Origin of the sequence: Embleya sp. NPDC020886 (genome assembly GCF_044333915.1) — a bacterium.
Classification (GTDB): Bacteria; Actinomycetota; Actinomycetes; order Streptomycetales; family Streptomycetaceae; genus Embleya.
The window spans coordinates 1-230,686 of the sequence record NZ_JBIRRX010000003.1 but is presented as its reverse complement, the minus strand read 5'-3'; the positions used below and the strand labels follow the sequence as shown (position 1 = coordinate 230,686).

Annotated in this window: 192 protein-coding genes, 2 pseudogenes and 1 riboswitch (1 of these 195 cut by a window edge); of the genes and pseudogenes, 100 read left to right on the top strand and 94 right to left on the bottom strand. The window is 72.0% G+C overall.

Translation table 11 applies throughout. The annotated features are described in order from the left end of the window. Positions 1-115 carry the 5' portion of a helix-turn-helix transcriptional regulator gene (locus ACH4U8_RS12000; protein ID WP_360306780.1) on the bottom strand. The gene continues 992 nt to the left of window position 1, outside the view, so 115 of the gene's 1,107 nt are visible here — the first part of the coding sequence; the start codon lies at positions 113-115; its stop codon lies off the left edge, out of view. 188 nt (positions 116-303) lie between these two features. Between ACH4U8_RS12000 and ACH4U8_RS11995 the strand changes: the two genes are divergently transcribed. Continuing rightward, positions 304-1,737 (top strand): FAD/NAD(P)-binding protein, encoded by a 1,434-nt coding sequence (locus tag ACH4U8_RS11995; protein ID WP_395777279.1) that lies wholly within the window; start codon positions 304-306, stop codon positions 1,735-1,737. 111 nt (positions 1,738-1,848) lie between these two features. Here the strand turns inward: ACH4U8_RS11995 and ACH4U8_RS11990 are convergent, their stop codons facing one another. Then, positions 1,849-2,316: a MarR family transcriptional regulator gene (locus ACH4U8_RS11990; protein ID WP_360306774.1), complete on the bottom strand. Its 468-nt coding sequence runs from the start codon at positions 2,314-2,316 to the stop codon at positions 1,849-1,851. Between the two features lie 150 nt (positions 2,317-2,466). Between ACH4U8_RS11990 and ACH4U8_RS11985 the strand changes: the two genes are divergently transcribed. The 5 genes from ACH4U8_RS11985 (at position 2,467) to couO (ending at position 8,977) form a co-directional block, all read left to right on the top strand. Further along, positions 2,467-4,050 (top strand): long-chain fatty acid--CoA ligase, encoded by a 1,584-nt coding sequence (locus ACH4U8_RS11985; RefSeq protein ID WP_395777277.1) that lies wholly within the window; start codon positions 2,467-2,469, stop codon positions 4,048-4,050. Further along, positions 4,047-4,913 (top strand): crotonase/enoyl-CoA hydratase family protein, encoded by an 867-nt coding sequence (locus ACH4U8_RS11980; RefSeq protein ID WP_395777275.1) that lies wholly within the window; start codon positions 4,047-4,049, stop codon positions 4,911-4,913. Before ACH4U8_RS11985 ends, ACH4U8_RS11980 begins: the two co-directional genes overlap by 4 nt. Then, complete coding sequence (locus ACH4U8_RS11975) at positions 4,910-6,931, top strand: acetoacetate--CoA ligase (RefSeq protein ID WP_395777274.1); 2,022 nt, start codon at positions 4,910-4,912, stop codon at positions 6,929-6,931. Before ACH4U8_RS11980 ends, ACH4U8_RS11975 begins: the two co-directional genes overlap by 4 nt. After that, positions 6,928-7,998 (top strand): 3-hydroxyacyl-CoA dehydrogenase NAD-binding domain-containing protein, encoded by a 1,071-nt coding sequence (locus ACH4U8_RS11970; protein ID WP_395777272.1) that lies wholly within the window; start codon positions 6,928-6,930, stop codon positions 7,996-7,998. Before ACH4U8_RS11975 ends, ACH4U8_RS11970 begins: the two co-directional genes overlap by 4 nt. An 82-nt stretch (positions 7,999-8,080) precedes the next feature. Next, the gene (couO, locus tag ACH4U8_RS11965; protein WP_395777270.1) at positions 8,081-8,977 is read left to right on the top strand and encodes a 4-hydroxyphenyl-beta-ketoacyl-CoA hydrolase; all 897 of its coding nucleotides are present in this window, start codon (positions 8,081-8,083) and stop codon (positions 8,975-8,977) included. An 89-nt stretch (positions 8,978-9,066) separates the two neighbouring features. On the opposite strand, the gene argG is transcribed toward couO, so the two are convergent. The 3 genes from argG to ACH4U8_RS11950 all read right to left on the bottom strand — a co-directional run bounded on the left by argG (position 9,067) and on the right by ACH4U8_RS11950 (position 14,198). Beyond that, entirely contained in the window at positions 9,067-10,491 is a 1,425-nt protein-coding gene (gene argG / locus ACH4U8_RS11960; RefSeq protein ID WP_360306756.1) for an argininosuccinate synthase, read from the bottom strand. A 263-nt stretch (positions 10,492-10,754) separates the two neighbouring features. Continuing rightward, the gene (locus ACH4U8_RS11955; protein ID WP_395777268.1) at positions 10,755-11,492 is read right to left on the bottom strand and encodes an NUDIX hydrolase; all 738 of its coding nucleotides are present in this window, start codon (positions 11,490-11,492) and stop codon (positions 10,755-10,757) included. A gap of 54 nt (positions 11,493-11,546) precedes the next feature. Then, positions 11,547-14,198, bottom strand: a complete 2,652-nt coding sequence (locus ACH4U8_RS11950; protein WP_395777266.1) for a CHAT domain-containing protein — start codon at positions 14,196-14,198, stop codon at positions 11,547-11,549. A gap of 149 nt (positions 14,199-14,347) precedes the next feature. Here ACH4U8_RS11950 and ACH4U8_RS11945 point away from each other — a divergent pair, with 149 nt between their 5' ends. Further along, a complete protein-coding gene (locus ACH4U8_RS11945) occupies positions 14,348-16,381 on the top strand; it encodes a caspase domain-containing protein (RefSeq protein ID WP_395777264.1) in 2,034 nt (677 codons plus the stop codon). Continuing rightward, positions 16,378-17,289, top strand: a complete 912-nt coding sequence (locus ACH4U8_RS11940; RefSeq protein ID WP_395777262.1) for a hypothetical protein — start codon at positions 16,378-16,380, stop codon at positions 17,287-17,289. The genes ACH4U8_RS11945 and ACH4U8_RS11940 overlap by 4 nt, the downstream gene beginning before the upstream one ends. Before the next feature lie 22 nt (positions 17,290-17,311). On the opposite strand, the gene ACH4U8_RS11935 is transcribed toward ACH4U8_RS11940, so the two are convergent. Next, a complete protein-coding gene (locus tag ACH4U8_RS11935) occupies positions 17,312-18,724 on the bottom strand; it encodes a S41 family peptidase (protein ID WP_395777260.1) in 1,413 nt (470 codons plus the stop codon). Positions 18,725-19,002: 278 nt separating this feature from the next. Between ACH4U8_RS11935 and ACH4U8_RS11930 the strand changes: the two genes are divergently transcribed. Then, on the top strand, positions 19,003-20,145 hold the full coding sequence (locus ACH4U8_RS11930) for an FAD-dependent oxidoreductase (RefSeq protein WP_395777258.1): 1,143 nt from the start codon (positions 19,003-19,005) through the stop codon (positions 20,143-20,145). A gap of 104 nt (positions 20,146-20,249) precedes the next feature. After that, complete coding sequence (gene htpG, locus ACH4U8_RS11925; RefSeq protein ID WP_360306735.1) at positions 20,250-22,175, top strand: molecular chaperone HtpG; 1,926 nt, start codon at positions 20,250-20,252, stop codon at positions 22,173-22,175. An 86-nt stretch (positions 22,176-22,261) separates the two neighbouring features. Here htpG and ACH4U8_RS11920 read toward each other — a convergent pair whose 3' ends face one another. Further along, positions 22,262-23,785 (bottom strand): chitinase, encoded by a 1,524-nt coding sequence (locus ACH4U8_RS11920; protein ID WP_360306732.1) that lies wholly within the window; start codon positions 23,783-23,785, stop codon positions 22,262-22,264. Positions 23,786-24,032: 247 nt separating this feature from the next. Next, entirely contained in the window at positions 24,033-24,386 is a 354-nt protein-coding gene (locus ACH4U8_RS11915) for an Imm49 family immunity protein (protein ID WP_395777257.1), read from the bottom strand. Between the two features lie 148 nt (positions 24,387-24,534). On the opposite strand from ACH4U8_RS11915, the gene ACH4U8_RS11910 reads away from it, so the two are divergent. Together ACH4U8_RS11910 and ACH4U8_RS11905 are read left to right on the top strand one after the other, a co-directional pair. Further along, the gene (locus tag ACH4U8_RS11910) at positions 24,535-25,161 is read left to right on the top strand and encodes a TetR/AcrR family transcriptional regulator (RefSeq protein WP_395777255.1); all 627 of its coding nucleotides are present in this window, start codon (positions 24,535-24,537) and stop codon (positions 25,159-25,161) included. A gap of 78 nt (positions 25,162-25,239) precedes the next feature. Next, entirely contained in the window at positions 25,240-26,259 is a 1,020-nt protein-coding gene (locus ACH4U8_RS11905) for an NAD(P)/FAD-dependent oxidoreductase (protein ID WP_395777253.1), read from the top strand. Between the two features lie 76 nt (positions 26,260-26,335). On the opposite strand, the gene ACH4U8_RS11900 is transcribed toward ACH4U8_RS11905, so the two are convergent. The 7 genes from ACH4U8_RS11900 to ACH4U8_RS11870 form a co-directional block, all read right to left on the bottom strand. Continuing rightward, positions 26,336-27,502 carry a glycerate kinase gene (locus tag ACH4U8_RS11900; RefSeq protein WP_360307178.1) on the bottom strand — a complete coding sequence of 389 codons (1,167 nt, stop codon included), beginning with the start codon at positions 27,500-27,502 and terminating at the stop codon, positions 26,336-26,338. 86 nt (positions 27,503-27,588) lie between these two features. Next, positions 27,589-29,466, bottom strand: a complete 1,878-nt coding sequence (locus tag ACH4U8_RS11895) for a S9 family peptidase (RefSeq protein ID WP_395777252.1) — start codon at positions 29,464-29,466, stop codon at positions 27,589-27,591. After that, on the bottom strand, positions 29,463-30,473 hold the full coding sequence (locus tag ACH4U8_RS11890; protein WP_379990669.1) for an ABC transporter ATP-binding protein: 1,011 nt from the start codon (positions 30,471-30,473) through the stop codon (positions 29,463-29,465). The genes ACH4U8_RS11895 and ACH4U8_RS11890 overlap by 4 nt, the downstream gene beginning before the upstream one ends. Continuing rightward, positions 30,470-31,471, bottom strand: a complete 1,002-nt coding sequence (locus ACH4U8_RS11885; RefSeq protein ID WP_395777250.1) for an ABC transporter ATP-binding protein — start codon at positions 31,469-31,471, stop codon at positions 30,470-30,472. The genes ACH4U8_RS11890 and ACH4U8_RS11885 overlap by 4 nt, the downstream gene beginning before the upstream one ends. After that, a complete protein-coding gene (locus ACH4U8_RS11880) occupies positions 31,468-32,385 on the bottom strand; it encodes an ABC transporter permease (RefSeq protein ID WP_379990671.1) in 918 nt (305 codons plus the stop codon). The genes ACH4U8_RS11885 and ACH4U8_RS11880 overlap by 4 nt, the downstream gene beginning before the upstream one ends. Beyond that, the gene (locus ACH4U8_RS11875; RefSeq protein WP_395777248.1) at positions 32,382-33,350 is read right to left on the bottom strand and encodes an ABC transporter permease; all 969 of its coding nucleotides are present in this window, start codon (positions 33,348-33,350) and stop codon (positions 32,382-32,384) included. Before ACH4U8_RS11875 ends, ACH4U8_RS11880 begins: the two co-directional genes overlap by 4 nt. Before the next feature lie 31 nt (positions 33,351-33,381). Then, the gene (locus ACH4U8_RS11870) at positions 33,382-35,109 is read right to left on the bottom strand and encodes a peptide ABC transporter substrate-binding protein (protein WP_395777246.1); all 1,728 of its coding nucleotides are present in this window, start codon (positions 35,107-35,109) and stop codon (positions 33,382-33,384) included. A 182-nt stretch (positions 35,110-35,291) separates the two neighbouring features. On the opposite strand from ACH4U8_RS11870, the gene ACH4U8_RS11865 reads away from it, so the two are divergent. Next, entirely contained in the window at positions 35,292-36,059 is a 768-nt protein-coding gene (locus tag ACH4U8_RS11865; protein WP_360306705.1) for a TetR/AcrR family transcriptional regulator, read from the top strand. Between the two features lie 9 nt (positions 36,060-36,068). Here the strand turns inward: ACH4U8_RS11865 and ACH4U8_RS11860 are convergent, their stop codons facing one another. From ACH4U8_RS11860 to ACH4U8_RS11850, 3 genes are read right to left on the bottom strand one after another with little or no spacing between them, the layout of a single operon-like run. Then, positions 36,069-37,196 carry a M20 family metallopeptidase gene (locus ACH4U8_RS11860; protein ID WP_395777244.1) on the bottom strand — a complete coding sequence of 376 codons (1,128 nt, stop codon included), beginning with the start codon at positions 37,194-37,196 and terminating at the stop codon, positions 36,069-36,071. Next, positions 37,193-38,110 (bottom strand): alpha/beta fold hydrolase, encoded by a 918-nt coding sequence (locus ACH4U8_RS11855; protein ID WP_395777242.1) that lies wholly within the window; start codon positions 38,108-38,110, stop codon positions 37,193-37,195. The genes ACH4U8_RS11860 and ACH4U8_RS11855 overlap by 4 nt, the downstream gene beginning before the upstream one ends. After that, positions 38,107-39,174 carry a tartrate dehydrogenase gene (locus ACH4U8_RS11850; RefSeq protein WP_395777240.1) on the bottom strand — a complete coding sequence of 356 codons (1,068 nt, stop codon included), beginning with the start codon at positions 39,172-39,174 and terminating at the stop codon, positions 38,107-38,109. Before ACH4U8_RS11850 ends, ACH4U8_RS11855 begins: the two co-directional genes overlap by 4 nt. A gap of 199 nt (positions 39,175-39,373) precedes the next feature. On the opposite strand from ACH4U8_RS11850, the gene ACH4U8_RS11845 reads away from it, so the two are divergent. Beyond that, positions 39,374-40,900 (top strand): FAD-binding oxidoreductase, encoded by a 1,527-nt coding sequence (locus tag ACH4U8_RS11845; protein WP_395777239.1) that lies wholly within the window; start codon positions 39,374-39,376, stop codon positions 40,898-40,900. A gap of 229 nt (positions 40,901-41,129) precedes the next feature. Beyond that, positions 41,130-41,567 carry a hypothetical protein gene (locus ACH4U8_RS11840; RefSeq protein ID WP_395777237.1) on the top strand — a complete coding sequence of 146 codons (438 nt, stop codon included), beginning with the start codon at positions 41,130-41,132 and terminating at the stop codon, positions 41,565-41,567. A 157-nt stretch (positions 41,568-41,724) separates the two neighbouring features. Here ACH4U8_RS11840 and paaE read toward each other — a convergent pair whose 3' ends face one another. The 10 genes from paaE to paaN form a co-directional block, all read right to left on the bottom strand. Further along, positions 41,725-42,834, bottom strand: coding sequence for a 1,2-phenylacetyl-CoA epoxidase subunit PaaE (gene paaE, locus ACH4U8_RS11835; RefSeq protein ID WP_395777235.1), 1,110 nt, complete (start codon positions 42,832-42,834; stop codon positions 41,725-41,727). Further along, entirely contained in the window at positions 42,834-43,355 is a 522-nt protein-coding gene (gene paaD, locus ACH4U8_RS11830) for a 1,2-phenylacetyl-CoA epoxidase subunit PaaD (RefSeq protein WP_395778191.1), read from the bottom strand. Before paaD ends, paaE begins: the two co-directional genes overlap by 1 nt. Further along, entirely contained in the window at positions 43,349-44,179 is an 831-nt protein-coding gene (paaC, locus tag ACH4U8_RS11825; RefSeq protein WP_395777233.1) for a 1,2-phenylacetyl-CoA epoxidase subunit PaaC, read from the bottom strand. The genes paaD and paaC overlap by 7 nt, the downstream gene beginning before the upstream one ends. An 11-nt stretch (positions 44,180-44,190) precedes the next feature. Continuing rightward, positions 44,191-44,490 carry a 1,2-phenylacetyl-CoA epoxidase subunit PaaB gene (paaB, locus tag ACH4U8_RS11820; protein ID WP_360306681.1) on the bottom strand — a complete coding sequence of 100 codons (300 nt, stop codon included), beginning with the start codon at positions 44,488-44,490 and terminating at the stop codon, positions 44,191-44,193. Beyond that, positions 44,487-45,467, bottom strand: a complete 981-nt coding sequence (paaA, locus tag ACH4U8_RS11815; RefSeq protein WP_360306678.1) for a 1,2-phenylacetyl-CoA epoxidase subunit PaaA — start codon at positions 45,465-45,467, stop codon at positions 44,487-44,489. The genes paaB and paaA overlap by 4 nt, the downstream gene beginning before the upstream one ends. Positions 45,468-45,567: 100 nt before the next feature. Then, on the bottom strand, positions 45,568-46,404 hold the full coding sequence (locus ACH4U8_RS11810; RefSeq protein ID WP_360306675.1) for an enoyl-CoA hydratase-related protein: 837 nt from the start codon (positions 46,402-46,404) through the stop codon (positions 45,568-45,570). Beyond that, positions 46,395-47,267 (bottom strand): 3-hydroxyacyl-CoA dehydrogenase family protein, encoded by an 873-nt coding sequence (locus ACH4U8_RS11805; RefSeq protein ID WP_360306672.1) that lies wholly within the window; start codon positions 47,265-47,267, stop codon positions 46,395-46,397. The genes ACH4U8_RS11810 and ACH4U8_RS11805 overlap by 10 nt, the downstream gene beginning before the upstream one ends. Next, positions 47,264-48,061 carry an enoyl-CoA hydratase/isomerase family protein gene (locus tag ACH4U8_RS11800; RefSeq protein WP_395777231.1) on the bottom strand — a complete coding sequence of 266 codons (798 nt, stop codon included), beginning with the start codon at positions 48,059-48,061 and terminating at the stop codon, positions 47,264-47,266. The genes ACH4U8_RS11805 and ACH4U8_RS11800 overlap by 4 nt, the downstream gene beginning before the upstream one ends. Then, complete coding sequence (locus ACH4U8_RS11795) at positions 48,058-49,269, bottom strand: thiolase family protein (protein ID WP_360306666.1); 1,212 nt, start codon at positions 49,267-49,269, stop codon at positions 48,058-48,060. The genes ACH4U8_RS11800 and ACH4U8_RS11795 overlap by 4 nt, the downstream gene beginning before the upstream one ends. Continuing rightward, the gene (paaN, locus tag ACH4U8_RS11790; RefSeq protein ID WP_395777229.1) at positions 49,262-50,974 is read right to left on the bottom strand and encodes a phenylacetic acid degradation protein PaaN; all 1,713 of its coding nucleotides are present in this window, start codon (positions 50,972-50,974) and stop codon (positions 49,262-49,264) included. Before paaN ends, ACH4U8_RS11795 begins: the two co-directional genes overlap by 8 nt. A 311-nt stretch (positions 50,975-51,285) precedes the next feature. Here paaN and ACH4U8_RS11785 point away from each other — a divergent pair, with 311 nt between their 5' ends. After that, complete coding sequence (locus ACH4U8_RS11785) at positions 51,286-51,909, top strand: TetR/AcrR family transcriptional regulator (protein ID WP_395777227.1); 624 nt, start codon at positions 51,286-51,288, stop codon at positions 51,907-51,909. A gap of 28 nt (positions 51,910-51,937) precedes the next feature. Here ACH4U8_RS11785 and ACH4U8_RS11780 read toward each other — a convergent pair whose 3' ends face one another. Continuing rightward, positions 51,938-52,438, bottom strand: a complete 501-nt coding sequence (locus ACH4U8_RS11780) for an Lrp/AsnC family transcriptional regulator (RefSeq protein WP_360306654.1) — start codon at positions 52,436-52,438, stop codon at positions 51,938-51,940. Between the two features lie 120 nt (positions 52,439-52,558). On the opposite strand from ACH4U8_RS11780, the gene pdhA reads away from it, so the two are divergent. From pdhA to ACH4U8_RS11765, 3 genes are read left to right on the top strand one after another with little or no spacing between them, the layout of a single operon-like run. Then, positions 52,559-53,674 (top strand): pyruvate dehydrogenase (acetyl-transferring) E1 component subunit alpha, encoded by a 1,116-nt coding sequence (gene pdhA / locus ACH4U8_RS11775; protein WP_379990017.1) that lies wholly within the window; start codon positions 52,559-52,561, stop codon positions 53,672-53,674. 1 nt (position 53,675) lies between these two features. Further along, entirely contained in the window at positions 53,676-54,692 is a 1,017-nt protein-coding gene (locus ACH4U8_RS11770) for an alpha-ketoacid dehydrogenase subunit beta (protein ID WP_395777225.1), read from the top strand. Then, a complete protein-coding gene (locus ACH4U8_RS11765) occupies positions 54,689-56,038 on the top strand; it encodes a dihydrolipoamide acetyltransferase family protein (RefSeq protein ID WP_395777223.1) in 1,350 nt (449 codons plus the stop codon). Before ACH4U8_RS11770 ends, ACH4U8_RS11765 begins: the two co-directional genes overlap by 4 nt. 52 nt (positions 56,039-56,090) lie before the next feature. Here ACH4U8_RS11765 and ACH4U8_RS11760 read toward each other — a convergent pair whose 3' ends face one another. The 3 genes from ACH4U8_RS11760 to ACH4U8_RS11750 all read right to left on the bottom strand — a co-directional run bounded on the left by ACH4U8_RS11760 (position 56,091) and on the right by ACH4U8_RS11750 (position 60,676). After that, a complete protein-coding gene (locus ACH4U8_RS11760) occupies positions 56,091-56,678 on the bottom strand; it encodes a TetR/AcrR family transcriptional regulator (RefSeq protein ID WP_360306645.1) in 588 nt (195 codons plus the stop codon). 155 nt (positions 56,679-56,833) lie between these two features. Then, positions 56,834-57,652 (bottom strand): lysostaphin resistance A-like protein, encoded by an 819-nt coding sequence (locus ACH4U8_RS11755; protein ID WP_395777221.1) that lies wholly within the window; start codon positions 57,650-57,652, stop codon positions 56,834-56,836. A gap of 285 nt (positions 57,653-57,937) precedes the next feature. Next, positions 57,938-60,676 carry a hypothetical protein gene (locus tag ACH4U8_RS11750; protein WP_395777219.1) on the bottom strand — a complete coding sequence of 913 codons (2,739 nt, stop codon included), beginning with the start codon at positions 60,674-60,676 and terminating at the stop codon, positions 57,938-57,940. A 277-nt stretch (positions 60,677-60,953) separates the two neighbouring features. On the opposite strand from ACH4U8_RS11750, the gene ACH4U8_RS11745 reads away from it, so the two are divergent. Then, on the top strand, positions 60,954-62,018 hold the full coding sequence (locus ACH4U8_RS11745; RefSeq protein WP_395777217.1) for a hypothetical protein: 1,065 nt from the start codon (positions 60,954-60,956) through the stop codon (positions 62,016-62,018). Between the two features lie 33 nt (positions 62,019-62,051). Here ACH4U8_RS11745 and ACH4U8_RS11740 read toward each other — a convergent pair whose 3' ends face one another. Together ACH4U8_RS11740 and ACH4U8_RS11735 are read right to left on the bottom strand one after the other, a co-directional pair. Next, entirely contained in the window at positions 62,052-62,708 is a 657-nt protein-coding gene (locus tag ACH4U8_RS11740) for a maleylpyruvate isomerase N-terminal domain-containing protein (RefSeq protein WP_395777216.1), read from the bottom strand. A 71-nt stretch (positions 62,709-62,779) separates the two neighbouring features. Next, positions 62,780-63,001, bottom strand: coding sequence for a hypothetical protein (locus ACH4U8_RS11735; RefSeq protein WP_395777214.1), 222 nt, complete (start codon positions 62,999-63,001; stop codon positions 62,780-62,782). Between the two features lie 122 nt (positions 63,002-63,123). Between ACH4U8_RS11735 and ACH4U8_RS11730 the strand changes: the two genes are divergently transcribed. The 6 genes from ACH4U8_RS11730 (at position 63,124) to ACH4U8_RS11705 (ending at position 66,545) form a co-directional block, all read left to right on the top strand. Then, positions 63,124-63,966, top strand: coding sequence for a hypothetical protein (locus tag ACH4U8_RS11730; protein ID WP_395777213.1), 843 nt, complete (start codon positions 63,124-63,126; stop codon positions 63,964-63,966). A 95-nt stretch (positions 63,967-64,061) separates the two neighbouring features. Then, positions 64,062-64,454, top strand: coding sequence for a glycine cleavage system protein GcvH (gcvH, locus tag ACH4U8_RS11725; RefSeq protein ID WP_395777211.1), 393 nt, complete (start codon positions 64,062-64,064; stop codon positions 64,452-64,454). A 153-nt stretch (positions 64,455-64,607) separates the two neighbouring features. Continuing rightward, the gene (locus ACH4U8_RS11720; RefSeq protein ID WP_395777210.1) at positions 64,608-64,787 is read left to right on the top strand and encodes a CopG family transcriptional regulator; all 180 of its coding nucleotides are present in this window, start codon (positions 64,608-64,610) and stop codon (positions 64,785-64,787) included. A gap of 1 nt (position 64,788) precedes the next feature. Further along, positions 64,789-65,133, top strand: coding sequence for a VOC family protein (locus ACH4U8_RS11715; protein ID WP_360306618.1), 345 nt, complete (start codon positions 64,789-64,791; stop codon positions 65,131-65,133). A 35-nt stretch (positions 65,134-65,168) separates the two neighbouring features. Further along, positions 65,169-66,026 (top strand): class I SAM-dependent methyltransferase, encoded by an 858-nt coding sequence (locus ACH4U8_RS11710; RefSeq protein WP_395777208.1) that lies wholly within the window; start codon positions 65,169-65,171, stop codon positions 66,024-66,026. 129 nt (positions 66,027-66,155) lie between these two features. Next, positions 66,156-66,545, top strand: coding sequence for a hypothetical protein (locus ACH4U8_RS11705; RefSeq protein WP_395777206.1), 390 nt, complete (start codon positions 66,156-66,158; stop codon positions 66,543-66,545). A gap of 32 nt (positions 66,546-66,577) precedes the next feature. On the opposite strand, the gene ACH4U8_RS11700 is transcribed toward ACH4U8_RS11705, so the two are convergent. Continuing rightward, positions 66,578-67,228: a dihydrofolate reductase family protein gene (locus ACH4U8_RS11700; RefSeq protein ID WP_395777204.1), complete on the bottom strand. Its 651-nt coding sequence runs from the start codon at positions 67,226-67,228 to the stop codon at positions 66,578-66,580. 222 nt (positions 67,229-67,450) lie between these two features. Between ACH4U8_RS11700 and ACH4U8_RS11695 the strand changes: the two genes are divergently transcribed. The 3 genes from ACH4U8_RS11695 to ACH4U8_RS11685 all read left to right on the top strand — a co-directional run bounded on the left by ACH4U8_RS11695 (position 67,451) and on the right by ACH4U8_RS11685 (position 71,422). After that, complete coding sequence (locus tag ACH4U8_RS11695; RefSeq protein WP_395777202.1) at positions 67,451-70,081, top strand: LuxR C-terminal-related transcriptional regulator; 2,631 nt, start codon at positions 67,451-67,453, stop codon at positions 70,079-70,081. 116 nt (positions 70,082-70,197) lie between these two features. Further along, entirely contained in the window at positions 70,198-70,707 is a 510-nt protein-coding gene (locus tag ACH4U8_RS11690; protein ID WP_395777200.1) for a hypothetical protein, read from the top strand. A gap of 64 nt (positions 70,708-70,771) precedes the next feature. Then, positions 70,772-71,422 (top strand): DUF7003 family protein, encoded by a 651-nt coding sequence (locus tag ACH4U8_RS11685; protein ID WP_395777198.1) that lies wholly within the window; start codon positions 70,772-70,774, stop codon positions 71,420-71,422. A 96-nt stretch (positions 71,423-71,518) separates the two neighbouring features. Here the strand turns inward: ACH4U8_RS11685 and ACH4U8_RS11680 are convergent, their stop codons facing one another. Beyond that, positions 71,519-71,980, bottom strand: coding sequence for a VOC family protein (locus tag ACH4U8_RS11680; protein WP_395777196.1), 462 nt, complete (start codon positions 71,978-71,980; stop codon positions 71,519-71,521). Between the two features lie 119 nt (positions 71,981-72,099). Here ACH4U8_RS11680 and ACH4U8_RS11675 point away from each other — a divergent pair, with 119 nt between their 5' ends. Genes ACH4U8_RS11675 through ACH4U8_RS11665 form a run of 3 tightly spaced genes read left to right on the top strand, consistent with a single transcriptional unit; the run spans position 72,100 to position 73,996 of the window. Further along, positions 72,100-73,095, top strand: a complete 996-nt coding sequence (locus ACH4U8_RS11675; protein WP_395777195.1) for a helix-turn-helix transcriptional regulator — start codon at positions 72,100-72,102, stop codon at positions 73,093-73,095. Between the two features lie 42 nt (positions 73,096-73,137). Beyond that, positions 73,138-73,575, top strand: coding sequence for a helix-turn-helix transcriptional regulator (locus ACH4U8_RS11670; protein WP_360306594.1), 438 nt, complete (start codon positions 73,138-73,140; stop codon positions 73,573-73,575). Positions 73,576-73,585: 10 nt separating this feature from the next. Then, positions 73,586-73,996, top strand: coding sequence for a VOC family protein (locus ACH4U8_RS11665; RefSeq protein WP_360306591.1), 411 nt, complete (start codon positions 73,586-73,588; stop codon positions 73,994-73,996). Between the two features lie 124 nt (positions 73,997-74,120). Here ACH4U8_RS11665 and ACH4U8_RS11660 read toward each other — a convergent pair whose 3' ends face one another. Beyond that, the gene (locus ACH4U8_RS11660) at positions 74,121-74,498 is read right to left on the bottom strand and encodes a winged helix-turn-helix transcriptional regulator (protein ID WP_395777193.1); all 378 of its coding nucleotides are present in this window, start codon (positions 74,496-74,498) and stop codon (positions 74,121-74,123) included. A gap of 144 nt (positions 74,499-74,642) precedes the next feature. On the opposite strand from ACH4U8_RS11660, the gene ACH4U8_RS11655 reads away from it, so the two are divergent. Beyond that, positions 74,643-75,050: a RidA family protein gene (locus ACH4U8_RS11655; RefSeq protein ID WP_395777191.1), complete on the top strand. Its 408-nt coding sequence runs from the start codon at positions 74,643-74,645 to the stop codon at positions 75,048-75,050. A gap of 28 nt (positions 75,051-75,078) precedes the next feature. Here the strand turns inward: ACH4U8_RS11655 and gyrB are convergent, their stop codons facing one another. Then, positions 75,079-77,130 carry a DNA topoisomerase (ATP-hydrolyzing) subunit B gene (gene gyrB / locus ACH4U8_RS11650; protein WP_395777189.1) on the bottom strand — a complete coding sequence of 684 codons (2,052 nt, stop codon included), beginning with the start codon at positions 77,128-77,130 and terminating at the stop codon, positions 75,079-75,081. Positions 77,131-77,760: 630 nt separating this feature from the next. Between gyrB and ACH4U8_RS11645 the strand changes: the two genes are divergently transcribed. The 3 genes from ACH4U8_RS11645 to ACH4U8_RS11635 all read left to right on the top strand — a co-directional run bounded on the left by ACH4U8_RS11645 (position 77,761) and on the right by ACH4U8_RS11635 (position 81,930). Further along, positions 77,761-78,708 carry an RNA-binding protein gene (locus tag ACH4U8_RS11645; RefSeq protein WP_395777187.1) on the top strand — a complete coding sequence of 316 codons (948 nt, stop codon included), beginning with the start codon at positions 77,761-77,763 and terminating at the stop codon, positions 78,706-78,708. 340 nt (positions 78,709-79,048) lie between these two features. Further along, on the top strand, positions 79,049-81,376 hold the full coding sequence (pucD, locus tag ACH4U8_RS11640; RefSeq protein ID WP_395777185.1) for a xanthine dehydrogenase subunit D: 2,328 nt from the start codon (positions 79,049-79,051) through the stop codon (positions 81,374-81,376). A gap of 50 nt (positions 81,377-81,426) precedes the next feature. Beyond that, positions 81,427-81,930: a nucleoside deaminase gene (locus ACH4U8_RS11635; protein WP_395777183.1), complete on the top strand. Its 504-nt coding sequence runs from the start codon at positions 81,427-81,429 to the stop codon at positions 81,928-81,930. A gap of 91 nt (positions 81,931-82,021) precedes the next feature. Here the strand turns inward: ACH4U8_RS11635 and ACH4U8_RS11630 are convergent, their stop codons facing one another. The 3 genes from ACH4U8_RS11630 to ACH4U8_RS11620 all read right to left on the bottom strand — a co-directional run bounded on the left by ACH4U8_RS11630 (position 82,022) and on the right by ACH4U8_RS11620 (position 84,144). Further along, positions 82,022-82,168 carry a hypothetical protein gene (locus ACH4U8_RS11630; protein ID WP_360306570.1) on the bottom strand — a complete coding sequence of 49 codons (147 nt, stop codon included), beginning with the start codon at positions 82,166-82,168 and terminating at the stop codon, positions 82,022-82,024. A gap of 187 nt (positions 82,169-82,355) precedes the next feature. Then, complete coding sequence (locus tag ACH4U8_RS11625) at positions 82,356-83,459, bottom strand: winged helix DNA-binding domain-containing protein (RefSeq protein ID WP_395777181.1); 1,104 nt, start codon at positions 83,457-83,459, stop codon at positions 82,356-82,358. Positions 83,460-83,565: 106 nt separating this feature from the next. After that, positions 83,566-84,144, bottom strand: coding sequence for a DinB family protein (locus ACH4U8_RS11620; RefSeq protein WP_395777180.1), 579 nt, complete (start codon positions 84,142-84,144; stop codon positions 83,566-83,568). A gap of 105 nt (positions 84,145-84,249) precedes the next feature. Here ACH4U8_RS11620 and ACH4U8_RS11615 point away from each other — a divergent pair, with 105 nt between their 5' ends. Then, positions 84,250-85,260, top strand: coding sequence for a WYL domain-containing protein (locus ACH4U8_RS11615; protein WP_360306561.1), 1,011 nt, complete (start codon positions 84,250-84,252; stop codon positions 85,258-85,260). A 113-nt stretch (positions 85,261-85,373) separates the two neighbouring features. Here ACH4U8_RS11615 and ACH4U8_RS11610 read toward each other — a convergent pair whose 3' ends face one another. Beyond that, complete coding sequence (locus tag ACH4U8_RS11610; RefSeq protein WP_395777178.1) at positions 85,374-86,984, bottom strand: IucA/IucC family protein; 1,611 nt, start codon at positions 86,982-86,984, stop codon at positions 85,374-85,376. A gap of 38 nt (positions 86,985-87,022) precedes the next feature. Here ACH4U8_RS11610 and ACH4U8_RS11605 point away from each other — a divergent pair, with 38 nt between their 5' ends. Further along, on the top strand, positions 87,023-88,510 hold the full coding sequence (locus tag ACH4U8_RS11605) for an IucA/IucC family protein (RefSeq protein WP_395777176.1): 1,488 nt from the start codon (positions 87,023-87,025) through the stop codon (positions 88,508-88,510). Here the strand turns inward: ACH4U8_RS11605 and nadE are convergent. Together nadE and ACH4U8_RS11595 are read right to left on the bottom strand one after the other, a co-directional pair. After that, positions 88,507-89,346, bottom strand: a complete 840-nt coding sequence (gene nadE / locus ACH4U8_RS11600; RefSeq protein WP_395777174.1) for an ammonia-dependent NAD(+) synthetase — start codon at positions 89,344-89,346, stop codon at positions 88,507-88,509. The genes ACH4U8_RS11605 and nadE overlap by 4 nt on opposite strands. Before the next feature lie 58 nt (positions 89,347-89,404). Beyond that, on the bottom strand, positions 89,405-89,605 hold the full coding sequence (locus ACH4U8_RS11595) for a hypothetical protein (protein ID WP_395777172.1): 201 nt from the start codon (positions 89,603-89,605) through the stop codon (positions 89,405-89,407). Positions 89,606-89,932: 327 nt separating this feature from the next. Here ACH4U8_RS11595 and ACH4U8_RS11590 point away from each other — a divergent pair, with 327 nt between their 5' ends. After that, entirely contained in the window at positions 89,933-90,784 is an 852-nt protein-coding gene (locus ACH4U8_RS11590) for an alpha/beta hydrolase (protein WP_395777170.1), read from the top strand. A gap of 58 nt (positions 90,785-90,842) precedes the next feature. On the opposite strand, the gene ACH4U8_RS11585 is transcribed toward ACH4U8_RS11590, so the two are convergent. Then, positions 90,843-91,433, bottom strand: a complete 591-nt coding sequence (locus ACH4U8_RS11585) for an HAD family hydrolase (protein ID WP_395777168.1) — start codon at positions 91,431-91,433, stop codon at positions 90,843-90,845. Positions 91,434-91,649: 216 nt separating this feature from the next. Then, positions 91,650-92,213: a TetR/AcrR family transcriptional regulator gene (locus tag ACH4U8_RS11580; protein ID WP_395777166.1), complete on the bottom strand. Its 564-nt coding sequence runs from the start codon at positions 92,211-92,213 to the stop codon at positions 91,650-91,652. A 122-nt stretch (positions 92,214-92,335) separates the two neighbouring features. Here ACH4U8_RS11580 and ACH4U8_RS11575 point away from each other — a divergent pair, with 122 nt between their 5' ends. Further along, a complete protein-coding gene (locus tag ACH4U8_RS11575) occupies positions 92,336-92,959 on the top strand; it encodes a DUF2867 domain-containing protein (protein ID WP_395777164.1) in 624 nt (207 codons plus the stop codon). Positions 92,960-92,996: 37 nt separating this feature from the next. Here ACH4U8_RS11575 and ACH4U8_RS11570 read toward each other — a convergent pair whose 3' ends face one another. The 3 genes from ACH4U8_RS11570 to ACH4U8_RS11560 all read right to left on the bottom strand — a co-directional run bounded on the left by ACH4U8_RS11570 (position 92,997) and on the right by ACH4U8_RS11560 (position 95,824). Next, entirely contained in the window at positions 92,997-93,605 is a 609-nt protein-coding gene (locus tag ACH4U8_RS11570) for a TetR/AcrR family transcriptional regulator (protein WP_395777162.1), read from the bottom strand. Continuing rightward, positions 93,602-95,305: an alpha-keto acid decarboxylase family protein gene (locus ACH4U8_RS11565; protein ID WP_395777160.1), complete on the bottom strand. Its 1,704-nt coding sequence runs from the start codon at positions 95,303-95,305 to the stop codon at positions 93,602-93,604. The genes ACH4U8_RS11570 and ACH4U8_RS11565 overlap by 4 nt, the downstream gene beginning before the upstream one ends. Before the next feature lie 171 nt (positions 95,306-95,476). Further along, a complete protein-coding gene (locus ACH4U8_RS11560) occupies positions 95,477-95,824 on the bottom strand; it encodes a DUF1330 domain-containing protein (protein ID WP_360306534.1) in 348 nt (115 codons plus the stop codon). 236 nt (positions 95,825-96,060) lie between these two features. Between ACH4U8_RS11560 and ACH4U8_RS11555 the strand changes: the two genes are divergently transcribed. After that, positions 96,061-96,684, top strand: a complete 624-nt coding sequence (locus tag ACH4U8_RS11555) for a glyoxalase (RefSeq protein WP_395777158.1) — start codon at positions 96,061-96,063, stop codon at positions 96,682-96,684. Positions 96,685-96,874: 190 nt separating this feature from the next. Next, positions 96,875-97,516: a TetR/AcrR family transcriptional regulator gene (locus tag ACH4U8_RS11550; protein WP_395777156.1), complete on the top strand. Its 642-nt coding sequence runs from the start codon at positions 96,875-96,877 to the stop codon at positions 97,514-97,516. 19 nt (positions 97,517-97,535) lie between these two features. Here the strand turns inward: ACH4U8_RS11550 and ACH4U8_RS11545 are convergent, their stop codons facing one another. Further along, entirely contained in the window at positions 97,536-98,774 is a 1,239-nt protein-coding gene (locus ACH4U8_RS11545; RefSeq protein ID WP_395777154.1) for an MFS transporter, read from the bottom strand. Between the two features lie 423 nt (positions 98,775-99,197). On the opposite strand from ACH4U8_RS11545, the gene ACH4U8_RS11540 reads away from it, so the two are divergent. Genes ACH4U8_RS11540 through ACH4U8_RS11530 form a run of 3 tightly spaced genes read left to right on the top strand, consistent with a single transcriptional unit; the run spans position 99,198 to position 104,924 of the window. Beyond that, positions 99,198-102,398: a type 2 lanthipeptide synthetase LanM family protein gene (locus tag ACH4U8_RS11540; RefSeq protein ID WP_395777152.1), complete on the top strand. Its 3,201-nt coding sequence runs from the start codon at positions 99,198-99,200 to the stop codon at positions 102,396-102,398. Next, entirely contained in the window at positions 102,395-104,695 is a 2,301-nt protein-coding gene (locus ACH4U8_RS11535) for a peptidase domain-containing ABC transporter (protein ID WP_379989122.1), read from the top strand. The genes ACH4U8_RS11540 and ACH4U8_RS11535 overlap by 4 nt, the downstream gene beginning before the upstream one ends. Before the next feature lie 16 nt (positions 104,696-104,711). Next, a complete protein-coding gene (locus ACH4U8_RS11530; protein ID WP_360306516.1) occupies positions 104,712-104,924 on the top strand; it encodes a mersacidin/lichenicidin family type 2 lantibiotic in 213 nt (70 codons plus the stop codon). Between the two features lie 58 nt (positions 104,925-104,982). Here the strand turns inward: ACH4U8_RS11530 and ACH4U8_RS11525 are convergent, their stop codons facing one another. Genes ACH4U8_RS11525 through ACH4U8_RS11515 form a run of 3 tightly spaced genes read right to left on the bottom strand, consistent with a single transcriptional unit; the run spans position 104,983 to position 107,878 of the window. Next, positions 104,983-106,656, bottom strand: coding sequence for an acyl-CoA dehydrogenase family protein (locus ACH4U8_RS11525; protein WP_360306513.1), 1,674 nt, complete (start codon positions 106,654-106,656; stop codon positions 104,983-104,985). Beyond that, positions 106,647-107,294 carry a TetR family transcriptional regulator gene (locus tag ACH4U8_RS11520; RefSeq protein ID WP_395777150.1) on the bottom strand — a complete coding sequence of 216 codons (648 nt, stop codon included), beginning with the start codon at positions 107,292-107,294 and terminating at the stop codon, positions 106,647-106,649. Before ACH4U8_RS11520 ends, ACH4U8_RS11525 begins: the two co-directional genes overlap by 10 nt. 32 nt (positions 107,295-107,326) lie before the next feature. Then, positions 107,327-107,878 (bottom strand): CGNR zinc finger domain-containing protein, encoded by a 552-nt coding sequence (locus ACH4U8_RS11515; protein ID WP_395777148.1) that lies wholly within the window; start codon positions 107,876-107,878, stop codon positions 107,327-107,329. 47 nt (positions 107,879-107,925) lie between these two features. Here ACH4U8_RS11515 and ACH4U8_RS11510 point away from each other — a divergent pair, with 47 nt between their 5' ends. After that, the gene (locus ACH4U8_RS11510; protein WP_395777146.1) at positions 107,926-108,942 is read left to right on the top strand and encodes an EamA family transporter; all 1,017 of its coding nucleotides are present in this window, start codon (positions 107,926-107,928) and stop codon (positions 108,940-108,942) included. On the opposite strand, the gene ACH4U8_RS11505 is transcribed toward ACH4U8_RS11510, so the two are convergent. Then, positions 108,887-109,072 (bottom strand): DUF397 domain-containing protein, encoded by a 186-nt coding sequence (locus ACH4U8_RS11505; protein WP_395777144.1) that lies wholly within the window; start codon positions 109,070-109,072, stop codon positions 108,887-108,889. The genes ACH4U8_RS11510 and ACH4U8_RS11505 overlap by 56 nt on opposite strands. A 107-nt stretch (positions 109,073-109,179) precedes the next feature. Continuing rightward, a complete protein-coding gene (locus ACH4U8_RS11500) occupies positions 109,180-109,602 on the bottom strand; it encodes a nuclear transport factor 2 family protein (RefSeq protein WP_360306498.1) in 423 nt (140 codons plus the stop codon). A 172-nt stretch (positions 109,603-109,774) separates the two neighbouring features. Between ACH4U8_RS11500 and ACH4U8_RS11495 the strand changes: the two genes are divergently transcribed. From ACH4U8_RS11495 to ACH4U8_RS11455, 9 genes are all read left to right on the top strand, one after another. Further along, complete coding sequence (locus tag ACH4U8_RS11495; RefSeq protein WP_395777142.1) at positions 109,775-110,395, top strand: TetR/AcrR family transcriptional regulator; 621 nt, start codon at positions 109,775-109,777, stop codon at positions 110,393-110,395. Positions 110,396-110,524: 129 nt separating this feature from the next. Then, positions 110,525-111,016 (top strand): indole-3-glycerol phosphate synthase, encoded by a 492-nt coding sequence (locus tag ACH4U8_RS11490; RefSeq protein WP_360306492.1) that lies wholly within the window; start codon positions 110,525-110,527, stop codon positions 111,014-111,016. A gap of 94 nt (positions 111,017-111,110) precedes the next feature. After that, positions 111,111-112,133 (top strand): hypothetical protein, encoded by a 1,023-nt coding sequence (locus ACH4U8_RS11485; RefSeq protein ID WP_395777140.1) that lies wholly within the window; start codon positions 111,111-111,113, stop codon positions 112,131-112,133. 701 nt (positions 112,134-112,834) lie between these two features. Next, complete coding sequence (locus ACH4U8_RS11480; protein WP_360306487.1) at positions 112,835-114,142, top strand: ATP-binding protein; 1,308 nt, start codon at positions 112,835-112,837, stop codon at positions 114,140-114,142. Next, complete coding sequence (locus ACH4U8_RS11475) at positions 114,139-114,540, top strand: roadblock/LC7 domain-containing protein (protein WP_360306484.1); 402 nt, start codon at positions 114,139-114,141, stop codon at positions 114,538-114,540. Before ACH4U8_RS11480 ends, ACH4U8_RS11475 begins: the two co-directional genes overlap by 4 nt. Beyond that, positions 114,537-114,905, top strand: coding sequence for a DUF742 domain-containing protein (locus ACH4U8_RS11470; protein WP_360306481.1), 369 nt, complete (start codon positions 114,537-114,539; stop codon positions 114,903-114,905). The genes ACH4U8_RS11475 and ACH4U8_RS11470 overlap by 4 nt, the downstream gene beginning before the upstream one ends. Continuing rightward, positions 114,886-115,494: an ATP/GTP-binding protein gene (locus ACH4U8_RS11465; RefSeq protein WP_360306477.1), complete on the top strand. Its 609-nt coding sequence runs from the start codon at positions 114,886-114,888 to the stop codon at positions 115,492-115,494. Before ACH4U8_RS11470 ends, ACH4U8_RS11465 begins: the two co-directional genes overlap by 20 nt. A 158-nt stretch (positions 115,495-115,652) precedes the next feature. Further along, positions 115,653-116,885, top strand: coding sequence for a cytochrome P450 (locus tag ACH4U8_RS11460; protein ID WP_395778189.1), 1,233 nt, complete (start codon positions 115,653-115,655; stop codon positions 116,883-116,885). A 248-nt stretch (positions 116,886-117,133) separates the two neighbouring features. Beyond that, on the top strand, positions 117,134-118,387 hold the full coding sequence (locus tag ACH4U8_RS11455) for a cytochrome P450 (protein WP_360320179.1): 1,254 nt from the start codon (positions 117,134-117,136) through the stop codon (positions 118,385-118,387). Between the two features lie 82 nt (positions 118,388-118,469). Here ACH4U8_RS11455 and ACH4U8_RS11450 read toward each other — a convergent pair whose 3' ends face one another. The 3 genes from ACH4U8_RS11450 to ACH4U8_RS11440 all read right to left on the bottom strand — a co-directional run bounded on the left by ACH4U8_RS11450 (position 118,470) and on the right by ACH4U8_RS11440 (position 122,319). Beyond that, positions 118,470-119,237 carry an enoyl-CoA hydratase/isomerase family protein gene (locus tag ACH4U8_RS11450; RefSeq protein ID WP_360320331.1) on the bottom strand — a complete coding sequence of 256 codons (768 nt, stop codon included), beginning with the start codon at positions 119,235-119,237 and terminating at the stop codon, positions 118,470-118,472. A gap of 160 nt (positions 119,238-119,397) precedes the next feature. Beyond that, complete coding sequence (locus tag ACH4U8_RS11445) at positions 119,398-121,608, bottom strand: hypothetical protein (RefSeq protein ID WP_395777138.1); 2,211 nt, start codon at positions 121,606-121,608, stop codon at positions 119,398-119,400. Positions 121,609-121,653: 45 nt separating this feature from the next. After that, positions 121,654-122,319 carry a TetR family transcriptional regulator gene (locus ACH4U8_RS11440; RefSeq protein ID WP_395777136.1) on the bottom strand — a complete coding sequence of 222 codons (666 nt, stop codon included), beginning with the start codon at positions 122,317-122,319 and terminating at the stop codon, positions 121,654-121,656. A 314-nt stretch (positions 122,320-122,633) separates the two neighbouring features. On the opposite strand from ACH4U8_RS11440, the gene ACH4U8_RS11435 reads away from it, so the two are divergent. Beyond that, positions 122,634-124,415 (top strand): glycoside hydrolase family 3 protein, encoded by a 1,782-nt coding sequence (locus tag ACH4U8_RS11435; protein ID WP_395777134.1) that lies wholly within the window; start codon positions 122,634-122,636, stop codon positions 124,413-124,415. Positions 124,416-124,508: 93 nt separating this feature from the next. Here the strand turns inward: ACH4U8_RS11435 and ACH4U8_RS11430 are convergent, their stop codons facing one another. The 3 genes from ACH4U8_RS11430 to ACH4U8_RS11420 form a co-directional block, all read right to left on the bottom strand. Then, positions 124,509-125,933, bottom strand: coding sequence for an MFS transporter (locus tag ACH4U8_RS11430; protein WP_395777132.1), 1,425 nt, complete (start codon positions 125,931-125,933; stop codon positions 124,509-124,511). A gap of 204 nt (positions 125,934-126,137) precedes the next feature. Next, positions 126,138-126,698, bottom strand: coding sequence for a DinB family protein (locus ACH4U8_RS11425; RefSeq protein ID WP_395777130.1), 561 nt, complete (start codon positions 126,696-126,698; stop codon positions 126,138-126,140). A gap of 184 nt (positions 126,699-126,882) precedes the next feature. Then, on the bottom strand, positions 126,883-127,272 hold the full coding sequence (locus ACH4U8_RS11420) for a helix-turn-helix transcriptional regulator (RefSeq protein ID WP_395777128.1): 390 nt from the start codon (positions 127,270-127,272) through the stop codon (positions 126,883-126,885). 301 nt (positions 127,273-127,573) lie between these two features. Between ACH4U8_RS11420 and ACH4U8_RS11415 the strand changes: the two genes are divergently transcribed. Continuing rightward, entirely contained in the window at positions 127,574-127,870 is a 297-nt protein-coding gene (locus ACH4U8_RS11415) for an STAS domain-containing protein (RefSeq protein WP_395777126.1), read from the top strand. A gap of 19 nt (positions 127,871-127,889) precedes the next feature. Here the strand turns inward: ACH4U8_RS11415 and ACH4U8_RS11410 are convergent, their stop codons facing one another. Both ACH4U8_RS11410 and ACH4U8_RS11405 read right to left on the bottom strand, forming a co-directional pair. Continuing rightward, on the bottom strand, positions 127,890-128,366 hold the full coding sequence (locus ACH4U8_RS11410) for a DUF6328 family protein (RefSeq protein WP_360320203.1): 477 nt from the start codon (positions 128,364-128,366) through the stop codon (positions 127,890-127,892). 555 nt (positions 128,367-128,921) lie between these two features. Next, positions 128,922-130,049, bottom strand: coding sequence for a M20 family metallopeptidase (locus tag ACH4U8_RS11405; RefSeq protein WP_395777124.1), 1,128 nt, complete (start codon positions 130,047-130,049; stop codon positions 128,922-128,924). A gap of 377 nt (positions 130,050-130,426) precedes the next feature. Here ACH4U8_RS11405 and ACH4U8_RS11400 point away from each other — a divergent pair, with 377 nt between their 5' ends. The 7 genes from ACH4U8_RS11400 to ACH4U8_RS11370 all read left to right on the top strand — a co-directional run bounded on the left by ACH4U8_RS11400 (position 130,427) and on the right by ACH4U8_RS11370 (position 137,909). Beyond that, positions 130,427-131,935, top strand: a complete 1,509-nt coding sequence (locus ACH4U8_RS11400) for an ABC transporter substrate-binding protein (RefSeq protein ID WP_395777122.1) — start codon at positions 130,427-130,429, stop codon at positions 131,933-131,935. 247 nt (positions 131,936-132,182) lie between these two features. Then, a complete protein-coding gene (locus ACH4U8_RS11395) occupies positions 132,183-132,680 on the top strand; it encodes a hypothetical protein (RefSeq protein ID WP_379992625.1) in 498 nt (165 codons plus the stop codon). 82 nt (positions 132,681-132,762) lie between these two features. Further along, the gene (locus ACH4U8_RS11390) at positions 132,763-132,936 is read left to right on the top strand and encodes a hypothetical protein (RefSeq protein ID WP_395777120.1); all 174 of its coding nucleotides are present in this window, start codon (positions 132,763-132,765) and stop codon (positions 132,934-132,936) included. A gap of 149 nt (positions 132,937-133,085) precedes the next feature. Continuing rightward, positions 133,086-133,535, top strand: a complete 450-nt coding sequence (locus ACH4U8_RS11385) for a PPOX class F420-dependent oxidoreductase (RefSeq protein WP_360320215.1) — start codon at positions 133,086-133,088, stop codon at positions 133,533-133,535. A gap of 184 nt (positions 133,536-133,719) precedes the next feature. After that, a complete protein-coding gene (locus ACH4U8_RS11380; RefSeq protein WP_360320218.1) occupies positions 133,720-135,108 on the top strand; it encodes a salicylate synthase in 1,389 nt (462 codons plus the stop codon). A gap of 139 nt (positions 135,109-135,247) precedes the next feature. Then, positions 135,248-136,576, top strand: a complete 1,329-nt coding sequence (locus ACH4U8_RS11375) for a cytochrome P450 (RefSeq protein ID WP_395777118.1) — start codon at positions 135,248-135,250, stop codon at positions 136,574-136,576. An 88-nt stretch (positions 136,577-136,664) separates the two neighbouring features. Then, complete coding sequence (locus ACH4U8_RS11370) at positions 136,665-137,909, top strand: acyltransferase family protein (protein WP_395777116.1); 1,245 nt, start codon at positions 136,665-136,667, stop codon at positions 137,907-137,909. A gap of 84 nt (positions 137,910-137,993) precedes the next feature. On the opposite strand, the gene ACH4U8_RS11365 is transcribed toward ACH4U8_RS11370, so the two are convergent. Beyond that, complete coding sequence (locus ACH4U8_RS11365; RefSeq protein WP_395777114.1) at positions 137,994-140,006, bottom strand: ABC transporter ATP-binding protein; 2,013 nt, start codon at positions 140,004-140,006, stop codon at positions 137,994-137,996. 404 nt (positions 140,007-140,410) lie between these two features. On the opposite strand from ACH4U8_RS11365, the gene ACH4U8_RS11360 reads away from it, so the two are divergent. Together ACH4U8_RS11360 and ACH4U8_RS11355 are read left to right on the top strand one after the other, a co-directional pair. Next, positions 140,411-140,827, top strand: a complete 417-nt coding sequence (locus ACH4U8_RS11360) for an SHOCT domain-containing protein (protein ID WP_360320230.1) — start codon at positions 140,411-140,413, stop codon at positions 140,825-140,827. A 221-nt stretch (positions 140,828-141,048) separates the two neighbouring features. After that, positions 141,049-141,888 carry a ferritin-like domain-containing protein gene (locus tag ACH4U8_RS11355; protein ID WP_395777112.1) on the top strand — a complete coding sequence of 280 codons (840 nt, stop codon included), beginning with the start codon at positions 141,049-141,051 and terminating at the stop codon, positions 141,886-141,888. Here ACH4U8_RS11355 and ACH4U8_RS11350 read toward each other — a convergent pair. Continuing rightward, positions 141,815-142,750 (bottom strand): SAM-dependent methyltransferase, encoded by a 936-nt coding sequence (locus tag ACH4U8_RS11350; RefSeq protein WP_395777110.1) that lies wholly within the window; start codon positions 142,748-142,750, stop codon positions 141,815-141,817. The two genes, ACH4U8_RS11355 and ACH4U8_RS11350, sit on opposite strands and share 74 nt — an antisense overlap. A 262-nt stretch (positions 142,751-143,012) precedes the next feature. Here ACH4U8_RS11350 and ACH4U8_RS11345 point away from each other — a divergent pair, with 262 nt between their 5' ends. From ACH4U8_RS11345 to uppS, 3 genes are all read left to right on the top strand, one after another. Next, a complete protein-coding gene (locus ACH4U8_RS11345; protein ID WP_360320239.1) occupies positions 143,013-144,521 on the top strand; it encodes an MFS transporter in 1,509 nt (502 codons plus the stop codon). A 45-nt stretch (positions 144,522-144,566) separates the two neighbouring features. After that, a complete protein-coding gene (locus ACH4U8_RS11340) occupies positions 144,567-144,863 on the top strand; it encodes a hypothetical protein (protein ID WP_360320242.1) in 297 nt (98 codons plus the stop codon). Positions 144,864-145,143: 280 nt separating this feature from the next. Next, positions 145,144-147,039: a polyprenyl diphosphate synthase gene (uppS, locus tag ACH4U8_RS11335; RefSeq protein ID WP_395777108.1), complete on the top strand. Its 1,896-nt coding sequence runs from the start codon at positions 145,144-145,146 to the stop codon at positions 147,037-147,039. An 80-nt stretch (positions 147,040-147,119) separates the two neighbouring features. On the opposite strand, the gene ACH4U8_RS11330 is transcribed toward uppS, so the two are convergent. The 3 genes from ACH4U8_RS11330 to ACH4U8_RS11320 form a co-directional block, all read right to left on the bottom strand. After that, positions 147,120-148,040 (bottom strand): ornithine cyclodeaminase family protein, encoded by a 921-nt coding sequence (locus ACH4U8_RS11330; RefSeq protein ID WP_395777106.1) that lies wholly within the window; start codon positions 148,038-148,040, stop codon positions 147,120-147,122. Next, entirely contained in the window at positions 148,037-149,074 is a 1,038-nt protein-coding gene (locus tag ACH4U8_RS11325; protein WP_395777104.1) for a proline racemase family protein, read from the bottom strand. Before ACH4U8_RS11325 ends, ACH4U8_RS11330 begins: the two co-directional genes overlap by 4 nt. Positions 149,075-149,318: 244 nt before the next feature. Further along, complete coding sequence (locus tag ACH4U8_RS11320; protein WP_379991542.1) at positions 149,319-149,840, bottom strand: flavoprotein; 522 nt, start codon at positions 149,838-149,840, stop codon at positions 149,319-149,321. A gap of 285 nt (positions 149,841-150,125) precedes the next feature. Between ACH4U8_RS11320 and bla the strand changes: the two genes are divergently transcribed. After that, on the top strand, positions 150,126-151,022 hold the full coding sequence (bla, locus tag ACH4U8_RS11315) for a class A beta-lactamase (protein ID WP_395777102.1): 897 nt from the start codon (positions 150,126-150,128) through the stop codon (positions 151,020-151,022). A 46-nt stretch (positions 151,023-151,068) separates the two neighbouring features. Here the strand turns inward: bla and msrA are convergent, their stop codons facing one another. Further along, entirely contained in the window at positions 151,069-151,644 is a 576-nt protein-coding gene (msrA, locus tag ACH4U8_RS11310; protein ID WP_360320260.1) for a peptide-methionine (S)-S-oxide reductase MsrA, read from the bottom strand. Positions 151,645-151,847: 203 nt separating this feature from the next. Here msrA and ACH4U8_RS11305 point away from each other — a divergent pair, with 203 nt between their 5' ends. The 6 genes from ACH4U8_RS11305 (at position 151,848) to ACH4U8_RS11280 (ending at position 156,795) form a co-directional block, all read left to right on the top strand. Then, complete coding sequence (locus ACH4U8_RS11305) at positions 151,848-152,630, top strand: acyl carrier protein (protein WP_395777100.1); 783 nt, start codon at positions 151,848-151,850, stop codon at positions 152,628-152,630. Positions 152,631-153,080: 450 nt separating this feature from the next. Continuing rightward, the gene (locus ACH4U8_RS11300) at positions 153,081-153,599 is read left to right on the top strand and encodes a hypothetical protein (protein WP_395777098.1); all 519 of its coding nucleotides are present in this window, start codon (positions 153,081-153,083) and stop codon (positions 153,597-153,599) included. A 135-nt stretch (positions 153,600-153,734) separates the two neighbouring features. Continuing rightward, a complete protein-coding gene (locus ACH4U8_RS11295) occupies positions 153,735-154,532 on the top strand; it encodes a hypothetical protein (RefSeq protein WP_395777096.1) in 798 nt (265 codons plus the stop codon). Positions 154,533-154,643: 111 nt separating this feature from the next. Further along, complete coding sequence (locus ACH4U8_RS11290) at positions 154,644-155,162, top strand: MarR family transcriptional regulator (RefSeq protein WP_360320272.1); 519 nt, start codon at positions 154,644-154,646, stop codon at positions 155,160-155,162. An 84-nt stretch (positions 155,163-155,246) separates the two neighbouring features. Beyond that, a complete protein-coding gene (locus ACH4U8_RS11285) occupies positions 155,247-155,765 on the top strand; it encodes a hypothetical protein (RefSeq protein ID WP_395777094.1) in 519 nt (172 codons plus the stop codon). A 175-nt stretch (positions 155,766-155,940) separates the two neighbouring features. Beyond that, positions 155,941-156,795, top strand: coding sequence for an NmrA family NAD(P)-binding protein (locus ACH4U8_RS11280; protein ID WP_395777092.1), 855 nt, complete (start codon positions 155,941-155,943; stop codon positions 156,793-156,795). Positions 156,796-156,824: 29 nt separating this feature from the next. Here the strand turns inward: ACH4U8_RS11280 and ACH4U8_RS11275 are convergent, their stop codons facing one another. Then, positions 156,825-157,325 carry a MarR family winged helix-turn-helix transcriptional regulator gene (locus tag ACH4U8_RS11275; protein WP_395777091.1) on the bottom strand — a complete coding sequence of 167 codons (501 nt, stop codon included), beginning with the start codon at positions 157,323-157,325 and terminating at the stop codon, positions 156,825-156,827. Between the two features lie 92 nt (positions 157,326-157,417). Between ACH4U8_RS11275 and ACH4U8_RS11270 the strand changes: the two genes are divergently transcribed. Next, entirely contained in the window at positions 157,418-158,377 is a 960-nt protein-coding gene (locus ACH4U8_RS11270) for an EamA family transporter (RefSeq protein WP_395777089.1), read from the top strand. Here the strand turns inward: ACH4U8_RS11270 and ACH4U8_RS11265 are convergent. The 6 genes from ACH4U8_RS11265 to ACH4U8_RS11240 all read right to left on the bottom strand — a co-directional run bounded on the left by ACH4U8_RS11265 (position 158,355) and on the right by ACH4U8_RS11240 (position 165,793). After that, positions 158,355-159,791, bottom strand: coding sequence for an erythromycin esterase family protein (locus ACH4U8_RS11265; protein WP_395777087.1), 1,437 nt, complete (start codon positions 159,789-159,791; stop codon positions 158,355-158,357). The two genes, ACH4U8_RS11270 and ACH4U8_RS11265, sit on opposite strands and share 23 nt — an antisense overlap. Before the next feature lie 126 nt (positions 159,792-159,917). Next, on the bottom strand, positions 159,918-162,290 hold the full coding sequence (locus ACH4U8_RS11260; RefSeq protein WP_395777085.1) for a hypothetical protein: 2,373 nt from the start codon (positions 162,288-162,290) through the stop codon (positions 159,918-159,920). Continuing rightward, entirely contained in the window at positions 162,287-162,790 is a 504-nt protein-coding gene (locus ACH4U8_RS11255; protein ID WP_395777083.1) for a GtrA family protein, read from the bottom strand. Before ACH4U8_RS11255 ends, ACH4U8_RS11260 begins: the two co-directional genes overlap by 4 nt. A gap of 210 nt (positions 162,791-163,000) precedes the next feature. Then, positions 163,001-164,236: a hypothetical protein gene (locus tag ACH4U8_RS11250; protein WP_395777081.1), complete on the bottom strand. Its 1,236-nt coding sequence runs from the start codon at positions 164,234-164,236 to the stop codon at positions 163,001-163,003. Between the two features lie 56 nt (positions 164,237-164,292). After that, positions 164,293-164,802: a SigE family RNA polymerase sigma factor gene (locus ACH4U8_RS11245; RefSeq protein ID WP_360320299.1), complete on the bottom strand. Its 510-nt coding sequence runs from the start codon at positions 164,800-164,802 to the stop codon at positions 164,293-164,295. Positions 164,803-164,932: 130 nt separating this feature from the next. Continuing rightward, positions 164,933-165,793, bottom strand: a complete 861-nt coding sequence (locus ACH4U8_RS11240; protein ID WP_360320302.1) for a siderophore-interacting protein — start codon at positions 165,791-165,793, stop codon at positions 164,933-164,935. A gap of 199 nt (positions 165,794-165,992) precedes the next feature. On the opposite strand from ACH4U8_RS11240, the gene ACH4U8_RS11235 reads away from it, so the two are divergent. The 7 genes from ACH4U8_RS11235 (at position 165,993) to panD (ending at position 172,580) form a co-directional block, all read left to right on the top strand. Further along, complete coding sequence (locus ACH4U8_RS11235) at positions 165,993-166,964, top strand: FecCD family ABC transporter permease (protein WP_395778187.1); 972 nt, start codon at positions 165,993-165,995, stop codon at positions 166,962-166,964. Continuing rightward, complete coding sequence (locus ACH4U8_RS11230; protein ID WP_395777079.1) at positions 166,961-168,034, top strand: FecCD family ABC transporter permease; 1,074 nt, start codon at positions 166,961-166,963, stop codon at positions 168,032-168,034. The genes ACH4U8_RS11235 and ACH4U8_RS11230 overlap by 4 nt, the downstream gene beginning before the upstream one ends. A gap of 220 nt (positions 168,035-168,254) precedes the next feature. After that, positions 168,255-169,031, top strand: a complete 777-nt coding sequence (locus ACH4U8_RS11225) for an ABC transporter ATP-binding protein (protein WP_395777077.1) — start codon at positions 168,255-168,257, stop codon at positions 169,029-169,031. Positions 169,032-169,148: 117 nt separating this feature from the next. Next, on the top strand, positions 169,149-170,534 hold the full coding sequence (locus tag ACH4U8_RS11220; protein WP_395777075.1) for a lysine N(6)-hydroxylase/L-ornithine N(5)-oxygenase family protein: 1,386 nt from the start codon (positions 169,149-169,151) through the stop codon (positions 170,532-170,534). A gap of 3 nt (positions 170,535-170,537) precedes the next feature. Beyond that, positions 170,538-171,938, top strand: coding sequence for an enterobactin transporter EntS (gene entS, locus ACH4U8_RS11215; RefSeq protein WP_395777073.1), 1,401 nt, complete (start codon positions 170,538-170,540; stop codon positions 171,936-171,938). After that, on the top strand, positions 171,935-172,144 hold the full coding sequence (locus ACH4U8_RS11210) for an MbtH family protein (RefSeq protein ID WP_395777071.1): 210 nt from the start codon (positions 171,935-171,937) through the stop codon (positions 172,142-172,144). The genes entS and ACH4U8_RS11210 overlap by 4 nt, the downstream gene beginning before the upstream one ends. Positions 172,145-172,157: 13 nt before the next feature. Continuing rightward, complete coding sequence (gene panD / locus ACH4U8_RS11205) at positions 172,158-172,580, top strand: aspartate 1-decarboxylase (protein WP_360320322.1); 423 nt, start codon at positions 172,158-172,160, stop codon at positions 172,578-172,580. Positions 172,581-172,700: 120 nt separating this feature from the next. On the opposite strand, the gene ACH4U8_RS11200 is transcribed toward panD, so the two are convergent. The 3 genes and pseudogenes from ACH4U8_RS11200 to ACH4U8_RS11190 all read right to left on the bottom strand — a co-directional run. Further along, a complete protein-coding gene (locus ACH4U8_RS11200; RefSeq protein ID WP_360320325.1) occupies positions 172,701-173,792 on the bottom strand; it encodes an ABC transporter substrate-binding protein in 1,092 nt (363 codons plus the stop codon). A 6-nt stretch (positions 173,793-173,798) separates the two neighbouring features. Further along, positions 173,799-183,695, bottom strand: a complete 9,897-nt coding sequence (locus ACH4U8_RS11195) for an amino acid adenylation domain-containing protein (RefSeq protein ID WP_395777070.1) — start codon at positions 183,693-183,695, stop codon at positions 173,799-173,801. Between the two features lie 1,118 nt (positions 183,696-184,813). Next, positions 184,814-191,152: pseudogene (locus ACH4U8_RS11190) on the bottom strand (amino acid adenylation domain-containing protein); the annotation flags it as partial. 253 nt (positions 191,153-191,405) lie between these two features. Between ACH4U8_RS11190 and ACH4U8_RS11185 the strand changes: the two are divergent. Both ACH4U8_RS11185 and ACH4U8_RS11180 read left to right on the top strand, forming a co-directional pair. Next, positions 191,406-194,999, top strand: coding sequence for an amino acid adenylation domain-containing protein (locus tag ACH4U8_RS11185; RefSeq protein WP_395777068.1), 3,594 nt, complete (start codon positions 191,406-191,408; stop codon positions 194,997-194,999). Positions 195,000-195,142: 143 nt separating this feature from the next. Then, positions 195,143-197,842: a SpoIIE family protein phosphatase gene (locus ACH4U8_RS11180; RefSeq protein ID WP_395777067.1), complete on the top strand. Its 2,700-nt coding sequence runs from the start codon at positions 195,143-195,145 to the stop codon at positions 197,840-197,842. Here the strand turns inward: ACH4U8_RS11180 and ACH4U8_RS11175 are convergent. Further along, entirely contained in the window at positions 197,839-198,177 is a 339-nt protein-coding gene (locus ACH4U8_RS11175; RefSeq protein WP_395777065.1) for a GNAT family N-acetyltransferase, read from the bottom strand. The genes ACH4U8_RS11180 and ACH4U8_RS11175 overlap by 4 nt on opposite strands. 96 nt (positions 198,178-198,273) lie before the next feature. Between ACH4U8_RS11175 and ACH4U8_RS11170 the strand changes: the two genes are divergently transcribed. Next, positions 198,274-198,771 (top strand): carboxymuconolactone decarboxylase family protein, encoded by a 498-nt coding sequence (locus tag ACH4U8_RS11170; protein WP_360321498.1) that lies wholly within the window; start codon positions 198,274-198,276, stop codon positions 198,769-198,771. Between the two features lie 46 nt (positions 198,772-198,817). Here the strand turns inward: ACH4U8_RS11170 and ACH4U8_RS11165 are convergent, their stop codons facing one another. The 3 genes from ACH4U8_RS11165 to ACH4U8_RS11155 form a co-directional block, all read right to left on the bottom strand. Beyond that, positions 198,818-200,923, bottom strand: a complete 2,106-nt coding sequence (locus ACH4U8_RS11165) for a SpoIIE family protein phosphatase (protein WP_395777063.1) — start codon at positions 200,921-200,923, stop codon at positions 198,818-198,820. Between the two features lie 220 nt (positions 200,924-201,143). Beyond that, the gene (locus ACH4U8_RS11160; protein ID WP_395777061.1) at positions 201,144-201,497 is read right to left on the bottom strand and encodes a hypothetical protein; all 354 of its coding nucleotides are present in this window, start codon (positions 201,495-201,497) and stop codon (positions 201,144-201,146) included. Between the two features lie 80 nt (positions 201,498-201,577). Then, a complete protein-coding gene (locus ACH4U8_RS11155; protein WP_395777059.1) occupies positions 201,578-202,153 on the bottom strand; it encodes a hypothetical protein in 576 nt (191 codons plus the stop codon). Positions 202,154-202,263: 110 nt separating this feature from the next. On the opposite strand from ACH4U8_RS11155, the gene ACH4U8_RS11150 reads away from it, so the two are divergent. Then, positions 202,264-203,082 (top strand): sugar phosphate isomerase/epimerase family protein, encoded by an 819-nt coding sequence (locus tag ACH4U8_RS11150; RefSeq protein WP_379987959.1) that lies wholly within the window; start codon positions 202,264-202,266, stop codon positions 203,080-203,082. A gap of 97 nt (positions 203,083-203,179) precedes the next feature. Continuing rightward, a complete protein-coding gene (locus tag ACH4U8_RS11145; protein WP_395777057.1) occupies positions 203,180-204,730 on the top strand; it encodes a GMC family oxidoreductase in 1,551 nt (516 codons plus the stop codon). A gap of 21 nt (positions 204,731-204,751) precedes the next feature. Here ACH4U8_RS11145 and ACH4U8_RS11140 read toward each other — a convergent pair whose 3' ends face one another. Beyond that, positions 204,752-206,887 carry an MMPL family transporter gene (locus ACH4U8_RS11140; protein ID WP_395777055.1) on the bottom strand — a complete coding sequence of 712 codons (2,136 nt, stop codon included), beginning with the start codon at positions 206,885-206,887 and terminating at the stop codon, positions 204,752-204,754. Positions 206,888-207,048: 161 nt separating this feature from the next. On the opposite strand from ACH4U8_RS11140, the gene ACH4U8_RS11135 reads away from it, so the two are divergent. Together ACH4U8_RS11135 and ACH4U8_RS11130 are read left to right on the top strand one after the other, a co-directional pair. Then, positions 207,049-207,267 (top strand): hypothetical protein, encoded by a 219-nt coding sequence (locus ACH4U8_RS11135; RefSeq protein WP_360321477.1) that lies wholly within the window; start codon positions 207,049-207,051, stop codon positions 207,265-207,267. A 294-nt stretch (positions 207,268-207,561) separates the two neighbouring features. Then, on the top strand, positions 207,562-207,918 hold the full coding sequence (locus ACH4U8_RS11130) for a hypothetical protein (RefSeq protein ID WP_360321474.1): 357 nt from the start codon (positions 207,562-207,564) through the stop codon (positions 207,916-207,918). Between the two features lie 91 nt (positions 207,919-208,009). Here the strand turns inward: ACH4U8_RS11130 and ACH4U8_RS11125 are convergent, their stop codons facing one another. After that, positions 208,010-209,296: a serine hydrolase domain-containing protein gene (locus tag ACH4U8_RS11125; protein WP_395777053.1), complete on the bottom strand. Its 1,287-nt coding sequence runs from the start codon at positions 209,294-209,296 to the stop codon at positions 208,010-208,012. Between the two features lie 119 nt (positions 209,297-209,415). Between ACH4U8_RS11125 and ACH4U8_RS11120 the strand changes: the two genes are divergently transcribed. Beyond that, positions 209,416-210,591, top strand: coding sequence for an epoxide hydrolase family protein (locus ACH4U8_RS11120; protein WP_395777051.1), 1,176 nt, complete (start codon positions 209,416-209,418; stop codon positions 210,589-210,591). Between the two features lie 45 nt (positions 210,592-210,636). Here ACH4U8_RS11120 and ACH4U8_RS11115 read toward each other — a convergent pair whose 3' ends face one another. Further along, positions 210,637-211,158 carry a hypothetical protein gene (locus ACH4U8_RS11115; RefSeq protein WP_395777049.1) on the bottom strand — a complete coding sequence of 174 codons (522 nt, stop codon included), beginning with the start codon at positions 211,156-211,158 and terminating at the stop codon, positions 210,637-210,639. A 619-nt stretch (positions 211,159-211,777) separates the two neighbouring features. Between ACH4U8_RS11115 and ACH4U8_RS11110 the strand changes: the two genes are divergently transcribed. The 6 genes from ACH4U8_RS11110 (at position 211,778) to ACH4U8_RS11085 (ending at position 218,035) form a co-directional block, all read left to right on the top strand. Then, entirely contained in the window at positions 211,778-212,218 is a 441-nt protein-coding gene (locus tag ACH4U8_RS11110) for a pyridoxamine 5'-phosphate oxidase family protein (RefSeq protein ID WP_395777047.1), read from the top strand. 19 nt (positions 212,219-212,237) lie between these two features. Next, positions 212,238-212,408: riboswitch (cobalamin riboswitch) on the top strand. Positions 212,409-212,607: 199 nt separating this feature from the next. Continuing rightward, complete coding sequence (locus tag ACH4U8_RS11105; protein WP_360321459.1) at positions 212,608-214,107, top strand: CoA-acylating methylmalonate-semialdehyde dehydrogenase; 1,500 nt, start codon at positions 212,608-212,610, stop codon at positions 214,105-214,107. Between the two features lie 4 nt (positions 214,108-214,111). Then, on the top strand, positions 214,112-215,254 hold the full coding sequence (locus ACH4U8_RS11100) for an acyl-CoA dehydrogenase family protein (RefSeq protein WP_360321456.1): 1,143 nt from the start codon (positions 214,112-214,114) through the stop codon (positions 215,252-215,254). Beyond that, positions 215,251-216,324, top strand: coding sequence for an enoyl-CoA hydratase/isomerase family protein (locus ACH4U8_RS11095; RefSeq protein ID WP_395777046.1), 1,074 nt, complete (start codon positions 215,251-215,253; stop codon positions 216,322-216,324). Before ACH4U8_RS11100 ends, ACH4U8_RS11095 begins: the two co-directional genes overlap by 4 nt. Next, complete coding sequence (gene mmsB / locus ACH4U8_RS11090; protein ID WP_395777044.1) at positions 216,321-217,262, top strand: 3-hydroxyisobutyrate dehydrogenase; 942 nt, start codon at positions 216,321-216,323, stop codon at positions 217,260-217,262. The genes ACH4U8_RS11095 and mmsB overlap by 4 nt, the downstream gene beginning before the upstream one ends. Beyond that, a complete protein-coding gene (locus tag ACH4U8_RS11085; RefSeq protein WP_379987966.1) occupies positions 217,259-218,035 on the top strand; it encodes an enoyl-CoA hydratase in 777 nt (258 codons plus the stop codon). The genes mmsB and ACH4U8_RS11085 overlap by 4 nt, the downstream gene beginning before the upstream one ends. A 12-nt stretch (positions 218,036-218,047) precedes the next feature. Here ACH4U8_RS11085 and ACH4U8_RS11080 read toward each other — a convergent pair whose 3' ends face one another. From ACH4U8_RS11080 to ACH4U8_RS11055, 6 genes are all read right to left on the bottom strand, one after another. Then, positions 218,048-218,563, bottom strand: a complete 516-nt coding sequence (locus ACH4U8_RS11080) for a S26 family signal peptidase (protein WP_395777042.1) — start codon at positions 218,561-218,563, stop codon at positions 218,048-218,050. 12 nt (positions 218,564-218,575) lie between these two features. After that, entirely contained in the window at positions 218,576-220,441 is a 1,866-nt protein-coding gene (locus tag ACH4U8_RS11075) for an ABC transporter ATP-binding protein (RefSeq protein ID WP_395777040.1), read from the bottom strand. Next, positions 220,438-220,995 carry a hypothetical protein gene (locus ACH4U8_RS11070; RefSeq protein ID WP_395777038.1) on the bottom strand — a complete coding sequence of 186 codons (558 nt, stop codon included), beginning with the start codon at positions 220,993-220,995 and terminating at the stop codon, positions 220,438-220,440. The genes ACH4U8_RS11075 and ACH4U8_RS11070 overlap by 4 nt, the downstream gene beginning before the upstream one ends. A gap of 2 nt (positions 220,996-220,997) precedes the next feature. After that, positions 220,998-221,549, bottom strand: coding sequence for a MauE/DoxX family redox-associated membrane protein (locus ACH4U8_RS11065; protein ID WP_395777036.1), 552 nt, complete (start codon positions 221,547-221,549; stop codon positions 220,998-221,000). 145 nt (positions 221,550-221,694) lie between these two features. Next, the gene (locus tag ACH4U8_RS11060) at positions 221,695-221,895 is read right to left on the bottom strand and encodes a hypothetical protein (RefSeq protein ID WP_360321432.1); all 201 of its coding nucleotides are present in this window, start codon (positions 221,893-221,895) and stop codon (positions 221,695-221,697) included. Between the two features lie 255 nt (positions 221,896-222,150). After that, a complete protein-coding gene (locus ACH4U8_RS11055; protein WP_395777034.1) occupies positions 222,151-223,362 on the bottom strand; it encodes a hypothetical protein in 1,212 nt (403 codons plus the stop codon). Positions 223,363-223,734: 372 nt separating this feature from the next. Here ACH4U8_RS11055 and ACH4U8_RS11050 point away from each other — a divergent pair, with 372 nt between their 5' ends. Both ACH4U8_RS11050 and ACH4U8_RS11045 read left to right on the top strand, forming a co-directional pair. Next, a complete protein-coding gene (locus ACH4U8_RS11050) occupies positions 223,735-225,660 on the top strand; it encodes a protein kinase (RefSeq protein WP_395777032.1) in 1,926 nt (641 codons plus the stop codon). 166 nt (positions 225,661-225,826) lie between these two features. Continuing rightward, positions 225,827-226,207, top strand: coding sequence for a DUF6907 domain-containing protein (locus ACH4U8_RS11045; RefSeq protein ID WP_395777030.1), 381 nt, complete (start codon positions 225,827-225,829; stop codon positions 226,205-226,207). A 272-nt stretch (positions 226,208-226,479) separates the two neighbouring features. Here the strand turns inward: ACH4U8_RS11045 and ACH4U8_RS11040 are convergent, their stop codons facing one another. Further along, positions 226,480-229,014: an ABC transporter permease gene (locus ACH4U8_RS11040; protein ID WP_395777028.1), complete on the bottom strand. Its 2,535-nt coding sequence runs from the start codon at positions 229,012-229,014 to the stop codon at positions 226,480-226,482. Positions 229,015-229,160: 146 nt separating this feature from the next. Next, positions 229,161-229,928: pseudogene (locus tag ACH4U8_RS11035) on the bottom strand (ABC transporter ATP-binding protein); the annotation flags it as partial. Between the last annotated feature and the right edge of the window lie 758 nt (positions 229,929-230,686).

Here is a 230,686-nt window from a genome sequence, read left to right as displayed (position 1 = left end):
CGGCCGACTGGAACGGCACCTGCCGGCGCAGCCGGGCCGAGACGCGGCCGAACAAGTCGAGGGCGTCGGCGGCCTGTTCGGCCGCCGCGAGCACCCCCCGGTGTGGATCGCTCATGCCTGTCCCCCATCGATCGGCCGCCGGGCGCCCGCGCCTTCCGGTTGCCCAGCCTGGTCTGTCGCCCCATCGCACGGAACCCCTCGTTCGAGGGGGTTGTTCCCTGTCGATTCCCCGGCCGCGAGGGATGGGACTCCCCGGCGCGGGCGGACAGGGTCGGTGGCACACGATCACCGGAGAGGGACACCATGGACATCGCAATCGTCGGGGGCGGCGCCGCGGCCGTCGGCCTGCTGCACGCGCTCGCCACCACCGAGGGCACCGCCGAAGCGGGCGGGACCGGCACCGTCACGGTCTTCGAACCGTCGCCGCACCGGTGGCGCGGGCGCCCGTACGGTCCGGATCTGGACGCGGTGCTGGTCAACACGCCACCCGCCCTGATGTCGGTCCGCAGCGGCGCCTTCGGCCACTTCGCGGACTGGCTGGGGGCCCGCGGCGGCGACCATCTCGACCCGCTCCTGGGCCAACCACTGGTCCCGCGCGCGCTCTACGGCGAGTATCTGGTGCACGCCGCGGAGAAGGCCGTCGCGGCGCTGGGCGAACAGGGTTGGCCCGTGCGCGTGGTGGCCGCGCGGGTGGGTGCGGTCGTGCGGACCGGCGCCGGCCTGGTGCTGCGCACGGACGACGGGCGCAAGTTCCGGGCCGACCGGGTGGCGCTGTGCGTGGGCGGGGGAACGGCCCCGGATCCGTACGGACTTGCCGGCGAGGCGGGCTTCACGGCCGACCCGTATCCGCTCGCCGGCTCGCTCGACCGGATCGCCGCCGCCGACCATGTCGCGGTCGTCGGCAGCGGCCTGACCGCCGTCGACGTCGTCGTGGCGCTGGCCGCGCGCCGATATCCGGGACGGATCACGCTGTTGTCCCGCAGCGGGGTGCTCCCGTACGTCTGGCAGCGCCCGGACGGTCGGCGCCCGACCCACGTGACCGTCGAGCGGGTGGCCGCGCTGCACGCCGCGCGGGGGCGTCTCGCGTTGGCCGATCTGGTCGACCTGCTGCGTACCGAACTCGCCGACGCGGGCGAGGACTTCGACGATCTCGCGGCCCGACTGCGCGGCCCGGGCGCGGACGACCCGGTCCGGCACCTGCGCGCGCAGCTCGCCGAGGTCGACGATCCCCGGATCGGCCGCCGCGTGCTGCAGGAGACGGCGCACACCGTCGGCCCCTACGCCTGGCGGCTGTTGCCCGAAGCCGACCGGGACCGGCTGCGTCGCCGGCTCCGCACGGCCACCAGCGTCGCCTCGCCGATGGTCCCGGTGAACGCCTCCGTCGTGCTGCGCCTCCTGGAGTCCGGTCAGCTCACGGTCGCCGCCGGCGTCGACGCGATCGAGCCGGTGAACGGCCGCTTCCTGGTGCACGCCGGCGGCGGCCGACACACCGCGCAGGCCGTCGTCAACGCGGTCAACTCGCCCGCGCAGGCGCTCCCGGGCGCGGCCCGGGACCTGGTGCGATCGCTGACGGACGCCGGCCTGGCCACGCTGCACCCGGCCGGCGGGGTGGTCCCCACCGACCCGCGCGTGCACGTGGTCGGCGACCTGACCGGTGGCGGCTCGTTCCTCACGTCGAGCATCGCCGGCGTCACCGCGCAGGCGTCCCGTACGGCCGCGGCCCTGCGCACCCCCTGACCGTCGGCTCCGCGCGGGCCTCCCGCTCGACACTGCGGGCACGATCGGGGCGCGGACGCCGCGGGAACGCCCGAGCGTCCCGCCCGCCCGAGGCCGGGCCCGACGCCGCGGCTACTGCGCCGGACCGCCCGCGAGGGCGGTCCGGGCGCGGTTGAGGTAGTCGCGGAACGCGCCGCGCTCGGCGCGCGAGAAGCCGTCGAGCATGCGCTCCTCCAGCGCGTCGACCTCGTCCCGGGTCCGCGCGAGCAGTGCCTGCCCCGCCGGGGTGAGCGCGATGAGCAGCCGGCGTCGGTGTGCGGGGTCGTGCCGGCGGGCGATCAGGGCGCGCCGCTCCAGGGCGGTGACCAGGTCCCGCATCGCCTGCGGGGTCACGAACGAGTTGCGCGCGAGTTCGGCGCTGGTCAGCCCGTCGCGGCGGTCGAGCACGGTGAGCGCGGTGTACTGGAGGGCGGTGATGCCCGCCGGGCGCAGCAGTTCGTCCAGGTGTGCGCGCACCGCGAGTTCGACCTGCTTGACCGCGTACAGGAGCAACGGAGCGGCCGCGCCCGGTGTGTCGTTCCCCGTGGCTCGCGCCGCCATCCGCCCACTCCCCATCCGGTGCCCCGCCCGTGATCCGCCTGTGCGCCCAGAGTCTCGCATGCCGGGACTCGCGTCCCGGACGAGTGACCATTGCACGGAATCTTGATATAAGGATTCCTGTCATTGCCTCGACGCAGAGGACCCATCACCATGAACACCGCAGCTCAGGGCAGCCACGCGAACTTCGGGCTCGGTACCTGGCCGGCCCGCCGCGCCCGGATATCCCCCGAGCGCACCGCGATCGTCGAAGCCGGCCGCGCCCTCACGTACGCCGCCCTCGCCGAGCGCACCGCACGTCTGGCCGGCCACCTGGCCGAGCGCGGCGTGCGCCCCGGGGACCGGGTGGCCTACCTCGGTGTCAACGCCGCGAGCACGTTCGAGACGTTCTTCGCGACGTGGCTGCTCGGCGCCATCGTCGTGCCGCTCAACTTCCGGCTCTCCGGCCCGGAGATCCGGTACATGCTGGCCGACTCCGGCGCGACCGTCCTGGTGCACAGCCCGGACACCGACGCGCTCCTGGCCGCGGCGGCACCGCTGCCGGACACGCTGCGCACCCGCGTCCCGGTCGGCCCGGCCGACCCGGGGCCCGCCGACTCGCCCGACCTCGCCGGGGCGATCGCGGCCGGACCCGCGCTCGACGTACCGCCGGCCGTCTCCCTCGACGACCCGGCCGTACTGCTGTACACCTCCGGCACGACCGGCCGACCCAAGGCCGCCGTGCTCAGCCACGCCAACCTGACCTGGAACACGATCAACCAGCTCGCACACATCGACTTCGGGCACGACGAACGCTCGCTGTGCATCTCGCCGCTGTTCCACGCCACCGGGCTCGGCCAGGTCACCCTGCCGACGTTCTTCAAGGGCGGCAGCGTGGAACCGGTCGCCCGCTTCGACGCGGGAGCCGTCCTCGACCGCATCGAGCAGGGCGCGATCACGAGCTTCTCCGCGGTACCCACGATGCTGGCCATGATGTGCGAACACCCACGCTGGGCACAGGTCGACCTCGGCTCGCTGACCAGCGTGGTCTACGGCGGCTCGCCCGTGCAGGAGCGCGTCGCCCGGGCCTGGCTGGACCGCGGCGTGCGCCTCCGGCAGGGCTACGGGATGACCGAGGCATCGCCGGGCGTCTACATGGCGCCCGCGTCCGGTGCCGCGGCGCGACCCGTCGCGGTCGGCGTACCGCACTTCTTCACCGATGTCGCGATGCTGCGCGACGGTCGGCCCGGCCCCCTCGACGCCACGCCCGGCGAACTGCTCGTGCGCGGGCCGCACGTGTTCTCCGGCTACTGGAACCGGCCCGCCGACTCCGCCGATTCGTTCGTGGACGGCTGGTTCCGCACCGGCGATTTGCTCAGCGTGGGCGCCGACGGCTGGGCATCGGTCACCGACCGGGTCAAGGACCTGATCATCTCCGGTGGCGAGAACGTGTACCCGGCCGAGGTCGAGGCCGTGCTGCTTCGGCTCGACACGATCGCCCACGTCGCCGTGGTCGCCGTCCCCGACGCCCGCTGGGGCGAGGTCGGCGCCGCCTACATCCAACCGCGCGAGGGTTGCACCCTCGACGAATCCGGCGTGCGCTCCCACCTGGAGGCGCACCTGGCCCGCTTCAAGATCCCCAAGTACGTCGTCTTCGTGACCGCGCTCCCGGCCAACGCCACCGGCAAGATCCGCCGCGTCGAGCTGCGCGCCCGGGCCGCCGCGGAATTCGCCGACGTGGAAGGAACCTCCGGATGACCCGCCCCGCCACCCACCCGGCCCCGGCCCCGGCCCCCCAGGGGCCCGCGACCGCGACCGCCGACCCGTCCGCGCAGACATCGGCCCCCGCACTGCCGCCGTCCCTGCACATCGAGCGGCACGGCCCCGTCGCGGTGTTGCGCCTGTCCCGGCCGGCCAAGCGCAACGCCCTCGACGACGCGACCGTGCTCGGCCTCGAAGCGTTCTTCGCGGCACCCCCGGCCGATGTGCGGGCCGTCGTCCTGGACGCCGAGGGCGAGCACTTCTGCGCCGGACTGGACCTGTCCGAACTCACCGAGCGCGACACCTTCGCCGGGCTGCGGCACTCCCGGATGTGGCACCGCGCCTTCGAACGCATCGAACGCGGCGACGTACCCGTGATCGCCGTACTCAAGGGCGCCGTCGTCGGCGGCGGCCTCGAACTCGCCTGCGCGGCGCACATCCGCGTCGCCGAACCGAGCACCTTCTACGCGCTGCCCGAGGGCCAACGCGGCCTGTTCGTCGGCGGCGGCGCGTCCGTCCGGGTGCCGCGCCTGATCGGCGTGCACCGGATGACCGACATGATGCTCACCGGCCGCGTCGTCGACGCCACCGACGGCCAGGCACTGGGCCTGTCGCAATACCTGACCGACGCCGGAGCCGGGCTCGACCACGCGCTCGAACTCGCCCTGCGGATCGCCGGCAACGCGCCGATCACCAACTTCGCCGTGCTCCAGGCCCTGCCGCGCATCGCCGAGGCCGGCCCCGACGAGGGCTACCTGCTCGAATCGCTGATGGCGGCCGTCGCCTCCGGCAGCGACGAGGCCAAGACCCGGATGCGCGCGTTCCTCGACGGCCGCGCCGGAAAGGTCGGCCGCTCGTGACCACCCCCGAAACCCCGCGCGCCACGCCCGCCTCGGCCGCCGCACCCGCTCCGGCCGACGAGCCCGAACTGCTGCGCGCCCCGGCCGCCGACGTCCTGGACAGCACCGAACTGGGCCGCTTCGTCCGGTACGTGCAGGCCGCCCGAGGCGAGTCGTTCGCCGACTACGACGAGTTGCACCGGTGGTCGGTCACCCGGCCGGCGGAATTCTGGACGAGCGTCCGGGACTTCTTCCGGGTGCGGTTCGCCACGCCCGAGCAGGCCGCACTCCCGGACCAGGGCATGCCCGGCACCCGCTGGTTCCCCGGCGCCACCCTCAACTACGCCCGGCACGCCCTGGACGGCGCCGGCGCGGCCGACTCCGCACCGGCGCTCGTCGCGTACTCGCAGACCCGCGACCGCGTCGAACTCACCTGGGGCGAGCTGCGCGACCGGGTGGGCCGCGCCCGCGCCGGACTGCGCCGGCTCGGCGTCGGCCGGGGCGACCGGGTCGTGGCCTACCTGCCCAACCTGCCCGAGACCGTCGTCGCGTTCCTGGCCACCGCGAGCCTGGGTGCGGTGTGGGCGAGCTGCGCACCGGAGTTCGGGGCACGCAGCGTCGTCGACCGGTTCGCCCAGATCGAACCCGCGGTGCTGCTCGCGGTGCCCGGCTACCGCTACGGCGACAAGGACGTCGACCGCGGCGCGACCGTCGCGGAGATCCGCGCCGCGCTGCCGACCCTGCGCGCGGTGGTCTGCGTCCCCTACGGCGACGGCGCACTGCCCGACACCGTCGGGTGGGACGACCTGCTCACCGAGCCCGGCCGGCCGGACACCGACCCGGTGCCGTTCGACCATCCGCTCTACGTGCTCTTCTCGTCCGGCACCACCGGCCGCCCCAAGGCGATCGTGCACGGCCACGGCGGCATTCTGCTCGAACACCTCAAGAACCACGCGCTGAGCTGGGACCTGGCCCCGGGCGACCGGATGATGTGGTTCACCACCACCGCGTGGATGATGTGGAACGCACTGGTGTCCGGCCTGCTCGTCGGCGCCTGTCCGGTGTTGTTGGACGGGAACCCGCTGTACCCCGACCCGGACACGCAATGGCGCATCGCCGCCGAGACCAAGGCGACGCTGATGGGCGCGAGTCCCGGCTACCTGATGGCCTGCCGCCGCGCCGGCCTGAACCCCGGACGCGATCACGACCTGGCCGCACTGCGCCAGATCGGCGCCGCCGGCAGCCCGCTGCCGGCGGAGGGCTACCAGTGGGTGCACGAGCAGTTCGGCGACCGGGTGTTGCTCAACGTCGGCAGCGGCGGTACGGACGTGTGCGGCGGCATCGTGCAGGGCGGCCCGTGGCAGCCGGTGCGGGCCGGCGAGATCTCCGGCCCGGCGCTCGGGGTGGCGGCGAAGGCGTTCGACGACGACGGTCGCGAGGTCGTCGGCGAACTCGGCGAACTGGTCATCACCGTCCCGATGCCGTCGATGCCGGTCGGCTTCTGGGGCGACACCGACGGTTCGCGCTACCGCGCGACCTACTTCGACACCTATCCGGGTGTGTGGCGACACGGGGACTGGGCGCGCTTCGCCGAGACCGGGAGCTGCGTGATCGCCGGACGCTCGGACGCCACGCTCAATCGCGGCGGCGTGCGACTGGGCACCGCCGAGTTCTACCGCGTGGTCGAGGAGCTCCCGGAGGTCGCGGACAGCCTCGTCGTGCACCTGGAGGACCCGGCCGGCGGCAACGGCGAACTCCTGTTGTTCGTGGTGCCGGCGGCCGAGAGCGCACTCACCGCGGAGCTGCGCGACCGCATCGTCCGCGAACTGCGCGGTGCCCTCTCGCCGCGACACGTGCCGGACGCCGTCGTCGCGGTCGCCACCGTGCCGCGCAACCGCACCGGCAAGAAGCTCGAACTGCCGGTCAAACGCCTCCTGCTCGGTGCGGACCTCGCCGACGTCATCGGCCCGGACACCCTCGCCGACCCGACCGCGCTCGACGACTTCCTCACCCTCGCGACGGAACGGAGCAAGCGATGAACACGAGCAGCGGCACGGGCGCGCGCGTGGGCACGGGTGTCGGCGCCGACGCAGGTACGCATGCGGGCGCCGGCGTGGGGGCGGGCGCGGGTGTGCGCACGGGCCCCGCCGGCGTGCGGGGTTCGGCGGAGGCCGCCGGGATCGCCCGGGTCGCGATCGTGGGCACCGGCGTGATCGGGGCGAGTTGGGCCGCACACTTCCTGGCTCGCGGGCTCGACGTGGTCGCCACCGACCCGGCCCCGGGCGCGGAGGAGCGGCTGCGCGCCGACGTCGCCGCACTCCGGCCGACCCTGGCCGGCGGCTCGGCCGGCGGCGCCCGGCCCGCTCGGCTGACCTTCACGGCCGACGCGGCGGAGGCCGCCGCCGAGGCGGACTTCGTCCAGGAGAACGGCCCCGAACGCGAGGACGTCAAGCGGGCGCTGTTCGCCCGCCTGGACGCGGCGGCCCGTCCCGGCGTCGTGCTGGCCAGCAGTTCGTCCGGCCTGGCGACCACGGTGATCGCCAGGGACTGCGTCGCGCACCCCGAACGGGTGCTCATCGGCCACCCGTTCAACCCCCCGCACCTGATCCCGCTCGTCGAGGTCGTGCCCGGGGAGAACACCGGCGAGGACGCCGTCCGTACCGCGCTCGCGTTCTACACCTCGGTCGGCAAGAAGCCGATCCGGCTGCGCCGCGAGTTGCCCGGCCACCTGGCCAACCGGCTCCAGGCGGCGCTGTGGCGGGAGGCGTACTCGCTGGTCGATCGGGGTGCGGCGACGGTGGCCGACATCGACACCGCGATCGCCTACGGGCCGGGCCTGCGCTGGGCGATCCTGGGGCCGTTCGCCAACCAGCATCTGTCCGGCGGCCCGGGCGGCATCGCGCACGTGCTGGCCCATCTCGGGCCGCCGACCGAGGCGTGGTGGCGCGATCTCGGGGACCCCTCGCTGACCCCCGAACTCACCGCGAAGCTCGTGGCCGGCGTGGCCGAGGCGCTCGCCGGCGTCGACGGCACCGCGCTCGCCGCCCGCCGCGACGCACTGCTGAGCCTGCTGCTCGCCGCGAAAGCCGACGCCGACCTGCCCTGACCGACGCCCGCAGGCCCGCAGGCCCGCAGGCCCGCAGGCCGCACCATCCCTCGCCCCAGCCAGCCCGCCCGGAGAACCCACCATGGACCTCAGCACCATCGACGCCGTCGACATGCACGTGCACGTCGAACAGGACGGCCACGGATGCTTCGCCCTGGACCGCGAACTGCTGGACGCCTCCGCCGCCTACTTCAAGGCCGACCAGGACCGCACCCCGACCCTGGAGCGCATCGCCGCGCACTACCGCGCCCGGCGCACCGCCGCCGTCGTCTTCACCGTCGACGCGGGCGCCGCGACCGGCCACCCGGCGCTGTCCAGCGAGGAGATCGCCGACGCCGCCGCCGCGCACGCGGACATCCTCGTCCCGTTCGGCTCGGTCGACCCGCACGGCGGCCGGGCCGCGGTCGCCCGCGCCCGCCGCCTGATCACGCAACACGGCGTCCGCGGTTTCAAGTTCCACCCCAGCCTCCAGGGCTTCGACCCGAACGACATCCGCTTCTACCCGCTCTACGAGGCACTTGCCGAAGCCGGTGTGCCCGCGCTCTTCCACACCGGGCAGACCGGCATCGGCGCGGGTCTGCCGGGCGGACGCGGGATCAAGCTGCGGCACTCGAACCCGATGCTGATCGACGACGTCGCGGCGGACTTCCCCGAGCTGACGATCATCCTCGCCCATCCATCGGTGCCGTGGCAGGACGAGGCGATCTCGATCGCGACGCACAAGGCCAACGTCTACATCGACCTGTCCGGCTGGTCGCCGAAGTACTTCCCGCCGCAACTGGTGCGCGCCGCGAACTCGATGTTGCGCCACAAAGTGTTGTTCGGCTCCGACTATCCCGTCATCACACCGGAACGGTGGCTTGCCGACTTCGCCAAGCTGGACATCAAGGACGAGGTACGCCCGCTGATCCTCAAGGAGAACGCGGTCCGCGTCCTCGGCCTGGCCGGCGCCGAGCCGACGGACGACCGTCGCGCCTGAGCACGTTCGCCGACCCGCCGAACCGACCCCGCACGCGCCGCGCGTGCGGGGTCGCCCGCTGTTCGAAGATCCCGGTACGACGCGGACCGTCAGTCGGTACCGGATTCCATGGCCGCGTGATCCAGCGCGTCGGACGCCTCCGCGACGGCCACGGCGTCCTCGCTCTGCGCGGCGATGGCCGTCGCGCCTCCCGGGGTCAGCTCGCCGATCAGCCGGCTCCACGGGTTGAGCGCACCGTGGGCGGCGTACTGCTCCAGCTTGTTGCGGGAATCGGCGATGTCCAGGTTGCGCATGGTGAGTTGGCCGATCCGGTCGTCCGGGACGAACGTCTGGTCGAGGCTGCGCTCCATGGACAACTTCTCGGGGTGGTAGCTGAGGTTCGGACCCTGTGTGTCGAGCACCGAGTAGTCCTGGCCGCGCCGAAGCCGCACGGTGACACTGCCGGTGATCGGGTAGCCGATCCAGCGCTGGATGCCGTCGCGGAGCATCATCGCCTGCGGGTCGAACCAGCGGCCCTCGTACAGCAGTCGCCCGAGCCGGCGCCCCTCGACGTGGTACATCGAGATGGTGTCCTCGTTGTGGATGGCGTTGAGCAGCCGCTCGTAGCACACGTGCAGCAGCGCCATGCCGGGAGCCTCGTAGACGCCACGGCTCTTGGCCTCGATGATGCGGTTCTCGATCTGGTCCGACATGCCGAGCCCGTGCCGGCCGCCGATCTCGTTGGCCGCGAGCACCAGCTCCGCCGCGTCGGCGAAGGTGCGCCCGTTGATCCGCACCGGCCGGCCGTGCTCGAACTCCACGGTGACGTCCTCGGTCGGGATCTCCACCTCGGGGTCCCAGTAGGCGACGCCCATGATCGGGTTCACCATCTCCAGCGAGGTGTCCAGATACTCGAGCCGCTTGGCCTCGTGCGTGGCGCCCCAGATGTTCGCGTCGGTGGAGTACGCCTTCTCGGCGGAATCGCGATAGGGCAGGTTGCGCTCGGCGAGCCAGGTGGACATCTCCTGGCGACCACCCAGCTCGGCCACGAACTCCCCGTCGAGCCAGGGCTTGTAGATCCGCAACTCGGGGTTGGCGAGCAGGCCGTAGCGGTAGAACCGCTCGATGTCGTTGCCCTTGTAGGTGGACCCGTCACCCCAGATCGACACGTCGTCCTCGTGCATCGCGCGCACCAGCAGCGTGCCGACCACGGCCCGGCCGAGCGGGGTGGTGTTGAAGTAGGTCTGCGCACCCGAGCGGATGTGGAAGGCGCCACAGGTCAGCGCGGCCAGGCCCTCCTCGACCAGCGCGGCCCGGCAGTCCACGAGCCGCGCCTGCTCGGCGCCATAGGCTCGACCACGCTGCGGCACGTCGCCCAGATCCGGCTCGTCGTACTGACCGATGTCGGCCGTGTAGGCGAACGGAACGGCGCCGCGCTCACGCATCCACGCCACCGCGACCGAGGTGTCCAACCCGCCGGAGAAGGCGATACCGATCCGTTCCCCGACCGGCAACTTGCTCAAGACCTTCGACATCTGTACACCCCAAGCGGCCCGATCGCACGTGGCCCCGAATCGAAACAAGTAGCTCGGGAACACCCGAGACCGACAGCATGGCATACATTTGCGCCCGAAGGCAAAACTATGCATCCCGCCCGTCCCGCACCGCCGCGGACCGGGTGATCAAGCCGGACCGCCGCCGGAGCGAACGGCCCGAACACGCCCGAATCGACCCCCGCATCGCCCCGGGAGTCAGGCGGGGCTGTGACGGTGGGACCCGGGGCTCGGGCACCGCGGGGTCAATGCGGCAGGAGGCCGCGGGTGAGGGCGAAGGCGTAGGCGGCGAGGGTGTAGGCGTCGGTGATCTCGCCGTCGAGGATCATGGCTCGGAGTTCGTCGGGGGTCACGACGCGGATCTGGTCGATGCCCTCCTCCGTGCCGTCGCCCGAGGGGTCGGCCGGTAACGCGGCGGCGGCGATGCGGGCCAGGTGGATGACGTCCCGGCCGCCGGACATGCCGCTGTCGGTGTTGATCGCGCCCAGCCACGACAGTTCCACGGCCGGACAGCCCAGTTCCTCCCGGACCTCCCGCGCGGCGGTGGCCTCGCCGGACGCGTCGTCGGGATCGCCGAAGCCCCGTGGGATCTCCCAGTGCCAGCTCCGGTCGGCATGGCGGAAGTGGTTGATCAGCACGATCCGGCCGTCGTCGAGGACCGGGAGCACGGCCGCCCCCGGCCCGGCACTGCCGCCCACGAGGCGGATGTACGTCCCCACCCGACCGGACCGAAAGCGCACCGCGTCGCGGACCACCATGAGGTAGGGGTCCCGGTAGACGACTCCGACGTCTCCGCACGAGGCGGGGAATCCGGCCGCGACCGAGCGTTGCGCGACCTCGTCGGCGACGGCGTCCTGGGTGGGGCGGTCCAGGATGATCTCGAAGGCGGCCCCGGGTGGGTTGGCGAAGAGTTCGGGGCGTTCCGCACCCAGTTCCTCGTACGCCGCGAGTGCGGCCTCCCGACGAATGCGAATGTCGTCCACGACGGTCCCCTGGGTCTCGCGGCGAGTCGGACGGAGTGTCCGTCCCGAGTCTCGTCACAGATACAGGGCCAGGGGAAGATCCCGCACTCGGTCGGCGAACGTTTCGTACGGATGGCGCATGAGTTCGCGATAGTGCTCGTGCAGCGTGTCGACGACGTCGAAGACCCCGCCCCCGGTGTCGAGCGCCTCCCGGGACGCACGCAGCAGCCGACCCACCGTGGCGACCATGGCACTGTCCCTGACGTCCCACAGCGGGACGGCGACCGCGCCGGCACCCGACGCGATGAACGACCGTACGAACCCCAGGACGTCCCCGCCCTGACTCTGCATACCTCGACCCGCCACACACGCGGCCAGCACGGTGAGCTTGTTCCGTGGCAGACGCAGGCGCAGGGCCACGTCGAACTGGGTGAGGTAATGGGCACCGAACTTCAGACCCGGACCCAGCTCCTGGGCCTCGGGGTCGTACACGCCGTGCCCGACGAAGAGGAAGAACTCCGGTTCGCAGTCGACCAGGGCGCGGACCCCCGACCAGTCGCCCCGGTGCCGGGTGACCGCGTCGACGATCGTCTCGGGCGGTTCGCCGGCGACGACGAAGTGCTCCTTGGGCCACTTCAGATTGATCAACTCGCCCCCGCTGGCACTGGGATCGACACCCATCAGAACGGCCAGATCATCGGTGTCGGTCACCGCCTGGGTCTTGAGCAGGTGCCGACCTCGCCCCACGAAGGTGGTCACGCTCGCGGACAGCGACATCGGCAACATGGCCCCGAGCGGAACCGCCCCGGGCTCGTCCGGCAGGGCGACCTGGAGCGGGATCGCGAAGATCTCGTCGGTCGGGACGAACACGAGATGTCCGGGCGGGCCGTCCGAGGTGACGAGATCCCAGATCGGCGCGATCAACAACCGCCAGATCTCCTTGGCATCGGCTTCGGTGGGCACGAGTTCCCGGTTCGACGCGATGGCCTCGGACAACCCGCGCACTTCGAGATAGGAGAGCCCGCGCTTGTACGTCAGGGTCGTACCTCGGCTCACGAAGGCTCCCAACCCGGTCGGAATACCCTCGCCCTCGCTCTCGTCCCATCCCTCGACGAAGTAGCGAACCACGCAGGTGCCGGGATGGTTGACCGCGAACGACGTCAGCCGATGAGCGATGTCCGGATCGTGCGGGGCCAGTTGCAGCGGGTGCCGAGAAAACCTCTCCTCGAACTCGGTGGACCTGGCACGCACGGCCTGTCGGAACGATCCCGCCTGCGCTGCCCGAACCAGTCCCGCCCGTGTCCCCCGCGCCGGGGCCGGTGCCGGATCGGGTTCGTCCGGCTGCGACGACCCGATCTCGTGCCCGTGCTCCGGATGTTCGAGGAGAGGCAACTCGGTGTTGGCCATCAGATCGAGGAGTTCACGGGCCGAGCACTCCTCCACCAGTGCGAACGCCTTCTCGTATCCGGCCGGTTCCAGATCCAGTTCATACCGGATCCGCTCCAGGTAGACCGGGCGCGCCGTCTTGGCGTAGGTGCGTTTGTAGACCGGGAGCGTGACCACCCGTCGCATCGAGCGAGCCATCTCCAGCGACCGGGTGCGCAGATCGTGCTCCAACCGTGCCCGGAACTCGGCCGACGCGTCCGGCAGGAGAGCCTTGATCGTGCGGCCGTAGGCCCGGACGGTGTACGCGTAGTAGTCGGCGTCCACACCGCTGATCAACGCTTCGCCGAACCCGTCTCCTCGGATGGCATCCAGAAGCTGTTCCAGCCTCCGCAACCCCTCGAGATCGTGTCGACCTGCCGCGATGTTCTGTTCGGCAATCAACCTGCCTCGCTGCCAAGGCAGTTCGGCCAGCTCGGCGAAGTACCGGAGGGCATCCGGCTTCTCGATGAACGCGCGGTTGAGGGTCGACTGGGCGATCCGGTAGTGGTCCCCCAACGCCCTCGAAATGGCGATCGATTCGATCGTGTGCTCCAGGGACCGCGACGGATCGTCCGACTCACGGAGCACGGTCGCGAGATTGTGCAACACGTTCGAGTATCCGCGCAGGAACTCGCGCTCCCGGACGTCGGTGGCCCGGCCGGGATGGGCGGCCTCGATCCCGTGCTCGTTCGCGACGCGGCCCACGTCCCGGTGCAGATCCGTCAGCTTGTCCAGGAGCGTCTGGCGATCGCCGACTGCGACCTCCTTGTGCAAGGTCTTCCTGAGTTCGAACTCCCCGCGTGCGCGATTGCTGCTCAGATCGGGCAGGCACCACCACAGGTGGGCCGCCTTCGCGAGCTTCTCGGCGGTCTTGAACGACTCGACGGCGAGTCCGTGCGACCCCAGGCGGTAATGGATACGGCCCGCGCCGTCGTGCCAGCGGGCGGCGGCGTAGGCCGCGAAGGTGTCCTCATCGGTCGGGCTCCCCGCGCACGCCTCGGTCAGCCACGCCGCCCACGCCGCCGACTCGGTGATCAGTCGCCGACCGAGCAGCAGGTCGTATTCGACGTCGGCCTGCACGATCCGACACCAGTACGCCCCGACCCGGATCGCGGTTTTCGCCAGGTCCGATGCCGCCCCCGGCGGGTCGAAGGCACCGACCATCTGCAACAGGCCGATGGGGAATGCATGATCGAGAGGAATATCGTATTCCGTATCGAAGCGAAGTATCAGCAACCGAGGATCGACATTGGTCAGTTCGCGCCGAATATAGCTGTCCACGGCACGTATCTCGTCATCCATCGTGCACCTCCCGACGTGAACTTCAGGCTACCGGTTCGGCACCCGACGGGAAGCGATACGGGTGGATCGACGCGTTTTCCCTTTCTCGCGGAGTCTCGCCCACGGAGCCGCGCCGCGCGGATACCATCCACCCCAGGGGGTGACGCCTCATGGCGAAAGCTGCCGTCATCATCGGTGTGGGCAAATACCGGGAACTCACGCATCTGGAAGGTGCCCTCAACAGCGCGCGCGAGATGGTCCAATGGTTCGAAGGCGAAGGCTACGAGGTCCATCGATTCATCGATCAACCTCTGCCCGATGCACCGGTCGAATCCATCAGGGCCGAGGCTCTCCGGGAGTGCATACAGAGCCTGACGATGCGTGGGGACGTCGAACAGCTCGTGATCTACTTCGCGGGACACGGCGTGGTCATGAATCCGCAGCGGGGATCCGATCTCTGGCTCCTGTCGAATTGCGTCGACAATCCCAACGAGGCCGTCGAGGTCGACTACTACCAGGGGTGGGCCCAGTACTGCGGCATCAGACACGTCGTGCTGATCTCCGATGCCTGTCGGGTGCTGCCGGACGCACGATTTCGGAACGGCCTCACCGGCTTCAACATCTTCCCGAACGCCACGGAAAGGCGAGGCGGACGGACTTTCGTCGATCGGTTCTACGCCGTCGAGCTGGGCAAGCCTGCGTACGAAATACCGGCGCGGGGTGACCTGCCGGCCTTCGGCATATTCTCCCGAGCCGTTCTGGACGCCCTGCACGGCAGACTCACCGATGCTCTCGAATTCGGCGAGAACGGCGAGGCGGACGATCTCTTCATCACCACGTACAGCATGTGGCGCGCCGTCGAGGAACGAATGCAAAGCCTGTCCGACGAGCTGCACATAAATTCTCAAATACCCTGGTTCGAAATCACCTCGTTCCGCCCGCCCTGCCGACTCGCCCGCCGCCCCTCTCCGGCGGAGGTATCCATCACGGTCCGAGCCTCCCGCATACCCTCCGCACCGGGAGCATTCCTCGTCAGGGATGCCGGCGAGCGGGAAATCGCCCGTATCGATGCCGAAACACCCTCGCAGACCGTGCGATTGCCTCGGAAAGCCGAGTTCGGACTGTCTGCCGACGGCGCCTGGAAGCTGCGCGCGGAGGACGGGAAAAGAAGGCACGTCGCCAAACTCGACACCGAAATCCGGGTGGCCCCCCTGAGCGGGGTCCGCGGAGCGGATCCGCCACGAGACGTCGTCACCCGATTCGCGCCACCGTATCGCGAGAGGACCACCGCTCCCCACGACGGCGAGTTCGTCGTCGAGACCATGGACCTGCGGACCGGACGGTCCGTGGCCGAGTCGAGGTGGTTGGCCGCGGGCTCACGACCACCGCCGGTGGAGAAGCAGATGCCCGCGCAGCACTCGGGCGCCTGGGACATCGCCGGGATCATGGATCCGGCTCGCGACGGATTCCCCGATCGAACGGGCCTGTGCGTCAGGTTCCCCCTCGGACGACGACCCGCCGAGGTGGCGGCGTACCTGCCGGGCGGCACCCGACCCACCGGGATCGCGCGCCCCGGGCCGGCGCGGTGGGGAACCCCGGCGAGGCCCACGGCCGCGATCATTCGCACCGGTTCGGGTGGCGACGCCGTCTGGCTGTTGTCCGCGGTCTTCCCCGACTACGTGACGCTGCATCTCGCGAACGACCAGGGCAGTGACCTGGTGCTCCACCTGCCCCTCGGCAGCACCTCCGGCAAACCCTGGGTACGCGACGAGACCGAAATCCTCAAGGAATACGCGGTGGGCGTCGTCAACGGCTGGGAGCAGGTGGCCACCGACCCGGATTCGCCGGTGGCCGAATTCCTCAACGACGAGTCGATACCCCCGAATCCGACCCTGGCCCTCTCCGCCGCCTACGCACTGTCCCGCGCGGGCGAACGGGCCGCCCTCTCCCGCCTGATCGCGCGTTGCGCCGAACAGGGCTGGGTTCCGTACGACCTGGTCCTCCTCGCGGGCCACCCACGCCTCGCCGACACGGTGACGGTCACCCCCACCTACCCGCTGATGCGGGCGGGGTGGCTGACCCACGAAGCGCCGCGCGGTACGCCCGATCTGCGGCCTGCACTGCGCTGGGTCACCTGGAGCTCCCTCTCCTGCGACACCACCCGGCCCGACCCACCCGAACTCCTCTGGGGGAGCACGCCATGACCCGACTCGTATTCGTGCACGGACGGGCCCAACAGGGCAAGGATCCCGTCGAACTGCTGCGGCAGTGGGTGGACGCACTGACCGAGGGACTGGGCGCGACGAACGTGCCGCCCGCCGTGGTTGCGGCCACCATGCCCTACTACGGCGACGTCCTGGCGGACTGGGTAGGCCGCGAGTCGCCGAGGCTCGTGACGTACGGCGCCCCGGCGGATGCCGACGAAGCACCGGACGCAGCCCCTCGCGACCCGGAACTCTCCACGCTTGCCGCAGAGTTGATCCGGGATCTGGAGGTCGAACTCGGCCTCACCTACGACGATGTCACCGCCGGACTCCCCGACGGGGAGGCGGTGACCAGAGGCCCCGTCAACTGGGCCTGGGTGCAGGCGACGCTGGCCGCGCTGGACCGGCGAGTACCCGCCGCCGGTCGAGGGTTCCTGCGTTTCGTCGCCGATGTGGAGGCGTATCTCCGGGCACCCTACGTGGGTCCGGACATCCGGCAGATCGTCGCGGAACCCCTGACGCAGGCCGCGGCCGAGCGGGAACCGGTCGTCGTGGTCGCACACTCCCTCGGTTCCGTGCCGGCCTACGAGTTGTTGCGCGAGTTGGGCACGACGATCGAGGTCCCGCTGTTCGTCACGGTCGGCTCGGCCCTCGGTTTCGCGACCATCCAACGCCATCTACGACCGCCCGCGCTCGCCCGGCCGGCCGGGGTCGCCCACTGGCTCAACGTGTACGACCCGCGGGATCCGGTGACCCTGCGCCCGCCGGGCCGAGCCGTCGGGTTCCCCGGGGTCGACCGGCACCTGCGGGTGGCGAATCCGCACCGGGATCCACACGGCATCGTCGGCTACCTGGGCCACCCGGAAGTCGCCCTGCTCATCGGCCGCCACCTCGGTCCTGCCGCGTAGCGGGACCGAGTGGACGCGGTCGTCAGGAAGCGGTGGTGGGCAACATCCGCACCGCACGGTCGAAGGCCGAGTCGCGGTGGTTGGCGAACTCGTCCTCGGTGAACACCGGTTCCGGCACATTCGGCGGGATGCCGGTGCCGTCGAAGGTGCGGCCGTCCCGGGTCCGGAACACCTCGTTGGGCACGCCCGCCTGCCAATCGTTGGGCAGTCGGCGCTGCATGACGTCGGAGAAGACGCCCTGGGTGGCCGCACCGATGCGGATCGTCGAACCGGGCCGGCCCATCATCGCCTGGACGAAGGTCTCGCCCGCGCTGACCGTGGAACCGCCGGTCAGGATGGCAATCGGCCCGGTGTAGCGGGTGCTTGCCGGGTCGGGACGCACCTCGATCGGCTGGAGGCGGGTGAACCGGCTCGCGTCGTGCGGGTCGTTGCGGGCCTGCTTCGCGTAGGCGAAATACGGGCGGTCACAGAGCCTGCCGGCCAGTTGCAGCCCGAGGTTGTCCATGCCGCCGTCGTTGACCCGTACGTCGATGATCAACCCGCGCAGCCGGCCCAGCCGTTCCGGGGTGAGCACCGCGTCCAGGGCGCGGTCGAGTTCGGCGCTGTCGCCGAGGTGGCTGGGCGGGCGGTCGGGCAGATAGCCCATGAATCCGTTGATCCGCAGATAGCCCTGTCCGTCGGGCAGATCGGCGTAGGCGACCCGTCCGTTCGCGTACTCGGTCAGGGGCCGCCCACCGAGGTCGCGTTCGACGATGTAGGCCCGGATCCGCCGGTCGAAATCGGCGGTGGGCACGGTGGTGCCGGGACGCGTGTCGCCGAAGTATCGGTCCGGGCCCGCCGTGAGATCCACGTGTGCGTCGTCGAGCGGATCGAGCATGTCCCGCATGATCGAGAAGAGTTCGTCCTCCGTGGTGTTCGACCCCACCAGTGGCCGATACCGATCGCGCAGCGCGTGCCAGTCGATGCCCTTGGCCGCGAAGAACGGATAGTTCTCCTCGTACGACTGCCAGAAGGTGTCGAAGGCGGCCACGGGGCCGGACGGAGCCGGGCGCAGGCAGTTCCGTGGCAGGGCACCGATCCGGTTCAGCTTCCGGTATCCGGGCGCGTGGGTGAAACGCAGCTCGGCCCGGTTCGGCCGCGCGGCCGGTCGCACCCCGACGACCATGCCGTCCGTCGAGTCGTACAGCGTCTCTCCCCGATCGGCACCGGAGCGTCGGGCACTCGGCCCGGGCAGGCAACCGATCGAAGTGGTCTGGTACTGGCGCAGCGTGCCGTCTCGGATCGTCACGATCATGCCGTACCCGTCGGCGCGCCACACGCCGTCCGGCGTGGGCGATCGGGTCGCACCGGTGTCGGCGGACGCGCCGACGCCGGCGGTCAACACCAGTAACGAGGCCGCCACGATCGCCGAACAGGTGCTGCGAAGTCTGGTCATCTCGGTTCCCTTCCTCGGGCCGACACGGCATCCGGTGAACGCGACCACGATCGCTCCCGGGCCCGACCCCGGGGCATCCGGACAGCACCCGAATCGGGGTGGGCCTATCCCCACGACTCACCCGCCACCGGCCACACGCCGGCGCCGGCGCCGGCGCCGGCGATTCGAGCACAGCCATTGGTTGTACTGATGACTAAGTTGTCTTGTTGCACTTTTATATTCGATCTGCTTTCCTGAGGGCATCGAACGATCGCCCCCACCGGAGAGGCAGCACCACCATGAATTCCCCAGCAGTCGCCCACGCTCGGATCGGCATCATCGGCGCCGGGCCCGGCGGGCTCACCTGCGCCCGAATCCTCCAGCGGCACGGCATCGCGGTCACCGTGTACGACCGCGATCCCGGCCCCGACACGCGCAACCAGGGGGGCACCCTCGACCTGCACGCCGACAACGGCCAGATCGCCCTGCGCGAAGCGGGCCTGCTCGACGAGTTCTTCCGGCTCGCCCGCCCGGAAGGTCAGGAGATGCGCCGACTGGACCCGACCGGCCGCACCACGTTCCGCCATGTCCCGGCGGCCGACGAGCTGTTCAAGCCGGAGATCGACCGCGGCCAACTGCGCGACCTGCTCCTGGAGTCGCTCGAACCGGGAACCGTGCGCTGGGGCCACACCCTCGACACGATCGGCGGACCCGCCGACGGGCCTCGGCAGTTGCACTTCGCCGACGGCACCACCGTCGAGAGCGATCTGGTCGTCGGGGCCGACGGCGCCTTCTCCCGAGTACGCCCGGCCGTGTCCCGCGCCGTCCCCGCCTACACCGGAGTGAGCTTCCTGGAGGCCTGGTTCGACGAAGTCGACCACCGACACCCCGAGATCGCCGCGCTGGTCGGTCCGGGCGGCGCCGCCGCGGCCGACGGCGAACGCGGCTTGTTCGCACAGCGCAACAGCGGAAACCACATCCGCGTGCACCTCATTCGACGCGGCCCGGTCGACTGGATCACCGACAACGGCCTCGGCACCGACGACACCGACGGCATCCGCGCCCTGCTCCTCGACGAGTTCGCCCACTGGTCGCCCCGGATGCGCCGGATGATCACCGACAACGACGGCCGCTACGTCGACCGCCCGCTCTTCGCCCTCCCGGTTCCGCACGCCTGGGAGCACAGCCCGACGGTGACCCTGCTCGGCGACGCCGCCCACCTGATGCCACCGCTCGGTGTCGGCGTCAACCTCGCCATGCTCGACGCCACCGAACTCGCCCTCGCCCTCGCGCGGGCCGCCACCGTCGGGGACGCCGTCCGCGGCTACGAGAAGACCATGCTCCCCCGCTCCATCGAGACCGCCGCGGCCCTCGAAGGCGCCGCCGAAGACCTGTTGTCCGCCGACCCGGCCGACTGCGACCACGACGAGCCCCGACCCTGAACGCGCCGGCCGGGCCGCTTGGACGTGCCTGTGCGCTCCGCCATAAAGTGTCGTCGCCAAGACGACACAACCCGGCGTCGCCGAGGAGATGAGGAGACCCCAGGGTGGGTAGCAGCGTCGAAACACTGGAATTCCAGGCCGAGACCCGTCAGTTGCTCCAGTTGGTGATCCACTCGATCTACTCGAACAAGGACATCTTCCTGCGCGAGCTGATCTCGAACGCCTCCGACGCACTGGACAAGTTGCGGCTGGAGTCCCTGATCGACTCCGATCTGGAGGTCGACACCTCGGACCTGCACATCGCCTTGGAGGTCGACAAGGACGCCCGCACGCTGACCGTTCGCGACAACGGCATCGGCATGAGCCGCGACGACATCGTGGACCTGATCGGCACCATCGCCAAGTCCGGTACCGCCGGCCTGCTGGAGAAGATCAAGGAAGCCAAGGAGGCCCAGGACGCCGCCGCGACGCAGCACCTGATCGGCCAGTTCGGCGTCGGCTTCTACTCGGCCTTCATGGTCGCGGACAAGGTCACCCTGCGCACCCGGCGGGCCGGCACCGACGCCGGCACCCGGTGGGAGTCCGACGGCGAGGGCACCTACGAGATCCAGGCCGTCGACGGCCTGCCCGTGGGTACCTCGGTCACCCTGCACCTCAAGGCAGCGGACAGCGAGGACGGGCTGGCCGACTATCTGGCCGATTGGAAGATCCGGCAGATCGTCAAGCAGTACTCGGACTTCATCCGCTGGCCGATCCGGATGCCCACCGTGCGCACCGAGGCCGACGGCGTCACCACGCACGGGGTCGACACGCTCAACTCGATGAAGGCGCTGTGGGCCCGGCCGCGCAGCGAGGTGACCGAGGCCGAGTACCACGAGTTCTACAAGCAGATCAGCCACGACGGGCTCGACCCGGCCGAGACCATCCACATGCGTGCCGAGGGCAACTTCGAGTACGAGGCGCTGCTGTTCATTCCCGCACAGGCACCGTTCGACCTGTTCTCGCGCGAGTCCAAGAGCGGCGTGCAGTTGTACGTCAAGCGCGTGTTCATCATGGACGACTGCGAAGCGCTGATGCCCAACTACCTGCGCTTCGTCAAGGGTGTCGTGGACGCCCACGACCTGTCGCTGAACATCTCCCGCGAGATCCTCCAGCAGGACCGGCAGATCCGCGGGGTACGTCGGCGCCTGGTCAAGAAGGTCCTCGGCGCGATCAAGGACATGCAGGCCAAGGACGGCGAGCGCTACGCGCGGTTGTGGGCCCAGTTCGGTCGGGCGCTGAAGGAGGGCCTGCTGGAGGACGCCGACAACACCGAGGCCCTGCTGGAGTTGGTGTCGGCCGCCTCCACGCACGACCCGGAGCAGCCCACCACGCTGCGCGCGTACGTCGAGCGCATGAAGGACGGCCAGGACGCGATCTACTACCTGACCGGCGAGACCCGCGCGATGGTGGAGAACTCCCCGCACATGGAGGCGTTCGCGGCCAAGGGGTACGAGGTGCTGATCCTGACCGACCCGGTCGACGAGGTCTGGGTCGACCAGGTCCCGGCCTTCGACGGCCGGCGCCTCCAGTCGATCGCCAAGGGTCAGGTCGACCTGGACGAGCCGGCCGCCGACGACGCGGAGGCCGGCTCCGAGAAGGCCAAGCGCGAGCAGGACTTCGCCGCGCTGCTGCCATGGTTGACCACGACCCTGTCCGAGCAGGTGAAGCAGGTCCGGCTGTCGTCGCGACTGACCACGTCGGCGGCGTGCATCGTCGGCGACGCGCACGACATGACCCCGACGCTGGAGAAGATGTACCGGGCGATGGGGCAGGAGATGCCCTCGGTCAAGCGCATCCTGGAGCTCAACCCGACCCACCCGCTGATCACCGGGCTGCGCTCGGCGCACGAGGCGAACGCCGACGACCCGGCGCTCGCGGAGATCGTCGAACTGGTCTACGGCGGCGCGCTGTTGGCCGAGGGCGGCGACCTGCCCGACCCGGCTCGCTTCACCCGGTTGCTCACCGAGCATCTGGCCCGCGGCCTGTAACCGATCCGCAACGCGGGTGCTGCCCGGCAGGTGACCTGCCGGGCAGCACCGTGTTCGACGCGGGTCGCCGATCAGGGACGACGGCTTCAGCAGGCGCCGAGGTCCTGCCAGACGCCCCATTGGCCGGTGGTGCCGGGTGTCTCACCCGTCGTCCACCACTTGGCCTTCCAGTTGTGACCCTGGTGCGAGACCTGCTGGCCACCGGTGTAGATCGTGCCGGACGCCCAGGCCGGGGCCGTGCACGTGTGGCCGTTGCCGCCGGTGACGGTCAGGGCGTAGGTCGCGCTGTGACCGCCGGAGGCGGCGGTCCCGGTCACAGTGAGGTTGTAGGTGCCCGAGACGGTCGCCGCGGTGGTGTTGACGGTGAGCGTGGAGGAACCGCCCGCCGTCACCGAGGTGGGACTGAGCGAGGCGGTGACGCCCGCCGGGGCGCCGCTGACGGTCAGGCTCACCGTCTGCGCGGCACCGGCCGTCACCGCGGTCGAGATGGTCGAGGTGGTCGAGGAGCCCGCGACGACGGACCCGGCGGCGGGAGTCGCCTTGACCGAGAAGTCGTTGGTCGGGGTGGTGGTGCCGCCCGTGAAGGGCTCGAAGATGTGGCTGAAGTCCCAGGTGTTCTGGGCGATGCCGGAGCAGTTGTCCGCGGCCGGCTGGTTCGGGCAGTTGCCGTTGTCGCGCTGGAGGGCCCAGAACGAGAGGGTGTTGATGCCCTTGGACACGGCCCAGTTGTAGACCTGGGTGGCGTTGGCCAGGGTGAAGGTCTCGGCCGGCCCGAAGTCGTCGACACCGATCATCTCGGTGACGCCGACCATCGCCCACAATTGGGCGGGGGTCTTGCTCGGGTAGAGCTGGGCCAGGGTGTTGTACAGGCCCTGGGCCGCGGTCTCGGTGTCGTTGGCCATGTTGTGCGTGGCGTTGTCGTAGTAGTCGAACGTCATCAGGTTGACGACGTCGACCTTCGTACCGTTGCTCACCGCGTTGCGCAGCAGGGCCACGCCGTTGGGGGCCAGGCCGCTGGTGGTGGTGGGCAGCGTGTAGGAGATCTCGATCTTGCGCCCGTTGCTCGCGGCCCAGTCCTGGACCAGCTTGATCGCCTTGTTGCGGCGGTCGATGCCGGCCGTGTTGTCCAGCGCGTCGATCTCGATGTCCATGTCCAGCCGGGAGATCTCGTAGGTCGTGATGACCTTCTTGTAGACCTCGGCGATCTGGTTGACATCGGTACAACTGTCCGCGATCTCGGTGCCGGTGGTGTCCGCGGTGTAGCCGCCGAAGGAGGGGATCACGTCCCCGCCGTTGGCCTGGATGGTCTTGATGTCGGCGCCGAACGTGGACTGGGCGATCGGCATGCCGCTGTCGCCGTTCCAGTACGCCGTGCAGGAGCCCTTGGTGGCCGTCTGCAGGAACGCCATGGTCAGGTGCTTGGCACCGGACTGGGCGGCCAGCGCGGCCGGGCTGTCCCCGGTCCACGCCTCGAAGTAGGGGGCGAAGACGTGCGAGGGCAACGGAGTCGCGGCCTGGGCGGGGCCGGCTCCGAGCGCGGTGAAGGTCACGGCCGCGGCGGCGGTGACCGTTGCGGCGACGGCCGCTCGTAACGTACGCAAGAGTCGCATGTGCGTCCAGACTGTAATTGGGGACGGGCCGCCGATTCGCGTGGCACGGCGGCATGGGGTATGAGACAGCCCGGCACGCACAGAAGTCAATGGTCTGGACCAAAGTGGACTAGACCATTAACTTTCAAGGAAATTGTTTACCGGGCAAGGCAGTTGCCCGAGCCGACCGGGAACGTGCTCCCCTCGACGTCCTCGGTCGGCTCGAAACCGCCGCTCCGACCGGAGCGCGCGCTCGGCCGACCCCGCGTCAGGTGGCGAACTCGCCGAGCCATCCCCGGTCGAGCCGGTGCCTGGGCGGATACGGCAACGTGCCGTCCACCGCGACGGGGAAACCCGTGTCACAGGCCGGGCACGCCATCGCCAACGGGCCCAGCGCCACCCGACCGCGCGGCGCGCGCGAATCGCGCCGATAACTCCCGTGCAGGGCGAGGGCCTCGGCCAGGGCCTCCGCGAACGCCGCGTGGTCGTCGGTGACGAGGCGGTGGAACAGCGCCACGGGCTGATAGTCGATCAGGTTCAGGAACTCCGCGGGCGTACCGGTCGCCACGTCCGGTCGGGACGCGTTCATCGTGGCGATCAGCCTCTGGACGACATCGTCCATCGGTCGGCACGGGCAGGTGTGCATCGGGTATGTCGTCTCGGGTCACCCGGCAACCCGATGAAAGCCGGTCGAGCGGACCATACGACGCCGTGGAAAAGAGCAACCGGCCAACTTTTTGAGTCGCACAACCAAGAGTAGGGTCTCGACCATGGGCGACACGACGGCCGAGCCGACACCCCCGCGCGCAGCACACCCGCCGACGGGCCGGCGCGAGCGCAAGAAGGCCGCCACCCGGCAGGCGCTCGCGGACGCCGCGTTGCGGCTGTTCGTCGAACACGGCTACGACCGGGTCGGCATCCGCGACATCGCCGAGGCGGCCGACGTGTCCACCACGACGTTGTTCAAGCACTTCGCCGGCAAGGAGGCACTAGTCTTCGACGAGGACGCGAACGACGAGGCCCGACTGCTGGCCGCCGTGCGCGAGCGCCCCGCGGGCCGATCGATCCCGGCGGCGCTTCGCGAGCACGCCCTGAGGTACCGGCTCAAGTCCGGCGACACCGACGCCGACTTCGCGGAGTTCGTCGAACTGGTGGAGCGGACACCGGCGTTGCGTGAATACGGCGAGCGTATGTGGCTACGCCACGAAGCCGCCCTGGCCCGGGCCATCGCCGGGGAGACGGGACGACCCGAGGACGACCCGGACTGCGCCGCGCTCGCGCACTTCGCCTTGCGCGCCCCGCAGATCGGTCCGGGCCGGATCGACGCGGTCGTGGCCACCAACCACGCCTTCGATCTCCTCGACCGCGGCTGGCAGGGCCTGGGGGTAGAGAAGTAGCCACACCGACCCGCCCCCATATTGCCGAAACGGCATGAATGTTTGCCGTATGGCCGGCGTGCTCGCAGGGTGGTCGACATGAGCGAGAACACGTGGGTGCAGGCGAGTGACGAAGTGTGGGACGTCGTGGTGGTCGGGGGTGGGGTGGCCGGGCTGTCGGCCGCGCTGACCCTGGCGCGGGTGCGCCGCTCGGTGCTGGTGATCGACTCGGGCGAGCCGCGCAACGCGCCCGCCGCCGCGACGCACAACCTCCTGTCACGGGACGGGATCGCGCCGCTGGAGCTGCTGCGGCTGGGGCGCGAGGAGGTCCTCTCCTATGGTGGGCGGGTCGAGTCCGGCCGCGTCTCGGGCCTGCGGCGCGAGGGCGCGGAGCTGGTGGTGACCACCGAGGACGGCGGCCGTGCGCCGGCCCGGCGGGTGCTGGTGACCACGGGACTGGTGGACGAACTGCCCACGATCCCCGGGCTCGCCGAGCGGTGGGGGCGCGACGTGTTGCACTGCCCGTACTGCCACGGCTGGGAGGTGCGCGATGGCGCGGTCGGCGTGCTGGCCACCGGGCCGGCGGCGTTCCACCAGGCGCTGATGTTCCGGCAGTTGTCGCCGGAGGTGACGCTGTTCCTGCACACCGGCGGCGACCCGACCGAGGAGCAGTGGGAGCAGTTGGCCGCCCTGGGCATCGACGTGGTCGACGGCACGGTCGGTGCGCTGGAGGTCGACGACCGGGACCGGTTGGCGGGCGTGCGCCTGGCCTCGGGCCGGTCGGTCGCGGTGGACGCCCTGGTGGTGGCGCCCCGGTTCGTGGCGCGGGCCGGCTTCCTCGCCGACGCGGGCCTCGCGGTGACCGAGCACCCGATGGGGATCGGCGGCCAACTGGTCACCGAACCGGGCGGGTTCACCGGGGTCGACGGCGTGTGGGCGGCGGGCAACGTCACGGACCCGATGGCCCCGGTCCCGGCCGCCGCGGCATCGGGGGTGCAGGCCGCGGCGGCGATCAACATCGACCTGATCGGCGCCGACGCGCGGGCCGCGGTCGCCGCCCGCGCCGGCCGGGCTTCCGACGCCTCCCGGCCCGAGCCGGGCTCGGGCGACCGACGGTGAACGACGGGGAACGGCCCCACGCCGGACGAACGCGCGTGAACGGCCCCGCCGGGTACGGCCGGACCCGGCTCGGCCGCTACCGCGCCCCGGCCCTCGGCGGCGGGAGGTCGGGCAGGTGCTCGCGGACGATCAGTTGCCCCAGCGCCTCCAGCAGCGGGGCGGCTGCGGCGATCGACCGTTCCGGGTCCGGTTCGAGGCTGCTCAGCGGGTAGCCGGCGCGGAACCCGGCCGCGGCGAGCTGATCGCGGGTCAGGTCCAGGCGTCCGCACACGGCGACCACCGGAACCCCGTGCCGCCGGGCGCGCCGGGCCACGCCCAGCGGGGCCTTGCCCTGGAGGGTCTGCAGGTCCATCGCGCCCTCACCGGTGACGACCAGGGTCGCCGCGCGCAGTTCCTGGTCGATCCCCACCGCGTCCAGGACGACGTCGACGCCGAGCCGGCGGCGCGCCCCCAGCGCGACCAGGGCGCCGAAGCCGGTGCCGCCGGCGGCCCCCGCGCCCGGCGCGGCCGCGATGCGCCCGGCAGGCGGACCCACGGTCGACGCCAGCACCTCCAGCAGGCGGCCGAGCCCGGCCTCCAGCACGGCGACGTCCTCGGGCCCGGCGCCCTTCTGCGGCCCGTACAGCGCCGCCGCCCCGCCGGGCCCCAATAGGGGCGCGTCGACGTCGGTGGCGACCACGAACTCGGTGGCCGCCAGCCGCGGATCGAGACCGGACAGGTCGGCGTGGGCAAGGTCGCGCAGGGCCGCGCCACCGTCGGCCACCGGTCGCCCGTCCGCGTCGGTGAACCGCGCCCCCAGCGCGCCGAGCAGGCCCACTCCCCCGTCGGTGCAGGCGCTGCCGCCCAGCCCCAGCACGATGGTGCGCGCACCGGTGTCCAGTGCCCCGCGCACCACCTCGCCGGCGCCTCGGCTGCTCGCGGTGAGCGGCGCCGGGACGTGGCCGGGCAACAACGCCAGTCCGGAACTCTGGGCGAGTTCGACCACGGCCGTGCTCCCGCGTTGGGCGTAGCAGGCGCGAACGGGCCGACCGGTGGGCCCGCCGACGCCGACCACGCGGCGTCGGAAGCCGCAGTGCACCAGCGCGTCGACGGTGCCCTCGCCGCCGTCGGCGACGGGCAGCACGGTCACCCACAGACCCGGGCGGGCCCGGCGCAGCCCGGCCGCGAGATGCCGGGCCACGGCCGCGGCGCCGAGCGAGCCCTTGAACTTGTCCGGCGCGAGCAGCACATGCGGCGGCGGCATCCCGCCGGGCCGACCACCCGGTTCGCCGGCGGCGTCGACGGCGCCGGGAACCGGGTCGCGCGGTTGCGGGACGAACGGGTCCCGGGTCATGCGGGGCTTGGCCCGGCCGGCGGTTCGACCGGCCCCCGGGACCAGGACTCACCGCGCAGCGCGGCCTCGACCAGGTCCATCATCCGCTGCTGGTCGTGGATCTCCAGTTCGCGGCTGCTGGTCTCGTGGCCCCCGCTGAACCAGTCCAGGCACACGTCCCCGCCCGCGTCCTGCAGCGCCTGCGCGTAGGCGTACGCCTGCTTGGGCGGCGTGCGGGTGTCGTGGGTGGCCTGCGAGATCCACACGGGTGCGCGGACCGCATCGACATACGTGATCGGCGAGGAGCGCCGGTAGCGGTCCGGGTCGAGGTCGGGGCCCGCTCCGAAGAACGCCTTCCACGCCGCGCGCAGCGCCGGATTCATGTCGCCGTAGGCGGTCACCCAGTCCGCCATCGGCACGAACGCCAGCGCCCCGGCGAAGAGTTCGGGCAATCGGCCGACGGACAACAGGGACAGGAAGCCGCCGTAGGACGCGCCGGTGACGAAGATGCTGCCCGCCTCGGCCACCCCGTCGGCGATCAACCGCTGCACCGCCGCCTCGATGTCCTCCAGTTCCCGGTCTCCGATCGAGCCCAGGAACCCTTCGCGGAACCGCCGACCGAAGGTGACCGAACCCCGGTAGTTCAAGGACGCGTACGCCACCCCCGAGGCGGCCCACGCCTGGGCCTGCGGGTTGTACGCGTCGACGGACACCAGGTTCGGGCCGCCGTGCAGGTTCAGCACCAGCGGCCGCGGCCCTTGCGCGTCCGGGGGGCGGCACACCCACAGTTGCAGGGGGGTGCCGTCGGCGGAGTGCACGGTGTGCGAGTCGGCGCCGACGCCCGATACCGGCGGGGTCGGCGGATCGGCCGGGACGATCTCCCCGGTCGAGCGTTCGACGTGCAGCACGCTCAGCGGCTGGTCGAAGCGCTGCCGGAGCAGCCGGACGCGCCCGTCGGCGGCGTAGTGCGAGGCCCACTGGTGGAGTTGGGCCGAGGCCACATCGGGCTCGAAGTAGGCCCCGGCCGGATGCCCGACCACCGTGAGCGCCCGGCTGTGCAGGTCGAACTCCAGTACGTGGTGCAGGCCCTCGTCGACCAGGACCAGCAGGATCCGGGCGCCGTCGTCGGACCAGTCCAGCGCCACCAGGTCGCCGTTCAGGTGCGGGGCGTCCACGTCGATCCGGCTGCCGTCGGCGGGGTCCCAGACGCATGGGCGGGCGAAGCCGGTGCGCTCGGTGGACACCAGCAGCCGGCCGTCGCCGACGACCGGGGAGAACCGCACCGCCCGCACGGGCTCCGCCGGCCCGTCGGTGAGGCTGCCCAGCACCTTCCCGCTGTCGGTGGCGACCACGGTGACCGCGAAGCGGCGTACACCGGGGTTGTGGTCGGTGGTGTCCACGCTGGCCAGGCGCCCGTCGGCGGAGATCAGTCCGTTCCACGCCTCGTGCGGCGAGGTGAAGAGCAGCCTGGGCGCGGGCGTCCGGGAGTTGTGCACGTGCCAGAGGCCGAACCCGTCGGGAGCGGCGGCGGTGATCACCACGGCGTCGCCCTGTCGGGCGGTGTCGATGCCCCGGAGCGTGTAGGGGTGGAGGGTGGGGGTCAGGTCGCGGCGGTCGCTGCCGTCCACGGCGGTGGCCCACACGTGTCCGACCTCCGAGCCGTTGTCGTCGTGCAGGCTCAGCACCCACTCGCCGTCCGCGCTGAGCACCGCCTCCCCCGGGTCGCCGACGTCGCCCGGCAGCGGCAGGTCGATGCCCCGCACCATGTCCCGGCGACCGAGGGTCTGGCCGTGCTCGGTGTCCCGGACCACCAGGCACAGATCGCGCTCTCCGCGGCCGCGGCGCATGGACAGGATGCGATCGGTGCTGAAGTAGGGGTGCCAGGAGGCGGTCATGGGGCGATCCTCTCGGGGGTGTCGGCGGTGTCCGGTCGCGGCAGGACTTCGGCGAAGTGACAGGCGGTCAGGTGTCCGTCGCCCGTCTCGACGAGGGGCGGGGTCTCCTCCGCGCACACGCTTTGTGCCTTCCAGCAGCGGGTGCGGAATCGGCAGCCGGAGGGCGGTGCCAGCGGGCTGGGTATGTCGCCCTCCAGCACGATCCGCTTGCGGGTGCGCTGGATGCGCGGGTCGGGAATGGGCACGGCGGACAGCAGCGCCTGCGTGTAGGGGTGTCGCGCCGACTCGAACAGCGAGTCCACCGGCGCGTGTTCGACGATCCGGCCGAGGTACATCACGGCCACCTCGTCGCTGATCTGGCGGACCACGGACAGGTCGTGCGCGATGAACAGGTAGGTCAGTCCGAGCCGTTCCTGGAGGTCCTCCAGCAGGTTGACCACGCCGGCCTGCACACTGACGTCCAGTGCGCTCACCGGTTCGTCCAGGACCAGCACCTCCGGTTCCACGGCCAGCGCCCGGGCGATCCCGATCCGCTGTCGTTGTCCGCCGGAGAACTGGTGTGGGAAGCGGTGCGCGTGCGCGGGGTCCAGGCCGACCAGGCCCAGCAGTTCGTGCACCCGCTCGCGTTCGCGTTTGGGGTGCAGGCCGTGAATGCGCAGTGGCTCGGCGAGGATGGCCTGCACGCTCATCTGCGGGTTGAGCGAGGAGTAGGGGTCCTGGAAGACGAGTTGCACCCGGCGGCGCAGGTCCGCCAGGGTCCGTCGGTTCGCGGTGGCGATGTCGGTGCCGTCGAGCAGGACTCGGCCGCCGGCCGGGGTGACCAGGCGGACCAGGCAGCGGCCGAGGGTGCTCTTGCCGCAGCCGGTCTCGCCGACCAGGCCCAGGGTTCGACCGCGGGCGATGGCGAAGTCCACGCCGGAGACGGCCTGTACGACGGCGGACTTGCGGCCGCGTCCGGTCCGGTATTCGGCCACCAGCCCGGTGACGTCCACCGCGGTCGTGCTCATCGCGTCACGCTCTCAATCTCGTGGAACCGCACGCACGCCGTGGTGTGCGTGGTGTCGACGGCCAGGGGTGCCGGATCGACTTCGCCGCAGACCGCCGGGACCGCGTGCGTGCAGCGGGGCTGGAACGGGCATCCGGTGGGGCGTTCGGTGGGCAGCGGGGGCTGGCCGGGGATCTGCACCAGGCGGGCGGCGCGCCGATCGATGCGCGGAAGCGCGCCCAGGAGCCCGGTCGTGTACGGGTGGGCGGGGTGGTGGAACAGCGCGTCGACCGGGCTTTCCTCCAGCTTGCGTCCGCAGTACATGACCATCACCCGGTCGGCGATGCCGGCCACCACGCCCAGGTCGTGGGTGATCAGCAGGACCGCGGTGTCGGTGCGGTCCTGCACCCGTTCGATCACATCCAGGACCTGCGCCTGTACGGTCACGTCCAGCGCGGTGGTCGGCTCGTCGGCGATCAGCAGCGCGGGGTCGTTGGCGATGCCCATCGCGATCATCACGCGCTGGCGCATGCCGCCGGAGAGTTCGTGCGGGTACTGGTCGACGCGGTCGCGCGGGGAGGCGATGCCGACCAGGTCCAGCAGGTCGACGGTGCGCTCGCGCAGGGCCCGGCGTCCCTGGCTCGCGTCGTGCACCGAGACCGCCTCGGCCACCTGCGCGCCGATGGTCATCATCGGGTTGAGCGCGGCGAGCGCGTCCTGGAAGACCACCGCGATCCGGTTGCCGCGGACCGCCCGCAGTTCCCGGTCGGAGAGGTCGAGCAGTTCCCGTCCGCCGAAGAGCACCGATCCCCGGGCGGTCGCGTTGCGCGGGAGCAGGCCCATGATCGCCATGGTGGCGGCGCTCTTGCCGGAGCCGGACTCGCCGACGATGCCCAGGGTCTCGCCGGGGGCCACGTCGAAGGACAGGCGTTCGACGGCGGTCACCGGCCCGGAGTCGGTCCGGTAGGTGACGGTGAGGTCGCGTACGGACAACACGGGGGACGCGTCGGTGCTCATCATTGCCTTCCTTGCGGGTCGAAGGCGTCGCGCAGGCCGTCGCCGACGAAGTTGACGGCCAGCACGGTGATCAGGATCGCCAGGCCCGGTACGTAGAGCAGGTAGGCCTGCGAGGTGCCGATCAGTCCGGCGGCCTGGCTGAGCATGTTGCCCCAGCTCGACTGGGGCGGTTGGATGCCGAACCCCAGGAAGCTGGTGGTGGATTCGAGGATGATCGCGGAGGCGACCGCCAGCGAGACGTTGACGGCGATGACGCCGGTCAGGTTGGGCAGCAGGTGTCGCACGACGATGCGCGGGTTCGAGGCGCCGATGACCCGGGCGGCCTGGATGAACTCCTTGTTGCGCAGGGTGAGCACCTGGGCGCGCACCACTCGGGCGATCATCGTCCAGCCCAGTGCGGCCAGCACCAGCACGATGGTCACCGGTGAGGGGCCCAGCGACTCCAGCGCCACGGCCAGGACGGCGATCGCGGGCACGATCAGGAACAGGTCGGTCACCCGCATGATCACCTCGTCGGCCCAGCCGCCGACGAAGCCGGCGATCGCGCCGACGGCCGTGCCGACGACGGTGGACAACAGGGCGACGCAGATGCCGATCGCCAACGAGACCCGACCGGCGAACAGCAGTTCGCTGAGGTAGTCGCGGCCGAGCGAGTCGGTGCCCAACCAGTGGGCCGAGGAGGGCTGTTGGGCGCCCAGCAGGAGGTCCTGCCGGTTGTGCGGGAAGGGGGCGATCCAGGACGCGCCGAAGCAGGAGATCGCCAACGCGGTCAGGATCAACAGGCCCACGACGGCCGGCCGGTGGCGCAGGAATCGCTCCAGCACGATCCGGTGCCGGGGCTTGTCCCGGGCCGGTGCGGGCGACGGGGCGGTGGGTGGCGCGGAGGCGACGATTCGGGCCGCGGCGGAGTCGGTCATCGCAGGGCCACCCTCGGGTCCAGGAGCGCGTAGGTCACGTCCGCCAGCAGGTTGAAGACGATCACCGCGACGGCCACCACGAGCATCCACGGGATCAGCACGAACACGTCGCCGGCCAGGATCGAGCTCAGGAAGAGCCGGCCCATGCCGGGGATCGCGTAGATCTGTTCGGTGACGACCAGGCCGCCGACCAGGGCGGCGGCGTCCAGTGCCACGACGGTCACGAAGGGGGCCAGCGCGTTGCGCAGGGCGTGCCGGAACAGGATCCGCCGGCGTGGCACGCCCTTGGCCCGGGCGGTGCGCACGTAGTCACTGGCGAGGGCGTCGAGCATCGCGGTCCGGCTGAACCGGGACCAACTGGCGACCAGGCCGATGGTCAGCGTGACGACGGGAAGCGCGAGGTGCCGGAAGTAGTCGAGGTTGATCCCGGTTCGACCGACCGAGTGCAATCCGACGAAGTACAGCGGGGGTTCGCTCAGGCCGAACTGCTGCCTGGGCCACACCGCCAGCACTTGGATCAGGACCAGGCCGAGCCAGAACGCGGGCATCGCGATGCCCACATAGGAGAGCCCGGTGAGTACGTAGTCTCCGGCGGAGTACTGCCGGGCCGCCGAGTAGATCCCGATGCCGAGCGCGATCACGGCGGCGAACAGCACGCCCCAGAACATCAGTTGCAGGGTGACTTCGAGCGCGGATCCGATCATCGGCAACACCGCGCCGCCGGTCCTGGTGCTGGTGCCCCAGTCGCCGGTGACGAAGGCCTTCATCCACAGCAGGTATTGCTCGGGCACCGATCGGTCCAGGCCGAGCAGTTCCGTCTGTCGGTGCAGCGCGCCGGGGTCGGTCGACTGGCGCAGCTTGGCGAGCGGATCGAAGGTGGCCCGGACCGCCCAGAACAGGATGAAGGAGGCGATCACCATCACGGGCAGCGAGTACGCCAGTCGGCGCAGCGTGTATCTCAACATGGGAAGTCCTCGGCGAGGAGTCGGCCGCGGGTCATTTCGCCAGTCCCCATTCGGCGAGGTTCCAGAACGGGCCCTGGACGGGGTTGATGCTGATCGGGCCGCCGACGCCCTTGCCGGTCAGCAGGATGTTGGGGACGGCGCCCAGCGGCAGGGACGGTACGGATTCGGCGATCAGCTTCTCCGCCTGGCGCGATGCCTGGATCCGGGCCGTCTCGTCGACCTCGGTGCGTACCCGGCCGAGCAGTTCGTCCAGGCCGGGAATCTTCGCGCGGATGAAGTTGATGCCCGAACTGCCCTCGACGGCACCGGGGATCGACGTCGAGGCGAGGGTGGCGTCCAGGGTGGGCTCGGGGAAGGTGTCGGTCAGCGTCCACAACCCCAGTTGGAAGTCCCCGGCCGGGGCGACCTTGCCGAACAGGTTCGCGGCGCTGGTGTTCTTGATCGTCATCTTGAATCCGGCCTGCCGTAGTTGCGACTGCAGGATCTGTTCGGTGAGTTCGCGGCTCTGGTTGCCCGCGAGGGAGACGATGGTGAACTGCGCGGCGCGGCCGTCCTTGGCCCAGATGCCGTCGCCGTTCTTGGCCCACCCGGCGGCGGTCATGATCTGTTGCACCTTGGCCGGGTCGCGCCGATAGCCGGCGAAGTCCTCGCTCGCGAAGGCGGATACCAGCGGGGACAGGAAGCTCTGCGCGGGCGCGGCCACGCCCAGCGAGCCGAACAGCTTGTGCACGATCGCGCCGCGGTCGATCGAGTAGGCCAGCGCCTGCCGGACCGCCGGGGAGTCGAACGGGAAGGTCGAGTTGTTCATCCACAGCGCCTGGAGATTCCCGGTACGGGTCTCCACCTGCATGTTGGCGCTGCCGCCGAGCGAGTTGATCTGGGACAACACGTCGAGTTGCGGCGTCGGATACAGGGCGTCGAGCTGACCGCTGGCGAACGCCTGGAATTCGGCGGCGGTGTCGGTGGTGAACTGGAACGTCACCTTGTCCAGGTGGGGTTTGGGACCCCAGTAGCGCTCGTTGGGGACCAGGGTGACCGAGGTGCCCCGAACCCAGGAGGCGATCTTCCAGGGCCCGCCGCTGAAGGTGTAGCCGTTCTTCATCAGCGCGTTGCGGTCCTTGCCGTCGAGCAGGTGCGCCGGCAACACTCCGTAGTCGGCGCCGAACAACTGCCGCCAGTTGGCGTACGGGGATTTCAGCGTGACCACCGCGGTCCGCGGGTCCGGCGTGGCGACCGAGTCGATCAGGTCGTAGCCGGTCTGGGTGAACACGTCCTTGCCGTCGCGGATCTGCAACGCGGTGTACTTCAGGTCCGCCGAGGTGATCGGCTGCCCGTCGGACCAGACCGCGGCGGGGTTGAGTGTGTAGGTGATCGTCTGCCGTCCGTCCGCCACCGAGGTGGTGGGGGTGGCGGCCATCAGGTCGGACGCGACCGGGACCCAGGTGTTCCCCTGCTGCACGACCTTGAAGACCTGCGGGATGGTCTGGGCCTGCATCAGGTAGGTGCCCCAGATGGAGCCGGCGCAGGTGGAGATCCAGTCGGCGCAGTCCGGCTCCTGCTCGGCGCCGATCACCAGGCTCCCGCCCTGCTTGACCGGGACGTCGCGGATCGAGTTCGTCCCCGGCGCCAGCGCCGGTGCGCCCGACGTGCATCCGGTGGCGACAAGAACGGCGAGCGCCGCCAGGGCACTTCCGACCGGGGTTCGCCGCCTTTTGGGGCCGGATGGCGGCCTGCGGTCGTTTCGTGAATGAATCATCATGTTCGACCTTCCCTGCACGGGATGTCCCGGGACTCGGTGATCAAGGGTAAGGAGACGTGAACGGCTTAGCAATACACATAGGCTAGTAGTTAGCCAATGAGATTGACTTGAAATGTGGCCATACCTCCGGCAGGCTCGGTACACCGGCGCCCACCGGCGCCGACTCCCCAGGAAGGACCCGCATGAACGCCCCGAAAGCCGAGGACACCTCCGACGTACCGGCCAAGAGCACGGGCCCCGGACGCCGTCGGCTCCCGCGTGACACGCTCAGCCGCCAGGTCATCCTGGAGGCCGCCGAGCGGGTCGCCGCGCGGGACGGGCTCGACGCCTTCACGTTCCAGTCCCTGGCCAAGGAGGTGAACGCCCACCCGACGTCGCTCTACCGGCACTTTCGCGACAAGGACCAGTTGGTCCTCGAACTGATCGACGACCTCCGGGCCCGCTCCTACGGTGGGTTGCTCAAGCCCACCGACTCCTGGCGCGAGGACCTGCGCACGTCGGCCCGCTACATCCACGAGCACTACCTGCGCTACCCGCAGTTCGCCGTGCAGATGGCGGCGCGCACCACCCGCAGGCCGACCGAGTTCGCCAACGTGGAGTTCGCCCTGGACGCGCTGCTGCGGGCCGGTCTGGACGAGGCGGACGCGGCGATGTACCTGAGGGTGTTCGGCAACGTCATCCGCTCGCTGTCCAGCATGGAGGCGGGCATGCTCGCGTTGGACCCGGAGACCCGGGACGGCGACACGCTGGCCTGGCAACTGGAGTACCGCAGGGTGCCGGCCGAGCAGTATCCGCGGATCGCCGCGATGAGCGGACAACTCCTGGACATCGGCGACCCGAAGGTCTTCGACACCGCCGTGGACCTGTTCCTCGACGCCATCGAGGCCCGCGCCGAACAGGCCCGGAACCGGCGGTCCACCCGGCAGGAGTCCACGCCGAAGGAGAGGTGACCCGCTCCGTCACCGGCTCGACGGAGCCGCGGCCCCCTCCCGGAGCAACCCGGCCACCAGCCTCGCCCGCTCCGGCAGGGAGCCCGCGTCCAGCCACTCGTGCCGGGCATGCGCCCCGCCGCCCGCCGGGCCGAGCCCGTCCAGCGTGGGAATGCCCAGCGCGGCGGTGAAATTGCCGTCCGAGCCACCGCCAACCCGGGCCTCCTCGATCGCGGTCAGCCCCCCTTCCCGGGCCAGTCGCCGCGCGGCCAGCAGCAGCCCTCGGGACATGCCGTGTTCCAACGGCGGCCGATTGATGCCGCCCGCCGGTTCGACCCGGGCCCCCGGCAGCCGCGGGCACAGCGCGCTCAGCGCCTCCTCCACCCGCAGCAACTCCGCGCGTTCCCAGGCCCGTACGTCGACATCGACGTAGGCGGACTCGGGCACGGTGTTGGTCGTGGTGCCGGCGCCGCCGACGGTGGGGGTGACCGTCGTGCCGCGACCGGGGTCACCGAGCACGCTGATCGCGAGCACCTGGTGTGCCAGTTCGACCAGGGCGTTGACTCCCAGCTCGGGCTCCAGGCCGGCGTGGGCCGCGCGTCCGTGCACGCCCACCCGGTACATCGCCACACCCTTGCGGGCGGTCTTGACGGCCCCGTCCTGGCTGGGCTCCAGTACCAGCACCGCCCGGCAACCCGCGGCGGCCTCCTCGATCAACGCGCGCGAGGTGAGCGAGCCCCGCTCCTCGTCCCCGCTGACCAGCATCCGCACGTCGTCGGCGCCGCCGATCAGCTCCAGCGCGTCCAGCGCCGTCACCAGCCCCGCCTTCATGTCGAACACTCCCGGGCCGGTCACCCGCCCGTCCACCGCGGTGAACGGGCGCTCGGCGAGCGTGCCGAGCGGCCAGACCGTGTCGGCGTGCCCGAGCAACAACACCGGGGCGACGGCCGGGTCGCGCACCCGCTCGTGCACGTACAGGTGGGGCACCCCGTCCCGGACGACGCGTTCCGGCTCGCCCAGGAGGCCGTCGGACCACGAGGCCAACAATTCGTACAGCGGGTCCAGTCCCGGTACGTGGCCGGACGGCGTCTCCAACTCGACGAGTCGGCGCAGCCGGGACAACGAACGGCCGGTGTCGACCTCGGGGACGGTGCTCAACGGGACTCTCCCGGTTCGGGGGTGCGGATGTGTTGCCAGAACGACGTCAGGGCGTGCGCCACCGCATCGGGGGCTTCCTCGGCCAGGTAGTGGTCGGCGTGCACGGAGACCGCGTCCACCTGTCGCGCGTAGGTCCGCCAGACCCGGGCCACGTCGAAGTTGCGGCCCACGTAGCTCCGCGCCCCCCACAGCGCGAGCAGCGGGACCTCGACCCGCCGGCCCTGCTCGCGGTCCAGCCGGTCGTGCACCAGGTCGATGCCGGCCGCGGCCCGGTAGTCGGCGCACGAGGCACGCACCGTGCCCGCGTCGAAGCAGCGTTCGTACTCGGCCATCGCCGCCGCGTCGATCGCCGAGCCGCCGGCATGCCGACCGGCGAACCGGCTGCGCAACCAGGTCAGGGGGTCCGCCAGGATCAGCCGCTCGGGCAGGTCGGAGGGCAACGACAGGAAGAACCAGTGGAAGTAGTCCGACGCCATCGTCCGGTCCACGTTCTCGAACATGTGCAGCGTCGGCACCACGTCCAGCACCGCCACCGAAAGCACCCGTTCGGGAGCGTCCAGCGCCATCCGGTGGGCGACCCGCGCACCCCGGTCGTGGCCGACGACCGCGAAGCGCGCGAAGCCGAGCGACTCCATCAGCGACACCTGATCGGCCGCCATCACCCGCTTGCCGTACGGCTCGTGCCCGGCGGTGTCGCCGGGTTTGTCGCTGTCGCCGTAGCCGCGCAGGTCCGCCAGCACGACGGTGTGACCCGCCGCGACCAGTTCCGGGGCGACCCGGTGCCACATGGTCGAGGTCTGCGGGTAGCCGTGCAGCAGCAGGACCGGCGGGCCCTCACCCCCGACGAACGCGTTGATCCGCACCCCGTCGCGCGACGCCTCGACCCGCCGCAGGCCGGGTGCCGGCGCGCTCATCCGTCCGTCCCCGGCCGGCGCAGCTCCTCGATGAAGGCGTCGCACACCTGGTCCGTCGACAACGTGCCGCCCAGGTCGGGGGTGACCGAGCCGGCCACGACCACCCGGTCCAGCGCCCGGACGAGCCGGTCGGCCGCCTCCTTCTCGCCGAGATGTTCCAACATCAGGGCGGCGGACCAGATCTGACCGATCGGGTCGGCCGATCCGGTGCCGACGATGTCCGGTGCCGAGCCGTGGATCGGCTCGAACATCGAGGGCCCGCTCCGGGTCGGGTCGATGTTGCCGCAGGGCGCCACCCCGATGCTGCCGGCCAGGGCGGCGGTCAGGTCGCTGAGGATGTCGCCGAAGAGGTTGGAGGCGACGATCACGTCGAAGCGGGTGGGGTCCAGGACGAGCAGCGCGGCCAGCGCGTCCACGTGGTACGAGGTCAACTCGACGTCGGGGAAGTCGGCGGCGACCTCGGCCACCACCTCGTCCCAGAACGGCATGGTGTGCACGATGCCGTTCGACTTGGTCGCCGAGGCCACCCGGCCCGAGCGCGTACGGGCCAGCCCGAAGGCGTAGCGGGCGATGCGCTCGACGCCGAGTCGGGTGAACACCGCCTCCTGCACCGCCAGTTCGTGCGGACGGCCGCGATACAACCGGCCGCCGATCTCGCCGTACTCGCCCTCGGTGTTCTCCCGCACCACCACCAGGTCGAACGGTCGCTCGTCCCGCAGCGGCCCACGCACCCCGGGCAGCGAACGCACCGGGCGCAGCGAGACGAACTGGTCGAACTCCCGCCTGATCGGGATCAGCAACCCCCACAGCGACACATGGTCGGGGACCTCCGGCGTGCCGACCGCCCCGAGCAGGATCGCGTCCGCCTCCCGCAGTCGTTCGATGCCGTCGGCGGGCATCATCGCGCCGGTCTCGGCATGGAACGCGCACCCCCAGGGGTGCTCCGTCCACACCAGTTCGAACCCGTGTGTCGCGGACAGTACGTCGAGCACCCGCCGAGCGGCCGACACGGTCTCCCGGCCGATGCCGTCGCCGGGGATCGCCGCGATCCGATACGTGCGCACCTGAGCTCCCATCATCGGTTAGCAACGGACCTAGCCTAGGAGATAGCCACGGTTAATTGCTAGAGACGGACGGATGTCGCCTGCGTCACCGATGGACGCAGCCGGCGCGACTTGCGCCGCCCCCCGGGTGACGATGGCAGCGACACAGCGTCATGTGACGGACACGTGGCGTGCAACAATCGCCGGGAGAAGTGGGCACATGACGATCGATCGACGGGCGTTTCTGGCCGCTCTGGGAGTCGGCGGTGCGTTGGCGGTGACGGGGGCGACCGCCGGCGGCATCGCCCGGGGTGTGGCGCCGGTGTTCCCGGCGTACGGCGGGCGCCGGACGGGCGGGTTCGCGGCCCCCGAACCGCCGGACTGGTCGGCGCTGAAGGCGCGGCTCGACGGGCGGCTGCTGCTGCCGGCGGACCAGGGGTACGACGTCGCCCGGCTCGGCTTCAACGAGCTGTACGACGATCAACTGCCGGCGGCGGTGGCCCGCTGCAACTCGGCGGCGGACGTGCGGATCTGCCTGGACGCGGCCCGCGGACACGGGGTGCCGATCGCCGCGCGCAGCGGCGGGCACAGCTACCTCGGCTACAGCGTGCCGAACGACGGGCTGGTGCTGGACCTGCGGCCGATGGCCGGGGTCCGGGTGCGGTCCGACGGGACGGTGCGAGTGGGCGCGGGGGCCCGGCTGATCGAGGTCTACGCGGCGTTGGCGCAGGCCGGGCGACTGATGCCGGCCGGCTCCTGCCCGACGGTGGGCATCGGCGGACTCGCCCTGGGCGGCGGGATCGGGGTGTTGACCCGCAAGTACGGACTGACCTGCGACCGGCTGGTCTCGGCGCAGGTGGTCACCGCCGACTCCCGGGTGCTCACCGCCTCCGAGTGCTCCGAGCCGGACCTTTACTGGGCACTGCGCGGAGGAGGTGGCGGCAACTTCGGGGTGGTCACCGAATTCACCTTCAGCACCGAACCGGCCCCCGCGCTCACCGTGTTCGCGCTGCGCTTCCCGGCCGCCGCGGCCGCCTCGGTGATCGGCGCGTGGCAGGGGTGGGTCGCGGACGCGCCGCCCGAACTGTGGTCGAACTGCGTGGTCTCCGGCGGCGCGGCGCCGACCGCCCGGGTCGGCGGGTGCCACGTCGGGACCGCCGACGAACTGAACCCGCTCCTGGACCGACTGATCGCCGCCGCCGGGACCCAGCCGACGTCCCGCAGCGTGCAGGGCAAGAGCTATCTGGACACGATGAAGTACATGGCCGGCTGCGCGAACGACACCATCGCGCAGTGCCATCCGACGTCCGAGGGCGGCCGGTTGCCGCGAGCGGCCTTCGTCGCGGTCTCGCGGGTGCTGACCGCCCCGCTGGACGCACAGGGGGTGGTGCAACTGATGGTCGGCCGCACCGGGATGGACCTGCTGCTCGACTCGATGGGCGGCGCCGTCTCACGACTGGCCCCCGACGCAACGGCCTTCCCACATCGCTCGGCGCTCGCCACGGCGCAGATCTACGCGAGCACCACACCCGCCGGCAAGCAGGCCGCCACCGCCGCGGTCGACGCCGTCCGGGACGGCCTGGAGGCACTGGGCGCCGGGGGCGCGTACGTCAACTACATCGACGAGAACCTGCCCGACTGGGGCACCGCCTACTACGGCGAGAACCTGCCGCGTCTGAAGTCGGTGTCCCGACGCTACGACCCGGACCAGGTGTTCGCCTTCCCCCAGTCGGTGGCCCGCGCCTGACCTCGGTCCGTGCCCGAACTCGTTGCGCGCCCGACCTCGTTCCGCGTGCCGATCTGACCGAAAGTCATGCATGCGGAACTCCATGTAACCCAAATCACGTCCGATGTTCACCCTTCGGGGCCGTCGGGCGACCCATCGTCATGTAATGATGTGCCATGTGAAATGTCACACCTCATCAAGTGGGCATCCCTTCGGATGCCCCGAACAGTGGAGGCTTCCCATGAAATTCATGACAACCGCGGCAGTGATCGGCATAGCCGGCCTGGGCATCATCGCCGCCGCACCGGTCGCGAGCGCCGATCCCACCCCGACGCCCACCGTGACCTGCGGCGCCTACGGGCTCCAGTCCGGTCTGTCGACCAAGGTCTGCGCCGAGGTCACCGGCGACAACGTCCGCCTGTTCGGCCAGGTCGGGCTGGCCGGTCCGCCGTCGCCCGGCAGTCCGCCCCGGCAGCCGCAGTCGCTCAACCTGCGGCTGTCCGGCAACGTGGGCGGCGTCTCGCTCGGCGCGGTGAACCAGGACTCGCTCTTCCACTACTCGACGATCAGCGTCTCCGGCGTCGGCGGCACCGTGCCGTGCGGTTCGACGGTGCACGGCAGCTTCGCGGTGGAGTCCTACCAGTGGCCGGCGCGGCCGGTCACCGTGGACCTGGTGCTCCCCTGCTGACCCACCCCCCGGCCCGCACGGCCACCCGCCGCCGGGCGCCGTAACGCACCGCCGGGCGCCCGCCGGCACCTCGGACTCCGCGCCGGAATCGCGGAGTTCGAGGTCCCCGGCGGGTGCTCGGGCGGTACCGGCGGGTCCTGGTGCGCGGACCGGCGGCTCAGCAGTCGAAGTCGACGGTGAGGGTGTCCGAGGCGGGGTACGTCTGGCAGGTCAGGACGTAGCCCGCCTCGATCTCCGCCGGGTCGAGGGCGTAGTTGCGGCGCATGTCCGCGTCACCGTCGCGGACCAGGGCGCGGCAGGTGCCGCACACGCCGCCCTTGCAGGCGAAGGGCATGTCCGGGCGCAATCGGCCCGCCGCGTCCAGGACGGTGCTCTCGCGAGGCAGGTCGGCGACGGTGGAGCGGCCGTCCAACACGACGGTCACCCGGCTGACGGGTCCATCCACCGGCGCGTCCTCGTGCCGGACCGCCGGCGGCGGTGTGTCGTCGGCGAAGAACAACTCCTGGTGCACCCGGTCGTCGGGCACGCCGAGGCCGGCCAGGGCGCGCCGCGCGTCGCGGATCATGCCGTGCGGGCCGCACAACCACCAGTGGTCGGCCCGCTCGGCGTCGACCAGGCCGTCGATCAGGGCGAGCAGCCGGTCGTGGTCGAGGCGACCCGAGAGCAGCTCGGCCTCGCGGGGTTCGCGGGAAAGCACGTGCGCGAGTTCGAAGCGGGCCGGGTACAGGTCCTTGAGGTCGGCCAGTTCGTCGGCGAACATCACCGTGTCGGTGCGGCGGTTGCCGTAGAGCAGGGTGACCCGCGAGTCGTGGTGGGCGGCGAGCACCGACTCGGCGATGGACACCATCGGGGTGATGCCGGAACCCGCGGCGATCAGCACGTGGTGGGCGGGGGCGGACACGTCGGCGGTGAAGGTGCCGGTCGGCGCCATCACCTCGACGCGATCGCCGGGCCGGATGTCGTTGACGAGCCAGGAGGAGAACAGGCCCCCGGGCACCACCCGGACGCCGATCCGCGGCCGGGTGCCGGCGGCGGAGCAGATCGAGTAGGTGCGGCGTTCGTCCGTCCCGTCGATCTCGCGGCGCAGCGTGAGCGATTGGCCGGGCACGAAGGCGAAGGTGTCGGCCAGTTCGTCGGGCACCTCGAAGGCGACCGCGGCGGCATCGGGGCACAGCCGGTGCACCTCGGCGACGCGCAGGTGGTGGAAGCTCGGGCGGCGGCGGGAGGGCGGCGGCGCGGCGGAGATCGTCTTCGTCGGGTCCTGCATCAGATCTCCTTCATGTGCTCGAACGGCTCGCGGCACGCGAGGCAACGCCGCAGGGCCCGACAGGACGCGGCGGCGAAGCGGGAGGTCTCCTCGGTGTCCGCCGAGCCGCAGTGCGGACAGGGCACCCGGCGGCGGGTCGGCAGCAGGTCCAGCGGGACCGGCCCGGTGCCGGGCCGGGGTGCGGCGCCCGGCGGGGCGATGCCGTAGCGGGTCAGCTTGCGGCGCCCGGCGGGGGTGATCCGGTCGGTGCTCCACGGCGGGTCGAGCACGGTCCGGATCTCGACCCGGGCGAAGCCCGCCGCGCGCAGGCGGGCGGCGACCTCGGCGCGCATCTCGGCCATCGCCGGGCAGCCGGAGTAGGTCGGGGTCAGGCCCGCGACCACCGTGCCGTCCGCGGTGATCTCGACGTCGCGGAGCACCCCGAGGTCGGCCAGGGTCAGCGCGGGCAGTTCGGGGTCGGGTACCTCGGCGGCGATCCGGCGGGCGCGGCGCACGTCCGCGGCGGTGTTCGCGGTCACCAGGTCGCGCCCGGGTGTGCGCGGGCCAGCCCCTGCAACTCGGCCAGGAGTGGAGCCAGATGCTCGGTGTGCTCGCCGTTTCTGCCGTGCCCCGGGAGCGGCGGCGCGGCATCGGGCAGGGTCAGCGCGACGGCGTCGAGCACCTGGGCCAGCACCGCCCCGACCTCCTCGCGCGCGTCGTGCGCGTCGTACAACTCGGGGAGCCAGGCGGCCACTTGCCCGAGCGCGACGTGCATGCGGCGCCGCGATTCCTCGGTGCCGTCGCCGAGGCGTACGGTCCACTCGGCGGCGTACTGCCGGTGGTAGGTCAGTTCCTTGACGCCCTTGGCGGCGACGGCCGCGAGCACCGGGTCGGCCGTGCTCGCGAGCCGGGTGAAGTGCGCGAGCCGCCAACTGGACAGCAACAACAGCCGGGCGATGGTGAACGCGAAGTCGCCGTTGGGGAGTTCGGCCAGCCGTACGTTGCGGAAGTCGGCCGCGTCGCGGAAGTACGCGTAGGCGTCCTCGTCGCGTGCGCTGCCGTCGACCTGCCCGCAGCGTGCGTACAACAGGCGTGCCTGGCCGAGCAGGTCCAGGGCGATGTTGGCGAGGGCCAGTTCCTCTTCGAGCTCGGGCGCGCGGGTGGTCCATTCGGCCAGCCGCTGGGCGCCGATCAGCGCGTCGTCGGCCAGGGCGAGGCAACACGCGGCGAGTTCGGCGGCGTCGACGTGCGCGGGCAACGTGCTGTCGACGCCGTACAGGGGGTCCTCGAAGCCGGTACCGAACGCCCAGCGTGCGTCGCCGCCGTCCCCGTCGGCGAGGGAGGGCGGGAGGTGGTCGTCGTGCATTGACCTGCTCCTCAGATGTGGGGGACGTCGTCGGGGATGTCGTAGAAGGTGGGGTGGCGGTACACCTTGTCCGCACTGGGCGCGAAGAACGGGTCCTTCTCGTCCCGAGTGGACGCGGTGATGTGTTGCGAGCGCACCACCCAGATGCTGACGCCTTCGTTGCGGCGGGTGTACAGGTCGCGTGCGTGGGTCAGCGCCATCCGGTCGTCGGCGGCGTGCAGGGAGCCGACGTGCACGTGGTTGAGGCCGCGCTTGCCGCGCACGAACACCTCGTAGAGCGGCCAGTCGGCGCCGGTTCGGATGTCGTTCATGCGGCTGCTCCTTGCCGGGTGGTCTGCTTGGCCGCGTACGCGCTCGCTGCCTCGCGTACCCACTTGCCTTCGTCGTGGGCCGTCCTGCGACGGCTGATCCGTTGTGCGTTGCAGGGGCCGTCGCCGCCGATCACCCGCCGCAGTTCGGCCCAGTCGGGGGTGCCGAAGTCGTGCCGGCCGCGGTCGGCGTTCCAGGTCAACTCCGGATCGGGCAGGGTCACTCCGATGTGGCGGGCCTGGGGCACGGTCATGTCGACGAAGCGTTGGCGCAGTTCGTCGTTGCTGTGCCGTTTGATCTTCCAGGCCATCGACTGGGCCGAGTTGGGCGAGTTGTCGTCGGGCGGGCCGAACATCATCAGTGAGGGCCACCACCAGCGGTCGACGGCGTCCTGCACCATCGCGCGTTGCGCGTCCGTGCCGCGCATCATCGTGGACAGTTGCTCGTAGCCCTGCCGCTGGTGGAAGGATTCCTCCTTGCACACCCGCACCATGGCCCGGGCGTAGGGCCCGTACGAACTGCGGCACAGCGGCACCTGGTTGCAGATCGCCGCGCCGTCCACGAACCAGCCGATGACGCCGACGTCGGCGTAGTTCAGGGTGGGGTAGTTGAAGATCGAGGAGTACTTCTGCCGGCCGTCGATCAGCCGGGCGGTCAGGTCCGCGCGGTCGGCGCCGAGGGTTTCCGCCGCGGAGTACAGGTAGAGCCCGTGGCCGGCCTCGTCCTGGACCTTGGCGAGCAGGATCGCCTTGCGGCGCAGCGACGGGGCGCGGGCGATCCACTCGGCCTCGGGCTGCATGCCGATGATCTCGGAGTGGGCGTGCTGCGCGATCTGGCGGATCAGCGTGCGGCGGTAGCCCTCGGGCATCCAGTCGCGGGGTTCGATCCGGTCGTCCTTGGCGAGGGTGGCCGCGAAGTGGTCGGCGAGATCCGGCGGCGCGTCGTCCGCAGGCGGTGTGGTGGGGGGTGGGGTGACCATCGACAATTCCCTACCGACCGTTCGTTCGGTCAATCGTGTGGCGAGGCCGGGCCCGCGTGGGCCCCGGGTGGGTCGGGGCCCACGAGCGGGCCCAAGTGGGTCAGTGTCCGTCAAAGGTGGGCCGGTCGCCCGCCAGGAAGGCGCGCACCGCCGCCCGGTGGTCCTCGGTGCGGCCGAGCCGCTCCTGGGCCGCCGCCTCCCGTTCGAGCAGGTCGGCCGGGCTCGCGCCGTCGGTGTGCCGAAGCAGCGCCTTGACCTCGGCGTAGGCGGCGGTCGGGCCGGCGGCCAGGCGTCGGGCGAGGGCCAGCCCCTCGGTGGTCGCCGCACCGTCCGGCACTACCCGGTGCACGAGGCCGCATCGGCGGGCGTCCTCGGCCCCGACACGTTCGTCCAGGAGCATCAGGGCCGCCGCCCGCGAGGGGCCGACGGCGCGGACCAGCGCGCCGCTCACCCCGGTGTCGGCGGCCAGGCCGATCCCGGTGAACGCGGTGGAGAAACGGGCGCTTTCGGCCGCGACCCGCAGGTCGGCGCACAGTGCCAGGCCGAGCCCGGCGCCGACGCAGGCGCCCTCGACCGCGACGACCACCGGTTGGCGCACCGCGTGCAGGGCCTCCACCAGCGGGTTGTACTGCTCGCGCACGATCGCGAAGGCGGACTCGGGCTCGTGCTCCAGGGCGCGGGCGTGCTCCTTGAGGTCCTGGCCCACGCAGAAGTGCCGGCCCTGGGCGGCCAGCAGGACCGCCCGGACCTTCCCGCCGTCCTCGCCCACCCGGCGCACGGCCGCGAGCAGCGCGGCGCGCAGTGGCGCGTCGAGGGCGTTCCCGGCTGCGGGGCGCCGCAGTTCGAGCACGGCGACGTCACCGTCGAGGCGGTATCCGACGCGTTCCCCGTCCCCGGCGGAGCCCGGTCCGGCGGTGTCGGTCGTGGTCACGGCCATACGTAGAACCCCTGTCCGGTCTTGCGCCCCAGCTCGCCGCGGGCGACCTTGTCGCGCAGCAGTCGGGGCGGTGCGAAGCGCGCGCCGAGGGTGGCGTGCAGGTGTTCGGCGATGGCCAGGCGCACGTCCAGGCCGACCAGGTCGGTCAACCGCAGCGGACCCATCGGGTGTCGGTAGCCCAGCCGCATCGCGTCGTCGATGGCCTCGGGGGCGGCGACGCCGTCCTCGACCATCCGGATCGCCTCCAGGCCCAGCGCCAGGCCCAGTCGGCTGCTGGCGAAGCCGGGCGAGTCGTTGACCACGACGTCCTGCTTGCCGAGCGCGCGGGTCCAGTCCAGGGCGCGGGCGAGCACGTCGTCGGCGGTGTCCGGGGCGCGGACGAGTTCGACCAGCGCCGAGGCGGGCACCGGGTTGAAGAAGTGCATGCCCAGGAAGCGGCCGGGTCGGGTCAGCGCGGCGGCGAGGTCGGTGACGGACAACGAACTGGTGTTGGTGGCCAGCACGGTCGTGGCGCCGACGGTGCGTTCGACGGCGGCGAGCAGGCGGGCCTTGAGCGCGGCGTCCTCGGGCACGGCCTCCACGATCAGGTCGGCATGCGCGGGCAGTTGCTCGATCGTGTCGACCGTGTGCACTCGCGCGAGCACCCGCTCGGCGGGTTCGCCGGCCGTGCCGTGTTCGGCGGCACGGGCCAGGCCGGCGGCGATCCGCTCGCGGGCCGCGGCGGCGGCCCGGGCGTCGCTCTCGGCGATGGTGACCGCGGAGCCGGCCGCCGCGAACGACTGGGCGATGCCGGCGCCCATGCGTCCACCGCCGATGACGCCGACCACCGCGGGCGGGGCCGGTGCGGCGGAAGTGGCGCTCATGTACGGCTCCTTGCGTCCAGGAAGCGGGTCATCCGCTCCTTCTTGTCCCGGCTCTCGAAGAGCACGGCCTGGGCCAGGTCGTCGGCGATCGGGTGGGCGCCGGGGGCGTCGACGACGAGTTTGGTCAGCCGCAGGGCCCCGGCCGAGGAACGGGCCATGCGGTCGAGCAGGGCGTGTGCCCGGTCGAGCAGTTCGTCGGCCGGTACCACCTCCATGACCAGTCCCGCGGCCAGCGCCGCCCGCGCGTCGAGGCGGTGGCCGGCGAGCAGGATCTGCTTGGCGATCGACTCCCCGACCAATTGCGGCAGACGCCAGCAGGCGCCGGCGGCGGCGATGATGCCCAGGCCGGGTTCGGGGTTGCCGAAGACCGCGTCGGGGCCGGCGATGCGCAGGTCGCACGCGTAGGCCAGTTCGGCGCCGCCGCCCAGGGCCCAACCGTCGACGGCGGCGACGGTGGGCATCGGCAACCGGCGCACCCGTTCGAACAGGCGGCTGTTGATGCCCTGGAGGGCCTCGTCCCGGCCCCGGTCGAGCAGTTCGGCGATGTCCGCGCCGGCGGCGAAGACCCCGCCGTGGCCGGTGAGCAGGAGCAGCTTGGGGTCGCGCTCCAACCGGTCGCACACCGCGTGCAGTTCGGTGATCATGCGGGCGTCGATGGCGTTGCGCTCGCGGGGGCGGTGCAGGGTGACCACGACGCGGTCCGTGTGCTCCTCGATCCGCAACGAGCTTGCGGTGTGGGCGGGTTCGCCCGCCGGGTCGAGCGCTGGGTCGGGTGTCGGTCGGGTGTTGCTCATACCCGCTCCACGAGCATCGCGACGCCCTGGCCGACGCCCACGCACAGCGTGGCCAGACCGCGCCGGGCGTCCTCGCGTTCCAGGCGTCCGAGCAGGGTCAGCACGATACGGGCGCCGGAGCAGCCGAGCGGGTGGCCCAGCGCGATGGCCCCGCCGTCGGCGTTGACGATGTCCTCGTCCAGGCCCAGTCGGCCGATCACGGCCAGGGCCTGGGCGGCGAACGCCTCGTTGAGTTCGACGGCCCCCAGGTCGGCGCTCCGCCAGCCCGCGCGGCCCAGCGCCTTCTCGGTCGCGGGGACCGGCCCCAGGCCCATCAGGTGGGGCTGCACGCCGGCCGACGCGGCGCCGACGACCCGTGCCCGAGGGGTGAGGCCGTACCGCCGCACGGCCGCCTCGCTCGCCAGGACCAGCGCGGCGGCCCCGTCGGACAGCGGCGACGCGGAGCCGGCGGTGACGATGCCGCCCGCCCGGAAGCTGGTACGCAGCTTGCCGAGCTTGTCGAGCGTGGTGGTGGGACGTGGGCCCTCGTCGCGGGTGACCAGGGCGTCGCCGACCGGCACGGGCACGATCTCGCGGTCGAAGCGGCCCTTGTCCTGGGCGGCGACGGCGCGTTGGTGGCTGCGCAGGGCGAACGCGTCGGAGCGGTCCCGGGTGATCCCGTCGAGGGCGGCGACCTCCTCGGCGGTCTCGCCCATCGACAGCGTGGTCCGGCCGGCGTCGGTGGGCAACGCGCGATCGGCCGCGGTGAAGCGGGGGTTGGTGAAGCGCCAGCCCAGCGAGGTGTCGTGGATGGCGCCGGGTTTGGCCCACGGGGTGCCGGGCTTGTCCATCACCCACGGCGCGCGGGTCATCGACTCGACCCCGCCGGCGACGACCAGGTCGGCCTCGCCGGCCCGGATCGTGTGCGCGGCGGAGGCGATCGCGGTCAGCCCCGAGGCGCACAGCCGGTTGACCGTGTAGCCGGGCACGGTGTGCGGAAGGCCGGCCAGGAGCACGGCCATCCGGGCCACGTCCCGGTTGTCCTCGCCGGCCTGGTTGGCGGCGCCGAGGATCACCTCGTCCACGGCCTCCGCGGGGATCCCGGCCCGGCGTACCGCCTCCCCGACCACGAGGGCGGCCAGATCGTCGGGGCGGACCGCGGCCAGGGCGCCGCCGTAGCGGCCCTGGGGCGTGCGGGCGCCGTCGACGAGGTAGACGGGCTCAGGCACCGACCGACTCCTTCGCGGCGGCGGGTCGGCGGGATTGCAGGGTGGCGAAGCGGGCGGTGACGAACGCGGGGTCGGACAGGGTGGCGCTGGCGGCCGGGTTGGCGGCGCTGCCGTGGAAGTCGCTGAACGCGGCGGACTGGTTGACGAACACGCCGCCGGTGAGGTTCTCGGACAGGTGCACGCCCGCGTCCAGGGCGGCTTCGCGGGCCGCGGCGAGTACGAACTCGCTGGTCGAGTGCACGGCGGCGGTCAGCGCGCCGCGGCTGCCCACCGTCTCGCGCAGGATCCGCAGGCCGTGCTCGGTGGAGTCGGTGCCGATCACGAACGACACGGGGCCGAACCATTCGCGGGTGTAGGTGTCCTGGTCGGTGTCCGCGTCGAGCCGGGCCACCAGCGGCGTGCGCACGATCGCCTCGGGGTGATCGGGGTGCGCGACGACGGCGGAGGGGTGCGCGATGTGGTCGAGCGCTTCGGCCTGTTCGAGGGTGTGCCGCACCCCGTCGTTGACGATCGCGCCGAGGGTGTGCACGGCGCGGGCGGGGTCGCCGAGCAGGCGGTCCAGCGCGGCGCCGAGATCGGCGGCGAACTCGTCGGCGGTACGGGTGCCCTGGTCGGTGGCGAAGCCCTCGCGCGGGATGAGCAGGTTCTGCGGGGTGGTGCACATCTGGCCGCTGTACAGCGACAACGAGAAGGCGAGGTTGCCCAACAGGCCCCGGTAGTCGTCGGTGGAGTCCAGCACGACGGTGTTCAGGCCGGCCTTCTCCGTGTAGACGGTGGCCTGGCGGGCGTTGGCCTCCAGCCAGTCGCCGAAGGCGGTCGAGCCGGTGAAGTCGACGATACGCACGTCCGGGTGCACGGCGAGGGTGGCCGCGCTGCGGCCCTCGGGCGCCTCGGCGGCGAGCAGCACCACGTCCGGCGGGAAGCCCGCCTCGGCGAGTACCTCGCGGGCGATCCGCACGGTGATCGCCAGCGGCAACACCGCGCCGGCGTGCGGCTTGACCACGACCGGGTTGCCGGTGACCAGGCTGGCGAACAGACCGGGGTAGCCGTTCCAGGTCGGGAAGGTGTTGCAGGCGATCAGCAGCGAGACGCCGCGGCCGACCGGGGTGAACGTCTTGTCCAACTCCAGCGGGTCGCCCTTGCGCTGCGGCTTGCTCCAGCGGGCCGCGGCCGGGTGTCGCTTCTGCTCCGCCCAGGCGTAGGCGACCGCTTCCAGGCCCCGGTCCTGGGCGTGCGGGCCGCCGGCCTGGAAGGCCATCACGAACGGCTGCCCAGTGGTGTGGTGCACGGCGTGCGCGATCTCGAAGGTGGCCGCGTTCAGTCGGGCCAGGATCTCGGCGGCGACGCCCGCGCGGGTGTCCGGGTCGGCGGCGCGCCAGGGGCCGGCGGCGGCCTTGGCGGCGGCCACGGCCTGCTCCGGGTCGATGCGGGGATAGGAGATGCCCAGCGATCGGCCGTACGGCGAGACCTCGCCCACGACCACCCGGCCGTCGCCCGGGTGGTCGGGCAGGCCGAAGGGGCGGCCGAGTTGCTCGTTGAAGGCCGCCTCGCCCAGGGCCGGTGCCTGCTCGCCGTAGACCTTGGTGCTCGGCGACTCGGGGTATGGCGTCCAGTGATCGCGCTCCGCGGTGGCCTGCACGGCCTGCTCCAGCAGCGTGCGATGGCGCGCGAAGAAGTCGGGGCGCTCGGAGTTCACGTCGGGCATGCGATCCACCTCTTGACATGCAGCGGTGATGCTGGCTTACCTGGCCTGCCGCACATTACCGAATGTTCGGTCGGTTAACAAGGCGATGCCCGACCACGGAATCCCGACCCCCTGCACAACGTGCGAGGGCACGACGGCGAAGAGACCGCGACGACCGACGCGGCGGGGCGCGAGGCCGCGCGATCGTCCGTTCGTCCGGGCCGACGTGGGAATCGGCGTCGACGCCGACAGGCCGGAACGCTCGCTCGGCAACTGCGCCCCGCCGGGGATCCACGGCATTCGTGACCTGCGGTTCCTGACACAATGATCGAGTGAGTAGTACACCCGTGCACAGAAACACCGGCCGTGTGGGCCGCCCCGGCTACGACCGCGATTCACTCCTCCAGGTGGCGGTGGCCGCGTTCAACGAGCGCGGCTACGACGGCACCGGCATGGAGGAGTTGGCCAAGCGGCTGGGGCTGAGCAAGTCCAGCATCTACCACCACGTCTCGGGCAAGGAGGAGCTGCTCGGCCTGGCCCTGGGACGCGCCCTGGACGCCCTGTTCGCGGTCCTGGACGAGCTCCCCGACCCCGACGCGACGGCCACCGCCCGGCTGGAGCACGTGGTGCACCGCAGCGTCGAGGTACTGGCCGCCGAACTGCCGTACGTCACCCTGCTGTTGCGAGTGCGCGGGAACAGCGCCGTCGAGCGGCACGCGTTGGACAAACGGCGCGAATTCGACCACCGCGTCGCCGAACTGGTGACCCGCGCCGCGGCCGAGGGCGGCGTGCGGGCCGACGTCGACCCGCACCTGACCAGCCGGCTGCTGTTCGGCACGGTCAATTCCCTGGTCGAGTGGTACCGCCCCGACGGCGGCCTGACCGTGTCCGCGCTGGCCGACGCCCTGACCGCGGTGCTGTTCGACGGGCTGCGCGCCGCGCCCGCGCGGAACTGACCCCGAAGCCGCCTCCCGGGGCGCGCGCTCACCCCTCCCAGACGACGCCGCGCCCCGGCACCTCCTCGAAGACCAGCCAGGTGCGGGTGGAGCGCACGTTGGGGATGCTCTGGATCTGCTCCAGCACCACCTCGCGCAGCGCGGTGTTGTCCGGCGTGCGCACCAGGGCCAGCACGTCGTAGTCGCCGCCGACCAGGGCCAGGTGCTCGATGTAGGGGATCTCGCGCAGTCGTTCGCCGACCGCGCGCCAGGCGTTCTGCTCGATGGTGATGGTGACGTACGCGGTGGTGCCCAGACCCACCCGTCGCGGGTCCACCCGAGCGGTGAACCCGGAGATCGTGCCGTCCTCGACCATCCGGCCGATCCGGGTGTAGGCGTTGGCGCGCGAGATGTGCACCCGCTCGGCGAGGGCGCGTACGGATATCCGTCCGTCCGCGACCAGTTCGGCGATGATCGCGCGGTCGGTGGCATCGGGCGCAGCGGCCAAACGTCCCGCCTCCGGGCCCTCCGACACTTCATCCTCGGACATATGGCTCCCTGGAGTGTCTGATCTCGACAGTTTATCGCATGATTACGGAAGGTCTTGAACAGATCTTCGCTCGGTTGGACCATTCACCTGTCAAACGTCCAACGAAAGCGAGCATCTTCGATGTCTCCGATATCCGCGACGGCCCTGCGTCGGGCGATGCAGAGATTCCTTCCCTCGCTTACCCCGGTGCGCTTCGTCGCCGAGGACGGTTCCGCCGTGCCGGCGCCCGCCGGGTACACCGCACCGGACGACGCACAACTGCGCGAGGGCTACCGCCGGATGGTGCTCGGGCGGCGGTTCGACACCCAGGCCACCGCGCTCACCAAGCAGGGCCGGCTCGCCGTGTACCCCTCCAGCCGCGGCCAGGACGCGTGCCAGATCGCCGGCGTGCTCGCGCTGCGCGAGGACGACTGGCTCTTCCCGACCTACCGCGACTCGGTGGCCCTGGTCTCCCGGGGTCTGGACCCGGTCGAGGTGTTGACGCTGCTGCGCGGGGACTGGCACTGCGGCTACGACCCGGTGGCCACCCGGGTCGCGCCGCAGTGCACCCCGCTGGCCACCCAGGTCCTGCACGCCACCGGCATGGCCGAGGCGATGCGACGCAAGGGCGAGGACCGGGTGGCGATGGCCTTCGTCGGCGACGGCGGCACCAGCGAGGGCGACTTCCACGAGGCGCTCAACTTCGCGGCGGTCTTCCGCGCGCCGGTGGTGTTCTTCGTACAGAACAACAAGTACGCGATCTCGGTGCCGCTCGCCCGGCAGAGCGCGGCACCCGCGCTGGCCTACAAGGGCGTCGGGTACGGCGTACGGTCCGAACAGGTCGACGGCAACGACCTGGTGGCGGTGCTCGCGGTGTTGTCCGAGGCGGTCGCCCACGCCCGGGCCGGCAACGGCCCGTTCCTGGTCGAGGCGCACACCTACCGCATGGACGCGCACACCAACGCCGACGACGCGACGCGCTACCGCGACGCGGACGAGGTGGAGGCGTGGCGGGCGGCCGACCCGCTGATCCGGCTGGAGGCCCATCTGCGCGGGCGCGGCCTGCTCACGGACGAGGACATCGCGGCCGACCAGGCCGCCGCCGAGGCGTTCGCGGCGGATCTGCGCACCCGGATGAACATCGACGCCGAACTCGACCCGCTCGAATTGTTCGACCACGTCTTCGCCGAACCCACCCCCCAACTGCGCGAGCAACGTGCCCTGCTCGCCGCCGAATCCACCGCCCAGGAGGTCTGAGATGGCAACCCTCACGATGGCCCGGGCGCTCAACACGGCCCTGCGCGACGCGCTGGCGGCGGACGAGCGGGTGCTGATGTTCGGCGAGGACGTCGGCCCGCTCGGCGGCGTCTTCCGCGTCACCGACGGCCTGACCCGCGAGTTCGGCGAGGAGCGCTGCTTCGACACCCCGCTCGCCGAGGCCGGCATCGTCGGACTGGCGGTGGGGATGGCGATGGGCGGCTTCCGGCCCGTGGTGGAGATGCAGTTCGACGCCTTCGCCTACCCCGCCTTCGAACAGATCGCCTCGCACGTCGCGAAGCTGCGCAACCGCACCCGCGGGCGGCTCGGCCTGCCGATGGTGATCCGGATCCCGTACGCAGGCGGCATCGGCGGCGTCGAACACCACTGCGATTCCAGCGAGGCGTACTACGCGCACACCCCCGGGTTGAAGGTGGTGACGCCGGCGACGCCCGAGGACGCCTACTGGCTGCTGCGCGACGCGATCGAGGATCCGGATCCGGTGGTGTTCCTGGAACCCAAGAAGTTGTACTGGGCGAAGGCGGAGGTCGACCTCGCCACGCGTGCGGCCCGGCCGTTCGGTCGCGCGGTCGTACGCCGGGCGGGCTCGGACGCGACGCTGGTGGCGTACGGCCCGTCGGTACCGGTGGCGTTGGAGGCCGCGGCCGCCGCGGCGCTGGAGGGGCGCAGCCTGGAGGTGGTGGACCTGCGCACGCTGGTGCCCTTCGACGACGAGACGGTGGCCGCGTCGGTGCGCCGCACGGGCCGCTGTGTGGTGGTCCAGGAGGCCCAGGGCTTCGCGGGGGTCGGCGCCGAGATCGCGGCCCGGGTCCAGGAGCGCTGTTTCCACTCGCTGGCCGCGCCGGTACTGCGGGTGGCCGGGTTCGACATCCCCTACCCGCCGCCGAAGTTGGAGCACGCGCACCTGCCGGGGGTGGATCGCATCCTGGACACGGTGGACCGGCTCCAGTTCGACGACACGCCCGACGTACGGCACCTGGTCCAGGGGGCGGCGTGAGCATCGACACGCTGCACGCGCAGGTCTTCCTCCTGCCGGACCTGGGCGAGGGACTGACCGAGGCCGAGATCGTCGAGTGGAAGGTCGCCGTCGGCGACACGGTGGAGGTCGACCACATCGTGGTCGAGGTGGAGACCGCCAAGGCCGCCGTCGAGGTGCCCGTGCCGTACGCGGGCACCGTGCTGAGCCTGCACGCCGAGGCCGGCACCGCGCTCGCGGTGGGCCTGCCGCTGATCACCGTCGGCGCCGCGCCCACCCCGGCGGAGCCCGGTGCCGCCGACCGCTATCGCGAGGAGGAGCAGGCGGGCTCCGGCAACGTCCTGATCGGCTACGGCACCGGCCACGCGCCCGTTTCCCGGCGCCGCCGCCGGGGCTCGACACCGCCGGCCGCCGGCCGGACGCACCCGTCGCCGGCCGCGGTCGAGTCCGGGCCGCGCACCGCCGACGCGGCAGTGCCGACGGCGGGCCCGGCCTGTGCGCGCCTGGTGATCTCTCCGCTGGTACGCCGGCTGGCCCGCGACCACGGCATCGACGTGGCCGCTCTGGCGCCCGGCCGAGCCGATGGCATCATCCGCCGCGTCGATGTGGAGCAGGCCATCGCCCGGGAGCGGCAGGCGGGTTCGCCCGTCGCGAGCGAGCCGGTCGGCACCCCGGGCGAGCAGCGCATTCCGCTGCGCGGCATCCGTCGCGCGGTCGCGCACAAGCTCGCGCGCAGCCGGGCCGAGATCCCGGACGCGACGACCTGGGTGGACGTGGACGCCACCGCGCTGCTGGAAGCCAAGGACGTGCTCCAGGCCGCGCGACCACAGCAGCGGATCGGCCTGTTGGCGATCCTCACCCGGATCTGCGTCGCGGGCCTGCGGCGCTTCCCGGAGCTGAACTCCACCGTGGACACCGCCCGCGAGGAGATCGTGCGCTTCGCGCACGTGAACGTGGGCTTCGCCGCCCAGACCGACCGCGGCCTGGTGGTGCCCGTGGTGCGCGACGCGCACACCCTGACCACCACGCAACTCGCGGCCGAGCTGGGCCGGTTGACCGCACTGGCCCGCACCGGCGCGCTGCCGCCCGAGGCGCTGACCGGGGGCACGTTCACGCTCAACAACTACGGCGTGTTCGGCGTGGACGGCTCCACCCCGATCATCAACCATCCCGAGGCGGCGCTGCTGGGGGTCGGCCGCATCATCGACAAGCCCTGGGTGGTCGACGGCGCACTCACCGTCCGCAAGGTCACCCAGCTCTCGCTGAGCTTCGACCACCGCGTGTGCGACGGCGGCGTGGCGGGCGGCTTCCTGCGCTACGTGGCGGACTGTGTCGAGCGGCCGGCGACGCTGCTGGCCGACCTGTAGGTCGCCGATGCCCCGGCGGCTACGTGGCGCCGGGGCATCGGGGCGACCCGATCTAGTGCAGGCGCAGCCCGGCGAGCAGGAGTTCGACCATGCGGCGGGCGTCGTAGCGCAGGTCCTTGTTCGCGCCGATGCAGAGGTTGCCGACGCCGACCATCAGTTCGAGGGCCTCGATGTCGGGGCGGATCTCGCCTGCCGCCGCGGCGGCGGCGAGCAGTTCGGCGCAGACCGGCATCAGGCGCTCGATGAAGTACGCGTGCAGGGTCGCGAATGCCGCGTTGTCGGATTGCAGCGCCTCGGCGAGACCGTGCTTGGTGACCAGGAAGTCCACGAACAGATCGATCCACCGGACCAGGGCGGTGTGCGCCGACTCGTTGTTCGCCAGCAGTTCGGGGCCCGCCTCGGCGCACGCCTCGACCTGATGCCGGTAGACGGCGACCACGAGGTCGGCCCGGGTCGGGAAGTGGCGATAGATCGTGGCGACGCCCACGCCGGCCCTGGTCGCGATGTCGCGCACGGGAGCGTCGACCCCGGAGGCCACGAAGGCCGCGGCGGCCGCTTCCAGCAGGGTCTGCTCGTTGCGCCGGGCGTCGGCCCGCTTCCGGGGGGCCGGCGATCCCGATCCGCTGCCGCTGTCCGCCATCGCGTTGTCGCCTCCGTCGCTCGCTTGCCGATCGGAACACGGTTCCGTATCGTCGTTGACGGAACCATGCTCCGTTTGCCCCATGATGTCAGAGCAGGCGTTCCCCGGTGGCCGGGCGTCCCTCGCCCCTTCGCGTCCACGACGCCCGGCAACGGTCAGCGCAGGACGAGGGTGCCGATCACGACGAGCAACACGACACTTTGCGTCGAGTGGATCGCGATGCCCATCCAGGCGCTGCGGAATCGTCGGCTCGGGTAGGCGAACAGAGCGCCCGCCAGTACCGCGCCGGGCATCGACCACGGCTGGTGCAGGTGGTACAGGCCGGTGAGCAGCGCGTCGACCATCCGGTCGCGACGGCCGAACGCCCCGCGCATGCGTGGCAACAGCAGGCCGCGGAACAGCAGTTCCTCACCGAGGAAGCTGTTGAAGGTCATCATGACGACCACCAGGGCGAACAGCCCCCACGCACCGCTGAAGTGCTCCTGTCCCTCCGTCGACGCCAGGAAGGCGCCGAGGCTGCGGTCGGACGGCTCGGGCAGGCCGGTCGGGACGAGTTGTACGAGGAAGAACCCGAGCGCGAACACCGCGACCCACCACCACAGTCGACCGCCCCGCCGGCCCCGGTCGTCCGACGGGGCGCGCAACCACAGCGCATCGCGCAGCACGGGCCAACGCAGGCTTCGCTGTTCGTGGGCGACCAGGCCCAGCACCAGGACCGCCTGCCAGACCAGGCCACCGGTAAGCGCCGCGATCAGCACGGTCGCGAACCGCCCCTCGGACGCATCGCCCCCGGCCGCCACCGGGGTCACCACCCAGGCGAGCAGCGCCATCGGGACGGCCGCCGCCGCCCAGATCGCGAGCACCTTGGCGACGGAGTACTGCGGGAGTTCGGGCCCGCCCGCCGATTCGACCGGCGCGGCCACGTGGTGGGCGCGCGCCGTCGAATCGATGGAACTCGCTTCCGGGGTGGGCATGTTCGAGGTGGTACCGCGAGGGATTCTCATGTCCCCGAGCGTGGCCGCCGGCACCCCCGGGCGACCATCGGAGATGTCCCCCACCCGCCCCGGGGATATCGCCCGGGGTTGTCCCCGATCCCGCTCCGCGCGATCCACCGCCGCGGACCGTGCTCCCTGCGCCCCCGCGCCGCCCGGACCAGGGTCGACGCGTCCCCGGCGAACCAGGCAGGCGACACCGATACCCCTCCGGAGGTCGGGTCGCTCCCTCCGAAGAGGTAGGGGAGGCGCGGGGGTCGGCACTCGTCAGTTCGGCGGTTCGGTGATCCGTCGGCGGGTCGCCTCGGCCTGGGCCCGGATGTGGCGTTGCACCTGGGCCGGGATGCGCTTGGCGCCGAAGTGGCCGGCCATCCGGTCCAGCACGATGCCGGCCCGGGTGACGTCGCCCTCCTTGGCGTGCACGGTGGCCAGTCGACGCATCGCCGCGTTGAGGGTGATGTTGTCGAGGCCGTCGTCGCCCCGGGATGCCTCGATGGCGGCGGTCAGTTGGCTGATGCTCTCCTTGAAGTCGGGTCGGCGGACTTCGACGCGCCCGTTGCGCAGGTGTTGGAAGTGGCGCCCGGCGTTGGCTCCGCGGGCCAGGCGGGCGTAGGCGGCGAGCGGGTGTGTGCCGTACTTCTCCACGATCTCCGCCAACGCGTCGTTGCCCTCCCGCAGTTGCGGGGCGTCGGAGCCGAGCAGGGCGAGCAGCGTGCCCTGTTGGTCGCCGAGGAACAGGTCGCCGATCTCCTGTTCGGTGCGGGTGATCGGGTGTCGCACGCGGACGACGCGGGCAGCGGAGACGACCCGGGATCCGTCGGGGGCGTGGTAGACGGCGGTGATCCGGTAGCGGCCGGGGTCCGGGAAGTACAGGCCGTCGCTGCCGTAGCCGAGGTAGGCCGTGTCGTACAGGGCGGGTTCGGACGCGGTCAGGGTCACCATCGGGGCGCCGGTGCCGTGGCCGGTGCACAGTCGGGCGATCGGCCGGAACAACCGGGTGCGGCCCTGCGGGTCGGTCACGAAGATCGCGAGGTGCTCGCTCTTGGGGGACAGTTCGGGGATGACGGTGACGTCGCCGCGGGTGCCGGTGCGGGAGAGTTTGAGCTCGGCCATCACCGGTTCGCCGTACTCGTACCCGGCCTTGCCGCCGAGTTCCAGACGCAGCCCGGATTCGTCGTCGATCGGCGCCGTCGCGGCCTCGGCGGCGGCGCCCAGGTCGATCGCCGAGTTGACCACGAAGTTGTCGCCGCCCGGGACGACATGCCGATAGAAGCCGTGCCGCAGGTGGCGCAGTTCGTCGTCGGAGAACCGGAAGGCGAACGCGCCCCAGAACGCCTCCTCGCCGACCTCGCCCGACGAACTCCGGTAGTTCTGCGGGTAGTTCATCCAGGACAGGTCGCCGAAGCCGTTGTTGGGTCCGAGCGGGGCGGGCGGTTTCGCCAGGTCCTTCTGCCAGGCGTGCAGCAGGTTGAACGCGTGGCCGAGTTCGTGCACGTAGGTATGGAACTCGTGGTTGCGGCCGACGAGCCCGAAGTCGACGAGCGCGCGGTGGAAGACGGCCATGCCCTGGCGCTGGGCACCGCTCTGGTCGAACATGATGCCGATGACGCCGTTCTTGGTGTGCCGGGTGGTCACGAACGTCCACAACTTCCATTGCGGGACCTCGCGTCGCAGGCTGAAGTTGGCGACCATCGCGGCGTGCAGCTCGGCCTCGGACCAGCGCAGGTCCGCGCCGGAGGTGTCGGCGGGGACATTGGTGGTGCCGGCCGTGCGCAGTTCGATGCCGGCCTCGGCATAGGCGCCGGCGACGGTGGCGACACGGTGCCGGTACCAGGCCGGCGCGGGGCCGGTCGAGGTGTCGTATCGGGTGAACGGGACGGTGCCGGCGATGTTGTCGGTCTCGACGTCCACGCTGCGGAAGGCGGTGGATTCGTACGCGGCCGACCACTGCTCCGTGTCGTCCCGGGCCGGCCCGCCCAGGATCAGGTCGGCGTTGCCCTGCGGTTGACCGGCGGCGCTGCGCGGGATCACCACCCGCAGGTCGGTGCGGGTGCCGGGCTTGGCGAATCCCAGCGAACCGGTCACGTCGATCTGCACCTGTTGCTCGGACATCAGAACCTCGACGCCCGACGCCCGGAAGGAGTCGCGGTAGGTCGTGGTGCCGCCGGTGACGGTGAACAGGTCGCCGCTGACCGCGCCGAGGGCCCGGTCGCCGTCGACGTCGATGCGCAGTTCGACCCGGCCGGTGCCGTTGAGACCCACGTAGCGGCCGCTGACCGGGCGGTAGCAGGTGGTGAACGGGGCCGGAAGCGCGGCGAGTCCGGGCAGCAGGGTGGTCAGGGGGCCGGTGTTCCGCACGCCGCCGGCCCAGTCGAGGAGGCAGCCGGTGTCACCCTTGATCAGCAGTGAGCGGTGGGTGCCGTCCTCGGCCGGAGGCAATACCAGGACGTGGTCAAGGTCGGCACGGAAGTCCGCGGGCAGTTGCGCCCAGCCGGCGCAGCCCTGCGGGTCCGGGCCCTCGGTGATCGGGCGTTCGTGTTCGACGCCGGTCACCGGGTGCAGGGTCAGGACGCGAGGTCCCTTGAAGAAGTGGGTACGCGGCGTTCCGTCGGCCGAGTCGGGCGCGAGCACAATCGCGTCGATGCCCGAGCGGTAGCCGGCCGGAAGCCCGGTGCCCCAGTTGTCGTACCGCGTCCACGGCACGTCGCGGACGACGCCGCGCTCCCAGTCGTAGACCAGGACGGTATCGCCGCGCAGGAACATGGTCTGCCGCGACCCGTCCGGGCCGTCGGGCAGTTGCAGCAGGCCGTCGGTGGCGAACCGATACGGCTCGATCACGCCGTCGAGCCTGCCGCCCCCGGCGCCGGCCAGATCGCCGGCGTAGAGGAGGGCACTCTCGTTGATCACGGCGACCTTGTCGCCGCGCAGGAACAGCGCCTGCCAGGGTGCGGCGGGGTAGCCGATCGCACCCGCGAATCCGGTGATCTTTGGTCGAATGAACGCCATCTGCTCGCTCCGTCCGCCGGGGCTGAAGGTGCCGGCCGGGAGGCATCGGCACGGCCGGCCCACCTGCCTCGAATGTCCGCATGTGTACCGACGATTGCTCCCGAAGCGGAGTCTGGCACGTACGGCACGGGCATCGGGGCGATATCGGGAAACATATGACATTCCCGTCGACGGCACCGGGACGGCCGCCGTCGGGTGACGCCCACGCCGTGCATCGATCCGTCGGGAAATATGCCCGGAGCCGCCGATGTCGGTGCGGTCTGGCACCGTTGGGCGCATGGCGCAACCGCTCAAGGACATGATCAACGCGGCCTCCGTCGCCGCCCTGGCCGACGGGGTCGTCGCCGCCCACGGCGGCTTCCCCCGCGACCGCTTCGTCGCCGACGCGCTCGCCGGACTGGACGGATTGGAGCTCAAGGCCCGCGTCGGCCACGTGGCTCGGGTCCTGCACACGACCCTCGACCTGCCCTTTCCGCAGGCCGCCGGGGTGTTGCGGGAGGCGACCGGGCATGCCCGCCTGGACATGTGGAGCGGCTGGCCCGCCACCGACTACGTCGCCGTCCAGGGCATCGAGCACCTCGACGAGGCGATGTCCACGCTCGCCGTGATCACCCCTTTCGCCACCGCCGAGTTCGCGGTGCGTCCCTATCTCGACCGCTACCCGGACGCCGCGCTGAAGATCGTCCTGGACTGGGCCGACGACGCCGACGAACACCTGCGCCGCCTCGCGTCCGAGGGCACCCGCCCGCGCCTGCCCTGGGGCGTCCGGGTGCGCGGGCTCATGTCCCCCGGCCCGACACTGCCCATCCTGGAGCGGCTGCGCGACGACCCGAGCGAATACGTGCGTCGTTCGGTCGCCAACCACGTCAACGACATCGCCAAGGACCATCCGGACACGGCGCTGGCGGTGTTGCGCCGTTGGCACGCCGAGGGCGGCGAGCACACCGACCGCGTCGTGCGCCACGCCGCACGCGGTCTCCTGCGGGCGGGGCATCCCGAGGCGCTCGGCCTCGTCGGTGCGACCCACGGGAGCGGCACCGTCGCATCGCTCACGGTCGCGGACACCGTCGCGACCGGCGACCGCATCCCGTTCACCGTCGTCGTCCGCGCCGACGGACCCGGGCCGCTGCTGCTGAAGTACGCGGTCCGCCGGGACGGTTCCCGCCGCGTGTTCCACCTGGCCGAGCGGGTCGCGCAAGGCGCCGGGGACACGTTCACCCTCGCCCGCTCCCACTCGTTCCGCCCGGTGACCACCCGCACCGAACCACCCGGCGCCCGCGAGTTGGAGATCGTCGTCAACGGCGAGGTCCGCGCGACGGCGGCGTTCACCCTGCTCCCCTGACCGCCCCGCACTCGGTCCCGTCGGCCCGGGCGATCAGCCCAGGAAGAGCGGGAGTTCGGCGGCCGATGCGCCCAGTTCGGCCCGCTCCGCAGCGGTTGCGGCCCGCCGTCCGGTGCCGATCAGCAGCGCGTCCCGGTCGGAGAAGGATGCGGGGAACGCGATCCCGGCGATCTTCTCCACCATCGCGCGCGTGCGGGCCAGTCCCTCCGCAGGGGGTTCGGCGGCATCCGGCAGGTGCGCGATCAGGTCGAGGTGGTGCATCGTCCATTCCAGGACATACGCGTCGAGGTAGTCGCCGGCGGTGAGGACCTGGTCCTGTGTACCCACCCGCAGGCCCCGGTCGACCAGGTCGGCGGCACGGCCGGCGGCGGAACCGACGTCGTCCAGGTGGAACTTGAGCAGCCCCGGCTCCCGGTACGCGGCGGCCAGTCGCACGATCAACGCGTCCAACGGGTCTTCGCCGGTCGGCGGCGTCCGGGACACCGCCCAATAGGTCACCGCGTCGCGGGTCGGTTCCTCGTCGACCGGCGTCACCAGGGTGATGAGTACATCCTGCGCGTCGATGACCAGGTGGCACACCAGGTCCCGGACGAGCCAGCCGGCACAACCGGACGGCCGGACGAAGTCCTCGTCGCCGAGCTCGGCAACCGCCGCGCGCAACGCCGTCCACGAACGCGAGAAGAGATCCACGCCCGCAAGCTAGCAGCGCCCCGCCCACCCCGGCGACCGAATTCCCGCCCCCGACACCCGAGTCCCGGACCCTACCGGTCCGCTCCCCCGTCGTCGTTCCAGCGGGGATCCTCCCGCCATTGCGCGTCACGCTCGCGCACCGTCTCCAGCGCGTGACCGGCTTCCTCCCGGCTCTCATAGGGCCCGAGCCGATCGGCGGCCCGGCACTCGGGGCCTTCCTCGACCGTCCCGTGCTTCAGGCAGTAGTACCACTCACCGGCTCGACCGGCGGTCCTTCGCTTGAACAAGGCCATGCCACTCCCCTGCCCCATCCCCGACACCACAAATCGCCCACCGACACGACGAAACCACGCACCAGACCCGACAACGGGGGGCGGCCTGTTCCCACAGGTCGGGCGGGTTGCATACTCCCTTCGTGCACATCCTGCTCCGGGCGATTCCGCCGCTCTCGACGGTCGCCTGTTTCGCCGTCTCGTTTCTGGTGTTCCGCGGACCGTGGGGGTTCGCGGCGGCGGTCGTCCTGACCTGCCTGGCCCTGCAAGGACTGGCAATCCGGCAACGGGCCCGCTCGGGGCTGCCGTTGCTGCTCGCCAGGGCGGATCGGGCCGCCATGGCGCGGAGCAGGCGCGTGACGCGCGCCGTGCGTCGCGGCGATATCGAGCGGGCGCGGGCGCAGGCACAGGGCTTTCCCGACACCCCCGTGGGACGAGTACTCGAAGTGCAGTCCGTGTCCATGGTGCTCTTCGCCCGGGGTCTCGGTCCGGAGGCCGTCGAGGTGGTCCGGCAGTGGCTGCGGACGCATCCGCACGACGACCCGTTGGGGCGCCGAGTGGCGCATCGCGGCACGGAATATGCCGCGATGTTGCTGGTCCTGGGCAGGGCCGACGCGGCCTCAGTGGTGCCCGCGCTGCGTCCCGCCGTGGCAAGCAGCACGCGGGCGCACCGAAGCAGAGGCTGTGTGGCCGAGTTCGCCTTGAATCTGCACGAGGGACGGGTGGACGACGCGGCAGCCCAGGCTTATCGATGGCGGCGGAGCCCCGCAGTGTGTCGCAGCCGCTGGACGCGGGCCGAGTGCGAGTGCCTGATCGCGATCTGCTCGGCCGCCGCGGGCGACTTCGCCGCCGCCGACGCGGCGTTGGCGGACGCCGAGCGCTGGGCGGCCGGGCACCCGGCGCTCGGACCCGCACGCGCGCGGGTGGCCGCGCGTGCCGCTGCGGCGGTGGCGATCGACGTGCCGACGGACACCACGTTCGGGTGAACATCCCACCGAACTTCGGGTGTTTGTAGCAAGCTCGGCGACGGTTGCCGATCGGTGGAGCGGGAACCTCGGCCACGACCTCGCGGAGGCGCAGCATGAGCCCGGAAGACCTCAAGTACACCAAGGACCACGAGTGGGTGCGTTCACTCGGCGTCGAGCGGGTGGCGATCGGGATCACCGACTTCGCCCAGAAACAACTCGGCGACGTCGTCTTCGTGGAACTGCCGCCGGTGGGCGACCGCCGCGAGGCGGGTGAGCCGTTCGGGTCGGTGGAGTCCGTCAAGGCGGTGACCGAGGTCTACATGCCGCTGACCGGCACGGTCGCCGCCGTCAACGCGGAGCTCGACGAGTCCCCGGAGAACGTCAACGTCGATCCCTACGACGAGGGATGGATGATCGAGATCACCCTCGACAAGGGCGCCGACATGTCGAATCTGCTCACCTCCGCGGAGTACGACGACTACATCAAGCAGGAATCGGCCGACTGACGGCCTCGCTTTCCGAGCGGGACGCCGGCACGAGCAGCCCGGCGCCCCGCTCGGCAGGCACGCGCCACTTCGTTGGCGATCGCGGGGATGACGGCGAGGCCCCGGGCTGCTTCCGCTCTGGTATCTAGGTTTTTAGTTTGCTAGCATCGACCCGTGGGCGACGAGGATGTGAAGCAGTTCAACGTGTATCTGCCGATCGGGTTGATCAAGCAGGTCAAGCACCATGCCATCGAGACGGAGCAGTCGTTGTCGGCGCTGGTCGCCACCGCGCTGCGCGCCTACCTCGACGGCACCCCGAGCGAACGAGAGCCATCGTCCGAGAAGGAGAGTTGACATGACCACCGAAGGCATCGAGGCCGTGCTCCTGGAGACGCACAACTGGGGGAAGGCGGCCAAGTTCTTCCAGGGACTGGGCTACGAGCTGGAGTTCTCCACGGATCACAACTCCGGCCAACTCCGCAACGGCGACGGCCCGTACGTGTTCATCGCCGAGGTCCCTCGGGACAAGGAGCCCGAGATGCGGCTCGTCCTGAAGGTGGCGGACGCGGATGCGTTCACCCCCGCCGCCGGCACCGAGGTGGTCACGCCCTTCGCGGACACCCACTACGGGACCAGGGAGATGACCGTCCGCGACCCCGACGGGCGCCTGTGGAGCATTCAGGCCCCGGCCGAGCACTGATCGCGAACAGCCGAGCATCGAAGGGGGAGTGCGTGATGGCCGACCAACGAACCGGGGCGCCGGACAGCACGGCGGTACGGACGGCCCTGTGGCGGGCCCTGCACATCAGACTCGACGCGCCGCCGTACGTCCTGGAGGACGAGATCGGCCTGCGACTGGCCGATCCCGGCGAGGACTGGCTCCGGCGCGGGGACATGGACCCGACCCTGACCGAATGGTTCCGGGCGGCGATCGTGGCCCGGGCCCGCTTCATCGAGGACCTTGTGGTCGAACAGGCCGATCGCGGCGTCGGCCAGTACGTGATCCTCGGCGCCGGCCTGGACACCTTCGCCCAGCGCAGGCCGGAAATCGCCTCGCGCCTGCGGGTGTTCGAGGTCGACCGACCCGAACCCCAGGTCTGGAAGCGCCGGCGGCTGGACGAACTCGGCTTCGGCGTCCCGGACTGGCTGCGGCTGGTGCCGGTCGACTTCGAGGCGGGCGGGTCGTGGTGGGATCGACTGACGGCCGCCGGGTTCGACGCCGAACAGCCGGCGGTGGTGGTCTCCACGGGCGTCGCGTTGTACCTGAGCAGGGAGGCGAACGAGGCCACCCTGCGCCGACTGGCGGAGCTTGCCCCGGGATCCACGCTGGCCATGACGTTCCAGCTTCCGCCGCAACTGCTCGACCCGGACAAGCGCGCCGGGTTCGAGGTCGCGGTGCGGGGTGCCCGGGAGTCCGGGACGCCGTTCGTCAGCTTCTTCGCCCCGGAGGAGATGTTGGCGCTGGCCCGCGAAGCGGGCTTCCCGCAGGCCCGGCACGTATCGGCCGCCGACCTCAACGACCGCTACTTCACCGACCGCCCGGACGGCCTTCGCACATCGAGCGGCGAGGAACTACTGGTCGCAACCACCTGAGCGAACACCTGGGCACCCTCACCACGCCCCGGGGCCGTCCGCGTCCGGCGATGGCGGCCCGGCAAAGCAGGCGTACCCCTCCCCCGCGTGCGCGGCGTCTCGGCCCGCACGCGAGCGGCCATTGGCACCATGGAAGAGCGGTGCCTGTGGCTCGGCGCCACGGGCACCGCCCTCGACCGATATCGACGCCACGTCCACGGCCCCGCCCGCCTCTCGATCGTGGACGTGGAACACCTGTGGCCCGGCGCGATCTCCCTGGCCCGCGACCGGGAGCAACGGGCCCCGAAACCCGGGCCGTTCCCCGTCGCGCCGTGCCCATGCGCCGGCTGCGACCTGCTCGCCGGACGCGACACCCTCGGGGAGGCGATGCGCTGCCTGCCCGTCGGCGCCCGGCGGGAGTTGGAGCGGGTCGTCGCGCCGTTGGACACCCGGCTCCTCCGGCGTACTGCCTACGACCGGCACGGCGAGTCGGCATACCCCTGGGTCGAGGAAGCCTGGTGGTGGCAGTTGCGCTCGTGAGTGGTGTGCGCCGGCACCGCTGGGGCGGCCCGTCAGTCCTCCTCCGCCGATTCCGACTTCGGCGCCGTCTCCCGGAGTCGGTCGTAGATCAGCACCAGGGCCCCGGTGTCCGTGCTCGTGGCGTTGGTCAGGCTCCACGACGTCGACGGGAAGCCCCGGTCGAACAACCGCACCCCGCCGCCGGAGAGTTCCGGGCAGAGCATCACGCAGATCCGGTCCACCTCGTCCGCGGCCAGCAGCGCGCGGATCAGGCTCATGCTGTTCTGGATCACGATGTCCCCGCCGTCTCGGCCGCGCAACTCCCGGATCACCTCCGCCGGGTCGCCGCCGACGATCCGGGCGCCGGTCCAGGACGCCTCGGTCAGCGTCGTGGAGAAGACCACCTTCTCCACCGTGTCGAGCCACCGTCCGTACGCCCGGTCGCGCGGATCGGCGTTCTCGTCCCGACCGACCGCCGGCCAGTAGCCCGCGAACCCTTCGTAGTTCTTCCGGCCCAGCACCGCCGTGGTGCCCCCGTTGACGATCCGGGTCAGGATCTCCCGGGCCTGCTCGCTCACCGCGTGCGGCCCGATCCAGCCCATGTCGGCCTCGCCGCCCGGGCCGGTCACATAACCGTCCAGCGACATGGTGAAGTTCGCCACCACGGTCCGCCCGGCCCCGTGTCGCCTCGTCGTCGCGTTCATCGTGGTTCCTCTCGATCGTCGTGCTGCTCGCTCGGTGTGGTTCCATCGTGGCCGCCGAGCCGAACCGGGACATCTGCCAGGTGGCAGATCTTTCGTGCGCCGAGGTGGCAGAGGACGGCAACCCTCCGCACCTGCGATGGCATGGGTTTCCCACCCCCGCCGGCAGACGTTTCGCACCCCGCGCGACCGCCCGTCCGCAGGCCGGATGGCAGACTCCTCGCCATGGTGATCCACCTCCCGGCCGACCTGTCGTCCTTCGTCGGCCGGGCAACCGAACTGGAGTCGATCCTCCAGGCGCTGACCGGCAGCCGGTTGCTCACGCTGGCCGGCCCGGGCGGCTGCGGCAAGACCCGGCTGGCGATCCGAGCCGCCCGGCGGGTCTCGCCCGACGCGGCCGTGTGGGTGGACCTGTCCGAGACATCCCACGACGACCAGGTCACCCAGCGGGTCGCCGAAGCGCTGGCCGTGCCCGTACCACGCTCGGATCCGGCCGCCGTGGCCGCCGCCCTGGCGGCCGGCCCGGCGCTGATCGTGCTCGACAACTGCGAGCAAGTACGCGCCGGTGCAGCCGAATTCGTCGAGGTCGCACTGCGGCGATGCCCCGGGCTCACCGTCCTGGCGACCAGTCGCGAACCGCTGCGGATCACCGGGGAGCGGGTCTGGCGGCTGACCCCGATGGTCTTGACCGAGGCGATCGACCTGTTCCTGGACCGATCCGACGCCGACCCCACCGACCCCGACGCCCGCGCCGCGGCGCGCCGGATCTGCGATCGTTTGGACCGGCTGCCGCTCGCCCTGGAACTGACGGCCTCCTGGGCCGGCACCCTCTCGCTGCACGAGATCGCGGCGATGCTGAGCGACGACGTCGAGCGCCCACTGCTCGCGGGCAGCCGACGATCGGCCCCGTTTCGACAGCGCACCCTGGCCGACTCGATGGACTGGAGCCATCGGCTGCTCACCGGCGACGAGCAGGTGTTGCTGCGCCGGCTCGCCCCGTTCCAACACTTCGGCGTCGACGCGGTCCGGGCGCTGGCCGACCGGGAGCATGCCGCCGACGCGGTGCTGGAGGCCCTGCGCGGCCTGATCGACAAGTCCCTGGTCGTCTGCGACGTCTCCGGGCCACGCGCCCGGCACCGCATGCCGACCGTCGTGGCCGAGTACGCCCTGGCCCGCCTGCGTGAAGCCGGCGAGGAGACCCGCGCCCGGCACCGACACGCCCGGGCGCACCTGGACCTGCTCCGGGCCCTGCGGCCACTGGCGGCCGACGACAAGGACCGATGGCGGGAACGGGTCGGCGAATTCCGGGCCGATCTGCCCGCCGCGGCGCAGTGGTGCCTGTCCGGCGGCGACCCCGACCTCGGCCGCCGGTTGTGCGTCGCGGCGGCCTGGTGGTGGCACCTCACCGGCGACCGAACCGGCCTGCACCTGCTCCGGCAGGCCGCCGCACTCGACCCGGGCGACGACGACGCGCTCCAGGCTCGCGTACTGGTGTCCCTGGCCCTGGTGGGCGAGGTGGTACAGCCCGACGCCCGGACGTTCGCCGCCGCCGAACAAGCGGCGGCGCTCGGGCGCCGGACCGACGATCCGGGCACCACGCTGCTCGCCCAACAACTGGTCGCGATCGGCCTGCTCCACACCGACCTCGCCGCCGCGCGTGAACTCGCCCTGCGCACCCATCACGAAGCCGCGGCCGTCGGCGACGACTTCGGCCGGGACGCGTCCGGCGTACTCGTCGGCCTGATCGATCAGCTCGGCGAGAACCACGCCGCCGCCTTCGACCGGCTCGACCGGTCCGCGACCGCCCTGCTCCGCCGCGGCGACCGAGGCATCGCCGGCACGGCGCTGGCCGCCCTCGCCATCGGCCGGGCCCACACCGGAAACCTCGCCGAGGCCGAGGAGACCGCCCTCCGCGCCCGGGACGCCGCCGCCCCACTGCACGACTTCGTCCGGATCGGCACCGCCGCCTGGGGACTGGCCCGCATCGTCGCGTTGCGCGGCCGACTCGACGAGGCCGAGGCGATCATGGACGAGCTACAGCGGGTGATCGACGAGGCGTCGACGGCCCCCTACGTCCCCGGCTGGTCCGCGACCCGCGCCCAGGTGGCCCTGTGGCGCGGCGCCGCCGCGGACGCGTTGCGCTGGTGCGCACGGGAGCAACACGCGTTCACCCCCGACCTGTTGCTCACCCACGTGGCCGCCCTGCGCCGAACCGGCGACGCCCCGGCGGCTCGCCGCAGGCTGGAGCAGGCCGAGTCCTCGCCGACCCTGGCCGCGATGCCCCAACTGCGGGCCGTGGCGCTGGCGGAGCGGGCCCACCTGATCGCCGCCGAGGATGCGACGGCGGCCGCCGCCCTGCATCGTGACGCGCTGCACATCCGGCTCCGGCACGGCCTGGTCCTCGGCTGCATCGACAGCCTGGAGGCGCTGGCGGCGGCCGGCACGCCCGAACGAGCCGCCCTGCTCCTGGGCGCGGCGGACCGAGCCCGTCGGGACACCGGCTACCTCGCCGCACGATCGCCGCTGCCGACCGGGCCCGCCGTCGCCGCCGCACTGGCTCGCGGCCGGGCACTGACCCTGGACCAGGCCGCCGAGCGGGCACTTCGGGTCAACCGCCGCGGCACCCGGCCGGTGACGGGCTGGGCCGCTCTCACCCCGGCCGAACGCTCCGTGGCCGAGCTGGCGGTCCGCGGGCTCAGCAACCCGCAGATCGCGGCCGAGTTGTTCATCGGACGCGGCACCGTCAAGACACACCTCGCACACGCCTACGCCAAGCTCGGGGTGGCCAACCGCACCGAGCTGGCCCGCGACCGCGCCACCCGCGCCGCGAATCCGCCCAAGCCGTCCTCCTCGTGAGCCGAGGTCGAGTCGAGGCTTTTCCCTGCGGTGGCGGTGATTCCGTTTTCATAGGATGACCCGAACGGCGACATCCGGGTGAGGGTGTCGGTGAGCACGTGTGCAACGGGGGTCCGGTGGGTCGAAACAGAGGCAACCGCTCGGTGACGGCCGACGGCGTGTTGTGGCAACCCCGGTTGGGCTGGGACATGTTGATCCCACTCGTCCCGGTGATCGTGGGCGTCGTCCCGGCGTTCGTCGACGTCGGTTGGGTGCGCTACGCGATCATCGCGTCGGTCGTGCTCTTCGTCCTCATGTTCGTCTACTTCCTCCGGCAGAAGCTCGTGATCAAACCGCAGGGACCGGCGCTGATGGGACTGTTCGGCACCCGCCGGGTGGCCTGGGTGGACATCGCGGCCATCGAGATCCGCCCGCACTTCGACAACATGTGCTACGTCACGATGCGCTACACGATGCGCAACGGCTCGCGCCGCCGCCACGTCCTCTCCTACCTGGCCTTCGAAGCCGTCCGAGACCTGGTCGGCGACCTCCGCACGCACGCCGCGCCGCACGGAATCCCGGTCTCGGTCACCGGCAGCCCGATCGACCGACGCACCGCCGGCGAGCCCGTCGACGCCGACATCTGACCACGCCCGCCGACTCGAACACCGCGGCCCGGCCCGTCCGACCCGGCTTGTACGATCACGCGCCGTGAAGACCGTCTCCTCGATCCTCGGCCAGTTCGATCTCGCCTACGACACCGGCAGGTTCCCCGACCTGGACAACGGCTACCACTATCCGGTGGACGTCCGCATGCACCTGTTCGCGGACCCGCACAGGTGGGCCTGGGTCGTCGAACTGCTCGGCTACAGTCCCCGCGGCCGCAACCTGATCGACGTGGTCCATGTCTTCGGGAACTGCCTCACCCACGGCGACATCGGCCCGACGAACGACTTCCTCCATCGGGTCGACAACATGGACGACGTCGAGGGCGACGGGGACGACGCGGAGCAGTTCCGCGGCGGCGTTCCGATCGTCGTCCGCGGTCGCGCGCTGGTGGTGGATGCGGCGCAAGGGGCCCCGCTGGAAGACGTGTTCCGGTCCCTGGTGCCGGAACACCGGGAACTGCTCCTGGCCGACGACCGCGAGGTACGGGCCGGGATCCCGGCCGACATCCCGCTGGTCCTCCGGCTGGACGAGTGGCATCAGCCGACGGACCTGTGGGACGACCACCGGCCCGGCGACCACCCCTTCTTCCGCGCGATCGCCGAAGTCCTCGACACCGGGGATGCCGACGGATACCGCCCCACCGAGGCGCCCAACACACACTGGTCGAACCGGCCGGACGCAGGCACCCTCTGACCGCGCCGACACCCGGCCGGGCCCTGACACCGTGCCCCGGCCGCGCAAGCGGCGGGGCACGGCCCGGGGGGCAGGGGCCGGGGGGCAGGGGCCGGGTCAGTCCAGGCAGAACTCGTTGCCCTCGGGGTCGGTCATCACGATGTAACCCATGCTCATCGGCGGAGCCGGCTCGTCGCGACGCACCCGCGTCGCCCCCATCGCGACGAGCCGGGCACACTCGACCTCCAGCGCCGCCATCCGCTCCTCGCCCGCCAGGCCGGGAGCCGCGCGCACGTCCAGATGCACGCGGTTCTTGGCGACCTTGTCCTCCGGTACCTGCTGGAAGAACACCCGCGGGCCCTGCCCGTCCGGGTCCTCGATCGCCGACCTCGTGTTCCACTGCTCCTGCGGCACCCCGATCCGCGCCAGGAACTCGTCCCACGCGGACAGCGGGTCGACGCCCTCGGGCACGTCGACCCCGGGCGGCCCCGGGTGGACGTAGCCGAGCACGTCGCGCCAAAAGACCGACAGGGCCCGAGGATCGTGGGCGTCGAAAGTGATCTGCACGTGGCGGCTCATCGTCGTGCTCCGTTCTCCGTGGTTTCGCGGTGGGGCTGCGGACCTTGTCGAGTCCGTGCGACCACCCTGGCAGACGATGCGGACGGATTCGGTCCGCGATCTCTGACAGGGTGGCCGGCATGGACACGGCGAACGGCGACGAGCGGGGCACCACGGAGCGCGTCCTCACCCTCCTCGGCCTGCTGCAACAACGCCGCGCCTGGACCGGCCCCGAACTCGCCGACCGGCTCGCCGTCACCACGCGCACGGTCCGGCGCGACGTCGAACGACTACGCACACTGGGCTATCCGGTGCACGCCGGCCCCGGCGTCGGCGGCGGCTACCGTCTCGGCCCCGGCACGGACCTGCCGCCGCTGCTCCTCGACGACGAGGAGGCGATCGCCACCGTGGTCTCGCTCGTCGCCGGCGCCGGCGGCGCGATCCCCGGCGCGGGCGACGCCGCGCTGCGGGCCCTGAGCAAGCTCGACCGCGTGTTGCCCACCCGGTTGCGACACGAGGTGCGCGCGCTCTCCGCCTCGGTGGAATCCTTCGGCGGCGCCGACCCGCTCGATCCGCAGGTGCTCATGACCCTGGCCGGCGCCTGTCGCGACGAGGTCGAGGCCGGTTTCGACTATCCGTCCGGGAACGAGGTACACCGGCGACGGGTCGAGCCCTATCGCCTGGTCGCCTCCGATCGGCGCTGGTACCTCCTCGCCTACGACCTCGACCGCGACGACTGGCGCAGCTTCCGCATCGACCGGATGACCGACGTGGCCGCACGCACCTGGAGCTACCGGCCGCGCCCGGCGCCGGACGCGGCCGCGTACGTCCAGGAGGGGGTGACCGGCCGGGTCTACCGACATCGGGCCCGCGTTCTGGTCCACGCGTCGGCCGATGCGGTCCGTGCCCGCGTCTCCGCCTCGTCGGCCGTGGTGATCCCGCGAGGCGACGGCCGCTGCGAGGTCCGCAGCGGCGCCGCCTCCCTCGATGCCATCCTCGTGCACATGCTCCTGCTGGGACACGACTTCGAGATCCTGGACCCGCCCGAACTCGCGACGCACGCCCACGACCTGGCCCGAAGACTGCTCGCGATCGGACCGCCGACACCCCCGGCGGCGAACCCACGGGAGCCCTGAGCCGCACCCGGCCGCGTCGGCGGGCAGTGCTAGCGTCGGGACATGACCCCGGAAGAACTCGCCAACCTCGCCCACCTGCGCCGGGCGCGGGATCTGATCGACCGCGAGTACGCCCGGCCGCTGGACGTGCCGACGATGGCCGCCCGCGCGTTGATGTCCCCGGGGCACTTCTCCCGACGCTTCCGGGCGGCCTACGGCGAGACGCCGTACAGCTACCTGATGACCCGCCGGATCGAGCGGGCGATGGCGTTGTTGCGTGGCGGAATGAGCGTGACCGACGCGTGCATGGCGGTCGGCTGTACCTCGCTGGGCTCGTTCAGTTCGCGGTTCACCGAGATCACCGGCGAGACGCCCAGCGCCTACCGCAACCGGGACCACGACGCCCCGGCCGCGATGCCCGCGTGTGTGGCCAAGGTACAGACCCGGCCGACGAGAAATCCGATCAGGATTCGAGAAGCAGGCCCCGACGCCGCCGCCTAACGTGGACGGCATGAACATCGCACTCCAGTACTGCCACATCACCGTCAACGACCCCGACGAGGCACTCCCCTTCTACCGGGACGGCCTCGGCCTGGAGGTCCGCAACGACGTCGCCTCCGACGGGTTCCGCTGGGTCACCCTCGGCAGCCCGACCCAGCCCGGCCTGGAAATCGTGCTCTCCGCGCCGCACGCGGGCCGCTCCCAGTCCGACGGCGACACTCTCCAGGAACTCCTCACCAAGGGCGTCCTGCCGATGACCGTCTTCAGCACCGACGACGTGGACGCGACCTTCGAACGTGTACGGGCGTCCGGCGCCGAAGTGCTGCAGGAGCCGATCGACCAGAACTGGGGCCCCCGCGACTGCGCCTTCCGCGACCCCTCCGGCAACATGGTCCGAATCCAACAGGGTCCCAAGGCGTAACACCCGACCGTTCGACCGAGTCCCCCCGGCGACAACGCCCGGGGGGACGACGACGGGGCACGGATCATCGATGCCCACAGTCGGCTCACCACCGCCCCACCCCGCCACCGCGAGGCGTCCCCCGTCACCCGTCGAAGCTGCGGCGAGCTGCCTCGATGTGACCGAGGTAGCGCTGGGTCCAGTCGCACATGCCGTCGACCGTGGCCCGCAGGGCTTGGCCCGATTCGGTGAGTGTGTACTCGACCCGTGGCGGCACCGCGGGATACACCTTGCGCTCGATCAGGCCGTTGCGTTCCATCATGCGCAGGTTCTGGGTGAGCATCTTGTGGCTGATGCCCTCGACCTCGTTGCGCAGCTCCCCGAAACGGAGCGTGCCCTGGTCGAGGGCGCCGATGATCAGGAGCGCCCACTTGTTGGCGACGTCCGAGAAGATCTCCCGCGCCAGCGAGTCCGCGCGTAGCAGGTCCGCGTCGTGGGGCAAGTCCCCGCGCTTGGTCACCATAAGGTTCCTCAGTCACCGAAAAGTGCGTTCTTCCAGGTCAGCGCTCACTCTCCTACAGTTCACCAGTAACCACAAGAGAGCGGTCGCGGGTCCCGGCGTTGCGCGGGCGCGCCCGTGGACCCTCCGTACACGAAGGCAGGCAACATGGCCGTCACCCTGGTGAACCCCGTCGGACTCCCGGTGATCGACGCGTACCGACAGGTGTCGATCGCGACCGGATCCAAGCTGGTCTTCGTCGCCGGACAGGTCGCCTGGGACGCCGACGGGGTGACCGTCGGCGCCGGCGACCTCGCGGCGCAGGTGGAGCAGTGTTACCTCAACATCGCCACCGCCCTGGCCGGGGTCGGCGCCACGTTCGACCACGTGGCGAAGCTGACCGTCTACGTCGTCGACTGGACCCCCGGCAAGCTGCCCCTGTTCCTGGCCGGCGCCGGTCGGGCCGCCGCGCGGCTCGGCGTCACCCCGGTACCGCCGGGCACCCTGCTGGGGGTCGCCGCCCTGGACGTCCCCGAGCACCTGGTCGAGATCGAGGCCACGGCGATCCTCGACTGAGCCCCTTCGGGCGCCGGCTCCCGAGGACTCAGATGTCGAGGAAACGTACGTCCCGGGCGTTGCGTTGGATGAACAGGCGCCGTGCGTCCACGTCTTCGCCCATCAGGACGGAGAACAGCCCGTCGGCTCGGGCGGCGTCCTCGAGCGTGACCTGGCCCAGGACGCGGTGCGCGGGGTCCATGGTGGTGACGCGCAGCTCCTCGGCGTTCATCTCGCCGAGGCCCTTGAAGCGTTGGATCGTGTCGTCGCGCAGGCGTTTGCCCTGGCGTGCGCCGAGTGCGACGAGGTTGTCGCGCTCGCGGTCGCTGTAGGCGTACCGGGTGTCGTCCCGGCTCCACTTGATCTTGTAGAGCGGGGGCCGGGAGAGGTGGATGTGCCCGGCTTCGACCAGGGGTCGCATGAAGCGGAACAGGAAGGTGAGCAACAGGGTGTTGATGTGTTGGCCGTCGACGTCGGCGTCCGCCATCAAAATGACCTTGTGATAGCGGAGCTTGCCGAGGTCGAAGTCGGTGTGCACCCCGGTGCCGAAGGCCGAGACGAGCGCCTGGATCTCGGTGTTCTGCAGGATCTTGTCGATGCGCGCCTTCTCGACGTTCAGGATCTTGCCGCGGATGGGCAGGATCGCCTGGTGCCGAGGGTCGCGGCCGGACTTGGCGGAGCCGCCGGCGGAATCGCCCTCGACGATGAAGATCTCGCAGGCGGCCGGGTCGGTGGACCGGCAGTCGGCGAGCTTGCCCGGCAACGCGGTGGATTCCAACATGCTCTTGCGACGGGTGAGATCGCGTGCCTTGCGGGCCGCCACCCGCGCGGTCCGGGCGCTGACCGCCTTGCGGACGATGTCCACCGCTTCGAGCGGGTTGCGGTCGAACCAGTCGGACAGGTGCTCGTGCACGACCTTGTGCACGAACGTCCGCGCCTGCGTGTTGCCCAACCTGGTCTTGGTCTGGCCCTCGAACTGCGGCTCGCCCAGCTTCACCGAGACGATCGCCGTCAATCCCTCCCGGATGTCCTCGCCGGAGAGGTTCTCGTCCTTGTCCCTCAGCAGCCTGCGCTCGCGGGCATAGCGGTTGACCACGCCGGTCACCGCGGTACGGAGGCCCTCCTCGTGGGTGCCTCCCCCGTGCGTGTGAATGGCGTTGGCGAAGGAGTACACGCCCTCGCTGAACCGGGTGGTCCATTGCAACGCGACGTCCACGGAGAGGAGTTGCCCCGGATCCTCGGTCCGGAGGGAGATCACCGAGGGATGTACCGGATCGCCCTTGCGCGAGTTGAGGTGCCGCACGAAGTCGACGACGCCGCCCTGGTAGCGGTATTCGACCGACCGGGCCGCACCGTCCTCCCCCGGCTCCCCACCGGCCTGGTCGTGGTCGGCCGCGCCGGTCGCCGGTCGGGTGCCGGCGCGTTCGTCGGTCAGGGTCAGGGTCAGGCCCTGGTTGAGGAAGGCCATCTGCTGAAGACGGTGGGCCAGGGTTTCGAAGGAGTACTCGACGGTCTCGAAGATGTCCGGATCGGCCCAGAAGGCGACTGACGTGCCGGTGTCGGTCACGGCCTCGTGGCGGGCGGGATCGGCGCCGGGCACGCCGTTGCGGTAGTCCTGGCTCCATCGATGTCCGTCCGTGCGAATCTCCACGGACAGCCGGGTGGACAGGGCGTTGACGACGGACAGACCGACCCCGTGCAGGCCGCCGGAGACCGCGTATCCCACGCCGTCGAACTTGGCGCCCGCGTGCAACACGGTCAGCACGAGTTCGACGCCGGACTTCTTCGCCTGGGGGTGCATGCCCACGGGGATGCCGCGCCCGTTGTCCACCACCCGAACGCCGCCGTCGGGCAGGAGCGTCACGTCGATCCGGTCCGCGCAACCGGCCAGAGCCTCGTCGACCGAGTTGTCGACGATCTCCTGCACCAGGTGATGCAGGCCGCGCTCACCGGTCGAACCGATGTACATGCTCGGCCGTTTGCGAACGGCGTCCAGCCCGTCCAGCACGGTGATCGTACCGGCGTCGTAGGGGTCGCCCGCCCCGCCGGTGCGGTCGGCGTGCGACGCGGGGGCGACGGAGAGGATGCCGGGATCGGTCATGGAGCCCTCGTTTCTGGCATTGCGAGCAGCACTCCCGTCGAGTGACGGGAGCGTTGGTGTGGTCGGGCGATATCGGCTGCGGGCAGGCATGCCGAACAAGGCCCCTTCGGGGCCGCGATTCTCGATCCGAGAACAAGCGCAATCATACCGATCGAGTGATCCGTATGCCGGCATACAAGCCGGCCAATTGCCGCTACAAGCCTCCAGAACCCCGGATGTCAATCCCCTCCACGCCACCCGGCCATCCAAGCCTTCAGATCGCCACACAGAGCTTCGCGCCCGAGCCGCCGAAGGCTCCCCGGCCTCGGCGCACAACGGCCCCGCGCAGGCCCCGGAGGTATCCCGGGACGGCCCATCCCCGCCCGGGGGGCACCAGGAGTTCCACCGCCGGTCACAGGCCCGCAGAACCGGGAGGAGGGCATCGACGAACACCGTCCGGGACCGCCGTTCCCCCGCCGGCGAGCCCGATTCGTGCGCGCGGCAAGGCACCCGCTCGAACGCATCGGCAAGGCCGCGAAGGCGACTTGCGGCAGGCACGCCGGCTCGCGGCGCCGAGGGCACGCCCGGCGGCCCCTACCCTCGTGCCCGACGGGCCCCGCGGCCCCTCGCCCGACGCCACCTGGAGTCCACGTGTTGCCGTACACCTACCGCGTCACCAAATACGACCCGGCCGACCGCGACGGGTACGGTCGCTACACCGGCATCGAGCACTCCGAGAGCGACCGCGGCCCCGTCGAAGCCGGCTACCTGTCCGCGGTCGCCGCCTTCGCCCGGGACAGCGGAAGCACCGAAGTCTCCATCCGGGAACCGGGCGTCGGCGGTCCGGTCGAGTCCGGCCCGGCCGCGACCGCCGCCGGCCACGGCCTGGCCGGGCTCTTCCCACCCGACCTCACCGGCTACCACGACGGCGCCCGAGTGCCCGTGGCCACCGCACTGGAACTGGTTCGCGCCATGCTGCGCCACAGCGGCGCCTGGTGCCGACTGGAGGACGAGGGACGCTTCTTCGTCCATGTCGGCTACGACCAGTACGTCTACGTCGGCAGCACGGACCCCTGCGAACGCGCGCTCGCCCACACCCGCGAACTGGGGCTGTTCCCCGAAGCCATGGTGGGCTCACCGTACGCACCGGACCTCGACGCTCCCGCGCCACGCGTCGCCGACGCCGGGTTCTGGGCGGAGACCGCAGCGCTCGTCGCCGCGCGCGGTGCGGTGATCCTCGAAGAGGGCTACCTCGCCTCCACCTCCCGATGGCACCGACTCACCACCGCCACCCTCGACCCGATCCGTGCCCGACTCGCCCCGCGCGCACGCCTGCTCGTCCGGCCCGATCTCTCCCCGGACGTCGCCGGCGTCCTCGCCTCCGTCACCGGGGACGACCTGTTCCGGCTCGTCTGGGAAACCGGGACCCGGCACCTCGCCGCCCTCGTCACCCGCGGCGAAGACCCGGACCTGGCCCGAACCCTCACCGGCGCCCGCGCCGCCATGGCCCTGTCCCTGGACCCGGCCGAATCCGCACCCCTGCTCTCCGCCGTCCTCCCGGACCCCGATACCGCCCTCCGCGCCCGCTGGACCCCGTAGGCGAACCCCGGTGCGGGTGACCCGGTCGACGGTGACCCGGGGCTTGTAGGAGTCTACGAAGAGCCGGTCCGGGCCTGCGTGGCCTTTCATTTCTTCCGCCCGTGGCGGGTCACCCCGGATGGACTGTGTACTTCTCACAGCTTCCGACCCATCGCGATCAGCCGGAAACCGCATCGAGGAGCGCTGTTTCGCGCGAGCCGCGGAGCATCGGCAAATCACCTGTCAAACGCACGAATTCGATCCGCTCCGTCCGAACCCACCCGGCGGCCCGGCCCACTCGGCCCGAACCCACCCGGCCCGGGTGCGGGCCGCCGAGTATCCAGACCGTGGGGGCTTCCCGATGACCGAACAGACCTCTCCCGCCCGCACCCCGCAGGACCTCGACGAATTGATCACCGGCGGGATCGGCGACAGCCCGCTGCGGCCGGACGGAACGCTCAAGGTACGCGGGGAGTACGCCTATTCCTCGGACCTGTGGGCGCAGGACATGCTCTGGGGTGCGACGCTGCGCAGCCCACACCCCTATGCGCGGATCGATTCCACCGACATCGGCCCCGCACTCGCCCACCCCGGCGTATACGCGGTGTTGACCCACGAGGACGTCCCCGGCGAGAACATCTACGGCCTCAAGGTCGCCGATACGCCGGTCCTCGCTCGGGACATCGTGCGTTACCAGGGCGAGCCGGTCGCCTTGGTGGCCGCCGATCACCCGGAGACGGCCCGGCGCGCGTTGGAGAAGATCGTGGTCGAATACGAGGTGTTCGAGCCGATCACCGACCCGGAGCGGGCCGCGCACGACGACACGCTGCCCAAGCTGCATCCCGGGGGCAACGTGGTGCGCTATCAGCCGATCGTCACCGGCGATCCGAATGCACGGGCCGACGTCGTGGTCTCCGACGTGTACACCATGGGCATGCAGGACCAGGCGTTCCTCGGGCCGGAATCCGGCTTGGCCGTCCCGGGCGAGGACGGCGGGGTCGACCTGTTCCTCGCCACCCAGTGGCTGCACGTGGACCAGCGACAGACCGCGCGAGCGCTCGGACTCCCGGTCGAGAAGGTGCGTTTGACCATGTCCGGGGTCGGCGGCGCCTTCGGTGGCCGCGAAGACCTGTCCATGCAGATCCACTGCTGCATGTTGGCGCTGCACACCGCCCGACCGGTGAAGATGGTCTACAACCGGGAGGAATCCTTCTACGGCCACGTGCACCGGCACCCGGCGAAGATGTACTACGAGCACGGCGCGACCAAGGACGGCAGGCTCGTCTACGTCAAGGCCAGGATGTACTTCGACGGTGGCGCGTACGCCTCCAAGACCCCCGTCGTGGTCAGCAACGCCACCTCGTTGGGCATCGGGCCGTACGAGGTACCCAACGTCGACATCAAGGGTTGGGGCCTGTACACCAACAACCCGCCGTGCGGCGCGATGCGTGGCCTGGGCGCGGTGCAGCCCGCGTACGCCTACGAGTCCCAGATGGACAAGCTGGCCGAGGCGTTGCGGATGGATCCGGTGGTACTGCGTCGGCTCAACGCCGTCGGCGAGGGCTCGGCGATGCCCACCGGGCAGGTGCTGGACTACCCGGCGCCGGTCGCCGAACTGCTGGAGCGGGTCAGGAACATCCCGCTGCCGCCCGAGACGCGGACCGAACCGGTGGACATCCGGGAGTTGCCCGGTGGTGCGGCCAACACCACGCACGGCGAAGGCATCGTCCGGGGCGTCGGCTACAGCGTGATCGTCAAGAACATCTCCTACGCCGAAGGCGCCGACGACTACTCCACGGCGCGGGTGCGGTTGCAGGCCATCGGCGGCCATGCGATCGCGATGGTGCACACGGCGGCGGCCGAGGTCGGACAGGGCCTGATCACCGTGCAGCAGCAGATCGCCCGCAGCGAACTCGGCGTGGAGCGGGTGAACATCCATCCGAACGACACCGACGTCGGTGACGCGGGGTCGAGTTCGGCGTCGCGGCAGACCTACATCACCGGCGGCGCCGTCAAGAACGCGTGTGAGGCCGTCCGCGAGGTGCTCTTCGACCGGGTGGCCCGGCGGTTCGGCGAGAACCCCGCGGATCTGTCGCTGGCCGGCGGCAAGGTCGTTTCCGAAGTCACCGGTGTCCTGGCCGATCTCGTCGACGTGCTCGGCGAGGACGTGATCGAGGAGACCAGGGAATACCACCACCGGCAGACGTACGCGATGGACCCGGTGACCGGGCAGAGCCGGCGGGTGCACGTGCAACACGCCTTCTCCGCGCACCGCGCGGTGGTGGACGTGGACACCGAATTGGGTCTGGTCAAGGTCGTGCAGTTGGACTGTGCGCAGGACGTCGGCAGGGCGATCAACCCGGACGCCGTCGTCGGGCAGATCCACGGGGGTTCCGCGCAGGGGCTCGGTCTGGCCGTGATGGAGGAGATCCGGGTCGAGAACGGCCGGATCCGCAACCCGTCGTTCACCGACTACCTGATCCCGACCATCGTGGACATGCCGCCGATGACGGTGGACGTGATCGAACGGGCCGACCCGAACTCGCCGTACGGCGTGCGTGGTGTCGGCGAACCGCCCACCATTTCCGCCACCCCGGCGATCGTCAACGCGATCCGCCACGCGACGGGGTTGAACCTGACCCACACCCCGGTGGCACCGGAGCACATCTGCGGCACCGAACCGCGCTGAACTCCCGCGTCCCCACCCACCGCACCACCACCCCCGACAAAGGAGTGACGATGACCGCGCACGCCCAGGAATCAAGCACCCACAACCTCGAACGCGCCTGGATGGACGAGGCGATCAGGCTGGCCACCGACAGCGTGACCAAGGGCGGCGGTCCGTTCGGCGCGCTGCTCGCCAAGGACGGCGAGATCGTCGCGATCGGCAACAATCGGGTCACCGCGACCCTGGATCCGACGGCGCACGCCGAGGTGAGCGCGATGCGCGCCGCCTGCCGGCAACTGGACACCTTCTCGCTGGAAGGCTGCGTCCTGGTCACCTCGTGTGAGCCGTGTCCGATGTGCCTTTCCTCCGCGCTGTGGGCGCGTGTCGACCGGATCGTCTACTCCGCCGACCGGCACGACGCGGCGGTGGCCGGCTTCGACGACCGCAAGTTCCACGACCTCTTCGAGAAGAAGCCCAGGTCGATGTGGCCGACCCGGGTCGAACAACTCGACCTGCCGAACCGTACGGCCCCCTTCGACGCATGGCTCGCCAAACCCGACCGCGTCGACTACTGACCTGCCGTCGACCCGCTGCCGGGACGGGCGGTACCGGCTCCCGGCACCGCCCGCCCCGAAGCGGGGCCGGGGGTCGACCCGCAACCCGACCTCACCAATTGCTCGACGAGTTCCCGGGCCGCGAGGTGTACCGACCGGCCCGCCGGCCCGCCCGGGCCCGCCGCCCGAACGTCGCCCCGATCAACGCGGCGAACAACAGCCCGACCACGATCAATCCGAGAACACCGAGAACGATCATCAGCCCGATCGACACGCCGTGCCCACTCTCTCCCGACCGCTCACCCTTTCGGACCAGGCTACGGGGGCTCGCCGACCACCTACTGCCGCCAACGCGGTTCCGGTGGTTGTCGCCGGTGGTGTTCCGGGGCCGCGGCATGATCGTCCGCCCTGGGCGATTGTTTCTCCGGCGCCGGGCGACGCGGCGTTCACACAGCGGTGATGCGGACTCCGTCGGTGGCGTGGTCGGAGAGGAACGAGGCCAGTTCTCGGCCCTGTTCGGTGAGGGCGGTGTGGTCGGGTCGGGAGAGGGGGGCCAGGGGGGTGACAACCACGGTGTCGGTCTCGACGGTCCAGGTCGCGGCGACTCGGCCGTCCACCAGGACGACGCGGGCGCCGGCCACCGACAGGCCGCGGTGGGCGTCGTCGATGATTCGGCTGCGGTCGTGGTAGCCGAGGATCGCGTTGTCGAACGCCGGCAGGAACCGGACCGGGGCGGGCGTGTCGGGGTCGGGGCGTGGCGCGTCCGGGAGGTCGAGCAGTTCGCGGCCCCGCTCGTCGCGGAAGGCGACCAGCTCCGGGCGGATGGCGGCGACCGCGGCCGGGAGTCCGACCAGGCCGCTCCAGGCCCGCAGGTCGGCGGTGGCGGCGGGGCCGAACGCGGCCAGGTAGCGCCGTACCAGCGCCTGACCCACGAGGTCGGCACCGTCCGGGTCGAGCGGGTCGATGTCGCGGCCCAGCCAGGCCGCGAGTCGCACGTTGCGTACTCCCGCCCTGGTGCGCCAGAGCCCGCGCGGCGGGAGTTGCACCATCGGCACGAGGGCGGCGATCAGCATCTCCCCCAGTGCGCGCCGGTTTGTCGTCGGCCAATGTTCGGCGAGGGCGCGGGTGAGTTCGGCCATCGTGCGGGGCTCACCGTCGGCCATGATCGCCCGTCCGGCTGCGGCGAGTTCGGTGAGGTCGAGGCCGTCGAGGTCGGTGCGGTAGGTGCCCAGGACCCGTTGGCGCAACATGGCGTCGTGGCGGGCGCGCCAGGCCAGGGCGTCGGCGGCGGTGACGAGATGCACGGTGCGGCGCATCAGGTGGGTCCGCACCACGTCCCGCCCGATCAGCAGGTCGGAGAGCGTCGCCGGGTCGAAGGCGTGCAGCCGCGACCAGAGTCCGACGAACGGCTCCTGTGGTTCCTGCGCCTGTAGACCGCCGAGATGGGCGACGGCGTCCGACACGGGCAGTGCGGCACGATCGAGGAGCAACTGCCGAGCGAGCGTGGCGCGGTTGAGCGCACGGTTGTCGAGGATGGTTGTCGGACTCATCTGATGGCACCCTCATCGAGCGCATGGCGCTCGCGGATCGAATGGACGTCGGAAACGAGGACCGGGCCCGGGACGGGCCGGCCCGGCGGGCCGGCCGCGTCCCCGCCTACATGGATGTCCGTCCGTCGAGGGTCTCGCGCAGGATGTCGGCGTGGCCCGCGTGTTGGGTGGTTTCGGCGACGATGTGCATCAGCACGCGGCGCGCGCTGTGTGCCGCGCCCGGCTCGTGCCAGGGGGCCTCCGGCAGCGGGTGCGTGGCGGACAGGTCGGGGAGGGTGGCGACGAGCACGTCGGTCCGGGCGGCGACCTGCTCGTAGTCCTCGAGGATCCCGGCGAGCGTTTCGCCGGGCAACATCCGGAAGCCGTTCTCCCGGTCGATCGCCCACTGTGGGATCTCGCGGGCGGTGCCGGCCGCGAAGTCCGCCCAGGTGACCCCCTCGGGCAGGTCGTAGGACATCGCCGTCGGGCCCTCGACCACGAAGCGCGTCCACGTCTCCTCGACGGACGTGACGTGCTTGATCAGCCCGCCCAGGCACAGCGTGCTGACCGTCGGGCAGGCGCGGGCCTGCTCGTCGTCGAGCCCCTGCACCGTGCCGATCAGGTGCATTCGCGCGGTCGCGAGGGCCGCGAGCAGGTCGGCGCGCTCGGCGTCCGGGGTGGCGGGCTGCGGCGTCGTGTCGGTCATGGTGATCGGTCCTTCCGGTCGTTCCGGGTGATCGCTGATCGGTATGAGACAACGATCCCAACAGAAGCGGCCAGGAAGTGTCCTCTACTCGGGAACAATGCAGGCATGCCCAAGACCTCGGCCCGTCTGCTCGCGCTGCTCTCCCTGCTCCAGGCACGCCGGGACTGGCCCGGCGCGCTGCTGGCCGAGCGGCTGGACGTGAGCCCACGCACCGTGCGCCGGGACGTGGATCGCCTGCGCGAGCTCGGCTACCCCATCGTGGCCTTCAAGGGACCCGAAGGCGGCTATCGACTCGGCGCCGGCGCGGAACTGCCGCCGTTGTTGTTCGACGACGAGCAGGCCGTCGCCCTCGCCGTCGCCCTGCAGATCGCGGGCACCGCCGGGGTCGGGATCGAGGAGGCCGCGGCGCGGGCGCTGGCCACCGTGCGCCAGGTGATGCCGCCGCGATTGCGCCGCCGGATCGACGTCCTGCAGGTCACCGCCGTGCGCCGGCCCACGACGCGATCGGGCTCGCCGGTCGACGGCGGCGTTCTCGTGGCCCTGGGCGACGCCGTACACGCCCGCGAGGTGCTGCGCTTCGACTACGCCCCGGCGCACCCGTCGGCCACCGACGCCGGCGACCCCGCCCAGCCCCCGCCGCGTCGGGTGGAGCCGCACCATCTGGTCACCTGGAGCGGGCGGTGGTACCTGGTGGCCTGGGACCTCGATCGCGCGGACTGGCGCACGTTCCGCGCGGACCGGATCACCCCGCGCGTCCCCACCGGGCCCCGTTTCGCCCGACGCGAATTGCCCGGCGGGGACGTGGCCACCTTCGTCGCCGGCCGCTTCCAGGGCTCCGACGGCTCCGGCGAGTGGCCGTGCCGCGGCGAGGTGATCCTCGACCTGCCCGCCGCCGCCGTCTCCCGGTACGCCCGCGAGGCAATCGTCGAGGAACTCGGCCCGGACCGCTGCCGGCTCGTGCTGGGCTCGTGGTCCTGGCCCGGCCTGGCCGCCGCCGTCGGCGGCTTCGACGCCGACATCGAGGTCGTCGGACCACCCGAACTCAAGGCCGCCTTCGCCCTCTTGGCCCACCGCTACGCCGCCGCGTCCGAGCGACCCGCCACCCCACCCCCGTGACCCCGGTTCACATCGCCCCGGCCGAGGTGGGGTGCCGTGGTCGTCGACCGGTACCACCCGTCCCCTGCACGTGTTGCGCGCCTACCCGGATGCGCTCGACGCCGTAAACGGCGTCACCGCGTCGGGGCCGGTGCGCCCTCGCACAGGACCGTCGGGTCGCCGTCGGTGAGCGGGCCGACGGGAGCGGGTGTCCGCTGCGGCAGGTGGGCTGCCGTCTGCCCGCGGAGCGGGTTCGGCATCGGTATGAAGTGGGAGTGCGCGCCGTCGGCGTCGCCCCAGCGCAGCGACAGGTTGGCCTTGGCGGGCAGCGTCGGCGTCGTGAGCAGGTCGGCGGCTTCGGGCAGTTCGTACTCGTCCGCGGCACGCTCGAATTCCGCGCGTACGGCCGGCCACAGTGCGTCGGCGGTGTGCGGGAAGCGCTCGGCGAGCGTGCTCGCGATCTCCGTCAGGTGGTTGACCACCAGGCAATAGACCAGACGTTCCCAGCCGACCGCCCGGCCGACGTCGCGGAGCGCCTTGACGCCTTCCGCGTCCCGGAAGATCGCCTGCACCGGGAGGCCCTCGCCGTCGACGGCGATCAGGGTGTTCTGGAGGTGGCATTCCAACACCAGGCCGTGCCGGGCGAAGACCTCCAGCACGGGCGGTACCACATGGCGCAGGTAGGCCGCCCACCATCGGCACGGGTCGGTGACCCGGTCCAGCGGATTGCCGTCGAAGTCCTCGGTCAGCGCGGCCGCGAGCAACGCCGCCGACCCGGGCAGCACCCGCCGCCCGAGCCCCTCCCGGACCAGGACCGCGAACGTCTCGAAGAGTCCGCCGACGGTGCGGTAGCCGCTCTCGCGCAACCACGCCGCCGGCCCCGGCAGCGCGTCGAACGCCGCGGCGACCGCGGTGTTGGTACGACACACCTTGACCAGGTCGTGCCGCCACAGCCGGCGAACGTCGTTGGTGATGCGTACGTCCAGACTGAACTTGAGGAACACGTCGTCCACCCCGGCGCCGGCGGGCAGATGCACGGTGCGTACCGACGCGGTGGGTCGGGCCGCGACGGCCGTGTGCCCCAGCGCCACGAGTCGTCCGTCGGTGAACGCGCGCAGCACCTCGGGTCGCCGCGCCGCCAGTTCGAGCTGCCACGGGTGGGCGGGCAGCAGTCGGTATCCGGCCGGCGCCACGCCGAGGGTGTCCAGGCGACGCGTATCGCCCTCGCCCACGAGCACGTCCTCGCGCACGCCGAGCAGGGTCAGCGGAAAGCGGGCGTGCGCCTCGGGCGCGTACCGTAACCAGGTGCCGGAGCGCCCGCCCCCGCGGGCCTTGGGTGCGGGATGGTACGGATGCCCGACCAGCAGGGCCTGTTCGGAGCGCAGATATCGATCCGCCGGCGGCTCGGCGCGCACTCGGGCGGCGAGGATCGAGGCCAGCACATCCCGGCTGTCGACCATCTCGGCGAGGAGTCCGGCATTGGCGCGCCCGGTGTTCTCCCGCAGGACCTCTCCCACCAACGCGACCAGGCCGCCGTGGCTCAGGCGTTGCCATGCCCGGCCCACGCGTCGTTCCGGCTGTGTCGGGCGCCGCCCCTCCCGCACCCGCAGCAGCCCGCCGCCGCGCAACCGGTGGATCCGGCGCCCGGCGCCCGGTTCCCCGATCGGTTCGCCGAACTCGCGCAGCAGGCAATTGAGCAGTGGACCCGCCGCGATGTCGTCGATCACGGAGACTGGGATGTTCACGGTCATTCACTGTACGGACCGTAAATGGGGAGCAGGTCTTGTTTCACACGATCGGTGAACGGCTCCTGGCCGACCAGTTGCGCACGGCGTCGCCGGATCGGCTCGGCGCGTACGAGGCGGCGCTGCCCGGCGCCCGGGCCGCAGTGCTGAGCCGGTTGTGGCGCGGCCTGGTGCACGACCGGCTGCCCTGGGTCGTGCGCCACGAGCGGGCCGGCGACGCGGTCGTGCTGCACCTGGCCGACGGCCGACGCGCGCACGGCCCGGCGCCCGATCCCTGGGATACCCGGCCCTCGACCACCGTCGTGGTGCTCGCGGGCACCGCGTACCATCACCCGGCTCGGCTGGTCCGCGCGCTACGGGTGCCGCACGGCCCGGAGTTCGCCGTCGAACTCGACAACAGCACGGCCTCCCTCGCCCTTTCCCGCACCACGCCGACCCCGCGCGATCCGCCCGGGAGCGACTGGGAGTGGGAACAGCGCGTCGTCGACGGCCACCCCTACCACCCGGGGTGTCGCTCCCGACCCGGCTTCACCGCCGGCGAGCAACTCGCCTATGCCCCCGAGCATCGGCCGGTGGTGCAACTGGGCCTGGCCGCGACCGCCGACGCCCTGGTGGTCGGCGACTGGCCGGCCCACTTGCGCGAGGAGCGCACCGTACTCGTCCCGGTCCACCCTTGGCAGGCCCGGCACGTGCTGCCCGACACCCCCGTCCGGCCGGGCTTTCCGGCGCATCCCCTGATGTCCCTGCGCACCCTCGCCCCGCTCGCCGGCGGCCCGCACGTCAAGACCGCCTTGAGCGCTCGGCTGACCTCCTCGGTGCGCGACATCTCCGAGCACTCGGTGGCGCACTCCGTCGCGGTGTCCGCCTTCCTGGACCGGCTCGCGCGCCGCCTCGACGGTCGCCTGCACATCACCCGCACGCTCGCCGCGGCAAGTTCCGGCACCGCCGACCTCGCGGCGGTGCTGCGCGAGTCGCCCGGCGCCCACGTCGACCACGAGGCGGGCGAACAGGTCTTGCCCGCAGCCGCGTTCGCCGGCTCGCCCGCCGCGGTCCTGGCCTTCGCCCGGCTGGCCGGCTCGGTCTGCCTGGACCTGCTCGACCTGGGCGTGGCCCTGGAGGCCCACGGCCAGAACCTGCTCGTGATCGTGGACCGGGCCGGCAACCCGGTGCGCCTGGTCTACCGCGATATCGCCGACGTGCGGATCAGCCCGGCCCGCCTGCGCCGGCACCGGATCGCCCCACCACCGCTGACCGGGCGCCCCGTCACCGACGACGCCGGCGAACTGCGACGCAAGCTCTTCGGGTCGCTGATCACCGGCACCCTCGGCCCCCTGGCGGGCCACGCCCACACGATGCGCGAACTGCTCGCCGCGCTCACCCGAGACCTCGCCCACACCGACGACGTCGAGGCCCTGTCGACCCGGCCACTACCGACGAAGGCCCTCACCGGCATGCGCCTGAACCCGGGCCGCCCGGGCGACGCGTGGACCGAGGTGCCCAATCCCCTCGTCGGCGGGATCGGCTAGCGCCACCAGTCGTCGAGGGGGGTGACCGGGACCGTGCGCTTGTGGCGGGTCGCGCGGTGGATCGATTCCAGCTTCGCGGCCACCTCGGGAGCGACGTCGAGACCTTCGAGGTAGTCGTCGATCTGGCTGTACGTCAGGCCCAGCGCCACCTCGTCGGGCAGTGCGGGTCGGTCGTCCTCCAGATCGGCGGTGGGCACCTTTTCCCACACGCTCGGGGGCGCCCCCAGCTCCTGGAGCAGCGCGGCGCCCTGGCGCTTGGTCAGTCCGGTCAGCGGGGTGATGTCGACGCCGCCGTCGCCGTACTTGGTGAAGAAGCCGGTCACCGCCTCGGCCGCGTGGTCGGTGCCCACGACGAGCAGGCCGGCCTGGCCGGCGATCGCGTACTGGATCACCATGCGTTCGCGGGCCTTGAGGTTGCCGCGCACGAAGTCCCGCAGCCCGGCCGGGTCGCCCGCCTGCTCCGCGAGGCCGAGTGCCACCTCGGCGGCGACGACGTCCGCGCCCGGCTTGACGTTGACCGTGATCGACCGGTCGGGCGCGATGAACTCCAGCGCGATCTGCGCGTCGTGCTCGTCGGCCTGCACTCCGTACGGCAGCCGCACCGCGACGAATTCGGCCTCGTGTCCCTCGGCCCGCAGTTCCTCGGCGGCGAGTTGGCACAACCTGCCGGCCAGGGTGCTGTCCTGGCCGCCGCTGATCCCGAGCACGTAGCCCTTGGCCGGGGTCGACCTCAGGTAGTGCTTGAGGAAATCGACCCGTTGCCGAATCTCGACCTTGGGCACGATGGTCGCCTTGACGCCGAGCTCGGCAAGAATCTGCTCCCGTGGGTTCACCATCCGGGTACTGTACCGACCGGCCGGAATCGCCCCGCGGGGCGACCCGGCGCCGGCGAGGTCACGGCTGTGCGTTCGACGACGTCACGATGCCGGTCGCCTTCTGCGTGGGCCCGTCCACCATGTGGCCCAGGTTGGCGGGGTCGAGGTTGGTGACCCGGTCCAGGACCGAGGGCCCGGGCCGGTCGGCGTGGGCGGTGGCGGCCGATCCCAGCGTCAACGCGGTGATGGCCAGGGCAGCCGCCGTACAGATTCGGCGCATGGGCATTCCCTCCGAGGGTGCGGAACAAATCTCACGTCGCCAAACGATCGACCGGCCGCCGGGACACGCACTCGGCGGCGCGCCGGATCCTGTCCGCACCGCGTCGGCACCGGAGGCCCATATCGATCATGGTATGACTCTCTCCGAGACGGGCATTTGATCGGCATGCCGCGACCCGAGAGGCTGCCTGATGCTTGTCGAGCACTGCCGATCGGGAAGGAAGTACCGGACCATGCCGACCGTGACCCCGGGCACACACGGGACCGACCACCACGTCACCGCCGGGCCGGCGGCCGCGACGGTGGAGTTCGCGCGGGGTGCCGGCGCATGACGAACGCGGCGGTGGATGCGGAGCTGGACATCGCGTACGACGCGCGGGCGACGGTGGGACCGGAGCGATTCGCCCGGTTGATGGAGCGCTATCGGGCGGAGTCGCAGGCGGCGGTCGCCGGCCTGCCCGGCACCACGGGGCTGGTCTACGACGACGCGAGCGGGGAGCGGCTGGACGTGTGGGGGCCGGGGTCGGCGACGGCGCCGCGTCCGGTGTTCGTGTTCGTGCACGGCGGCTATTGGCGGGCGTTGTCGCGTGCGGACTCGGCCTTCGGGGCGCGGATGTTGGCCGAGCGCGGGGTGGCGACGGTCGTACCGGACTACACGCTCGCGCCGGCCGCGACCCTGGAGGAGATCACCCGGCAGGTCCGTGCGGCCATCGCGTGGGTGTACCGCGAGGGGCCGCGCCACGGGCTGGATCGTTCGCGGGTGGTCGTGGGCGGCAGTTCGGCGGGGGGCCACCTGGCCGCGATGACGCTGGTCGACGGTTGGCAGGCGGCGGTCGGGTTGCCCGAGGACGTGGTCGCGGCCGGGTTTCCGATCAGCGGATTGTTCGACGTGCGACCGCTGGTGCGCACCCAGGCCAACGCGTGGTTGACCCTGGACGAGGCGCGTGCGGCCGCGCTGAGCCCGCTCGTGCCGGGGGCGCCTCCTCGGGTGCCCGGTGTCACGGTGCTGGCGCAGCACGAGGCGAGCGGTTTCACCGAGCAGTCCCGCGCGTTCGCGGCGCACTGGGGTACGGAGTTGTTGGTCGTACCGGATCGCAACCATTTCGACGTGGTGCTGGATCTCGCGGATCCGGACACCGCCGTATCGCGGGCGCTGCTCGGGCTTTTCGACCGACTGTGACGCCGCCCGGGGCCGGAGCGTCGGCTCCGGGCCCGGCGACCGATGCGAGGTGTGTCGTTCATCCCCGCCGGGGCGGGGGCACGCGCACCGAGGCCATGCCCGCCGCGTCGGCGGCCCGGATCCCCAGGTCGGTGTCCTCGAACACCAGGCAGTCCCGCGGTGCGACGCCCAGGTGCTCGGCGGCCTTGAGGAAACCCTCGGGATCGGGCTTGGCCCTGGTGTAGTCGCCGGCGCACACCAGTACGTCGAACCGGTCCGACAGACCCAACGCGCTCAGCGACGCGGTGACGGAATCGCGGGTGCTGCCGGAGACCACGGCCGTGGGTATGCGTCCGCAGGCGTTGTCGATGTGCGCGAGCACTCCCGGCACGGGGGTCACCTGCGGCAGCAGTTCGCGAAAGAGCGCCTCGCGGCGCTGCGCGACGACCTCGACCGGCATGTCCAGCCCCTGCTCCTGGTTGAGCGAGGCGATGATGCCCGCCACTGTCCGGCCGCCCCAGGCGTAGAACAGGTCCTCGGGGAAGGCGCAGTCCCACTCGTCGAGCGCCTGCTTCCAGGCCCGGTAGTGCAGGGGCATGGAGTCGGCGATGGTGCCGTCGCAGTCGAACAGGTACGCGCGGAACTCGCCCGGCGGCAGCGAAATGATCATCGACCCACCGTATAGCGCGCCGCCCCGGACACCCGCGCGCGGGCCCGGGGCGGCGACGAGGCCGGGGTCACCACGGCGGCGGGTGGGTGTACCCGTCCGCCGGGCTCGTCGGGGACGGGCAACCGGCCGACGGCACGGTCACGTTCACGCTCCGGACTCGGTCACCCCGTCGCCGGCCGCGGGCCGCCGTCCCGCCCCGCGGTGAGCCTCCGGCGCCTACGCGTCGGGCGGGCAGTCCATGACCAGGGCCGCGGCGCGGGCGAGCACGTCGGTGCGGCTGCGGCCCTGGTGGTCGGCGGCGAGGGAGTGGTGTCCGATCGCCACGCAGAAGGCGATCAGGCTGCGCGCCTCGACCTCGTCGGGGTCGGGGCAAAAGGTGCCGAACATCTCGCGGAGCAGGTCCATCCGCCGGTTGTCCACGCGGCGCAGGCGCTCGGCGACCGCCTCGTCGCGCCGGGCCCAGTCGCGGACCGCGAGGTCGATCGGGAGCAGTCGGTCGTCGGAGAAGGTGAGCTTGCCGGCCCGTCGGGCCTTGGTCCTGGGGTCACCGCCCTCGCGCTCGACCTGTTCGATCACCTCGTCGGTGCACTCCCGTTGCCAGGTGTCGAGCATCGCCTCCAGGAGCGCGTCGCGGTCGGCGAAGTAACCGTAGAACCCGCCCTTGGTGACGCCGAGGCGCTTCGCCAGCACCTCGATCCTGACCGCGTCCGGGCCGCCGTCGGCCAGGGCCCGCAGGCCCTCCTCGACCCACCTCTCACGTGGTGTGCGCGCAACGCCCACGGTGTCCCACCTCGCTTCCGGTCCGATATACGCCACCGCATATTCGTTCTTGCCCTGATCTATACGCAAGCGTATAACAGGTGGGGACACGCCATCCCGACCCAGCAGGAAAGGCGGCGGCGATGAGGCTTGCCCGCTCGGCGCACACCGAACAGCCCTGGCGAATCCACGAGTTCACCCGCGACTTCCGGATCGAGGACGTGTGGTCCTACCGCACCGCCGGCGCCGGGCCGAACGATTTCCCGGTGATGCTCGCCGCGCTGCGCGGCGACGGCGGATTCGGCAAGCAGAGCGCTCCGGTCCGGTTCCTGTTCGCGCTGCGCTGGAAGCTCGGCGCACTGTTCGGCTGGGACAAGCCGAAGGCGAGCCTGGGGTCGCGGGTTCCGCCCCTGCACGACCGCCTGCCGGCCGACCTCGCCGAGACCGTGGACACCGCCGCGCCGCGCGGGATGCCGTTCACCCCGATGTACGAACTGGCCGACGAGGCCGCCCAGGAACTGGCGAACCAGACCTGCCACACGGTGATGCACCTGGGGTGGGCGCCGGCGTCCGGCGACAGCGGCGAGTACGAACTGCGCATGGCGGTCCTGGTCAAGCCCAACGGCCGATTCGGCCGGCTGTACATGGCCGGCATCGCCCCGTTCCGTCACCTGATCGTCTACCCGGCGCTGACCCGCCAGTGGGAAAACGCCTGGCGCGACCGCACCGTCGCCCGCCCCGAGACCACCGACCCCCACCCGAAATAGCCGGCCGCACAAACTCGCGCGGTGCGGGTCCTCGGCCTCAGGGCCCGACATCCGTGCTTCCGCGGTCCGGGCCCGGCCCGGTCGTGGCGATCATGTCCCGCAACAGATCGAGGACTTCGGCGTGCACGTCGTCCGGGTCCCGGTCCGCGAGTCCGGCGGCCGGGAACACGTAGGGGGCGAACACGCTCCAGGCCAGCACGGCGAGCACCGAGGTCGCCGCGACGACCCGCGGGTCGTACCGGTCCCGGGCCGGGTCCGATGCCGGCCCCGCCTCCCACTCCCGCCCGACCAGTTCCGCGAGCATGCGAATGGCCGGCGACTCGTCGGCGAACACCTTGGACGTGTCGCTGTCCAGCACGGCCCACGCGAGCATCCGGGCGTACGCGCGCGGGTCGCGGCCCAGTCGGGCGAGGGCGGTGCCGGTGTCCTCCGCGTCGGCGAGCAGGCGACCGCCGTGCCCGGAGGAGGCGCGGAACACTTCGGCGAGCACGGCCTCCTTCGTCCCGAAGTAGTGGTGGATCAGCCCGTAGTTGACCCCCGCCCGCCGCGCGATCTCCCGCAACGAGACCGCGGCGGGGCTGCGTTCGTGAAAGAGCTCGGTCGCCGCGGCCAGGATCTGCTCGGGTGCGGAGGTCTCGTTCGTCATGCCGTCAGTGTGCTGGACGTCCCGGCGCCGGCGGCCGGTGCCCGCTCCGATGCGGCGGGGGTGGGCGCGGGTCGATACTTGGCGGCGATGGCGGCGAGCCGGCCGGGGTAGTCCTCGGGGGCGACCACGGCCTCGATCAGCACCAGGTGGTCGCGATCGCGATCGGCGGCTTCGAGGGCGATGTCGAGTTCGGCGGGGGTGGTGACGCGGGTGGTCCGGGCGTGCTCGGCGCCGAACGCGGCCGGCAGGTCGGCGTAGCGCCAGGGGGCGACGTCGTTGTACGGGGCGTCCGTGGGGTGGATGGCCCGTTCGATCGTGTAGCCGCCGTTGTTGACCACGAGGATCACCGGTGCCGCGCCCACCCGGGCGATGGTGCCCAGTTCCTGCGCGGTCAACTGGAACGATCCGTCGCCGATGGCGAGCAGGGTGCGCCGGTCCGGCGCGGCGACGCAGGTGCCGAGCGCGGCGGGCAGCGTGTAGCCGATGGAGGACCACAGGACCTGGCCGACCACGGTGACGCCGGCGGGCATCCGGGTGTCGATGACGCCGAAGAACGAGGTGCCCTGTTCGGCGACCACCACGTCGCCCGGGCGCACGTATGCCGCGAAGCGGTCCCACAGGGCGGCCTGGGTGAGCGGCTCGTCCGGCGCGAAGGCGGGTCGGACGCGGACCGGGAGCCGGGGCGGTGCGTCGTATTCACCACCCGCGACGATGTCGGTGAGCACGGCGAGCGCGGCGGTCATGGGCAGGCCGGGGTATTCGGTGTCGCCGATGCGCGACGCGTGCGGCGCGACCTCGATCGTCCGGTCGGCCGGGAAACGGTGGGTGAAGCCGCCGGAGTTGGCGTCGGTGATCAACACGCCGACGGTGATCAGGCAGTCGGCGTCCTCGACGGTCGCGCGGGTGCCGGGTGCGCTGTTGGCTCCGATGTACATTCCGGCGAAGGTCGGGGCGCTCTCGTCCACCACTCCCTTGCCCATGTTCAGCGCGGCGACCGGGAGTGGGCCCGCCGCGACGAGGTCGGCCAACGCCCCGCGAGCGCCGTGCCGTTCGGCGAGGTGGTCGGCGAGTACGGCGGGCCGCGACGCGTGCGCCAGCAGCGCCGTCGCCCGGGCCCGGAACGCCTCGATCGGCGGCTCCGGGGGCGGGCACGCCTCGGCGAGCAACGGCTCTTCGGGCACCGGCGCGGGATGGTCGACCAGGTCGCACGGCAGCGCGATGCGTACCGGCCGCTTGTGGTGCAGGCACGCGCGCAACACCCGGTCCATCTCCGCGGCGGCGTTCGCGGCGGTCAGCGTGACCCGGTCGCAGGTGACCTCGACATGCATACGTTCGAAGCGGCCGAAGTCGCCGTCCGCCATGGTGTGGTGCATCGGCAGCCCGGCGTGCGCGGCCCGGGTGGACGGCGCGCCGACGATCTCCACGACGGGGACGGACTCCGCGTAGGAGCCGCCGATGCCGTTGATCGCGGCGAGTTCGCCGACACCGAAGGTGGTCAGCAGCGCGCCCGCGCCGCGCAGCCGGGCGTAGCCGTCCGCGGCGTAGGCGGCGCCGAGTTCGTTGCACGTGCCGACGAAGGCGAGTTCCGAGGCGTACACCCGGTCGAGGAAGTCGAGGTTGTAGTCGGCGGGCACGCCGAACAGGTGCTCGATGCCGAGTTCGGCCAGGCGGGCGACGAGCCGTGCGGCGATGGTGGTCATCGGCCGGCCGCCGCGGGAACGGCCGCGCCGGGCACGGCGATCGACGGGAGAGCACGAATCACGGGGGCCTCCAGGGTGGGGCGGGCGGCACATCGACCGCGGGTTAGCCAATGGCTAACCGGTCGAGAAGTCAAGGGCCTGCCCGCCGGACCACCCGACCGACCGTGATGGCTACTCCGCCGACAGTGCCTCGCGCATGCCCCTGGCCGTGGCGCCCGGGTCGTAGTCCTCGGGGACGCCCTCGACCAGAATGATGTCGCCCTTGATGTGCCGTGAGCGCAGCGGCGCGATCTCCCGGTACGCGGGTGAGTCCCACCAGGTCCGCGCCTCGGCGATCCCGGGGAAGCCGATCATCACGACGCTTCCGGACCAGCGGCCCTCCATGACCTCGTGCGGCGTGACGTGCACGAGAAAGCGGCCACCGTACGGCGCGAAGGTGGCGGGCAGTCGCTCGATGTAGTCGGCGATCTCCGGGTGCGGGGCGGCGTCTTGCAGGCGGGCGATGGCGTAGGCGGTCATGCTGCGCTCCTCGGTTTCGTTCCACTCGGTGGTCGTTCTCTCCGGTGACCCCAAAACCAGGGACACGGGAACGACGGGGAATCGGTCACGCATAGGTACTTGCCACGTGTGCTCGCGGCCGTGGCCGGAGCTCCCGTCGACCCGACGGTCGAATCGATCGGTCGAATCGATCGGTCCATCCGATCGATCAGGATTCGAGAAGCTCGGGTCGGGGGGTCGCGCCTAGCGTGGTGGGCATGGCAATCACCTCGGTAACCCTCGACGTGGCCGACCCTTCGGCCGCCCACCGCTTCTACACCACCGCGTTCGGTCTGCACACGCAGCTCCGTCTGCGGGCCTCGGACGCGCCCTCGACCGGCTTCCGCGGGTTCGTCATGGCGCTCACCGTGGCCCAGCCGGCCGACGTCGACGCCCTGATCGACGCGGCTCTCGACGCCGGCGCCATCTCGCTCAAGCCCGCCGCGAAGTCGCTCTGGGGGTACGGCGGGGTCGTCCAGGCACCGGACGGGACGATCTGGAAGGTCGCCACCTCGGCGAAGAAGAACAGCGGCCCCGCCACCCGCGACATCGACGAGATCGTGCTCCTGCTGGGCGTCGCGGACGTGATCGCGAGCAAGCGGTTCTACGTGGACCAGGGCCTGGTCGTGGCGAAGAGCTTCAGCCGCGTCTACGTCGAGTTCGCCGCCGGGTCGAGCCCGATCAAGCCGGCCCTGTACCGGCGCCGCGCGCTGGCCAAGGACGTCGGCGTCCCCGCCGACGGCACCGGATCACACCGCCTCACCATCGCCGGCACCACCGAACCCTTCACCGACCCGGACGGCTACGCCTGGGAGGCCGCCGTCCCGGTGCCCACTGCCTGAACCGGCAGCCGCCGACCGGTTCGGCCCAGGCCCGGCCGGCGCGGATGCCATGGCCGGCCACAGCTCCCGAACACGGTCGCGGGTGGGCGGTTTTCGGCCGCTCCGTGCGTATCGGCCGGTCCGGCAGTGGGCCGGGGCGGCGCGTCGGAGACAATGGCCGAACGGTCGGGTGACATGAGGGGGTGGGGCGGTGCCGCGGTCAACCTCGGCCAACGAGGAAATGCGCGAGCGCTCGCGCCGGCGCATCCTCGACGCCGCGCTCGTGGTCTTCGCCGAGCGCGGCTACACCGGCGCGACCATCTCCCAGATCGCCGCCCGCGCCGAGGTCGCCCGGGGCCTGGTCACCTACTACTTCGCGACCAAGGACGAATTGCTGGAAGCGTTGTTGTCCGAGGCGTTGCAGACCATGTACGGGGCGACCGCGCCGCCGCCGGGCGAGCGGACCGCCGACGAACGCCTGGCCGGTCTGATCGACCGCACGCTGCAGGGCGCCGCAGCCGGCGTCGACGTGCAACGGCTCCTGTTGTCACTGATGTTGCAGCCGGCCACCCGGGCCACGTACGCCAAGGCCGAGCAGGCGAACATGGCCGCGTTGGAGCAGGCGGAGGATCGTATCCGGGCGATCTTCGCCGAACGCGGCGCGGCCGACCCCGGCGCCGAGGAGGCCACGCTGCGCAGCGTCCTGGAGGGCGTGATCTTCAAGCTGGCCGTCTACCCCGAGACGTACCCGCTGGCCGCGGTCCGCGCCCGGCTGTTCCGGATGTACGACCTCCCGATCACCGAACCGACCCCACCCCGCCCGGCGGAGCGGCTGCGCACCTCGGGCCTTTAGCGCCGGCTGCCGGCACCCCTCAGCCGATCGGGTTCACCGCCTCTTCCCTGGCCTTGGGCGGCACGCTCTCGCGGCGCGGGAGCAGCAGTGGGGTGGCCAGGAGGAGCAGGCCGGCGGCGGCGATCGCGGTGCGTGGGCCGGTGACGGCGGCCAGCAGGCCCCAGCCGGCGGTCAGGGCCGCGATGCCGATGCTGGTGCTGACCGACCAGGCGGCCAGGGTGCGGGCGACCCGGTCGGGGGCGGTGTGTTCGAGCCGGTGGGTGGCCAGTACCGGGTTGAACAGGCCGCAGCAGGTCACCAGGCCGAGTTGCACGACGATGACCAGGACGATCCCGGGCAGGCCGGGCCGGACGAAGGCCAGGCCCAGCGGCCAGCACGCGCGCAGCGCGCCGGCGGTGCGAAGCACCCGGTGCCGTCCGTACCGGGCCACGAGTGGCTGCGCGAGGCGGGCACCGAGCAGGCCGCCGATGCAGGGGGCGGCGAACACGAGCCCGTACTGCCAGGGTGCGAAGCCGAGATCGCGCAGCATGAGCACGGCGAGCAGCGGTTGGGAGGCCATGATCAGGCCGTTGACCACGATCGTGTTGAGGTACAGCGGGCGCAGCGCGGGTCGGGTCAGGATGTGCCGCCACCCCTCGGGGAGGTCACGCGCACGCAACCGCGGTGCGGCGGTGCGTGGTTCCGTCCCGCCGATGGAGCGGATGCCCAGCGCCGAGAGCAGGTGGCTGACCGCGTCGGCGATCACGGTCGTCACCGGGCCGAACACGCCGATCGCGGCGCCGCCGAGCGGGGGTCCGACGATGGTCGCGGTCCATGTCGTGGACTCGAAGCGGCTGTTCGCCACGAGCAGGTCCGCCGGCTGCACCAGCGTCTTCAGATACGCGCCGGCGGCGGCCTTGAAGGCGATGTCGGCGGCGGCGACGACGACGGACACCACGAGCAGTTGGGCGAAGCCGAGCCGGCCGAGCGCGAACGCGGCGGGCACGCTCATCAACGCCGCGAACCGGATCAGGTCCATCGCCACCATGACCTGCCGCTTGCGCCGGAACTCCACCCACGGGCCGAGCGGCACCGCCACCAGCGCCCCCACCGCCCGCCCGGCCGCGGCCAGCGCCGCCACCTGCCCCGGCCCGGAGTCCAGCACGAGGACCGCGATCAGCGGAAACGCGCCGAATCCGAGCGAGGTGCCGTACGCGCTGACGGCATACGCGGCCCACAACCGCCCGAACCTCGGCCCCAGCGCCCGCCGACCCGCCATACCCCACGCACCCCTCGCCGCCCCGACCCGCGACCGCGGACCATCGGCATCCAAGCGAGTGGCGGGCGACGAGAGCAAACAACCTGCCGGCGGGCGGACACAACCATCGGTTGTACGCGACGCCGGCCGGGGGGCGAATCCGGACACCGCGCCGCGATCCGGCGGACATCCCGACCCGGTCGCATCGGGCGACGTGGGGCACAAGTCGCCTCGGCTCGTCGCCTCTGCGGGTGCCGCCGAGCGTCGTGCACAGGCTCAGGGCTCGGGACTCAGCACGCGGGGCTCAGGACCCAGGGCTCACCTTCGGGTGATCTTCGGTCACCGTCGGTGCAGTTTTTTGTTGACTGGACAGCCATCCAATTGAAAACATGAGCCCGCGCATCGGGCTGGTGCGTCTGTGACCGTTGGCGCCTGGGGGCCCTCATGCCGGATGTCACCGTCTCGTCCCACGCACCGCACGGGTTGCCCGTGTTGGGCGCTCCGGCGTGGGCGCGGGCGTTGAATCTGGTCGAGCGCGCGGCGCTGGGCGGCGAGGCCGCCGGGAACGCCGAGGAGCGGGCGCTCCGCCGACTGGCCCGCTGGCGCGGCGCCGACCCGGGATGGTTGGCGGAGCGCTTGGCGCTGCTCGGTGACGGGTGGGACGAGGCCGGGTTGTTCGCGCTGTTGGCCGAGCCCACCGAGCAACTGGCCGACCGGGCCGGGCGGGTGCCCCAATGGTGGCAGGCCCTGGAACGGGTGCTGGACCGGGACGAACCGGCGTGGGGCCCCGCGCAGGGTTGGCGCGGCGGGGTCGTGTCGATCGTGCGCCCCTTCGTGGCCGACGCACTGGACCGGCTGCGCGCCGAGTTGCCCCCGCAGAGCGCGGACGCGTTGTGCGGCGACATCGGCGAGGCGCTGAGCAGGTCGCTCGTGGTGGCCGCGTTGCGCACGCTGGTCCTGGAACTCAACGTGATGCGGGTCGGCGGCCGGCTCTGCGGGGACACCCCGGGAGAACGCTTCGGGTCGTTCGTCGAGCAACTCGCCACCCGGGCCGGACGCGAGGCGTTGTTCTTCGAATACCCGGTCCTGGCACGGCTGTCGGCCCGGCGTACCGATCAGACGGTCACCGCCGTGACGGAGGTGTTCCGGCGTCTGCGGGCCGACCGCGAGGCGATCGGGTCCGCCCTGTTCGGCGGGCGGGACATCGGAGACCCCGTCTCGATCGTGCTCGGTGGTGGGGACACCCACGGGGGTGGCCGGGCGGTGGCCGTGTTGCGGTTTCGGGGTGGGGAGCGGCTGGTCTACAAGCCGCGGCCGATGGGGGTGCACGTCCGCTTCCGCGAGGTGTTGGCGTGGTTCGACGAGCGGATCGGCGGGATGGGACTGCGGGTTCCCGCCGCGCTGGATCGTCTCGCGTACGGGTGGATCGAGTTCGTCGAGCCCGCCGAGTGCCGCTCGGCTGCCGAAGTCGGGGACTACTACCGGCGGTTGGGTGCCCTGCTGGCCCTGCTGCACGCGGTCGAGGGCGCCGATTTCCACTACGAGAACCTGATCGCGCACGGTGCGCAACCGGTGCTCCTGGATCTGGAGGGGCTGCTGCATCCGCACCGGCTGCTCGGCGTGGACGACCGGGATCCGGCGGCCGAGGTGCTGATGTCGTCGGTGTTGCGGGTGGGGCTGCTGCCCATCGTGCTGTCGGGCGAGCTCGGCGAGTTGGACATGGGCGGGGTCGGTGGGGATCGCGGCGCCGCGCTGCCGTTCGCGGCGCCCGACTGGGAGGATCTGGGCACCGACACGATGCGCCTGGTGCGGACCCGATCCGTCTTCGAGGGCGCGGACAACCGGCCGACGCTGGCCGGCGGTCCGGCCGAACCGACCGACTACGTGGATGAGTTGGTCGAGGGTTTCCGCGCCGGGTACGGCGTCCTCGCTCGATGTCGTGACGAACTGCTGGGCGAGAGCGGATTGTTGGCGAGATTTGCCGGGTTGCAGGTGCGGGCGATCCTGCGACCGACCCAGGTCTACGCGACGCTGTTGGACGAGGGCACCCATCCGGATCTGCTGCGGGACGCGCTGGATCGGGATCGTTTCCAGGACTTCCTGTGGGCACTGTCGCGACCGGACCCGCAGTTCGCCCGCCTCGTGCCCTACGAACAGGCGGATCTGTGGGAGGGCGACGTGCCGATCTTCGGTGCCCGGCCGGACTCGCGTGATCTGTGGACCGGCCGGGGCGAGCGGCTCGCGGGCTACTTCGCGCAGAGCCCGCTGGAACGTGCCCGGGCCAAACTGGCCGGCTTCGGTCCGGCCGACCGGGACCGCCAGGAGTGGGTGATCCGGGCCTCCCTGGCCACCCGGCCCAAGGTCGGGGCGGTCGAGCGAACATACGACCGTACCTGCCCGGCGACGACCGAAAACCATCCCTCGGCCGCCCCCGCCGCGGCCGCGTGCCTGGAGTCGGCCGCCCGGATCGGCGACCGGCTGGCCGCCTCGGCGATCCGGCAGGGGGATCGGGTCTCCTGGTTGGGGCTCACCCGGATCGGGGACGCCGGCTGGCAGGTGGCGCCGACGGGCGGCGGTCTGTACGACGGTGCCGTCGGCATCGCGGTGTTCCTGGCCAGGCTCGGCGCGCTCACCGGCGAGCGACGTCATCTCGACCTCGCGGTCCGGGCGTTGTGGCAGTTGCCCCGGCTGCTCGACGGGCCGGCTGCGGCCCTCGGCGGCGCCGCGGGCTTCGCCGGGCTGCCCGGGGTGGCGTACGCATTGACGCACATCGGCGCGTGTGCGGGCGAGGATCGGGTGCCGCCGCCGGCCGACGTGGTCCGGCTGATCGCGCGGGGGTCGACCCGGGACGGCGCGTACTCGCCGGATGTGCTCGGCGGCGACGCGGGCACCATCGCAGCGCTCCTGGCCGTGCACGCGCGCACCGGCTCGGCGCAGGCGCTGGAGATCGCCCTGGACCGTGGCGCCCGGCTGATGACACGTGCCGAGGCCCGGGCCGAGGGCCTCGCCTGGCGGCACGAGGCGCATCCGGCTCCCCTGCTCGGGTTCTCGCACGGCGCGGCGGGCATCGGCTGGGCCCTGGCCAGACTCGCGGCGGTCACCGGTGACGGTGCGATGTGGGAGGCCGCGCTGGCCGCGTTCGCCTACGAACGTGCCGAATATCGGCCGGAGTGGCGCAACTGGCCCGATCATCGGCGCGACCCACGTGCCCCGGACGCGCCTCTCTCGCACATGTACGGCTGGTGCCACGGCGCGCCGGGCATCGGTCTGGCCCGGGCCGACGTCCTGGGCCTGCGGGAGATACCCGTGCTGCGCGAGGATCTGCGGCTCGCGTTGTCCGCGACCGTGCACGGCGCGCACGTCCCGACCGCGCACTGCCTGTGCCACGGCACGCTCGGCAACGCCGAACTCGTGCTCGCGGCCCGCGAACGCGGACTCCACGACGGTCCGGACCCGATCGCCTTCGCCGCGGCCGCGATCGGGGAGGACCCGCGCTGCGGTACCCCCGGGCACGTGGAGACCCCGGCGCTGATGACCGGCCTGGCCGGGATCGGCTACGGGCTGCTGCGCCTGGCGGACCCCGAGCGGGTGCCCTCGCTCCTGCTGCTCCGGCCGCCGCGGGAGAACCGCGGGAGCGTGCGGTGAGCACGTCGAACACTCCACTCGGCACCGCGCCGTCGCGCCACCGATCGGGCCTGCTGTTGCCGGCGATCGCGCGGTTGTTCACCTGGTTGCGGCGGCGGACCCGGCGGGTGCCGTTGCGCCAACAACTCACCGATACCGAATGCGGCATCGCCTGCCTGGCGATGATCGCCTCGTACTTCGGCCGGCACACCACCACCGCCGACGGCCGGCGACTGCTGGAGGCCGGGCGCGACGGTCTCTCGGTCGGCCGGCTGATCGAGGTGGCCGGGGAACTCGGGCTGTCCGCACGGGTCGAGCGGGCCGAACCGGACCGACTGCCGCCGGGTCCGCTGATGTTGTTCTGGCGCAAACGGCATTTCGTGGTGTTGGAACGGCGCACGGCGAAATGGGCCTACCTCGCCGATCCGGCCGACGGACGCATGCGCGTCTCGCACCCGGAGTTCGCCGCCGACTACAGCGGCATCCACCTGCGCCTCACCCCGGCGCCCGGGTTCACCCGCCGGCTGGGACGGCCGCGCGACTGGCCGATGTCGCGCTACCTGCGGGACGTGCTGGCGGTGCCCGGCACCCGAAAGCCGATGGCGGCAATCCTGCTCGCCTCGGCCGCACTCCAGGGCGTGGGCCTGGCCCTGCCGTTGGCCACCGCCTACGTGGTCGACACCCTGCTGCCGGACGGACGCCACGATCTGCTGCCGGTCCTGATCGCGGGCGTGGCGATCGTCGCGCTCGCCCAGGCGATCACGGCCCTGACCCGAGGCTGGGTCGTGGTGACGCTGCGCACCCGGGCCAACGCGGTGCTCACCCCCGGCTTCATGACCCATCTGCTGCGCCAACCGCTGCCGTTCTTCCTGCGCCGCTCGCGCGGCGACCTGCTGCTGCGCCTGGCCAGTGTCACCACGGCGCGCGAGGCACTGACCGGCCAGTTGCTCATGGTGGCGCTCGACGCGTCGATGCTCGGTTGCTATCTGATCGGGCTGGCCGTACTCGCACCCGAGTACGTCCTGGTCACCCTCGCCCTGGGCGGGCTGCAACTGGCCGTGATCATGGGCAGCTACGGTCGGCAGGGCAGACTCGCGCAGCGCGAACTCACCGCGATGTCCCGCGAACAGGGCTATCTGGTCGAGACGTTGGACGCCGTGTTGCCGGTGAAGGCCAACGGGGCAGAGGGCCGGGCGCTGCGCCGCTGGAGCGCCCTGTTCGAGGTGCACCAGCAGACGAGCCTGCGGCGCGGGCGCACCTCCGCCGCCGTGGACGCCGCGCTGGGCACGCTCCGGGTGATCTCGCCGCTGGTGCTGTTGACCGTCGGCGTCGGGCTGGTCCTGAACGGCGCGATGCCGGTCGGCGTGATGCTCGCCGCGAACGCCGTCGCCATCGCGGTACTGGAGCCGTTGAACTCGCTCGCCGGCGCCGGTCAGTCCCTGCAACTGGTCCGGGCACAGGTGGAACGCATGTACGACGTGCTGGACTCGGAGCCGGAGCGCGGCGGGGACGAACGGCTGCCCGGTCGCGGACCGATCGGTGTCGCGCTGACCGGGGTCACCTTCGGCTACGACCGCGAGGCCGCGCCCGTGCTGAGCGACATCTCGCTCGCGCTGCCCCCCGGACGCAAGATCGGGGTCGCCGGGCGCACCGGTTCGGGCAAGAGCACGCTGGCGCTGCTCGTGCTCGGACTGCTCCGGCCCGATCGGGGTGAAGTCCTGCTCTCCGGCGTGCCGTTGGAGCGGCTCGATCTGCGTGCGCTGCGGACGCACTGCGGTGCCGTGCTCCAGGACCTGTCCCTGTTCGACGGCAGCATCGCCGACAACATCGCGCTCGGCAGCCCGGAGTCGACCCGGTCCGAGGTGGAGCACGCGGCCGAACTCGCGGGCCTGCACGAGGACGTGCGGCGGATGCCGATGGGCTACGAGACGAACGTCGGCGAAGGCGGCGTGGCGCTGTCGGCCGGGCAGCGGCAGCGGGTCGCGCTGGCCCGCGCCCTGGTGCACCGCCCGCGGCTGCTGATCCTGGACGAGGCGACCAGCCACCTGGACCCGGCCACCGAACGCGCCGTCGACGCGGCGCTCAACCGGCTGGAGATCACCCGACTGGTCGTCTCGCACCGGCTGTCCGCGATCGAGAACGCCGACGAGATCCTCGTGCTCGACGCGGGCCGCATCGTCGAACGCGGCCGGCACCCCGAACTGCTCGCCCTGGGCGGGCACTACGCCGACCTGTTCGGCCCACATTCCACCGGAGCGCCGGCAACCCCGGCTCGCTCCGGAGGCGACGGCGCGACCAGCGCCGTTCTCACGCCCTGAGAAGGAAGGACCGTCCATGAGCAACCCGAACGACATCGACGAGCTGATCCGCGCCTGGAAGGACGAGGATCTGCGCGAGGAACTGCCCGGCGTCGTGCACCCGTCCGGTGACATCGACCTGACCATGATCTCCGGCGGCGACGTGCACACCGGCAAGTTCGCCCGGAGCACCTGGCTGCTGTCCGGCCCGCTCTGCGCGACCGTGTCCTTCGCGGCCGGTTGCTGGTAGCCGACACGCACGAAAGGCGGCCTCCCGGCACGGCGGGAGGCCGCCCCCGCTCCCCCGGTCAGTCCGTGCGTCCCGGCAACCGGTCCAGGATGGGGGCGAGGTCGAGGCCGGCGGGCAGGGTGCCGAAGGTCAGGCCGCGTTCGGGGGTCAGTCGGGAGGCGCAGAAGGCGTCGGCGACGGCGGTCGGCGCGTGCCGGACGAGCAGGGAGCCCTGGAGGACCAGGGCCATGGATTCGGCCAGCCGGCGGGCCTGCGGTTCGAGGTCCCGGGTCGGTACCAGTTCGTCGCGGAGCGCACGCCAGGCGGTGTCCAGGCGGCTGTCGGCACCGGACGCGGCGTCGATTTCGGCGGCGAACGCGGCGAGCGACTCGGGTTCGCGGTGCAGGGTGCGCAGGACGTCCAGGGCCTGGACGTTGCCGGAGCCCTCCCAGATGCCGTTGAGCGGCGCGTCACGGTAGAGCCTGGGCAGGCCCGAGGCTTCGTCGTAGCCGTTGCCGCCCAGGCATTCCAGCGCCTCGACGACGGCCGCGGGCTGGCGCTTGCACACCCAGTACTTGGCCACCGCGATGGCCGTGCGCAGGAAGGCGCGTTCGTGCGTGTCGCCGCGTCGGGACCGGTCGACGGCGCCCGCGAGGCGCAGCGCGAGCGTGCTCGCGGCCTCCGACTCCACGCCCAGGTCGGCGATCACGTTGCGCATCAGCGGCTGGTCGATCAGCTTGCGGCCGAACACCGAGCGGTGCCGCACGTGGTGGGCGGCCTGGGCGAGGGCGGCCCGGGTGCCGGACGCGGAGCCGAGCACGCAGTCGAGCCGGGTCATGGTGACCATGTCGATGATGGTGCGCACGCCGTGGCCCTCGGCGCCGACCAACCACGCGACGGTGTCGTCGAACTCGGGTTCGCTGCTGGCGTTGCTGCGGTTGCCGAGCTTGTCCTTGAGGCGCTGGATGCGGAAGGTGTTGCGGCTGCCGTCCGGGAGCACCCGAGGCACCAGGAAGCAGGACAGGCCGCCGGGCGCCTGCGCGAGCACCAGGAACAGGTCGTTCATCGGGGCGCTGGTGAACCACTTGTGGCCGCGCAACCGCCAGGTGCCGTCGGCGTGTTCGGTGGCGGTCGTGGTGTTGGCGCGGACGTCGGTGCCGCCCTGCTTCTCGGTCATGCCCATGCCGGCGAGCAGGCCGCGCTTGGCCGCGGGCGCGCGCAGGCCCGGATCGTAATCGCGGCTGGTGAGCAACGGCTCGTAGAGCGCGGCCAGTTCGGGGGTGGCGCGGAGCGCGGGCACGATCGCGTAGGTCATCGAGACGGGGCAACCGTGCCCGGCCTCGGCGGTGGTCCACACCATGAATCCGGCCGCGCGGGCCACGTGCGCGCCCGGGCGCGGATCCGCCCAGGGGGCCCCGGCCAGGCCCTCGCGGACCGCGACGTCCAGCAAGTGATGGTAGGCGGGGTGGAATTCGACCTCGTCGATGCGGTTGCCGTAGCGGTCGTGCGTGCGCAGTTCCGGCTCGCAGCGGTTGGCCTGCTCCGCCCAGCGCTGCACCTCCTCGCTGCCCGCGAGCCGGCCGACCCGGTGCAGGTCCGCCTCGTACCACTGGGCACCCTCGCGTGCGATGCCCTCCAACAGCACCGGATCGTCGGCGACGTCGTGTCCGACCAGCGGTGGGGCCTGGTTGCTCACCTCGTGGGTGCGCGCCGTGGGGTTGCTGCGCGGCGCGGGCGTTGCCGTCACGGGCATCGGGAACCTCCTGGATCGATCGGACGTGCGTCGACGCGGGCGCCCGCGCAGCGCAGGGACATCGCGGTCAATGCGGCCACGAGGTCCTCGACGGCCTCCTCGGCCGGTGCGGCCAGTGGGTCGATCAGCACCTCGCCGATGGCGCCGGTGAGGGCGGCGGCGGTGACCTCCGGGTCCTGGGCCGGCATCAGGCCGGCGGCCATGCCCTCGCGGACCACCTGCGCGAAGAGGTCCCGGTAGCGGCGGCGGAACTCCAGTCGTTGCTCGCCCACGGCGGGTTCGGCGGGTGCGGCCAGCAGTGCGTAGGCCAGGCCGCGGCGTTCCAGGGCGCGGCGGGCGAACACCGCGACGCCGTGCGCGAGCCGAGCCGCGGCGTCGCCGTCGCCGTCGTGCAGGACCCGGCCCAGGACCTCCAGTTCGCGCCCGGAGGCCCGGCGGAAGACCTCGACCGCCAAGGCGGCCTTGGACGGGAAGTGCTGGTAGACCGAGCCGGCCGAGATGCCCGCGGCGGCGGCCACCGCGGTCACCGAGGCGTTGGCCCACCCCAGCTCGGCGACCACGGTGGTGGCCTGCTCGACCAGGTGCTCGCGGGCCGCGTTCAGGCGGTCGCGTTCGGCCGGTGTCTTGCGGTAGGCCATGCAAGCAGTGAACCACCATTCGGAGCTTCGGATCAAGGCCCGTCCGCTTGCCGCGCGCCGAGGCGGGCGCGGTAGGCGGCCACCGCGTTGCGGTTGGCGCACGTAGTGCTGCAATAGCGGCGGGAACGGTTGCGGGTGAGGTCCAGGACGATGCCCTCGCAGCCCTGGTCCGCGCACAGGAACAGCCGGGACGATTCGTCGACGCGCACCACGTCGGTCATCGCCATCGCGGTCTCCACGATCACCCGGGTGGCCAGCGGCGCGTCCGCGGACACCGCGTGCAGATGCCAGTCCTGGTCGTCGTGCCGAACGAGCTGCGGGAGCGCGCGGGCCTCGGCGAGCATCGTGTTCACCAGGCTCGCGGCGTGCTCGCGGTCGGCGGTCAACAACTCCCGCAGCACGGGCCGCAACGCCCGAAGGCTCGCGAGTTCGGCGGCATCGCCGTCCCGGCGTCCGGTGTAGCCGTGCTCGATGTACCAGGCCCGCAACTCCCGGACGGTGGTGAGGGTGTCCGACCCCCGCGCACTGTTGGTCAGCGCCACGGCTGCCTGGAGGGCGGACTCGGTGTCATGACCAAAAATCATTTTGACATCTTACATAGCGCCTCGTAATGTCATGGTCTATGACCCATATGGCCGATGACGTGTCGTGCGTACGCACCTCCTCCGGCGCCCTCGGCGGCGGCCTCTTCCTCGCCGTCGTCTCCGCGGCGTCCTTCGGCCTGTCGGGATCGTTGGCCCGCGGGCTGCTCTCGTCCGGCTGGAGTCCGGGAGCGATCGTGCTGGCCCGGGTCGGCCTCGCCGCGCTCGTGGTGGCGCCGTTCGCGGCCGTGTCCCTGCGCGGCCGCGTTCGGCAACTGCGCGCGCAGGCGCACGTGGTGCTGGTGTACGGCGTATTGGGGTTGGCCGGAGCGCAGTTCTGCTTCTTCTCCGCGGTCGCCGAGATGGACGTCGCGCCGGCCTTGCTGATCGAGTACACCGCCCCGGCCGCCGTCGTGGTGTGGTTGTGGGTGCGCCGGGGCCAACGACCGCGCCCGTACACGCTGACCGGCGCCGGCCTGGCCGCCGCCGGCCTGGTCCTGGCCGTCGACCTGCTCTCCGGCGCCGACCTGGCCTGGTCGGGCGTGGCCTGGGCGCTCGGGGCGATGGTGGGTCTGACGGCGTACTTCCTCATCTCGGCGGACACCGACACCGGCCTGCCGCCGGTGGCCCTGACCGGCGCCGGTCTCGTGCTCGGCACCATCACCCTGCTCGCCCTCGCGGCCGTCGGACTGTTGCCGATGCACGCCACGCTCGAACCGGCCGAGTACACCACCGGCCGCGTGCCCTGGTGGTTGCCGGTACTCCTGCTCGGCCTGGTCACCGCCGCCCTGGCCTACACCACGGGAACCGCCGCGAGCCGCCGACTCGGCTCACGCACGGCCTCGTTCGTCGCCCTGTTGGAAGTCGTCGCCAGTGTCGGCTTCGCCTGGCTGCTGATCGACGAGACGCCCACCGCCGCCCGGACGACCGGCGGCCTCCTGATCATCGGCGGCGTCGTCCTGGCAGGGCTCGACGACCGCCGACCCGGCGCGGCGGGGGCAAATGCCGCGCTCAGCCCCGCGATCGTCGGGTATCGGTCAGGAACGCGGTCCAGGTCGAGTCGGTGAAGGTGAGCCGGCGAGCGGCGGGCCAGAGCTTGGAATCGCCGACCTCGACGCCCTTCTCGCGCCGCAGCCGAGCTTCGACGCAGTTGCTCGTGGCGCTGTAACTGCTCTTGCGTCGCGGGAACTTGCTCACGGAAGCCTCCGATGGTCGAGCGGTTCGAGGTACACAATCACGTAGTTGCCCACGAACCACACCGCTCCAAGACCCGCGTCCCGCCGGCACCGCTGCGGCCGACCCGCCTACGACACGTCCCGGGCCCACACGCCGTCCAACGGCACCCGGCGGGCGTGGACCTTGCGGTGGCTGATTCGCCAGCCGTCGTCCGTGGTGACGACGGTGTCCTCGTACGTCACGCTGCCGCACGTGCCGTCGACGTTGATGCCGAGGCCCTTGGAGCGGGCCGTCACCTCGGTGTCGGAGATCGGGGTCAGCACGATGTTGGTGACGTGGTGCGCGACGGGGTTGCCGGCGCCGAGTGCGTGTGCGGCCCGACGGATGCCGTCGAGCCCCTCGATCGCGGCTCCGCCCAGGTCGGTGACGTCGTAGACGATGTCGGCGGTGAACAACTCGTCGAGGCGCAGGAGTTCGCCCGCGTCGATCAGGTGTCCGTGCAGGGCGATCAGGTCGGTGATGGTGACGCGGTCTTCGGCGTTCAGTGCCACGGTCGTTCCTCTCGCGGATGCGGTGAGCGGTCAGGGGTCACGGAGGTCACGGCGTCGAGGGGTCACGGGTCGAGGGGTACATGGGTGCATGCAATCGGGGAGTTCCCCGTTTTCCGAGTGCTAGGTTAACCGGGGAAGTCCCTGGTTGACCGTGAAGACAGGGCGGTGCGGCATGGCGGACACGGAAAACCCGGCAGCGGGGACACCGCGCCGCACCCGCGCCGACGCGGCCCGCAACGCCCGGCGGCTGGTCGCGGCAGCCAAGGAACTCTTCGACGCGCACGGCCCAGACGCGGCGCTCGACGACATCGCCAAGCGGGCCGGCGTCGGCAACGCCACGCTGTACCGACACTTCCCCACCCGCAGCGAACTGCTCGCCGCCGTCTACGCGGACGAAGTCGCCGCGCTCTGCGAAAAGGGCACGGCACTCGCCCAGGCACCGACCCCACCCGCCGAGGCGTTGTTCGTCTGGCTCGGCGCCTTCATCGAACACGTCGCGGACAAACGCCCGCTGGCCCTGGCCGCCACCCACGACGCGGCGCACCAGCGCACCGAACTGTTCGACCGTTGGCACCGCGGTCTGCGAGCCGCAGCCGAGCCGCTCCTGATCCGGGCCCAGGCCGCCGGTGCCGTGCGCCGCACCGTCACGACCGACGACCTGCTCGCCGTCGCCGGCGGCCTGTGCATCGCCGGCGGCAGCGCCGACGAGGGCCGCCGCCTGCTGGGCCTGGTGCGCGAGGGCCTCGAAGTGCCCACGAACATCGCCCCCGATTCCGCCCTCGATACCGCCTGACCGAGACCGCGGCCGCTCGGGGCAACGCGCCGGGGACGAGGTTGCGGGAGCGCCGCCTCGCGAGCGGTCGGTGTCGGTATCGTTACTCCCCGTCCGCGCCGGTCCGGGTGCGCCGAGGGAAGGTCTGCCGTGTTCACGAGCGTCCTGATGGTCGAGCAACCGTTGTCCGCACTGGATGTCGAGTTCGTCACCGGCCTGCACGACGAGGCGATGTCGTTCGTCGTCCTGATGAACCCTCGGGGTGCGGAGGACCGACTCCTGCGCACCATCGACGATGTCGTGCTCGGAGAGTTGGAGGAAGCCGCCCACGAGGGTGACGAACCCGAGGGCCGGGACTCCCTGCGCCCCGCCGCGCTCGCACTGGAACACACCCTCCGGCTGCTGCGCGAGGCCGGCTCCGAGGCGGTCGGCCAGGTGGTCGAGGGCCACCCGCTGGACCTGCTGCGATCGGTGGTGGACCAGGTCGGCGCGGACGAGGTGATCGTGTTGACCGCCCCGCACCTGGTCGAGGAGTTCTTCCACCGGGACTGGGCCGCCCGGGCCCGACACAAGGTGGGCGTCCCGGTGCTGAAGCTCTACGCCCACAGCGACGACGAGAACGAGGACGACGGGCAGGGGTGATCCGCCGGGCCCGGTCCGGGGGAGACTCGAACGGGAAGGGCGGACCTTGACCACCCGACGGGAATTCCTCGGCGGCGCCGGCACCGTCGGCGCCGTGACGCTCCTCGGTAGCGCCCGCGCCTCGGGCGACCCGGGTCCGCCGGCGCAGCAACTCCGGGCCCGCAACGCGATCTTCGCCATCGACACGGACACCCGGGCGCACTACGACGTGCTCCGAGCCGAGCTGATCCGACATCTCACCCCCGTCATCGTCGTCCAGAACGACTACCGGGGCGGCCGATACACCCTCGTCCACAACGTCGAACACGAATCCGTGCACCCGGTATCCGACGTCTTCGAGCTGGCCAAGTCGATCGCCCACGCGCCGCTGGGCATCCACTCGATCATCGCCCCGTACCTGAACCCCCGGATCCCGGATCGCCCCGGCTCGGCCCGCCTGGACCCGCACGACCTGGCCATGGTCGCCTTCAAAGGCCCCGGAACGACCGGCTGGCAGGCCCCGCTCCAGTCCTTCGCCGGCACCCTGGCCACCGCCCGCCGACAACTCGGCGACGCCCACCTGGCACCGGAGTTGGCAGCGGCGAGCACCCGGATCCTGGACAGGTCGCTCGAATTCGTCGACGCGTGCCTGCGCCGCCGCTCCGTCGACACGACGTCGTTCGAGAGCTACACGAGCCGGCTGACCGACGACATCGGCACCAACATCCAACACGCGGCACAGGCCCAGATCGAGGGCGTCGAAGCCCTGCTGACCCGCTGGCGGGAGCGAGTCGGCCCGGCGGATTGGCCCGGCCTGTACGTCGTCGTGTTGTCGATCTGGACGACCTCCGCCCTGAACCAGAACTCGATCATCATCAGGCGCTTCATGGACCCCGCAACGGCCGACTCGCACCTGATCGACCTGCCGACCGCCCAACCCCCCGCCGACCCCGTCTTCGTCGCCCTCGACAACCTGGCCCGAATCGTCCAGGACAACGTCGCGGCGGAGGCGGTGTTCCCCGCGGACCACACCCTGGCGAACGCGTTGAAGGGCCCGGAGGACCTGATGGCCCAGGCAATCCTGTCCCGCCTCGCCTGCCCCCACCGAGGCAACACCACGACATGCACCCCGCGATGAGACCCGGGCGCCCGCCGGGACGGCCTGTTCGGCGGCTTCGTGCAAGGCCGGCAATCGACCCCGGGCCCCGGTGACAACACCCGACGCACCCGTGTCGGGCCTCGTGCCATTTCGGGAGGATCCGGGTGTGGGTCCGAATCCCCGGCATTCGTCGGGAAGTTGTGTCGATCGGGTCGCCAATGCGTGAACATCCTCACAACAACTTCCCCGGCTGCACGACGGTCGTGGATGTCGGGGTCCGCCGGTCGGGGTCTCGTGTCGCCGCCGATCTCGCGACCTGCCCGAAATTCGGTGGGTGCAATGGCCGCAATGCTCCGAATGACCGTTGGATTCAAGCCATTTCCCACGTTCGTCCGACCGGCGTTCCGAAAATTCGTCCCCGCCGACAGGCGCATCGAATTCGGTCGCCATGGCTCGATATACCGGACATATAACTCGATCCCGGGAATGGTCACCCACGTGTAGTCGACGTGAAAGAAGAAGTGTCGTCGTGCCCCGGAACGGGGAAGTCGACGCCACTACACTCGCTACGCCCCATCGACGAGAGAGCAGCGGAGAGTGATATGTGCAGCGGGCGGGTCGCGCACTCCGCGACACGCCGGACGGAGACCGCGTGGCGTGCCTCGCGTACCCGGTCGACGCCGAAATCGACTCGCTGCGCGTGCCGTTGCCCGCCTGATAGCGCGACGAGGACCGTGGGAATGAACTTTGTACAGGACCCCGCACTCTGGTACGGGGTGGCCGGCACCTGTGCCGCGGCCGTCTACGTGGCCCGCAGCCGAATAACCGTCAGGGACCTGAGGGAGAGGAATCGCCTGCTGGCCGAGGATGTGCGCATGCGCGACGACGAGATCGACAACGTCGTCCGGGTGTTGCTGCCGGCCCTGGTCGAGACCGGGGAACGACTGAAGGGATCGCTGCTCCGGCACGAGGAGTTGCGCGCCACCCCCTACGCGCAGGGCATCGAGACGGTCGTGGAGATGTTCACCACCGCCGTCGAGGACGCTCGCGATCGCGCCGACCATTCGGCCAAGAACGCGTTGAAGGCCGCCATGCGCACCCTCCAGGCGCTCGCCGGCGAACAGCAGGTGGCGATCTCCGACATGCAGAACAACTACGTCGACGCGCAACTGCTCCAGGATCTCCTGGCGATCGACCACATGAACTCGCAATTCGGCCGCCGGGCCCAGGTGATCGCCGCGCTCTGCGGCGGGTGGACCGGCCGCCAGCGCGCCGCCGCACCGCTGTACGACGTCATGCGCGGCGCGAAGGGTCGCATCCGCGACTACCTCCGGGTGGAGATCCGGATGCAGTCCAATGTCGCCGTCATCGGCCGAGCTGTCGAGCCGGTCGCCCTCGCGGTGGCCGAACTCCTCGACAACGCCGCCAGTTACTCCCCGCCGCACACCACGGTCGAGATCAACTTCCAGACCGTGCCCAACGGGGTGTGCATCATGGTCGACGACGCGGGCGTGGGCATGCACGAGGAGGCCCGGCAGAACGCGGCCCGCTACCTCGACGCCAGTGAGCCGGTCGGCATCACCCGGCTGGGCCACCCGCCCCAGTTCGGCTTCCCGGTGATCGGCATGCTCGCCGCCCAGTACGGCTTCACCGTGTCGGTGGACACCCGATCGCCCTACGGCGGCATGCGCGCGGTGGTGATGTTGCCCTCCGGGCTGCTCACCACCGCCGTCGACGCGGAGCCCGCCTCGGTGCCCGCGCAGCGTCGCGTCGCCCGCGTCCCGCGCGCCGGGACCGGCGAATCCCGGCCGGTCGCACCCGCGGCCGCCGCTCCCGTCGCCGACGAAGGAACCGCCGCCCTGGACGGAGAACTGCCCCAGCGCCGCCGCCGGGCCCCGCTGCCGGTCGACCGCACGCACCAACCGGCGCCGACGGACGCCCCCGACCGATCGGACGCGGAGACCGCGGGGCTGATGGGCGCGTTCCTGCGCGGAACCCGCTCCGGCCGCGTTCCCGATACAGACGACAAAGGGCAAGAAAACCGATGAACAACGAGCTGGCCTGGATACTCAACGACGCCCTCAAGGTCCCGGAGGCCCGGCACGCCATCCTGTTGTCCGCCGACGGGATATTGCGGGCGCACTCCGACGGGATATCCCGGGACGAAGCCGATCGGCAGGCCGCGGCGCTGTCCGGACTCCAGTCCATCAGCCGGAGCACGGCGGAGTTCATCGGCGATTCCGAGACGCCGTGGCGTCAGACCCTCGTCGAGTTCGGCGACGGCTTCATCTTCCTCGTGGCGGCCGGCCCCGGCGCCTATCTGGCTGTATCGGCCACGCAGAACGTGGACATGGAGATCATCACGTTCCGCATGCAACAGCTCGTGCGCCAACTCGGAAAGGAAATGACCAGCCCGCCCCGACGGAATGCGGACCATTCGGTATGACCAACGATCCCACGGCGAAATCCGATGCCCCGGACTTAGTCCGCCCCTACGTCATCACCCGCGGCCGCGGCCACCCGACCCGCGAGGGCCTGGACCTGGTCAGCCTGGTGATCGCGTTGCCGGGCGACGAGTCGCCGCACATCCTCGACCCCGAGAGCACCCGCCTGCTCGCCCTGTGCCGCGGCGGGATCCTCTCCGTCGCCGAGGTCGCCGGACACCTGCAACTCCCCATCGGCGTGGTCAAGGTATTGCTGTCCGACCTGATGGACACCGGCCTGGTGGCCACCCGCCGCCCCATCCCCAGCGCCGAGTTGCCCAAGACCCAACTGCTACAGGAGGTGCTGGATGGACTCGCCCGTCTCTAGCGGCGCCGGCACCGACGTCTACCTGGCCGACTCCGTCAAGGTCGCGGCGAAGATCCTGGTGGTCGGGCACTTCGCCGTCGGCAAGACGACCTTCGTCGGAACCATGTCGGAGATTCGCCCCCTCACCACCGAGGAGACGATGACGCAGGCCGGCGCGCACATCGACGACCTGACGGGCGCGGGCCGCAAGACCACCACCACGGTGGCCCTGGACTTCGGCCGACTCACCCTCAGCGACCGACTCGTGCTCTACCTCTTCGGCACGCCCGGGCAGCAGCGTTTCGCCCAGGTGTGGAAGGACATGACGCTCGGCGCGCTCGGCGCCCTGGTCCTGATCGACCCCGAGCGCTTCGACCAATCCTTCGACGTGATCGGCCTGTTGGAGGAGTACGACGTGCCCTACGCCGTCGCCATCAACCGGTTCGACGGCGGCGTCGAACATCCCCTGGAGAAGCTGCGCGCCGCGCTCGACCTGCTGCCGGACACGCCGCTGGTCACCTGCGACGCCCGCGACCGCGCCTCCTCGACGGAGGCCCTGATGGCCCTCGTCCGCTACCTCCAGCTTCGGGCATCCAAGGAACTCGCGTGAACACTGGCCCATACGATCCGCCGGCCCCCTCGTCCGGCGGTCACCCCTCCCCGCCTCCGGGTTGCCCCGCGCACCACGCCGGCGGGGCCGTTCCCCTGTACGACAAGACGTTCTCCGCCGACCCGCGCGCCGTGTACGAAGACCTGCGCCGACAGGGCGTGGCGGCGCCGGTGGAATTGGCGCCCGGCGTCGAGGCGATGCTGGTCACCGACCACGCCGCCGCGCTGCGCGTCCTGCACTCCCCGGAGTTGTTCGCCAAGGACCCCCGACGCTGGCTCGCGCTGGCCGACGGCCGGGTTCCCGAGGACAGCCCGGTCGTGCCGATGATGATGTATCGGCCGAACTGTCTGTTCTCCGACGGCGCCGAGCACCTGCGGCTGCGCCAGGCGGTGACCGACAGCCTCGACCGGATCGACCCGTACCAGTTGCGCCGGTTCGTCGAACGCAGCTCGGACTACCTGGTCGACCAGTGGGCGGGCACCGGCACCGTCGACCTGCTGAACTCCTACGCCAAGACCCTGCCCCTTCTGGTGTTCAGCGAACTCTTCGGCAGCCCGCCCGAGTTGGGCGACCGCCTGGTGGCGGGCATCGCGGGCATCTTCGACGCCGTCGGGGACGCGGACGCGGCCAATCAGATGTTGACCGGAGCCCTGGTCGAACTCGTCGCGCTCAAACGCGAAGAGCCCGGCTCGGACGTCACCTCGTGGCTGATGGCGCACCCCAACCGGCTCACCGACGAGGAGATGATCCACCAACTCGTCATGCTGATGAGCGCCGGCACCGAACCACAGCGCAATCTGATCGCCAACGGACTGCGACTGATCCTCTCCGACGAGCGGTTCTCGGCCAGCCTGTTCGGCGGCGGAGCCTCCGTCGAGGACGCGCTCGACGAGGTGTTGTGGGCCGACCCGCCGATGGCGAACTACGCGGTGCACTATCCGGTGCGGGACGTCGACCTGGCCGGCGTCGCGCTCGGCCGGGGCACCCCGGTGGTGATCAGCTTCGCCGCCGCCAACAGCGATCCCGCACTGTTCGCGAACGGCCGTCGCCCGAGCAACCGTTCGCACCTGGCCTGGAGCGCCGGACCGCACGCGTGCCCGGCCAAGGACTCCGCCTGGCTGATCGCCACCGCCGCGATCGAGAAGCTGCTCAATCGCCTCCCCGACCTCGAACTCGCGGTCCCGGCGGCCGAATTGGACTGGCGTCCCGGCCCCTTCAACCGAGCGCTCACCGCGCTGCCGGCCCGCTTCACGCCGATCGCGCCGCGCCGGGCACCCGCGCCGGCCGACCCGGCGCCCGCACGCCCCGCCACCGCCCCCGAGCGCCCGGACCCCGGTGCGCGCAAGGGCGGCGTGTGGAGCTCGTTCCTGAACTGGTGGCGAGGCCAATAGTCACACCCTGACCCGCCGTGCCAGGCGGGTGACCCATGGCACCCACCACCGGTGCCGGGGTCGGGGCCGGGTTCTCCCGGCCCCGACCCCGGTGCCCCCGGGACGGGGCTGGATCACACCTGCGCCCGAACGCCCCGCCCGACAACCGCAGACACCCTTCACCGTCGACCGCCCGCGCCAAGGGCGGCCGATCGATCAACGCTGTGCCGAGTCGTCAGTTGACCTCGTGTCGAGTAGAAGGAGCCGTCGTGCAGTCTTCCGCGTCCACCACCGTCATCGACAGTCGAAGTGTCGTCGCCCTGTTGTCCCGGCTGCGTTCCGTGGCCGGCCAGGCGGATCCCCTGCCGCTGTACGCCAGTCTACGGGAGATGGGCGACGTGGTGCCCGCGCCCTGGGGCGGCTTCCTGGTGGTCGGCCATCGTGCCTGCGACGAGGTTCTGCGCAGCCCCGATTGGCTCGCCCTGGACCGGGCCTGGCGGGCGCGACAGACCGACGGCTCGCGGTGGTCGACACCCTCGTCGCGCGAACTCGAACAGACGCTGGTGGCGCTCAACCCGCCGGAGCACACCCGGATCCGCAGATCCGTCAACAACATCTTCGACCGCGGCACCCTGGAGACACTGCGCCCGACCGTGCAACGCGTGGCGAACACCCTGCTGGACACCCTGATCGAGCAGGCCGGGGACGCGGACGCGGACTTCGCCGAACTCGTCGGCGAACAACTGCCGGTGGCCACCGTGGGACATTGGCTCGGCCTGCCGCCCGAGGACTTCGACCTGCTCCGCGCGCTCACCCACGCGCAGGCGTACGCCCAGGAGTTGTTGCCCACCAAACGCCAACTCCGGGCGGCGGACGAGGCGGTCGGGGGGCTGCGCGAGTACTTCACCGCGCTGGTCGCGCGCCGCCGCGCCGCCCCCGGCGACGATGTGATCTCCCAGTGGTTGCGCGCCTGGGACGCGTTGGAGCCCGATCGCGAACTCGCGGACGAGCACGTCTACTCGCTCGCCATGTTCGTGGTGATCGCGTCCCTGGAGACCACCTCCACCCTGCTGTCCACGATGGTCTGGACCTTCGACCGGCATCCGGCGCAGCGGGCCTGGCTGGGCGCCCACCCGGCGGCGCTGGCCGACGCCGTCGAGGAGGTCTTCCGATACGACCCGCCGATCCACGTGACCACGCGCTATGCGAGCAGGGACCTGGTCCTGGCGGGCATGCCGATCGGCCGCGGCGAGGTCGTGCACACGATGTTGGGTGCGGCCAATCACGACCCGGACCTGACGCCCGACGCGCACGCCTTCGACATCACGCGACGAGCCCGGCACATCTCCTTCGGCGGCGGTATCCACTACTGCATCGGGGCGGGCCTGGCCCGCCTGGAGGCCGGTGTGCTGCTGGAGGCGATCGTACGTCGCCTGCCCGCGCTGCGGGTGGTGGCGGAGCCGACGTGGGAACCGCGGCTGGCGTTTCGCCGGATCACCCGGATGCCGGTGAGCGTGCGCTGAGCGAATCGCCGGCGGGGTGGTCGCGGCGGTGTGCCGCGACCACCCCGCGGCGTCGACGTGCGACCGGCGGGCGGGTGTGCGCTCAGCGCGCGGTCGCCGCGCCCAGGAACGCGGACAACATGTGGCCGTCGAGCATCGAGAGATCGCCGAAGCGGTCGCTGCGGCTGTAGGCGTTCATCAACGTCTTCGACGCGTGCAGGGCCGCGACCGGCCTGCGGACGACCGGCTTGACCCAGCGGCTCACCGCCGCGTCCAGTTCGGAGGCCGGCACCACCTGATGCAGGATCGACAACCGGTGTGCGGTGTGCGCGTCGAACGCGTCGGCGGTCAGTACGAGTTCGCGGATCCGGGCGGCGCCGACCTCGCCGATGAGTCGAGCCATCGCACCGCCCCACGCGGTGGGCAGTCCCAGGGCCAACTCGGGCATCCGGAACCGTGTCTCGATGTCGCCCACCCGCAGGTCGCAGAAGATCGCCAGGGCCAGCCCCGCCCCGACCACCTGGCCGTGCACCCGCGCGATGGTGACCGGATCGGCCGCGGCGAGCCCCTCGCACACCGCTCGCGCCTTCTCGCCGATCCGGCGCACGGCCGGCCCGCCGGGATCCTCGGCCGCCAGCCGTAGCAACTCGCCGCGATCACCGCCCAGGCAGAACGAATCACCCTCCCCGGACAGGACGAGCACTCGCACGTCGGTACGCTCCCGCAGGTCGGCGAGCACCGCCAGGAGGTCGTCCAACATCTGCTCGTCGAGCGCGTTGCCCCCCTCCGGCCGGGCCAACCGCACCTGCAATACCGCCCCTTCGAGGCTGGTGCGCACCGTCTTCAGATCCAGCGAGTCCACGAGGGTGATCCCTTCCGGTCGCGAGGGGAAACGCCGCCGCACCACGCGGAAGCCCCCGTCGATCACCAGATCGTCGCATCGATGATCACGCCTTGAGGAGCCGAATCCACGCCATTCGAGGGCGCGCCACCGGAGCATCCAGGCCACCCCGCCGCCGACCGCGGCCCGCTCACCCCGCCGTTCCCGGCCCCGGCTCGCGGGTGGCGGCGGCCGCGGCGGCGAGCAGTTCGGGGACCGTGCCGGTGAAGTCGCGGACCAGGCGGGCGGTCACCGCCCAGGCGTCGCCGCCGGGGCCCAGGTGTTGCTCGACCAGGGCGGACAGTCGCTCGGCCACCTCCGCGAGGGCCACCGGGTGGGTGTACAGCGCGGCCAGGATCATCGCGGCGCCGCGCCCCTCGTGCAGGAACTCTTCGGGGGTGACCAGGCGTTCGGTGACGCAGCGGGCCCAGTGCGCGTTGTCCTCGCGGGCGATGCTCGCGCGCATGTCGCCGCGGCGCAGTGCGGCCAGGGCGAGTACGCGTGATCGGGGCGCGAGTTGGGCGACGCACGCGTTCGGGGCCGTTTCGATCAGCGCGAGGGCGACCGGTTCGGGGACGGCCGGGTGGGCGGCGAGCGCGCCGACGGCGTGCCGCGTCACGGTGCCGCGGGCGAGCGCCTTGTGCACGTCGTCCCACGGTATCCGGCCGCCGATCCGGGACTGTTGGGCGATGAACCGCGGGAGGTAGTCGCCCAGATCGCCGGTGGTCTCGCGTCGGGTGACGCGCTCGATGTGGTCCAGGACGTCCTGCGCGGTACGGGCGGAGCCGAGCACCTCGCCCAGGCGCAGCCGCGACTCGAAGGCGTGGCCGGACGCCGCGGCCGAGTGCACCGCCGCGCGCAGCAGGTCGAGCCGACCCGCCTCGGCCAGCCGTCGGTAGGCGACCAGGGTCGGACCGGTACCGAGGTGGTCGACGCGGGCGAGGGCGGCCAGGACGGTCTCGGGGTCGCGCGCGAACACCGCGAGTTTCGCGTCCTCCACGCGTGGGTCGGTGTATCCGTGCGAGGGGTCGTGCCGCGGCAGCGCGTCCAACGTGTCGAGCGGCGCCGCCGCCAGGGGCACCGGTTCGGTGCGGCCGGGGGCGTGTGGGGTGCCGGACCAGATCGCGGCGCGCACGTGCGCGGGGATGTCGGGTCGGGCCAGGATCGCCGCGTTGACGCGTGGGTCGTCCAGTCCCAGCAGTGCCGCGCGCAGGCCGGCGTGCTGGGCGTGGTTCGCGGCCAGCAGCGGCAGTCGTTCGGGGGCGGTCGCGGCGAGCGTGTCCACCAGGGCCGCGGCGAGCCGGCCGGCGAACGGCGTGGTGAGCGTCCGGCCGCACAGGGCGGTCGATACGTCCTCGTCCAGTGCGGCGACGATCGCCGCCGCCGCGCGCGGATCGGCCTGGCGCAGCAGCACCGTCACCGGGGAGCGCACGCTCGCCGCCTCGTGCCCGGGGGTCGTCGGGCAGTCCCGGGGCGGCCCGATGCCGGCGGCCTCGTCGAGGAGGTCGGCGATGCTGCCGTGGTACGGCGAATCCGCGTGCAGCAGGGAGGTCGCGGTGCGCCAGCGCTCCGGGTCGGTGCCCAGCGCCGCGCGGACGGTGCCTCGGAACAGGCGGACCAACTCGGCGAGTTGCCCGGACCGCACGGCGGGCAGGCGGTTGCCGGTCCGGGTCGCCAGGTCCTCGACCAGTTCGATGGCCTTGGCCGCGTGCGGGGCGCGGAAGATCAGGTCGTGGGCGGTGAATCTGCCGGTGGCCAGGCCGATCCGGGCGGCTCGGGTGTGCGGCGGGCCGGGTGTCTCGTGGGCGAGCACGGCCAGGGCGGTGTGCCGCGGGCAGGTCGGCACGGCGACGATCTCGGCGCTCACCGCGGGGCCCCAGGAGGCGACACAGGCGAGGTCGGCGGCCCGCGCCCACTGCGCGGCGGTCCACGACTCGGGGCGACAGGCGTGCAGTTGCCGCCACTTGCCGAACGTCGGCCGCAGGGCGGCCCGGGCCATCGTGTGCATGGCATCGGGAGCGTTGCCGGCCGGTGGCTTGGTCCGGCTCTCGGCCCCGGCGCGGCGCAGGTGTTGCGGGGTGTCGAAGCGTCCGTACACCTGGGCGCGCACCTCGTCGGCCGGGTCCTCGGCCAGCAGCGCGAGGGTGCCCGCGTCCAGGGGTGCGTTGCGCACCAATCGCGCGCGATCGGCCGCCGGTGCGTGGCGGGCGATCCACGCGGCGACGGGCGGGGGCAGCGACAGATCGGTGTTGGCGAGGAGCTGCGGGCCGATCTCCGGGAACAGTCGGCGCATCGCGGCGTCGAGCCGGTGTCCCCGGGAGTCGTCTGTGGCATCGAGTAGAACCAGCAGCGATTCGATCACGGCCCCACCCTGCCGGCCCGACCGCGACGCCGGCTGCGGTACCGCTCAGGAACTTCGGCTCGGTCCTGTCCGAGGACTCGACTCGGTGTCGCCCGCAACCTCGGCTCGGTCCGTCGTGGGCAGGACGTCGCGCAACGCGGCCACCCAGGCGGCTGCCCCCTCGGTGCCGCCGTCGACCACGACCCGCCGGGTCAGTCCCGCGAGCAGTGCGCCCAGCGCCCTGGGGCGCAGGTCCTGGTCGGGGTCGACGCCCAGTCGGGCGGCGGCGATGCCGACCGCGTCCTGGGCCAGCGCGTCGATCCGCAGGATGGCGAATTCGTGCACGGAGCGGATGTCGGCGAAGCGGCGGCGGAGTTCGCGTCGGCGGACCATGGTGCCGGCCGGCTCGTCCGCGGTTCCGTTGGTATAGCCGTCGAAGGCGTGCGCCAGGGCCGCCCACAGGTCGAGGTCGGCCGGCGCCGCGGCGAACCGGTCGACGATGTGCCGGCCGAAACCCCAGCCGAAGAGCAGTGCTTCCTTGCTCTCGTAGTAGCGGAAGAAGGTGCGGTGCGCGACGTCGGCCCGGGCGCAGATCTGGTCGACGGTGGTGCCCTCGAAGCCGCGCTCCTCGAAGAGATCCAGGGCCGCGGTCCGAATGGCGTCCCGGGTCTGCGCCTTCTTGCGTTCGCGCAGTCCCGGCCCGGTCGTCGCGGCGTGCGTCTGCTCGCGCATGGTCCTCCCATTCGATGCCGTCCGAATGCCGGGGCGGGCTTCGTGACGGTGTGTGGCGGCTTCGTGGTCGCGGGGGTTCGGGGCCCGGGGTTCGGGCTCCCGGATTGCAATCTTCCCCACCACAGAAGTTTGCACTACTGTCATCTGGCAGTTGTGCCACTTATCGGGGTCGGTGCAGGTCCACCCCCGTGGACCCGTGTTCCCCCGGACGGAGCGAGGGCGGGTCGGCCCGGACCGCCCGTTCGGCAAGCGCCGGCCGCGGTCCGAAGCACCCCACACCCGCCCCCGATCACCACCACGAGGACTGATCCACCATGCTCCGCACGCTGCGCCACCACGACGGCACCCGCTTTCGCGACCTCAACCACAACGGGACCATGGAGCCCTACGAGGACCCCCGGCTCCCGATCGACGAACGCGTCGCCGACCTGCTGGGCCGGATGACCCTGGCCGAGAAGGCCGGCCTGATGTGCTGCGGCCGGATGGTCCCCGGCGACGGCGCGCGCATCCCCACCGGGGCCGAGTCGATCGGCGAGCGCGGCGTCAACACCTTCGGCCTCACCGCGATGCCCGCGCCGGTCGAGATGGCCCGGTGGAACAACCACGTGCAGGAACTGGCCGCCGCCACCCGGCTGGGCATCCCCGTCACCCTGGCCTCCGACCCCCGGCACGGCTTCACCGAGAACCCGGCCACGGCGTTCACCGGTGGCGCCTTCAGCCGCGGCCCCGAACCGATCGGCCTCGCGGCCACCGACGACCCCGAGCTGGTCCGGGAGTACGCCGCCGCGATGGCCGCCGAACTGCGCGCCGTCGGCGTGCGCGTCGCGATCCACCCGATGGCCGACCTGGCCACCGAGCCGCGCAAGCCGCGCACCAGCGGCACCTTCGGCGAGGACGCCGACCGCGTCGCCCGCATCCTGGCCGCCTACATCCGGGGCATGCAGGGCGAGCGTTTGGGCCCGGACAGCGTCGCGTGCATGACGAAGCACTTCCCCGGCGGCGGCCCCCAGGAGGGCGGCGAGGACCCGCACTTCGCCTACGGCACCCGCACCGTCTACCCGGGTGGCAACCTCGACTACCACCTGCGGCCGTTCGAGGCCGCGTTCGCGGTCGGCACCGCCCAGGTCATGACGTGCTACTCGATTCCGGTCGGCACCGCGCTCGCCGAGGTCGGCTCCTCGTTCAACCGCGACGTCCTCACCGGCCTGCTGCGCGACCGGTACGGCTTCGACGGCGTGGTGTGCAGCGACTTCAACGTGCTCACCGGCATGGAGATCCCCGGCATCGTCGCACTGCCGCCCCGCAACTGGGGCGTCGAACACCTCACCATCGCCGAACAGGCGGCGATGATGTTGCACGCCGGCGTCGACCAGTTCGGCGGCGAGACCCGCACCGACCTGATCATCGACGCGGTGCACTCGGGCGCCGTCGAGGAGAGCCGCATCGACGCGTCGGCCCGGCGCATCCTGCGCGACAAGTTCCGGCTCGGCCTCTTCGACGACCCGTACGTCGACCCCGAGGCCGCCGAACGGGTGGTGGGACACCCCACCCGTGTCGAGCTCGGCCGCCGCGTGCAACAGCGCTCCCTGGTCCGCCTGACGGGGGAAGTGTTCGCGGCGGAGCCGCGGCGCCGGCTGTACGTGGAGAACATCGACCCCGAAGTCGCCGCCCGTTACGGCACGGTGGTCCAGCGACCCGAGGACGCGGACTTGGCCGTCATCCGGATCGACGCCCCCTACGAGCCCCGCGAGGGACTGCTGGAACGCCACTTCCACGCCGGCTCCCTCGACTTCCCCGCCGGCGAGGTCGAGCGGCTGGGCAAGCTGTGTGCGACCGTACCCACGGCGATCGACGTCTTCCTCGACCGCGCCGCGATCCTCACCGAACTCGCCGGTTGTGCCGCCGCCCTCCTCGCCGACTTCGGCGCCGACGACGACCTGGTCCTGGACGCGGTCTTCGGCCACGCCCCCACCCCCGGCACGCTGCCCTTCGACCTGCCCTCGTCGATGCGCGCGGTCGAGGACTCCCGCGAGGACATGCCATTCGACACCGGCGAACCGCTGTTCCGCTGCGGACACCCGCACTCGACCCGGTGACGACACCCGGCGAACGTCCCGACCTCCGGTGAATCGAACCGCCGCCGTGCCGGCGCACACCCGCGCGCCGGCACGGCCCGCCCGGGTCGGGGATCAGGAGGGCGTTCGGGACGGCCGGCGGAGGGAGTCGCGCGTCTCGACACCGGCCGGGTGGGTCGCGGTGCGCGGGATCGCCGCCGCGGTGAGCGCCGCAACCAGGGACGCGGCGGCGGCGAGCGCGAAGACGATCCGGTAGGCGTCGAGCGAGGCGTACGTGACACCGCCCGCGCCCGCCGGCAGCGTCACCGTCACCGTCGTCAACACGACGGTGACCACCGTGCTGCACAGGGCCTGGCCGATCGTGCGCATCAGCACGTTCAGGCCCGTCGCCGCCGCCGTCTGCTCCGCCGGCACCGCCTGGATCACCAGGGTCGGCAACGCCGAATACACGAGCCCGGTCCCCACCGAACACAACGTCGCCCCGGCCGCGATCGTCCACATCTGCTCGCTGGTGAACACCCGCACCACATACGCCACCGCGATCACCAGCGCCCCGGCCACCAGCGTCGACCTGGCCCCACGCGCGGCGGACAACCGGGCCGACACCGGCGACATCAGCACCATCGTCAACCCGCCGGGCAACAGGCACAGGCTCGCCACCAACGCGGACGCCCCCAGGCCGTAACCGGTCTCCTCGGGCGCCTGCACCAACTGCACGGTGGCCAACCAGTTCGCGTAGAAGGCGAATCCGGTCACCAGGGCCGCCAGGTGCGGGAGCAGGACCGTCCGGCGGGCCGCCAGTCGCAGATCCACGAGCGGCTCGCGCACCCGCAACTGATGCCGACCCCAGACCGGCAGCACGAGCAGGCCGGCCGCGCCGATCCCCAGCACCGCCGGGCTGCTCCACCCCCAGTCCTCCCCCTTGGACACCGCGAGCAGCACGCCCACCAGGCCGGTGGTGAGCAACAACGCCCCCACGATGTCGAAGCGACCGGGGGTACGCGCCGACGACGACCGCGGCAACACCCACCACGAGAGCACCGCGCCGAACACCCCCAGGCCGGTCGTCACCCAGAACAACACGTGCCAATCGGCGTGCTGCACCACCACCGACGCCAACGGCAGCCCGGCCGCCGCCCCGATGCCCACCGTCGAACTCATCAGCGCGACCGCCGAGCCGACCCGGTGCGGCGGCAGTTCGTCGCGCAGGATGCCGGTCGCCAGCGGCACGACCGCGGCCGCCGTGCCCTGTAGCGCCCGCGCGGTGATCAGCACACCGATGTCGGACGTCAGCGCGCACAGCGCCGAGCCGAGCGTCATCACCACGAGCGCGCCGACCAGGATGCGCCGCCTGCCGTACATGTCGCCGGCCCGCCCCAGCACCGGGTTGAGCACCGCACCGGAGAGCAGCGTCGCGGTCAACATCCAACTCACCGTGCCCGGTGACGACCCGGTATCGCCGGGAAGCGCGGGCAGCAGCGGCACGATCACCGTCTGCATGAGGGCCATGAGGGTGCCGCCGAAGGCCAGGGTCGGCACGATCAGACGGGAACGAAGACCTGACGAAGGTACGGCGGTTGCCACGAAACGGCTCCCGAATCCAGGGGCCGCCAACCTAACTGACGGCCCGTCAGATCAGTTGTGTCACGATCTCCCACCGAACGCCGGCACACGTGACGGACATCGCACCTTCGAGCCGCCCCACCGACCCCGCCCCCACCGTCGGCGGCGCGCAGCCGCCGATCACACCCCGATGGCCCCGTCGATACGTTCGCGCAGCAGGTCGGCGTGGCCGTTGTGCCGGGCGTACTCCTCGACCAGGTGGATCAGCACCCAGCGCAGCGAGACCGTGCCGCGCCACGCGTCCTCGCCCGCGACGTCGAGGTCGGGCGCCTCGATCGTGAAACGCTCGGCGAAGGCGACCTCCGCACGCCAGAGCGCCCAGGCCCGCTCGACGACCGCGTCGTCGGGCACCGCGCCCTCGAAGTCCCCGTCGGGGTCGGTACGCGAGGAGAAGTGGGCCGGCGCGTCCTGCCCGGCCAGGACCTCCCGGAACCAGCGGCGCTCCACGTCGGCCAGGTGTCGCACGATCCCGAGCAGCGAGAGCGTGGACGGCGGCACCGATCGCCGGGCCAGGTCCGCACCCAGGCCCGAGCACTTCAGTTCCAGCGTCGAGCGCTGGGCGGCCAGGACGTCGGTCAGGATGGCCCGCTCGTCACCCGTGGTGGGGCCCTCGAATCGACGGTTCGTGGCAACGCCGACGAACAGGTCGCCCCGTCGGGTCGGCTCGGTCGTCTCCGTCATGGTCGACCCACACAATCCGCCCAAACGGGCCTCGGGACTCGGTGTTCTCGGGGTTCGGCCCGCGCGGGGCTCGGGGTTCGCGGGGTTCGGCCCGCGCGGGGCTCGGGGTTCGCGGGGCTCCGGATTGCCGGGGCTCGGCCTGCTCGGCCCGCTCGGCCGCGAACCCGGGCGGCCGGGGCGCTGCTCAACCGCCGGAATCCCGATCCGCATCCATCCGGTCGCGCCTGCCGAACCGCCGGTCGTCCTCGTCGGCCGCGTCCGGGTCCGTACCGCCGGCGGACTCCGGTGCGGGCAGGTCCAGCGCATCGGCGACGGCCCGGCCCCGATCGGCCGGATGCCGCACCTCGGTCCCGGGCACGACCCGGTAGACGTTGCGCCGGCCGCTGCGCTGCCGGGTCAGATATCCGCCGTGCTCCAGGTCCGCCAGGATCGCCTGCACGGCGCGTTCGGTCAGCAGACACACGGCTGCGATGTCACGCACCCGCGCCCCGGGATCACGGGCGATCGCCGAGAGCACCCGAGCGTGATTGGTGAAGAACGTCCACGAGGGCCGGGACTGCTCCGCATCGCTCATGCGCACCATCATAGGCTCGACCATTCCGGCAACTCGACACACGAATTGCAGTTCATGAATTCCTTGACGTACGTTCGGTGGCCATCGATCCTGGAGACGACGCAACCGCCGGCCATTCGCCCCGGCCGAATCCACCCACCGCCCCGAACGACCATCCAGGCCCGACCCGCCGTGTGATGGAGGGAAGCCCGCCATGACCCCACGACGCCCCGGTTCCCGCCACTCGCCGCACCCACCGGGCCGCCCCGGGACTCACCGAAGCCGCCGTCGGGAGAGCACGCGGAAGCACCTGCGCATACGGGTGATCGTCGCCGACGACCGGGTGCTGCTGCGGATCGGCGGCGAAGTCGACATCGACACCGAAGCGGATCTTCGCCGCGCCCTGGACCGGGCATTGGCGACGGGGGTGCGGCGGGTGGACGTGGACATGCGCAACCTCACGTTCTGCGACAGCACCGGCCTGCACGCCCTGCTCCGAGCGCGGTCCAGGGCCCTGGAAACCGGGACCCGACTCGGTCTCGCACCCGGCGACCGGCTGCGCCGTCTGCTCGAAGTCACCGACACCGCACACCTGTTCACCCCACTCGCCTTCCCATGACCGGCCGTGGACGGGCAATTCACTCCGCCGCTCCACCGCGCCGGAGCACCAACGGCAACACGAGCCACCAGCCGAGGAACCAGACCGCGGCCGCCGCGGTGAGCAACGCCGCCGTCACGTCGTCGGTGGCCACCCGCAACAGCAACAACAACGAGCAGCCGATCGTGCAGGCCAACAGGCCCACCCCTGCCGGAACAAGGTGGTTCGCCACCCGCACGAGTCGGGGCTTGCGGTGTTGTCCCGTGACGGCGCGATGCAGCGAGACGACGGACACCAGGACACCCATCGAGGCCGCTCCCAGGACCACGGCGGCCACGTAGAGGCCGTTGTCGAAGTCGCCCAGGGTGTCGAACTTCGGGGTGAACACGACGCTCAACAGGAAGCCGAACAACACCTGCGCACCGGTCTGTACAACACGCACCTCCTGGAGAAGTTCGATCCAGCGCCGATCCGCGCGCTCGTCCGCGCTCTCCCCCCGACCGTCCCGCTCGCTCATGGCGTCCCTTCGTCGGCACCTCCGCGTGTGCGAGACGACTTCCCCGACCATCGCCAGGGCACACCGGGCGATTCCTCGGATCGGCCGCCGACCGGGCAGGCTCGCGAGGCCGAGGCCGTCGAGCCGGCCGACGGCCCGCGACGGCACCTCTCTCCGACAGGGGGTTTCTCCCCGTCATGAGGGGCAACCCCCCTGCCCCGTAGGGGAGTCCCCGTACCCGCGTACCGTTCTGCGCCGGACCGGACCGGTTTTTCCTCCTCCTGTGGTAGCCCGACTAGGCCGACGGGCTGATGCTTCCGTCAACCCGCAGGGCGACGCGGGCCGCGGCGTCTTCCTGTGACCATGGAGTCGACCCGAGATTTGTGCCGCCCGGATGCCCGGTGGGCCACTCGATCCACGTCCGGTTGCCACCGGACGTGTCCCGCTCGTCGCGGACGCGCCGGCTCTCCCGGCCCGCGACGACGGGCCCGCGCCGGATCGGCCGGCCCTCCCCCCGTGGGGCCGGCCGACCGGCGCGGCGGTACACCCCGAGACGCCGACCCCCGTCCGGGTGAGCTACGCCCCACCGCCGAGTCGGTCGAGTGTCGCCGCCAGGAGGGCCGTTCGGGCGGGCATGGTGGCGATCTGCACGAACTCGTCGCGGGCATGCGGGTGGCCGCCGACGGCGCCCATGCCGTCGAGGGTGGGGATGCCGATCGCGGCGGTGAGGTTGCCGTCCGAGCCGCCGCCGGAGCGCACGCCTTCCGGTTCGGGGAGGCCGAGTTCGCGGGCGGCGGCCCGTGCGTGGGCGACCAGGTCCGCGGACATGGCTTCCTCGAGCGGGTACCGATTGACGCCGCCGGTCACGGACAGCGCGGCGTCCGGCAGTACCGCCCGCAGGGTGTGCATGTGCCCTGTGACGCGGTCGAGTTCGGTACGGGTCCAGCCGCGCACGTCGATGTCGAACGCGGCCGTCTCGGGCACGGTGTTGACGGTGGATCCGGACGTGGCGACGGTGGGGGTGACCGTGGTGCCCAGGTCGGCGCGCTGCGCGGACGACATCGCGAGTACCTGGTGGGCGAGTTCCACGGTCGCGTTCACGCCCAGTTCCGGCTCCAGGCCCGCGTGCGCGGCGCGGCCCCGAACCGCCACCCGGAATCGGGCCACGCCCTTGCGCGCGATCTTGACCGCGCCGCCGGGCGCGCTGGGTTCGCCCACCAGTACCGCGCCGGCCTTGCCCGCGAGTTCCTCGACCAGGGCACGTGAGGTCAGCGATCCGGTCTCCTCGTCGCCGGTCAGCAACAGCCCGACCCGATCGTGCGCGCCGGAGATCCGGGCCGCGTACAACATCTGCACGATGCCGGCCTTCATGTCGAACACGCCCGGGCCGCGGGCAATACCCTCGTGCGTCGAGAAGGGCAGCTCCGCGAGGGTCCCCATCGGCCACACCGTGTCGTAGTGCCCGAGCAACAACGGCCCGTTCGGCCGCGGTCGCCAGACCAGGTTCGTGATGCCGGCCAGGACGACCCGCTCGGGCTCGCGGCCGAGAAACCCCGCCCCGACCGCGGCCAGCAACGCCGCGCACCGGTCCAGGGCCGAGAGATCCTCGGACGGGGATTCGCAGTTCACCAGTTGCCCCAACAGGGCCACCATGGCATCGAGTTCGGCCGACAGGTCCGCGAGATAGCGCTGGGTGGAAGCCATACCCGGATACCTGTCCAGCCGACCGGCCGCAGCCACCTCGAACTCGGTTCGCCCGGCCGCCCACCCCGGCCCGGCGTCGGCGCGTACAGGATCGGTGGCCGTTCTTCGTTGCCGACGACGATTCGACGGCCGTCCGGCCCTGCCTACCGTGATCATTCTCCGCGGCACGCGCCGCCTTCCAAGGAGGTATCCCGTGCTGGGACGATCCGATCCCGCCTGCCCGTCACCCGACCACCGCCGACGGGTGGTGGCCATCGAGTCGGGTGCCGCACTCGGCACCGGGCCCGTCGGTACCGACCGTCGCCCGGGAGGCGTGCGATGAGACGCGTCTCCCGAGGGGCCGTGACTGCCGTCGCGCTGGGACTGCCGGCCGCCGGGTGCGGGGGACCGACGGCGGGGCCGGTGCCGGCGGCAACACGGTCACCATCGGGGTCGCCGGCGACCCCGGCGCGATGAACCCGCTGACCGCGCCGGCCTCCGGCGCGGTGATGATGAATCGCTTCGCCTACGACTCGCTGGTCGACATCCGACCCGACGGGCAGATCGCCTCCGGCGTGGCCCGGACCTGGACCGCCGACACGACCACGGCGAGCTTCACCCTCAGGCGCGACGTGTTGTGCGACGACGGCACCACGTTGACCCCGTCCGCGATCGCCGCGCAGTACAACTACATCGGCGACCCGGCCAACAAGTCGCCGATGGCCGGCCTGATGGTGCCGGTCGGCGCCACCGCCGCCGCGGACGACGCCGCGGGCACCCTGACGCTGAAGGCCCCGGAGGCCACCCCGTTCCTGCTGCGCAGCGCCGGGACCGTGCAACTGGTGTGCCCCTCGGGCATGCGCTCGCAGGAGAAGTTGGACCAGGCGTCCGACGGCACCGGTCCGTACCGGCTGAGCGAGGTGGTGCCGGGCGACCACTTCACCTTCACCAGGCGCCCCGGATACGTCTGGGGCCCGGACGGGGCCGACAACGCCGCCTCGCCGGATCGGGTGGTCTTCAAGTTCGTCGGCAACGAGTCCACCCGGACCAACCTGCTGCTGGGTGGACAGCTCGACGTCGCGCGGGTCATCGGCGCGGATCGTACCCGGCTGACCGCGGCCGGCGTCGGGTTCGAGCTCCAGCGGGACCCGTTCGGCATGTTGCTGTTCAACGAGGCCCCCGGTCGGGTCACCGCCGACGCCGAGGTGCGCTGGGCCCTGGTCGCCGCGCTCGACCTCAAGCAGATCGGTGCGGTGGCCACCGGCGGCAAGGGCGTGCCCGCGACCCGGCTCGGCACCACGATGGCACCGCCCTGCCCCACCGACTCGGTCACCGCCGACCTCCCGCCGCACGATCCGGCCCGCGCCGCCGAGGCGCTGCGAGCCGCCGGGTGGGAGAAGTCCGGTGGGCGCTGGAGCAAGAACGGCCGACAACTGTCCATCTCGATGCCCTACCCCGGCTATCAGGGCAATCAGGTGATCGCCGCCGTCGAGTTGGCCGTCCGGCAGTGGAACTCCTTCGGCGTGAAGGTCACCACCAGCCAGACCGCCCAGACGACCAACGTCTCCATCCTGATGGCCGGTCAGTGGGACATCGCCTGGGCGCCGGTCTCGGTCCCCACCCCCGACCGGAACCTCGTGTTCTTCTCCGGGCCCAAGCCGCCCGAGGGCCTCAACCTCGGTGCCACCGACAACCCCGAGTACCGGCGCCTCGCCGCCCAGGCGATGGGTAAATCCGACATCGCCGGCTGCCCGGAATGGACGTCGGCCGAGGCGGAGTTGATCAAGCGGGTCGACGTGGTGACCTTCATCGACTCCAACTCCCCTTGGTTCAGCCGGGGTTACGCCTTCGAGATCGACGGTGGCGGCATCCTGCCGACCACGCTGCGTCGGGCCGGCGAGCGCTGACCTCGCCCCGACCGCCTCGGGCGAGACTCGGGCGGGTCGACGCGATTGCGTGGCCGTTCGTTCGTGACCAAGTGAACACCGAGTCGTTGGCATGTCGTGCGCCACGTCTTTCTCGGGGACACCTCGCGCGTCCCGTCGCCGCACCCGCCGCACCCGCCGCAACCCGGCGGTGCGCGGCCGGTGCGGCCGGCGCGCGAGGAGACGCGGCCGTCGTACCCGGCACGGAACACGAAGGACGAACACGACCATGACCACCGCGGCAACGCACTCGCCGACCCGGGCCACCCGCCCGGTACCGGTGCCCGAGTTTCGCAGCCAACGGCACACCCGGGTCTCGGATCTCGACCGCTTCGGACGCGTCCACAACCTCTCGCTGATCCGCTACATCGAGGACGCGCAGGTGGAACTCACCGCCGCGGGACGGCCCGGCGAGGCGGTGATGCACGTCGGCTGGACGGCCGTGCAGCGCAACACCGCGTTCCCGGTCCCGCTGCCGATGCTCGCCGAGCCGGTGGGCATCGGCACCACGGTCGTGCAACTGGGCCGGTCCACGATGACGCTGTCCACCCGGATCGAGCACCGGGGCGTCGTGCACGTCCGCTCGCTGGACCGCTTCCTGGCCTGCGATCACAACGGCATGCGCCGCTGCCCGGACGACGGCGAACTGCGTTGGCTGCGTCGCTGGCTGGTCGGGGCACGCGAAGGCGCGCTCGGCGTACCGCGGATGGAGGGCCGGTCCGCGTGAGCGACCTCACCGCGACCCCGCGCCCGAGCGACCCGGGAACCGGGCCCACGCGCGATCAGCGGGCCGGACCGGCCTGCGCGGCGTGTGGCGTCGACCTGCGCTGCTCCAGGACGCCGTCGTCACGGGCGGCACCCCGATCGCCCAACTCCTGGCCTGCCCCGGCGAATGCGCCCACCGCCTGACCGGGACCCCGCACGGACTCGACCAGGCGCCGCCGGCCATCCGCATCGGCCGGCACAAAGGCTGGGCCTGGTGATCCCGACCCTCGAACCGCCGGTGTCGGCAACCGGATTCGGCCCGTGCGGCGAACCGGGTGGCGGCGCGGCCCGGGGGTAGTGTCGTCGGTGCGGTCCGGTGCGGCGAACCCGCCGAGACACCGCGGCCGGACACCGACCAGGAGGACACATGTCGAAGCCGCCGCTGCCCGAAGAGGCGATCGCGATGTTGCGGAAACCCAATCCCGCGGTCGTGACGACGCTCCGGGCCGACGGGCAGCCCGTCTCCACGGCCACCTGGTACCTGTGGGAGGAGGACGGTCGCGTGTTGCTCAACCTCGACGAGGGACGGCGACGACTCGCCCACATCCGCAACGATCCCCGGGTGTCCCTCACCGTGCTCGACGAGGGGAACTGGTACACACATCTGAGCCTGGTCGGCCACGTCGACGAGATCCGCGACGACAAGGACCTGGCCGACATCGACCGGCTGGCCCGCCACTACGGGGGCGGCGACTACCCGCAGCGGGACCGGGGCCGCGTCAGCGCCTGGGTCCGGATCGACCGCTGGCACGGTTGGGGCGCGCTCAAGGACAACGACCAGGCGGGCGGCGGGCGAAAGACGACGAGCACCGAATAGCGCACGCCCTGGACCGAACGGACCGCCCGGAGCCGGACGGCCGCCCGAGCGCCTTCGGCGTTCCGGCGGCCGCAGTTCGGGCGGTCCGTTCGGTCCAGGGTCGGCGTCCGGCCTCGATGTGGTGATTCAAGTTAGGTAAGGCTAACCTACTTGTTCACCACTCAAATCGAGGACGGTGCCACCCGTGCCCATCGACTCCCCCACCACCACGCCCACCCGTCGCTATCTGCGCGCCCGCCGCGAAGGAACCTACGATCCGGCCGGCGTCGCGGTCGCCCTGGCCGAATCCGGGCTCTTCGACGAATCGCTCGTCTACGAACGCGACGCCCGCTGGTGGTTCGCCGGCGGCGCCGTCCTGGTGCTCGCCATCCACCACGACACCGTGACCGCCACCCACGCGGACGAACACACGAGCATGCCGTGGACCCGATCCCCCGCCCGGGCGATCGACGCCGCGCTGCGCCGCGCGCCGGTCCGGGACTGGCGCCTGTACGGCCACTGGGACTTCGAACTCGGCGCCGCCATCGCCGGGTTGCCCTCCCCCGACGGGGAACGGGCCCTGGGCCGACTGACCGTCCCGCGTGTCGAGGTCGAAATCGACGCGCACACCCTCACCGTGCGCGCCCTGGACCCCGACGACCTCGAACGGGTGCTGCGCACCGCCCTCGCCGCCGCACCGCGGCCGATCGCCCCGACCCGGCCCGTGGACGTCGAGGCCGGGGAACCGGCCCGGTTCACCACCGCCGCGGCCGCCGCCGTCGAGCACATCCGCGCCGGCGAACTCGACAAGCTGGTCCTGTCCCGATCCGTGCCGGTCCCCTACCCCGTGGACTTCCCGGCGACCTACCTCCGGGGACGGCGCGCGAACACCCCGGCCCGGTCGTTCCTGCTCGACCTGCCCGGACTGCGCGCCGCCGGATTCAGCCCCACGACCCTCGTCGAGATCGACGCCGACGCGCGCATCACCACCCGACCGCTCGCGGGCACCTGTCCCCGCGACGGAGACCCCGCCTTCGACGCCCGACGCCGCACCGCCCTGCTCCGGGACGCCAAGGAGGTCTACGAACACGCCGTCTCGGTGCACCAGGCCGACACCGAACTGCGCGCCCTGTGCGAGCCGGACAGCGTCACCGTCGACGCGTTCACCACCGTCGAGGAACACGGCAGCGTGCACCACCTCGGGTCCCGCGTGCACGGCCGACTCGACCCCCGGCACGGGCCGTGGGACGCGCTCGTCGCGCTGTTCCCGGCCGGAACCGCCTCCGGCATCCCCAAGACCACCGCGTGCTCGATGATCGCCGGCTACGAGGACACGCCACGCGGCCTGTACGCGGGCGTGGTCGTGCGCGCCACCCACGCCGGGGAGTTGGACGCCGCACTCGCCCTGCGCATGGTCTACACGCGCGACGGCGGCACCTGGCTGCGCGCGGGCGCGGGCATCGTGGCCGATTCCCGGCCGGTGCGGGAATATCGCGATACGTGCCACACCCTCGCCGCCGTCGCCCCGCACGTCGTGCCGCAGGTCGTGCCGCACCCGAGGAACCCGCCGGCACCGCCGGACACCCCCGCGTGAGGCCCGGGCGGGACCGGCGTGCACCCGCCACCTGGGCTACTCGTACGACTTATCGATTTCGTTCCTAAATATCCCGCTCATACGCTTCGACCCGTCGGTGACGGCTTCGGGCCGCCATCTCCCGATGGTTCGGAGATCCATGACTGTGCAAGAGTCGTCGTCCGCGCCCTGGTCGCGCGCACCGTCCCTGTACTGCCCCGCGGTACCCGCGGCGGACTTCCCCGAGCGGTACGCGCCACCGGCGCGGCCCGGCGTGCGGGCGGTGCGGCTGGCCGGCGGGCTGCCCGCGTGGGCGGTGACCGGGCACGCCGCCGCGCAGGCCATGCTCACCGATCCACGGCTGGTCAACGACATGACCACGGTGGGCGCGCTCGGCTCGGCCACACCGCACGGGCTGCCGCACGCCCGCTACCCCGAGAGCTTCCTGTCCACCCAACCCCAACTCCTGGCCCGCGACGGCGCCGAGCACCGCCGGATGCGACGGATCGTCGGTCCGTACTTCCAGGCCACGACGGCCGGACTGGACGAGGCGGAACTCGAAGCCCACACCGACGAATTGGTCCAGGCCCTGGCCGGGCGACAGCAGGGCGATCTGGTCGCCGATCTCGCGGTGCCGCTGGCCGCCTCGGGCGTCGCCGACATGCTGGGCCTGGCCCCCGACCGGGCGACGGCGGTCGTCCGCGCCACCATGGCCGGGGGCCTGGCCGGCCACCCCGACAGCGCGCAGGGCCGAGCCGCGCACCAGGCGTTCGTCCTGCGGATCGTGCAGACCATGGCCACCGCCCGCAGGGCCCGTCGGGACAACGCCGCCCGGGCCCTGCTGACCGCCCACGACGAAGGGCGGCTGACCGGCGCGCAGACGGCCGCGATGGTGGGACTGCTGCTCGTCGGCATGGTGGAGTCGCTCACCACCATCGTTCCCACCGCCGCGCTGATCGCGATGCAGCGCCCCGAGGTGCGGGCCGCGCTACGGTCCGGCGACGCGCCGCGCACGGACGCGGTGGTGGAGGAACTGCTGCGCCTGTCCTCGCCGTTCCACCACAGCGCCTGGCGGGTGGCCCGTGAGCCGCTGGTCCTGGACGGGACGCCGATCGCGGCCGGCGACGTGGTGGTGGTGTCCTTCCTGGAGGCCAACCTCGATCCGCGACGCTGGCCGCACCCCACCGAGGTCCGCGTCGACCGGGCGACGCCCCGCGGTCACCTCTCGTTCGGGCACGGCGCGCACTACTGCCTCGGCGCCGCCCGGGGCCGGGCCCAGACCCGGATCGCGCTGACCCGACTGTTCACCCGGCTGCCCCTGCTCGCACCGGCCGTCGACCCGGCCGAGCTGACCTGGCACCGAGGCGGTCTGCGGCACCTGCACAGCCTGCCCGTGCACACCGCCGGCCCGGTCGAACCGGAGGTACCCGCGGCGCGGATCGAGGGGAGACCGGACGAGAGCGTCACCGTCGGGTGTCCGTTCCGGTGAGACCTCGGGCGCGGTCCGCCCGCCAGAGGAGCATCCCCCATCACGCCTCCCCGGGACGCCGGCAACCCCCGGCCAAGGAGATCAGCCCGTGTCCGACCAGCTCCTGCCCGCACGTCTTCCCGCGCTGACCGGGCTGCGGTTCCTCCTCGCCATGTGTGTCGTGCTGTGTCATCTGTCCCTCATCTCGGGCATCTTCGCCCTGGCGCCGGACAGCCCGCTGCGGGTGCTGCAGCCGCTCGCCACCGGTGCGGTCAGCGGCTTCTTCGTCCTGTCGGGATTCGTGCTGACCTGGGCCCACGACCCGGGCGGGACGGCCCGGGCGTTCTGGCGCCGGCGCTTTTGCCGGATCGTCCCCAACCACGTGCTGACCTGGGCCCTGGCCGTCGCCTTCTTCGCCGTCATCGTCGCCGAGCCGGCCACGGTGTTGCCCGACGGCGACAGCCCGGGCGCCGCGGTGGCGAGCCTGTTCCTGGTGCAGAGCTGGTTCCCGGACGCGGACTACTTCTTCAGCTTCAACGCCCCGGCCTGGTCGATCTCCTGCGAGGCGTTCTTCTACGCGCTCTTCCCCGCGCTCCTGGCCGCCGTGTCCCGGATCCCGGTGCCACGCCTGCGCGGGTGCTGGGCGGCGCTCGCCGCGACCACCCTGCTGCTGCCGCTGGTCGCCACCGTGGTGCCGGGGCCGCCGCTGTACGACTGGATGCCCACCAACGCGACCAGCATCTGGTTCGTCTACCTCTGCCCGCTCGTGCGGCTGCCGGAATTCGCCCTCGGGATCGTCACCGCCCGGCTGGTCCGGACCGGCCGTTGGCCGCACCTGAACCGGGCACGGCTCGCCGCCCCCGCGGTGGTCGTGTTCGGGGCACTGCCGTTCCTGCCCACCCAGTACGCCTTCGGCATGGTCATGGCCGCCCCGTTCGCCCTGGTCATCGCCGCCCTCGCCCGGGCCGACGTGCAGGGGCGCACCCGACTGATGCGCCACCCGCGCCTGATCACGCTCGGCGAGGCGTCCTTCGCCCTCTACCTGACCCACTACCCGCTCATACTGACGGCCCGTCACATGCTGGGCGCGGAACGGACCTTCGGGCTGCTGCCCGGCACCCTGATCATCGCGACCCTGGCCGCGGCCTCGGTCGCGCTGTCCCTGGCCGTCCACCGGTACTACGAACTGCCGATCACCCGTCGATGGGCCCACCCACGCGCCGGTACCGACGCGGGGCGGCGCGTGCCCGACGGGGCGCGATCGCCCGGTGCCGCCGCGCCGACTCTCCTCCCGGCTCCGGCTCGGGCTCCGTCCCGGGCCCCGGGGTCGCAAGGCTCGCGGCCATCCGGGTGAAGGCTTGGGCCACACGGCACCGTTCCCCCGCCGGCCTTCGCCCGACCACCCGCCCCGTTCCCGACTTCCACGCCGGAACCGCGGTCAGGACGGCGGCTCGGCCTTCGGGTGGTCCTGGCGGTACTGGTCGGCCTGGATCCGGTACATCCCGGCGTACCGGCCCTCGGCGGCCATCAGCTCCTCGTGCGTGCCCGACTCCGCGACGCGGCCGCGGTCGAGCACGTGGATGTGGTCGGCGCGGCGCACCGAGGCCAGCCGGTGGGTGATCAGGACGACGGTGACCCCGTCGCGCACGAGTTCGCGCATCCGGGTGAACGCCTCGTGTTCGGCGTGCGCGTCCAGCGCGGCGGTGGGTTCGTCGAAGACGACCACGTGGGCGTTGCGGAATCGGGCCCGGGCCAGGGCCAGGCGTTGCCATTGGCCGCCGGACAGTTCGACACCGCCGTCGTAGGTCCGGTCCAGGAGCGTGTCCCATCCCCGGGGCAGCTCGTCGGTCACCTTGTGCGCCTGGGCGTAGTCGGACGCCTGTTGGAACAGCACCGGGTCCGGGCCCGCCGCGATGTCGGGGCGGCCCATCACGACGTTGGCTCGGGCGGTGAGGTCCCAGCGGGCGAAGTCCTGTTGCACGAGGCCGATGTGCTCGAACCACGCGGTGCGGTCGGCCTCGCGGATGTCCACGCCGTCCCACAACACGTGCCCGGCACAGGGCAGGTACAGGCCGGCCAGGATCTTGGCGAGCGTGGACTTCCCCGAACCGTTCTCGCCGGCCAGGGCGATCACCTTGCCCCGGGGCAGGGTCAGCGTCACGTCCTCCAGGGCGGGCCGGTCGCGGCCCGGATAGGTGAAGGACACGTTGCGCACCTCGATCGTCGTCGGCGGACCGAGCGCGGCACCGGTGTCGGGGATGGCGTGGGCGTCGGCGATGGCGCAGACCTGTTCGAGGTCGTTGAGCCACAGGGCCTGGGCGTAGAGGTTGTTGATCGCCCGGACCAGCGCGGCGAGGTTGGTGGTGCCGGTCCGGATGGCCAGCACCGCCGTACCCGAGGTCGCCAGGCCGGCATGGCCGTTGAGCACGAGCCACGCGAGCGTCGCGTAGGTGATGGCCGACGCGACCCCGGAGAGTCCCGAGGTGAGCAGGTCGGTCGTGGCGTCCGCGCGGGCCAGTCGGGTCTGCTCCGCCTCGGAACAGCGCGCCATGACGCGGTAGTGGTGCAGCAGGTAGGCCCCGGCGCCGTGGACCCGGATCTCCTGGCCGGTGCCGTGGTGCGACAACGAATAGGCGATCTCGGTCTGCTGGCGACTGTGGTTCGTCCAGGCCAGCACGGAGCGATACCGGCGGCGCGCCGAGTGCACCGTCCCCCACCCCTGCGGCACGATGATCAGTACCAGGAGCGGCAACAACAGGGGGTGCAGGACGGCCAGCACCGCACCGACGGCGACCAGCGACACCAGGGCGTTCACGACCTGCACGCCGTAGGTGATCATCTGGCGGCTCGCGTTGGTCCCGTAGCGGGCCGTGCTCAGCAGTTTCTTGAACTCGGGATCCTCGATCCTGGTCATCTCCACCCGGATGACCCGCTCCAGGAGTTCGACCTCCGCGGCGCGTTCGACCTTGGGTTCCAGTCGGCCGGTGGCGGCCGTGGAGCCGGCCCGCAACAGCGCCCCGACACAGCCGAGAATCGCCACGGTCAACAGGGCCGGCGCGGCGGAGCGAACCCGATCCGGCGTGGGCCCGGCGGCGAACAACTCCAGCAGGATGCGATTGGTCGCCAACAGACCGAACGCGGCCGTCAGCCCCTGGCCGATCTCGGCGACCACCACCACGATCAGCGCCGCGCGGTCGGCCTGCCACCCCAGCCGAAAGGATCGGCCGACCAGTCGCGGCAGCCGCCGCAGCGTCCCCAGGAAGGACAACTCCGAGGCCCGGCGCCATCGTTGCGCTCCGGACCAGGCGGGGGTGAGGCTGCCCCCGAACAGGGTGGCCGCGGTGTCCTCTCCCGCCGCCCGCGCGGCGTCGTCCGCGGCCCGGCGTCGCTCGCCGCGCACCCGCCGGCGCAACGGGCGGGCCGAATACGGCTGTCGGGTCTCCTCGGCCATCTGCGTCCCTCGATCGTCTCGTCGCCGGGTCCGCCCCGGTGAGGGTACGGACTGAACATGCTGTGCCGTGTTCGGTGCACACCGGGAGAGCGCGCGAGGGGCGTATTTGTGAGCGTTCGACGCGATCCATGCCGGCCGACCGGTCGGCGACGGACGGGAGAGCGTGACACTGTGCACTCGAATGCCCGCACAACGTGACATTCGGGGTTCGTTTCCCTACCCGAATACGCCCCGCACCCGCTCTCGACGTGCCGACCCCGAAGGCAGGTGCTAATCCTGGAATTGGTGCTGCGCGTCGCGGCACCGCGTGGCGGCCCGGCCGTCCGGCGAATCGGGGTCCGGATGTCGACGGTGCCGGTCACGGCTTCGGTGCCGGTCACGGCTTCGCGAAGACTGGAGTTCCCGTGGACGACTATCCGCTGTTGAACCTGTTCTGGACGATGATGTGGCTCTTCCTGTGGGTGTTGTGGTTCTTCCTGTTGTTCAAGGTGATCACCGACATCTTCCGGAGCCACGACCTGAGCGGTTGGGCGAAGGCGGGCTGGCTCATCCTCGCGATGGTGCTGCCCTACGTCGGCGTCCTGATCTATCTCGTCGTTCGGGGCCGTTCGATGAGCAGTCGCGACGTCGCACAGGCCCAAGAGAACGAGGCCGCCTTCAAGGCGTACGTCCGCGACGCCGCCGGCACGCCGAGCGCGGCGAACATGGCCAACGCACCGGCGAGTCCCGTCGACCAACTCGCCAAGCTCGCCGACCTCAAGAACAACGGCGCCATCTCCGACGCCGAGTTCCAACAGGCGAAGCAGAAACTGTTGACCTGAGCCGGCGGCACCCCGACCACCCGACCCGCGCCGAAGCCCCACCGGGCGCGGGTCGGGTGGTCGGGCACCGGCCCCCGGTGCGCTGCGGCCCGGTCCGCAGGCCGGTGCGCAACTCCCGGACTTTGCCCGGAGCGACAACCATCCCGCCCGGCGCCGCGTCCTCCGCAACACGCGGTATCCGGCCGCATCGGCACGTGTCGTGGCATCCAGGGGGAGATTTCATGTCACCGATCGCAGATCCACCGAGCACGGACCACAGCCGCTGGTTGCGCGACTTCCGGGCGGCGGCCCGAGCACGCGCCGCCGCCGGGGATCCCCGGTGGACGAACGGCGCCCGCCTGCACCCGGCCCTGGTCCGCAGCATCCAACGCTTCCAGGTCGGCGAGGGCAGCGACGGCCGGGTCCTGATCGCGAAGGCCGCCGCGGACGGCGACGACGTCTACACCGCGACGATCCGGCTGTTCGTGGCCGAGGAACAAAACCACGCCCGGTTGCTGGCACACCTGCTCGCCGCGGCCGGCGAAGACACCATCCCCGGCCACTGGTCCGACGCGGTCTTTCGCCGGCTGCGCCGCTCGCTCGGCCTGCGCCTGGAGTTGATGGTGCTGATGGTCGCCGAGGTGATCGCGCTGCCCTACTACGGCGCGCTCCGCGACGGCGTCGACGATCCGCTCGCCGCCGAGGTCGCCGCCCGCATCCTCGCCGACGAGGAACGCCACGTCCCGTTCCATTGCGACTTCCTGCGCGCCTCGTTGGCCGACCTGGCGCGCCCGACCCGAGCGGTCGCCGTCGCCGGCTGGTGGGTGATCGCCGCGGGCGCGACCGCGGTGGTCGTGCACGACCACGGCCCGGCGCTCACGGTGCTCGGTACGACCCGCCGCCGATTCGCCGGGCAGGTGGCCGGGCACTTCCGCGCCGTCGTCCGGGAGACCCGGGTCGACGCGCGGATCCGCCCGCGGCCCGGCGCGGATGTACCGGGGCCGACGGCTACCGAAGGCCCGGCTGCCGCTTCCCCGATCCCCGGTCGGCCGATGGCGGCGCGGGGACGCGTCGGCCGGTGATCCGGACGCCGCCGACACCGCCGCCGGCCAGCAGGTCGACCATGAGGTCGTAGAAGGCCAGGAGCCCGTGGGCGAGTTCGGCTCCGTGCCGGCGGATCTGCTCCGACAGATCGGCGCGGAAGCGGTCGGCACGGTCGCGGACCCAGTCGGTCCACGGCTCGGTGGCATCGCGCCACGTGGTCACCTGCAGGCCGGCTGCGGCCAGGTCCGCTCGATAGCGCGCCGCTTCGGGGAGGTCGGGACAACTGACGCCGTCGCGCAGCAGGCGACGCTCGGCGTCGGTGAGCGGGCGTCGGGCGTAGAAGTCCTCGATGTAGAACGTCGCGCCGTCGGCGAGGGCGTCGGCGCAGACCCGCAGGAGCCGCTCGCGTTCGGGGATGTGCAGGAACGCCAACAGGGACAGCAGGTGGTCGTAGCCGGGGGTGAGCGAGGCGGTGAGGATGTCGGCGTGGACCAGGTCGACGCGCTCGTGCAGCCCGGTGCGTTCGGTGAGTCGGGTGCTCAACCGGTGCAGCGGCTCGCGCAGTTCCACGCCGGTGACCCGGCACCGGTGCTGCTCGGCCAGGTAGCGGGCGGGGCCGCCGAGGCCGGAGCCGACGTCCAGCACCCGGGCGCCCGGGCGCAGCGCCAGTTCGGCCGCCGCGTGGTCCAGCGCCTGTGTGCCGAGGTAGTGAAGTTGGTCGTACGCGCTCAGGTCCGCCACCCGCAGTGGGCCGGGCCGGTCGAGCAGGACGGCGAGTTCGTTGTGCGGGCGGTCCGGGGCGTAGAGCGTGGCATCCATCGGCGGGGGCGGCGAGCCGGAGCCTCGCGCACCGTCCGGGGCGTCCGAGCCGTCCGAGCCGGACGCGAAGGTGATGTCCATCGAGCTCTCACTCTCGTCGTACGGCACCGATCATGCGGGGCCTCGGAGCTTCCGGGCTGGGTAACGCTGCGCAATTGTATGCACATGAAGAGTTATATATAGGGCATTTCGCCGCTGCGACGACACCGGCCCGCTTCCGCGCGGTCCCGTACCGATCCCGCGCCGATCCCGCGTGCTCACCGCAACAGGCCGATCTTGCAAGGGGTTTCCCACCCCGATGCCCGGGCAGCCGCGAGAACGACATGATCGGAGGACGCCCACGATGCCCACCAAGACGACGCCCGCCGGCAACACACCGGCCGAACCGACGACCTTCGCCACCGATGTCCCGGCCCGCCTGGACCGATTGCCGTGGTCGTTCTGGCACTGGCGCATCCTGATCGGTCTCGGCACCGTGTGGATCCTCGACGGTCTGGAAGTCACCGTGGTCGGCAACGTCGCCGGCCGGTTGTCCGAACCGGACAGCGGGCTCGACATCACCGCGGCTCAGGTCACCGGTCCCGGCGCCGCGATGTACGTCGCGGGAGCGTGTGTGGGTGCGTTGTTCTTCGCCTGGCTGACCGATCGATTCGGCCGCAAGAAGTTGTTCATGGTCACGCTCGCCGTCTACCTCGTCGGCACCGCGCTGACCGCGCTGTCCGTCCAGGCGTGGATGTTCTTCCTCTTCCGGTTCGTCACCGGACTGGGCATCGGCGGCGAGTACGCGGCGATCAACTCCGCCATCGACGAGTTGATGCCGGCCCGCTACCGAGGGCGGGTCGACCTGGCCGTCAACGGCACCTACTGGGCCGGAGCCGCCGGCGGCGCACTGCTGTCCGTGCTGATGCTCGACACCGCGCTCTTCCCGGCCGACCTCGGTTGGCGGCTGACCTTCGCGCTCGGCGTCGTGCTCGGCCTGGTCATCCTGTTGGTGCGTCGACACGTCCCCGAGTCGCCGCGCTGGCTCTACCTGCACGGCCGAGGCGAGCAGGCCGAGGAGTTGGTCGCCGACGTCGAGCGGAAGGTGGAGGCCGAAACCTCCAAGGACACCGGCGAGCGTCGCACGTTGCCCGAAGCGCACGGCGAACTGACCATCGACCCGAGCAAGGCCACCGGTCTGGGCGCCATCGCCCGCAGTGTGGTCCGCGACCATCCGCGCCGTTCGACACTGAGTCTGTCGCTGTTCATCGGGCAGGCGTTCCTCTACAACGCCATCACCTTCGGCTTCGCGTCGATCCTGGAGACCTTCTACGACGTACCCGGCAACCGCACCGGCTACTACTTCGCCGTCATCGCGGTCGGCAACCTGCTCGGCCCACTGCTGCTCGGCCCGCTGTTCGACTCGCTCGGACGACGCGTGATGATCACCTCGACCTACGTCGGCAGTGCCCTCGCACTCTTCGCCACCGCCTGGCTGTTCGGGGCCGGCCACCTGAACGCGACCACGCTGACCGCCTGTTGGTGTGTCGTGCTCTTCCTCGCCTCGACCGGCGCGAGCAGTGCCTATCTGACCGTTTCCGAGATCTTCCCGATGGAGGCGCGCGCCTCGGCCATCGCACTGTTCTACGCGGTCGGCACCGCGGCGGGCGGCATCTCCGGCCCGCTGGTCTTCTCCGACCTGACCGAGTCCGGCGACGTCGGCGACACCGTCCTCGCCTTCTGCATCGGCGCCGGCCTGATGCTCGCCGCGGGCATCGTCGCCGGATTCCTCGCCGTCGACGCCGAACGCCGCTCGCTGGAGGACATCGCCCCACCGCTCTCCTCCGTCGACCGCAACTCGACAAGCGGCTGAACCGACCACGCGCCGGCGGGATCGGGCACGGCGACGCAGACTCGAATGATGGAAATCCACCAGGCCCACGGGCACCTCACGATCCCCGGTCACGGCGACTTCGAGGTCGGGCTCGACCTGTTCGACTGGCCGGTCGACGGTGACGTGCTGCCGCGCCCGTGGAGTGCCATCATCGACAACGGCCCGGTCCTGGCCGCCGGCACCGAAGGTCTCCTGCGCCTGAGCACCGAGCCCGACACCGTCGGTCACCCGTTCGTGGTCATCGCGAGCGGAGAGCACGTCGCCCGGATCGGGGCGCGCGAAGGACATGCGAGCGGCACGGGGTGGTTCGGTCCCCCGTGACCCGCCACGCATCACCCGTTCGGCCCTGGTGACGTCACCCCTACGAGGCATCTTCGACCCATCCGCGTGACACGGTGCGCGGCCGGCCGGTTGTCTCTTCCCGTGTTCGGGCGACGTATCAACGCCGCGTCGTAGCAGTGGTATTGCCCGGATCGGGGAGGATCCGGGTCGAACCCGGGCGGGGTCCGCGTGGTCTCCGCTCCGCCGTGCGGGGAGTGCCCGTCCCACACCGACGTGCCCGCCGCACGGCGGATACCATCCCGTCCGGCCGAGGAGTCCCATGACCCGTCCCCGCTCCGTCCACCGCGCGGCCGGGATCGACGACCCGCGTCTCGTCGAAGCCTACGAAGCGTGCCGCACGGCGATCCGCAAGGCGGGCGGGACCGAGTACCGGACCTCCCATCTGATGCCGCCGGCGTTACGACCGGCGCTGTGGGCGATCTACGCGGCCGGCCGGGTGATGGACGACCTCGCCGACACCGGCGATCCCACCGGCCGCAAGGCACGGTTCGACGCCTGGACCGCCGCGTTCCACGACGACCTGCGGCGCGGCGACAGCGCGGATCCGGTACGCCGGGCCCTGGTGCACACGATGCGGACGTGGGACCTGCCGACCGACGGCCTGACGGCGGCCCTCGCCGCGACCCGCGCGGACATCGACGGGCGCACCCATCCCACCTGGGCCGCGTGGAGCGCCTACTCCCAGGCCGTCAACACCTCCTTCTTCGCCCAGGGCGCGGCGTTGTTGGCCGCCGCGGGCCTGTATCTGCCGCTGCGGTTGCGCTATCTGGAGGCCGCGCGGCAGTGGGTGGACGCACTGAGCATCGTCGACAACCTGGAGGACCTCGCCGAGGACCTCGCCCAGGGCCGGATCACCATGCCGATGGAGGTGCTCACCGAACACGCCCTCACGGCGGCGGACCTCACCGGCGCGGCCGAGCGCGCGGCACGAAAAAGCGGACCGGGCAGGGCTCCGGACGGTGGGCCGGACGCGTCCGTCGAAGCCCTGATCGGCCGGCTGGTCGCCCGGGCCCGACAGTGGCTCGCCCAGCCCGAGTTGTTCCACGAACTGCCCCCCGCGCTCGCGGTGGTGGCGCGCGCGGTGACCGACCTGGCCCGGCTGCGCCTGGACCGGGTCGAACGCACCGGGATCGGGCTGCTGTGCCACCGGCCCCGGCTGCCCCGAATCGCCACCGAGCGCATCCTCCTGCCCGCCCGGCTGAAGGCCCACATCGCCTGGCGGTTCCTCACGCCGATCGCCCCGGCGCGTTCTCGACCCGACGGCGCGACTCGGCGCCCGCCGACCCCGGCCGGGTTGCTCCCGGCGCCGCGCTCCGACGCTCCGGTGCCTGCGCGGCCGCACTCCACCGGGGTACACCCGCCGATCTGGCCCGCAGAGCGGCTCCCCCGGCATGTGGCCGTCGTGATGGACGGCAACGGCCGCTGGGCCACCGACCGGGGCCTGCCGCGTACCGAAGGCCACCGCGCGGGCGGCAGGTCGATGCAGGACGTGGTCCACGGCGCCCTGGAAGTCGGCCTGCGGCACCTGACCCTCTACGCCTTCTCCACCGAGAACTGGCGCCGCCGTCCCGAGGAGATCGACGGCCTGCTCGCGCTGGTACGCGACGACATGATCGAGGAGACCGTGCTCGACCACGACATCCGGGTGCGCTGGGCCGGTTCCGCCGAAGGCTTGCCCCAGGACGTGCTGGAAAAGCTGGTCCGCCTGGAACACGGCACCGGCAAGCGCACCGGGCTGACCCTGACCCTGTGCGTCAACTACGGCGGCCGGATCGAACTCGCCCAAGCCGCCGCTTCGTTGGCCCGTGCCGCCGTCGCGGGCCGGCTCGACCCGGCGCACATCTCCGAGCGCGTGTTCGCCGCCCACCTGGCCCTGCCCGACCTGCCGGACGTCGACCTGCTGTGGCGCACCGGAGGCGAACAACGCACCTCGAACCTGCTGCCCTGGCACGCCGCCTACGCCGAACTCGCCTTCACCGACACCCGCTGGCCGGACATCGACCGCCGCGACCTGTGGCAAGCCCTCACGACCTACACCACCCGCACCCGCAACTTCGGCACGATCCCCGGCCGATCCCCCCACGGCCCCGACCCGACCCGCCCCGCACAACCCGGCGGCCCCGGCACCGGCGGGCCTCGGCCGCCCCGCCGGTAGCGGGGTCGACCAAGGCACGCCCCGGGGTCACCTCGGAGCGGCGCTCAGGGTCGGTGACGGCGGTGGAGTCGGAGCGGCGCTCAGGGTCGGTGACGGCGGTGGAGTTCGACGGCGACGGCCAGATCCTCCCAAGACATGCCCACGCTCTTGAACAGGCGGGGTCGGTCGTCGGGGACGGTCGCCCGGCCGTGCACCAACTCCGCGAGGTTGGTCGGGCCGGGCCCCCCGTGGAAGAGGTCGTCCCAGCCGGCGGCCAGCAGGTCCCCGGCTTCCCGGATCGCGGCGGCTCGAGCCTCGACGTAGACGGCGGAACGACGCACCAGCGTGCCGTCCACCTCGCGCGCGGCCGGTTCGTGCGAGCCCACCGCCGCCACCGCCGCGTGCGCCGGCACCAGGGCACCGTCGAACAGCGGATCACGGGCCGTCGTGGCGCACACCACGATGTCGGCGTCGGCCACGGCGTCCGGCTTGCCGACCGTCGCCGTGAGACCCAGGGCGCGGGCGTGGTCGGCCAGTGCCCGGGCCGGGCCGGCGCTGCGGGCGACCACGGTGAGCCGGGTCAGCGGACGGATGGCGAGCATCGCGTCCAGGTGGCCGTACGCCTGCGGGCCGGTACCGAACAGCACCAGGTGCGCGGCGTCCGGGACCGCGAGGCGGCGCAGGGCGACGGCGGTGACGGCGGGGGTGCGCACGGCGGTGAGCGCGGCGCCGTCGAACAGGGCCAGCGGCCGGAGGGTGGGTCCGTCCAGCAACAGATAGCTGCCGGTGATGCGCGGCAGGCCCCTGGCCGGGTTGCCGGCGGCCACTCCGGCGATCTTGACGCCCACGTGCGACGGTCCGGCCGCGGGCATCAGCAGCAGTTCGCCGGCCGGTACGGCGACGCTCGATCGCGGCGGGACACCTTCGGGGTCCAGCCCCGCCAGGAGTGTGCGCTCGATCGCCTCCATCGCCTCGGTCGGCGTCGAGGTGACCGCGATCGTGGGGAGTTCGTCCGCCGTCACAGGAGGAATCCCGTTCCGAGGGTGTCGTCGGCATCGAGGATGAAGCGATGTTCGCCGGTACGCCGGGCCGTGCCGGTGACCTCGGTGATCACGCCGGTGGGCTGCGTCCCGACGACCTTGCCGGTGAAGACCGTGCCGATGACGGATTCGTGGCGCAGTTCGTCGTCCGGTCCGATCAGACCGCTGTCGGCGAGCAGGGCCAGCCGGGCGGAGGTCCCCGAGCCGCAGGGGGATCGGTCGATCTGTCCGTCCGCGAACACGGTGACGTTGCGCTGGTTGGGGCCCGCCGGGGTGGCCGGGAGGTCCTCGTACAGGATGACGCCGTAGACGCCGGAGAGTCGAGGATCGACCGGGTGCCGGGTGGCGGGTTCGTCCGCGAGGGCGGCGCGGATCTCCCGGCCGATCGCGGTGATTTCGGGGAGCCGGTCCGGGGTGACGGTGAGGCCGAGCGAGGCCGCGGAGACCGACGCGTAGCACGCCCCGGAGTGGGCGAGGTCGACACGCACGAGACCGCGGGAGGTGGCCACCGGGATCTGCCGGGCGCCGATGGCGGTGGGCACGTTGCGAAAGGTCACCGAGGTGGTACGGCCGGCCCGGCGGTGGACGATGGCGGTGACCCGGCCGGAGGGCACGTCGATGTACACCCGCGCCGAACCGTCCGCGGGAGCCGCGACCAGCCCCGACTCGACGGCCCAGGCCCCGAGCGCGATGGTGCCGTGGCCACAGGCGGTGGAGTAGCCGTCCTTGTGCCAGAACAACACCCCCAGATGCGCCTCGTTGTCGTCCGGCGGCACCACGAACCCGCCGTACATCCCGCCGTGGCCGCGCGGTTCATGGGTGAGCAGCCGCCGCACGTCGTCCAACGGCCCCGGCCGCGGCGCGGTGGCACTGCCCCCCACCCCGATCGCGATCGCACGACGCTCCGCGACGGTGTCCCCGGCGATGGCCGGCAACCCCCGCGACACGATCCGAAACGGTTCCCCCGCCGTGTGGTAGTCGACGGTCTCGACGACCGTCCCCTCCCCGGCGCTCAACGCCCGGCCCCCATACGGCCCACAACCGTCAGGTCAACAGTGCTCATACAAACGCCTTCCATGGCAGCGAGTGCCCATTCGACGAACGAACCCCCGCCGACAGCGAGACAACGCCAGATCTAATAAGGTGTGACATTGTACTGACTTCCACAGAACCCCCGCAAGCCCCCTCCCTCTCCCGAGGCGCTCGGAGCGCCGGCGTCCTGCGTCTCGGGATCGGACGAGGGCAGTCCGGCGATGCCCGCTACCCGGTGGCGGGCAAGCGGTCGACCACCGTCGACCAGTCGAGGGCGCCGTGGCCACTCGGTGATGCGCCGTGCTCGTCGAGGACCAGGTCGACGCCGGATGTCCTGAGCGTCTCCAGACTCCGAGCGGACGCCGGATGCGCCGCGAGAGCGCCCTTGAACCAGGGCACGGCGACGATCGGGATCCCCACGCCCAGCGCCTCGTTCAGCGTGCCGAGAGCCACGTTGTCCGAGATCCCCAGGGCCCACTTGTTCAAGGTGTTGAACGTCAGGGGGTACGCGAGCAACGCGTCCGGATCGGGGAACGGCCGCGGATCGTCGGGGCCGCGCTCGCGCGTGCGCACCGGTCGGCCTGCGGCGTCGGCCAGTTCGTCGAGGCTTGCGTCGAGCCACGTGGCGGCAATGGGCGTGAGCGTGAGGCACACGTCCCAGCCCAGCCCACGAACGACCCGTACCAAATCCACGAGTTCGCGCACGGGAGGGGCGGCGCAGCCCACGATCTGCAACACACGATCGGTCATACGGCGAGCCTACGAGCACGCATCCGCCCTGCCCGCCGTTCGTGCCGTCGGCACGACCGAGTGTCGCCGTCGACGTCGGCGAAACCCGCACCGACGAAGCCCGGTTCCGGGGACACCGACCCTGCGGGACGCCTCGTCGTCGTCCTCTCGCGTCTTCGGGGGAAGGGCCCGTCGGCCCGATGGCGACGTCCGTGGAGTCGAATGGGTTTGCGGGTGGGCGGATCGGCGTATGGATGGTTGGGTTGCATGATCGGATGGGCTTCGGGCGAACAGAGGGGAACGGGCATGGAGTTGCGGTCGAGTCGGCGTGGGGTGCTGGGCGGGGTTGTCGGGGCGGCGTTCGGGGTTGTGCTTGCCGGTGGCGGGAGGGCCGTCGCGAGCACGGGGGTTGCCGGGCGGCTGAGGGCTCTGGAGCGGGCGCATGCCGCGCGGTTGGGGGTCTTCGCATGGGACACGGGGACGGGCGAGACCGTGGTGTACCGCGCGGACGAGTTGTTCCCGATGTGTTCGACGTTCAAGACGATCGCCGTGGCCGCGGTGCTCCGCGACCTCGATCGGGACGGGGAGTTCCTCGCCACGCGCATTCGCTACACCGATCGGGACGTCACCGAGTCGGGCTACGCGCCGATCACCGGCCTGCCCGAGAACCTCGCCCATGGCATGCTCGTCGCCGACCTGTGCGCCGCCGCCATCACCCACAGCGACAACACCGCGGCGAACCTCCTGCTGCGCGAACTCGGCGGCCCGAGCGCGGTCACCCGCTTCTGCCGCTCCGTCGGCGACGAGGTGACCCGCCTCGACCGCTGGGAGCCCAAGCTGAACTCGGCGGAGCCCGGTCGCGTGACCGACACCTCCAGCCCACGCGCGATCGGCCGCACCTACGCCCGGCTCGCCGTGGGGCACACACTCGAAGCACGCGACCGCGAGCGGCTGACCGGTTGGCTGCTCGGCAACACCACCGGCGGCAACCGCCTGCGGGCGGGGCTGCCCGCGGACTGGACCGTCGCGGACAAGACCGGCACCGGCGGCTACGGCACCACCAACGACGTGGGCATCGTCCGGCCGCCCGGCCGAAACCCGATCGTGATCGCGGTCCTGGCCGGCAAGCACGACGCCGCGGCGCCCGCCGACGAGCCGTTGATCGCCGCCACCGCCGAGACGGTGGCAGCCGTACTCGGGTGACTCCGCCGGGCCGAACCGCACGGAACCGCGCCGCACCACGGCGTGCTCAGTCGACCTTCAGCCCCAGTGTGCGCAACTTCGGCTCGATTACCACCCGGCAATACGGCTCGAAACGATGCTTGTTGTAGAAGTCCTGCTGGTCGGATTCCGCCTCGATGAACTGCCCGTACGACCGCAGGTCGGTCACGATATCCCGGCCCAGTTGTTGCCGTACCGAATCCATGACCTTCTCGGAACGCACACGCTGTTCCTCGTCGGCGTAGAAGATCGTCGAGTGGTAGATGGAGCCATGATCCGCGCCGCTCTGGTTGGGCGTGGTGGGGTCATGGCTCTGGAAGAAGAAGATCAATACTTCTTCGAACGAGATCTCGCCCGGCCGGAAGGTGAGTTGCACGGCCTCGACGAATTTCTGCGGGTTGAGCCCATGACGGATGTACGCCTCGTAGTCGGGCAGCGGACCGTTGTCCCCGGCGTAGCCCGCCACGCTCGACACGATCCCGGGGGTTCGGCGCGCCACCGCATCGAATGACCAGAAACAACCGGGCCCGAGCGTCAACGTCTCGATATCACCGTCATTGGCATCGTTGCCGTTATTGCCGTCTTCGGACATTGCCTCGACCATCGCCGTCCTCCCCCGAAACCATCTCCATATTCTGCGCTGCACAGTAGCAGGATCGAACCTTTCGGTTACAGACCGGAATCCAATTCCTCGCTTCGCCACACCGCGTTGCCGTGCCGAGCGCGGCACGACACCCAATCGTTGTTTGGCGTGGACACGATCATGAGACCCTGGACTTGGACAACCCGAGAACCCGGGAGTACGAGGTGACCACCACGGAGAAGGCCGTCATCGCGGCCGCGGCGAACCTGGCCTGGGTGAGCGTGCGCGACATCACCGGGGCGACGAACCTGGAAGCCGACCTCGGGTTCGACTCGATCCAGAAGGCGGAACTGCTCTTCAACCTGGAAGGGGAGCACGGCGTCGTTCTCACCACCAGGAACGACCTGGACACGATCGGGGACATCACGGCGGCCATCGACGCCGCTCACCCCATCCGGCTGCGCGACCTGGACTTCTACGCCGGCGTCGCCACCCGCCGCGCCGTCTTCGAAGGCGGTCCGGGAATCGACTCGGGGCCGACGGACTGGGAGGCGGCCCTGGGCGCGGACCATCTCGACGATGTTGCCGGCGAGGGCCTGCTGCGACGGGACTACGGACTGCTGGAGATCGACTTCTCGCGGGACTCCCGAGGCCGGATGGCGTGCTTCGGCTTCGGCGTCGAGATCCACCGCCTGGCGCACCGCCCGTCCGCCGAGGCCGTGCCGCCGTCGCTCTCCCGGCGGTACGGGACCTTCGCGCCGCGCATGGCTTTCGAGGAACTGCGCGTCGCCGTCCAGGACTTGGGATATCGGATCGAACTCGAAGACGAGGCACCGGACATGCACCGGTACCGCGTGCCGGGCTCCGGCACCCGCATCCACGTCATCGCGGACACCGACCCGTATGGATCGGGCCTTGACCCGGACGAACCGATCGACCCGGACGACCCACGCGTCGGCGACCTGTGGTCCCTGAGCGTCTCCCCGAGCCGGTGGGGACCGGAGTAGGCAACCCGAACGACCACGCGCCCGCGCCGGATTCCCGGACGGAGCTCGCGATCGGCGCCTCCCCCGTCGCGCTCCCCGATTGACGCGGCGGGCTCGGATGCGCCGTCGATGCGCCGCTACCGATCTCGGCGGAACCGGTGCCAGGCTCTCGCGCATGACCGTGCGCGAGTTCCGGCGCAGAAGAAGCGCCGCACGGGGCAACCGGGCGGATCCGGGATTCGTGTTCAGGTAGGGGCCACCGTGCCCGGCGCCCACGCACTCCCCGACCGCAGCCCGCCCCGGGCGGCGATCGCCGCTCTGCTCGGCAACGTGCCGTCGGGATCACACTCCTCGCCGGTATGGGTCTCGTCGTTCCCCGTGTTGTCCCGGATCGGGTACCGCCCGGCGGGCGATCCGCCGCCGGAGTCCGCACACCGCCTTCCGCGAAGGCCGTCCATTCAGGAGAGTTCCGTGAACCCCAACGACAGGCACATCGATCAGATCCTCGGTGCCCAGGCTGCCGGGGCCCTCGTCAACGCGTGGATCGACGCCTTCATGACGGACGATCTCCTCAGCCGCGATGCCGCCACGCGGGTGGCGTGCGAGCGACTCGCCGACGGTTCGCCCTGGTTGATCGCCGAACCCGGGCAAACCTGGTGCCTACGCGAGGACTTCACTCCCACGTCCGACTTCTCTCCGGGGCTGGTCCGGGTGCTGGACGTGCGCCATGCCGTCGACCTCCGTCCGCACGAGGGCACCGCGGCCGTCCTGCTCGGCGACGTCGAACACGACCCCGGCCACCCCATCGGCTGGATGGACCTGTCCGACTTCGACATCCTCTACGCCCTCCACGGCTGGCCCCAACCACGCTCGACGACACCGGACGCCGGCCCCGCCGGCCCCACCGCGGAAGGCGGTTCGACGACCGAAGCACCGCACCGACGCCGTCGGGAATTCGACTGCGGCCTGCGCGATCAGGGCATCGAATGACGGCTCCACATCCGGCCACGGATGGCCGGATCCCCTGGTGAGCAGGGGACTTGGCGCAAAACCTACCTGCGGGGCATTCGCTGATAGTGATTGGCTGACTTCCGTCGGTTAGCGCGCTGAGGTGGGGAGTCACGCGTGATCATTCAGTTGTACGGCGAGTGGACCGGGCGTTCGGACACCGTCGCCGGATACGAGAAGGCGGTGGCCGGCTGTCCGAGCCTGGCCTACCGACACCGCGAGCATGTCGGCGCCGGTGGGCGCAAGTTCGAACATGCGATGGTCGACAAGGGCCTCGCCCTCTACATCGACGTCCCGCACCACCTGCTCGGCTTCGACGATTCCGGCGCCCGTGGCATCGCCGAGATCAAGCCGAACAACTGGGACGGCGGCTTCCTGACCTTCGAGGTGGGCGGTGGCAGGCATTGGACCGACGGCCTCGTCACCGCGCCCGAATCGGTGTTGTGGCAGGCGATTCACGCCTACTGGAGCGTCAAGGTGCCCGAATACGAAGGCGCTTCCGCGCGGGAGCGGCAGGCCTATCGCCGGGGGCGGCTGCCCTCGGCGACGAAGGGAGTACCCACCATCGAGGACCTGTCCGGCCTGATCGACTACAACCGGTGTCGACAGTCCGGTCCGGTGCTGGTGGCCAAGGGCTGGAGCATGGAGTTCGAGGAACCCGACGGCCGCGGCGAGGAGTTGCCCTTCCTGGTCGCGTTGTCCGACCCGCTGCGCCATCCCGCCCCGCTCACCGGCCCGTACGGCTCCGGCGGCGACCGGGACGAGACGGCGCGCCTGGAGCGGATCAGGAATCAGGACTCACCGATGCGCATGGGCCGGCGCCGGTGGCCCCGCCCGGGCCGACGCGGTCGACCGCCGAGAGGACACGCGTTCGACCACGGACGCATCGACCCGGGCCGCTCGCTCGCACGGTGACCGCGCCGACCCGACCCGCCGCCACGGCTCTCGGCGCCGGGTCGGGTCGGCGCGCTTCGGGTCGGCGCGAGTCGGGTTGACCCGAATGTAGTTAGGTGCCATATTAGTTTTATGGCAACGGACGATCTCGACAACGAGTCACCCACGCTGGAGCAGGCCAAGCGGCAGTTGGCGCACTACGACCTCGGGGTCGACCCGCAGGCGGTGCTCGTCGCGGTGCGGCTGATCTCGGCGGGGGCCCGACTGGGTCGGGCCACCGAGGTGCACTTCGCCAGGTACGGGTTGTCGACCGGGCGATACCGGCTGCTGGCGGACCTGGAGGACCACGACGGGGAGAAGTCCCCCTCGCGGCTGGCGGCGGACCTCGGCGTTTCGCGGGCCACGGTGACCGGACTGGTCGACGGGCTGGAGCGCGAGGGCCTGGTCGCCCGGCGGGCGTCCGCGGAGGACGGCCGGGGTGCCGTGGTGGTGCTGACCGCTCGCGGTGCGCAGCGGTTGCGCGACATGGCGCCCGAGCATTTCGCCCGACTCCAGGAGATGGTCGGCGAACTCACCGTCGACGAGCGAGCGACGTTCCTGGATCTGCTCTCCCGGGTCGTCCGGGGCATCGGAGCCCTGACCGCGGAGTAGTCCGCACCGCCCCCAGGTGCGGACAGTTTTTATACCCCAATAGTTAGCCTCCTAAGTACAAACCCGAAAGTTGGTCATCCTCCCATGTCACGACTCACCCCGTCGATCCCGCGCGAAAACGGAACAGAGGTCACCGTGCCCCGAGGAAACGAGACCGCCGCAGGTCGCCGCGCCGCTCGCCCGTTCGTCCTGTGGCGTGAGGTGCTGGTCGCCTATCTCGCCCCGGCGCTGATGGCCGGCGCCGGCGGAGTCATCGGCGGGCAGACCGAGTTGACCGTGGCGGCCTGCACCTCCATCGCCGGGACCTCGGCCGTGGTGGCACTGCTGATCGGCGGTTGGCTGCAACGTCGCAGGGGTCCGCGCCCGTGGACCACGGCCCTGCCGCGCGTCGTCATGACCGTGCTGTTCGCCGTCGGCGCGGCCGCGATCGCCGGGCTCCTCGGGTGGTTCGCCTCGCAATGGCTGCCCGCGCACACCGCCGTGCCCGATACCCCGTGGATCACTCGCCTGCGGATCGATCTGCCGCTGTCGGCCGCCCTCGCCGCGAGCATCGTCACCTGGCGCTGGCGCGGGGCGCAACGAGCCCACCCGTCGCAGCCGTGACCCGGCCGTCCACACCACCCGCGCCACATCCACCACGCGCGCCGGCGGCAGACCCGGCGCCCGGCACACCCGTCGACCCAACGCACACGACGCCCAACGCCCAACACACATCACCAGTCACCACTCCCCGGGACCACCCCGGGGCAGGACCGAAAGGCACCCGATGATCGTCGTCATGGGAGCGTCCGGAACCACCGGCGGCGCACTGCTGCACAGCCTCGCCGCGCAGGGCGTGCCGAGCAGGGCGCTGACCCGCGACCCGGACCGGCTGCGGGCCCGGTTCGGCGACCCGGCCGGCCGGCCGGTCGAGGTCGTGTCCGCCGACGCCGCGCACGTCGACTCGTTGCGCGCCGCCTTCAAGGGCGCCCGGCAACTCTTCCTCGCCATGGCCAACGGCCCGACGCAGGTCGAGCTGGAAAAGCGGGTCGTCGACACGGCGGCCGACAGCGGCATCGAGCACATCGTCAAGATCTCCGCGCCGGCCGCCGAACCCGACTCCCCGGTGGCGGTCTCGCGCGGGCATCACGCCGTCGAGGAACACCTGCGCGCGTCCGGCCTCGCCCACACCGTGCTCCGCCCCTACGCGTTCATGCAGAACCTGCTGCTCCTGGCGCCGGCGGTGGCCGCGCAGGGAGTCGTCCTGGGCGCGATGCGGGACGCCCCGTGCAACTGGGTCGACTGCCGCGACATCGGCGATGTCGCCGCGGCGGCGCTGACCCGCCCCGAGATCGCCGGCGGCACCCATGTCCTCACCGGCAGCGAGGCGGCCGGCTACGGCGACCTCGCCGAAACCCTCACCCGCCTGCTCGGCCGCGACGTCCGCTACGTGGACCTGCCCCCGCACGAACTGCGGGAAAGCCTGATCCACCGCGGCCAGTTGCCCCCGTGGCTGGCCGAACACGTGGTGGAGATCCAGCAACTCGCCGTGTCCCGCCCGGAATCCCCCACCGACACGGTCGCCCGCATCCTGGGCCGCGCCCCGCGCACCCTGGACGCCTTCCTGCACGAAAACCTGGCCCGCTTCCGCTGACCACCCGGTAGCGCGCCGAGCACCGCCCGCTAGGCGGACGGGCCGTCGCCGAGGCCGAGCAGGAGCTTGCGGAGCAGGGTCGCCAGTTGTTCCTGCTCGGTGATGGTCAGCGGCGTCAGGAGTTCGTTTTCGAGGGCCACGTGACCGACCAGGATGTCGTCGACGAGTTCGCGACCCTGGTCGGTCAGGGTGACCAGGACGCAGCGCCGGTTGCCGGGATCGGTCTCCCGGGTCACCAGACCTCGGTCGACCAATCGGTCGATGCGATTGGTGATCGCGCCGGAGGTGACCATGGACGCTTCCACGATGGCCCCGGTGGTCAGCCGGAAGGGCGGCCCGGCCCGGCGCAGTGTGCCCAGCACGTCGAACTCCCACAGTTGCAGGCCATGGGTGCCGAAGTTGTGCCCGAGTTCGCGGTCCAGGAAGCGGGAGGCGCGCTGGATCCGGCCGACCACGCCCATCGGCGAGGGGTCGATGTCGGGCCGCTCGACTCTCCATTGGTCCAGCCGCCAGTCGACGTTGTCCCGCACGGCACTCCTCAACGTTGAACTGTTTGACCTGATGCTAACAGGAGTACTACCGTCCCCCAACGTTGAACAGTTCAATGTTGAAAGGACGGCGGATGACCCAGACCCGTGAGGTCGCCGGACCGGCTGCCGCCCGGACCTCCGCGCGCACCTGGGGGTTCACCGGCCTCGCGGCCCTGGCGCCGGCGACCTGGGGCACGACCTACCTGGTGACCACCGAATACCTGCCGCCGGGCGTACCGCTGGGGGCCGGCGTGATCCGCGCACTGCCGGCGGGCCTGCTCCTGCTCCTGATCTCCCGGACGTTGCCGCGCGGCGAGTGGTGGTGGCGCTCGGCCGTGTTGGGCGCGCTGAACATCGGGGCCCTGTTCGCCCTGTTGTTCGTCGCGGCCTACCGGCTGCCCGGTGGCGTCGCGGGCACGCTCAGCGCCGTACAACCGCTCCTGGTCGCGGGAATCGCCTTCGGGCTGCTCGGCGTTCGCCCCACGCGATGGCAACTCGGTTGGGGCGTGGCCGGCGTGCTCGGGGTCGGCCTGATCGTGCTTCGCGGGCAGATCTCCTTCGACCCGATCGGCGTCCTGGCCGGCCTCGGCGGCGCCGCCTCGATGGCGGCCGGGTTGGTGCTGACCAAACGCTGGGGGCGTCCGCCGGGCGCCGGCACCCTGGCCTTCACGAGCTGGCAACTCACCGCCGGCGGCCTGCTGCTCGCGCCCGTCGCGCTCGCCGTCGAGGGGCCGCCCCCGATACCGGACGCCGCGGCGCTGGGCGGATACGCCTGGCTGGCCCTGGTCGCCACGGCCCTCGCCCACTCGTTGTGGTTCCAGGGGCTGGGCCGACTCCCGGTGACGGCGGTCTCGTTCCTCACCCTGCTGTCCCCGGCGGTGGCCACCGCACTGGGTTGGCTGGTACTGGACCAGTCCCTGAGCCCGATCCAGAGCGTGGGTTTCGTGCTCGCCCTGACGTCGATCGTGGCCGCACAACTCACCCCCGACGCCGCCCGTTCCCTGATCCGCGGCGGATCCGACCGGCGGATCAGCGGTGGCGGGCGGCGCTGATGTGGTGGACGTGGACGAGGATGTCGTAGGTCGGGTGCAGGCGGGTGTTCTCGTACTCGTCGGCGGGCCAGGAGGCGCCGAGGTTGCGGGTGGGGTGGGCGGCGGCGAGCCAGGCGTGGGCGGGGCCGGCGGGCACGGCGCGGGTGTCGAGGTACCAGTCGCGTCGGGAGACCCGCGCCAGCACGTCCTCGCCGGCGTACGCGATCGCCGGCCCGATGTCGAAGCGACGCCAGGGCGTACCGGGGGCGTTCGCGTCCACGGCGTTGAACGACCCCTGGCCGAAGGTGAATCCGGCGTTGACGTAGCGGGCGCCGAGCTGCTCGCGCAGCAGTCGACCCTGGGTCTCGGGCCCACCGGCGGGCACCCGGGGCCGGGCGGCGATGTGGCCGTTGTGCGCGGACAGGAAGATCTTGGTGCCGGTGTGACGTTGCCACCACAGCGTGTTGTCGGCCATCACCCGTTCGCGGTAGCGCGTCGCGGCCTCGACCTCGTCGGTGGTGTCGAACGCGAACAGCGTGGCGTTTCGGGCGATCACCGCGGCGTGCCGGAGCATCAGCTCGTGTTCGGCGGCGGCGGTGCCGGGCGGGCACGGTTCCAGGAGCGAGAGCACGCGGCGGGTGTCCGCACGCAGGCGGGCCCGATCGGCGAGGGGGCGGGCCAGTCGGGCGCGGATGGTCTCGTCCATACGGGCCGCGGGCCGGGACTCGCGGTACAGCCGTTGCACCTCGGGCAGGAGATGCGGGCGGGTCCGGGCGACGTAGGCGGTCACGGTGTCGAACAGCGCGGGGTCGGCGTAGTCGGCGCCCGCCCCGGCCACCCGGACCGGGTCGTCGGGGTGGCGCACGTTCCAGGTGCGCATCCAGCGGAACAGATCACGCGTCTCGACGGTGTTCCACTGGCTGCTGCCGGCCTGGAACTCCTCGTCCATGATCGTCCTCAGGTGGCCGGTGCCGTGCCGCGCCCACGCGTCCAGGCGCACCCCGGCACCCCAGTGCACCGCGAACACGAAGCCGCGGAAGCCCCGGTGTTCGACCAGGTGGCGGAACAGCCGGTGCTTGATGGTGCAGAACTCGCTCGAACCGTGCGTGGCCTCGCCCACGCCGACCACGTCCGCGCCGCGGATCATCGTGTCGAACGGCTCCAGATCCGCCGTGGAACCGCCCGGGACGGTGCTGCCCAGGGGATACGCAAAGCGGGCCAGCGCACACGCCGGGTCACCGCGTGAGGCGGCGGTATCGGTGGGCGTCGCGGCCGAGGCGGCGCTGTGCGCGGGTCCGCCGGCGGCCGCGGCGGCCATGCACAACAACGGTCCGACCGGGCGCAGGCCCGGGATCGGGCGCGCTCGCGGCCCGTGCCGAGGTTCGACCGCCGGATCGTCGGCGTCATGGGGTGGGGGAAAATCATCCGATTTCATGACTCCGACGCTAGGTAATACACCCCACTCCGCGCCTCGTCCGAAAGACCCAGGACTCGCGTACCCCTTCGGTCGGATACGACAAGTCCCCGGAACGGACCCCGGGACCCGCCCCCGCCCAGACCGTCAACCGCCGGGGCCGGTTTCGGCGGTCTTCTCGGCCGGGCCGTAGTAGCCGTCGCCCTCGAACCGCACCCGCAGCGGCTTCCCGACCAGGTCGGGCGGTATCCGCAGGACGGCTTCGCCCTCCCGGGAGGTCCAGGTACGAACGATCGCCGTCGCACGCTCGTCCACGAGCGCCACCTCCACCTCGAACAGCGGCGCCGCGCAGGCGTCCTGCAGCAGGACCGCGATGGTCTCCCGGTCCGGCTTCGTGGCGGCCAGCCGGGGCTTCCGGTCGGCACACACGGTCGCGGTGAAGTCGCCGACCTCGAAGAGTTCCGCGCCGGCTCCGCTGCCGAACCAGCCGATCGCGCCGCTCCCACGCACCACCGGCCGATAGTGGGCCCGATCGCGCAGCACGGCGAGCAGCAGATCACGGTCCGGGCCGCCGGTCGTCAGCAGGACGTACCCGGCGCCGGACGCCCGCAGCCGGCGGTCGAAATCGGCGGCGTCGCGCGGCTCGCCGAGGCTGGTGACGCGCCGTTGTCCGCGTTCGCCCATAATCAGGTTCACGAAGCGCTGGTGGGTGAACTCGGTGAAGGCCACGGTCCGGCCGTCGGGGACCCGGTTCATCGCGGCGTAGGCGGCCGTGGGCAGGATGCGTCGGTCCCGATCCGGGTCGCGCATCAGATCCACCGTCTCGCGGACGGTCGCCCGGTGCGCGGACGTCCGGTCACCGATCCAGGTGTTGGTCGGCTGGGTCGCCCACCACATGGAGATCGCCGTGGTCACGACGAACGCGCCCGCGACCAGGCCGGCCGTACCGCGGCGAAGCACCCGGGGCACCGACCCACGCGGCCCCCGGCCGCTCGGCCGTTGGGCTACGGCGGTCAGCACGGCCGCCAGACACACGCAGCCGAACGCCGGCAGGATCAACTGGTAGCGCGCCCACCACGGCGCCGGGGAGGCCGTCGCCGAGACGAGCACCGGCAGCAACAGCCCCCACAACAGATCGAAGCGGCGCCTGAGCAGGAACAGGGCGAGGGCGACGAGCACGATCGGGAGCAGTACGTAGATCCATTGCAGCCCGAAGCCGCCGGGTTGTTGGTCGTGCGTGTAGGCCACCCGTTCGCGGTCGTGGAGCCACGAGTGCCAGGTGGCGCGCAGTTTGCTCTCGCCGGCGACCTCCGGCGCGGTGTTGCGCACGATGATCAGTTCGTCGACGGATCCCTTGCCGTGGAAGCCGAGCATGGTGAAGGGATAAAACGGGTTGCCGTAGCTGATCCAGGTGCGGATGTACCAGTAGCCGCCCAACGCGAGGGCGGGCAGGCCCAGTACGGCCGCGTTCGGCAGGGCGAGCCGCGCGGTGGCGGCGCCGTGCTCGCGCAACCGCGCGAAGCGGGTGGCCGATTGCCGCCGCGTGCTCGGCGCGGCGCGGCGCAGGTCGCCGACCACGCGCCAGGTCTGCACCACGACCAGGGCCGCGACCATGCCGGCGGTCAGCAGGTTCGAGGACTTGACGCCGATGGCCAGTCCCAGGGCGATCCCGACGAACAGGACCCGGCCACGCAGCCGGCGTCGCGCGTCGAGGCCGCCGTGTTCGATGGCGTCCCGGACGGCGGGGTGGATGCCGAGGGTCAGCTGCAGCGCGGTCAGGCCGGTCGCGGCCGTGGCGAAGTCGACGTAGGTGGTGGAGGCTTCCAGGAATACCGCGGGGACGGCCAGGAGGCCGAGGCCGGCGAGGGTGGCGTGTGCGCGCCGGGCACCGGCGGTACGGGCGAGGCCGGCCGTGGCGACCGCGCCCAGGGCGAGGAAGGCGAGGCCGGAGGCCCAACCGAGTCGGGTGTCGCCGACGAAGGCGCCGCTGAAGCCGGTGAGCAGTTCCTGGCCCTGTGGGTAGACGTCGGCCCACAACACCTGCGGGGTGTGCCCGACGTAGCCCTGTTGCAGCCAGATGGCGGGTCCGGGCAGGTGGTACCACAGTCCGTCGTAGTCCAGCGGGCCCAGGAACGCGGCCAGCGCGGCGCGCCAGCCGTACTGGGCGGCCACCAGCAGCGCCGACACGACGACCAGCGGGTGCCGACCGCAACGCAGGACGCGGGGCCACAACCCGGCGGCGACGGCGACCCCGCGGCGGCGGGCCGGGTCGGCGCCCGGCCGTCGGGTGGCCACGATCTCCGCGGCGGCGAGCACCAGCGCGGCGCCGAACAGCGCGCCCGCCTCCAGGTGCCGCAGCAGGCCGCCGACCAGCAGGGTCAGGGCGGACAGTTGGGCGGTGCTCAGCAACAGCCAGACCAGCACCAGGTCCACCGCTCGGCGCATCCCGCTCGCGCAGGCGAGATGCCAGCATCCGGTCAGCGTGCACAGCAGCGCGATCACGAGTGCGGCGGCGTTCACCGCGCGGACCCGGACCCGTCGTGGGCGCCCACCGGCGAGGACGCCGCGTCGGGGACCGCGGGCTCGGCGCGGAAGACCCGGGTGCGGTAGCCCCAGAAGCGGAACGCCGTGGCCAGGGCCATGCCGATCAGGTTGCCGGCGATGTTGTCCGCGAGCAGGCCGTCGAAGCCCAACACGTCACGGGAGAACGCGAGGCAGCCGAGTTGGATGGCCAGGCCGCCGCAACTCCAGGCGACGAACAGCAGGAAACGCCGTCGGACATCGGCGACTTCGTCACCCATGGCGCGGTCGCCATAGGTCCAGCGGCGGTTGCCCAGGTAGGCCACCACGGTGGCGGCGCCGAGCGAGACGAGCTTGGCGAGGAGGGAGGGGGTGTCCAGGAGGGTCCGGAGGATGTTGAACAGGACGACATCGGTGGTGTATCCGAGGCCGCCCACCAGGGCGAACCTCGACACCTCCGGTGCCGACCGGCGCAGGCGCGCGCGTGATGCAGGGAACATGGGCGCTTTCTCGTCGCTGGAGGGGAGTCGGGTCCGCCGGGCTCGGCCGGGCACTTTCGGGCAGCGCGAAGCACACCCCGGCGCGGTGTGTCCGCACCGGGGCGACGCGGTGGTTGCCTCGGGGAATCGGGTGCCCGACGGGGGGCGGGGGTCCGGGCGATCGCCGACGTGGATCAGCGGCCCGGGCCCGGGATCACCGGTGCCGGCCGGTCAGGGGGCGTCCCAGCGCGGGGAGACCGCGATCGTCTTCGCCTGCTCCTGGATCACGGGGAGTCCGGCCCAGTCGATCGAGCGCTTCTCGCCCCGCTCCTTCACGGGCGGCGTGTTCGCCTCGAAGCGGATCCTGAGTCCGTGGGCGCGGAACGCGGTCAGGGCCCAGGGCACGTACCGGCCGTCCTCGGTGCGCTCCGTGTCGATCCGTGCCGGGGTGCCGTCGGACAGCTTGACGATCTTGCAACCTCCCGCCGAGGTGCTGCCGTCGACGCCCGGCGGACAGACCGGGCGCTCGCCGACCGGGCCGGCCTCGGCGCTCACGTTCAGCCCGTTCGTCCTGCCCTGGGTATCCACCACGAACTCGCCCGTGCCCGAGGAGCCGTCCGCGGACACCACGTGCGAGCCGGGCGACAACAGGGCCGGCACCAGCCCGGCGACCTGCTGTGCGGGGGTGGGTATGGCGGCGACCACCGGCTCCCAGCTCGCGCTGCGGGCGACGGCGGCGATCTGCTCCAGGCTCAGCACCGAAATGCCGGTGGTATCGCCCGGCAGCAGGTATCTGCCGCCGACGCGCACGTCGACGTGTGCGCCGTCCGGACGGATGTACACCGCACGCCACTCCTGCTCGACGCTTCCCGCCTGCTTCGAGGTCTTGCGGGCGATCAGCACGCCGTTGTCCGGGTCGGTCGAGCGGGTGCACTCGTCCTCCGGGCGGGTCCCGGCGCAGGTCGTGGCGGCGGGGTCCTGGTCGCCTCCGGGACCCGGGCGGTTGATCACCACGGTGAGCACCGAGGATCCGGACGGATTGCGGTACGTCGCCTGGACCCGCGCCTCGGTCCGGAGCACCCTCGGCAGGCCGGCCTCGAAGTGGGTCTCCCCGTCGGTCAGTCCACCGTCGGCGGGAACGGCCGCGGCCAGCAGGGGCATCAGGTCGCGCGGCGCCTTGGTCACCCAGGGCGTGTCGGGGCGGTCCCCGGGCCCGGCCGTCGACGCGTCGAACGTGCCCCGGACGGTGGCCCAGCCGGCGACGCTCGCCGTCACCAGGACGGCGGCGAGGGCGCTCCGCCGCAGGGTGCGGAACCGCCGGCGTTGCCGGCCGCGGGCGAGACCACGCGCTACCAGGTCGGAGCTGGGGCCGGGAAACGTGTCGCCGACCGCGCGCAGCGCACCGGGCAACTCCCGTTCGTACCGCTCGAAGTCCTCGTCGCTGAACGGGTCCGTATCGGTGAACACGGCCTGCACGTCCTTCCGGTCGCGATCACGGGGTCGGTGGTGGCCTTCGGGTCCGGTCAGCATGTCGGCGCCGGGATGCCCAGTTCGGTGCCCAGGAGGGTGCGCAGCCGGCCCAGGGCCCGCTTGGCGCGCACCGGTACGGTGCCGGGCGCGGTCCGCAGGATGTCCGCGGTCTCCTTGACCGAGTAGTCCTCCCAATAGCGCAGCACCAGCACCGCGCGATCGGCCGGGGACAGCCGGGCCAGCCCTTCCAGGAGCGTCAGCCGCAGCTCGATGTCGGCGGTGGCCGGCGCGTGCGGCTCCGGGAGTTCCTCGGCGGGATGCTCCGACCAGCGTTTGAGTCGGCGCGCGGACAGGAAGGTGCGGACCAGGGTGGTGTGCGCGTACGCCATCGGGGCGTCCATCGTGCTCACCCGGTTCCAGCGTGGGAACAACTTCCCGAAGGTCTCCTGCACCAGGTCTTCGGCCAGGTGCCAATCGCCGGTGAGCAGGCAGGCGGTACGCAACAGTTGGCTGCTGCGCGCATGCGCGAACTCCTCGAAGTCCGCGGCCTTGCTTCCCGACATGGGGCCTCCACACGTTGGCGTCACACGAGTAACGCCTCGACCGTGCGGTTTCATGACACCCCTGGCCGGAGTTGTTCTCGAACCCGTGCGTCGGCCGTGCGCCTTCGGCGCCCGGGGGCCGGGTCGAGCGTCAACTCTCGGTGTCCTCCGCTTCGTTCAGCCACTCCTCCACCGTCTTGCCGCGGCGCCAATAGCCGGCCGCGTGCAGGGTGTCCCGGTTCAGGCCGCGTTCGTTGCGCAGGTAGCGGCGGATGGTGCGGACGGTGAGTGCCTCACCGGCGACCCAGGCGTGCACGGTTCCGTCGGGCCAGGGGAATTCGCAGACCGCGTCGGCCAGTTGGTCCTCGTCCGCGTCGATCGCGGTATCGCGGTGCAGCCAACGGATCCGCACGTCGGTGTCCGGGGCGGCGACCAGGGGCTGTTCCTCGTGGCGGTCGGCGACCTCGACGAAGACGTGTGCGCGGGTGCCGGGGGCGAGGCGTTCGAGAATCGAGGCGACGGCCGGCAGTGCCGTCTCGTCGCCGGCGATCAGCAACTGGTCGGCGTCGGCGGGCGGGAGCGAGCCGGGCAGGGGGCCGGCTATGCCCAGGACGTCACCGGGTCGGGCGTCGCGCGCCCACTCGACCGCGCGGCCGCCGCCGTGGATCACGAAGTCGATGTCGAGTTCGGGTCCGGCCGGGTCGAAGCGTCGCACGGTGTAGTTGCGCGCGTGCGCCGGTGTGCAGCCGTCGGGATGGACCGGGCCGTCCGGGCCGAATTCGGGCATCACCGGGATCGACTCGCCCAGAGGCGGAAAGAACAGTTTGACCCGTTCGTCCGCCTGCCTACCACCGTCGAATCCGCGCAACCGCTCGCCGCCGAGCGTCAGTCGCAACATGCGCGGGGTCACCTCGACCGAGCGCACGACCGTGGCCAGACAGGTGCGGATCGGCGAACGCCCGGTACGGCCGCGGCCCTCGGTGACCGGGTTCGCCGTGTCGTCTCGCGCCATGGGACTCCTTCGTCGTTGCGGACTCGATGGTTCGGGGTCGTCGTGGCGCCGCGGCGGGGCACACTGGGCAAGTCGTTCAGGTATGCCTTACCTTACTGGAGTGTCTCTCCGGGTCGATTCCCCCGACGCTTCGTCCGTCGTCGCCGCCGTGCCCGACGCCCGTGCCGCGTCCGGCCGTTCGCGACGGCTGGGGCTGCTGGTGCTGCTGGCCGTGCTGTTGCTCGGCGCGGTGTTCGCGTCGCTGGCCATCGGCACCCGCACCGTCGCGCCGAGCGAGGTGTTCGCCATGCTCGGCGGCGAACGCACCGGTGACGCCGGGCTGATCCGCGATCTGCGGGTCCCGCGCACCCTGCTCGGGCTGCTGGTCGGCGTCGCGCTGGGTGTGGCCGGTGCGGTGGCCCAGGACGTGACCCGCAATCCGCTGGCCGACCCCGGGCTGATCGGGGTCAGCGCGGGCGCGGCCTTCGCGGTCGCGGCGAGCGTGGGGTTGCTCGGACTGACCGGATCGCACAGCTATCTGTGGTTCGCCTTCGTCGGCGCGGCGATCGCGGGCACGATCGCCTATCTCGTCGGCGGAGCCGGCGTCGGCGGCGCCACTCCCGCCAAACTCGCGCTCGCGGGGGCGGCGGTCAGCGCCCTGCTGGAGGCCGGCACCAGCGCCCTCGTGCTGACCGACCCCGACTCGCTCGGCCGATACCGCTCCTGGGCGGTCGGTTCGCTCGCCGGTCGGGACGGCGAAACCACGCTGTTCCTGCTGCCGTTCGTACTGGTCGGCGTCTGCCTCGCGCTCGGCCTGACCGGCCGGCTCAACGCCTTGGCCCTGGGCGACGAACTCGCCACCACGCTCGGCACCCGAGCGGGCGCCACCCGTGCCCTGGGCGCACTCGCGGTGGTCCTGCTGACCGGTACGGCGGTCGCCGCCGCCGGGCCGATCGTGTTCGTCGGCCTGGTCGTCCCGCACGTGTTGCGGGCCTTCACCGGGCCGGACGCCCGCTGGTTGGTGCCGTGTTCGGGGCTGGCGGGCGCGGTGTTGTTGTTGCTCGCCGACGTGGTCGGCCGGGTGATCGCGCGCCCGACGGAGGTGGAGGTCGGCGTGGTCACCGCGTTCCTGGGAGCGCCGTTCCTCATCTATCTGGTCAGGCGTGGAAGGATCGGGGAGCACTCCGGATGAAGACTGCCGATCACCTGCCGCGCGTGTTGCGGTGGGAACGCGGGCCGCTCGGGCTCGCCGTGCGCCCGCGCACCCTCGTCGCCGTCCTCGGCCTGGTCGCGGTGGTCTTCGGCGGGCTGATCGCGTCGCTGGCACTGGGCGACTATCCGCTCGCCTGGCGCGACGTGGTCACCGGGCTGTTCGGGGCCGGGCCCGCCGACGCCGAGTTGGTCGTGCACGAACTCCGGCTCCCGCGCGCCCTGGTGGGCATGCTGGTCGGGCTCGCACTCGGCATGTCCGGGGCGGTCTTCCAGGCCGTCACGCGCAATCCGCTGGCCGGGCCGGACCTGATCGGGATCACCGCCGGGGCCGGCGCCGGCGCCGTCCTGGCGATCCTGCTGGGCGGCGTGAGCACCACGCGGTCCACGACCTACGGCGCGGTCCCGTTCGGCGCCCTGGTCGGCGCACTCGCCACGGCCGCGGCCATCTACCTGTTGGCGTTTCGCGGCGGCACCATCTCCGGGTACGGCTTCGTGCTCGTGGGCATCGCGGTCAACGGCATGCTGGCCGCGTCCACCCGTTGGATGCTCGCGCGCGTCGACATCGACGCCGCGACCCGGGCCACCTCGTGGCTGACCGGCAGCCTGGACGGACGCGAGTACACCCACGTGCGCTGGCTGGGCTACGCGCTCGTCGTCCTGGTGCCCGCGACCATCGCACTCGCCCGGCCGTACCGCATGCTCCAGTTCGACGACGACACCGCCGCGAGCCTGGGCATGCCGGTCACCCGCTCGCGGATCGGGCTGCTCGTGCTGGCCACCGCGCTGACGGCGGTGGCGACCGCGTGCGCGGGGCCGGTGGTCTTCGTCGCGCTCGCCGCCCCGCAGATCGCCCGCAGGCTGGCCGGCACCCCCGGACTGCCGCTGGTGCTCAGCGGCCTGGTCGGCGCGGCCCTGGTGGTCCTGGCGGACGTGGTCGCCCGGACCGCGTTCCCCACCGAACTCCCGGTCGGCATCGTCACCGGCGCCGTCGGGGCGCCGTACCTGCTGTGGTTGCTCGCCCGGAACAACCGGGCCGGAAAGGGAGGCTGACGTGGGTTCCGCGACAGAGCAGACGAAGCCGATGGGGCACCCGGACGGCACCGAAGCGAACGAGGCGAACGAAGCCGACGACTCGATCGCGTCCGTCGAACAGACGCCGCACACAAGGCAATCCACCCAGTCGGCAGCGGGAAACGCAGCCCCGTCCCCGAGCGCCGTCGCAACCCTGCCGCATCCTCCCGCCACCGCCTCCCCGGCAACCGCCCCCGGGATGGCCGCCGAAGGACTCACCCTCGGCTACGGCGAACGCACCGTCGCCCGGGACCTGGACCTGGACATCCCCGCCGGCCGGGTGACCGCCCTGGTCGGCCCCAACGCGTGCGGCAAGTCGACCGCGCTGCGCGCCCTGGCCCGGTTGCTGAAACCGCGTCAGGGCACCGTCCTGCTCGACGGCGAGAGCGTCGCCCGCCATTCCGGGCGGGACTTCGCGCAACGGCTGGCGCTGCTCCCGCAGTCGCCGACCGCCCCGGAGGGAATCACCGTGCGCGATCTGGTCGCCCGCGGTCGCACGCCCTACCAGCGCTGGTGGCGACAGTGGTCGTCCGGCGACGACGCCGTGGTCGACGCCGCGCTGTCGGCCACCGGCGTGGACGCCCTCGCCGGACGCGCCATCGACGAACTCTCCGGCGGGCAGCGCCAACGCGTGTGGATCGCGATGGCACTGGCCCAGGACACCCCGGTATTGCTCCTGGACGAGCCCACCACCTACCTCGATCTGGCCTACCAGGTGGACGTATTGGAGTTGGTGGCCGAGTTGGGGCGGGCCGAGGGCCGTACCGTGGTGATGGTCATCCACGAGCTCAACCACGCGTGCCGCTACGCCGACCACCTGATCGCGATGCGCGACGGCCGAGTGGTCGCGGCCGGACCGCCCACCGAGATCGTCACCCCCGACCTGGTCCGGGAGGTGTTCGACCTGCGCGCCGCGGTGATCGAATGCCCCATCGCCGGCACCCCGTTGGTCATCCCGCTCGGCGGGCGTCGCTAGCCGGCGAACCGCGTCCGACCCTGGTCACAGCGATCGGAGTTAGGTTAGCCTCGCCTACGTACCGCCGTAAGTGCTCTGTGTGCCCTTCGAGGCCACCACCCAGAAGGGACGCGTGCGTTGACCTCAGCTCGGCACGACGGAAAGACCATTCACGACCTCGTCGGGGTCGGATTCGGGCCTTCGAACCTGGCGCTCGCCGTCGCGATCGAGGAACACAACACGCTCGCCGCACCGGAACACCGGGTCGACGCCCTGTTCCTGGAGAAACAGCAGACCTTCGGCTGGCACCGCGGCATGCTCGTCGACGGCGCGACCATGCAGGTCTCGTTCCTCAAGGACCTTGCCACGATGAGGAATCCGACCAGCGACTTCAGCTTCGTCGCCTACCTGCACTCGATCGACCGCCTCGTCGACTTCGTCAACCACAAGGTGTTCTTCCCGCTCCGGGCCGAGTTCCACGGCTACCTCGAATGGGCCGCGGCCCGGGTGGCCCACCAGGTGCGCTACGCCGCCGAGGTCCTGGCGATCGAACCCGTGGTCACCGACGGCCGGATCACCGCCTTCGACGTCACCGTCGCGAACGACCCCGTCGTACACCGCGCCCGCAACGTGGTCCTCGCCCCGGGCCTGAGCCCGCATCTGCCGGACGGCGTCGGCATCACCACGCGGGTGTGGCACAACTCCCGGCTGGTGCCCAACGTCGCCGACCTCGATCCGGCCGACGTGCGCACCGCGGTGGTGGTCGGCGCCGGGCAAAGCGCCGCCGAGAGCGCGGACTACCTGCATCGCCGCTTCCCCGAGGCACAGATACACGCGGTCTTCAGCCGCTACGGCTACTCCCCCGCGGACGACAGCCCGTTCGCCAACCGCATCTTCGACCCGGCCGCCGTCGACCACTACTTCGAGGCGCCCGATCAGGTCAAACGGCAACTGACGGACTATCACCGCAACACGAACTACTCGGTCGTGGACGGGGATCTGATCGAGGAGCTGTACCGACGCGTGTACGAGGAGCGCGTCCGGGGCCGGCAGCGCCTGTACATCCGGCACGCCACCCGGGTCGTGGAGGTGCGCGAGGATCCCGAAGCCGCCCATGTGGACGTCGAGTTCCTGCCCACCGGCAAAACCGAGACGCTGCGCGCCGACGTGGTCGTCTACGCGACGGGCTACCGACCCGGCGACGGTCTCGCGCTCCTCGGCGACACCGCCCGGGCGTGCGCCCGCGACGAATACGGACGCCCGCGGCTGGGCCGCGACTACCGCGTGGTCACCGAACCCCCGCTCGACGCCGGGATCTACCTCCAGGGCGGGACCGAGCACACCCACGGCCTCGGCTCCACCCTCCTGTCCAACATCGCGGTCCGCGCCGGCGAGATCCTCGCCTCGATCAACGAACACACCGCCTCGGACCCCGCCCCCGAGGCCGAAACCGACGCCACGTCCCGGGCCGGGACCGGGGCCGACCTCGCGTCCGGCCCGGTGACCTCCTCCCGACAGGGCTGATCCGTGCGTCTGGGCGACATCGCGGTGGACATCACGCCGCTGCGCGCCAACCGCGACTTCCGGCTGTTGTTCACCGCGACCGCGCTGTCCATGCTCGGCACCGCCTTGACCTCGGTCGGCGCGAGCATCCAGGTGTACGACCTCGGCAACTCCTCGCTGCACGTGGGGCTGGTCAACCTGGTGATCGGCGTCAGCCTGTGCGTCGGCCTGCTCGCCGGCGGCGTGCTGGCCGACCGGACCGACCGACGCCGGCTGATCCTCGCCACCCGGGCCGGCTCCGCCGTCGTGGTCCTGGCCCTGGCCGGCAACGCCCTCGCCCCCGAGCCGCAACTGTGGTTCGTCTACCTCGCCGCCATCGCCGCGGGCGTCGCCGGCGGCCTGGGCGCACCCGCGCTGATGGCCGTCACCCCCGCCCTGGCCGGACGCGAACACCTGGCCGCCGCCGGGGCGTTGCTCACCCTGACCACCCAGTTCGGCGCCATGGTCGGCCCCAGCCTGGCGGGCCTGATCGCCGCCGGTCCGGGGGTCGCGGTGTGCTACCTGATCGACGCGGCCGGATTCGTGGTGGGCGCGGCCCTGTTGTGGCGGCTGCCGGATCTGCGCCCCGAACCCGACGCGGACGCCGACCCCGATCACGACGCCACGCAACACCCGGTACAGGCCATCCTGGACGGCCTGCGGCACGTGCGGGCGAACCGGATCATTCGCGGGCTGATGCTCGTCGACCTGGCCGCCGTGGTCCTGGCGATGCCGTACGCACTGTTCCCGGAGATGGGCAACGAGGTGTTCGACGGCGGCCCCACCGCCGTCGGCCTGCTCTACACCGCACCCGCCGTGGGCGCCTTCCTGGGCGCCCTGGCCAGCGGCTGGATCGGCCGGGCCCGACGCCCCGGGACGACACTGATCATGGTGGCCGCGCTGTGGGGCGCGGCGATCGCCGCGTTCGGTCTGAGCCGGCACCTGTGGTTGGGACTGCTCCTGCTGGCCCTCGCGGGCGGCGCCGACACGATCTCCGAGATCCTGCGCCGCGCGCTCCTCCAGCAGTACACGCCCGACCGGCTCCAGGGCCGGGTGGGCAGCCTGTGGCTGGCCCAGGCCACCGCGGGCCCGGCCACCGGCAACGCGCTCTCCGGCGGCGTCGCCCGGCTGCTCGGCCCCGGCGCCACCCTGGTCGCGGGCGGCGTAGCGTGTGTCGCCGCGGTGCTCGCGGTCGCCGGCGCCCTGCCCGCCCTGCGCGCCGCCGGACCGACCTCGGCGCCGATCGCGGACCCGGCACCGGAACCCGGCGAGACGGCGACACTCCCGGCCGACGACCCCGGCCCCGCCGACCCCGCACCCACCGCCGACTCCCCCGGCGGCACATCGACGACCAACACGCCGACCACGAAAGGCCGACGGCTGTGACGAACCCGTTCGACGACGATTCCGGCACGTTCCTGGCCCTGGTCAACGACGAGGGCCAGTACTCGCTGTGGCCCGAGTTCCTGACCCCGCCCGACGGCTGGCACACCGAGCACGGACCCGCCTCCCGAGCGCAATGCCTGGAACACATCGAGAGCCACTGGACCGACATGCGACCGCGCTCCCTCGTGGCCGCCACCGAGAACTGAGCGGAGAACACCGGTGTTGCGCACGTTGCTGAGCGGCAAGATCCATCGGGCCCGGGTGACCCAGGCCGACCTGCACTACGTCGGTTCGCTGACGGTCGACGAGGACCTGCTGGACGCGGCGGGCATCGCCGAGGGCGAGGTGGTCCAGGTGGTCGACATCGACACCGGAGCCCGCCTGACCACCTACGCGATCCCCGGCCCGCGTGGCAGCGGGGTGATCGGCGCCAACGGGGCCGCAGCACGGCTGATCCACCCCGGCGACCTGGTGATCGTGATGGCCTTCGTGCTCCTGGACGAGACCGAGATCGCCGGGCATCGACCCCGCGTGGTGCACGTCGACACGGACAACCGGATCGTGGCGCTCGGCGCCGACCCGGCCGAACCGGTCCCCGGCATGCCGGGCCAGATCGCCGGCACCACGGTCGCCGTACTCTGACACCGACCGCACACCGGCCCACCGTGCCCGGAGCGCCGTCACGATACGACAAATGACCTCAACTCCCGGAGACGGAACGGGAGTTGAGGTCATTTCACGAAGGCAACCGGCAACCTGTGGTCAGCTCTTCGCGGCCTGTGCCGCGGCGTCCACGCGGGGCATGATCTTGTCGACCACGTATTCCACCGCCAGCGGGGTGGGCGCGCGCAGCGCCCAGAAGTCGTTGGAGTCCAGCGGCACGTACGAGCCCCGCTTGACCACGTTCAGCTTCGCGAACTGCGGATTGCCCTCGATCGCCTTGCGCAGCACGTCGTCGCCGTTGTAGTTGCTCAGCAACACGCCCACTTCGAGCACGTCCAGCCGTTCCATGCTCAACTCGGCCGCGAATCCGGCCCCCGGCAGCCCGGCGAGGCTGTCCGGGAAGGTCATCCCGAACCCGGCGAGCAGCTTCACGGACGTGTCGGACCGGTCCTTGAGCACCGCGACCGTGCCCGCGTTCTGCGCGTTGGTCAGCGCGAACGACTTGCCGGTGATCGCCGGATGGCGCTTGGCGACGCCGGCGACCTTGGCCTCCAGATCGGTCACCAGCTTCTCGGCCTCGGTGGACTTGCCCAGCGCCTTGCCCACCTGCCGGGTCACCTGCTGCCAACTGTCCTGCGAGGGACCGGTTTCGAACGCCGTGGTCGGCGCGATCTTGCTGAGCTTCTCGTACTCCTGCTCGACCCAGTAGTCGGTGTTCGCCAGGATCAGATCGGGCTGGAGCGCGAGCACCTTCTCCAGCGGAGCGCCGTTCTCGCCCATCGTGATGATCTGCGGCTTGTCCCCGCCCAGCTTGGGCTTGGCCCACGGAGCCACCCCGTCCGGCGGGGTCGTCTCGACCATGCCGGCCAGCTTGGTCGCGAGCGCGAGCGCGGCGTCCTGATCGCCCTCGCCCAGCGCGACGATGCGCTTGGGCGCCTTCTTGATCGTGGTCGTGCCCAGCTTGTGCGTGATCGTGATCGGGTACGCCGGCGCCGCCGCCCCGCCCGTACCGGGAGAGGCCGGCGCCGAGGCGGGCCCGGTGCCGGTGGAGTCCTTCTTGTCGTCGCCGTCGCCGCAGGCCGCCAGGCCCGACACGAGGGCCGCGACTATCGCGACCGCGGCGATCCGGGAGGGGCCGGAACGGCGGGCGGTGTGCCGGCGGACGAAGGCCGGCGCTGCGAATGTTCGCATGATGGGTCAGTGCCTCTCTCGGTGTGGTGCAGGCAACCTTCGGCGTACGTGCGGGCCCCATTGGGCCACCGCGGCCGAGGTCAGCAGATCGTCGTGCGCGTGGTCGAGGACGTGCTCCTCGACCTCGCCGCGCACATGGGCCGCCCAGGCCCGACGGCCGGTGCGCTCGGTGTTCTCCCGCGCGGCGACACACAACACGTCGCCGCGGAACGCCGGGTAGGGGTCGGCGGGTGCGAGGGGTTCGTACGCGATGCGGGTGCGCAGCAGCGCCGCCACCAACTCCTCGCCCAGCGCGCCGACCAGGTCCGTCCCGGCCGCCGTCGACCGCAACAACTGTGCCCGCGCGGCCTCTTCGCCGAACCCGTCGTCCTGGGCCGGGTCGCCGTCCGCTCGTGGCACCGGCGGCTGAGCGTCGACGAGCACCAGCAGGTCCACCCGCTCGCCCGCACGCTGCAACTCGGTGGCCAGCGCGTACGCGAGTTCGCCGCCGAAGGACCAGCCCAGGAGCCGATAGGGGCCGTGCGGCCGGATCGTGCGGATGCTGCGCAGGTGCTCCGCGACCAGGTCCTCGAACCGGTCCGGCGCGGCGGCGCCGGACAACATCGCGGACTGGAGCCCGTACACCGGGTGATCGGCCGGCACCTGCGCGAGCAGGCTCGTGTAGGGCCAGGCGAAGCCGAAGCCGGCATGCACACAAAACAGCGGCGGGAGTTCGCCGTCGGCCCGCAGCACCGCTACCGGCGCCGTCGGGTCGTGCGCGTCACCGCCGGCGCGCAACCGCTCCGCGAGGTCGGCGACCGTCGGTGCGGTCAACACCATCGCGACCGTGACCGCATCGGGGTCGCGCCCCGGATCGGCGGCCCGGATCGCGCCGACCAGACGCACCGCGAGCAGCGAATGCCCGCCGAGAGTGTAGAAGTTGTCGTCGATGCCCACCCGAGGCAGGTCCAGGACGTCGGCGAAGACCCGACACAGCACCGCCTCGACGGTGTCCCGGGGCCCTCGGTCGGAAACCGACGCGGCGAAGTCCGGCTCGGGCAGCGCGGCCCGATCCAGTTTGCCGTTGACGGTCAGCGGCAGTGCCTCCAGTGGCACGAACGCGCTCGGCACCATGTAGTCCGGCAGCCGAGCCGCCGCCCACGTGCGCAGCGCGTGCGGGGCGGCTCCGCCGACCAGGTAGGCGGTCAACCGGGTCCCGTCCGCGCTCGGCACGACCGCGGACCGCTGCACGTCCGGGTGTGCGTCCAACACGCATTGGATCTCGCCCGGTTCGACGCGGTGGCCGCGGATCTTGACCTGGTCGTCGGTCCGGCCGAGGTAGTCGATGATGCCGTCCGGGCGGCGCCGGGCCAGGTCGCCGGTGCGGTAGAGCCGCGAACCCGGCGGCCCGAACGGGTTCGCCACGAACCGCGCCGCGGTCGACCCGGGACTGTCGAGATAGCCCCGGGCCAGACCGACCCCATTGACATACAACTCGCCGGGCACGCCGACCGGGACCGGTTGCAGGTTGCCGTCCAGGATGTGGGTGGCGGTGTTGAGGATCGGTCGGCCGATCGCGGGCGTCGCGCTGTCCTCGGTGCCGGCACCGAGGGTGTTGATGGTGTATTCGGTCGGCCCGTACAGGTTGTAGCCCAACACGCCCTCGGTATCGCGCAACCGATTCCACACCGCGTCCGACACCGCCTCGCCGCCCAGCAGCACCAGGCACGGTCGATGCCGGCCCTGCGCCGGGTCGCCGTCGAGCAGGCCGAGGTCGAGCAGGTGTTGGGCGTAGGTGGGGGTGACGTTGACGACGTCGATCCGGTGCCGGTCCACATACCGGGTCAGGGCATGCGCGTCACGACGCAACTCCTCGTCGCACACGTGCACTTCGTGACCCTCGACCAGCCACAACAACTCCTCCCACGACATGTCGAACGCGAACGACACGGTGTGCGCCACCCGCAACCGCCGACCCGCCGCCGCCACCACCGGATCGAAGATCTCCCGACGGTGATTCACCTGCATATTGGTCAAGCCCCGATACGGCGTGACCACACCCTTGGGCCGACCCGTCGAACCCGACGTATAGATCACATACGCCGGATGCGCCAACCGCCCCGCGTCCCCCCGCACGAAGTCCGGGCGCTCGGCATCGGAGAGATCCGCACCCGACAACCCCGCCAACTCCGCCCGCACCAAAGCGTCGTCCAGGTCGACGAGGGGTCCGGCCACGCTGTCGTCCCCGGCGGTCAACACGCAGACCGGTCGGGCCTCCTCGACCATCCAGGCGATGCGCTCGTGCGGCAGGTCGCGCTCCAGCGGCAGGTAGGCCGCGCCGGTCTTGAGCACCGCGAACAGCGCCGCCACCATGTCCGCCGTACGCGGCAGCGCCAACCCCACCACCCGCTCGGGACCCGCACCACGAGCACGCAACAACCGCGCGATGCGATTCGACCGCTCGTTCAACTCCCGATACGACCACACCAACGGCGCGACACCCTCCGGATCCTGCACCACCGCCACCACGTCCGGGACCAGCGCCGCACGCTCCTCCAGCAGATCGGCCACCGTGGCGTCGGGGAGCGGCAGTTCGGTCGCGTTCCACTCGCGCACGATGCGCGTGTGCTCCGCCGCCGACAACAGTGCGTAGGCGCCCACCCGGCGGTTCGGATCGTCGGCGATCGCGGCGAGCAGGCGCAACAGCCGCTCGGCGAAGTCCTCGACGGTGGTGTGGTCGAACAGGTCCGCCGCGTATTCGATGCCCAGTTCGACCGCGCCGTCGGGCACGGCCGCCAGATCCGTCTCGCGGAAGACGAAGTCGAGGTCGAACTTGGCGGTGGGCGGAGTGAATCGTTCGCCGACCGGGGTGATGTCGCCGAAGCGGACCTCGCCCACGCCCTGGTTCTGGTAGCCGACCATCACCTGGAACAGCGGGTTTCGGCCGAGTGAGCGGGCCGGGTTCAGTTCCTCCACGAGTCGCTCGAACGGCAGGTCCTGGTGGGCGAACGCGTCCAGGTCGGTGTCCCGCACCCGGGCCAGCAGCTCCGCGAACGTCGGGTTTCCGGTCACGTCCGCGCGGATCACCACGGTGTTGACGAAGAACCCGATCAGTTCGCCCAATGCCTCGTCGTCCCGCCCGGCCACCGGACTGCCGAGCGCGATGTCCTGCCCCGCGCCGAGCCGGTGCAGCAGGGCCGCCACCGCCGCCTGATAGAGCATGAACGCGCTGGCGCCGGCCGCCGAGGCGACCGACCGTATCCGGTTCGCGAGTTCGGCGGGGATCAGCCGTTCGACGGTGCCGCCGCGGTAGCCGGCCACCGTGGGACGCGGGCGGTCGGTGGGCAGCGCCAGTTCCTCCGGCAGCTCGGCTAGGGCCGACGTCCAGTAGGCGAGTTGGCGGGCGTACCGGCCGCTGGGATCGGTCGGATCGCCGAGCAGATCGTGTTGCCACAGGGTGTAGTCGGCGTACTGGAGCGGCAGCGGCTCCCAGGCGGGCGCTCGTCCCGCGGCGCGTGCGGTGTAGGCGGCGGCGAGGTCCCGCGCGAACGGGCGGATGGACCACTCGTCGATCGCGATGTGGTGGAACACCGCGAGCAGCACGTGTTCGTCCGGGCCGACCCGGAAGACCGTGATGCGCAGGGGCAGTTCGGTACCCAGATCGAACGGACGGCGGGTGGCTGCCGCGACGAGCGCGGCCAGGGTGCCCGCCTCCGCTTCGGCGGCGGGCGTGGCTGCGTCGAGGTCGACGAACTCGACCGCGAGTCGGGCCACTTCCGGCGCCAGGATGTGTTGGTAGACATCGGTGTCGCCGTTTCCGGCCGGCTCCCGGGCCGCCACACAGAGCGTGCGCAAGGTCTCGTGCCGGTTGGCCACGTCCTGTACGGCCGCCTGCAACGCCTGCCGATCCAGGCTGCCGTGCAGCCGGACCGCGATCGGTTCGTGGTAGGCCGCGCTCGCCGTCTCGAATTGGCCGAGCAGCCACAGCCGTCGCTGGGCGAACGACAGCGGCACCCGATCGGGACGCTCCCGGCGGGTGACGGGCGGGCGCAGTGGCTCGGCGGCGGACGCGTCCGCTGTGGTGCGCTCGGCGAGCAACCCGGCCAGCGTGGCGATGGTGGGGGCGGTGAAGACGTCGCGGATGGCGATCTCGACGCCGAGCGTGCCCCGGGCCTTGGCGGCGAGTCGGGCGGCGAGCAGGGAGTGGCCGCCGAGGTCGAAGAAGTTGTCCTCGGCACCGATCTCGGCGACGCCGAGGACCTCGGCGAACAGGGCGCTCAGCGCGAGTTCGGCGGCGCCGGACGGCGGGCGGGTACCGGAGCGGCCGACAACGGCGTCCGGTGCGGGCAGTGCGCGACGGTCGAGCTTGCCGTTGACGGTGAGCGGGAGCCGGTCCAGCGGCACGAATCCGGCGGGCACCATGTACTCGGGCAGCCGTTCGCGCAGGTGGGCGCGCAGTCGCGGGACCAGGCCGGCCGCCTCGCGCGCGGCGGCCGGGTGGTTGGCGTGGCCGGACCCGTCGGCACGGCCGGCACCGGTGGGCAGGTAGGTACCCACGACGCCGTGCGCGGTCGCGTCACCGGCCGTGAACACGACGTCGAAGCTGCCGGAGCCGCTCGCCGACCAGGTCACGGCCACGGTGTAGCCGAGTTCGGCCCCGAGCGCGTACCACGTCTCGGGTTCGGCCGCCGCGTCGCCGGCCCGCTCGGCCTCGGTGTGCGCCCGGCGGGCCTGGTCGACGGTGCCGCCGTTGGCCAGCACACGCTCGGCGGCGAGTTCGCCGGCGAGGCGGGCGTTGGGCACGGCACGCACCCGCAGCACCTCGGGGCGGTCCTCGGTCAGCCGGCGAACCACCGGCTCGGTGCCGGTGCCGGCGTTCCACGACAGGCTCGGGGCGTCGGCGAGCGAGGGGACGTCGGCGCCGCCGGTGCGACGCAGCACGGCGTCGTAGCGGTGCCGGGTCAGTTCGTTGTGCAGGTGCCCGCGTTTGATCCGCAGGTCGACGCCGGCGAGGTCGGGCAGCAGGTCGGCCAGACCGGCGAAGTAGTCCGGGTCGACCAGGAGTTCCTTCTCCAGCAGGACGGCGCGCTCGATCGCGGCGCGGACGGTGGCGTCGTCGGCGTCCGGGCTCGCCTGGCCGAGCCGGATCGCGCTGTGGAAGGTGCGGGCGAGTCGCAAATTGCGGATGTCGCCGACGAAGACCGCGCCGCCGGGGCGGACCAGGTCCAGGGCCCGGCGCAGCACGTCGGTGAGGTAGTCCAGGCTCGGGAAGTACTGGGCGACCGAGTTGATCACCGCCGTGTCGAAGAACCCTGTGGGCAGGTCGTCGAGTTCGTGCGCGGCGGCGGTGCGCAGTTCGACCTTGGCGGCGAGTTCGGGGGCGCGGGTCAGGTCCGCGCGCAGCTTGTCGACGACCGGCGCGGCGAAGTCGGTGGCCCAGTAGCTCTCGCTCGCGGGCGCGAGTTCGCCCAGGAGCAGCCCGGTACCGACGCCGATCTCCAGGATGCGGGAAGGGTGCAGCTCGGTGATGCGGCGCACGGTCTCGGCGCGCCATTCGCGCATGTGCGCAAGCGGGATCGGGGCGCCGTCGTAGCTGCTGTCCCAGCCGGCGAAGTCCTCGGTGAACACGGCCGTGTCGATGGCGGTGTATTCGTCGGCGTAGATCTGCCGCCATTCGTCGAGGTGTTCGGCATCTGCGTGGCCGTCGGTGCCGGCCGCGGTCTCGGGGACGAGGTAGGCGGTGAGCTGTACCGCGCCGTCCGGGCCGGTCGTGGGCACGACGGCGCTGCGTGCCACCTCCGGGTGTGCGTCCAACACGCTCTGGATCTCGGCCGGTTCGACGCGGTGGCCGCGGATCTTGACCTGGTCGTCGGTCCGGCCGAGGTAGTCGATGATGCCGTCCGGGCGGCGCCGGGCCAGGTCGCCGGTGCGATAGAGCCGCGAACCGGGTGGTCCGAACGGGTTGGCCACGAACCGGGCCGCGGTCGACCCGGGGCTGTTCAGATAGCCGCGGGCCAGACCGACGCCGGTGATGTACAACTCGCCGGGCACGCCGACCGGGACCGGTTGCAGGTTGCCGTCCAGGATGTGGGTGGCGGTGTTGAGGATCGGTCGGCCGATCGCGGGCGTCGCGCTGTCCTCGGTGCCGGCACCGAGGGTGTTGATGGTGTATTCGGTCGGCCCGTACAGGTTGTAGCCCAACACGCCGTCGGTGTCGCGCAGCGCGGCCCAGACGCCGTCCGAGACCGCCTCGCCGCCGAGCAGCACCAGGGCGGGTCGGTGGCGGCCGGCCGCGGGGTCGAAGTCGAGGAGTCCTTCCTCCAGGAGGTGTTGGGCGTAGGTGGGGGTGACGTTGACGACGTCGATCCGGTGCCGGTCCACATACCGGGTCAAGGCATGGGCGTCACGACGCAACTCCTCGTCGCACACGTGCACTTCGTGACCCTCGACCAGCCACAACAACTCCTCCCACGACATGTCGAACGCGAACGACACGGTGTGCGCCACCCGCAACCGCCGACCCGCCGCCGCCACCACCGGATCGAAGATCTCCCGACGGTGATTCACCTGCATGTTCGTCAAGCCCCGATACGGCGTGACCACGCCCTTGGGCCGACCCGTCGAACCGGATGTATAGATCACATAGGCCGGATGCGCCAACCGCCGGGCGTCGTCGCGGGCGAAGTCCGGGCGCTCGGCATCGGACAGGTCCGTACCCGACAACCCCGCCAACTCCGCTCGCACCGAGGCGTCGTCGAGGTCCACGGTGTTCTCGCCGACGGTGTCGCCGGCGGTCAACACGCAGACCGGTGCGGTGTCGGCGAGCATCCACGCGGTGCGTTCGGTGGGCAGGTCGCGTTCGATGGGCAGGTAGGCCGCGCCGGTCTTGAGCACCGCGAACAGCGCCGCCACCATGTCGGCCGTACGCGGCAGCGCCAACCCCACCACCCGCTCGGGACCCGCACCCCGAGCACGCAACAACCGCGCGATGCGATTCGACCGCTCGTTCAACTCCCGATACGACCACACCAACGGCGCGACACCCTCCGGATCCTGCACCACCGCCACCGCATCCGGGACCAGCGCCGCACGCTCCTCCAGCAGATCGGCCACGGTCAGTTCGGGTACCGGGTGGGTGGTGTCGTTCCAGCCGGCGACCAGCCGGCTGCGTTCGGCGGGGGCGAGTACGTCGATCCGGGCGCAGCCGCGCGTCGGGTCGTCGGCGAAGGCTTCCAGGATCCGCAGGTAGCGTTCGGTGAGCACTTCGACGTCGGCGCGGGTGAAGGCGTCGTCGTGGTACATCGCCCGCAGGCGGGTCACCTCGCCCGGGGTGATCACCACCGACACCGGATAGTGGGTGGCGTCGCGGACCGCGTGGCCCAGCACGCGCAGTGCCCCGTCGGGGCCGAACCCGCGGTTCTTGTCCGGCAGCGGCAGGTTCTGGAAGACGAAGAAGGTGTCGAAGAGCGGGCCCGCGCCCACCATGGCCTGGAGTTCGCTCAGGCCCAGGTACGGATGGTCGTGCAGGTCCGCCTTGTCGTCCTGGGTGCGCCGCCACAGCTCGGCGATCGACTCGTGGGGCGCCGAACGCACGCGTACCGGGACGGTGTTGAACAGCACGCCGACGGTGGTGTCGATGCCTTCGACGTCCGGATGCCGGCCGGAGACGAGGGCGCCGAAGACGGTGTCGTCGCGTCCGGTGAGCCGGCCCAGCAGCAGGCCCCAGGCGCTTTCGTAGAGCGTGCCGACGGTGACCCCGGCCGCACGGGCGCGGGCGGCCAGGCGGCCGGCCAGGGCGGCGGGCACCTCGCGGTGGATCTCTCCGGCCGAGTCCGGGGTGGCGTCGTCGCCGGGCGGGCGTGGGCCGGCCAGGAGTGTGGGTTCCGTGACGTCGCCCAGATAGGCGTGCCACGCGGCGCGGGCCGCGTCGTGATCGCGGGTGCCCAACCAGCGCAGGAAGACCCGGAAGGGGGTGGCGGGCCGCGCGTCCTCGGCTGCGGCGTCGGTGTAGAACTCCAGGAGCGAGGTCAGCGCGAGGCCGCCGGACCAGCCGTCGAGCAGGGCCACCTGTGAAGTGAGCAGGAGCCGGTGGCCGGTGGCGGAGGTACGGGCCAGGGCGAAGCGGATCAGCGGTGGGCGAGCGGGGTCGAACGGGATCTCGCGCCGGCGGTCGGCGAACGCCTCGAACGCGGCCTCGACGTCGACGGGTCCGTCACCGGGTCCGGCCGCGGCATCGGCTGCGGTGAGGTCGATGTGGGTGAACGGCACGGTGAACCGTCGGGGCACCACCTGCACGGGTCCGTCCTCGGTGCCGACGAAGCCGGCCCGCAGGTTCGGGTACTTCTCCAGGACCCGGCGAGCCGCGTCCGCGAGCCGCTCGACGTCCACCGGGCCGTCCAGGAACAACACGGCCTGCTGTACGTAGATGTCGCGGGCCGCGCCGTCGAGCATGAGGTGGAAGAGCAGCCCCTCCTGCAACGGGGACAGCGGCAGCACCTCGGCAACGCCCGCGCCGCCGAGCGCGCGATCGAGCGCGGCCTCGTCGACCCGGCCGCCCTCCGCGTTCCCGGCCGGGCCCGCGTCGGGCAGGGCCGGGAGCAGGGCCGCGCGCCAGGACCGGAGCAGGGCCGCGACGTCGAGTTCGGGCAGCGTCTTGGGGTCGGCGACCACCCGCAGCGCGATGCGTCGGCCCGCGCCGGAGGGCGAGTGGTCGACCCACAGGTCCAGGCGCAGCGGATAGCGCGAGAGCGAGTGCCCGTCGCTGTCCCGGTCGTGGGCGAGCAGGGGTTCGTCACCCAGGTCGGTGTGCCCGTAGGCCAGCAGCACGCCGGCCTCGGGTGCATCGGCGAGCGCACCGGCGATCTGCTCGACCAGATGCAGCGCCATGCCGAAGTCGGCCGCGCCGCGCGGGTCGGCGGGCAGCGCGTCGGCGGCCGATACACCGGCATCGCCGAATCCGGGTTCCAGCAGCGCGGGGAAGACCCGTCGCAGGTCGCCGACGGTGTGCGCGAATCGATCGCCGTGCCGGTCCCGGTCGTCCTCGGCGATGTCGAGGAACAGCGGTCCGGCGGCCGACTCGCCCAGCACCTTCGCCACGGTCGCCGCGAGGATCGCCCGCAGTGGCGTGCCCGGGGTCAACGCGGCCGTCCCCGGCGGGAGTTCGAGGACGTCGGCGACGACGGCGGGGGGTGTGTCGGCGATCCCGGGTTCGTTCGTGTCCCACGGCGCGGGTGTCTCCAGCTCGTCCACCCGGTCCATCAGGGTGAACCAGCGGATGGCGCGGTCGAGCAGGTCCGGGTCGGCGGCGTCCCGGGCGACGGCGGCGGCGTAGTCCGCGGGCGTCGCGGGCTCGGGCCCCAGCGGTTCGCCGCGCAGTCCGGCGCGCAGTTCCTCGGCGAGGATGCGCCACGACGTCCCGTCGAGCAGGCCGCCGGGCACCGCGACGACCAGCAGCCCCGGCCGGGTGGGGCCGCGATCCACCCACGCGGTCGCGGGAGTCGCGTCCACGCGGGCCACCCGGGCGGTGGAGCGCCGGGCGTCCGCGCCGACGCTGAAGGTGCCGCACCACGCCGTGGGCTGCTCGGTGCGCAGGCGTTGGTGGCGGGCCAGCACCGCGGTCGCCCGCAGATGTGCGGTCTCGGCGGTGAGTTCGGGCGGGGCGATCAGCGCGCGCACCGTGGGCGGGGCGTGCTCGAACGCCTCGCGCCGCCACAGCGCCACGGGGGTGTGCACCGGGTGGTCGTTCGAAGGTTTGAGGTCGCTCACGTCGTCCGCCCCGAGTTCGTGTTCGCTGTCGTCGTCGTGGTGCCGGTGGTGATCGTGGCGCCCGGGATGCGCGCGGCCGTCTCCGCGGCCCAGGCCGCGAGCAGGCGGCGGGCGTCGTCCGCGTCGACGCTCGGCCCGGCGCACAGCGTGAGCCGGCATCGGGTGCCGTCCTCGCCCGCCGCCACGGCGATCGCCGCGTCCAGGGGCCAGCGCGTACTCACCGCCGACGGCATGTCGTCGGCCCACCCTCGGGCGGGCGCGTCCCGCAGCACGATCTCCGCGCGGGCGCCCCGGCCCAGCACCCGTGCGCCGGACCGGCTCGCGTAGCGCACCCGGGTGTAGCCGGCCCCGCGCAGGTCGGCGGCGCGCGGTTCCGGCGCGGGGCCGCCCCGGGTGACGGTGAGGGGGTAGACGTAGGCGAACGAGCCGACCGGGGGCGCCGATTCGGGCGCTCGGCGGCGGAACGGATCCACGAGCCGGTCGATCAGCAACTTCTCCACGTCGGGGGTGCGTGCCTGTAGGGCGCTCAGGAACGCCGCGCAGGCGGCGGCCCGGACGGCTTCGTCCGGGTCGGCTCCGCCGGCGCGGGAGACGACGGCCGCCAGGAACAGGGGGCGGCCCGAAGCCGTGCCCTGTACGGCGGGTGCCGGTGCCGCGTCGCGCAGTTCCTCGGCCCAGGTGCTCTCGTCCGCGTCGGCGCGCTCCACCTCGTCCGGGTCCGCGTCGAGCGGCCCGGCCGTGGGCGGCGACGGTGTCCCCGGCGGCTCCTCCGCCAACACGGCGGCCAGTTCGTCCGCGACCCGTTCGACCGCCGCCGCGTCGAGCGCGAGCGCGTGCGCGACCACGAACAGGCGCTCCGGCGTCAGGGTCACCGCCAGCGTCGGTCCGCGCGTCACATCCAACTCGGCGGCCATCCGGCCCGGTTCCCCCGCGGGGTCCGCCGTCGTGCTCGCGACGACGCGCACGGTGGGGTCCGCCTCGGCGACCGAGGTGGTGCGCCACAGCCGTTTGCCGACCGTTTCGATCCGCAGCCGCAAGGCCGGGTATCGACCGACGAGTTCGGTCACTGCCCCGGTCGGGAACTCGTCTCGGCCGGCCGCGATCGGGCGCACGGCGCACACGTGGTGGCCGTTCGGCCCGGTCCCGCCGTCGCGGAACACGTGCGACAGCGGCGGATCGGCGAGCGGCACCGGCGCGGCCGGCACCGATGCGGGCGGGGCCGGTGCGGCCGACACCGCCGCCTTCGGGTCCTCGCGTCGGGCGACCCGGGCGAGCGCGGCGGCGCTCTGGTGTCGGAAGACGTCCTTGACCGTGAACCGCAGCCCGATCGACCGGGCCCTGGTCGCCACGAGGGTCGCGCCGATGCTGTCGCCGCCCAGTGCGAAGAACCCGTCCCGCGAGCCGACCCGGTCCACCCGCAACACCTCGGCGAAGATCCGGGCCAGTTCGGCCTGCGCTCCGTCGCTCGGCACGGTGTCCGGAGTGCTCGGCGCGACCACCGGATCGGGCAGCGCCGCCCGATCGAGCTTGCCGTTGGGCATCAGCGGAAGCGCGGACAGCACCACGATCGCGGCCGGGACCAGGTGTTCCGGCAGGTGCTCGGCCAGTTCGGCGCGCAGCGCCTCGGGGTCCACGTCGGCCGCCGCGGCGGGCACCACGTGGGCGACCAGGATCGGCGCGCCGGTCGGCCCGGGTCGGGCGCCGACGACGGCGGTCGCGAGGTCGGTCCGACGGCTCAGGTGCGCTTCGATCTCGCCGAACTCGACGCGCACCCCGCGCAGTTTGACCTGCCGGTCGGTGCGGCCCAGATAGACCAGGACGCCGTCGGCGCGCCGGCGCACCAGGTCGCCGGTGCGATACATCCGAGTGCCGGCGGGGCCGTAGGGGTCGGCGACGAAACGTTCGGCGGTCTGTCCGGGCCGATGCAGGTATCCGTCGGCGAGTTGGGCGCCGGTCAGATACAGCTCGCCGGGCAGGCCGATCGGCGTGGGGCGCAGTCGGGCGTCCAGGACCAGGGCACCGGTGTTCCACACCGGGCGGCCGATCGGTACCGCGTCCGTGTCCGAGCCGGCGCCCGGTGCGGCCGGATTCCACGCGGTTGCGGTGATGGTGGCCTCGGTGGGCCCGTACGTGTTGTGCGGCATCAGGCCGAGTACTCGGGCGCTGCGCGCCGCGGTGGCCGGCGGCAACACCTCGCCGCCGCACAGGAGCAGCCGCAACGATGGGGGGCGGGGCGCGGATCCGGCCTCGACGGTGTCGAGTACCGCGTCCAGCATCGGCGGCACGAAGTGCGCCGCGGTGACCGCGTGGGTGGCCAGGAGCGCGGCCAGGTGCGCGGGGTCGCGGTGCCCCTCGGCGGCGGCCAACACGACGGCGGCGCCCTCGCCCAGTGGCCAGAACAGCTCCCACAGCGACACGTCGAACCCGATCGGTGCCTTGTGCAGCACCCGGTCGGCGGGGCCGAGCCGGTACTCGCCCTGGACCCAGGCCAGTTGGTTCGCCAACGCGCCGTGCGAGACGAGCACGCCCTTGGGCCGGCCGGTCGAGCCGGAGGTGTAGAGCACGTACGCGGGCTGCGCGGCGAGCGGCGGTGCGACGACCGGGGCGGCGGCGTCCGTGTCGTCGTCGATCACCATCACCGGCCGCCCCCAGGACGGTTCCGCGTGCCCGGCATCGGTGAGCACCAGCGTGGGTCGGGCGTCGGAGAGCGTCTCGGCCAGGCGGGCGGGTGGGTCCTCGGGGTCGAGCGCCAGGTAGGCCGCGCCGCTCGCGAGCACCGCGTGCAGCGCGACCACCAGGTCGGGCGAGCGCGGCAGCGCCACGGCGACCAGGGCCCCGGGTCCGGCGCCGGCGTCGACCAGCCGTCGGGCGCTCGCCCGGATCCGGGCGGCCAGCCGTTCGTACGTGGTCACCGTGCCGTCGGTGGCGATCACGGCGGGGGCGAGCGGGGTGCGGCGGGCCTGGGCACGGAAACGCTCGACCACGGTGTCGGCGGGCACCTGGTGTGCGGTGGCGTTGAACTCGTGCACGAGCAGTCGGCGTTCGGCGTCGGCGAGCAGGTCCAGGCTGCTCAGGCGCGCGTGCGGGTCGGCGAGCACCTGCGCGAGCAGCCGGTGCAGCCGCTCCAGCAGTGCGACGACGGTGGCGTGTTCGAACAGGTCGCACGCGTAGCCGGCGTGCACCCGGATGCCGTCGCCGGCCGTCTCCACGAAGCGCAGGTCGAGGTCGAACATCGCCGCGCCCGTGCTCGGGGCGAACGGTTCGGCGTGGGTTCCGGGCAGGGCGAGGTCGATCTCCTCGGCGCGGTGGTGGGTGAGGGTGGCCTGGATCAGCGGGTGCCGGGACAGGGTGCGGGTGGGCCGGAGTCGGTCCACGACCCAGTCGAAGGGCACGTCGGCGTGCGCGAAGGCGGCCAGGTCGCCGGTTCGGGTGCGGTCGAGGAGTTCGACGAAGGTGGGGTCGCCGCCGACCCCGGTGCGCAGCACGACGGTGTTGACGAACAGCCCCACCACGGCGTCGAGATCCTCGTCGGTGCGGCCCGTGACCGGTGCGCCCAGGAGGATGTCCTCGCCCGCCCCGAGGTGGTGCAGGACGGCGACGACGGCCGCGTGCAGCGTGGTGAACACGCTTGCGCCGGTGCTGCGCGCGAGGTCGCGCAGAGCGTCGGCGAGGTCGGCGGGCAGGGTGTGTTCGGCGCTCTCGCCCCGGTGGCTGCGTTCGCTCGGTCGCGAGCGGTCGGCGGGCAGCGCCAGTTCCTCCGGCGCGTCGCGCAACGTGGCGGACCAGTATTCGAGTTGACGCCTGGTCAGGTCGGTGGGCGTGTCCCGTCCGCCCAGGATCGTGCGCTGCCAGGCCGCGTACGCGCCGTGTCCGGCGACCGGTTCGGGACGCGGCGGCGGCGCCGTTCCGGCGGTGCGCGCGGTGTAGGCGGCGGACAGGTCGGCCAGCAGCGGTCCGAACGACCAGCGGTCGGCGGCACTGTGGTGCAGCACCAGGATCAGGACGCTCTCCCCGTCGGGGGCGCCGACGAACAGCGCGGCCCGCAGCGGCGGATCGACGCCGACGTCGAACGGCCGCGCCGCGAGCGCGGCCACCTCGGCGTCGACCTGTTCGGGCGACCGGGTGTGTGCCGGCACTACGGCGCACTGCAGCCGGACCTGCGCGGCCTCGGGCGTGAGCACCTCGCGCCGGGGTGCGCCGTCGGCGCCGGGTACCAGGAGGGTGCGCAGGCTCTCGTGCCGCGCGACCACGTCGTGCACCGCCGCGCGGATCGCCTCCGGCGCCACCCGGCCGCGCAGCCGCAGGCCCAGCGGCAGGTTGTAGGCCGCGGACGGCCCGCGCACCTGTTCCTCGAACCACAGGCCGACCTGGGCGAACGACGCGGGTGCCGGCCGCGGTACGGCGATCTCGCGTACTCGCGGGCGCACCGGCTCGGCCGTGTCCACCAGTCGGGCCAGGGCCGCGGGGGTGGGCGCGTGGAAGACGTCGGGCACGGCGATGTCGACCGCGAAGGTCAGGCGCAGCCGATTCGCCAGCCGGGCCGCGAGCAGCGAGTGCCCGCCGAGCGCGAAGAAGTCCTGGTCCGGGCCGACGTGTTCCGGTGCCAGGTCGAGGAATTCGGCGAAGATCGTGCACAGGGCGCGTTCGCGTTCGTCGGCCGGCGCGCGGGTGGGCGCGGCGATCGCCTGCGGGACCGGCAGCGCGTTGCGGTCGAGCTTGCCGTTGGGGTTGAGCGGAAACGCGTCCAGGAGCACGTACGCGTCGGGCCGCAGCGGGCCGGGCAGGGTACGGGCCAGGTCGGCGCGCACCGCGTCGACGTCGACGCGGGCGCCCGGGGTGGGCACCAGGTAGGCACACAGGGCGGTGCCGGAGCGGTAGGCCGTCACCAGCGCCCGGGCGATGCCCTCGTGGCGCAGCAGGTGGTGCTCGATCTCGCCGGGTTCGATCCGCACGCCCCGGATCTTGAGCTGGTGGTCGGCCCGGCCCACGAACTCCAGTTCGCCGTTCGCGCGCCGTCGCACCAGGTCGCCGGTGCGGTAGAGCCGGCTGCCCGGCGGCCCGTAGGGGTCGGCGACGAATCGTTCGGCGGTGGCACCGGGGCGGCCGAGGTAGCCGCGGGCGAGGCCGTCGCCGGCGAGGTAGAGCTCGCCCGGGACGCCGATGGGCACCCTACGCAGCGCGGTGTCCAGGACGTGGGCCCGGGTGCGGGCGATCGGCCGGCCGATCGGCACGGTGGACGACCCGCCGCCGGCGCCGGCCCGGTGGAGGTGGGCGAGGCTGTCGCCGGCGGCTTCGGAGCAGCCGTACAGGTTGACCACGGTGGCGTGCGGCAGTCGGGTGGTGACCGCGTCGGCCAGGGCCGTGGGCAGGGTTTCGCCGGAGCAGATCCAGGTGTGCACGCCGTCCAGCGCGCCGGGCGGGGCGGTGTCGAGGAGGGTCGCCAGCAGGCTGGGGACGACGGTGAGTACGCCGGCGCGGCTGCGTTCGGCCAGCTCGGTCAGGCGCAGCGCGTCGCGGGCGGTGGTGTCGTCGGCCAGGACGAGGGTGTCGCCGGCGACGAGGGCGCCCAGGAGTTCGGTGCTGCCGTCGATGAAGGCGAGCGCGCTCTTGGCCAGGCGCACGCCCGGACCGGGCTCGGCCGGCAGTGCGGTGCGGCCCCAGCGCAGTCGGTTGACCAGGGCGCGTTGGGTGCCGACGACGGCCTTGGGGCGGCCGGTGGAGCCGGAGGTGAAGACGACGTAGGCGGGGGTGAGCGGGTGGATCGGCGGGTGGGCCGGGTCGGCGGCGGTGGTGGCCGGGAGGTCGTCGAGGCGCAGCACGCGGGCGATCTCGCCGGGTGGGGTGTAGTCGGCGTCGCAGACGAGCAGGTCGGGTGCGGCGTCGGCGAGCATCGCGGCGACCCGCTCGGGCGGGTGGGTGCGATCCAGGGGCAGGTAGGCGGCGCCGATGCGCAGGATCGCGAGCAGGGTCGCGACCAGGTCGGCGGTGCGCGGCAGGGCCAGGGCGACGACGGGTTCGGTACGGGTGCCGACGGTGCGGGTGCCGACGGTGCGCAGGGCGACGGTGAGGCCGGCGGCGATCCGATCGGCGCGGGCGTCCAGGTCGGCGTAGGTCCAGGCGGTGTCGCCGGCGTGGACGGCGAGGGCGTGCGGGTGCTCGCGGACGACGGCCCGGACGAGTTCGGCGACGCCCCCGGCGGGGAAGTCCTCGGCGTCGTCGTCGGGTTGTCCGGGTATCTCGGCCGGCGGGAGCATGTCGAGCAGGGCCAGCGGTGCGTCCGGCCGGTCCAGTGCGGCGCCGAGCAGGCGTTCCAGGTGCCCGAGCAGGCGCTCGATCGTGTCGGGCGCGAACAGGGGGGTGCGGTAGGTGGCCTCCACGAGCAGCTCGTCGTCCCGGAGGAAGCCCTCCAGGGCGAGGTCGAACTGGGTGGTGCCGTTGTGCACATGGCGCCAGGAGGTTTCCAGGCCGGGCAGATCGAGGTCGCCGAGTTCGCGGGTGAGCAGGCCGAACATCACGTCGAACAGCGGTGGTCGGCCGGGTCGGCGGGGCGGGCGGACCTCGTCCAGGACCCGGTCGAAGGGCACGTTCCCGTGCTCGAACGCGTCGGTGCACACGTCGCCGAGCCGCGCGGTGGCCTGACGGAAGGTCAATGGTCGGGCGTCGTCGGCGAGATCGGCGCGCAGCACGACGGTGTTGCCGAAGTTGCCGATCAGGTCGGCGGCGTGCGGGTCGGCGCGGTCCATCACGAGCGTGCCGATCGGCAGGTCGGCGGCTCCGGTGTGGCGCCGGAGCACGGCCGCGAACGCGGTGAGCACGACGGTGAACGTGGTGACGCCGCAGTCGGCGGCGAACTCGCGGATGCGGGCCGGCAGTTCCTGGGCCATGCGGTGCACGTGCCGGCCGCCGCGCTCGTCGGACGCCGCCGTTCTGGGGCCGTCGGCGGGCAGGTCGGGCGGGATCGGCGGCGGGGTCAGGCGGGCCCGCCAGAACTTGGCACCCGCCTCGTCGACCGGCCGGGTGTGCGCCCACGCGGCGAGGTCGGCGTACTGTACGCCCGGCGCGGTCGCGGTGAACGCGCCGTCCGGCCCGGCCGCGCGCCGGTAGAACGCGGCGAGGTCGCGCGCGAGCACGCCCCACGTGCCGCCGTCCCAGGCGATGTGGTGCACGACCTGGACGAGTGCGTGGTCCGCGGGCCCCAGGGCGAGCAGTTCGTAGCGCACGGAGCGTTCGCGGGCCAGGTCGAACGGGCGGGCCGCCAGGCGCCGCGCGATCCGCTCGGCCTCGGCGTCGCGCGCGTCGACCGGCAGGTGGGTCAGGTCGCGGACCGACAGCGGGTTCTCCGGCGGGTCGGCGATCGTCTGGTACGGCACGCCGGCCTCGTCGGCGTGGTACGTGGTGCGCAGGACCTCGTGGACGCGCAGCAGTTCGCGCGTGGCCACACGCAGCGCGGCGACGTCGAGCGGGCCGCGAAGGCGGATGAGCAGACAGCCGTTGTAGGACGTGCTGTCGGGGTCGGCCTGTTGGTGCAGCCACAGGCTGTGCTGCACGGCGGACAACGGTGCGGGTGCGCTCCGGTCGCGGGGGCGGACGCCGTCGGTGGGGGTGTCCGGTTGCATGCCGGCTTCGGCCAGCAGCCGCCGGATCAGTTCGCGGCGGCGTTCGTCGGCCGGGTTCGCACTCGTCAAGGCGTGGCCCCTTCGGCGCCGGCTCCGCGGAGCGGCGAACGGTCTGAACAGTCGAAAAGCCTTGCCTGACTTAGGTTTGCCTACCCTATATTTGTGACGCTCGAGGTGAGTGTCAAGAACGAGTCGCCCGGGCGACGCCGGCACTCGTGTCCTGTGGACCCATTCGCGATCGAAGGAGAACGGCGTGCGGCTGACCGTCGAGGACGTCCGGCGCGACGTGGCGCAACTGCTGGAGGTGGCACCGGAGTCCCTGCGCGACGAGGACGACCTGATCGCGCTGGGGCTCGACTCGCTGCGGCTGATGCGGCTGGCCGGGGGCTGGCGCCGCAGCGGCGCCCGGGTCACCTTCGCCGACCTGGCGACCGTCCCGACCGTCGCGGCGTGGATCACGCTCCTCACCGGCGACACCGAACTCCCGCCGACCGCGGCGCCGACCACACCACCGCCCGCACCGCGACCCGAGCCCACGCCCGAGCCGGCGGCCGAACGCACACCGGACTCCGGGCCGTTTCCGCTCGCGTTGATGCAACACGCCTACTGGATCGGCCGCTCCGAGGGACAGACGCTGGGCGGGGTCGCCGCGCACCTGTACACCGAGTTCGACACCGAACCCGGCGGCGCGGTGGACCCGGCCCGCCTGGAAGTCGCCGCCCGCGCCCTGGTCGCGCGCCACCCCATGCTGCGCGTACGCGTCACCGACGACGGACGGCAGGAGATCCTGCCCACCGGACCCGACGTGCTGCTGCGGGTGTTGGACCTGCGCGACGCGGACCCGGCCGGCGTCGCCGGCCGCCTGGAACGCATCCGCGACGAATGTTCGCACCAGATGCTCGACATCGAATCCGGCCGGGTGTTCGACCTGCGGGTGACCCTGCTGCCCGGCGACCGCAGCCGGTTGCATCTGGACGTGGACATGGTCGCCGCCGACGCGCTCAGCTACCGGGTGTTGCTCGCCGACCTCGCGCTGCTCTACACCCACCCCGAACCGGCCCCGCCCGCACTCGACTACGACTACCGCAGCTACCTCGCGGCCCGTCCCCCACTGCGCCGCGCCGCCGCCGAACGAGCCGCCGCGTACTGGCACGAGCGCCTGCCCGACCTGCCCGGCGCACCCGAACTCCCGCTGCGCAACCCGCTACCGGCCGACCTGACCCGGGTGACCCGGCGCCACCTGTGGTTGAGCCCCGAGGAGCGCGGCCACTGGTCGGGCCGCGCGCACGCGCACGGGGTCACCCCCGCGATGGCCTTCGCGACCGCCTTCGCCGCCGTGCTGGCCGCCTGGAGCGCCACCCCCCGATTCCTGCTGAACGTGCCCCTGTTCGACCGCGAGGACCTGCACCCGGACGTGCCGCGCCTGGTCGGCGACTTCACCGGGTCCGTGCTCCTGGACGTCGACATGTCCCAGCCGCGCTCCTTCCTCGACCACGCCCGCACGGTACAGACGCGGATGCACCACGACGCCGCCCACGCCGACCACTCGGGCCTGCACGTGCTGCGCGACGTGGCCCGCGCCCGCGGCGAACAGGTGCTGGCGCCCATCGTCTACACCAGCGCGCTGGGCCTGGGCGAACTCTTCGACGCCGAGGTACGCGGCCTGTTCGGCGAACCGTCCTGGATCGTCTCGCAGGGCCCGCAGGTGCTGCTCGACGCGCAGATCACCGAGGTGCGCGGCGGCCTGCTGGTCAACTGGGACGTGCGCGAGGACGCCTTCCCGGACGGGGTCGCGGACGCGATGTTCGGCGCCTACCGGGAGTTGCTCACCCGGCTGGGCAACGCGGACGCCGACTGGCGCGCGCCGGTCCCCGAACTGCTGCCCGCCGCGCAACGGGCCGTCCTGGACCGGGTGAACGCCACCGACGCCGCGCGTTCGCACCGCGCCCTGCACGACGGCTTCTTCGCGCACGCCGCGACCCGGCCGCACGCCCCCGCGCTCGTCTGGGGCCGCGCGGACGACGACGGCGGCACCCTGACCTACGGCGAACTCGCCGAGCGGGCCCGGCGGGTGGCCGGCGCCCTGCGCACGCGGGGCGTCGGGGCCGGCGACACCGTCGCGATCACCCTGCCCAAGGGCCCGGACCAGATCGTGGCGGCCCTGGGCGTGCTCTCCGTCGGCGCCGCGTACGTCCCGATCGGCGTCGAACAACCGCCCGCCCGCCGCGAACGCATCCACCGCACCGCCCGCGCCCGACTGGTCCTGGACGCCGACGGCAACACCGGCGGATCGCCGCACGCCGCCGCACTCGCCCTCCCCGAGGCTCTCGCCGAGGCCCCCGCCGAACCCCTCCCGACCGCAGGCCCGGCCGCCGACGCCGACGCGGTCCCCGCACCGCCGACGCCGACCGTCGACGAGGAGAGCATCGCCTACGTGCTGTTCACCTCCGGATCCACCGGCGAGCCCAAGGGCGTGGAGGTCCCGCACCGCGCCGCGATGAACACCATCGACGACCTGGTCGAGCGGTTCGCGCTGGGCCCGGACGATCGGGCGCTGGGCCTGTCCGCACTCGACTTCGACCTGTCCGTGTTCGACGTCTTCGGCCTGCTCTCGGTCGGCGGCGCGGTGGTCCTGCCCGCCGACAAGGACCGACGCGAGGCCGGCCGCTGGGTCGACCTGGTCCGCGAGCGGCACGTCACCGTCGTCAACTGCGTACCGGCCCTGCTCGACATGCTGCTCACCGCGGGCGCCGCGGCCGACTCGGCGGGCCTGGGCACCGACCTGCGCGTGGTGCTGCTCGGCGGCGACTGGGTCACCGTCGACCTCCCGAGCCGACTGCACGCACAAACCCCCGACTGCCGCTTCGTCGCCCTCGGCGGCACCACCGAGACGGCCATCCACTCCACCGTGTACGAGGTGCCCGCGGGCACCGAACTCCCGCCGCACTGGCGGGCCGTCCCGTACGGCACCCCACTACGCAACGTGCGCTGTCGGGTCGTGGACGCGGTCGGCCGGGACAGCCCCGACCGGGTCCCCGGCGAACTGTGGATCGGCGGCGCCGGCGTGGCCGCCGGCTATCGCGGCGACCCCGAACGCACCGCGGACCGTTTCCACGAGGTCGCCGGACACCGCTGGTACCGCACCGGCGACCTGGCCCGGCGACTGCCGGACGGCACCCTGGAGTTCCTCGGCCGCGCGGACCATCAGGTCAAACTGCGCGGCTTCCGGATCGAACCCGGCGAGATCGAGGCCGCGCTCGACGCCGTCGCGGGAGTGCGGCGCGCGGTGGCCGGCGTGCACGAGGGCGCCCTGGTCGCCGCGGTCGTCGCCGAACCGGAGGTGCGTGCGGACCGGTTGCGCGCGGCGGCCGAGAAGTCGCTGCCCGCGCACATGATCCCCGAACACATCGTCCTGGTCGACGAACTGCCGCTGACCGCCAACGGGAAGGTCGACCGTCGCGCCCTGGCCCCCCTCTGGGGACGTCGCCCCGTAGGCCCCCCGCCCGAACCGCCGCGCACCGACCTGGAACGCCTGATCGCCTCGATCTGGCAGCAGTCCCTGCCCGCCGGCTCCCGCGAACTCGGCCGCGACGACGACTACTTCGCCCTCGGCGGCGACTCGATCCTGGCCACCGCCATCGTCGGCCGGCTGCGCGAGACCCTCGGTTCCGACAAGGCCACCGTGCGCGCGATCTTCACGTCCCGCACCATCGCCGCCCTGGCCACCCACCTGCGCGCCCACGAGAGCACCCCCGACCGCCTGGACCGGGTCGCCCACATCCATCTCCGCGTGGCCGCCCTGTCCGACGAAGCGGTCTCCGCCGCCCTCGGCTCGGCCCCGGCCTGACCCCGGCCGGCACCGAGCCTGCTCCCGTCGCCCACGCGGCCGGAGCAGGCCCGGCGACCGCGCGAGCAACCACCCGCGACCGCCTCGACGGGCGTGACATCCCGTTTTGGTCAGACCCCGCCGAGCGGGGTAGAACGATAGACATGGCCGACGGTTTCGGCCGATTCCGGGGCGCATCGGTTCAGCCACCGCCCGACAGGCGCCCGAGAAGCGTCGCCGGGCAGGTCTTCGTACTGCAAGTGGTCATCGTGGTGCTGCTCGTGGCCGGCGCGGTGCTCGCGCTCGTCCTGCAATCCCGGTACGACAACGACCAGGAGGCCCGGCAGCGGGCGCTCTCCGTCGCGCAGACGTTCGCCCACGCTCCCGGCCTGCCGGCCGTACTCCAGAGCCCCGACCCCAGCAGCGTGCTGCAACCGCTGACCGAGGCCGCCCGCCGGGAGGCCGACGTCGACTTCATCGTGGTGACCAGCCCCGAGGGGATTCGCTACACGCACCCCAGACCGGAACTGATCGGGCAGCGTGTCGTCGCCACCATCGCCCCGGGCCTGGCCGGCCGCACCATCGTGGAAAGCGTCTACGGCCCGCTCGGCCACGAGGAACAGGCGGTCGTACCCGTCATCGACGCCGACGGCACGGTCCGGGGTCTGGTCATCGCCGGGCTCAAGGTGGAGAACGTGAGCGGCGTGCTCGACCGGCAACTGCCGATCATCCTGGGCACCGCCGCGGCCGGCCTGGCGGTGGCCACCGGCGGAACCGCGCTGGTGACCCGGCGGCTGCGGCGCCAGACCCACGGCCTGGACCCGGCCGAGATGACCCGAATGTACGAACATCACGACTCGGTGCTGCACGCGGTCCGCGAAGGCGTGCTGATCGTCGGCGACGACGGGCGCCTGGTGCTGGCCAACGACGAGGCCACCCGGCTGCTGGAACTGCCGCCCGACGCCGAGGGTCGACGGATCACCGACCTGCCCGATCTCGACCCGGAGATGGCCCGGCTGCTGGCCTCCGGCCGCCCGATCACCGACGAGGTGCACCTGGCCGGCGGCAGGTTGCTCGCGGTCAACCAACGCGCCACGGACCGTCACGGCGGCCACGGGAGCACGGTGGCGACCATTCGCGACTCGACGGAGCTGACCGCGCTCGCCGGCCGGGTCGAGGTCGCGGGCGGGCGACTCAGGCTGCTGTACGACGCGGGCGGATCCATCGGCACCACCCTCGACGTGGTGCGCACGGTCGAGGAACTCGCCGAGATCGCCGTCCCCCGGTTCGCCGACTTCGCCACCATCGACGTGGCCGACCCGGTCCTGGAGGGCGGCGAGCCGACCGGCAGCGACGCCAGGATGCGCCGGATCGCCGTGCGCGGCGTCCGCGACGATCACCCCCTGTACCCGCGTGGCACGCTCATCGACTTCGTCTCCTCGACCCCGCAGGCCCGCGGGCTCGACAGCGGCCGACCCGAGATCGTGGCCGACCTGGCCGGCGCGACCGGCTGGCACGCGCAGGACCCGGAACGGGCGGGCGCGATCGTCGCGTACGGCATCCATTCGCTGATCACCGTCCCCGTCCAGGCCCGGGGTGCGGTGCTGGGCGTGGCCAACTTCTGGCGCCTGGAGCGACCCGAGCCGTTCGACGAGGAGGACCTGTCGCTGGCCGAGGAACTGGTCGCCCGAGCCGGGGTGAGCATCGACAACGCCCGCCGCTACACCCGTGAACACACCCTGGCGGTGGCCCTGCAACGCAGCCTGTTGCCGCGCGCCCTGCCCGAGCAGGCCGCACTGGAGGTGGCCCACCGCTACCTGCCCGCACAGTCCGGGGTCAGCGGCGACTGGTTCGACGTGATCCCGCTCTCCGGCTGCCGGGTGGCGCTGGTCGTCGGCGACGTGGTCGGGCACGGCCTGCACGCCGCCGCCACCATGGGCCGGCTGCGCACCGCCGTGCACACCTTCGCCACGCTCGACCTGCCGCCGGACGAACTCCTGGACCACCTGGACGACCTGGTGGCCCGGATCGACCAGGACGAGACCGAGTCCGCGGTCGGCACCGGCATCATCGGTGCCACCTGCCTGTACGCGATCTACGACCCGGTGTCCCGACGCTGCACGATGGCCCGGGCCGGACACCCACCGCCCGCGCTGGTCGACCCCGACGGCCGCGTGCACTTCCCCGACCTGCCGGCCGGGCCGCCGCTGGGGCTGGGCGGCCTGCCGTTCGAGACGGCCGAGTTCGAGGTGGCGCGGGGCAGTTCGCTCGTGCTCTACACCGACGGCCTGATCGAGGACCGCACCCGGGACATCGACGTCGGCATGGAACTGCTGCGCCGGGCCCTGGCGCACGCCGGCCGGTCGCCGGAGGACAGTTGCCGGGCCGTACTGGCGGCGCTCCTGCCCGCTCGCCCCAAGGACGACGTGGCGTTGCTGATCGCCCGCACCCGGGTCCTGGGAGCCGACCGGGTGGCCGACTGGACGGTGCCCGCGGATCCGGCCGCCGTCGCCGGAATGCGCGAGGCGGTCTCCGCGAAGCTGGACGAATGGCGGCTGGCGGAACTGTCGTTCGGCACCGAACTGATCCTCAGCGAATTGCTCACCAACGCCATCCGCTACGGCACCGAGCCGATCGGGGTACGGCTGTTGCGCGACCACTGCCTGATCTGCGAGGTCACCGACGGCGCCAGTACCGCACCGCACATGCGCTACGCGGCCGGCATGGACGAGGGAGGCCGAGGGTTGTTCCTGGTCGCCCAGGTGGCCGCGCGCTGGGGCACGCGCTACCTCCCGGACGGCAAGATCATCTGGGCGGAGCAGGCACTGCCGACGCCGCCCGACGACGCCGAGACCCAGCGTTAGCCGGCCGCCCCGTCCAGCCATTGCAGGATCTCCGGCGTCACCGGGTCGGCGATGTCGGCGAACTCCCGGTGCTTGCCCAGGAATTGCTTGACGTAGGGGCAGACCGGAACGATCCGCCGGCCGCCGGCGCGCACGTCGTTCAGCGCCTCCCGCACGAGCACGGAGGCCAGCCCTCGTCCGGCGAAGGCGTCGTCGATCTTCGTGTGGTAGAAGACGCGCTGCCCACCCCGGTCGTGGTACATCGTGACACCGGCGAACGTGCCGTCGATCCGAATCTCGTAGCGATCCCGGTCGGCCACGTGTACGACGACGGGCGCCACACCCTGATCGGTCATCCGCGTTTTCCTTTCCCGTCAGAAAGTTCCAGTTTCAACAATCAAGGAATCGATGATAGGACGAGCGACGAGAGATCGCGCGACGAGGGAGTGCACGTGACGGAAGCGGCAGTGGCGACCACCGGCGGACGGGTGTTCGTCGACAAGCGAAGCCCGCGAGCGTACAAGGCGTTGACCGGCACCGCCGAGGCCGTGCGGGAGGCTGCCGCCGAGGCGGGCCTGAACCGGCCGCTCGTCGAGCTGATCAACATCCGGGTGTCCCAGCTCAACGCGTGCGCGTTCTGCCTCGACCTGCACACCCGCACCGCCCTGCGCGCGGGCGAGACGGCCCAGCGCCTGGCCGTGCTGCCGGCCTGGCGCGACACCGCGTTGTTCAGCGCCCGGGAGCGGGCGGCCCTGGCCCTGGCCGAGGCCACCACGCATCCCGCGGACGCGGGCGCCCAGGAAGTCGCGTACGCCGCGGCCCGGGCCACCCTGACCGACGACGAGATCTCCGCGGTGATCTGGGTGGCGATCACCATGAACGCCTTCAACCGCGTGTCCATCATGAGCAAACACCCCGTACGCCCCACCGTCCCGACCCCTTCGACCTGATCCGCGACGAATACCGCACGAGCGACCCGACCCGCGACGAGCCCGGTCAATCGAGGCCGAGATCCCACACGTCCGTGGCCGGCGAGATCTCCTGCTCGGCCCAGATGGTCTTGCCGCTCTGCTGGTAACGGCTCCCCCAACGCCGGGTGAGCTGCGCCACCAGGAACAGCCCGCGCCCGCCCTCGTCGGTGGAGCGGGCCCGGCGCAGCCGCGGTTGGGTGTTGCCGGCGTCGGAGACCTCGCAGATCAGCACGTCCCGGCCGCGGACCAGGCGCAGCGTGACCGGGCCGTGTTCGCCGTATCGGATGGCGTTGGTGACCAGTTCGCTGACCACCAGTTCGGTGGTGAACACCAGGTGCTCCAGGCCCCAGACCGCGAGTTGCGCGGTCGACGACTCGCGGGCCCGGGCCACCTGTTCCGGATCGGCGGGCAACTCCCAGACCACGCTGTCCTGCTCGGGCAACGGTCGCACCCGGGCCAGCAGCAGGGTGGTGTCGTCCTCGCGCGCTCCGGTCGTCGCGGCGTCGAGCAGTTCGCGCCCGACCTTGTCCAGGTCCCGATGGGCGAGATCGCTGTGTTCGAGCCGATCCAGGAGGCGGCGCATGCCCGCGGCGAGATCGTGGTCGGGTCCGGAGACCAGGCCGTCGCTGTACAGGAGCAGCACGCTGCCCGGCGCCAGGTCGAGTTCGGCGATCTCGAACGGCATGCCGCCGACCCCCAGCGGCGGGCCGGCCGTCAACTCCACGAACCGGGCGCGCCCGTCGGGCCCCAGCACCGCCGGCGGCGGATGCCCGGCCGAGGCCATCCGGCACCGCCCGGTGACGGGGTCGTATTCCGCGTACAGGCAGGTGGCACCGGTCGCCTCCGCGGCACCGCTCGGCCGGATGGGGAAACGCTGGACCAGGTCGTCCACATGGGCCAACAGTTCGTCCGGCGGCAGGTCCATGTCGGCGAGCGCCTGAACGGCGGTACGCAGCCGGCCCATCGTCGCACTGGCCTGGAGGCCGTGCCCGGCCACGTCGCCGACCACGAAGGCCAACCGCAGCGAGGACAGCGGGATCATGTCGTACCAGTCGCCGCCGATGCCGGCCGAGGAGGACGTGGGCAGGTAGGCCGCGAAGGTCTCGGCGGCCGGTTCGTCGGTGCCCTCCTCGGGCAGAAGGCTGCGTTGCAGGGCCAGCGCGACGTTGCGTTCGCGGGTGTAGCGGCGGGCGTTGTCCACGCTCAGCGCGGCCCGCGAGGCGACCTCTTCGAGCAGCCGGGCATCGCCCTCGTCGAAGGGTTCGCGGCGCTCGGTGCGCCACAACTGCACACTGCCGAGGGCGTGGCCGCGGGCGAACAGCGGTACGGCCAGCAGGCTGTGGGCGTTGTCGGGTACCACCCCCACGGCGTCCGCCGGGAGCACGTCGAGTCGCGGGATCAACAGGGTGGCCCCGGACTCCATCGCCCGGATCGCCGGCATGTCGGGCGGGACGGGCAGTCGTTCGCCGACCTGGACCAGCGCCGCGGGCCACGCCTCGCCCGGGTGTGCCACGCCGGCGCGGACCTCTGAGGTGTAGCCGGTCGCCGGGTCGACGGCGGGCTCCTCGCCGGCCAGGACCGACTCGGCCAGGTGTACGGCGGCGAAGTCGGCCAGGCGCGGCACGAACAGGTCGGCGAGTTGTCGTGCGGTCTCGGCGACGTCCAGGGAGGCGCCGATGCTCTCGGAGGCTTCGCGGACCACGTCGAAGCGGGTTTCGGCGCGTACCAGCTCGGTCGTGTCGTTCATCGTGACGAGCAGCCCGAGCGTGTGTCCCGTCGTGCGCTCGACCCGCAGGATGCCCACGCCCAGGTGCAGGAGCGTGCCGTCGGCGGCACGGGCGGGCAGCAGTTGCCAGGCCCGCAGGGCCGGCCCCGTCGGGGACAGCGCCCCGACCAGGGCGGACGCCGGCTGGTCGAGGCCGAGGCGGGTGAGGGCGGCCCGCATGTCGTCCCCGCGGCTCATCGGGGTGCGCGGGAAGAGCTCGACGCTCGCGTTGGTGGCGATGATCCGCAGGTCGGCGTCGACGGCCGCGAGGAGCATCGCCCCCTGATCGAAGACGGCGTGCGCCAGCGGGACCGTCCACTCCGCGGGCAGCTCGAAGTCGGACGCGCCGTGACCGTCTTCCGTCACCCTTCGATCCCTCCGGACACCGAGGCCGATTTGCCCAGTATCTACCACTTGGGCCGACCGTATACACGATCCCCGAACCGAGCCGGACCACGTCTTCCGCCGCCGGGCCCACCGGGGCGACACCCCGCCGTCACCGAACTCCCGCACGAGGTCGGCACGATCGACCACCTCGACGACGACCTCCGCCGCACGCCGGCGCCCGAGGACCACCCGCACGGACCTACCCGGCCGTCCCGAACGGCCCCGGTCGGCCCGATCCCGGTCGGGCGCGGCTCGGGAGCAGCGCCTCGCCCGCCGAGCGACGCGCTGCCGCGTCCACGAGCGCGCGCACCCGCGCCGCCGAAACGACCATGCCGGGCGTACCCGGCGTCCGGCGCAGGAACCTCTCGACGCCCACGGCGGGCACCTCGCCGAGGTGGGGCCGGATGCGGACCGGCGTGTCCGGCTCGCCGCGCCAACTGTCGGCGCGCGAGCCGATGTCCACCGCGTCGCAACCGAGGGCGGGCGACACCGCGGTGGCCTCGGCCCGCGCGTCGTCGCCCGGCGACGGGCAGGCCGCCGCGGTCCGGGGCACCTGCGGGCCGGGCCGGGGAGAACGGCTTCGCGAACCCGCGAACCCGTAGGGCGGGTCCGCGGATCCCCCGTCCGCACGCGCTACGTCGTGGTCGACCCGGGGAGGTGCCACTGGAGTTCGATGTGTTGGCCGAGGGCGATCAGCCCGCAGGCGACGACATCGGTGCGGACGAACGCCTGGACCATCGTGTCCGTCGCGGCGTCGGGGTCGCCGGGGCGGAAGACGGACACCACCTCGATCCGGCCCGCGAGGTCTCCGCCCGGGCGCCCGGCGGCCTCGACCCGGGCCAGTGCCGCGTCCAGCACCTGCTCGGACGGCAACCGCAGCCCGAAATGATAGGAATACTGAGGATTGGCCCGCATATGCGCCATCCACGATGCCTGCGCCCGGGCCAACGGCCCCTCGGCGCTCGCGACGCCCAACTGCTGCTCGAAGGCCCACTGCTCGGGAGTCACCTCCGACGCGTAGAGCACGTTGGCGCGGTAGTCGCTCACCGCGGGTTCGACGAAGGCACTGAAGAAGTGGCCGCCCCGATCCAGGACGCGGCAGCCCAGCAGTTCGAGCACCCGCCGGGCCTGCGCACGCTCACCGGGCCGATGCAGCAGTTCCACGTGGCTGATCCGCCGGAGTCCGGTGTCGTCGTCGGGTGCGGCCATGCGGGACTCCTGGCGGGTGGCGGCGGGCGGGCCGGGCGGCGGCCGGATTCCGGACCGCCGCCTGGTTTCATAGCTATCATGGTTATGATAGCGCTCACAAGGAGGTGTCAATGCGCTACAGCTTCAACACGTTCAACCATTCGACGTATTACGGACTCGCGCCGTCCCTCCCCCACCAGATCGCCGCCGCCGCGTCGGCCGGCTACGACCACATCGGCCTCGACCTCCCCTCCGTGCTGGCGCACGAACGCGCCGGCCTGACCCCGGCCGATCTCGCCGCCTGCCTGAAGCAACACGGCCTGACCTGCTACGAGTTGGTCCCGCTCTCGATCTCCGCGGACCCGACGAGGACGCTGCACAGCCTGGAACAGGTGCTTCGGGTGGCGCGGTTCCTGCGCCCGGCACAGGTGTTGTGCGTGGTCACCGGCGAGATCGACGACGCGGTGGTGGCCAATACCGCCCGATGCGCGCGGGCCCTGGCCGCGGCGCGGATCGGCCTGTCGCTGGAGTTCCTGCCCACCCGGGACATCGACTCGATTCCCGCCGCCATGCGGCTGCTGGATCGGGTCGCGGACCCGAACCTGCGCCTGGTCGTGGAGAGTTGGCACTTCTTCCGGGGGCCGAGCACGTGGGCGGACCTGGCCGCGCTGCCGGCCGGGCGGATCGGCTTCGTGCAGTTCGCGGACGCGCCCGCGCCGATCTCGGACGACGTGCACCACGAATCCATGCACCGCCGGGTGTTGCCGGGGCAGGGCGTCCTGGAGCTCGACCGGTTCTGCGCGGCGCTGTCGGCGAAGGGGTACGACGGCGTGGTGAGCGTCGAACTGCTCTCCGACGTCTGGCGGGCCGCCGACCTGGACATCTTCGCCGCCGCCACCCTCGCCGCGACCCGCGCGACCTGGGAGACCGCGGCGGCCGGCCCCGGGTAGGCCGCCGCCCGCCGGATCACGCCGGGCGGGCCGGGCCGACCGGTCGTGTCCTCGAACAACATGCTCGATCCGTAGTCAGGAAAGTGGAGGAGTTCGCATGTCAGCCAGCCAGGTGAAGCCCGATACCGGGAACCGGACCGCGTCCGACCGCCGATACTCGGGAGGCGCTCCGGGCACGTTCGACGTGATCGTGGTCGGCGCGGGCTCGGCCGGATGTGTGCTGGCCGCCCGGTTGTCGGAGCACCCGGAGCGGTCCGTGCTGCTGGTCGAGGCCGGGCCCGACCATCGCCCCGACGCGTTGCCGGACGAACTGCGGCACCTGTCCCGGCCGGTGGCCTGGCCGTACAACTGGGGCGACCGGGTCGCCTCGACCGGCGGGCGCACGCTCCATTACGCGCGTGGGCGCGGCGTCGGGGGTTCGTCGGCGACCAACGGGGCGGTGGCGCTGCGTCCGGAGCCGGCCGACTTCGCGGCGTGGCCGGAAGGTCTGCGGTGGGAGCGCATGTTGCCCTACCTCAACCGGATCGAGCACGACCTGGACTTCGGCGACGAGCCGCACCACGGCGACGCCGGACCGATCCCGATCGTGCGGCATCCGGAGGCGGACTGGACGCCGTTGCAGCGCGGCTTCGTCGACGGATGCGTGGCGGCGGGCCTGCCGTTCTGCCCCGACCACAGCCGCCCCGAATCCACCGGGGTCGGCCCGATCCCGATGAATCGGCGCGGCACCCGGCGGGTGTCGAACACCGTCGCCTACCTCGACGCCGCCCGCGACCGGCCGAACCTGACGGTGCGCGGCGACGCCCACGTGCGACGGGTGCTGCTCACCGGCGGTCGCGCGACCGGCATCGAACTGGCCGACGGCGAGCGGGTGTACGCGGGCCGGGTCGTGTTGTCCGCCGGGGTCGTGCAGAATCCGCTGCTGTTGTGGCGTTCGGGCGTGGGCCCGGCCGCCGGCATATCCGCGCTGGGCATCGAGCCGGTGCACGAACTGCCCGCCGTCGGCGACGGCTTGAGCGATCACATGGTGGTGTCCTATCGCGCGGCGGTGCGGCCGGACGCGGTACCCGACGGCGGACCGACGCTCCAGACCCTGGCGCGCGCGACGGCCCGTCCGGGCGGGGAACGCGTGCACGACCTCCAGTTGACCCCCGTCGCCCGGCGCAACCCGGACGGCACGAGGGAGATCGAGATCAGCGTCGCCCTGCAACTGCCCGACGGCTTCGGCTCGGTCGCCCCCACCGGCGACGCACCGGACGCGCCGGCCCTGATCTCCTGGCCGTTCACCGCCGACCGCGACAACCTGGAACGGCTGGCGATCGGGGTACGGCTGGCCGCGCGGGTGGTGGCCGCATCGGGCCTGGCCCTGGACCCGGCCGGCGTCCGGGCCGTGGCGGACACGCCCGACGACGTGCTGTGTCCGTCGTTCGCCGACTCGCACTACGCCTTCTACCACGGCGTCGGCACCTGCCGGATCAGCGGCGATCCGGCGGCCGGCGTGGTCGACGCGGACCTGCGTGTGCACGGCCTGAGCGGCCTGCACATCGTGGACGCCTCGGTCGTCCCGACGGTCCCGCGCGCCAACACCCACCTGCTGGCCACCGCACTGGGCGAGTTGGGCGCGGACCTGATCGCGGCGGCCGGGTAGCCGGCTCGGCGCGCCGAGCCCTCACGGACGTCGGTGGCTCGGCGGCGCCGAGGTGCGCCGGGCGTCCCTGCGCCACAGGGCGCTCGGCCACCACATGCGCTCGCGCAGGTCCAGGATCAGGGCGGTGACCACGACCGAACGCACCACCAGCGTGTCCAGCAGGACACCCAGCGCCACCGCGAAGCCGATCTCGGTGAAGCCGACGATCGGCAGCGTGGCCAGGGCCGCGAAGGTGCCGGCCAGGACCAGGCCGGCCGAGGTGATCACGCCGCCGGTCGCGGCGAGCCCGGTCAGCGCGCCGGTACGGGTGTCGCCGCGGATGCTCTCCTCGCGCACCCGGGTGGTCAGGAAGATGTTGTAGTCGATCCCCAGCGCGACCAGGAAGACGAAGACGAGCAGCGGGAACGAGGTGTCCTCGGCGGGGAAGTCGAACAGGTGCCGGAACGCCAGCGCGCTGACGCCCAGCGCCGCGGTGTAGGACAACACCACGGTGGCGATCAGCACGACCGGTGCGACCAGGGCACGCAGCAGCAGCGCCAGGATCACCAGCACCACCGCGAGGATCACCGGGATCAGCAACTGCTGGTCCCGGGCCGAGGCCCGGTTGCTGTCGAGTTGGGCCGCGGTACCGCCGCCCACGAGGGCGTCGGCCTGCGGCACCGCGTGCACGGCGGCCCGGGCGTCGTCGACGGTGTCGCGGGCCGCGCCGCTGTCGGCGGCGTCGACCAGGGTCGCCTCCACGTACGACCGCCCGTCGCGCTCCGCCGGCACGCCCGGCGGCACCCGCACACTGTTCGGCACCACGCCGGAGACCCCCGCCAGCGACGCGCGGACGCCGTCCATCGCACCGGCGTCGGCGATCACCTGGAGCGGCTGCCCGGTCCCCGCCGGGAAGTAGCGGGCCTGGACCTCCTGGCCGACCACCGAGTCGGGCTTGTCGGTGAAGCTCTCGGCGGTGGTGAGCCCGGTGGCGTTCAGCGCCAACAGGCCCAGGGACAGTGCGGCCAGGATCGCCGAGGTACCGATCCACACGGCACGCGGCCGGCGGGCGATGCGTCGCCCGATCCGGGCCCACCGGCCGGTCTCCGTCGGCTCGGGCGAACCCAGGTGCGGGATGGCCGGCCAGAAGATCCACCGCCCGACGATCAGCAGCACCGCCGGGAACAGGGTCAGCATCGCCAACAGAGCCACCGCGACACCGACCGCGGCGACCGGCCCGAGACCGTTGGTCGAGTTCATCTCGGCGGCGAGCAGGCAGAGCATGCCGACGATCACCGTCGAGGCACTGGCGATCACCGCGGGGCCGGCGCGGTGCAGGGCGAGCGCCATCGCCTCGTGCCGGTCCTCGTGTCGGCGCAACTCCTCCCGGTAACGGGCGACCAGCAGCAGCGCGTAGTCGGTGCCGGCGCCGAAGACCAGGACGGTCAGGATGCCCGCGCTCTGCGCGTTGACCACCAGGGACGCGTGCCGGGCCAGCACGTAGACCACCGCCTGCGCGGCGACCAGCGCGCCGACCACGCACACCACCGGGATCACGAGCAGGGTCGGGCTGCGGTAGGTGAACAGCAGGATCACCACGACCACGCCCAGGGCCGCGAACAGCAACGTCCCGTCGATGCCCTGGAACGCGTCGCTGCTGTCGGCGGCGACACCGGCGGGGCCGGTGATGTGCGTTTCAAGTCCGGTGTCCGGGTTGGCGTTCACGATCGCGCGGAGGTCGTCGACGGCCTTGGCGATGCTGTTCCAGCCGTTTTCGCCGAAGGTGATCGGCACCAGGACCAGCGCGGCGCGCGCGTCGCCGGCCCGGTCGGGAACCGGACCCTGCACCTGGGTGCCGAGGATCCCGTGGTCGTCGAGGGTGCGCATCCGCGCGGCGTCGGCGGCGATCGTCGCGTCGTCGGCCGGGGTCAGGCCCGAGTCGCGGGCGAACACCACGACGGCGGTGACGTTTTGCGGCAGGAACGCCTTCGACTGGTCGACGACCTTGGTCGACTCGGCGTTGCCGGGCAACCACGCGGAGGCGTCGTTCTTCTCCGCGTCCATCAACTTGCTCGCGGCCGGCCCGGCCGCGGCCAGTACCAGGATCCAGAGCACGAGAATGATCCACTTGCTGCGCCGGCCACAGACCAGCCGCGCCACTCGCCCCGCTCCACCCATCCCCGACACCTCCACCGCTCGGAGAACGTCCCGGTGTCGCCCGAGGTGCACTCTCCTCAGGATGGCACCGGGCATCGCATCACGCGTCCGCTGGAGCCGCGCCGGCCTCCCGGGGCCGGCGGCGGTGGCCGAACGAACCGGGGTGCGCGACCGTGGAAGGCATGAGCGACAAGGCGCACGGCCGCTTCGACCTCGTCGTCGAGGCGTATCGCCCGGGTGATTCGTACCGGCTGGTGATGCTCGCCGACGGCACCTACCGACAACTGCACACCCGCCGGGAGCTGGACGACCTCGCCGCGCGGCTCGGCCTCGATCCGGCCGACCGGGACCGGGTCGCCTGGGAGGGCGGCGACGAGTGGCCGGCGGACCACGCGGGGTGACACCGGCGTCGAACGGCAACCGGGCGACGGGCCTGCACCGAGGCCGATTTCACATGCCCGCAGCACAATTGCCGGCCGATTCGCATGGCGGTGTGATCCGCCTCCGGCTACGCTTCGGCGTCCACCGGAGGTGCAGGCGCCGGGGCCGGGGCGGCCGGCTGTCGCCGGGTCCGGTGATTCCCTCGTTTTTGTCTCGTTTGCGTATCGGACCGTGCGCGGACTCCCGGCGTGCGGTGGACTCGATGAAGCGGAACGGCCCGCCCCTGCGGGCGTGTTCTTCGACGTGGGATGGGGATGGGGGAGACAGTGACCGACACCTGGGACTGTGAGTGTCTGGTGGAGCAGGGCCGTGCGCGGGTGGTGGTACCGAGGATCGTGGACGCGTCCGTCGCGCATCGCCTGCGCAAGGACCTGGTGGCGCGCATCAACGCGTTGAGCGACGACGTCGTCGCGGTGACGTTCGACCTGATGGACACGCAGGTGCTGGACGATGCGGGAGCGGCGGCGATCGCCTCCGCGTACCGACACGCCTTCCTGCTCGGGCTGCGCCCCACCTGGCGGGCATCGGCACCGGACACGCGCGCCGCGCTGCTCGGCGCGGACGGCGAACTCCGCACGGGTGAGCACGCGTTGGACGTCCACCCCGGGTAACCGGGCGGTTCCGCGCGCACGGATCGCGGGTGCGGGCCTGCGCGCCCGCACCCGGTTCCGCCTTCGCCCCCGAGTCACCGGGGGCGCGAGGCTAGGTGGCCGTGCCCGGGAAGACCTTCGAGAAGACGAGTTTGGTGAGTTCGTCGGCCGGCGCGTTGCCGTCCGGCGACTGGTTGAGGTTGACCAGGACCACGACCGTCGCGCAGGACTGCGGGTTGTACCCCACGAAGCTGTTGTAGCCGGGCAACTGGCCGTCATGGCCCAGGAATCCGCCGAAGTTCGCGATCGCGAGCCCGTAGCCGGGCGCGCCGGGTCGGTCGGAGGTGGGCACGAAGGTCAACCGCTCGCGCTGCAGCTCCGCGTCGAGCAGAGTGCCGGTGGCCAGGGCCGGGGCCCAGCGCAGCAGGTCGTCGAGGGTGGATACCGCGGCGCCGGCCGACCAGGCCCACGAGGGGTTCGCGTCGGTGACGTCCTTGGGGTTGCCGGCCGACCAGTCCGCCCAGGCCGCGTCCTTGCCGGTGAGCACCGGCGCGGTCAGGCTCGCCACGTTGCCGATGAACTCGTAGCCGTGCGCGTGTGGGAGCGGCAGCCCGGAGTCGTTCGCCAGGCTGCTCTCGGACATGCCGAGCGGCTCGAACACGCGTTGGCGGAACAGCTCGGCGAGCGGCTGCCCGGTGAGCTGCTCGGCGATCAGTCCGAGCAGGATCGTGTTGGTGTTGGAGTAGTGGAACCCGCCCCCGGGCGGGAAGTACGCGGGATGCGCGAACGCGATCGCCAGCAGCTCCTCCGGGGTCCACACGGTTTGCGGGTGCTCGTCGAGCGTGCGGTTGAAGCCGGGATCCTCGCTGTAGTTGTACAGACCGCTGGTCATTTGCAGCAGTTGCCGGATGGTGATGTGTTGCCCGTCGGGTACGTCCGGCCGGAAGGCGGCCACCGGGTCCTCCAGGGACAACCGTCCCGCCTGGACGAGTTGCAGGATGATCGTCCCGGTGAAGGTCTTCGTGATACTGCCGACCCGCATGTGGTCCGCGGTGCGGATGGGGGTCCCGTCGGCCAGGTTGCCGGTGCCCAGGGTCGTGGTCCAGGTGCCCCATTCGGGGGTCCGGATGGAGACGATCGCGCCGGGGACGCGCAGTCGCTGCATCAGGGCGACCAGTTCGGGGGTCAGGGTCTCGGCGAAGGGCGGCGCCGGTTGCGCGACGTCGGCGAAAGCGGGCGATCGCGTCGGGATCGAGGTGCCCGGCGCCGGGACGGCGGCCGTCAGGCTCAGCAGCGTCGCCGCCGTCACCGCGGCGAGTCGGGCCCGGCGCCGGGCCGGCCCGGTGCGGCGCGGACGTTGTTTCGGGATCCGGGGCGGACGCGACAGTCGGATGCGCACGTGGGGTCCGTTTCGTTCGAGAGCGTGGGCCCCCAGACATACCCGGCACACCGGCGGCGCGGCCGATGTTGCGCCACCGGTGGGCGTGTTCACGCTCGGGCCCGGTTAGCATGCGTTCCATGTCGGATGCCCTGCCTCGCCCCGAGCCTTTCGTCTCGCAGACCGCGCCCGCGGCGTCGGAGGACCTGCGGTCGCGGTTGCGCGCGACGCGCCTGCCGGATACGCCCGAGGAGGCCGGGTGGGCGCTCGGGACCGATCTCGACTACCTGCGCGAGCTCCTCGCCTACTGGGCGGACGGCTTCGACTGGCCCGCGCAGGAGGCGGCGCTCGCCCGGTTGCCCCGCTTCCGGGTGCCGCTCGGCGGCCTTCGGACCCACTTCGTGCATGCCCGGGCGGTCGCGCCGACCGGGCCGGTGTTGCCGTTGGTGCTCGGCCACGGCTGGCCGGACTCGTTCTGGCGCTACACGAAGGTGATCCCGCTCCTCACCGATCCCGGCGCGCACGGCGCCGATCCCGCCGACGCGTTCGACGTGGTGGTGCCGGACATGCCGGGCTTCGGATACTCCGACCGCCCCACCGGCGCGGCACTCGACACGATCGCCGTCGCCGGCCTGTGGGCCGAACTCATGGACATCCTGGGCTATCCGCGCTTCGGCGCGGCCGGCGGCGACCTGGGCAGCCACGTGAGCCGCTACCTCGCGCTCGACCACCCCGACCGGGTCGTGGCCGTCCACCGTACGGACGCGGGCCTGCCCTTGTTCACCGGTGACCCGGCGGACCTGGCGCCCGAGGAACGCGCCTGGCTCGACGAGGCGATCGCCTGGGGCGGCACCGAGGGCGCCTACGCCGCGATGCACCGCACCAAGCCGCAGACCGCCGCCGTCGGACTCAACGACTCGCCGGCCGGGCTCGCCGCGTGGATCGTCGAGAAGCTCCGGGGGTGGAGCGACTGCGCCGGCGAGGTGGAGCGGTCCTTCACCAAGGACGAGATCCTCACGAACCTCTCCCTGTACTGGTTCACCGAGACGATCGGCTCGTCGATGCGCATGTACCGGGCGAACGCCGCGATCCCGCTCGAGCAGCACGCCCGGCGGGTGGAAGTACCCTCCGGATTCTCGCTCTTCGCCGGTGACGTCGTGCGCCCGCCGCGGGCCTGGCTGGAGCGCATGACGAACGTCGTGCGAGTGACCGAGCCCCCGCGCGGCGGGCACTTCGCGGCGTTCGAGGAGCCCGAGCTGTACGCGGAGGAGCTGCGCGCGTTCTTCCGGCCCTATCGGGCGGCGCTGTCGCGGTAGCCCCGGGCCGGTGTTGCGGTGTCGATGGTGCGCGCCGGGCGGTGTTCAGTGGTGGGCCGTGACGATCGCGCGCTCGCGCGGGCCGGTCCGGGGGTGCAGGTAGCCGATCGTGGCGGCGGTCACGTCCCGGAAGCCGACCAGTTCGGCTTCGTCGGCCAGCGCGAGGGCGGCGAGCCAGGACAGGCCGGGGACCTTCCCGAGGGCCCGGCCGGCCCGGGGCGGATCGTCGGCCACCACCAGGCCGCCGGTGCCGGCCGACGACCAGGCGCGGACCCGTTCCAGGATCGAACGCAGGCCCCGGGTCGGGTGGTTCGGCCGGCAGCCGAGGCCGTCGGCGTAGACGACGATCCGGGCACCGCTCGGCAACGTCCGGTCCAAAACGTCCGCACGCACGACGTCGACGCCTTGGCCGCGGGCCGGGTCGACGGCCTCCGGTGGCACGTCCACGGCGAGCACCCGGTGTCCGGCGCGCGCCAGTTCGGCTTCGACCGGCCCGGTGCCGCGGCCCAGGCTCAGCAGTACCGGGTCGGGGCCTCGGTCCAGTAGGCGGGCCAGCTGGGCGACCATCCAGATCCGGTATTCGGGGTCGTAGGTCGCGGGCGTGCGTAAATCCCCCGCGCGAACGCCGTGTCCACGCTTCGGCCGGCGGCCGGGGCGGCCGCCGGGGGCCGCGCTGCAGCCAACGCGCGGCGATTCGAGGTCGGTCATCGTTTCCTCGTATTCCTGGCAGGCGTCCGGCAGCCGCACGGCGGCCGGACGGGTGGATCAAGTGGGTGGGCCCGGGGGCGGCGGCGGGCGGGGCGCCCGGTGTCGCGTGTGCATCCGTGCCCGGCCGCTCGGCCGCCGACGCGCGCATCGGACGGAGCACGGAAGCACCGGCAGGGCGCACTCCCCCGAAGCGCACGCCCTGCGACCTCGACGTCCCGCGGGGACCGCTGCTCCCCGATCCCCCGCCGGCCGAGGACCTTCGCCGAACCCGACCGGGCCCAACGGCCCTGCTCGACCGCACGGACCGGGAGCAGAGTCGGGGGTGCGGCCGACCCACCGGGTCGGCCCGCACGGAGAGCGCGGTCGAGCCCGGCCGTATTTGCTTCGTGCGCAGCCGAGGTCGGCCCGGCCGCCGCACCCATCGCCCGGGGAAGCGGCCGGACCGGCCCCCGGTCGGGGGCGGGCCAAAGGGTTGGAAATGAGCGAAGACGCCGTGCTGAAACGTCCCCTCGGTCGCCATGAGGCGTTGCGGTTGATGGCCAACGCCCGACTGGGACGCGTCGTGGTGAGCGAGGGCGCGCTGCCGGCCGTGCACCTGGTGGCGTTCGCCGTCGATCGCGAGTGTGTGGTGTTCCGGGCCCCGCTCGACTCCTCGCTCGCGAAGGCCGCGCACGACGCGGTGGTCGCGTTCCAGGCCGACCACGTCGACCGGGCCACCCGCACCGGCTGGACGGGCACCGTGACCGGACACGCCTCCCGGGTCGGCGATCCGCACGTCGTCGCCCACCTGGATCGTCTGCTGCCCGACCTCGACGGCCTCGGCGAGGATCAGGTGTGGATCCGGGTCACCTCGGAACTCGTCACCGGACTCGCCCTCGAACGCCGGCCGTCGGGTCACAGCCGGCACTGGACTTACTAGGACGTCCGACTATATCGTCTTCAACTACAAGGTCCGCGGTGCAGGGAAGTCGGTGTGAATCCGGCATGGTCCCGCCACTGTGACCGGGGAGTGCGCTGCCGCAGCACCAAGCCACTGGCGAAGGCCGGGAAGGCGGGCATCGTGCGTCGATCCGGAAGTCAGGATACCGGCCGCGGGTATATCCGTGTTGTCCACGAGGATGGAGCAAACACGCATGACACCGGTCCGCGCCCTCGCCCCGGATGATCCTGCGAACGTCGAACCCACCAGGTTTTCCTGACCACTTCGACGTCGACCCGCACCGGGCAACCACGCGCACCCGCGCCGACGTTGCGCACCCGGGTCGTGCCCCGACCTCCGGATCGCACCCGACGAGAGACAGGTCGTTCATGGTCCGCGAACTTTCCCATTTCATCGGCGGCAAGCACGTCCCCGGCGCATCCGGCGCGTTCGGCGACGTGTACGACCCCAACACCGGTCGAGTACAGGCACGCGTTCCGCTCGCGGATCGCGCCGACACCCTGGCCGCCATCGCCGACGCCGAGCAGGCCCAACCCGCGTGGGCCGCCTGGAACCCGCAGCGGCGCGCCCGAGTCCTGGCCCGCTTCCTGCAACTGGTCGAACCCGAACGCGAGTCGCTGGCCCGGCTGCTGTCGGCCGAGCACGGCAAGACCATCGCCGACGCCCACGGCGACCTGCAACGCGGCCTGGAGGTCGTGGAGTTCGCCACCGGCATCCCGCACCTGCTCAAGGGCGAGTTCACCGACAACGCGGGCTCCGGCATCGATGTGCACTCGATGCGCCAACCCCTCGGCGTGGTCGCCGGCATCACCCCGTTCAACTTCCCGGCGATGATCCCGCTGTGGAAGATCGCGCCGGCCATCGCCTGCGGCAACGCGTTCGTGCTCAAGCCCTCGGAGCGCGACCCCTCGGTGCCACTGCGCCTGGCCGAACTCTTCGTCGAGGCGGGCCTGCCGCCCGGCGTGCTGAACGTGGTCCACGGCGGCAAGGAGAGCGTCGACACACTCCTGACCGACCCGCGCGTACAGGCCCTGGGCTTCGTCGGCTCGACCGCGATCGCCGAGTACGTCTACACCTCCGCCACCGCGAACGGCAAGCGCGCCCAGTGCTTCGGCGGCGCCAAGAACCACCTGATCGTGATGCCGGACGCGGACCTCGACCAGGTCGTCGAGGCGCTGATCGGTGCCGGCTACGGCTCCGCCGGGGAACGCTGCATGGCCATCTCCGTGGCGGTTCCGGTCGGCGCGGAGACCGCCGACGCGCTGGTGGAAAAGCTCGTCGCCCGGATCGCCACGCTGCGCGTGGGCCCCTCGCACGACCCGGACGCCGACTTCGGCCCGCTGGTCGGCCGGGACGCGCTCGATCGGGTGCACGGCTACCTGGACATCGGCGTCGCCGAGGGCGCCAAGCTGCTCGTGGACGGCCGCGACGTGCGCGTACCCGGCCACGAGGACGGCTACTTCGTCGGCGCGTCGCTGTTCGACCACGTGACGACCTCGATGCGGGTGTACCGCGAGGAGATCTTCGGCCCGGTGTTGTCCGTGGTCCGCGCGGCCTCCTACGAAGACGCGCTGCGGCTGCCGAGCGAGCACGAGTACGGCAACGGCGTGGCCATCTTCACCCGGGACGGCGACACCGCCCGCGACTTCGGCCGCCGGGTGAACACCGGCATGGTCGGCGTCAACGTGCCCATCCCGGTGCCGGTGGCCTATCACACCTTCGGTGGCTGGAAACGATCCGGATTCGGCGACCTCAACCAGCACGGGCCCGACTCGATCCGCTTCTACACCCGGACCAAGACGATCACCTCGCGCTGGCCCTCGACCGCGCGCGAGAGCGCGAACTTCGACATCCCCACGATGGACTGACCCGGTGACCACGCTCACCGACGACCAGCTCGCGATCGTCGAAACCACCCGGGACTTCGCCCGCGAACACCTCGCCCCGAACGCGATCGAATGGGATCGCACCAGCCACTTCCCCGTCGACGTCCTGCGCAAGGGCGCCGACCTCGGCCTCGGCGGCATCACCGTCCGCGAGGACGCGGGCGGTTCGGGGCTCGATCGGCTCGACTCCGCGCTGATCCACGAGGCGCTGGCGGGCGGTTGCCCGACCATCGCCGCCTACTACTCGATCCACAACATGGTCGCCGCGACCATCGACCGGCACGGTACGCCGGAGCAGCGCGCCCGCTGGCTCCCGGGGCTGTGCTCGATGCGCGATCTGGCCGGCTACTGCCTGACCGAGCCGGGAGCCGGCTCCGACGCCGCCGCGCTGCGCACCCGCGCCACCCGCGACGGCGACGACTATCTCCTGCACGGCGTCAAGCAGTTCATCTCCGGCGCCGGCTCCGCCGCGGTGTACCTGGTGATGGCGCGCACCGGCGCCGACGGCGCCGACGGCATCTCCGCGTTCGTCGTGCAGGGCGACGCCGACGGGCTGTCCTTCGGGCCCAACGAACGCAAGATGGGCTGGCACGCCCAGCCCACCCGCCAGGTGATCCTGGACGGCGTGCGGGTGCCCGCAGGCCACCGGCTCGGCGCCGAGGGCGACGGGTTCAAGATCGCGATGGGCGCCCTCGACGGCGGCCGGATCGGCATCGCCGCCTGCTCGTTGGGTGGCGCGCAAGCCGCGCTGGATGCCGCCGTGCGCCATCTCACCGACCGCGAGGCGTTCGGCTCGGCGCTCATCGACGCGCAGGCCCTGCGCTTCCAACTCGCGGACATGGCCACCGAACTGGAGGCCGCCCGCACCCTGGTGTGGCACGCCGCCTCCTCGCTCGACGAGGGCGACCCCAGGGCCTCGCAACTGTGCGCGATGGCCAAGCGGTTCGCCACCGACACCGCCTTCTCGGTGGCCGACCGGGCACTGCAACTGCACGGCGGATACGGCTACCTCGCCGACTACGGCATCGAGAAGATCGTTCGCGATCTGCGGGTGCACCGCATTCTCGAAGGAACCAACGAGATCATGCGCGTGATCGTCGCGCGCGGACTGATCGGAGCGGCCCGATGACCCCGACCACGGACCAGGATCCGGTACTGACCCACCGGCAGGCGGCACTGGGCCGGATCGTGCTGAACCGGCCCAGGGCGCTGAACGCGCTCACCCACGACATGGTGTCGCGGATCGACGCCGCGCTGACCGCGTGGGAACACGACGACGACGTACGGCTGGTGGCGATCACCGGCGCGGGCGAGCGCGGGCTGTGCGCGGGCGGCGACATCCGCGCCATCCACGCCGACGCCGTCTCCGGCGGCACCGCGAGTCTGGACTTCTGGCGCGACGAGTACCGGCTCAACGCCCGCATCGCCCGCTACCCCAAGACCTACGTCGCCGTCATGGACGGCATCGTGATGGGCGGCGGGGTCGGCATCTCCGCGCACGGCGGCCTGCGCATCGTCACCGAACGCTCGACCGTCGCCATGCCCGAGACCGGCATCGGATTCGTCCCCGACGTCGGCGGCACCCACCTGCTCGCCCGCGCCCCGGGCGAGTCGGGCACCCACCTGGCGCTGACCGGCTCCGCCATCGGCCCCGGCGACGCCATCACCTGCGGCCTCGCCGACCACTTCGTGCCCTCGCATCGGCTGGACGCGATGCTCGACGCGCTGGCCACCGGCGAACCGGCCGACGTCCTCGCGCGCTTCGCCGAACCGGCCCCCACCGGCGAACTCGCCGAGCGGCGCGCCTGGATCGACGCGTGCTACGCGGGCGACAGTGTCGAGGAGATCCTCGATCGCCTGGACCACAGCGGGGATCCGGCGGCCGGGCAGGCCGCCGAGCAGATCCGCGCCAAGTCGCCCACCGCGCTCAAGGTGACCCTGGCGAGCCTGCGCCGGGCCCGCGAACTCGGTTCGCTGGAGGCCGTGTTGGCGCAGGAGTACCGGGTGTCGAGCGCGGCGCTGCGGACGCCCGACCTCGCCGAGGGCATCCGCGCCCAGGTGATCGACAAGGATCGCGCCCCGCGCTGGTCGCCCCCGACGCTCGACGCCGTGCGGCCCGAGGACGTGGCCCGATTCTTCCGCGCACCGGCCGAGGGCGCCTCGGGTCCGGAATTCACGACCGCGGAGGCCGGCCGATGACCACCCGCGTCGCCTTCATCGGACTGGGCAACATGGGCGGCCCGATGGCCGCCAACCTGGTCGCCGCCGGACACGTCGTCACCGGCTTCGACCTGGCCCCGCAGGCCCTGGAGCCGGCCCGGGACCACGGTGTGCGGATCGCCGCGTCACCCGCGGCGGCGGTCGCCGACGCGGACGTGGTGATCACCATGTTGCCCAGCGGCACCCACGTCCTGGACTGTTACCGGGGCCCGAACGCGCTGCCGGCCGCCGCGCCGGCCGACGCGGTGTTCGTCGACTGTTCCACGATCGACGTCGCCGACGCGCACGCCGCGCACGCCGCGGTGCGCGAATCCGGTCGCCGCGCCCTGGACGCGCCGGTCTCCGGTGGTGTGGTCGGCGCGGTCGCCGGCACGCTCACCTTCATGGTCGGCGCCGACGACGCGGACTTCGCCGCGATCGAGCCGCTGCTGACCGCGATGGGCCGGCGGGTCGTGCACTGCGGGCCGCCCGGCGCCGGACAGGCCGCGAAGATCTGCAACAACATGATCCTGGGCGCCACGATGATCGCGGTGAGCGAGGCGTTCGTCCTGGGCGAGCACCTCGGACTCTCGCACCAGGCGCTGTTCGACGTCGCCTCGGCCGCCTCCGGGCAGTGCTGGGCACTGACCACGAACTGCCCGGTACCCGGGCCGGTTCCGGCGAGTCCGGCCAACCACGACTACCGGCCCGGGTTCGCCGGCGCGCTGATGGCCAAGGACCTGCGGCTGGCCGCCAACGCGATCCGCGCCGGCGGCGTGGCGGCCGAACTGGGCCTGCACGCGGCCGAGATGTACGCGGCCTTCGCCGAGAACGGCGGCGCCGACCGCGACTTCTCCGCCGTCGTCCACGCCATTCGGGAGCAGACCGCCACCGGCGCCACCGCCACCGCCACCGCCGAAGGGAACGACCCCGCATGACCGAGTACGAGACGATCCTGGTCGAGCGGCACGAGCGCACGGCGCTGATCACGCTCAACCGTCCCAAGGCACTCAACGCCCTCAACCTGCGGGTGATGGCCGAGGTGGTCGACGCCGCGACCACCCTCGACCGCGACCCCGACGTCGGCGCGCTGGTGATCACCGGGTCCGCGAAGGCGTTCGCCGCGGGTGCCGACATCAAGGAGATGCAACCCAACGACTATCTCGACGTCTACCTCTCCGACTGGTTCTCCGCGTGGGACCGACTCGGCGACGTCCGCAAGCCCACCATCGCGGCGGTCTCCGGCTACGCGCTGGGCGGCGGGTGCGAACTCGCGATGTTGTGCGACATCCTGCTCGCCGCCGACACCGCCGTCTTCGGCCAGCCCGAGATCAAGCTCGGCGTCATCCCCGGCATCGGCGGCTCGCAACGACTGACCCGCGCGATCGGCAAGGCCAAGGCGATGGACCTGTGTCTGACCGGACGCACGATGAACGCGGACGAGGCCGAACGCGCCGGCCTGGTCTCGCGCATCGTGCCCGCGGCCGACCTGCTCACCGAGGCCCTGGCCACCGCCGCGACCATCGCGGGCATGTCCACGCCGATCGCGATGATGGCCAAGGAGAGCGTCAACCGCGCCTTCGAGACCACCCTGGCCGAGGGCGTGCGCTTCGAACGGCGGCTGTTCCACGCCACCTTCGCGACGGCGGACCAGAAGGAGGGCATGGCGGCGTTCACCGAGAAGCGCCCGCCGTCGTTCCGACACCGCTGAGCCGGCGGCCGCTCAGCGGCGGGTGTGGAGTCTGCGCACGACCACGCCGAGGATGTCGGCGCGTTCGAGATAGCCGAGCCGGCGGGAATCGTGACTGTGTGCCGCGTTGTCGCCCAACAGGACGAACCGGTGCGGCGGTACCGGCCGGCCGGCCTCGGCGGCGAGCGCGGGACCCAGGCCCCGCGGAACCGGGTCGCCGGGGCCGGCCACGACCCGCTTGATCATCCGGCCCCGGGCCTGCGGCGGCGCACCAACGGCCGGTCGGCCGGACGTCGCGCGCGTCGGGCCCGGCTCCCCCGGCGGGTCACCGGAGGGTGGTCGCCACTCGGCGACCACCACCCGCCCGGCGGCCGGGTCGGCGTGCCCGCGCCGGCCCGGCCGGCGCACCAACACCCGGTCGCCGCTGCGGTACGTCGGTTCCATGCTGGCACCGGCGACGGTGATCACGATCAGCCGGCGCCGGGCCGCCAGGGCGGCCCCGAACACCACGACCAACACCGGCACCAGCCTGCCGCGCGGCAGCCACACGGGAGTACCTCCTCAGGAGACGGGCGAGTCGGGGATGTCGTCGGATCCGCGCCGATAACCGCCGGCCTGCATCGTGAACAACCGGGCGTAGGCCCCGCCGGCCCGCATCAGCTCGTCGTGCGTGCCCTGTTCGCCGATCCGGCCGTCTTCGAGCACCACCAGCAGGTCCGCGTCGCGCAGTGCACCGAGCCGGTGCGAGATCAACAGGCTCGTCCGGCCCGCGCGGTGTTCGCGCAGCCGCAGATGAATCTCCTGCTCGGCCTCGGCGTCGAGCCCGGAGCTGGGTTCGTCCAGGATCAGCAGGTCGGCGTCGGCGCGCAGCAACGACCGGGCCAGGGCGATGCGTTGCCACTGTCCGCCGGAGAGCACCACGCCGGTGCCCGGGTCGTCCCGGTCCTCCTCGGAGAAGAAGATCCGGCTGAGCATGGTGCGGTAGCCGTCGGGCAGGCGCGATATCGCGTCGTGCATGCCGGCCAGGCGCGCGGCCCGCTCGACGGCGTCCGGTTCGGTCAGCCGGTCCAGGTCGCCGAGTGCGATGTTCTCGCCGGCGGTGAGGTCGTACTCCATGTAGTCCTGGAAGGTGGCCCCGATCCGCCGGCGCAACTCGGCCGGGTGGAACTCCCGCAGGTCGATCCCGTCCCACGACACCCGGCCCCGGTCCGGGTCGTACAGCCGGCACAGGAGCTTGATGAGCGTCGTCTTGCCCGCGCCGTTGAGTCCGACCAATCCCACGGAACTCCCGGCGGGAATGCTGAGGTTCACCCCGCGCAGCACCCAGGGATGGGTCGGTCCGTAGCGAAACCACACGTCGTGCAGCTCGATGCCGTGCCGGAGCGTGGGCACCGGCTCCGGGCGGGAGCGCACCGGCAGGTCGTCCTTCGTCTCCCGGACCACGACGTAGTGGTCGAAGAGCAGGAGCGCCTGATGCCCGCCGGCGATGTCGTTGGCCAGCGCGGCAAGTGCCGTCTGTACGGCGGGCAGCGCGGCCACGAGCAGCGCGACGCCACCGATGCTGATGCCGCCCCGTCCCGCCTCCCGAACCGCCCACAGCAGGCCCAGCCCGGCCACCACCGAGGCGAGCACGCCGAGGCCGAGTTGGATCGCCAACTCCCGGCGGTCCACCGCCTGTTTCGCCGCGTCGGCCCGGCGGCGTTCGGCGAGCATGCGCCCGCGCAGGAAGCCGCCGATGCCGAACAGCCGGATCTCCTTGGCCGCCTGCAGGTTGGTCAACAGTTGGAAGTAGAACATCTCGCGGCGCTCCGCCGGCCCGATCTCCCAGAGCATCGCGGCCCGACGTCGACTCATCGCCAACTCGCCGAGCAGTACCGGGACTCCGGCCAGGAGCACGGCGGTCGCCAACAACGGGCTCAGCACCACGAGCGAGCCGAGGAAGCCGCCGATGGTGAGCGCACCGCCCAGCACCCCCAACGTGCTGTTGACCGCCTGCGTCGGCGTCATGCCGCCGGCCTGCTGGGCCAGCCGCAACCGGTCGAGAAAGCGCGGGTCCTCGAACCTGCTCAGGCCGGTCAGGTCGTCGACGGCCCGGTAGAGGCGGTCCTGGGCGCGCAGCGCGGTCGCGCGTTGCGTCTGGGCCTGGATGTACTGGGCCAGGTGCGGCACGGCGGCGGCGGCCACTCCGGTCGCGGCGAGCAGCGCGGCCGGCGCCAGGACCGCATCGATTCCGCCGCCCGCGGCGAGCCGGTCCAGGACCGCCCGCACGGTCCACGCGGCGGCGATGGGCAACACCGCGCCCAGGGCGGTCAGCAGGGTCAGCGCCGCGAGTTGCCGGGGCGCCGCCCGAAAGGCGAGGCCGGTCGCCGCCCGCAACACCGCGGCCAGCCGTCGCGGGCCCGGCGTCGACGTCGCCGGCGTGCTCACGAGGCCGCGGGCACGAGGGCCGGCAATACCCGATCGCCGACCGCCTCGACCACGAGTTCGTCCCCCACGGCGCGTACCCGACACATCACCGGGAAGGCGCGGGCCGCGAACGCCTCGGTCACCGGCCCGTCGATCGATTCGTGCACGACCCGGGCGACCGGCGCCAGTTCCTCGATCATCCCTCGGGTATCCGGGTCGTCGGCCGGCCCGCCCGCGATGACGACCAGGGCCGCGTCCGCGCGAGTCGCCCGCAACGCCGCCGCCACACGGGGCAGTTTCTCGTGACACGGCGGACACCCGGGCGACATGAACACCACCACGGTCCCGGTGTCCAGGTCGCGCCTGCCCAGCGGCCGGCCGTCGAGGGTGCGGGTCTCGAAAGCCCCGACCAGCGCTCCCGGCGGCAACATGCCGTCGTCGTCGATCGGTTGCGCGGACGGGTGTGGCCCCCGGGCCTGTTCGGCCCGCAGTCGCCGGACCAGGCCCACGGTCAGCAGGAGGTCGAGCAGGCACAACGCGCCGACGAGCACGACGGCCGCGATGAGATACGGCATGGTCACCCTTGCCCTTTCCGGACGGCGACGGGGAAGGCGTCGCGCAACAACTCGGATATGTCGTCGAGGACGGTCACCACGACACCCGCGACCAGTCCGATGCCGACGGTCACCGCGAGTGCGCCCGGCGCGTCCGGCAGGCCCCGGGAGGTCCCGACGGCGCCGATGATCGCCACCACGACCAGGAAGCCGTTGCGGGCGAGTTGCAGCGGACCGGTGTCGGTCGCGGACGCCCCGAAGCACCGGCACGACACTCGCACCCCGCGCCGCAGGGAGGCCGCCATCGCGAGGGTGAACGCGGCGAGCAGGCAGCCCGCCAGCGCGAACCCCACGAGCGCCGCCGGTCCCGACGACAGCAACAGGACGACCGCGGCCGCCTCCGCCCCGGCGACCAGGCGGGCCGCCGCACGGCCGCGGCGCGGCGACAACGCGACGAACGCCCGCACCGAGCGCACGAACGCCGCGAACGATGCCGCGGAACGCAGTTTGCTCACCACCGCGACCGCGAACACCACCACGAGCAGGGTCCGGCAGGCCATCGCGGCCGACTCCATGACGCGGAACTCCCTTCGCACCGAAGACTCGAACGAGGACACAGGGGTGCCGGTGGACCCGCGTGGGAGACCACCGACACCCCTCACTGCTCCGGTACGAGCCGAGACCGCGACCGTGCGCGAGAACTCGGCCGACCGGTCGGCGTCAGCAGCCGCAGTGGCCGTACGCGTAGTAGTAGCTGCCGTCGTCGCAGTTCATCCGGTACTGGGTGTACTTGCTCTGACCGGCACAACTGCCGTTGATGCACTTCGAGCCGGCCTTGTGGCAGGCGACCGCGTTCGCCGTACCTGCGGGAACGAACCGTTCCACGAGGCGATCGGCGATCGCCTGCACGAGCTTGGTCATGGATGTACCCCTTCGCTGAAGCCGCGTCGACGTGGCCGACGCGGTGGAACCGGAAGCGCCCCACCCGACCGGCGGGGCACGACCGAGCCTGGGCGAACGAGCCCGGCACACACAACGGCTCCGGTCTGTCCCGAACGGCGTCGAGACTGTCCGCCCTGGTCGGGCGGCATGTCCCGGCACCGTTCCGGACAGACCGGAACGCTTGTGCGGCACGATTTTCGAACCTGTCGGCGCTGCCCCGTCGGCGCTGCCCCGTCAGTCCTGCGGGATGTACACCGAGCACGTCGAGAACGCGTTGTCCCGCACGCACAGGAACAGCGCGTTCCACCGGCTGCTGTTGTCGCTCGCCGCCGTGGTCAACGTGTCGGAGCACGATTCGTCGGTCAGACCCCAGAGGGATCCATCCGGCCAACCGGCCTGCGCGGTACGGCTGTCGATCGCCGCGAGACAGGCGTCGGACGGGTTGTAGCGCTTGACCTCCGCCAGGAACTCCAGGTACTTGGGGTTCTGCCGCGAGGCTGCCCGGTCGTCCAGCGTCTTCTTGGCCGCGTCCTTCGCCTGCTGCGGCGCGTTCGGGTCCTGGATCGTGCGCAGCGCCTCGGTGCTCTCCTGCAGGGCCCTCTGCACCTGCGCCACGTCCTCCTTCTTCTTCGGCGCCGTCGTCGGATTCTGGACGGCCAGCAGCCCGTCGCTGATCGCCTCCAGGACCTTCGTGTTGAACGCCTTCTGGTCCGGCGGCAGCGTCGGATTCTGCAAATCCCTCGTGGCCATGGCCAGCTCGTCCGCGAGCTTCCGATAGACCGCCCGGTCCGCCGGTGGGACCTTCGGATCCTGACTCAGCCGGACCGCCTCGTTGATGCCCCGAACCAGCTTCGTGTAGGTCGCCTTGTCCGCCGGCGACGTCGTCGGACTCTGGATCACCTTCAGCGTGTTGTTGATCTCGTTCACGATCCGGGTGTACTGAGCCTTGTCCGCCGCTGGGGTCTTCGGGTCCTGAATGGCGTTCAACGCCTTGTTCAACCCGTCTCTGAGCTTCTGTTTCACGTCCTCCGGTACGTTCAACGCCGCGATCTTCGCCTCCGCCTCCTTCTTGGCGTCCGCCGGCGCCGGGCTCTGAGTGGGCGCCTGGGACTTCGAGGGCGACCCGGTGGCGGGCCCGCTCGACCCACCCGAACTCGGCGTGCCTGGTGGCTTCGGCGGCTGCGAACCGGGCGACGCCGGGGTGTTCGGGGTGTTCGGCTGCACCGGTTTGGGCGTGTTGGGCGCGGGGCTGTTCGGCTCCGACGCGGGCGGCTTGTACGGCGGCGGCGGCGGTGGCGGGGTCTGGGCGGGCACACCGGTCGTGTGCTGTCGGGCGGGAGCCTGCGTGACCGCCGCGGCGGCCGCAGCAGTGGGCAACGCGAGGGCGGCCGCCAGGCAGGAGGTACCCAGGACGCGGGAGATCTGTCGTCGTGCGGTTTTGGACATGGTCATTCCAGGTGTGTTCCGAGGGGCTGATGTGCCGTTGTCGGCTCGGCTCTGCCACTGAGGCGGCGCACGTTCACCGGAGACCAGGACTCAACGGTGCACACGTATCGACAGGACCAACTCTTCGCCCACTCGCCGGCCGTCGCAACCCAAGCGCCGGCGACAACCCCGTCCGGGTGGCTCGGATCAGCGGGCTCACCTGCGGCAACCGATCGTCCGACGCCGAGGTTCCGATCCGGTGTCGTGCCCTGTCGTGCGGTGCGGTGCGGTGCGGTGGGTGACGAACGGCGGCACTTCGGGGTGCACATCCGTCAACCGCGGCACCGGCCCGCGAGTGCGCGAGTACGCTCCGTGTCGAAGTAACCGCACAGGGTGGGACAGGGGTTGCCCGTGGTGGGTGTCGAAACAGTGGGGAATGGCCGGTATCGCCTCCTGGCACGGATCGGTGCCGGCGGAATGGGCATCGTCTGGCGGGCGTGGGACGAGTTGTTGCGGCGCCCGGTGGCGATCAAGTGCGCGCGGGTCAACGATCCGCAGAGCGTGCGACGACTCCGGGACGAGGCGGCCATCGCGGCGAGCTTCGACAGTCCGTACATCGTCACGGTGTTCGACCTGGTGGTCGAGCACGACACGTGGTGGCTGGTGATGGAATACGTCGAATCACGCAGCCTCGGGCAGTGCATGGCGCGGCCCGGGCAACGCCCGACGCCCGCGTGGGTCGCGTCGATCGGGTGGCAGATCGCGGAGGCGTTGCGGGAGGTACACGCGCATTCCGTCGTGCACGGGGACGTGACGCCGGAGAACATCCTGGTGACCGCGGACGGGACGGGCAAGCTGGCCGACTTCGGCATCTCGCGGGCGCTGGGAGCGGCGGGTACCGGGCCCCGGGACCGGGCCCTGCACGGAAAGCCCGGCTACCTCGCACCCGAGGTGGCCCGAGGCCGGGAAGTCGGTCGAGCCTCGGACATGTTCTCGCTCGGCGCGTCGTTGTTCGCCGTCCTCGAAGGGCAGGGGCCATACGGCAGCGCCGACGACCCGCGCACGCAATGGCGTCGGGCCCGCGAAGGCCGCATCGACAAACCCGTCGCCTCCGGGGAACTGACCGAGCTGCTGCAAGAATTGCTACGGGTACGACCCGGGCGTCGGCCCGGGCCGGCCGACGTGGCAGCCAGACTGCGCGCCCTGACCTCGCCGGACGACACGACCACGCCGTGGCCGCGAACCGGGATCGTCGCCGGGCCGGTGACCGGCTTCGGCACGCCGATGCCGGCCGCCGACACCACCTCGGGCGTCCGGCCGCCGTTCCGGTTCCTGCCCATTCCGCGCCGGCGCCCGCAGTCGTCGAAGCGGCCGTGGCCGCTCGTGGTCGGGGCAACGACCCTGGCCACGGTGGGAGTTCTCACTTGGTCGCCGCTCATCGACCCGAAACCGGCGCCCACGCCGGCCGCCGCCCGAACGATCCTCGTCGGCGACGAACGCACCGTCGATCCGTGCGCGCTGCTCGATCCCGCCTCCCTGACCCGCTTCGGCCGGACCGTGCTGGACTCGGCGCTCGGCGGCTTCCGGCGCTGCGACCTGCTCGTACACGGCGCCGAGGACCGGCGCGTGGCCGACGCGGAGCTGTCGTTCACCGAGGGCGGCCAGGAGTTGGGCCCACAACTGCGCACCCGGCGCATCGGTGACATCACCTTGATCGAAGGGGCCGACGACGCGCGGGAGTGCCCCCGGATCCTCCGACTCCCCGACGGCTACGTGGTCAAGGTGACCATCTCGAACCTGGCGAGCGAGCCGGTCGACCTGTGCGGCATGGCCGACGCCGTCACCACGCACGCGATCGACGTGCTCGGTCGCGGTCCCATCCCCCGACGCCCGTCCGCGCCGAGGGACGCCTCGTTGATCCGACTCGACGCGTGCGCGCTGCTCGATCCGGCCGCGCTCGCCCGGATGCCCACGATCGACGCCCAGCACCCAAACGCCGGTTTCGGCGACTGGAAATGCCGATGGCACAGCACCGTCGACAAGACCGCGATCATCCTGCGCTTCTACCAACGCGAGCCGCTCCCAGCCGACATCGGCCGACCGGAAATGATTGCGGACCGCCGGGCGTTCGTGACACCCGGCGAAGCGGACCGGGACCTGTGCACGATCCGTGTCGTGCATCGCACATATCCCAACGCCGCCCACCCGATCGTGGAACTCGTCCAGATCGAGGTCTACGCGGCGCAACCCCGGGAGCAACTGTGCGCCACCGCCGACCGACTCGGCGCCGCGGTGGTCGCGAAACTGCCCCGAGCGTGAGCCGGGCGAACGCTTTCGCGTCCGCCCGCACCCCGCAACTCACGTATGTGCCCGATCCACCCGAGCCGAGAGGCTTCCCGGGCGGGCCCGGCACTCGTATCCTGTCCGTGCCGACACGGCGGGGGGCCGCTCGGGGCACGCGGCATCGTGCCCGAACAGGGAAATCATGTCGGATCATCCGATCGAACCCATCCTGCGCGAAGGTTGTCCGTCCTGGTGCCGTGGGCACTTCGACGTCGAGACGCAGGCCGCCGCCCGGCTCCACCACCGCACCATCGGCGTCACCATCGAGGCGGGCTCGCCGATCCCGCAGAGCGTCACCAAAGCCAAGATCTGGGCGGAGTCCGGCCCGGACACCGCCCTGCGGGTGGCGATCGCCCGCTGCGTGCCGCCGCCCGGCCGACCCTGGCGGGTCGACCTGGACCCGGGGCAGGCTCGGAACCTGGCCAACCTGGCGGACGCCTTCGACCCACGCCTGGCCTCCGCACTCCGCACCGTCCTCGACAGAATCCCGGTGCCCCCGGTGCCGGGCGGCAACCTCTGGTAGATGACCGGCACTCGGCCGATGGTGGACGACCGGGGACTCGATGGCTGGTGGACGACCGGCGCTTGGCCGTTGGTGGACGACCGGCGCTCGGCCGTTGGTGGGCAACCGGCACTCGGCAGGGAACGGCCGTTGGTGAACAACCGGCACTCGGCGAGGAACGGCACAGCGCAGCAGGGTCGTTCCGCCTGTCGGCGTGGGTCGGGTCATGACATGCGGGGAGGCGGTCCCGGTCGCGTGGACGGCGCGGCCGGGACCGCCGGTCGGATGCCCGGCTAGTCGGTACGCAGCGCGGTGAGCACGTCGAGCCTGGCCGCGCGCCGGGCCGGCCAGGCCGCCGCCAGCACACCGACGATCGCGGCGAGGACCAGGAAGACGAGCACCCGGTCCCACGGAATCACCACGGTCAGGTCCGTCGTGGAGCGGGCCATGCCCTTGACCCCGCCGACCCCGGCGAGCAGACCCAGGAGCACGCCCAGGAGGCCGCCGAAGAGCGAGATGATCAGGGACTCCAGGCGGATCACCCTTCGGGTGCGCCGCCGGTCGAGCCCGATGGCGCGCATCATGCCGATCTCGCGGGTACGTTCGAAGACGGACATGGCCAGCGTGTTGACCACGCCGAGCACCGCGATGACGATCGCCATCGACAACAGCCCGTAGACGATGTTGAGCATGATGTCGAAGAGCTTGTTGAAGTCCTTGCGGACCTCCTTCGCCGTCTGCACGTTGATCGCCGGGCTGTTGCCGACCGCCTTGCGGAGCGTGTCGCGCATCGTGTCCCGCTGCTGCGGCGCGACCTTCGCGAGTACGAAGTCGTCGCCGACGACGTCGACATGCGGCGTCAGCGTCTGCAACGACACCGTGAGGCCACCGAGCAGCGGCGCCTCGTCGTAGATGCCGCCGATCGACAGCCGGCTCTGCCGCCCGTCCGGGAAGGTGACCGAAACCGGCGTCCCGACGCGCCACTTGCGGTCGTCGGCGGTCTGCTTCGACACCAGCAGTCCCGTCGCCAGGGATTGCGGGCCGCCCTGGGTGAACCTGGTCGTGAGCACCGAGAACGCGCTCGCCGGGTCGACGGCGGTGAGTTGGTGTTCCTTGCCGTCGACGCTCACCTGCGCCGAGCGGACCGGACTGACGGCGGTGACACCCGGCACCTTGGCGACCGTGGCGGCGATCTCCGGGGTGAGCGTCTGCCCGTCGGAGGAGGAACTGAGCACGAATTCGGCGGTGATGCCCTTGGACAGGGTGCGGTCCACGAGTTGTTTGAGCGACGTGCCGAAGATGGTCAGCGAGGTGACCAGCACCATGCCGATCATCAGGGCGGATGCGGTGGCGGCCGTGCGCCGCGGGTTGCGGGCCGCGTTCTGGTACGCGAGCCGGCCCTCGACCGGATGCACGCGTTGCAGCAGTGCGCCGAACAGCCGCACCGCCGGCGTGGCGATGAGCGGGGTGAGCACGATGACGCCGACCAGGACGATTCCCGCGCCGCCCATCACGGTGAACACCTTGGCGTTGCCGGTCGCCGAGCCCTTGATGCCCGCGAGCAGCACGATCCCGCCGAGCACGACGGTCAGGACGCCGGCGATGTTGCGCCGGCGCAGACTGGAGGTGCTGGGCGGCAGGTTCGTGCGCAGCGCCGCGACGGGCGGGATCTTGGCGGCTCGGCGTACCGGCAGCCAGGCGGCGAGCAGGGTGACGCCGATGCCGACGGCCAGGCTCCACAGGGCGGTTGCGCCGGTGACGACGGTCGGTCCCGAGGTGAGGTCGGCGCCGATGTTGTTGAGGATGCCGCGCAGGCCGACCGCGAGTCCGATGCCGATGACGAATCCGGCGAGTCCGGCGACGACGCCGACCGCGAGGGCCTCGAACATCACCGAGCGGGTCACCTGTTTGCGGGTGGCGCCGATGGCGCGCAACAGGGCCAGTTCGCGGGTGCGTTGGGCGACGAGCATGGCGAAGGTGTTGGCGATGATGAAGCTGCCGACGAACAGGGCGATGCCGGCGAAGACCAGAAGCAGTGTGCGCAGGGACGCGATCTCCTTGTTCACCTTGTCCCGGTCGTCTCGGCGCAGTGTGTCGCCGGTCAGGGCTTCGGCACCGGAGGGGACCAACGGGGCCGCCGCGGCGCGCAGTTGTTCCTGCGTGGTCCCGGGTTTCGCGTTCAGGCGCAGTTCGCCGTAGACGCCGGGCTCCAGGTAGAGCCCCTGCGCGGTGGCGGTGTCGAGGAGGGTGAGCGAGCCGCCGGCCTCGACGGCGGCGCTGTCCGTACCGAAGACGCCGACGACGGTCTGCTCCAGGACGGGCCCGCGGGCGACGATCCGGATCCGGTCTCCGACCCGGTATCCGGCGGCCTTGGCGGTCGCATCGTCGAGCGCCACCTCGCCCGCCTTGGCGGGCAGCCGGCCTGCGGTCAGTGTGTAGCGGGGGTCCTTGCCGTCGCGGCCGGGTACGGCGTTGGTGCCGGTCGCATTCGCCTTCTTCCGGACGAGTTTGCCGTCGCGGTCGACGACGGCGGTGAAGCCGGTGACGTGACCGGTGACCGACGCGGCGCCCGGCAGCGCGCGCAGCTTGGCCGCGAGTGGTTCGTCCAGGGGCGGTATCTGGAGGTGTTCGACGGCGTGCTTGGTACCGCGGACGTCGACCGCGATACCGCGGTGATCACGCAGCGCGGCCTCGGTCATGGCCTGCTTGAGGGTGTCGCCGAAGACCAGGACGGCCGCCACGAACGCGACGCCGAAGACGACGGCGAGCGCGGTGAGGGCGAGACGCACCTTGTAGGCGACGAGGTTGCGTAGGGAAGTGCGAAGCACGGTCGGGTCCTTCAGAGGGGGAGGGAGGAGGCGGTGGGGGTGGTGGGATCCGGGGTGGTGGGATCGGGGGTGGTCGTGGCGGGGGTGGTCGTAGCGGGGGTGGTGGCGGGTGTGGTGGGGACGGAGGTGGTGGCGGTGGCGGTGGGGGTGGTCGGCTTGCGGTTGAACGCGCGCATGCGTTCCAGCACCCGGTCGGTGGTGGGTGCGGGCATGTCGTCGACGATGCGCCCGTCGGCGAGGAACAGGACGCGGTCGGCGTAGGAGGCGGCGACGGCGTCGTGGGTCACCATCACGATGGTCTGACCGGCCTCGGTGACCGAGGCGCGCAGGAATTCGAGGACCTCGGTGCCCGAATGCGAGTCGAGGTTGCCGGTCGGTTCGTCCGCGAAGATGATCTCGGGCCGTCCGACCAGGGCGCGGGCACAGGCGACGCGCTGTTGTTGGCCGCCGGACAACTGGGCGGGCCGGTGGTCGAGGCGGTGGCCCAGGCCGACGGTCTCGATGACCTTGTCCAACCACTCGGGGTCGGCCCGTCGACCGGCGATGTCCAGCGGCAGGGTGATGTTCTCCAGGGCGGTCAGGGTCGGGAGCAGGTTGAACGCCTGGAAGACGAAGCCGAGTCGGTCACGCCGCAGGTGGGTGAGGGCGGTGTCGTCGAGCGAGGCGAGTTCGACGTCACCCAGCCGTACCGAGCCGCCGGAGATCCGGTCGAGACCCGCCATGCAGTGCATCAGCGTCGACTTGCCGGAGCCGGAGGGGCCCATGATCGCGGTGAACTCGCCACGGCGGAAGCCGACGGACACGTTGTCGAGGGCGCGGACTTGGGTGTCGGCTTGGCCGTAGGTCTTGGTGAGGGCTTGGGCTGTGGCGGCGTGGGGGGTGGGGTGGGTGGTGGTGTGGGTGGTCTGGGGGGTGGTGGTGTGGGGGGTGGGTTGGGCGGCGTGGCGGGGGGTGGGGTGGCGGGGGGTGGGGTGGCGGGGGGTGGGAGTGGGGGTGCCGGTGGGGGTGGTGTTCATTGGGTCTCCGGTGGTGGGCTGTGGGTGGGATGGCTTGGTGAGGGTGGGTGGGCGGATGGATGGGTGGATGGGCGGGTGGGTGGATGAGTTGGAATATTAGATCGACTGGTCGGTCTAATTTATCGACGGGCGTTGGGGGCGACGTCAGCCGTGGGGGCTATGGGCGGGTCCGCCGGAAGGTGGATGGGAGGGGGTGGGGGTACGCCGGAGGGGTTTGGGGCGGGGGTGGGGCGGGGGTGTTGGCCTGAGTTGTGGGCGTGGGGCGGGTGTTGGTTGGGGTGGGGTGCAATGGGCTTGGGTGGGTGGGGATTTGGGGTGGGGGTGGGTCGTGGGGCTGGTCGTGGGAGGGGTGGGGTGGGCTTGGCATTCGGCGGGACGGACGGGGGCGGGCTGGGTCGCGGGGTGGGGGCTTGGCATGCGGCGTGCGTGGAACTGGTCCGCGTGGGCTGGGTCGCGGGGGTGGGGAGGGATTGGGCTGTGGCGCGAGGCGACCCGGCCGGTTGGGCCGGGTCGCGAGCGGAGCGAGCGGGTGGGGGGCTTTCGGCGATGCAACGCTGCTTCTATTGGGCGCCTTCGGCGCCGGCTCGCGAGGCACCACTTTTTTGCTCCGTCGCAGGCTCCTCCACAAAAAAGTGGCCCCTCGCTCGTGACTTCGT

Excerpts from the sequence above, each read along its gene's own strand:
- ACH4U8_RS11995 (WP_395777279.1), top strand. The coding sequence starts at position 304 with ATGGACATCGCAATCGTCGGGGGCGGCGCCGCGGCCGTCGGCCTGCTG.
- ACH4U8_RS11990 (WP_360306774.1), bottom strand. The coding sequence starts at position 2,316 with ATGGCGGCGCGAGCCACGGGGAACGACACACCGGGCGCGGCCGCTCCG.
- ACH4U8_RS11985 (WP_395777277.1), top strand. The coding sequence starts at position 2,467 with ATGAACACCGCAGCTCAGGGCAGCCACGCGAACTTCGGGCTCGGTACC.
- ACH4U8_RS11980 (WP_395777275.1), top strand. The coding sequence starts at position 4,047 with ATGACCCGCCCCGCCACCCACCCGGCCCCGGCCCCGGCCCCCCAGGGG.
- ACH4U8_RS11970 (WP_395777272.1), top strand. The coding sequence starts at position 6,928 with ATGAACACGAGCAGCGGCACGGGCGCGCGCGTGGGCACGGGTGTCGGC.
- couO (WP_395777270.1), top strand. The coding sequence starts at position 8,081 with ATGGACCTCAGCACCATCGACGCCGTCGACATGCACGTGCACGTCGAA.
- argG (WP_360306756.1), bottom strand. The coding sequence starts at position 10,491 with ATGTCGAAGGTCTTGAGCAAGTTGCCGGTCGGGGAACGGATCGGTATC.
- ACH4U8_RS11950 (WP_395777266.1), bottom strand. The coding sequence starts at position 14,198 with ATGGATGACGAGATACGTGCCGTGGACAGCTATATTCGGCGCGAACTG.
- ACH4U8_RS11945 (WP_395777264.1), top strand. The coding sequence starts at position 14,348 with ATGGCGAAAGCTGCCGTCATCATCGGTGTGGGCAAATACCGGGAACTC.
- ACH4U8_RS11940 (WP_395777262.1), top strand. The coding sequence starts at position 16,378 with ATGACCCGACTCGTATTCGTGCACGGACGGGCCCAACAGGGCAAGGAT.
- ACH4U8_RS11935 (WP_395777260.1), bottom strand. The coding sequence starts at position 18,724 with ATGACCAGACTTCGCAGCACCTGTTCGGCGATCGTGGCGGCCTCGTTA.
- ACH4U8_RS11930 (WP_395777258.1), top strand. The coding sequence starts at position 19,003 with ATGAATTCCCCAGCAGTCGCCCACGCTCGGATCGGCATCATCGGCGCC.
- ACH4U8_RS11920 (WP_360306732.1), bottom strand. The coding sequence starts at position 23,785 with ATGCGACTCTTGCGTACGTTACGAGCGGCCGTCGCCGCAACGGTCACC.
- ACH4U8_RS11915 (WP_395777257.1), bottom strand. The coding sequence starts at position 24,386 with ATGGACGATGTCGTCCAGAGGCTGATCGCCACGATGAACGCGTCCCGA.
- ACH4U8_RS11910 (WP_395777255.1), top strand. The coding sequence starts at position 24,535 with ATGGGCGACACGACGGCCGAGCCGACACCCCCGCGCGCAGCACACCCG.
- ACH4U8_RS11905 (WP_395777253.1), top strand. The coding sequence starts at position 25,240 with ATGAGCGAGAACACGTGGGTGCAGGCGAGTGACGAAGTGTGGGACGTC.
- ACH4U8_RS11900 (WP_360307178.1), bottom strand. The coding sequence starts at position 27,502 with ATGCCGCCGCCGCATGTGCTGCTCGCGCCGGACAAGTTCAAGGGCTCG.
- ACH4U8_RS11895 (WP_395777252.1), bottom strand. The coding sequence starts at position 29,466 with ATGACCGCCTCCTGGCACCCCTACTTCAGCACCGATCGCATCCTGTCC.
- ACH4U8_RS11890 (WP_379990669.1), bottom strand. The coding sequence starts at position 30,473 with ATGAGCACGACCGCGGTGGACGTCACCGGGCTGGTGGCCGAATACCGG.
- ACH4U8_RS11885 (WP_395777250.1), bottom strand. The coding sequence starts at position 31,471 with ATGATGAGCACCGACGCGTCCCCCGTGTTGTCCGTACGCGACCTCACC.
- ACH4U8_RS11880 (WP_379990671.1), bottom strand. The coding sequence starts at position 32,385 with ATGACCGACTCCGCCGCGGCCCGAATCGTCGCCTCCGCGCCACCCACC.
- ACH4U8_RS11875 (WP_395777248.1), bottom strand. The coding sequence starts at position 33,350 with ATGTTGAGATACACGCTGCGCCGACTGGCGTACTCGCTGCCCGTGATG.
- ACH4U8_RS11870 (WP_395777246.1), bottom strand. The coding sequence starts at position 35,109 with ATGATGATTCATTCACGAAACGACCGCAGGCCGCCATCCGGCCCCAAA.
- ACH4U8_RS11865 (WP_360306705.1), top strand. The coding sequence starts at position 35,292 with ATGAACGCCCCGAAAGCCGAGGACACCTCCGACGTACCGGCCAAGAGC.
- ACH4U8_RS11855 (WP_395777242.1), bottom strand. The coding sequence starts at position 38,110 with ATGAGCGCGCCGGCACCCGGCCTGCGGCGGGTCGAGGCGTCGCGCGAC.
- ACH4U8_RS11845 (WP_395777239.1), top strand. The coding sequence starts at position 39,374 with ATGACGATCGATCGACGGGCGTTTCTGGCCGCTCTGGGAGTCGGCGGT.
- ACH4U8_RS11840 (WP_395777237.1), top strand. The coding sequence starts at position 41,130 with ATGACAACCGCGGCAGTGATCGGCATAGCCGGCCTGGGCATCATCGCC.
- paaE (WP_395777235.1), bottom strand. The coding sequence starts at position 42,834 with ATGCAGGACCCGACGAAGACGATCTCCGCCGCGCCGCCGCCCTCCCGC.
- paaC (WP_395777233.1), bottom strand. The coding sequence starts at position 44,179 with ATGCACGACGACCACCTCCCGCCCTCCCTCGCCGACGGGGACGGCGGC.
- paaB (WP_360306681.1), bottom strand. The coding sequence starts at position 44,490 with ATGAACGACATCCGAACCGGCGCCGACTGGCCGCTCTACGAGGTGTTC.
- paaA (WP_360306678.1), bottom strand. The coding sequence starts at position 45,467 with ATGGTCACCCCACCCCCCACCACACCGCCTGCGGACGACGCGCCGCCG.
- ACH4U8_RS11810 (WP_360306675.1), bottom strand. The coding sequence starts at position 46,404 with ATGGCCGTGACCACGACCGACACCGCCGGACCGGGCTCCGCCGGGGAC.
- ACH4U8_RS11805 (WP_360306672.1), bottom strand. The coding sequence starts at position 47,267 with ATGAGCGCCACTTCCGCCGCACCGGCCCCGCCCGCGGTGGTCGGCGTC.
- ACH4U8_RS11800 (WP_395777231.1), bottom strand. The coding sequence starts at position 48,061 with ATGAGCAACACCCGACCGACACCCGACCCAGCGCTCGACCCGGCGGGC.
- paaN (WP_395777229.1), bottom strand. The coding sequence starts at position 50,974 with ATGCCCGACGTGAACTCCGAGCGCCCCGACTTCTTCGCGCGCCATCGC.
- ACH4U8_RS11780 (WP_360306654.1), bottom strand. The coding sequence starts at position 52,438 with ATGTCCGAGGATGAAGTGTCGGAGGGCCCGGAGGCGGGACGTTTGGCC.
- pdhA (WP_379990017.1), top strand. The coding sequence starts at position 52,559 with ATGTCTCCGATATCCGCGACGGCCCTGCGTCGGGCGATGCAGAGATTC.
- ACH4U8_RS11770 (WP_395777225.1), top strand. The coding sequence starts at position 53,676 with ATGGCAACCCTCACGATGGCCCGGGCGCTCAACACGGCCCTGCGCGAC.
- ACH4U8_RS11760 (WP_360306645.1), bottom strand. The coding sequence starts at position 56,678 with ATGGCGGACAGCGGCAGCGGATCGGGATCGCCGGCCCCCCGGAAGCGG.
- ACH4U8_RS11755 (WP_395777221.1), bottom strand. The coding sequence starts at position 57,652 with ATGCCCACCCCGGAAGCGAGTTCCATCGATTCGACGGCGCGCGCCCAC.
- ACH4U8_RS11750 (WP_395777219.1), bottom strand. The coding sequence starts at position 60,676 with ATGGCGTTCATTCGACCAAAGATCACCGGATTCGCGGGTGCGATCGGC.
- ACH4U8_RS11745 (WP_395777217.1), top strand. The coding sequence starts at position 60,954 with ATGGCGCAACCGCTCAAGGACATGATCAACGCGGCCTCCGTCGCCGCC.
- ACH4U8_RS11735 (WP_395777214.1), bottom strand. The coding sequence starts at position 63,001 with ATGGCCTTGTTCAAGCGAAGGACCGCCGGTCGAGCCGGTGAGTGGTAC.
- gcvH (WP_395777211.1), top strand. The coding sequence starts at position 64,062 with ATGAGCCCGGAAGACCTCAAGTACACCAAGGACCACGAGTGGGTGCGT.
- ACH4U8_RS11715 (WP_360306618.1), top strand. The coding sequence starts at position 64,789 with ATGACCACCGAAGGCATCGAGGCCGTGCTCCTGGAGACGCACAACTGG.
- ACH4U8_RS11710 (WP_395777208.1), top strand. The coding sequence starts at position 65,169 with ATGGCCGACCAACGAACCGGGGCGCCGGACAGCACGGCGGTACGGACG.
- ACH4U8_RS11705 (WP_395777206.1), top strand. The coding sequence starts at position 66,156 with ATGGAAGAGCGGTGCCTGTGGCTCGGCGCCACGGGCACCGCCCTCGAC.
- ACH4U8_RS11700 (WP_395777204.1), bottom strand. The coding sequence starts at position 67,228 with ATGAACGCGACGACGAGGCGACACGGGGCCGGGCGGACCGTGGTGGCG.
- ACH4U8_RS11695 (WP_395777202.1), top strand. The coding sequence starts at position 67,451 with ATGGTGATCCACCTCCCGGCCGACCTGTCGTCCTTCGTCGGCCGGGCA.
- ACH4U8_RS11680 (WP_395777196.1), bottom strand. The coding sequence starts at position 71,980 with ATGAGCCGCCACGTGCAGATCACTTTCGACGCCCACGATCCTCGGGCC.
- ACH4U8_RS11675 (WP_395777195.1), top strand. The coding sequence starts at position 72,100 with ATGGACACGGCGAACGGCGACGAGCGGGGCACCACGGAGCGCGTCCTC.
- ACH4U8_RS11670 (WP_360306594.1), top strand. The coding sequence starts at position 73,138 with ATGACCCCGGAAGAACTCGCCAACCTCGCCCACCTGCGCCGGGCGCGG.
- ACH4U8_RS11665 (WP_360306591.1), top strand. The coding sequence starts at position 73,586 with ATGAACATCGCACTCCAGTACTGCCACATCACCGTCAACGACCCCGAC.
- ACH4U8_RS11660 (WP_395777193.1), bottom strand. The coding sequence starts at position 74,498 with ATGGTGACCAAGCGCGGGGACTTGCCCCACGACGCGGACCTGCTACGC.
- ACH4U8_RS11655 (WP_395777191.1), top strand. The coding sequence starts at position 74,643 with ATGGCCGTCACCCTGGTGAACCCCGTCGGACTCCCGGTGATCGACGCG.
- gyrB (WP_395777189.1), bottom strand. The coding sequence starts at position 77,130 with ATGACCGATCCCGGCATCCTCTCCGTCGCCCCCGCGTCGCACGCCGAC.
- pucD (WP_395777185.1), top strand. The coding sequence starts at position 79,049 with ATGACCGAACAGACCTCTCCCGCCCGCACCCCGCAGGACCTCGACGAA.
- ACH4U8_RS11635 (WP_395777183.1), top strand. The coding sequence starts at position 81,427 with ATGACCGCGCACGCCCAGGAATCAAGCACCCACAACCTCGAACGCGCC.
- ACH4U8_RS11630 (WP_360306570.1), bottom strand. The coding sequence starts at position 82,168 with ATGATCGTTCTCGGTGTTCTCGGATTGATCGTGGTCGGGCTGTTGTTC.
- ACH4U8_RS11625 (WP_395777181.1), bottom strand. The coding sequence starts at position 83,459 with ATGAGTCCGACAACCATCCTCGACAACCGTGCGCTCAACCGCGCCACG.
- ACH4U8_RS11620 (WP_395777180.1), bottom strand. The coding sequence starts at position 84,144 with ATGACCGACACGACGCCGCAGCCCGCCACCCCGGACGCCGAGCGCGCC.
- ACH4U8_RS11615 (WP_360306561.1), top strand. The coding sequence starts at position 84,250 with ATGCCCAAGACCTCGGCCCGTCTGCTCGCGCTGCTCTCCCTGCTCCAG.
- nadE (WP_395777174.1), bottom strand. The coding sequence starts at position 89,346 with ATGGTGAACCCACGGGAGCAGATTCTTGCCGAGCTCGGCGTCAAGGCG.
- ACH4U8_RS11595 (WP_395777172.1), bottom strand. The coding sequence starts at position 89,605 with ATGCGCCGAATCTGTACGGCGGCTGCCCTGGCCATCACCGCGTTGACG.
- ACH4U8_RS11590 (WP_395777170.1), top strand. The coding sequence starts at position 89,933 with ATGACGAACGCGGCGGTGGATGCGGAGCTGGACATCGCGTACGACGCG.
- ACH4U8_RS11585 (WP_395777168.1), bottom strand. The coding sequence starts at position 91,433 with ATGATCATTTCGCTGCCGCCGGGCGAGTTCCGCGCGTACCTGTTCGAC.
- ACH4U8_RS11575 (WP_395777164.1), top strand. The coding sequence starts at position 92,336 with ATGAGGCTTGCCCGCTCGGCGCACACCGAACAGCCCTGGCGAATCCAC.
- ACH4U8_RS11570 (WP_395777162.1), bottom strand. The coding sequence starts at position 93,605 with ATGACGAACGAGACCTCCGCACCCGAGCAGATCCTGGCCGCGGCGACC.
- ACH4U8_RS11565 (WP_395777160.1), bottom strand. The coding sequence starts at position 95,305 with ATGACCACCATCGCCGCACGGCTCGTCGCCCGCCTGGCCGAACTCGGC.
- ACH4U8_RS11560 (WP_360306534.1), bottom strand. The coding sequence starts at position 95,824 with ATGACCGCCTACGCCATCGCCCGCCTGCAAGACGCCGCCCCGCACCCG.
- ACH4U8_RS11555 (WP_395777158.1), top strand. The coding sequence starts at position 96,061 with ATGGCAATCACCTCGGTAACCCTCGACGTGGCCGACCCTTCGGCCGCC.
- ACH4U8_RS11545 (WP_395777154.1), bottom strand. The coding sequence starts at position 98,774 with ATGGCGGGTCGGCGGGCGCTGGGGCCGAGGTTCGGGCGGTTGTGGGCC.
- ACH4U8_RS11540 (WP_395777152.1), top strand. The coding sequence starts at position 99,198 with ATGCCGGATGTCACCGTCTCGTCCCACGCACCGCACGGGTTGCCCGTG.
- ACH4U8_RS11530 (WP_360306516.1), top strand. The coding sequence starts at position 104,712 with ATGAGCAACCCGAACGACATCGACGAGCTGATCCGCGCCTGGAAGGAC.
- ACH4U8_RS11525 (WP_360306513.1), bottom strand. The coding sequence starts at position 106,656 with ATGCCCGTGACGGCAACGCCCGCGCCGCGCAGCAACCCCACGGCGCGC.
- ACH4U8_RS11520 (WP_395777150.1), bottom strand. The coding sequence starts at position 107,294 with ATGGCCTACCGCAAGACACCGGCCGAACGCGACCGCCTGAACGCGGCC.
- ACH4U8_RS11515 (WP_395777148.1), bottom strand. The coding sequence starts at position 107,878 with ATGATTTTTGGTCATGACACCGAGTCCGCCCTCCAGGCAGCCGTGGCG.
- ACH4U8_RS11510 (WP_395777146.1), top strand. The coding sequence starts at position 107,926 with ATGGCCGATGACGTGTCGTGCGTACGCACCTCCTCCGGCGCCCTCGGC.
- ACH4U8_RS11495 (WP_395777142.1), top strand. The coding sequence starts at position 109,775 with ATGGCGGACACGGAAAACCCGGCAGCGGGGACACCGCGCCGCACCCGC.
- ACH4U8_RS11480 (WP_360306487.1), top strand. The coding sequence starts at position 112,835 with ATGAACTTTGTACAGGACCCCGCACTCTGGTACGGGGTGGCCGGCACC.
- ACH4U8_RS11475 (WP_360306484.1), top strand. The coding sequence starts at position 114,139 with ATGAACAACGAGCTGGCCTGGATACTCAACGACGCCCTCAAGGTCCCG.
- ACH4U8_RS11470 (WP_360306481.1), top strand. The coding sequence starts at position 114,537 with ATGACCAACGATCCCACGGCGAAATCCGATGCCCCGGACTTAGTCCGC.
- ACH4U8_RS11465 (WP_360306477.1), top strand. The coding sequence starts at position 114,886 with ATGGACTCGCCCGTCTCTAGCGGCGCCGGCACCGACGTCTACCTGGCC.
- ACH4U8_RS11440 (WP_395777136.1), bottom strand. The coding sequence starts at position 122,319 with ATGCGCGAGCAGACGCACGCCGCGACGACCGGGCCGGGACTGCGCGAA.
- ACH4U8_RS11435 (WP_395777134.1), top strand. The coding sequence starts at position 122,634 with ATGCTCCGCACGCTGCGCCACCACGACGGCACCCGCTTTCGCGACCTC.
- ACH4U8_RS11425 (WP_395777130.1), bottom strand. The coding sequence starts at position 126,698 with ATGACGGAGACGACCGAGCCGACCCGACGGGGCGACCTGTTCGTCGGC.
- ACH4U8_RS11420 (WP_395777128.1), bottom strand. The coding sequence starts at position 127,272 with ATGAGCGATGCGGAGCAGTCCCGGCCCTCGTGGACGTTCTTCACCAAT.
- ACH4U8_RS11410 (WP_360320203.1), bottom strand. The coding sequence starts at position 128,366 with ATGAGCGAGCGGGACGGTCGGGGGGAGAGCGCGGACGAGCGCGCGGAT.
- ACH4U8_RS11405 (WP_395777124.1), bottom strand. The coding sequence starts at position 130,049 with ATGGCTTCCACCCAGCGCTATCTCGCGGACCTGTCGGCCGAACTCGAT.
- ACH4U8_RS11395 (WP_379992625.1), top strand. The coding sequence starts at position 132,183 with ATGACCACCGCGGCAACGCACTCGCCGACCCGGGCCACCCGCCCGGTA.
- ACH4U8_RS11385 (WP_360320215.1), top strand. The coding sequence starts at position 133,086 with ATGTCGAAGCCGCCGCTGCCCGAAGAGGCGATCGCGATGTTGCGGAAA.
- ACH4U8_RS11375 (WP_395777118.1), top strand. The coding sequence starts at position 135,248 with ATGACTGTGCAAGAGTCGTCGTCCGCGCCCTGGTCGCGCGCACCGTCC.
- ACH4U8_RS11365 (WP_395777114.1), bottom strand. The coding sequence starts at position 140,006 with ATGGCCGAGGAGACCCGACAGCCGTATTCGGCCCGCCCGTTGCGCCGG.
- ACH4U8_RS11355 (WP_395777112.1), top strand. The coding sequence starts at position 141,049 with ATGTCACCGATCGCAGATCCACCGAGCACGGACCACAGCCGCTGGTTG.
- ACH4U8_RS11350 (WP_395777110.1), bottom strand. The coding sequence starts at position 142,750 with ATGGACATCACCTTCGCGTCCGGCTCGGACGGCTCGGACGCCCCGGAC.
- ACH4U8_RS11345 (WP_360320239.1), top strand. The coding sequence starts at position 143,013 with ATGCCCACCAAGACGACGCCCGCCGGCAACACACCGGCCGAACCGACG.
- ACH4U8_RS11340 (WP_360320242.1), top strand. The coding sequence starts at position 144,567 with ATGATGGAAATCCACCAGGCCCACGGGCACCTCACGATCCCCGGTCAC.
- uppS (WP_395777108.1), top strand. The coding sequence starts at position 145,144 with ATGACCCGTCCCCGCTCCGTCCACCGCGCGGCCGGGATCGACGACCCG.
- ACH4U8_RS11320 (WP_379991542.1), bottom strand. The coding sequence starts at position 149,840 with ATGACCGATCGTGTGTTGCAGATCGTGGGCTGCGCCGCCCCTCCCGTG.
- bla (WP_395777102.1), top strand. The coding sequence starts at position 150,126 with ATGGAGTTGCGGTCGAGTCGGCGTGGGGTGCTGGGCGGGGTTGTCGGG.
- msrA (WP_360320260.1), bottom strand. The coding sequence starts at position 151,644 with ATGGTCGAGGCAATGTCCGAAGACGGCAATAACGGCAACGATGCCAAT.
- ACH4U8_RS11290 (WP_360320272.1), top strand. The coding sequence starts at position 154,644 with ATGGCAACGGACGATCTCGACAACGAGTCACCCACGCTGGAGCAGGCC.
- ACH4U8_RS11285 (WP_395777094.1), top strand. The coding sequence starts at position 155,247 with ATGTCACGACTCACCCCGTCGATCCCGCGCGAAAACGGAACAGAGGTC.
- ACH4U8_RS11280 (WP_395777092.1), top strand. The coding sequence starts at position 155,941 with ATGGGAGCGTCCGGAACCACCGGCGGCGCACTGCTGCACAGCCTCGCC.
- ACH4U8_RS11270 (WP_395777089.1), top strand. The coding sequence starts at position 157,418 with ATGACCCAGACCCGTGAGGTCGCCGGACCGGCTGCCGCCCGGACCTCC.
- ACH4U8_RS11265 (WP_395777087.1), bottom strand. The coding sequence starts at position 159,791 with ATGAAATCGGATGATTTTCCCCCACCCCATGACGCCGACGATCCGGCG.
- ACH4U8_RS11255 (WP_395777083.1), bottom strand. The coding sequence starts at position 162,790 with ATGTTCCCTGCATCACGCGCGCGCCTGCGCCGGTCGGCACCGGAGGTG.
- ACH4U8_RS11245 (WP_360320299.1), bottom strand. The coding sequence starts at position 164,802 with ATGTCGGGAAGCAAGGCCGCGGACTTCGAGGAGTTCGCGCATGCGCGC.
- ACH4U8_RS11240 (WP_360320302.1), bottom strand. The coding sequence starts at position 165,793 with ATGGCGCGAGACGACACGGCGAACCCGGTCACCGAGGGCCGCGGCCGT.
- ACH4U8_RS11230 (WP_395777079.1), top strand. The coding sequence starts at position 166,961 with ATGAAGACTGCCGATCACCTGCCGCGCGTGTTGCGGTGGGAACGCGGG.
- ACH4U8_RS11225 (WP_395777077.1), top strand. The coding sequence starts at position 168,255 with ATGGCCGCCGAAGGACTCACCCTCGGCTACGGCGAACGCACCGTCGCC.
- ACH4U8_RS11200 (WP_360320325.1), bottom strand. The coding sequence starts at position 173,792 with ATGCGAACATTCGCAGCGCCGGCCTTCGTCCGCCGGCACACCGCCCGC.
- ACH4U8_RS11195 (WP_395777070.1), bottom strand. The coding sequence starts at position 183,695 with ATGCCGGCTCACGCTGTGCGCCGGGCCGAGCGTCGACGCGGACGACGC.
- ACH4U8_RS11180 (WP_395777067.1), top strand. The coding sequence starts at position 195,143 with ATGGCCGACGGTTTCGGCCGATTCCGGGGCGCATCGGTTCAGCCACCG.
- ACH4U8_RS11175 (WP_395777065.1), bottom strand. The coding sequence starts at position 198,177 with ATGACCGATCAGGGTGTGGCGCCCGTCGTCGTACACGTGGCCGACCGG.
- ACH4U8_RS11155 (WP_395777059.1), bottom strand. The coding sequence starts at position 202,153 with ATGGCCGCACCCGACGACGACACCGGACTCCGGCGGATCAGCCACGTG.
- ACH4U8_RS11150 (WP_379987959.1), top strand. The coding sequence starts at position 202,264 with ATGCGCTACAGCTTCAACACGTTCAACCATTCGACGTATTACGGACTC.
- ACH4U8_RS11145 (WP_395777057.1), top strand. The coding sequence starts at position 203,180 with ATGTCAGCCAGCCAGGTGAAGCCCGATACCGGGAACCGGACCGCGTCC.
- ACH4U8_RS11140 (WP_395777055.1), bottom strand. The coding sequence starts at position 206,887 with ATGGGTGGAGCGGGGCGAGTGGCGCGGCTGGTCTGTGGCCGGCGCAGC.
- ACH4U8_RS11135 (WP_360321477.1), top strand. The coding sequence starts at position 207,049 with ATGAGCGACAAGGCGCACGGCCGCTTCGACCTCGTCGTCGAGGCGTAT.
- ACH4U8_RS11130 (WP_360321474.1), top strand. The coding sequence starts at position 207,562 with ATGGGGGAGACAGTGACCGACACCTGGGACTGTGAGTGTCTGGTGGAG.
- ACH4U8_RS11120 (WP_395777051.1), top strand. The coding sequence starts at position 209,416 with ATGTCGGATGCCCTGCCTCGCCCCGAGCCTTTCGTCTCGCAGACCGCG.
- ACH4U8_RS11115 (WP_395777049.1), bottom strand. The coding sequence starts at position 211,158 with ATGGTCGCCCAGCTGGCCCGCCTACTGGACCGAGGCCCCGACCCGGTA.
- ACH4U8_RS11110 (WP_395777047.1), top strand. The coding sequence starts at position 211,778 with ATGAGCGAAGACGCCGTGCTGAAACGTCCCCTCGGTCGCCATGAGGCG.
- ACH4U8_RS11105 (WP_360321459.1), top strand. The coding sequence starts at position 212,608 with ATGGTCCGCGAACTTTCCCATTTCATCGGCGGCAAGCACGTCCCCGGC.
- ACH4U8_RS11095 (WP_395777046.1), top strand. The coding sequence starts at position 215,251 with ATGACCCCGACCACGGACCAGGATCCGGTACTGACCCACCGGCAGGCG.
- mmsB (WP_395777044.1), top strand. The coding sequence starts at position 216,321 with ATGACCACCCGCGTCGCCTTCATCGGACTGGGCAACATGGGCGGCCCG.
- ACH4U8_RS11085 (WP_379987966.1), top strand. The coding sequence starts at position 217,259 with ATGACCGAGTACGAGACGATCCTGGTCGAGCGGCACGAGCGCACGGCG.
- ACH4U8_RS11070 (WP_395777038.1), bottom strand. The coding sequence starts at position 220,995 with ATGCCGTATCTCATCGCGGCCGTCGTGCTCGTCGGCGCGTTGTGCCTG.
- ACH4U8_RS11065 (WP_395777036.1), bottom strand. The coding sequence starts at position 221,549 with ATGGAGTCGGCCGCGATGGCCTGCCGGACCCTGCTCGTGGTGGTGTTC.
- ACH4U8_RS11060 (WP_360321432.1), bottom strand. The coding sequence starts at position 221,895 with ATGACCAAGCTCGTGCAGGCGATCGCCGATCGCCTCGTGGAACGGTTC.
- ACH4U8_RS11055 (WP_395777034.1), bottom strand. The coding sequence starts at position 223,362 with ATGTCCAAAACCGCACGACGACAGATCTCCCGCGTCCTGGGTACCTCC.
- ACH4U8_RS11045 (WP_395777030.1), top strand. The coding sequence starts at position 225,827 with ATGTCGGATCATCCGATCGAACCCATCCTGCGCGAAGGTTGTCCGTCC.